The organism is Bradyrhizobium sp. 215_C5_N1_1 (assembly GCF_052075935.1).
Lineage (GTDB): Bacteria > Pseudomonadota > Alphaproteobacteria > Rhizobiales > Xanthobacteraceae > Bradyrhizobium > Bradyrhizobium barranii.
Genome location: NZ_CP197228.1, coordinates 7,279,190 through 7,503,793, shown reverse-complemented (window position 1 = coordinate 7,503,793; position 224,604 = coordinate 7,279,190). Strand labels below are relative to the sequence as shown.

General features: G+C 64.8%; 210 protein-coding genes and 1 tRNA gene (1 of these 211 running past the window's edge). 115 read left to right on the top strand and 96 right to left on the bottom strand.

Features of this window, described 5'->3' with window-relative positions; all coding sequences use genetic code 11:
• Positions 1 to 93 precede the first annotated feature (93 nt).
• Complete coding sequence (locus tag AB7G19_RS35855) at positions 94 to 567, bottom strand: hypothetical protein (protein WP_135215193.1); 474 nt, start codon at positions 565 to 567, stop codon at positions 94 to 96.
• 11 nt (positions 568 to 578) lie between these two features.
• Entirely contained in the window at positions 579 to 929 is a 351-nt protein-coding gene (locus tag AB7G19_RS35850; RefSeq protein ID WP_244623207.1) for a hypothetical protein, read from the bottom strand.
• 447 nt (positions 930 to 1,376) lie between these two features.
• On the opposite strand from AB7G19_RS35850, the gene AB7G19_RS35845 reads away from it, so the two are divergent.
• From AB7G19_RS35845 to AB7G19_RS35835, 3 genes are all read left to right on the top strand, one after another.
• Positions 1,377 to 3,059 (top strand): methyl-accepting chemotaxis protein, encoded by a 1,683-nt coding sequence (locus AB7G19_RS35845; protein ID WP_085400483.1) that lies wholly within the window; start codon positions 1,377 to 1,379, stop codon positions 3,057 to 3,059.
• A gap of 194 nt (positions 3,060 to 3,253) precedes the next feature.
• A complete protein-coding gene (locus AB7G19_RS35840) occupies positions 3,254 to 6,556 on the top strand; it encodes an acetyl-CoA carboxylase family protein (protein ID WP_085400485.1) in 3,303 nt (1,100 codons plus the stop codon).
• A 95-nt stretch (positions 6,557 to 6,651) separates the two neighbouring features.
• A complete protein-coding gene (locus AB7G19_RS35835; RefSeq protein WP_085400487.1) occupies positions 6,652 to 8,508 on the top strand; it encodes a sigma-54-dependent Fis family transcriptional regulator in 1,857 nt (618 codons plus the stop codon).
• A gap of 195 nt (positions 8,509 to 8,703) precedes the next feature.
• On the opposite strand, the gene AB7G19_RS35830 is transcribed toward AB7G19_RS35835, so the two are convergent.
• Together AB7G19_RS35830 and AB7G19_RS35825 are read right to left on the bottom strand one after the other, a co-directional pair.
• Positions 8,704 to 9,258, bottom strand: coding sequence for a flavin reductase family protein (locus AB7G19_RS35830; RefSeq protein WP_094183977.1), 555 nt, complete (start codon positions 9,256 to 9,258; stop codon positions 8,704 to 8,706).
• A 56-nt stretch (positions 9,259 to 9,314) separates the two neighbouring features.
• Entirely contained in the window at positions 9,315 to 10,412 is a 1,098-nt protein-coding gene (locus AB7G19_RS35825; protein WP_063985464.1) for an LLM class flavin-dependent oxidoreductase, read from the bottom strand.
• A gap of 240 nt (positions 10,413 to 10,652) precedes the next feature.
• Here AB7G19_RS35825 and AB7G19_RS35820 point away from each other — a divergent pair, with 240 nt between their 5' ends.
• From AB7G19_RS35820 to poxB, 3 genes are all read left to right on the top strand, one after another.
• Positions 10,653 to 11,567 (top strand): 2-dehydro-3-deoxygalactonokinase, encoded by a 915-nt coding sequence (locus AB7G19_RS35820; protein WP_085399798.1) that lies wholly within the window; start codon positions 10,653 to 10,655, stop codon positions 11,565 to 11,567.
• Positions 11,568 to 11,580: 13 nt separating this feature from the next.
• Positions 11,581 to 12,213, top strand: a complete 633-nt coding sequence (locus AB7G19_RS35815) for a 2-dehydro-3-deoxy-6-phosphogalactonate aldolase (protein WP_085399799.1) — start codon at positions 11,581 to 11,583, stop codon at positions 12,211 to 12,213.
• An 80-nt stretch (positions 12,214 to 12,293) separates the two neighbouring features.
• On the top strand, positions 12,294 to 14,030 hold the full coding sequence (poxB, locus tag AB7G19_RS35810) for a ubiquinone-dependent pyruvate dehydrogenase (protein ID WP_085399837.1): 1,737 nt from the start codon (positions 12,294 to 12,296) through the stop codon (positions 14,028 to 14,030).
• Here the strand turns inward: poxB and AB7G19_RS35805 are convergent.
• Together AB7G19_RS35805 and AB7G19_RS35800 are read right to left on the bottom strand one after the other, a co-directional pair.
• Complete coding sequence (locus AB7G19_RS35805; protein WP_038942774.1) at positions 14,027 to 14,392, bottom strand: hypothetical protein; 366 nt, start codon at positions 14,390 to 14,392, stop codon at positions 14,027 to 14,029. The genes poxB and AB7G19_RS35805 overlap by 4 nt on opposite strands.
• A 68-nt stretch (positions 14,393 to 14,460) precedes the next feature.
• Entirely contained in the window at positions 14,461 to 15,369 is a 909-nt protein-coding gene (locus tag AB7G19_RS35800; RefSeq protein ID WP_135215195.1) for a PaaI family thioesterase, read from the bottom strand.
• 160 nt (positions 15,370 to 15,529) lie between these two features.
• On the opposite strand from AB7G19_RS35800, the gene AB7G19_RS35795 reads away from it, so the two are divergent.
• Complete coding sequence (locus tag AB7G19_RS35795) at positions 15,530 to 15,847, top strand: hypothetical protein (RefSeq protein WP_028151536.1); 318 nt, start codon at positions 15,530 to 15,532, stop codon at positions 15,845 to 15,847.
• Positions 15,848 to 15,885: 38 nt separating this feature from the next.
• Here AB7G19_RS35795 and AB7G19_RS35790 read toward each other — a convergent pair whose 3' ends face one another.
• Both AB7G19_RS35790 and AB7G19_RS35785 read right to left on the bottom strand, forming a co-directional pair.
• Positions 15,886 to 17,355, bottom strand: a complete 1,470-nt coding sequence (locus AB7G19_RS35790; RefSeq protein WP_167768098.1) for an amidase — start codon at positions 17,353 to 17,355, stop codon at positions 15,886 to 15,888.
• A gap of 112 nt (positions 17,356 to 17,467) precedes the next feature.
• A complete protein-coding gene (locus AB7G19_RS35785; protein ID WP_085399802.1) occupies positions 17,468 to 18,598 on the bottom strand; it encodes a ring-opening amidohydrolase in 1,131 nt (376 codons plus the stop codon).
• Between the two features lie 248 nt (positions 18,599 to 18,846).
• Between AB7G19_RS35785 and AB7G19_RS35780 the strand changes: the two genes are divergently transcribed.
• The 4 genes from AB7G19_RS35780 to AB7G19_RS35765 all read left to right on the top strand — a co-directional run bounded on the left by AB7G19_RS35780 (position 18,847) and on the right by AB7G19_RS35765 (position 23,937).
• Entirely contained in the window at positions 18,847 to 21,183 is a 2,337-nt protein-coding gene (locus tag AB7G19_RS35780; protein ID WP_085399803.1) for a Tex family protein, read from the top strand.
• A gap of 340 nt (positions 21,184 to 21,523) precedes the next feature.
• Positions 21,524 to 22,081: a hypothetical protein gene (locus tag AB7G19_RS35775; RefSeq protein WP_085399804.1), complete on the top strand. Its 558-nt coding sequence runs from the start codon at positions 21,524 to 21,526 to the stop codon at positions 22,079 to 22,081.
• 100 nt (positions 22,082 to 22,181) lie between these two features.
• The gene (locus AB7G19_RS35770) at positions 22,182 to 22,874 is read left to right on the top strand and encodes a response regulator transcription factor (RefSeq protein WP_063985457.1); all 693 of its coding nucleotides are present in this window, start codon (positions 22,182 to 22,184) and stop codon (positions 22,872 to 22,874) included.
• Positions 22,861 to 23,937 (top strand): sensor histidine kinase, encoded by a 1,077-nt coding sequence (locus AB7G19_RS35765; protein WP_085399805.1) that lies wholly within the window; start codon positions 22,861 to 22,863, stop codon positions 23,935 to 23,937. The genes AB7G19_RS35770 and AB7G19_RS35765 overlap by 14 nt, the downstream gene beginning before the upstream one ends.
• Before the next feature lie 12 nt (positions 23,938 to 23,949).
• On the opposite strand, the gene AB7G19_RS35760 is transcribed toward AB7G19_RS35765, so the two are convergent.
• Positions 23,950 to 24,321 (bottom strand): response regulator transcription factor, encoded by a 372-nt coding sequence (locus AB7G19_RS35760; RefSeq protein ID WP_028151530.1) that lies wholly within the window; start codon positions 24,319 to 24,321, stop codon positions 23,950 to 23,952.
• On the bottom strand, positions 24,318 to 25,184 hold the full coding sequence (locus AB7G19_RS35755; RefSeq protein WP_354080841.1) for a S1C family serine protease: 867 nt from the start codon (positions 25,182 to 25,184) through the stop codon (positions 24,318 to 24,320). The genes AB7G19_RS35760 and AB7G19_RS35755 overlap by 4 nt, the downstream gene beginning before the upstream one ends.
• A 200-nt stretch (positions 25,185 to 25,384) precedes the next feature.
• On the opposite strand from AB7G19_RS35755, the gene AB7G19_RS35750 reads away from it, so the two are divergent.
• From AB7G19_RS35750 to AB7G19_RS35740, 3 genes are all read left to right on the top strand, one after another.
• Positions 25,385 to 26,350: a VOC family protein gene (locus tag AB7G19_RS35750; protein ID WP_085399807.1), complete on the top strand. Its 966-nt coding sequence runs from the start codon at positions 25,385 to 25,387 to the stop codon at positions 26,348 to 26,350.
• A gap of 64 nt (positions 26,351 to 26,414) precedes the next feature.
• A complete protein-coding gene (locus AB7G19_RS35745) occupies positions 26,415 to 27,290 on the top strand; it encodes a dihydrodipicolinate synthase family protein (protein WP_085399808.1) in 876 nt (291 codons plus the stop codon).
• A gap of 187 nt (positions 27,291 to 27,477) precedes the next feature.
• A complete protein-coding gene (locus AB7G19_RS35740; RefSeq protein ID WP_085399809.1) occupies positions 27,478 to 29,802 on the top strand; it encodes a xanthine dehydrogenase family protein molybdopterin-binding subunit in 2,325 nt (774 codons plus the stop codon).
• 238 nt (positions 29,803 to 30,040) lie between these two features.
• On the opposite strand, the gene AB7G19_RS35735 is transcribed toward AB7G19_RS35740, so the two are convergent.
• Genes AB7G19_RS35735 through AB7G19_RS35725 form a run of 3 tightly spaced genes read right to left on the bottom strand, consistent with a single transcriptional unit; the run spans position 30,041 to position 33,251 of the window.
• Complete coding sequence (locus AB7G19_RS35735) at positions 30,041 to 31,237, bottom strand: acyl-CoA dehydrogenase family protein (protein WP_085399810.1); 1,197 nt, start codon at positions 31,235 to 31,237, stop codon at positions 30,041 to 30,043.
• A 15-nt stretch (positions 31,238 to 31,252) separates the two neighbouring features.
• Positions 31,253 to 32,392, bottom strand: coding sequence for an acyl-CoA dehydrogenase family protein (locus tag AB7G19_RS35730; protein ID WP_085399811.1), 1,140 nt, complete (start codon positions 32,390 to 32,392; stop codon positions 31,253 to 31,255).
• 4 nt (positions 32,393 to 32,396) lie between these two features.
• A complete protein-coding gene (locus AB7G19_RS35725; RefSeq protein ID WP_085399812.1) occupies positions 32,397 to 33,251 on the bottom strand; it encodes an enoyl-CoA hydratase in 855 nt (284 codons plus the stop codon).
• 171 nt (positions 33,252 to 33,422) lie between these two features.
• On the opposite strand from AB7G19_RS35725, the gene AB7G19_RS35720 reads away from it, so the two are divergent.
• From AB7G19_RS35720 to AB7G19_RS35695, 6 genes are all read left to right on the top strand, one after another.
• Positions 33,423 to 34,031: a LemA family protein gene (locus tag AB7G19_RS35720; RefSeq protein ID WP_063985447.1), complete on the top strand. Its 609-nt coding sequence runs from the start codon at positions 33,423 to 33,425 to the stop codon at positions 34,029 to 34,031.
• A 138-nt stretch (positions 34,032 to 34,169) separates the two neighbouring features.
• Positions 34,170 to 35,066 carry a TPM domain-containing protein gene (locus AB7G19_RS35715; RefSeq protein WP_085399813.1) on the top strand — a complete coding sequence of 299 codons (897 nt, stop codon included), beginning with the start codon at positions 34,170 to 34,172 and terminating at the stop codon, positions 35,064 to 35,066.
• A 5-nt stretch (positions 35,067 to 35,071) separates the two neighbouring features.
• Positions 35,072 to 35,569: a TPM domain-containing protein gene (locus AB7G19_RS35710; RefSeq protein WP_085399814.1), complete on the top strand. Its 498-nt coding sequence runs from the start codon at positions 35,072 to 35,074 to the stop codon at positions 35,567 to 35,569.
• Between the two features lie 351 nt (positions 35,570 to 35,920).
• Positions 35,921 to 36,880 (top strand): hypothetical protein, encoded by a 960-nt coding sequence (locus AB7G19_RS35705; RefSeq protein WP_085399816.1) that lies wholly within the window; start codon positions 35,921 to 35,923, stop codon positions 36,878 to 36,880.
• 93 nt (positions 36,881 to 36,973) lie between these two features.
• A complete protein-coding gene (locus tag AB7G19_RS35700) occupies positions 36,974 to 38,524 on the top strand; it encodes a hypothetical protein (RefSeq protein ID WP_135215200.1) in 1,551 nt (516 codons plus the stop codon).
• Between the two features lie 80 nt (positions 38,525 to 38,604).
• Positions 38,605 to 38,772: a hypothetical protein gene (locus AB7G19_RS35695; RefSeq protein WP_014492272.1), complete on the top strand. Its 168-nt coding sequence runs from the start codon at positions 38,605 to 38,607 to the stop codon at positions 38,770 to 38,772.
• An 11-nt stretch (positions 38,773 to 38,783) separates the two neighbouring features.
• Here AB7G19_RS35695 and AB7G19_RS35690 read toward each other — a convergent pair whose 3' ends face one another.
• The 3 genes from AB7G19_RS35690 to putA form a co-directional block, all read right to left on the bottom strand.
• Positions 38,784 to 39,431: a glutathione S-transferase family protein gene (locus AB7G19_RS35690; protein WP_085399818.1), complete on the bottom strand. Its 648-nt coding sequence runs from the start codon at positions 39,429 to 39,431 to the stop codon at positions 38,784 to 38,786.
• 341 nt (positions 39,432 to 39,772) lie between these two features.
• Complete coding sequence (locus AB7G19_RS35685; RefSeq protein WP_085399819.1) at positions 39,773 to 40,978, bottom strand: CaiB/BaiF CoA transferase family protein; 1,206 nt, start codon at positions 40,976 to 40,978, stop codon at positions 39,773 to 39,775.
• A gap of 116 nt (positions 40,979 to 41,094) precedes the next feature.
• Positions 41,095 to 44,094 (bottom strand): bifunctional proline dehydrogenase/L-glutamate gamma-semialdehyde dehydrogenase PutA, encoded by a 3,000-nt coding sequence (gene putA / locus AB7G19_RS35680; RefSeq protein WP_085399820.1) that lies wholly within the window; start codon positions 44,092 to 44,094, stop codon positions 41,095 to 41,097.
• A 114-nt stretch (positions 44,095 to 44,208) separates the two neighbouring features.
• Between putA and AB7G19_RS35675 the strand changes: the two genes are divergently transcribed.
• Positions 44,209 to 44,670, top strand: coding sequence for an Lrp/AsnC ligand binding domain-containing protein (locus tag AB7G19_RS35675; RefSeq protein ID WP_038954741.1), 462 nt, complete (start codon positions 44,209 to 44,211; stop codon positions 44,668 to 44,670).
• Positions 44,671 to 44,840: 170 nt separating this feature from the next.
• Here AB7G19_RS35675 and AB7G19_RS35670 read toward each other — a convergent pair whose 3' ends face one another.
• The 4 genes from AB7G19_RS35670 to AB7G19_RS35655 form a co-directional block, all read right to left on the bottom strand.
• A complete protein-coding gene (locus AB7G19_RS35670) occupies positions 44,841 to 45,041 on the bottom strand; it encodes a cold-shock protein (RefSeq protein ID WP_008134691.1) in 201 nt (66 codons plus the stop codon).
• Positions 45,042 to 45,249: 208 nt separating this feature from the next.
• Positions 45,250 to 45,558: a SorB family sulfite dehydrogenase c-type cytochrome subunit gene (gene sorB / locus AB7G19_RS35665; protein ID WP_071917135.1), complete on the bottom strand. Its 309-nt coding sequence runs from the start codon at positions 45,556 to 45,558 to the stop codon at positions 45,250 to 45,252.
• A gap of 12 nt (positions 45,559 to 45,570) precedes the next feature.
• On the bottom strand, positions 45,571 to 46,770 hold the full coding sequence (sorA, locus tag AB7G19_RS35660; protein WP_085399821.1) for a SorA family sulfite dehydrogenase catalytic subunit: 1,200 nt from the start codon (positions 46,768 to 46,770) through the stop codon (positions 45,571 to 45,573).
• A gap of 334 nt (positions 46,771 to 47,104) precedes the next feature.
• Positions 47,105 to 48,835: an adenylate/guanylate cyclase domain-containing protein gene (locus tag AB7G19_RS35655; protein WP_135215202.1), complete on the bottom strand. Its 1,731-nt coding sequence runs from the start codon at positions 48,833 to 48,835 to the stop codon at positions 47,105 to 47,107.
• A 408-nt stretch (positions 48,836 to 49,243) separates the two neighbouring features.
• Here AB7G19_RS35655 and AB7G19_RS35650 point away from each other — a divergent pair, with 408 nt between their 5' ends.
• Both AB7G19_RS35650 and AB7G19_RS35645 read left to right on the top strand, forming a co-directional pair.
• Entirely contained in the window at positions 49,244 to 50,773 is a 1,530-nt protein-coding gene (locus AB7G19_RS35650; RefSeq protein WP_085399823.1) for a glycosyltransferase family 39 protein, read from the top strand.
• Positions 50,774 to 51,030: 257 nt separating this feature from the next.
• Entirely contained in the window at positions 51,031 to 51,273 is a 243-nt protein-coding gene (locus tag AB7G19_RS35645) for a hypothetical protein (protein WP_085399824.1), read from the top strand.
• A 12-nt stretch (positions 51,274 to 51,285) separates the two neighbouring features.
• Here the strand turns inward: AB7G19_RS35645 and AB7G19_RS35640 are convergent, their stop codons facing one another.
• The 4 genes from AB7G19_RS35640 to AB7G19_RS35625 all read right to left on the bottom strand — a co-directional run bounded on the left by AB7G19_RS35640 (position 51,286) and on the right by AB7G19_RS35625 (position 55,014).
• The gene (locus AB7G19_RS35640) at positions 51,286 to 51,486 is read right to left on the bottom strand and encodes a hypothetical protein (RefSeq protein ID WP_167768100.1); all 201 of its coding nucleotides are present in this window, start codon (positions 51,484 to 51,486) and stop codon (positions 51,286 to 51,288) included.
• A 316-nt stretch (positions 51,487 to 51,802) separates the two neighbouring features.
• Entirely contained in the window at positions 51,803 to 51,937 is a 135-nt protein-coding gene (locus AB7G19_RS35635; RefSeq protein ID WP_275552114.1) for a hypothetical protein, read from the bottom strand.
• Positions 51,938 to 52,522: 585 nt separating this feature from the next.
• Positions 52,523 to 53,548 carry a YcjF family protein gene (locus AB7G19_RS35630; RefSeq protein ID WP_085399827.1) on the bottom strand — a complete coding sequence of 342 codons (1,026 nt, stop codon included), beginning with the start codon at positions 53,546 to 53,548 and terminating at the stop codon, positions 52,523 to 52,525.
• Positions 53,545 to 55,014 (bottom strand): YcjX family protein, encoded by a 1,470-nt coding sequence (locus AB7G19_RS35625; RefSeq protein ID WP_085399828.1) that lies wholly within the window; start codon positions 55,012 to 55,014, stop codon positions 53,545 to 53,547. The genes AB7G19_RS35630 and AB7G19_RS35625 overlap by 4 nt, the downstream gene beginning before the upstream one ends.
• A 179-nt stretch (positions 55,015 to 55,193) precedes the next feature.
• Between AB7G19_RS35625 and trhA the strand changes: the two genes are divergently transcribed.
• The gene (gene trhA, locus AB7G19_RS35620) at positions 55,194 to 55,889 is read left to right on the top strand and encodes a PAQR family membrane homeostasis protein TrhA (RefSeq protein WP_028151267.1); all 696 of its coding nucleotides are present in this window, start codon (positions 55,194 to 55,196) and stop codon (positions 55,887 to 55,889) included.
• 93 nt (positions 55,890 to 55,982) lie between these two features.
• Complete coding sequence (locus AB7G19_RS35615) at positions 55,983 to 56,777, top strand: SDR family oxidoreductase (RefSeq protein WP_085399829.1); 795 nt, start codon at positions 55,983 to 55,985, stop codon at positions 56,775 to 56,777.
• A 139-nt stretch (positions 56,778 to 56,916) separates the two neighbouring features.
• Here AB7G19_RS35615 and AB7G19_RS35610 read toward each other — a convergent pair whose 3' ends face one another.
• On the bottom strand, positions 56,917 to 57,378 hold the full coding sequence (locus AB7G19_RS35610; protein ID WP_085399839.1) for a MarR family winged helix-turn-helix transcriptional regulator: 462 nt from the start codon (positions 57,376 to 57,378) through the stop codon (positions 56,917 to 56,919).
• A 75-nt stretch (positions 57,379 to 57,453) separates the two neighbouring features.
• Here AB7G19_RS35610 and AB7G19_RS35605 point away from each other — a divergent pair, with 75 nt between their 5' ends.
• Entirely contained in the window at positions 57,454 to 58,230 is a 777-nt protein-coding gene (locus AB7G19_RS35605; RefSeq protein ID WP_063985429.1) for an SDR family NAD(P)-dependent oxidoreductase, read from the top strand.
• A gap of 109 nt (positions 58,231 to 58,339) precedes the next feature.
• Here the strand turns inward: AB7G19_RS35605 and mdlC are convergent, their stop codons facing one another.
• From mdlC to AB7G19_RS35585, 4 genes are all read right to left on the bottom strand, one after another.
• Positions 58,340 to 59,962: a benzoylformate decarboxylase gene (mdlC, locus tag AB7G19_RS35600; protein ID WP_085399830.1), complete on the bottom strand. Its 1,623-nt coding sequence runs from the start codon at positions 59,960 to 59,962 to the stop codon at positions 58,340 to 58,342.
• 140 nt (positions 59,963 to 60,102) lie between these two features.
• Complete coding sequence (locus AB7G19_RS35595; RefSeq protein ID WP_085399831.1) at positions 60,103 to 60,954, bottom strand: FAS1-like dehydratase domain-containing protein; 852 nt, start codon at positions 60,952 to 60,954, stop codon at positions 60,103 to 60,105.
• Positions 60,955 to 60,969: 15 nt separating this feature from the next.
• The gene (locus tag AB7G19_RS35590; RefSeq protein WP_085399832.1) at positions 60,970 to 62,073 is read right to left on the bottom strand and encodes a CaiB/BaiF CoA transferase family protein; all 1,104 of its coding nucleotides are present in this window, start codon (positions 62,071 to 62,073) and stop codon (positions 60,970 to 60,972) included.
• 9 nt (positions 62,074 to 62,082) lie between these two features.
• Entirely contained in the window at positions 62,083 to 63,252 is a 1,170-nt protein-coding gene (locus tag AB7G19_RS35585) for an acyl-CoA dehydrogenase family protein (RefSeq protein WP_063985425.1), read from the bottom strand.
• A gap of 157 nt (positions 63,253 to 63,409) precedes the next feature.
• Here AB7G19_RS35585 and AB7G19_RS35580 point away from each other — a divergent pair, with 157 nt between their 5' ends.
• The gene (locus AB7G19_RS35580) at positions 63,410 to 64,297 is read left to right on the top strand and encodes a LysR substrate-binding domain-containing protein (RefSeq protein WP_441268756.1); all 888 of its coding nucleotides are present in this window, start codon (positions 63,410 to 63,412) and stop codon (positions 64,295 to 64,297) included.
• Between the two features lie 295 nt (positions 64,298 to 64,592).
• Here AB7G19_RS35580 and AB7G19_RS35575 read toward each other — a convergent pair whose 3' ends face one another.
• Both AB7G19_RS35575 and AB7G19_RS35570 read right to left on the bottom strand, forming a co-directional pair.
• Entirely contained in the window at positions 64,593 to 65,867 is a 1,275-nt protein-coding gene (locus tag AB7G19_RS35575; RefSeq protein WP_063985423.1) for a cytochrome P450, read from the bottom strand.
• A 54-nt stretch (positions 65,868 to 65,921) separates the two neighbouring features.
• On the bottom strand, positions 65,922 to 67,187 hold the full coding sequence (locus AB7G19_RS35570) for a cytochrome P450 (protein WP_085399840.1): 1,266 nt from the start codon (positions 67,185 to 67,187) through the stop codon (positions 65,922 to 65,924).
• Positions 67,188 to 67,587: 400 nt separating this feature from the next.
• On the opposite strand from AB7G19_RS35570, the gene AB7G19_RS35565 reads away from it, so the two are divergent.
• Both AB7G19_RS35565 and AB7G19_RS35560 read left to right on the top strand, forming a co-directional pair.
• Entirely contained in the window at positions 67,588 to 68,733 is a 1,146-nt protein-coding gene (locus AB7G19_RS35565) for a YjgN family protein (protein ID WP_193560897.1), read from the top strand.
• Positions 68,734 to 68,736: 3 nt separating this feature from the next.
• Complete coding sequence (locus tag AB7G19_RS35560; protein ID WP_063985420.1) at positions 68,737 to 69,849, top strand: M48 family metallopeptidase; 1,113 nt, start codon at positions 68,737 to 68,739, stop codon at positions 69,847 to 69,849.
• 66 nt (positions 69,850 to 69,915) lie between these two features.
• On the opposite strand, the gene upp is transcribed toward AB7G19_RS35560, so the two are convergent.
• From upp to AB7G19_RS35545, 3 genes are all read right to left on the bottom strand, one after another.
• On the bottom strand, positions 69,916 to 70,545 hold the full coding sequence (gene upp / locus AB7G19_RS35555) for a uracil phosphoribosyltransferase (RefSeq protein WP_014492299.1): 630 nt from the start codon (positions 70,543 to 70,545) through the stop codon (positions 69,916 to 69,918).
• Positions 70,546 to 70,797: 252 nt separating this feature from the next.
• Entirely contained in the window at positions 70,798 to 72,036 is a 1,239-nt protein-coding gene (locus AB7G19_RS35550; protein ID WP_085399835.1) for a URC4/urg3 family protein, read from the bottom strand.
• A gap of 7 nt (positions 72,037 to 72,043) precedes the next feature.
• Positions 72,044 to 73,300, bottom strand: coding sequence for a GTP cyclohydrolase II (locus tag AB7G19_RS35545; RefSeq protein WP_028159520.1), 1,257 nt, complete (start codon positions 73,298 to 73,300; stop codon positions 72,044 to 72,046).
• Positions 73,301 to 73,688: 388 nt separating this feature from the next.
• Here AB7G19_RS35545 and AB7G19_RS35540 point away from each other — a divergent pair, with 388 nt between their 5' ends.
• The gene (locus tag AB7G19_RS35540; RefSeq protein ID WP_085399836.1) at positions 73,689 to 74,816 is read left to right on the top strand and encodes a threonine synthase; all 1,128 of its coding nucleotides are present in this window, start codon (positions 73,689 to 73,691) and stop codon (positions 74,814 to 74,816) included.
• Between the two features lie 187 nt (positions 74,817 to 75,003).
• Here the strand turns inward: AB7G19_RS35540 and AB7G19_RS35535 are convergent, their stop codons facing one another.
• Together AB7G19_RS35535 and AB7G19_RS35530 are read right to left on the bottom strand one after the other, a co-directional pair.
• Positions 75,004 to 75,819 carry a DUF2927 domain-containing protein gene (locus AB7G19_RS35535; RefSeq protein WP_085398749.1) on the bottom strand — a complete coding sequence of 272 codons (816 nt, stop codon included), beginning with the start codon at positions 75,817 to 75,819 and terminating at the stop codon, positions 75,004 to 75,006.
• Between the two features lie 84 nt (positions 75,820 to 75,903).
• Positions 75,904 to 76,482, bottom strand: coding sequence for a L,D-transpeptidase (locus AB7G19_RS35530; RefSeq protein ID WP_063985416.1), 579 nt, complete (start codon positions 76,480 to 76,482; stop codon positions 75,904 to 75,906).
• 269 nt (positions 76,483 to 76,751) lie between these two features.
• On the opposite strand from AB7G19_RS35530, the gene AB7G19_RS35525 reads away from it, so the two are divergent.
• Both AB7G19_RS35525 and AB7G19_RS35520 read left to right on the top strand, forming a co-directional pair.
• Positions 76,752 to 78,299, top strand: coding sequence for an acetolactate synthase large subunit (locus tag AB7G19_RS35525; RefSeq protein ID WP_085398748.1), 1,548 nt, complete (start codon positions 76,752 to 76,754; stop codon positions 78,297 to 78,299).
• A gap of 38 nt (positions 78,300 to 78,337) precedes the next feature.
• Positions 78,338 to 78,856 carry a hypothetical protein gene (locus AB7G19_RS35520; protein ID WP_085398747.1) on the top strand — a complete coding sequence of 173 codons (519 nt, stop codon included), beginning with the start codon at positions 78,338 to 78,340 and terminating at the stop codon, positions 78,854 to 78,856.
• An 88-nt stretch (positions 78,857 to 78,944) separates the two neighbouring features.
• On the opposite strand, the gene AB7G19_RS35515 is transcribed toward AB7G19_RS35520, so the two are convergent.
• Positions 78,945 to 80,483 (bottom strand): peroxidase family protein, encoded by a 1,539-nt coding sequence (locus AB7G19_RS35515; protein WP_085398746.1) that lies wholly within the window; start codon positions 80,481 to 80,483, stop codon positions 78,945 to 78,947.
• Positions 80,484 to 80,819: 336 nt separating this feature from the next.
• Complete coding sequence (locus AB7G19_RS35510) at positions 80,820 to 81,053, bottom strand: DUF3551 domain-containing protein (RefSeq protein WP_085398745.1); 234 nt, start codon at positions 81,051 to 81,053, stop codon at positions 80,820 to 80,822.
• A gap of 254 nt (positions 81,054 to 81,307) precedes the next feature.
• Between AB7G19_RS35510 and AB7G19_RS35505 the strand changes: the two genes are divergently transcribed.
• From AB7G19_RS35505 to AB7G19_RS35480, 6 genes are all read left to right on the top strand, one after another.
• Positions 81,308 to 81,646, top strand: a complete 339-nt coding sequence (locus AB7G19_RS35505) for a hypothetical protein (RefSeq protein ID WP_085398744.1) — start codon at positions 81,308 to 81,310, stop codon at positions 81,644 to 81,646.
• Positions 81,647 to 81,816: 170 nt separating this feature from the next.
• Positions 81,817 to 82,302, top strand: coding sequence for a hypothetical protein (locus AB7G19_RS35500; RefSeq protein WP_071909689.1), 486 nt, complete (start codon positions 81,817 to 81,819; stop codon positions 82,300 to 82,302).
• Positions 82,303 to 82,394: 92 nt separating this feature from the next.
• Positions 82,395 to 82,877, top strand: coding sequence for a transcription elongation factor GreA (greA, locus tag AB7G19_RS35495; RefSeq protein WP_441268755.1), 483 nt, complete (start codon positions 82,395 to 82,397; stop codon positions 82,875 to 82,877).
• Positions 82,878 to 83,079: 202 nt separating this feature from the next.
• A complete protein-coding gene (locus tag AB7G19_RS35490; RefSeq protein ID WP_085398742.1) occupies positions 83,080 to 84,666 on the top strand; it encodes a tetratricopeptide repeat protein in 1,587 nt (528 codons plus the stop codon).
• A 20-nt stretch (positions 84,667 to 84,686) separates the two neighbouring features.
• Positions 84,687 to 85,250 (top strand): hypothetical protein, encoded by a 564-nt coding sequence (locus AB7G19_RS35485; RefSeq protein ID WP_085398741.1) that lies wholly within the window; start codon positions 84,687 to 84,689, stop codon positions 85,248 to 85,250.
• A 181-nt stretch (positions 85,251 to 85,431) separates the two neighbouring features.
• Positions 85,432 to 86,109: a hypothetical protein gene (locus tag AB7G19_RS35480; RefSeq protein ID WP_085398754.1), complete on the top strand. Its 678-nt coding sequence runs from the start codon at positions 85,432 to 85,434 to the stop codon at positions 86,107 to 86,109.
• Between the two features lie 91 nt (positions 86,110 to 86,200).
• Here the strand turns inward: AB7G19_RS35480 and AB7G19_RS35475 are convergent, their stop codons facing one another.
• The 3 genes from AB7G19_RS35475 to AB7G19_RS35465 form a co-directional block, all read right to left on the bottom strand.
• Positions 86,201 to 86,566, bottom strand: coding sequence for a hypothetical protein (locus AB7G19_RS35475; protein ID WP_028151240.1), 366 nt, complete (start codon positions 86,564 to 86,566; stop codon positions 86,201 to 86,203).
• Positions 86,563 to 86,997: a hypothetical protein gene (locus AB7G19_RS35470; RefSeq protein WP_085398740.1), complete on the bottom strand. Its 435-nt coding sequence runs from the start codon at positions 86,995 to 86,997 to the stop codon at positions 86,563 to 86,565. Before AB7G19_RS35470 ends, AB7G19_RS35475 begins: the two co-directional genes overlap by 4 nt.
• A 62-nt stretch (positions 86,998 to 87,059) precedes the next feature.
• Complete coding sequence (locus AB7G19_RS35465) at positions 87,060 to 88,337, bottom strand: metallophosphoesterase family protein (protein ID WP_244623211.1); 1,278 nt, start codon at positions 88,335 to 88,337, stop codon at positions 87,060 to 87,062.
• Positions 88,338 to 88,647: 310 nt separating this feature from the next.
• Between AB7G19_RS35465 and AB7G19_RS35460 the strand changes: the two genes are divergently transcribed.
• Both AB7G19_RS35460 and AB7G19_RS35455 read left to right on the top strand, forming a co-directional pair.
• Positions 88,648 to 89,985, top strand: a complete 1,338-nt coding sequence (locus tag AB7G19_RS35460) for a TAXI family TRAP transporter solute-binding subunit (RefSeq protein WP_085398739.1) — start codon at positions 88,648 to 88,650, stop codon at positions 89,983 to 89,985.
• 33 nt (positions 89,986 to 90,018) lie between these two features.
• Complete coding sequence (locus AB7G19_RS35455) at positions 90,019 to 90,768, top strand: bestrophin-like domain (RefSeq protein ID WP_085398738.1); 750 nt, start codon at positions 90,019 to 90,021, stop codon at positions 90,766 to 90,768.
• Between the two features lie 301 nt (positions 90,769 to 91,069).
• Here the strand turns inward: AB7G19_RS35455 and AB7G19_RS35450 are convergent, their stop codons facing one another.
• Positions 91,070 to 91,975: a LysR family transcriptional regulator gene (locus AB7G19_RS35450; RefSeq protein WP_085398752.1), complete on the bottom strand. Its 906-nt coding sequence runs from the start codon at positions 91,973 to 91,975 to the stop codon at positions 91,070 to 91,072.
• 113 nt (positions 91,976 to 92,088) lie between these two features.
• On the opposite strand from AB7G19_RS35450, the gene AB7G19_RS35445 reads away from it, so the two are divergent.
• The 3 genes from AB7G19_RS35445 to fabG all read left to right on the top strand — a co-directional run bounded on the left by AB7G19_RS35445 (position 92,089) and on the right by fabG (position 95,770).
• Positions 92,089 to 92,985 carry a sterol desaturase family protein gene (locus AB7G19_RS35445; protein ID WP_038388984.1) on the top strand — a complete coding sequence of 299 codons (897 nt, stop codon included), beginning with the start codon at positions 92,089 to 92,091 and terminating at the stop codon, positions 92,983 to 92,985.
• Between the two features lie 475 nt (positions 92,986 to 93,460).
• Positions 93,461 to 94,906 carry a coniferyl aldehyde dehydrogenase gene (locus AB7G19_RS35440; RefSeq protein WP_085398736.1) on the top strand — a complete coding sequence of 482 codons (1,446 nt, stop codon included), beginning with the start codon at positions 93,461 to 93,463 and terminating at the stop codon, positions 94,904 to 94,906.
• Positions 94,907 to 95,089: 183 nt separating this feature from the next.
• Complete coding sequence (gene fabG / locus AB7G19_RS35435; protein ID WP_085398751.1) at positions 95,090 to 95,770, top strand: 3-oxoacyl-ACP reductase FabG; 681 nt, start codon at positions 95,090 to 95,092, stop codon at positions 95,768 to 95,770.
• 557 nt (positions 95,771 to 96,327) lie between these two features.
• Here the strand turns inward: fabG and AB7G19_RS35430 are convergent.
• From AB7G19_RS35430 to AB7G19_RS35420, 3 genes are all read right to left on the bottom strand, one after another.
• Positions 96,328 to 96,402: transfer RNA gene (locus AB7G19_RS35430), tRNA-Val, on the bottom strand.
• Positions 96,403 to 96,559: 157 nt separating this feature from the next.
• Complete coding sequence (locus AB7G19_RS35425) at positions 96,560 to 97,858, bottom strand: hypothetical protein (protein WP_085398735.1); 1,299 nt, start codon at positions 97,856 to 97,858, stop codon at positions 96,560 to 96,562.
• Between the two features lie 220 nt (positions 97,859 to 98,078).
• Positions 98,079 to 98,684, bottom strand: coding sequence for a DUF1134 domain-containing protein (locus AB7G19_RS35420; RefSeq protein ID WP_028151234.1), 606 nt, complete (start codon positions 98,682 to 98,684; stop codon positions 98,079 to 98,081).
• A 139-nt stretch (positions 98,685 to 98,823) separates the two neighbouring features.
• On the opposite strand from AB7G19_RS35420, the gene AB7G19_RS35415 reads away from it, so the two are divergent.
• Positions 98,824 to 99,309 (top strand): YHS domain-containing (seleno)protein, encoded by a 486-nt coding sequence (locus AB7G19_RS35415; protein ID WP_085398734.1) that lies wholly within the window; start codon positions 98,824 to 98,826, stop codon positions 99,307 to 99,309.
• Here the strand turns inward: AB7G19_RS35415 and AB7G19_RS35410 are convergent.
• On the bottom strand, positions 99,303 to 100,133 hold the full coding sequence (locus AB7G19_RS35410; protein ID WP_441268754.1) for a 3'(2'),5'-bisphosphate nucleotidase CysQ family protein: 831 nt from the start codon (positions 100,131 to 100,133) through the stop codon (positions 99,303 to 99,305). The two genes, AB7G19_RS35415 and AB7G19_RS35410, sit on opposite strands and share 7 nt — an antisense overlap.
• A gap of 170 nt (positions 100,134 to 100,303) precedes the next feature.
• Here AB7G19_RS35410 and chpT point away from each other — a divergent pair, with 170 nt between their 5' ends.
• The 7 genes from chpT to AB7G19_RS35375 all read left to right on the top strand — a co-directional run bounded on the left by chpT (position 100,304) and on the right by AB7G19_RS35375 (position 107,749).
• Positions 100,304 to 100,957, top strand: a complete 654-nt coding sequence (gene chpT / locus AB7G19_RS35405) for a histidine phosphotransferase ChpT (RefSeq protein WP_063985400.1) — start codon at positions 100,304 to 100,306, stop codon at positions 100,955 to 100,957.
• Positions 100,958 to 101,152: 195 nt separating this feature from the next.
• Positions 101,153 to 103,936, top strand: coding sequence for a hybrid sensor histidine kinase/response regulator (locus AB7G19_RS35400; protein WP_166082008.1), 2,784 nt, complete (start codon positions 101,153 to 101,155; stop codon positions 103,934 to 103,936).
• A gap of 27 nt (positions 103,937 to 103,963) precedes the next feature.
• Positions 103,964 to 104,437 carry a chemotaxis protein CheW gene (locus AB7G19_RS35395; RefSeq protein WP_166082010.1) on the top strand — a complete coding sequence of 158 codons (474 nt, stop codon included), beginning with the start codon at positions 103,964 to 103,966 and terminating at the stop codon, positions 104,435 to 104,437.
• Between the two features lie 71 nt (positions 104,438 to 104,508).
• Positions 104,509 to 104,874, top strand: a complete 366-nt coding sequence (locus tag AB7G19_RS35390) for a response regulator (protein ID WP_007600538.1) — start codon at positions 104,509 to 104,511, stop codon at positions 104,872 to 104,874.
• Positions 104,875 to 104,948: 74 nt separating this feature from the next.
• A complete protein-coding gene (locus AB7G19_RS35385; RefSeq protein ID WP_085403219.1) occupies positions 104,949 to 106,142 on the top strand; it encodes a protein-glutamate methylesterase/protein-glutamine glutaminase in 1,194 nt (397 codons plus the stop codon).
• On the top strand, positions 106,139 to 107,011 hold the full coding sequence (locus AB7G19_RS35380; RefSeq protein WP_085403220.1) for a CheR family methyltransferase: 873 nt from the start codon (positions 106,139 to 106,141) through the stop codon (positions 107,009 to 107,011). Before AB7G19_RS35385 ends, AB7G19_RS35380 begins: the two co-directional genes overlap by 4 nt.
• 273 nt (positions 107,012 to 107,284) lie before the next feature.
• On the top strand, positions 107,285 to 107,749 hold the full coding sequence (locus AB7G19_RS35375; RefSeq protein ID WP_244623260.1) for a hypothetical protein: 465 nt from the start codon (positions 107,285 to 107,287) through the stop codon (positions 107,747 to 107,749).
• 56 nt (positions 107,750 to 107,805) lie between these two features.
• Here the strand turns inward: AB7G19_RS35375 and AB7G19_RS35370 are convergent, their stop codons facing one another.
• The 4 genes from AB7G19_RS35370 to ctrA all read right to left on the bottom strand — a co-directional run bounded on the left by AB7G19_RS35370 (position 107,806) and on the right by ctrA (position 110,722).
• On the bottom strand, positions 107,806 to 108,966 hold the full coding sequence (locus AB7G19_RS35370; RefSeq protein WP_085403221.1) for a glutathionylspermidine synthase family protein: 1,161 nt from the start codon (positions 108,964 to 108,966) through the stop codon (positions 107,806 to 107,808).
• An 85-nt stretch (positions 108,967 to 109,051) separates the two neighbouring features.
• Positions 109,052 to 109,444, bottom strand: coding sequence for a hypothetical protein (locus tag AB7G19_RS35365; RefSeq protein ID WP_085403222.1), 393 nt, complete (start codon positions 109,442 to 109,444; stop codon positions 109,052 to 109,054).
• Between the two features lies 1 nt (position 109,445).
• Positions 109,446 to 109,850: a DUF350 domain-containing protein gene (locus tag AB7G19_RS35360; protein ID WP_014497691.1), complete on the bottom strand. Its 405-nt coding sequence runs from the start codon at positions 109,848 to 109,850 to the stop codon at positions 109,446 to 109,448.
• 170 nt (positions 109,851 to 110,020) lie between these two features.
• Complete coding sequence (ctrA, locus tag AB7G19_RS35355; RefSeq protein ID WP_008138878.1) at positions 110,021 to 110,722, bottom strand: response regulator transcription factor CtrA; 702 nt, start codon at positions 110,720 to 110,722, stop codon at positions 110,021 to 110,023.
• A gap of 431 nt (positions 110,723 to 111,153) precedes the next feature.
• Between ctrA and fliI the strand changes: the two genes are divergently transcribed.
• The 6 genes from fliI to AB7G19_RS35325 all read left to right on the top strand — a co-directional run bounded on the left by fliI (position 111,154) and on the right by AB7G19_RS35325 (position 117,336).
• Entirely contained in the window at positions 111,154 to 112,479 is a 1,326-nt protein-coding gene (gene fliI / locus AB7G19_RS35350) for a flagellar protein export ATPase FliI (protein ID WP_085403223.1), read from the top strand.
• A gap of 121 nt (positions 112,480 to 112,600) precedes the next feature.
• A complete protein-coding gene (gene fliJ, locus AB7G19_RS35345) occupies positions 112,601 to 113,020 on the top strand; it encodes a flagellar export protein FliJ (protein WP_008138882.1) in 420 nt (139 codons plus the stop codon).
• 180 nt (positions 113,021 to 113,200) lie between these two features.
• A complete protein-coding gene (locus AB7G19_RS35340) occupies positions 113,201 to 113,746 on the top strand; it encodes a sigma-70 family RNA polymerase sigma factor (RefSeq protein ID WP_041955015.1) in 546 nt (181 codons plus the stop codon).
• A gap of 37 nt (positions 113,747 to 113,783) precedes the next feature.
• The gene (locus AB7G19_RS35335; RefSeq protein ID WP_085403224.1) at positions 113,784 to 114,845 is read left to right on the top strand and encodes an anti-sigma factor; all 1,062 of its coding nucleotides are present in this window, start codon (positions 113,784 to 113,786) and stop codon (positions 114,843 to 114,845) included.
• 195 nt (positions 114,846 to 115,040) lie between these two features.
• Positions 115,041 to 116,000, top strand: coding sequence for a helix-turn-helix transcriptional regulator (locus tag AB7G19_RS35330; protein ID WP_135215541.1), 960 nt, complete (start codon positions 115,041 to 115,043; stop codon positions 115,998 to 116,000).
• Positions 116,001 to 116,115: 115 nt separating this feature from the next.
• Complete coding sequence (locus tag AB7G19_RS35325) at positions 116,116 to 117,336, top strand: NAD(P)/FAD-dependent oxidoreductase (protein ID WP_135215542.1); 1,221 nt, start codon at positions 116,116 to 116,118, stop codon at positions 117,334 to 117,336.
• Positions 117,337 to 117,606: 270 nt separating this feature from the next.
• On the opposite strand, the gene AB7G19_RS35320 is transcribed toward AB7G19_RS35325, so the two are convergent.
• The 8 genes from AB7G19_RS35320 to AB7G19_RS35285 all read right to left on the bottom strand — a co-directional run bounded on the left by AB7G19_RS35320 (position 117,607) and on the right by AB7G19_RS35285 (position 125,047).
• Positions 117,607 to 117,810, bottom strand: a complete 204-nt coding sequence (locus AB7G19_RS35320) for a hypothetical protein (protein ID WP_014497685.1) — start codon at positions 117,808 to 117,810, stop codon at positions 117,607 to 117,609.
• A gap of 295 nt (positions 117,811 to 118,105) precedes the next feature.
• The gene (gene flhA / locus AB7G19_RS35315) at positions 118,106 to 120,247 is read right to left on the bottom strand and encodes a flagellar biosynthesis protein FlhA (RefSeq protein ID WP_071916417.1); all 2,142 of its coding nucleotides are present in this window, start codon (positions 120,245 to 120,247) and stop codon (positions 118,106 to 118,108) included.
• A 414-nt stretch (positions 120,248 to 120,661) separates the two neighbouring features.
• Positions 120,662 to 120,964, bottom strand: a complete 303-nt coding sequence (locus AB7G19_RS35310) for a copper-binding protein (RefSeq protein WP_085403227.1) — start codon at positions 120,962 to 120,964, stop codon at positions 120,662 to 120,664.
• Between the two features lie 14 nt (positions 120,965 to 120,978).
• On the bottom strand, positions 120,979 to 121,434 hold the full coding sequence (locus AB7G19_RS35305; protein ID WP_028149531.1) for a cupredoxin domain-containing protein: 456 nt from the start codon (positions 121,432 to 121,434) through the stop codon (positions 120,979 to 120,981).
• Positions 121,435 to 121,466: 32 nt separating this feature from the next.
• Positions 121,467 to 122,798, bottom strand: a complete 1,332-nt coding sequence (locus tag AB7G19_RS35300; protein WP_085403316.1) for a copper oxidase — start codon at positions 122,796 to 122,798, stop codon at positions 121,467 to 121,469.
• A gap of 13 nt (positions 122,799 to 122,811) precedes the next feature.
• Entirely contained in the window at positions 122,812 to 124,236 is a 1,425-nt protein-coding gene (locus AB7G19_RS35295; protein ID WP_085403228.1) for a TolC family protein, read from the bottom strand.
• A 9-nt stretch (positions 124,237 to 124,245) separates the two neighbouring features.
• On the bottom strand, positions 124,246 to 124,530 hold the full coding sequence (locus AB7G19_RS35290) for a hypothetical protein (RefSeq protein WP_085403229.1): 285 nt from the start codon (positions 124,528 to 124,530) through the stop codon (positions 124,246 to 124,248).
• 79 nt (positions 124,531 to 124,609) lie between these two features.
• Positions 124,610 to 125,047 carry a hypothetical protein gene (locus tag AB7G19_RS35285; RefSeq protein ID WP_085403230.1) on the bottom strand — a complete coding sequence of 146 codons (438 nt, stop codon included), beginning with the start codon at positions 125,045 to 125,047 and terminating at the stop codon, positions 124,610 to 124,612.
• Positions 125,048 to 125,197: 150 nt separating this feature from the next.
• Between AB7G19_RS35285 and AB7G19_RS35280 the strand changes: the two genes are divergently transcribed.
• Positions 125,198 to 126,463 carry an MFS transporter gene (locus AB7G19_RS35280; protein WP_071916413.1) on the top strand — a complete coding sequence of 422 codons (1,266 nt, stop codon included), beginning with the start codon at positions 125,198 to 125,200 and terminating at the stop codon, positions 126,461 to 126,463.
• On the opposite strand, the gene AB7G19_RS35275 is transcribed toward AB7G19_RS35280, so the two are convergent.
• Positions 126,460 to 126,867: a DUF4864 domain-containing protein gene (locus AB7G19_RS35275; RefSeq protein ID WP_085403231.1), complete on the bottom strand. Its 408-nt coding sequence runs from the start codon at positions 126,865 to 126,867 to the stop codon at positions 126,460 to 126,462. The two genes, AB7G19_RS35280 and AB7G19_RS35275, sit on opposite strands and share 4 nt — an antisense overlap.
• Before the next feature lie 65 nt (positions 126,868 to 126,932).
• Positions 126,933 to 127,583 (bottom strand): TetR/AcrR family transcriptional regulator, encoded by a 651-nt coding sequence (locus tag AB7G19_RS35270; RefSeq protein WP_193560905.1) that lies wholly within the window; start codon positions 127,581 to 127,583, stop codon positions 126,933 to 126,935.
• A gap of 252 nt (positions 127,584 to 127,835) precedes the next feature.
• Here AB7G19_RS35270 and AB7G19_RS35265 point away from each other — a divergent pair, with 252 nt between their 5' ends.
• The 3 genes from AB7G19_RS35265 to AB7G19_RS35255 are packed head-to-tail and all read left to right on the top strand — an operon-like array spanning position 127,836 to position 131,639.
• The gene (locus AB7G19_RS35265) at positions 127,836 to 128,333 is read left to right on the top strand and encodes a (2Fe-2S)-binding protein (RefSeq protein WP_085403233.1); all 498 of its coding nucleotides are present in this window, start codon (positions 127,836 to 127,838) and stop codon (positions 128,331 to 128,333) included.
• Positions 128,330 to 129,385 carry an FAD binding domain-containing protein gene (locus AB7G19_RS35260; protein ID WP_085403234.1) on the top strand — a complete coding sequence of 352 codons (1,056 nt, stop codon included), beginning with the start codon at positions 128,330 to 128,332 and terminating at the stop codon, positions 129,383 to 129,385. Before AB7G19_RS35265 ends, AB7G19_RS35260 begins: the two co-directional genes overlap by 4 nt.
• Complete coding sequence (locus tag AB7G19_RS35255) at positions 129,378 to 131,639, top strand: xanthine dehydrogenase family protein molybdopterin-binding subunit (protein WP_135215545.1); 2,262 nt, start codon at positions 129,378 to 129,380, stop codon at positions 131,637 to 131,639. The genes AB7G19_RS35260 and AB7G19_RS35255 overlap by 8 nt, the downstream gene beginning before the upstream one ends.
• 43 nt (positions 131,640 to 131,682) lie before the next feature.
• Here AB7G19_RS35255 and AB7G19_RS35250 read toward each other — a convergent pair whose 3' ends face one another.
• Both AB7G19_RS35250 and AB7G19_RS35245 read right to left on the bottom strand, forming a co-directional pair.
• Positions 131,683 to 131,835, bottom strand: a complete 153-nt coding sequence (locus tag AB7G19_RS35250) for a hypothetical protein (protein WP_166082130.1) — start codon at positions 131,833 to 131,835, stop codon at positions 131,683 to 131,685.
• A gap of 147 nt (positions 131,836 to 131,982) precedes the next feature.
• Positions 131,983 to 132,531 carry a cupin domain-containing protein gene (locus AB7G19_RS35245; protein WP_014497670.1) on the bottom strand — a complete coding sequence of 183 codons (549 nt, stop codon included), beginning with the start codon at positions 132,529 to 132,531 and terminating at the stop codon, positions 131,983 to 131,985.
• Between the two features lie 149 nt (positions 132,532 to 132,680).
• On the opposite strand from AB7G19_RS35245, the gene AB7G19_RS35240 reads away from it, so the two are divergent.
• Positions 132,681 to 134,009 (top strand): aspartate aminotransferase family protein, encoded by a 1,329-nt coding sequence (locus tag AB7G19_RS35240; RefSeq protein ID WP_085403317.1) that lies wholly within the window; start codon positions 132,681 to 132,683, stop codon positions 134,007 to 134,009.
• 70 nt (positions 134,010 to 134,079) lie between these two features.
• Positions 134,080 to 135,345, top strand: coding sequence for a D-amino acid dehydrogenase (locus AB7G19_RS35235; protein WP_039146040.1), 1,266 nt, complete (start codon positions 134,080 to 134,082; stop codon positions 135,343 to 135,345).
• Positions 135,346 to 135,611: 266 nt separating this feature from the next.
• Here the strand turns inward: AB7G19_RS35235 and AB7G19_RS35230 are convergent, their stop codons facing one another.
• Positions 135,612 to 136,253: a helix-turn-helix domain-containing protein gene (locus AB7G19_RS35230; protein WP_085403236.1), complete on the bottom strand. Its 642-nt coding sequence runs from the start codon at positions 136,251 to 136,253 to the stop codon at positions 135,612 to 135,614.
• Positions 136,254 to 136,432: 179 nt separating this feature from the next.
• Here AB7G19_RS35230 and AB7G19_RS35225 point away from each other — a divergent pair, with 179 nt between their 5' ends.
• Genes AB7G19_RS35225 through AB7G19_RS35210 form a run of 4 tightly spaced genes read left to right on the top strand, consistent with a single transcriptional unit; the run spans position 136,433 to position 139,898 of the window.
• Complete coding sequence (locus AB7G19_RS35225) at positions 136,433 to 137,191, top strand: ABC transporter substrate-binding protein (protein WP_085403237.1); 759 nt, start codon at positions 136,433 to 136,435, stop codon at positions 137,189 to 137,191.
• A gap of 26 nt (positions 137,192 to 137,217) precedes the next feature.
• Positions 137,218 to 137,871: an amino acid ABC transporter permease gene (locus tag AB7G19_RS35220; protein ID WP_014497665.1), complete on the top strand. Its 654-nt coding sequence runs from the start codon at positions 137,218 to 137,220 to the stop codon at positions 137,869 to 137,871.
• Positions 137,868 to 138,599 carry an amino acid ABC transporter ATP-binding protein gene (locus tag AB7G19_RS35215; protein WP_085403238.1) on the top strand — a complete coding sequence of 244 codons (732 nt, stop codon included), beginning with the start codon at positions 137,868 to 137,870 and terminating at the stop codon, positions 138,597 to 138,599. Before AB7G19_RS35220 ends, AB7G19_RS35215 begins: the two co-directional genes overlap by 4 nt.
• A gap of 12 nt (positions 138,600 to 138,611) precedes the next feature.
• Complete coding sequence (locus AB7G19_RS35210; RefSeq protein WP_085403239.1) at positions 138,612 to 139,898, top strand: NAD(P)/FAD-dependent oxidoreductase; 1,287 nt, start codon at positions 138,612 to 138,614, stop codon at positions 139,896 to 139,898.
• Between the two features lie 56 nt (positions 139,899 to 139,954).
• On the opposite strand, the gene AB7G19_RS35205 is transcribed toward AB7G19_RS35210, so the two are convergent.
• Together AB7G19_RS35205 and AB7G19_RS35200 are read right to left on the bottom strand one after the other, a co-directional pair.
• The gene (locus AB7G19_RS35205) at positions 139,955 to 140,185 is read right to left on the bottom strand and encodes a hypothetical protein (protein ID WP_041955033.1); all 231 of its coding nucleotides are present in this window, start codon (positions 140,183 to 140,185) and stop codon (positions 139,955 to 139,957) included.
• 91 nt (positions 140,186 to 140,276) lie between these two features.
• Positions 140,277 to 141,866, bottom strand: a complete 1,590-nt coding sequence (locus tag AB7G19_RS35200) for a gamma-glutamyltransferase family protein (protein WP_085403318.1) — start codon at positions 141,864 to 141,866, stop codon at positions 140,277 to 140,279.
• A 119-nt stretch (positions 141,867 to 141,985) separates the two neighbouring features.
• Here AB7G19_RS35200 and AB7G19_RS35195 point away from each other — a divergent pair, with 119 nt between their 5' ends.
• Positions 141,986 to 142,759, top strand: coding sequence for an enoyl-CoA hydratase-related protein (locus AB7G19_RS35195; RefSeq protein ID WP_028149550.1), 774 nt, complete (start codon positions 141,986 to 141,988; stop codon positions 142,757 to 142,759).
• A 136-nt stretch (positions 142,760 to 142,895) separates the two neighbouring features.
• Here the strand turns inward: AB7G19_RS35195 and AB7G19_RS35190 are convergent, their stop codons facing one another.
• A complete protein-coding gene (locus tag AB7G19_RS35190) occupies positions 142,896 to 143,072 on the bottom strand; it encodes a hypothetical protein (RefSeq protein WP_201266224.1) in 177 nt (58 codons plus the stop codon).
• 9 nt (positions 143,073 to 143,081) lie between these two features.
• Positions 143,082 to 143,315 carry a DUF6894 family protein gene (locus tag AB7G19_RS35185; protein ID WP_014497658.1) on the bottom strand — a complete coding sequence of 78 codons (234 nt, stop codon included), beginning with the start codon at positions 143,313 to 143,315 and terminating at the stop codon, positions 143,082 to 143,084.
• A 207-nt stretch (positions 143,316 to 143,522) separates the two neighbouring features.
• Here AB7G19_RS35185 and AB7G19_RS35180 point away from each other — a divergent pair, with 207 nt between their 5' ends.
• The 3 genes from AB7G19_RS35180 (at position 143,523) to AB7G19_RS35170 (ending at position 147,641) form a co-directional block, all read left to right on the top strand.
• Entirely contained in the window at positions 143,523 to 145,589 is a 2,067-nt protein-coding gene (locus AB7G19_RS35180; protein ID WP_085403240.1) for a PQQ-dependent sugar dehydrogenase, read from the top strand.
• Positions 145,546 to 146,487: an SMP-30/gluconolactonase/LRE family protein gene (locus AB7G19_RS35175; protein WP_085403241.1), complete on the top strand. Its 942-nt coding sequence runs from the start codon at positions 145,546 to 145,548 to the stop codon at positions 146,485 to 146,487. The genes AB7G19_RS35180 and AB7G19_RS35175 overlap by 44 nt, the downstream gene beginning before the upstream one ends.
• Before the next feature lie 128 nt (positions 146,488 to 146,615).
• Positions 146,616 to 147,641, top strand: coding sequence for a histone deacetylase family protein (locus AB7G19_RS35170; protein ID WP_085403242.1), 1,026 nt, complete (start codon positions 146,616 to 146,618; stop codon positions 147,639 to 147,641).
• A 156-nt stretch (positions 147,642 to 147,797) separates the two neighbouring features.
• On the opposite strand, the gene AB7G19_RS35165 is transcribed toward AB7G19_RS35170, so the two are convergent.
• Positions 147,798 to 148,637, bottom strand: coding sequence for a Crp/Fnr family transcriptional regulator (locus AB7G19_RS35165; RefSeq protein WP_135215550.1), 840 nt, complete (start codon positions 148,635 to 148,637; stop codon positions 147,798 to 147,800).
• 87 nt (positions 148,638 to 148,724) lie between these two features.
• On the bottom strand, positions 148,725 to 148,979 hold the full coding sequence (locus AB7G19_RS35160) for a hypothetical protein (RefSeq protein WP_094184283.1): 255 nt from the start codon (positions 148,977 to 148,979) through the stop codon (positions 148,725 to 148,727).
• A 19-nt stretch (positions 148,980 to 148,998) separates the two neighbouring features.
• Between AB7G19_RS35160 and AB7G19_RS35155 the strand changes: the two genes are divergently transcribed.
• The 3 genes from AB7G19_RS35155 to AB7G19_RS35145 are packed head-to-tail and all read left to right on the top strand — an operon-like array spanning position 148,999 to position 152,004.
• Positions 148,999 to 150,363, top strand: coding sequence for an ABC transporter substrate-binding protein (locus AB7G19_RS35155; RefSeq protein ID WP_094184296.1), 1,365 nt, complete (start codon positions 148,999 to 149,001; stop codon positions 150,361 to 150,363).
• A gap of 4 nt (positions 150,364 to 150,367) precedes the next feature.
• Positions 150,368 to 151,168 carry an ABC transporter permease gene (locus AB7G19_RS35150; protein ID WP_085403243.1) on the top strand — a complete coding sequence of 267 codons (801 nt, stop codon included), beginning with the start codon at positions 150,368 to 150,370 and terminating at the stop codon, positions 151,166 to 151,168.
• The gene (locus AB7G19_RS35145) at positions 151,165 to 152,004 is read left to right on the top strand and encodes an ABC transporter ATP-binding protein (RefSeq protein WP_085403244.1); all 840 of its coding nucleotides are present in this window, start codon (positions 151,165 to 151,167) and stop codon (positions 152,002 to 152,004) included. The genes AB7G19_RS35150 and AB7G19_RS35145 overlap by 4 nt, the downstream gene beginning before the upstream one ends.
• Here AB7G19_RS35145 and AB7G19_RS35140 read toward each other — a convergent pair.
• The 4 genes from AB7G19_RS35140 to AB7G19_RS35125 all read right to left on the bottom strand — a co-directional run bounded on the left by AB7G19_RS35140 (position 152,001) and on the right by AB7G19_RS35125 (position 160,699).
• The gene (locus AB7G19_RS35140; RefSeq protein WP_085403245.1) at positions 152,001 to 152,981 is read right to left on the bottom strand and encodes an LLM class flavin-dependent oxidoreductase; all 981 of its coding nucleotides are present in this window, start codon (positions 152,979 to 152,981) and stop codon (positions 152,001 to 152,003) included. The two genes, AB7G19_RS35145 and AB7G19_RS35140, sit on opposite strands and share 4 nt — an antisense overlap.
• The gene (locus AB7G19_RS35135) at positions 152,978 to 153,709 is read right to left on the bottom strand and encodes a 4'-phosphopantetheinyl transferase family protein (RefSeq protein ID WP_085403246.1); all 732 of its coding nucleotides are present in this window, start codon (positions 153,707 to 153,709) and stop codon (positions 152,978 to 152,980) included. Before AB7G19_RS35135 ends, AB7G19_RS35140 begins: the two co-directional genes overlap by 4 nt.
• Before the next feature lie 233 nt (positions 153,710 to 153,942).
• Complete coding sequence (locus AB7G19_RS35130) at positions 153,943 to 154,113, bottom strand: hypothetical protein (protein ID WP_014497648.1); 171 nt, start codon at positions 154,111 to 154,113, stop codon at positions 153,943 to 153,945.
• A 142-nt stretch (positions 154,114 to 154,255) separates the two neighbouring features.
• Entirely contained in the window at positions 154,256 to 160,699 is a 6,444-nt protein-coding gene (locus AB7G19_RS35125; RefSeq protein ID WP_441268753.1) for an amino acid adenylation domain-containing protein, read from the bottom strand.
• A gap of 135 nt (positions 160,700 to 160,834) precedes the next feature.
• Here AB7G19_RS35125 and AB7G19_RS35120 point away from each other — a divergent pair, with 135 nt between their 5' ends.
• The 3 genes from AB7G19_RS35120 to AB7G19_RS35110 all read left to right on the top strand — a co-directional run bounded on the left by AB7G19_RS35120 (position 160,835) and on the right by AB7G19_RS35110 (position 166,145).
• Positions 160,835 to 164,305 (top strand): ATP-binding protein, encoded by a 3,471-nt coding sequence (locus AB7G19_RS35120; protein ID WP_085403248.1) that lies wholly within the window; start codon positions 160,835 to 160,837, stop codon positions 164,303 to 164,305.
• Positions 164,302 to 165,096, top strand: a complete 795-nt coding sequence (locus AB7G19_RS35115) for a protein-L-isoaspartate O-methyltransferase family protein (protein WP_085403249.1) — start codon at positions 164,302 to 164,304, stop codon at positions 165,094 to 165,096. Before AB7G19_RS35120 ends, AB7G19_RS35115 begins: the two co-directional genes overlap by 4 nt.
• 95 nt (positions 165,097 to 165,191) lie before the next feature.
• A complete protein-coding gene (locus tag AB7G19_RS35110; RefSeq protein ID WP_085403321.1) occupies positions 165,192 to 166,145 on the top strand; it encodes a DUF6492 family protein in 954 nt (317 codons plus the stop codon).
• 9 nt (positions 166,146 to 166,154) lie between these two features.
• Here AB7G19_RS35110 and AB7G19_RS35105 read toward each other — a convergent pair whose 3' ends face one another.
• Positions 166,155 to 167,222: an endo-1,4-beta-xylanase gene (locus AB7G19_RS35105; protein WP_085403322.1), complete on the bottom strand. Its 1,068-nt coding sequence runs from the start codon at positions 167,220 to 167,222 to the stop codon at positions 166,155 to 166,157.
• Positions 167,223 to 167,575: 353 nt separating this feature from the next.
• Here AB7G19_RS35105 and AB7G19_RS35100 point away from each other — a divergent pair, with 353 nt between their 5' ends.
• Positions 167,576 to 169,012 carry a lipopolysaccharide biosynthesis protein gene (locus tag AB7G19_RS35100; protein ID WP_441268752.1) on the top strand — a complete coding sequence of 479 codons (1,437 nt, stop codon included), beginning with the start codon at positions 167,576 to 167,578 and terminating at the stop codon, positions 169,010 to 169,012.
• A gap of 9 nt (positions 169,013 to 169,021) precedes the next feature.
• On the opposite strand, the gene AB7G19_RS35095 is transcribed toward AB7G19_RS35100, so the two are convergent.
• Positions 169,022 to 169,756, bottom strand: a complete 735-nt coding sequence (locus tag AB7G19_RS35095; RefSeq protein WP_085403251.1) for an SDR family NAD(P)-dependent oxidoreductase — start codon at positions 169,754 to 169,756, stop codon at positions 169,022 to 169,024.
• 10 nt (positions 169,757 to 169,766) lie between these two features.
• Positions 169,767 to 170,807, bottom strand: coding sequence for a LacI family DNA-binding transcriptional regulator (locus AB7G19_RS35090; RefSeq protein ID WP_063985365.1), 1,041 nt, complete (start codon positions 170,805 to 170,807; stop codon positions 169,767 to 169,769).
• A gap of 192 nt (positions 170,808 to 170,999) precedes the next feature.
• Between AB7G19_RS35090 and AB7G19_RS35085 the strand changes: the two genes are divergently transcribed.
• From AB7G19_RS35085 to AB7G19_RS35005, 17 genes are all read left to right on the top strand, one after another.
• Entirely contained in the window at positions 171,000 to 172,301 is a 1,302-nt protein-coding gene (locus AB7G19_RS35085) for an ABC transporter substrate-binding protein (protein ID WP_085403323.1), read from the top strand.
• 61 nt (positions 172,302 to 172,362) lie between these two features.
• Positions 172,363 to 173,250, top strand: a complete 888-nt coding sequence (locus AB7G19_RS35080; RefSeq protein ID WP_063986668.1) for a carbohydrate ABC transporter permease — start codon at positions 172,363 to 172,365, stop codon at positions 173,248 to 173,250.
• Between the two features lie 4 nt (positions 173,251 to 173,254).
• A complete protein-coding gene (locus AB7G19_RS35075; RefSeq protein ID WP_085403252.1) occupies positions 173,255 to 174,082 on the top strand; it encodes a carbohydrate ABC transporter permease in 828 nt (275 codons plus the stop codon).
• 8 nt (positions 174,083 to 174,090) lie between these two features.
• A complete protein-coding gene (locus AB7G19_RS35070; RefSeq protein WP_085403253.1) occupies positions 174,091 to 175,095 on the top strand; it encodes a zinc-dependent alcohol dehydrogenase family protein in 1,005 nt (334 codons plus the stop codon).
• A 6-nt stretch (positions 175,096 to 175,101) separates the two neighbouring features.
• Positions 175,102 to 176,175, top strand: coding sequence for an ABC transporter ATP-binding protein (locus AB7G19_RS35065; RefSeq protein WP_085403254.1), 1,074 nt, complete (start codon positions 175,102 to 175,104; stop codon positions 176,173 to 176,175).
• Positions 176,172 to 177,131 (top strand): sugar kinase, encoded by a 960-nt coding sequence (locus AB7G19_RS35060; protein ID WP_085403255.1) that lies wholly within the window; start codon positions 176,172 to 176,174, stop codon positions 177,129 to 177,131. Before AB7G19_RS35065 ends, AB7G19_RS35060 begins: the two co-directional genes overlap by 4 nt.
• Positions 177,128 to 178,165, top strand: coding sequence for a tagatose 1,6-diphosphate aldolase (locus AB7G19_RS35055; RefSeq protein WP_085403256.1), 1,038 nt, complete (start codon positions 177,128 to 177,130; stop codon positions 178,163 to 178,165). Before AB7G19_RS35060 ends, AB7G19_RS35055 begins: the two co-directional genes overlap by 4 nt.
• 48 nt (positions 178,166 to 178,213) lie before the next feature.
• On the top strand, positions 178,214 to 179,338 hold the full coding sequence (locus tag AB7G19_RS35050) for a mandelate racemase/muconate lactonizing enzyme family protein (RefSeq protein WP_085403257.1): 1,125 nt from the start codon (positions 178,214 to 178,216) through the stop codon (positions 179,336 to 179,338).
• A 245-nt stretch (positions 179,339 to 179,583) separates the two neighbouring features.
• Positions 179,584 to 180,816, top strand: coding sequence for a branched-chain amino acid ABC transporter substrate-binding protein (locus AB7G19_RS35045; protein ID WP_085403258.1), 1,233 nt, complete (start codon positions 179,584 to 179,586; stop codon positions 180,814 to 180,816).
• A gap of 119 nt (positions 180,817 to 180,935) precedes the next feature.
• On the top strand, positions 180,936 to 181,883 hold the full coding sequence (locus AB7G19_RS35040; RefSeq protein WP_038936438.1) for a branched-chain amino acid ABC transporter permease: 948 nt from the start codon (positions 180,936 to 180,938) through the stop codon (positions 181,881 to 181,883).
• Positions 181,880 to 183,160, top strand: a complete 1,281-nt coding sequence (locus tag AB7G19_RS35035) for a branched-chain amino acid ABC transporter permease (RefSeq protein ID WP_135215553.1) — start codon at positions 181,880 to 181,882, stop codon at positions 183,158 to 183,160. Before AB7G19_RS35040 ends, AB7G19_RS35035 begins: the two co-directional genes overlap by 4 nt.
• Complete coding sequence (locus AB7G19_RS35030; protein ID WP_085403260.1) at positions 183,157 to 183,948, top strand: ABC transporter ATP-binding protein; 792 nt, start codon at positions 183,157 to 183,159, stop codon at positions 183,946 to 183,948. Before AB7G19_RS35035 ends, AB7G19_RS35030 begins: the two co-directional genes overlap by 4 nt.
• Positions 183,948 to 184,643 (top strand): ABC transporter ATP-binding protein, encoded by a 696-nt coding sequence (locus tag AB7G19_RS35025; RefSeq protein WP_063985355.1) that lies wholly within the window; start codon positions 183,948 to 183,950, stop codon positions 184,641 to 184,643. The genes AB7G19_RS35030 and AB7G19_RS35025 overlap by 1 nt, the downstream gene beginning before the upstream one ends.
• 235 nt (positions 184,644 to 184,878) lie before the next feature.
• On the top strand, positions 184,879 to 186,093 hold the full coding sequence (locus AB7G19_RS35020) for an ABC transporter substrate-binding protein (RefSeq protein WP_167768139.1): 1,215 nt from the start codon (positions 184,879 to 184,881) through the stop codon (positions 186,091 to 186,093).
• Between the two features lie 88 nt (positions 186,094 to 186,181).
• Positions 186,182 to 187,375 (top strand): CaiB/BaiF CoA transferase family protein, encoded by a 1,194-nt coding sequence (locus AB7G19_RS35015; protein WP_085403261.1) that lies wholly within the window; start codon positions 186,182 to 186,184, stop codon positions 187,373 to 187,375.
• Between the two features lie 102 nt (positions 187,376 to 187,477).
• Positions 187,478 to 187,696 (top strand): hypothetical protein, encoded by a 219-nt coding sequence (locus AB7G19_RS35010; protein ID WP_085403262.1) that lies wholly within the window; start codon positions 187,478 to 187,480, stop codon positions 187,694 to 187,696.
• Positions 187,697 to 187,916: 220 nt separating this feature from the next.
• On the top strand, positions 187,917 to 189,479 hold the full coding sequence (locus tag AB7G19_RS35005; RefSeq protein ID WP_085403263.1) for a L,D-transpeptidase: 1,563 nt from the start codon (positions 187,917 to 187,919) through the stop codon (positions 189,477 to 189,479).
• Positions 189,480 to 189,572: 93 nt separating this feature from the next.
• Here the strand turns inward: AB7G19_RS35005 and AB7G19_RS35000 are convergent, their stop codons facing one another.
• Complete coding sequence (locus AB7G19_RS35000; protein WP_063985350.1) at positions 189,573 to 189,977, bottom strand: hypothetical protein; 405 nt, start codon at positions 189,975 to 189,977, stop codon at positions 189,573 to 189,575.
• A 151-nt stretch (positions 189,978 to 190,128) separates the two neighbouring features.
• On the bottom strand, positions 190,129 to 190,422 hold the full coding sequence (locus AB7G19_RS34995; protein ID WP_085403325.1) for a hypothetical protein: 294 nt from the start codon (positions 190,420 to 190,422) through the stop codon (positions 190,129 to 190,131).
• A 265-nt stretch (positions 190,423 to 190,687) separates the two neighbouring features.
• Here AB7G19_RS34995 and AB7G19_RS34990 point away from each other — a divergent pair, with 265 nt between their 5' ends.
• Positions 190,688 to 191,653 (top strand): GlxA family transcriptional regulator, encoded by a 966-nt coding sequence (locus AB7G19_RS34990; protein WP_135215555.1) that lies wholly within the window; start codon positions 190,688 to 190,690, stop codon positions 191,651 to 191,653.
• A gap of 10 nt (positions 191,654 to 191,663) precedes the next feature.
• Here AB7G19_RS34990 and AB7G19_RS34985 read toward each other — a convergent pair whose 3' ends face one another.
• From AB7G19_RS34985 to AB7G19_RS34965, 5 genes are all read right to left on the bottom strand, one after another.
• Positions 191,664 to 192,476: a class I SAM-dependent methyltransferase gene (locus tag AB7G19_RS34985; RefSeq protein ID WP_085403265.1), complete on the bottom strand. Its 813-nt coding sequence runs from the start codon at positions 192,474 to 192,476 to the stop codon at positions 191,664 to 191,666.
• Between the two features lie 100 nt (positions 192,477 to 192,576).
• Entirely contained in the window at positions 192,577 to 193,116 is a 540-nt protein-coding gene (locus tag AB7G19_RS34980; protein WP_135215556.1) for a VOC family protein, read from the bottom strand.
• 31 nt (positions 193,117 to 193,147) lie between these two features.
• Entirely contained in the window at positions 193,148 to 194,116 is a 969-nt protein-coding gene (locus AB7G19_RS34975) for a Bug family tripartite tricarboxylate transporter substrate binding protein (RefSeq protein WP_085403267.1), read from the bottom strand.
• 11 nt (positions 194,117 to 194,127) lie between these two features.
• Positions 194,128 to 195,021, bottom strand: coding sequence for an MBL fold metallo-hydrolase (locus AB7G19_RS34970; RefSeq protein WP_085403268.1), 894 nt, complete (start codon positions 195,019 to 195,021; stop codon positions 194,128 to 194,130).
• A gap of 4 nt (positions 195,022 to 195,025) precedes the next feature.
• A complete protein-coding gene (locus AB7G19_RS34965; protein WP_441268751.1) occupies positions 195,026 to 196,237 on the bottom strand; it encodes an ABC transporter substrate-binding protein in 1,212 nt (403 codons plus the stop codon).
• A 168-nt stretch (positions 196,238 to 196,405) separates the two neighbouring features.
• Between AB7G19_RS34965 and AB7G19_RS34960 the strand changes: the two genes are divergently transcribed.
• Genes AB7G19_RS34960 through AB7G19_RS34950 form a run of 3 tightly spaced genes read left to right on the top strand, consistent with a single transcriptional unit; the run spans position 196,406 to position 198,489 of the window.
• Complete coding sequence (locus AB7G19_RS34960; RefSeq protein ID WP_085403270.1) at positions 196,406 to 197,104, top strand: TetR/AcrR family transcriptional regulator; 699 nt, start codon at positions 196,406 to 196,408, stop codon at positions 197,102 to 197,104.
• A complete protein-coding gene (locus tag AB7G19_RS34955; RefSeq protein WP_085403271.1) occupies positions 197,082 to 197,633 on the top strand; it encodes a carboxymuconolactone decarboxylase family protein in 552 nt (183 codons plus the stop codon). The genes AB7G19_RS34960 and AB7G19_RS34955 overlap by 23 nt, the downstream gene beginning before the upstream one ends.
• Before the next feature lie 10 nt (positions 197,634 to 197,643).
• A complete protein-coding gene (locus tag AB7G19_RS34950; protein ID WP_085403272.1) occupies positions 197,644 to 198,489 on the top strand; it encodes an SDR family NAD(P)-dependent oxidoreductase in 846 nt (281 codons plus the stop codon).
• A gap of 57 nt (positions 198,490 to 198,546) precedes the next feature.
• Here AB7G19_RS34950 and AB7G19_RS34945 read toward each other — a convergent pair whose 3' ends face one another.
• Complete coding sequence (locus tag AB7G19_RS34945) at positions 198,547 to 198,846, bottom strand: hypothetical protein (RefSeq protein ID WP_085403273.1); 300 nt, start codon at positions 198,844 to 198,846, stop codon at positions 198,547 to 198,549.
• 800 nt (positions 198,847 to 199,646) lie between these two features.
• Here AB7G19_RS34945 and AB7G19_RS34940 point away from each other — a divergent pair.
• The 7 genes from AB7G19_RS34940 to AB7G19_RS34910 all read left to right on the top strand — a co-directional run bounded on the left by AB7G19_RS34940 (position 199,647) and on the right by AB7G19_RS34910 (position 204,454).
• The gene (locus AB7G19_RS34940) at positions 199,647 to 200,168 is read left to right on the top strand and encodes a hypothetical protein (RefSeq protein ID WP_135215557.1); all 522 of its coding nucleotides are present in this window, start codon (positions 199,647 to 199,649) and stop codon (positions 200,166 to 200,168) included.
• 101 nt (positions 200,169 to 200,269) lie between these two features.
• Positions 200,270 to 200,854 carry a HutD/Ves family protein gene (locus tag AB7G19_RS34935; protein ID WP_085403276.1) on the top strand — a complete coding sequence of 195 codons (585 nt, stop codon included), beginning with the start codon at positions 200,270 to 200,272 and terminating at the stop codon, positions 200,852 to 200,854.
• A 126-nt stretch (positions 200,855 to 200,980) separates the two neighbouring features.
• Positions 200,981 to 202,174 (top strand): adenylate/guanylate cyclase domain-containing protein, encoded by a 1,194-nt coding sequence (locus AB7G19_RS34930; protein WP_085403326.1) that lies wholly within the window; start codon positions 200,981 to 200,983, stop codon positions 202,172 to 202,174.
• A 704-nt stretch (positions 202,175 to 202,878) separates the two neighbouring features.
• The gene (locus AB7G19_RS34925; protein ID WP_063985337.1) at positions 202,879 to 203,091 is read left to right on the top strand and encodes a hypothetical protein; all 213 of its coding nucleotides are present in this window, start codon (positions 202,879 to 202,881) and stop codon (positions 203,089 to 203,091) included.
• Between the two features lie 79 nt (positions 203,092 to 203,170).
• Complete coding sequence (locus AB7G19_RS34920) at positions 203,171 to 203,356, top strand: hypothetical protein (RefSeq protein WP_085403277.1); 186 nt, start codon at positions 203,171 to 203,173, stop codon at positions 203,354 to 203,356.
• A 1-nt stretch (position 203,357) separates the two neighbouring features.
• Positions 203,358 to 203,570, top strand: a complete 213-nt coding sequence (locus tag AB7G19_RS34915) for a hypothetical protein (protein WP_014497603.1) — start codon at positions 203,358 to 203,360, stop codon at positions 203,568 to 203,570.
• 86 nt (positions 203,571 to 203,656) lie between these two features.
• Positions 203,657 to 204,454, top strand: coding sequence for an adenylate/guanylate cyclase domain-containing protein (locus AB7G19_RS34910; protein WP_085403327.1), 798 nt, complete (start codon positions 203,657 to 203,659; stop codon positions 204,452 to 204,454).
• Positions 204,455 to 204,507: 53 nt separating this feature from the next.
• Here the strand turns inward: AB7G19_RS34910 and AB7G19_RS34905 are convergent, their stop codons facing one another.
• From AB7G19_RS34905 to AB7G19_RS34880, 6 genes are all read right to left on the bottom strand, one after another.
• Positions 204,508 to 205,266 (bottom strand): amino acid ABC transporter ATP-binding protein, encoded by a 759-nt coding sequence (locus tag AB7G19_RS34905; RefSeq protein ID WP_085403328.1) that lies wholly within the window; start codon positions 205,264 to 205,266, stop codon positions 204,508 to 204,510.
• Positions 205,267 to 205,307: 41 nt separating this feature from the next.
• Positions 205,308 to 206,150 (bottom strand): transporter substrate-binding domain-containing protein, encoded by an 843-nt coding sequence (locus AB7G19_RS34900; RefSeq protein ID WP_167768141.1) that lies wholly within the window; start codon positions 206,148 to 206,150, stop codon positions 205,308 to 205,310.
• 22 nt (positions 206,151 to 206,172) lie between these two features.
• Positions 206,173 to 206,814, bottom strand: coding sequence for an amino acid ABC transporter permease (locus tag AB7G19_RS34895; RefSeq protein WP_063985335.1), 642 nt, complete (start codon positions 206,812 to 206,814; stop codon positions 206,173 to 206,175).
• A gap of 9 nt (positions 206,815 to 206,823) precedes the next feature.
• On the bottom strand, positions 206,824 to 207,492 hold the full coding sequence (locus AB7G19_RS34890; RefSeq protein ID WP_441268750.1) for an amino acid ABC transporter permease: 669 nt from the start codon (positions 207,490 to 207,492) through the stop codon (positions 206,824 to 206,826).
• A 100-nt stretch (positions 207,493 to 207,592) separates the two neighbouring features.
• Positions 207,593 to 208,672, bottom strand: coding sequence for a Gfo/Idh/MocA family protein (locus AB7G19_RS34885; RefSeq protein ID WP_094184291.1), 1,080 nt, complete (start codon positions 208,670 to 208,672; stop codon positions 207,593 to 207,595).
• Between the two features lie 19 nt (positions 208,673 to 208,691).
• Positions 208,692 to 209,525: a sugar phosphate isomerase/epimerase family protein gene (locus AB7G19_RS34880; protein WP_085403280.1), complete on the bottom strand. Its 834-nt coding sequence runs from the start codon at positions 209,523 to 209,525 to the stop codon at positions 208,692 to 208,694.
• A gap of 204 nt (positions 209,526 to 209,729) precedes the next feature.
• Here AB7G19_RS34880 and AB7G19_RS34875 point away from each other — a divergent pair, with 204 nt between their 5' ends.
• Positions 209,730 to 210,413 carry a TetR/AcrR family transcriptional regulator gene (locus AB7G19_RS34875; RefSeq protein WP_085403281.1) on the top strand — a complete coding sequence of 228 codons (684 nt, stop codon included), beginning with the start codon at positions 209,730 to 209,732 and terminating at the stop codon, positions 210,411 to 210,413.
• Positions 210,414 to 210,456: 43 nt separating this feature from the next.
• Here the strand turns inward: AB7G19_RS34875 and AB7G19_RS34870 are convergent, their stop codons facing one another.
• From AB7G19_RS34870 to AB7G19_RS34860, 3 genes are all read right to left on the bottom strand, one after another.
• The gene (locus tag AB7G19_RS34870) at positions 210,457 to 210,954 is read right to left on the bottom strand and encodes a DoxX family protein (RefSeq protein ID WP_167768142.1); all 498 of its coding nucleotides are present in this window, start codon (positions 210,952 to 210,954) and stop codon (positions 210,457 to 210,459) included.
• Between the two features lie 26 nt (positions 210,955 to 210,980).
• Positions 210,981 to 211,718: an SDR family oxidoreductase gene (locus tag AB7G19_RS34865; RefSeq protein WP_028158991.1), complete on the bottom strand. Its 738-nt coding sequence runs from the start codon at positions 211,716 to 211,718 to the stop codon at positions 210,981 to 210,983.
• A gap of 197 nt (positions 211,719 to 211,915) precedes the next feature.
• Positions 211,916 to 213,322, bottom strand: coding sequence for a DHA2 family efflux MFS transporter permease subunit (locus AB7G19_RS34860; RefSeq protein WP_085403282.1), 1,407 nt, complete (start codon positions 213,320 to 213,322; stop codon positions 211,916 to 211,918).
• Between the two features lie 263 nt (positions 213,323 to 213,585).
• On the opposite strand from AB7G19_RS34860, the gene AB7G19_RS34855 reads away from it, so the two are divergent.
• The 6 genes from AB7G19_RS34855 to AB7G19_RS34830 all read left to right on the top strand — a co-directional run bounded on the left by AB7G19_RS34855 (position 213,586) and on the right by AB7G19_RS34830 (position 217,144).
• The gene (locus AB7G19_RS34855; RefSeq protein WP_071917696.1) at positions 213,586 to 213,894 is read left to right on the top strand and encodes a hypothetical protein; all 309 of its coding nucleotides are present in this window, start codon (positions 213,586 to 213,588) and stop codon (positions 213,892 to 213,894) included.
• 20 nt (positions 213,895 to 213,914) lie between these two features.
• Positions 213,915 to 214,805 carry a sigma-70 family RNA polymerase sigma factor gene (locus AB7G19_RS34850; RefSeq protein WP_085403283.1) on the top strand — a complete coding sequence of 297 codons (891 nt, stop codon included), beginning with the start codon at positions 213,915 to 213,917 and terminating at the stop codon, positions 214,803 to 214,805.
• Between the two features lie 162 nt (positions 214,806 to 214,967).
• A complete protein-coding gene (locus AB7G19_RS34845) occupies positions 214,968 to 215,477 on the top strand; it encodes a DUF2867 domain-containing protein (RefSeq protein ID WP_063985328.1) in 510 nt (169 codons plus the stop codon).
• 154 nt (positions 215,478 to 215,631) lie between these two features.
• A complete protein-coding gene (locus AB7G19_RS34840) occupies positions 215,632 to 215,898 on the top strand; it encodes a DUF3551 domain-containing protein (RefSeq protein WP_085403284.1) in 267 nt (88 codons plus the stop codon).
• Between the two features lie 236 nt (positions 215,899 to 216,134).
• On the top strand, positions 216,135 to 216,407 hold the full coding sequence (locus tag AB7G19_RS34835; protein ID WP_085403331.1) for a hypothetical protein: 273 nt from the start codon (positions 216,135 to 216,137) through the stop codon (positions 216,405 to 216,407).
• A 170-nt stretch (positions 216,408 to 216,577) separates the two neighbouring features.
• Positions 216,578 to 217,144, top strand: a complete 567-nt coding sequence (locus AB7G19_RS34830) for a DUF1697 domain-containing protein (protein ID WP_085403285.1) — start codon at positions 216,578 to 216,580, stop codon at positions 217,142 to 217,144.
• Between the two features lie 66 nt (positions 217,145 to 217,210).
• Here AB7G19_RS34830 and AB7G19_RS34825 read toward each other — a convergent pair whose 3' ends face one another.
• The 3 genes from AB7G19_RS34825 to AB7G19_RS34815 all read right to left on the bottom strand — a co-directional run bounded on the left by AB7G19_RS34825 (position 217,211) and on the right by AB7G19_RS34815 (position 221,759).
• Positions 217,211 to 217,339 (bottom strand): hypothetical protein, encoded by a 129-nt coding sequence (locus AB7G19_RS34825; protein ID WP_256376431.1) that lies wholly within the window; start codon positions 217,337 to 217,339, stop codon positions 217,211 to 217,213.
• Positions 217,340 to 217,434: 95 nt separating this feature from the next.
• A complete protein-coding gene (locus AB7G19_RS34820; protein WP_085403286.1) occupies positions 217,435 to 217,896 on the bottom strand; it encodes a universal stress protein in 462 nt (153 codons plus the stop codon).
• Between the two features lie 758 nt (positions 217,897 to 218,654).
• Entirely contained in the window at positions 218,655 to 221,759 is a 3,105-nt protein-coding gene (locus AB7G19_RS34815; RefSeq protein ID WP_144030810.1) for an ATP-binding protein, read from the bottom strand.
• Positions 221,760 to 222,459: 700 nt separating this feature from the next.
• On the opposite strand from AB7G19_RS34815, the gene AB7G19_RS34810 reads away from it, so the two are divergent.
• Both AB7G19_RS34810 and AB7G19_RS34805 read left to right on the top strand, forming a co-directional pair.
• On the top strand, positions 222,460 to 223,188 hold the full coding sequence (locus AB7G19_RS34810; protein WP_085403289.1) for a sulfite exporter TauE/SafE family protein: 729 nt from the start codon (positions 222,460 to 222,462) through the stop codon (positions 223,186 to 223,188).
• Between the two features lie 388 nt (positions 223,189 to 223,576).
• Positions 223,577 to 224,604 carry the 5' portion of a DUF2336 domain-containing protein gene (locus tag AB7G19_RS34805; RefSeq protein WP_085403290.1) on the top strand. Its footprint extends 88 nt past the window's final position, so the window shows 1,028 of its 1,116 coding nt (coding positions 1–1,028); the start codon lies at positions 223,577 to 223,579; its stop codon lies beyond the right edge, outside the window.

The following is a 224,604-nucleotide window of genomic DNA, read 5'->3' as shown; positions in this document are numbered from 1 at the left end:
TGGAGGTTTTATGGAGGGCATCGAACACTGCGTCTCCATGGCGATGTTGATAGCGCAAGGTCGCTTGAGATGCGACTAGAACCCATCAAAGCGTCAGCACAAGGCAAGCGCGTTGACGGCCCGCGTCGTCGCGATCTCGTTCTCGTTCCCGACGTACTGGCAAACGATGGATTCGAGTTCGCCCGGCTGGTTGCGGCGTGCGACCGCCAGCAGTCGCATCAATTCCGCCTCGTCCTGCGACAGGCGCCGGCACGAGGGCGGCATGAAGCACAGTTCGCACGGCCGGCCGCTGCGCAGGATCCTGACGAGCGCAGCAGCGCGCGCCACCAGCAGCGGACTGTCGGCGATGCCCGGCGCCTCGTCGGCGAAGCGATAGGCCGCTTCCCAGCAATCGGAGGCGCCGGTCGTATAGGCCGCTCCGATGAATCGGAACAGCGACAGCGCAACGCGGGAAAATTCATCGTAGCTCTCGACGCAGGGACGCGCCGCAAGCGCGGCCTGGAGCGGACAGAGCCGCGGCTGGCCGGCTGTTTCGACTGGCGCAGAACCGCACGTATCGTGGAGCATGAACGATCCCGTCAGTGCAGCGTGGGACTTCCGACCAGCCAGCTCTTCATTGCCATCGTCCGGTCATGGTCGAAAGACTGAACGTGTCGGTCGGGCAGGATGAGGCCGGCCATGCGGAAGATCGTTGCAAGCCCCCGCACGGGCGCGAGAGCCCAATCGGCACCGACCGGCGGCAACCAGCTCTCGAACTGCTCGCGCGCGACGTCGATGCGTTCCTGTTGTGCCGCGGCGATCGCCCGCAAGATTCCGTGCTCGCTGTCCGACATCTTCGGACAGGTCGGACAATGAACTTCGATGGCCGTATGCGCCGTGCACGCGAAGATCTCGATGATGGATTCTAGCGACGGCACGGCGTCGCCCACGCGAAAGTGGTCGTACACTTGCTGGATATCGGCCGCAGTCGGAACGGCGCTTCCGCTGCGTGCCTTGGCCCGAAATCCCCAGATGAAAAGCCGCTCCGCCGCGCACAGCGCAGGAAGGTCGAGGGACTTGCCATATGTCGATTGATGCATTGAGCCTCTGGCCTTCTGTGCAGCTCACGCCACAGCTGGCGCTGATGATCTGCGCCGATCGTTCCGCCAGAGCCGACCGCAAGTCAACGCTCGCAGCGGCGATATCGAGGTCTTCTAGATCTAAAGAGCCGGGATCCCGGATGCAGCCAAGCCTCGCCAGCCTGCCAAGTCGCACGCCGCGCGCCGGCTGCCTCCAACGCAATTTCGTGGGGATTTGGGGAACCCGAATGCTTAAAGCTTCGCTAAGGGGTGCGGGATAAACTGGCATATCAGCCCTTCCAATTCTTGCGAGCTCCGATGTTTTTCTCCCGCATCAGTTTCAAGCTAGTCCTGATTGTCGGCATCAGCCTCCTCGGCATGATCGCTCTGGCGCCGATCGCGCTCTCGACCCTGCGTGCGCAGATGATTGCCGACCGCCAGGCCAAGACGCAGCACATGGTCGATGTCGGCTACGGCATCCTGGCGCACTATCAGAAGCTCGAGAGCGAGGGGAAGTTGCCGCGCGAGCAGGCGCAGGCCGCCGCGATCACAACGATCAAGAGCCTGCGTTATGACAAGGTCGAGTATTTCTGGATCAACGACATGGCCCCCAAGATGGTCATGCACCCGATCAAGCCCGAGCTCGACGGCAAGGATCTCTCCGGCATGAAGGACCCCGCCGGCAACGCGCTGTTCATGGGCTTCGTTGACGTCGTCAACAAGCAGGGCGCCGGCTTCTACAGCTATCTCTGGCCGAAGCCGGGCTTCGAGCAGCCGGTCGGAAAAATCTCCTATGTGAAGGGCTTTGCGCCCTGGGGATGGATCATCGGCACCGGCATTTATCTCGACGACGTCGACGCCGTTTTCCGCCAGAACGCGACGACATTCGCCTACATTTGTCTGGCCGTCCTGGTCCTGGTGCTGGCCTGCTCCTTCGTGATCGGCCGCAGCGTGACCCGGCCGCTCGCGAAAATCACCGCGCTGACCGAGCGACTCGCCGCCGGCGACAGCGCGTTCGAGGTGCCCTACACCGGCCGCAGCGACGAGGTCGGCGGGCTCGCCAAGGCGCTTGCCGTGTTCAAGGACAATGCGTCGGCGGTGAGCCGCATGCATACCGAGCAGCAGGAGACGAAGCAGAGGGCCGACGACGAGAAACGCAAGACGATGGGCGATCTCGCCGGCAAGTTCGAGGCGAGCGTTCAGGCCGTCGTCCGCGACGTCTTCACCGAGGCGCGCGCGATGCAGCAGGCCGCGCAAGGCATGTCGGAGACCGCGAACAAGGCGACCGACCGCGCAAGCTTCGTCGCGACCGCCTGCCAGCAGGCGTCGAGCAATGTGCAGACGGTGGCGTCCGCCGCCGGGCAGCTGTCGTCCTCGATCACCGAGATCAGCCAGCGTGTCGCGCAGGCTGCAAGCGTGGCCGACAAGGCGGCCGCGGACGGTCAGCGCACCAACGACACCGTGCAGGGGCTGGCCGCCGCCGCGCACAAGATCGGCGAGGTCATCGACCTCATCAACCAGATCGCCTCGCAGACCAACCTGCTCGCGCTCAACGCCACCATCGAAGCGGCGCGCGCCGGCGAGGCCGGCAGGGGATTTGCCGTGGTCGCGAGCGAGGTGAAATCGCTGGCGAGCCAGACCGCGAAGGCGACCGACGAGATCGGCGCGCAGATCACCGCGATCCAGGCCGAGACCAACCAGGTCGTCGGCAACATCGAGAGCATCCGCAAGACCATCATGGAGGTCAACGAGATCTCCTCGTCGATCGCCGCCGCGGTCGAGGAGCAGGGCGCCGCGACGCAGGCGATCGCCCACAGTGTGCAGGAGGCGGCGTCCGGCACCGACCAGGTCTCGCAGAACATCTCCGGTGTCACCGACGCCACGGCGGAAACGGGCCAGGCCGCGGGCCTCGTGCTGCAATCGAGCGGCCGGCTGTCGCAGAAGCTGCAATCACTGGAGAACGAGGTCAGCACCTTCGTTGCGGGCGTGCGGGCCGCCTGACATCGCGCTCATACTATCTGCCGTGGCGCGGATTATGCGCCTCGTCGCCGCGCGCGCCGGCAACTGATATTCCGGCCCGCGGGACCGGCTATTGCGACGGGCGTTCTCGCCCTTGACGAGCGCGGTTAAAGTGAAGAAGCAGGATCATCGAACCTGCCGACCCGCGCCTCGGCCCGCGGGCATGGAGACGCCGCATGTCGTTCAAGAAACTCCTGATCGCCAACCGTGGCGAGATCGCCATCCGCATCGCGCGCGCGGCGGCCGATGCCGGCATCGCGACGGTCGCGATCCATCCGGCCGATGACGCGCTGTCGCTGCACGCGCGTGTTGCCGACGGGGCGGTCGAAATCCCCGGCCGCGGCGCACGGGCCTATCTCGATATCGAAGCGGCGGTGAAGGCGGCGAAGAGCGCCGGCTGCGACGCGGTGCATCCCGGTTATGGCTTCCTCAGCGAGAATGCCGCGTTCGCCAAGGCCTGCGCGGATGCGGGCATCGCCTTCGTCGGGCCGAAGCCGGCCGCGCTTGAACTGTTCGGCGACAAGGTCGCGGCGCGGCAACTGGCGAAGCGTTGCGGCGTGCCGATCATCGCCGGCACCAGCGGGCCCTCGTCGCTGGAGGAGATCACGGCATTCTTCGAATCCCTCGGCAAGGGCGCGGCGATCGTGATCAAGGCGATGGCCGGTGGCGGCGGCCGCGGCATGCGCGTCGTGGAGAATGCCGCCGATCTCGCGGAAGCCTATGCGCGCTGCCAATCCGAGGCCAAGGCGGCGTTCGGGTTCGACGGCGTCTATGCCGAGCGCCTGATCCGCCAGGCCCGCCACATCGAGGTGCAGATCATCGGCGATCGCCACGGCGCGATCTCCCATCTCTGGGAGCGCGAATGCACCATCCAGCGCAGGCACCAGAAGCTGATCGAGGTGGCGCCGAGCCCGTCGCTCAGTGACGCCTTGCGCGGCCGCATCATCGAAGCTGCGAAGCAGCTCGCGACCGCTGCGTCTTACGACAATCTCGGCACCTTCGAGTTCCTGGTCGACGGCACGGCCGAGGACAGCTTTGCCTTCATCGAGGCCAATCCGCGGCTTCAGGTCGAGCATACCGTGACGGAGGAAGTGCTCGGCCTCGACCTCGTCCGCGCCCAGCTCGCGGTCGCCGCCGGCGCAACATTGGCATCCCTTGATCTGGCACAGGGCGCCATCCCAAAGCCGCGTGGCTATGCCATGCAGCTCCGCGTCAACATGGAGACGCTGGACGAGCTGGGGGCGACGCATCCGACCGGCGGCGTGCTCGCCGTGTTCGAGCCGCCGTCGGGGCCCGGCGTCCGCGTCGATAGTTTTGGTTATGCCGGCTATAAAACCAGCGCGGCGTTCGACTCCCTGCTGGCCAAGGTCATCGTGCACACGCCGGGCGAAGCCTGGCACGACGTCGTGGCAAAAGCCTCGCGCGCCTTGCGCGAGTTCAGGATCGACGGCGTCGTGACCAACATCGCCTTCCTCCAAGCCGTGCTCGCACATCCCGATTTCAGGACTAACCGCATCGCGACCGATTTCATCGATCGCAACATCGCAAAGCTGGTCGAGGCGGCCGATGGCGCGGCAAAGCCGCTCTATTTTGCCGCGACCGAGCGAAGCGGCCATGGCGCGGAGACGCACGTCGCGCAGATCGTGCCCGAAGGCGCGGTGATGGTCGCTGCGCCCTTGCAGGGAACCATCGTCATCATCCAGGTGAAGGAAGGCGAGATCGTGCGCCCGGGCCAGCAGCTCGCCGTGATCGAATCCATGAAGATGGAGCATCTGGTCATGGCCGAGCAGGGCGGCCGCGTCATGAAGCTCGTCGCCGGCGATGGCGTGACCCTGATGCATGGCGAACCAATCATGTATCTGGAGCCGCTCGACGTCGCGGCCGATGCGTCGGCAGCGGAGGCCGATGTCGATCTCGACCACATCCGCCCTGATCTCGCCGAGATGATCGCGCGCCAGGCCAATACGCTCGATGCGAACCGGCCGGCCTCGGTCGAGCGCCGCCGCAACACCAACCAGCGCACAGCGCGCGAGAACGTCGCGCAGCTCGTCGACGACGGCTCGTTCATGGAATATGGCAGCCTTGCGATCGCAGCGCAGCGACGCCGCCGCAAGCTCGACGATCTCATCAAGAGCACACCGGCCGACGGCCTCGTGATGGGTGTTGCGACGGTGAATGCCGAGAAGTTCGGCGCCGAGGGCGGCCGCTGCATCGTCGTGGCCTACGACTACACCGTGCTCGCGGGCACGCAGGGCCACATGAACCACAAGAAGATCGACCGCATGCTGACGCTGGCGGAAGACTGGCGTGTGCCCTTGGTGTTTTACGCCGAAGGCGGCGGCGGCCGGCCCGGCGACACCGACCGACTCGGCATGACCGGCCTCGACGGCCCGTCCTTCGTGCAGTTCGCACGGCTCTCCGGCCTCGTGCCGGTTATCGGCGTGGTCTCCGGCTACTGCTTTGCCGGCAACGCCGCGATGCTCGGCTGCTGCGATGTCATCATCGCTACCAGGAACGCCTCGATCGGCATGGGCGGTCCGGCGATGATCGAAGGCGGCGGTCTCGGCGTCTATCATCCGGCCGAGGTCGGCCCTGTTACGTTCCAGTCGCCGAATGGCGTCATCGACATCCTGGTCGAGGACGAGGAGGAGGCGACGCGGGTGGCTCAAAAATACCTGTCCTACTTCCAGGGTGCGGTGACGGAGTGGCAAGCGGCCGACCAGCGCCTGCTTCGCCGCGCCATCCCGGAGAACCGCCTGCGGGTCTACGATATCCGCAGCGTCATCGATCTCGTCGCGGACAAGGATTCCGTGCTGGAGTTGCGCCGCGACTACGGCGTTGGCATGATCACCGCGCTGATCCGCATCGAGGGCAAGCCGTTCGGACTGATCGCCAACAATCCGCGCCATCTCGGCGGCGCGATCGATGCCGACGCCGGCGACAAGGCCGCGCGCTTCCTCCAGCTCTGCGACGCCTTCGATCTGCCGATCGTCTCGCTCTGCGATACGCCCGGCTTCATGGTCGGTCCGGAGGCCGAGAAGACCGCGATCGTGCGCCACGTCTCGCGCATGTTCGTCACCGGCGCGAGCCTTACCGTACCGCTGTTCGGCATCGTGCTGCGCAAGGGCTATGGTCTCGGCGCGCAGTCGATGATCGGCGGCGGCTTCCACGCCTCCTTCTTCACCGCGGCCTGGCCGACCGGCGAATTCGGCGGCATGGGCCTGGAGGGGTATGTCCGCCTCGGCTTCCGCAAGGAGATGGAGGCGATCGCCGACCCCGAGGAGCGCGAGACCTATTATCGGAACAAGGTCGCCGAGCTCTATGCCAACGGCAAGGCGGTCTCGATCGCCTCGGTGTTCGAGATCGACAACGTCATCGACCCCGCCGAGACGCGGCGCTGGATCATGGCGGGCGTGCGCTCGGTGCCGAGGCCGCCCGCGAGGACGAAGAAGAAGCGACCCTGCATCGATACGTGGTGAGCGCAGTGCAGCAATAGCTGCGTCCCGGTTCCCGATTGACATCCCCGCCTGTGCTGCCAGACTTTGCACAATAATGCAGGGTGGAGACGTCCGCGATGGCCAGCCTTTCGGCCTCGAACCATGTCGCCCGTGTCTTGTCCGTCGCCAATCACGTGGCCGACGTCGATGCCTCTTCGCGCATCGCCAATTCCTGGCGGCGCTGCCTGGTGAGCCACAAGCTCGACCCCGCCCGCCAGGGCCCGCCGCAGACGCTCACCGAAGCCGAGATTCGCCACGTCGCCGGGCCCATGGAGGAGACGATCAGGCTCGTGACCCCCGAGCTCGACGATCTCGCCCGCGTGCTGCGCGACGCCGGCTACTGCGTCAATCTCGCTGACGTGAACGCGACCATGCTGTTCAGCCGCCTGCCGGCCGAAGCCGACGCAAAGATGTTTCTGGACTGGAAGATCTACACCGGCTCGAATTTCGCCGAGACCTTCGAGGGCACCAACGGGCTCGGCACTGCGCTTGCCGAAGAGAAGCCCATCCTGGTGCATCGCGACGAGCATTTTCGCGCGCAGTGGCACATGTTCTCCTGCGCCGTGGCGCCACTGTTCGATCAGGCCGGCCGGCTCGCCGGTGCCGTGAACATCACCTCGTGCCGCGAGGATCTCGAACGCGCCGGGCATCAGCTCGCGCTCGCGGTGACGATGGAGGCGACGCGGCGGATGGAGGGCGCGATCTTCCGCGGCCATTTCCACAACGCCTGGATCGCCACCGTGCCGGGCGACGGCGGCAGCGGCCTGCTTGCCTATGACGACGATCGCCGCATCGTCGGCGCCTGCCGTTCGGCGCGCGCGCTGCTGGGCCTCACAGACGGCTTGATCGCATCGGGCATCGATCTGTCGCGCTATATCAAGTTCGATCATCACGCGGCGCGTGGTGCGGACGAGGTCGTCGAACTGCGCCGCGCCGACGGCAGCGCGCTCGGGCAGGGACATGTCGCGCCGCCGCTGCGGGCGAGGCCGTCCACTCAGCGTCGTGACGTTCCCGTCGATCGTTTCAATTCGCTGCATCGGCTCGCAGGTCGCGATCCCGGCCTGATCAAAAGCGTCAAACGGCTGAGAAGCATCGGCGACCACAATCTGCCGGTGCTGCTGCATGGCGAGACCGGCGTCGGCAAGGATGTGTTCGCGCGCGCCATTCACGCGGCGAGCAACCGCGCCCGCAACCATTATGTCGCGCTGAACTGTGCGGCGATGCCGGAGAGCCTGATCGACGCCGAGCTGTTCGGCTATGAGGCCGGCGCCTTCACCGGCGCGCGCCGCGACGGCTCGAAGGGTCTGATCGTGCAGGCCGACGGCGGCACGCTGTTTCTCGACGAGATCGGCGACATGCCGATCGCGCTGCAGACGCGCCTCTTGCGCGTGCTCGAAAACCGCGAGGTCTGGCCGCTCGGCGCGCTCAAGCCGGTGCCGGTCGACATCCGCCTGATCAGCGCGACCCATCGCGACCTCGGCCGCATGGCGGAGGAGGGCGCCTTCCGCGCCGATCTCTACTTCCGGCTGCGCGGCATGGACGTGCGACTGCCGGCGTTGCGCGAGCGCGCCGACAGAGACGATATCATCCGCCAGATCGCGCGCGAGGAGGCGCCGGATTGCCGCCTGTCGGACGAGGCCTGGGCGTTGCTCTCGGCCTATCCCTATCCCGGCAACATGCGCCAGCTGCGCCACGTGCTGCGGCTTGCCGGCTGCACCGCGGAGGACGGCGTCATCATGGATGCCGATCTCGATCTGCCTCCGTTCGGTGGGTGGACGGCAGAGCCCGATCTCGCAACGGCCGAGCGCGCGACGATCGTCGAGGCGCTACGCAAGCATGGCGGCCGCGTGACGGAAGCTGCCCGCGCGCTGAAGCTGAGCCGCGCCACCCTGTACCGCAAGATCAAGCAGTTGAAGATCGAGACGGCGCAGTAGCGTTCAGTCGCATGCGGCGTTCTTTCTTCCTCTCTCCCCTTGTGGGAGAGGGTGGATCGCCGCGTAGCGGCGAGACGGGTGAGGGGTCTGCCTCCGCGATTACTCCCTTTCGAGTTTGCGGAGACATACCCCTCATCCGGCGCTTCGCGCCACCTTCTCCCACAAGGGGAGAAGGGAAAACAGCAAGCGAGAAGCTTACGAAAAATCGCTCCAGCTCAGATGCCGCGAATCGAGGTCGCCGACTGAAACGGTGCCGCGGATTTCGTGAGGGACGTGGAAGCTGCTGCGCAGATACACCAGCGGCGCGGCCTCGTCGGAATGCGTGACGCCACGCACCTCGCCGACGAAGATCGAATGCGTCTTGGTCTCGAATTCCTGCGCCAGCACGCAGTCGAATGCGGCGACCGCATCCGTCAGCACCGGTGCGCCGGTCACCCCGCGCGTCCATTGCCCGAACGCAAATCGGTCGTCGCCGTTGACGCCCTTCTGGCCGCTGAAGGTGAGCGCGAGCACGGCGTGGTCCTCGTGCAAGAAGTTGATCGCGAAGGCGCCTTCCTCGCGGATTCGCGCATGTGCGCTGGCGTTACGGTTGACGCAGACGATCAGGGACGGCGGATTGTCCGATAGCGAGCAGGCTGATGTCACAGTCAGCCCGGTGCGCTTGCCGTGCTCGGCGCCAACCGTGACCAGCGCAACCGCGCCGGCGCATTGGCGCATTGCCAGTTTGAAATCCTTTGCGTCGACGCTCACGCCGAAATCTCCGAAACGGGGCGGGTGCGACACGATTGCGCCGCACCCGCCGCGCGTCAAGCGGCCTTCTTCGCGGAGCCGAGATGCTTCAGGCGCGGCATCACCTCTTTGCTGAGCAGCGAGAGCGAATGGCGCCAGGCCTCCGGCTTGTGCTTGTAGTCGAAGCCGAACACCAATAGCACGCCGAAGCCGCCGACCTCGTCGTAGATCTTCTCGATCTTCTCGGCGACGGTTGCGGGTGAGCCGACGATCCAGTTCCGCTTGGCGCAATATTCGACGGTGACGTCGCTGTCGGGCACGTCGGGCGCGTGCTTCAGATAGTCCTTGAAGCCGAAATGGCCGAGCAGGGGCAGGAAGTACTCGCCCATCATCCGGCCCATCATGTCACCGGTCGAGAGCTTCCACGCCTCTTCGTCGGTGTCGGCGACGAACACCTCGCGTACGAGGCGCCAGTCCGCCCGGTTCGGCTTGCGTCCGGTCTTGGCGGCGCCGATCTCGACCGAGTCCCAATGGCTGCCGACATAGGCAGGGTTGAGGTTGAGGCTCATTGGAATGAAGCCGCGCTCGCCGGCGAGCTTCAGCGTGTCCGAGTTCTTAGAGAGCCCGGCAACGCCGATCGGCGGATGCGGGGCCTGGAGCGGCTTGATGTGGGGCTTGAGGAAGTCGAACATCGTGTCCGGCTTGGTCACCGTCCAGAACTTGCCCTTGTAGGTGAAGGGCGCGGGATCGGACCACAGCTTCAGGATGATCTCCAGCGCCTCGCGGGTCATGTCGCGGTTCTGTCCGCTCATGCCGTCGACGTTGAACATCGCCCAGTCGCTCGGCAGGCCGCTAGCGGCGACGCCGAAATTGAGTCGACCCTCGGAGAGATGGTCGAGCATTGCGACGCGGTTGGCGAGCTCGGCCGGATGGTGATAGGGCAGCAGGAAGCCGCCCGGCCCGATGCGGATATTCTTGGTCTGCATCAGCGCCTGCGCGATCAGGAGGTCCGGCGTGGGATTGGGTTCCCAGGGCGCGGTGTGGTGCTCGCCGACCCAGGCCTCCTGATAGCCGAGCTCATCGAGCCAGCGCATGACTTGCAGGTCCCAGTCGTTTCCTTCCTTCAAGCCGCACTCCGGCGGGTGCGAAGGCATCGTGAAATAGCCGATCTCCATGGGTTTCCTCATCTGATGTTGACGCGTCTTGTTGCGCGTTCCCGGACTTGAACAGGACAGCTTTAGCAAGCGGTGTGCCACCGCATCGCAAGCGGTGTGCCAGCGCGGCGAGCGCCTCAGACCCGCGAAAAATCGCTGGTTTGAGGCGGCAATAGCCGATATCCCGGGGCGGATTTGCGCGCCGTCGTCTCATTGTCGCGAGACGGCGTCTTGGCCGTGAGACTAAGGATACGTGTTGAGATGACCGAACCCGCCTATGTCGCGGTGGACTGGGGCACCAGTAGCTTCCGCCTCTGGCTGATCGACCGTGCCGGCAAGGTGCTGGCTGAACGTCGCAGCGATGAGGGCATGCTGGCCGCGGCCAAGGCCGGCTTTGCCGGCGTGCTGCAGTCGCATCTCACAGCTGTCGAGGCCCCGGCCCAGCTGCCGGTGCTTGTCTGCGGTATGGCCGGCGCCAAGACCGGCTGGGTCGAGGCCGGCTATGTTGACACACCTGCGCCGCTCTCTGCCGTGCTGAAGCAGGCCGCGCTTGTGCCCGGCGAGACGCGCGATATTCGCATCCTGCCCGGGATCGCGCAGCGCGATACCAGGGCGCCGGACGTGATGCGCGGCGAGGAGACGCAGCTGCTCGGTGCACTCGGTCTCGGGGCCCCTGGCGAAGCGCTGGTCTGCATGCCCGGCACGCATTCGAAATGGGTGCGCGTGAAGGACGGCACGGTCGTGCATTTCTCCACCTTCATGACCGGCGAGCTCTTCAGCGTGGTCTCGCGCGAGACGATCTTGTCACTCGCGGTCGCCGGTGCCGATGACGCCGAGGATGTCGCGAGCTTCAAGGCGGCCGTGAAAGCCGCGTATGAAGCGCCGGCCTTCGCGGCCAACCTTTTGTTCACAGCGCGGTCGCGGCAGCTCCTGTTCGGCGGCACGCCGGCCGCCGCGCGCGAGACGCTGTCGGGCACGTTGATCGGCGTCGAGCTGGCGGCAGGGCTCTCCGGCACGGTGCCGAAAGCGGGCATCACGCTGATTGCCTCCGGGCGGCTCGCGATGCTGTACCGGCTGGCCTTCGATGCGCTGTCGGTCACCGTGCAGCCGATCGATGCCGATGAAGCCGTTCGCCGCGGCCTGTCGATGGCCGCTGCCGCGATCTGGACGAAATGAGAGGAATCTTGAGATGAGCGTTCCCTTTCCGCCGATGAAGCGTCCGCTGGTCGCGATCCTGCGTGGTGTGAAGCCCGAGGAGACCGAGGCGATCGTCGGCGTGCTGATCGAGGCCGGCATGACCGCGATCGAGATCCCCCTGAATTCACCGGAGCCGTTCCGCTCGATCGCGATTGCCGCGAAGCTCGCGCCGGCCAGCGTCCTGATCGGCGCCGGCACGGTCTTGACCGCCGCAGATGTCGATCGTCTCAATGACGTCGGCGGCAAGTTGATGGTCTCGCCGAATGTGGATACGCAGGTGCTCACGCGTGCACATCAGTACGCCATGGTGACGTTGCCGGGCGTGTTCTCGCCGACCGAGGCGCTGCTCGCGGCGCGCTCCGGAGCATCGGGCCTGAAATTCTTTCCGGCCAGCGTGCTCGGTGCGTCCGGTATTGCCGCGATCCGCGCCGTGCTGCCGGCGGGCGTGATGATCGCCGCCGTCGGCGGCGTCTCCGACCAGAATTTTGCCGAGTACATGAAGGGCGGCGTGACCGCGTTCGGGCTCGGCTCCAGCCTCTACAAGCCCGGCATGACGGCCGCCGATGTCGCCGCTCGCGCAAAGGTGACAATCGCGGCCTATGATCGGGCGATTGTGAAAGACTGACCCAGCAATAAACAAGCCGTGATCCCGTCATAGCCGCGCTTTATCCTATCTTGCTGCACCAGCGAGATCAGGAGACCGACATGGCGATCAACAACGTAGCCGATCTGTTCGTGGCAACGCTCGAGCAGGCCGGCGTCAAGCGCATCTACGGCATCGTCGGCGACAGTCTGAACGGTCTCACCGAGGCGCTGCGCCGCCGCGGCACCATCGAATGGATTCATGTCCGCCACGAGGAGGTGGCGGCCTTCGCGGCTGCCGGCGAAGCCGAGATGACCGGAAGCCTTGCGGTGTGCGCAGGCTCCTGCGGCCCGGGCAATCTGCATCTGATCAACGGGCTGTTCGACGCGCATCGCAGCCGTGTTCCCGTGCTCGCGATCGCCGCGCAGATCCCCTCGGCGGAGATCGGCGGCGGCTATTTCCAGGAAACCCATCCGCAAAACCTGTTCAGGGAGTGCAGCCATTATTGCGAGCTGGTGTCGGATGCGAGCCAGCTGCCTTACGTGATCGAGAACGCCATTCGTGCGGCGGTCGGCCTGCGCGGCGTCGCGGTTATCGCGATGCCCGGCGACATCGCGTTCCGCAGCCCGCCCAAGCGCGCGCTGTCGACGACGCGCGGGCTCGCGCTGTCGGCGCCGAAGGTTGTGCCGCAGGCCGACGAGCTGAAGGCGCTCGCGGACCTCCTGAACGGCGCCGAGCGCATCACCCTGTTCTGTGGCCGCGGCTGCGCCGGCGCGCATGCGCCGCTGATGCAGCTGGCCGAAGCACTGAAGAGCCCGATCGTGCATGCGCTCGGCGGCAAGGAGCATGTCGAGTACGATAACCCCTACGACGTCGGCATGACCGGCTTCATCGGTTTCTCCTCAGGCTATGCCGCCATGCACGCCTGCGACGCGCTGGTGATGCTCGGCACCGATTTCCCTTACAAGCAGTTCTTCCCCACCGATGCGCAGGTCGCGCAGATCGACATCCGCCCGGAAAATCTGGGACGGCGCTGCAAGATCGATCTCGGCCTCGTCGGCGACGTCAAGCTGACCATCGAGGCGCTGCTGCCGCTGCTCAAGACCAAGACCCAGCGGAGGCATCTCGACGACGCCATCGCGCATTACAAGAAGGCGCGCGAAGGGCTCGACTCGCTTGCGAAGGGGACACCGGGCAGCAAACCGATCCATCCGCAATATCTGGCAAAAGTCATCAGCGACCATGCCTCCGACGACGCCGTCTTCACCGCCGATGTCGGCACGCCCACGGTGTGGGCCGCGCGCTATCTCGACATGAACGGCCGCCGCCGGCTGATCGGCTCGTTCGTGCACGGCTCGATGGCCAACGCGATGCCGCAGGCGATCGGCGCGCAGGCCTCGCAGCCCGGCCGCCAGATCATCTCGCTTTCCGGTGACGGCGGCTTCACCATGCTGATGGGTGACCTGATCACGCTGACCCAGATGAAGCTGCCGGTGAAAATCGTGGTCTTCAACAACGGCGTGCTCGGCTTCGTTGCGCTGGAGATGAAGGCGGCCGGGTTCGTCGACACCAATGTCGATCTTGAGAATCCTGATTTCGCGGCGATGGCGCGCGCGATGGGCATTTTCGCCAAACGCGTCGAGGACCCCGGCGAGCTTCCGGGCGCCGTGAAGGAGATGCTGGCGCATGACGGACCCGCGCTGCTCGACGTCGTCACGGCGAAGCAGGAGCTGTCGATGCCGCCGACCATCACGCCCGAGCAGATCAAGGGTTTCAGCCTCTGGGTGTTGCGCGCCGTGATGAACGGGCGCGGCGACGAGGTGCTGGATCTCGCTAAAACAAATCTGCTACCGCGCTAGCCCCGCTTCACCGAAGGCGCGGGCAGCCGCTCGTGGCGGTGCTGGAAGCGCTGCCAGTGCAGCACGATGCCGATCAGCAGGGCCGGCACGAAGCCGAGTGCGATCAGGAAATACGGCAGCTGCGTCGGCGAGATGAATGCAATGGCGATATCGGAGATCAGCCAGAGCGCTGCGAACATCACCGCGAAATCGGTGCGCGGGCAGCGCAAATAATAGAACACGGCGGTGATGACGATGGCGGGCCCGATCGCGATGCCGATCATCACCGCGGTCAGCTCCTTCGGCGTCAGCGCGTCGAGCACCATCGACGCCAGCAGCCAGAGCGCGGCGAACATGGCGATGATGTCGAGCGGATGCCGCAATCCAATACCTCTCGCAGGAACCGCGCTATCGTTGTGGCCGGAACTCCGGTCGTCAAGGGAAAATACGCCTATTCCTCGTCACTTCCGGGCGTTGGCCGCAGCATGAAATGGCCGAAAGCGGTGGCGATCGGCTTGTTCGCATCGTCCTGCCAGGCCCGCGCCTCGAAGGCGACGATACGCCGGCCCTGTTTCACGATCGAGACATTGGCGACGGTATCGAGGGCGCGTCCGGAACGCAGATAGTTGACGGTGAGTCCGATCGGCTTGGGCAGCGCGGCGATGCCGAGCTCGCGCCTCACGCCGAGGATCGCGGAGGTCTCGAGGAAAGCACCGGTCATGCCGCCATGGATCGCGGGCAGGATCGGATTGCCGATGATCTGCGGCGAGAACGGCATCGTCAGCGTGCCGTCGTTATTGACGCGAATGCCGAGGCAGCGCGCGAACGGGCTGTTGGCGAACGGGCCGTCCGGATCGTCGGGCGCCTCCAGCGTCGGGATGCTGCGCGAGTCCATCCTGCGGTCCGCGAGCATGTTGGTGCGATTGGCGCCGATCATGAAGCAGGCGGTCGCGGTTGCAACCGGATCGTCCTCGGAGTCCTGATAGGCGGTGGAGCGCACGAAGGCGATCGAGCGCGTGGTGCGGTAGCAGACCGAATGCGCCTTGATGTCGAGGCCCGGTGTCGCCGGCTTCTGATAATCGATGCGCAGATCCAGGGTTGCGATCGCGCGCGTGCCGTCGAGCGCAAGTTGCACCGCCATGCCGCAGCTCTCGTCCAGCATCGCGGTGACGACGCCGCCATGCAGCACGCCGGTCTCGGTGTCGCCGACGAAGACCGGACGATAGGGCAGGCTGGACCAGGCCTCGGCGGGGGCGAAGCGGTCGAGCTGGAGCCCGCTGATATGGCCGTAGTCGGAGCGGCGGCCCTTGATCGCCTCGGCGAGATCCTCGAACGGCAGCGTGGTGGGTGAAGTGGACATGACGACGTTCTAGACCAGGTCGGGCGCCGCGCAAAACCCCGAAAGGGGCTCATCAGGCAGGTTCGCAGGCTGGTCTGCCTGGGCCGGTTTGGCCTCGACATGGTGTGCCGAAGCAACGATGGTGGGCGCTTCGTCCGTCGACTAGCCCTAAGGAGTGCCCATGGCCGACCCCGAAACACCCGCCACCAATCAGGGGCCCGTGACCATTTCGAGCTCCAGCTCGGAACGGGCACCGATCATCTATTTCGACGGCGCATCCTGCTTCGGACACCACAACGGCGCGATCCAGATCGAGCTCGCCGCGAACCTGCTGATGCCGGTCGGTGCCGCCGTCAGGGTCGACGTGGTCCAGACCGCGCACTTGCGTTGCAGCGTGGCCGCAGCGCTGGCGCTGCGCGAGGCCCTCGACAAGGCGCTGGCGATGTACAGGCAGGGTCAGCAGCAGCCGGCGGAGGTGATCCCGACGGTGAAGAATTGAGATCGCGGGCGATCGCTTTTGAATGCGATCGCAATCTCTCAGCCCACATGCACCTTCGGCTTCTTGCCGCCGTTCCACTTGCCGTCGAGCGCGCGCTCGATCTGGGCGGCGAGCTGCAGGAGCAGGCCGTCATTGGCCTGCTTGGCGATGGCCTGGATGCCGAGCGGCAGGCCGTGGTCTTGCTCTGCCATCGGCATCGAGATCGCCGGCATGCCGCAGAGATTGGCGAGCGGCGTGAAGGCGAAGAAGCGCCAGAGATTGCCGAACCAGTCGAGGACGTCAGGATTTTCGGAGATGGTGAGATATTCCCTGGTGCCGACCTTCGGCGTCGGCAACGCGGTGATCGGCGTCAGGATCACGTCCCACTGCTCGAAGAACGCGCCGAAGCCGCGTGACGTGGTGTTGAACACGCCTTGCATCTTCGCCCGCTCGGCGAAGCTCGTGTGCCGACCGGCTTCCCAGATCCTGATGTTCATGGGCTCGATCAGATCTTCCGGTGGCTTTTCCATCCCGCGTGCGGCGAGCATGTTGGAGATCACCACGGCAAAATTGCTGATGTAGCAGGTGGTCTGCGCCGCGAACGCGGCGCGGAAGTCGAGTTCGGGCAGCGCGTATTCGACGTGATGGCCGAGGCCTTCAAGGAAGCGGCCGGTTTTCTCCAGCTCGGCGGCGATCTCCGGCGTCGCAGTGTAGTCGCCCCAGGTGTGCGACAGCGCGATGCGAAGCTTTGACGGGTCGCGCTTGATCATCTCGGAATAGGGCTGCGCCGTGGTCCAGAACGGCATGAACTCGCCGGGCGCAGGCCCGCGCGCGTGATCGACGAAGGCAGCGGTGTCGCGCACCGAGCGCGACTGGCAGCCCTGGATCGAGACGAGACCGGTGAGGTCGGACATGTGCGGGGCCAGCGAGAACACGCCGCGCGACACCTTCAGCCCGATATTGCCGTTGACGCCGGCGGGAATGCGGATCGAGCCGCCGCCGTCGGTCGCATGCGCGATCGGGACGACGCCGGCCGCGACCATCGCCGCGCTGCCCGCGGACGAGCCGCAGGTGGTGTAGTCGGTATTCCAGGGATTGCGCGTCACGTAGACGGCGGGATTGTCGGCCGAGCTGCACACGCCGAATTCCGGCGTCGTGGTGCGTCCGATCAGGTTGAGGCCTGCCTGACGGAATTTACCGGTGAGGAACGTATCGGCCGCGGCGCGATTGCCGCGCATCAGCAGCGAGCCCATCTCCTGCAGCCGGCCCTTCATGGTCGGTCCGAGGTCCTTCATCAGGAAGGGCAGGCCGGCGAACGGGCCGGCAAGATTGGCTCCGTCCTTGGCCGGATCGGCGATCACGTCCTCGAACAGCTCGACCACGCCCGACAGTGCCGGATTGACCTTGGCCACGCCCGCGGCGGCCTGGCGCGCCAGTTCCTTCGCCGTCAGCTCGCCCTTGCGGACGCGCGCTGCCAGTCCGACGCCATCGTGCTGCGCCCATTCGTTCCAGCTCATCGGCAAAGTCATGAAGTCAAAATCCCCGTGGGTAGCGGCGTCACCTTTTTCGCAAGGGCCCGCGTGAATCAACTGAGCCGGCGCGAAGGGCAGGGTTGCGCCGGGCGGAGAGGTCGCCGCGTCATTAAGACAGCCTTGCGATCACCGCAACCGGGCCGCCGCCCGCCGGCCCCTGATGCTCGGCACCACCGGAGACATAGACCGCGCCGGTGCCGGCGAGGCCGGCGATCAGGCCGCCGACGGCCGCGCGGGCGTGGCGCGTCGAGCTGATGTCGGTATCTTCGAGCATGGTGTGGCGGAAGCCGCGCACGCTGCCATCAGGCGAGGCCTCGGCCTTGGCGAAGATGTTGACGAGCTCGCGGCCCTCGGTGGCTAGCGGCGCGACGCCAAGCCCAACACCAAGGCCAACACCAAGCCCGACGCTGTTCAACGCCGACACCACCGCCGGGGCATCGATCGCATCGTTCATCACGGCGTGGCCGATCTCGAACTCGCCTGCTGAAGACGCCGAGTTGCCGAGCACGATGATGACGTTGTGCATCAGCTCGATCCCGGACGAGGTGGACGCAACCGACGAGAACAGATCGTAGCGCCGCAGCACGTCGTCGTCGCCAACATCGGAAGCGATCTCGTCGAGCGCGACCGCGACCCCAAGCGCGGAGGCGCCGCGCGAATAGGCCATTGAGCTGTAGGCGCTGGTCGTGGCCGTCTTGTTGCCGCGCGCGTTTGCTGTTTCGACGCGGTCGCTGGTGAGCAGCGGGCATTTGATCTGCACGAAATGGACGTCGGCGGGATCGGTGATGCCGGCATCCGCCATCGCGGCAGTCACCGCCTTGGCCGTTTCCATGATCTGTGCGGAGCGGCCGATCTCTTCGGGGAGGAAGTCCCGCGTGTGCGCCATGCCGATGCTCAAGCGCTTGCCGGACATGCCTGCCGGGCGCTCAGCCTGGCGCCGCGTGAACACCGTGATATGCGGGCTGAGCACGCCTTCGGTGCCGCCCGATATCACGAAGGCGATGCGCTGCTCGACCGCCTCTGGCGAAAGGCCGAGTTCTGGCGCCAGCGCGGTGCACAACGCAGCAACGGCATATTCCCGCGTAAAATCGTTGACGCCGCCATTGCCTTCGGTCTTGCCGAGGATGGCCAAAATCGTTGTCGGGTCGATCGCGCCGGAGCCGATCATGGCCATGAGGCCGGAGACGTCGCCGGGGCCCTTGGTGGCGACCCTGAAGACGCCGACCGATGCTGTCCGCATTGCAGTCCTCGTGTGGAGTTCGGTGGTCCGGCGGATGAACCAGCCGTGGAACGGAGGCGCATGTCAAGGCACAAGCGGGGGTGCAGGCACCCACGAATGTGGCGAGATCGCATCCGGTTCAACAAAAAAATCCTCTGTCGACGGTTGCGCGCCGCACCTTGATGAATCAACCTCGGTTGGTCCATAAGCGGCGTCCCGCTGCCGGTGGTTCGCCCCCGCGTCGCGTGCTTGGATAGAGGGATTCTCGCGTGGCAAATATCAACCAGAAAATTGCGCAGGAGCTTGGGGTACGGGCGGAGCAGGTCGAGGCGACGGTGACGTTGCTCGACGGCGGCGCCACGGTTCCCTTCATCGCCCGCTACCGCAAGGAAGCGACCGGTGCGCTCGACGACGCGCAATTGCGCACCCTGGAGGAGCGCCTGGGCTATCTGCGCGAGCTCGAAGACCGCCGCAAAGCCATCCTCGAATCGGTCCGCGAGCAGGGCAAGCTCGATGCGGCGCTGGAAGCCTCCATTCTCGCCGCCGACAGCAAGGCGCGCCTGGAAGACATCTATCTGCCGTTCAAGCCGAAGCGCCGCACCAAGGCCGAGATCGCCAAGGAAGCCGGTCTCGAGCCGCTGGCCAATCAGCTGATGGCAGAGCCGGGCAACGATCCGAAGGTCGTGGCCGAAACTTTCATCAACGCCGAGAAGGGCGTTGCCGATGCCGCTGCCGCGCTCGATGGCGCCCGCGCCATCCTGGTCGAGCGCTTCGACGAAGACGCCGACCTGATCGGTGCTTTGCGCGAAGAGATGTGGACCAACGCGCGCATGGCCTCCAAGGTGCGCGAGGGCAAGAAGACCGAGGGCGAAAAGTTCGCCGACTATTTCGAGTTCTCCGAGCCGCTGACGAAGCTCCCGTCGCACCGCATCCTCGCGATGTTCCGCGGCGAGAAGGAGGAAATCCTCGACCTTCAGATGCAGGCCGAAGCCGAAGCGTCGCCGCCGGGCGTGCCGAGCGCTTATGAATTGAAGATCATGAAGCGGTTCGGCATCGCCGACCTCAAGCGCGCCGGCGACCGCTGGCTGATCGACACCGTGCGCTGGGCCTGGCGCACCAAGATCCAGGTGCATCTCAACATCGACCTGCGCATGCGGCTGTGGAATGCCGCCGAGACCGAGGCCGTGCGCGTGTTCGCTTCCAATTTGCGCGACCTGCTGCTCGCGGCACCCGCCGGCACCCGTGTCACCATGGGCCTCGATCCGGGCTACCGCACCGGCGTCAAGGTCGCCGTCACCGACGCGACCGGCAAGGTGGTCGATACTGCCGTGATCTATCCGCACGAGCCGCAGCGGCAGTGGAACGAGGCGCTTGCGATCCTCGGCAAGCTTGCGCTGAAGCATCGTGTCGAGCTGATCGCGATCGGCAACGGCACCGCCTCGCGCGAAACCGACAAGCTCGCAGGCGATCTCGTCAAGGGCCTGGCCGAGCTGAAGATGACCAAGATCGTGGTGTCGGAAGCCGGCGCGTCGGTCTATTCGGCCTCGGCCTTCGCCTCGGAGGAGTTGCCGGGTCTCGACGTCACCCTGCGAGGCGCAGTCTCGATCGCCCGCCGTCTCCAGGACCCGCTCGCCGAGCTCGTCAAGATCGAGCCCAAGGCGATCGGCGTCGGCCAGTACCAGCACGACCTCGGCCAGGCCAAGCTCGCCAAGTCGCTCGATGCCGTGGTCGAGGACTGCGTGAACGCGGTCGGCGTCGACGTCAACACCGCCTCGGCGCCACTTCTGGCCCGCGTGTCGGGTGTCGGCTCCGGCCTGGCCTCGAGCATCGTGGCCCACCGCGACGCCAACGGCCCGTTCAAGTCGCGCAAGGCGCTGAAGGACGTGCCGCGGCTCGGCCCGAAGGCGTTCGAGCAATGCGCCGGCTTCCTGCGCATCCTCGGCGGCGAGGACCCGCTCGATGCGTCCGGCGTGCATCCGGAAGCCTATCCCGTGGTGCGCCGGATTCTCAGCGCCACCAAGAGTGACATCAAGGCGCTGATCGGCAGCAGCGAGATCGTGCGTACGCTGAAGCCGAAAGATTTCGTCGACGAGACCTTTGGTCTGCCGACCGTCACCGACATCCTGCGCGAGCTCGAGAAGCCCGGCCGCGATCCGCGTCCGGCGTTCAAGGCCGCGGTGTTCAAGGAGGGTGTCGAGGAGATCAAGCATCTCCAGAAGGGCATGATCCTCGAGGGGACCGTGACCAACGTTGCCGCCTTCGGCGCCTTCGTCGATATCGGCGTGCACCAGGACGGCCTGGTTCACATCTCGGCGATGTCCAGGAACTACATCAAGGATCCGCGCGAGGTGGTGAAGCCCGGAGACATCGTCAAGGTGAAGGTGCTGGACTTCGAAGTCGCCCGCAAGCGCATCTCGCTGACATTGCGCCTCGACGACGAGGTCGGCGCCAAGAAGGACGCGCCCGGCATGCAGCGGGACAACAGCTCGCGAAACCCCGCGCGCATGACGTCGTCGGCCCCGCGCAACCAGGAATCCTCCGGCGGCGGCGCCCTCGCGGAGGCCATGCGCCGGGCGGCCGAGAGGAACGGCGGCAAGCGGGCGTGATACTTTAACCTCTCCCCGCTCTTGCGGGGAGAGGTCGGATCGCGCTAGCGATCCAGGTGAGGCAAGGCATGCGGCTGACCGGATCAAAGGCCCCTCCGGCTCGTAACTTGACGGTGCACGGGACAAGCGTTGCGATCACTTTTTAGATCACCTTGGCGGGACGCAGCCTCTCACCCCACCCTCTCCCCGTCAGAACGGGGTGAGGGAGCGAAAGAGCGTTCGTCCCTAACACCTGCGTCAGAATCTGGCGCGTTTGTAAGTTGAAGGTGCCTGTCCCTTCCTCTCATCTGATCCTCCTCGCGCGGCAGAAAGATCGCCGCGCAGCACGGAGGATGCTTCGATGGACAACAGGCTTCTCAAAGGCGTCACTGCGGTGACGCTCGCCGCAATGATGGCGCTCGCTTCACCTGCGCTTGCCCGTGGCGGCGGTGGCGGAGGCCATGGCGGTGGCGGCTTCGGCGGTGGCGGCCATGGCGGCTTTGGCGGTGGCGGGCATTTCGGTGGCGGCGGAATGCATGCGGGTGGCTTCGGCGGCATGCGCGCGGGTGGTTTCGGCGGCATGGGTGGCGCGCGCTTTGCTGGCGGCCCGGGCTTCGGTGGAGCCCGCTTCGTCGGCTCGCCAATGGCTGCCCGCGCCGCCATCGGGCCGCGCTTTGCCGGTGCACCATTAGCGACCCGCGCCGCTTTCGGCCCGCGGTTTGCTGGCCCGGGCTGGCACGGCAGGCCGTTCATTGGCCGCCATGCCTTCTTCCACCGTCACCGCTTCAACCGGTTCGCTTTCGTCGGCGCGCCGTTCTTCTATGCCAACTATGCCAACTATTACGACGATGGTTGCTGGCGCAGGAGCTTGACGCCCTATGGATGGCAATGGGTCAATGTGTGCGGAGACTATTGGTAGTCGCATCGCGGTACCGCACCATTGTCGCGATCGCCACCGGGCGGTTCCGCTCAGCCCCGGAACGGGATAGTCTGGTGGCGATCGTCGCGCGGAGTTTTGCATGACCGGAGGTCACCGCCGCATTCTGGTCGTCGAGGACGATCCGGAAACCGCAGGCCAGCTCGTCGAGGAACTCACCACCTCGGGCTACGACGTCGATCTTGCCGCGACGGGTCGTGAAGCCCTGAGCCACGGCGTCGCCCGCGACTATGCCGTGATCACCATCGACCGCATGCTGCCCGACATCGACGGCATCGCCGTGATGCGCCAGTTGCGCGACGACGGCATCGCCGCACCCTTCCTGATCATCTCCGCGCTCGGCGAGGTTGACGACCGCGTGCGCGGTTTGCGCGCCGGGGGCGATGACTATCTCGTCAAGCCGTTCTCCTTCGTCGAGCTGCTGGCGCGCCTCGAGGCGCTCGGCCGCCGCAGCGAGACCGTCGCCAAGGAAACCATCCTGCGGGTCGGCGATCTCGCCATCGACCTGATCGCGCGCAACGCCAGCCGGCGCGGCCGGAAAATTCCGCTGCTGCCGCGCGAGTTTCAGCTGCTCGAATATCTCGTCCGCAACGAAGGCCGCGTCGTCTCCCGGGCGATGCTGCTCCAGCATGTCTGGGATCTGCATTTCGATCCCTCCACCAACATCATCGACGTCTATGTCGGGCGGGTCCGCCGCAAGGTCGACGATGCCCAGGCCTATCCGCTGATCCATACGATCCGCGGCATCGGATATTGCATCCGTGCTCCTGGCTAAGACGCTCCGCTCCTCCACCTTCCGTCTGGCACTGATCGCGATCGCGGCGTTCGGCCTGATCGTCGCGGCGATCATGGCCTATGTCTATTTCGGCACGATCGCCTATGTGCAGGGCCGGGTCGGCGACGCCGGCGATCACAGCGGCTTCACCGCGATGATCGAGCTCGCGATGGTCGCCGTCGCCGTGCTGCTGGCCGTGCTGGCCGGGGTCGCGGCCGTGCTGGTGACGCGGCGCACGGTCGGACGGATCGAGGAGATCAATGCGACCAGCCGCGCCATCATGCTGTCGGGGCTCGACCGGCGCATTCCCTTGCGCGGCAGTCACGACGAGTGGGACCGCGTCGCCGAAAACCTCAACCAGATGCTCGACCGCATCGAGACGCTGATGGGTGAGGTCAAGCAGGTCAGCGACAACGTCGCCCACGATCTGCGCACGCCGCTGACGCGCATGCGCGGCCGGCTGGAAAAGGCCTATCACACCCCGCGCAATGGTGAGGCCGATGCGGTGCTGATCGGCGACACCATCGCCGATCTCGATTCGGTGCTCGGCATGTTCGCTTCCATCACGCGGATCTCGGAGATCGAGACCCGCGCCCGCCGGAGTGCGTTTCGTGCGCTCGACCTCGCTGAAATCGCCGGCGAGGTCGTCGAACTCTATGACGCCGCGGCCGAGCAGGTGGCGACCCGCCTCAGCCTTGACGGCGACCGCCAGGTGGCGATTACGGGGGACCGCGACCTGCTGTTCGACGCCATCGCCAATCTGGTCGACAACGCGATAAAGCACGGCCGCGCGGGCGGGCAGGTCACCGTGACCTGTCGCAGCGCCGGTGGCGGGGCGGTGATCGCGATCGCCGACGATGGCCCGGGCATTCCCACCGGAGAGCGCGATCACGTGTTCAAGCGCTTCTACCGGCTCGAACAGAGCCGTTACACGCCGGGCAACGGTCTGGGCTTGAGCCTGGTCGCGGCCGTTGCCGGTCTCCATGGCGCCGAGATTGCACTGCACGACAATGCGCCGGGCCTCACGGTCCGGCTCAGCTTCCCGGCGACATCAGCGCGATAGGAGCTGACGGCGTCATAGCTCGATCACGCCGCGGCGTGCCGCATGCGCGACCGCGTCGGTGCGGCCGGTGGCATCCAGCTTGTCGAGCAGCGAACCGACGTGGAATTTGACCGTGTGCACGGAGATGCCGAGCTGGCGCGCGATCAGCTTGTTGGACGCGCCTTCCGCCATCAGCGCCAGGACATCGAGCTCGCGCTGCGTCAGCGCGATGTCTTCCGGCATGCTGCGCGGATCGCGCGCCATGACCGTCGCCGTGGCGGCCTCGCCGGGCGCGGCGAGCCGAAGCCCGGCGATGTTGCCGAGCAAGACCGCCAGGCGATCGGCGAGGGCGGGATCGTCGATCTCCAGGGCGAGCACGATCTCGGGCGCGTTGTCCTCGCTCACGCCTCGGGCCTCTCGCCGATCGTGACCTTGAAGCTGACTGGCTCGCCGCCGCGGCGCACCGCGACATCGACGACCGTGCCGACGCTCGCAGGTCCCAGCGTCCGCGACAGCGCACGCACGCCGGAGAGCTTCTGGTCGTTAACCGCCACGATGACGTCGCCCTGGCGGATGCCGGCCGCAGCCGAAGGGCCGGCCTTGTCGACATTCATCACCATCGCGCCGATGCCATCGTCGAGCCGCACCGGCTGGAGCCCGAGGCCGAGATATCCGCGGGCGATGCGGCCGCGCGCCTCGAGCTGTGCCGCGACCCGCTCGATTGTCGCCGTCGGGATCACCAGGACCCGCCGCGGCCCGAGCACGGCCATGCCGAAGGCGTCGCCTGATGCATCGAGCGCGAGCCCGCCTTGTTGCGCGAAGCGCAGGCGTACGTCGAGCTCGATCCGCGCATCGATGTCGCCGCCGCGCAAGGAGCGCCAGCTCTTGCCGGACAGTGATACCATGCCGAGCGCCGCGCTCGGCGCATCGCGATCGGTGGCGACGACGACCGACAGCGTGCCGAGGGGCGGAACGGTCGCGGCCAGCTTGACCGGCGCAAGACTGGCATCGGTGCGCAACAGCGCGATGTCGGTCGTATGGTCGCGGCCGACGATTGTGGCGGCCGCGGTGCTGCCGTCGGGGAGGCTGATCTGGATATCGCCCTCGTCGGCCAGCGCTTCGTCGGCGGTGACGATCAAGCCGGGTTTCCAGACGAAGCCGGTGGCGCGGGAGCGATGCGAATGCACGGCGACGACGGATGGCGCGGTGCGCGTCACGACATCCGCGAGCGCGGACGAAAGGGACGACAGAGGAGTGGGGTCGGTCATGGAAGGCTCCTGTAAATTGTCCTCAATCTGGGATGTCGCGGGCGATAGCGAAACTGGCCGGGTGGCCAGGACAGATGGGGCGGACCGGCTTCCGCAGGACTACGGCCGACGAACATGTGATTGGGAGGCCTTCACGGGAACGTGTAGCAATCCAGAAATTGCACCGCACGTCCCTAAGCGTTTCCAGCGAGCCCCGACCGATGACCGTCGACCTCACCCGCCGTACCCTGCTTCAACTCGCCGGTGCGACCTCGCTCGCGATGGCGGCGGCCGCCGCCGCTCGGGCCGAGGGCCTGCCGCAAGGCGGCGGTCCGACCTATGCCAGCCGCACGCCGATGCGGGTGGGCATGGTGACGCTCCGGGTCAAGAACCTCGACAAGGTCGCGGACTACTATCGCGACGTGATCGGGCTCACCGTGATGGAGCGCTCCGCGACCGGCGCGACGCTCGGCACGGCCGGTATCACGCTGCTCGTGCTGGAAGCCCGTCCCGAGGCCGCGATCGAGCCGCGCAACGCCGCGGGCCTCTACCACACCGCCTTCCTGATGCCGTCGCGAAAAGATCTCGCGCGCTGGCTGGTGCACGCCGCCTCGCACCGCGTGCCGCTGTCGGGCTTCGCCGATCATCTCGTCAGCGAATCCGTCTATCTCGACGACCCCGAAGGCAACGGCATCGAGGTCTATGCCGACCGCGATCCCTCGCAATGGCAGTGGAGCGAGGGCAGCGTGAAGATGGCGAGCGACGAGCTCAACATCCCTGACCTCTTGTCGCTGACCAACACGCGCGTGGCAGACTACGCCAAGGCGCCGGATGGTCTGCGCGTCGGCCACATGCATCTGCGTGTCGGCGATCTCGCCGAGGCCGAACGGTTCTATCACGGCACGGTCGGCCTCGATCCGACCCGCCGCCGTGGCGGCGCCGCGTTCCTGTCGTCGGGCCGCTATCACCATCACCTCGGCATGAACGTCTGGCAGAGCCAGGGGGCCGGCCAACGCGACGATCAGACCACGGGGCTCGCCTGGTTCTCGCTGGTGATGGCGAAGCAGGACATTCTCGCTGCGCAGGAGGAGCGCCTGCGCAAGGGCGGCGCGCATGTCACGGCGCTCGCCAATGGTCTGGAGGCCGTCGATCCCTGGGGCACGCGGGTGCGCCTGATCAGGGTTTGATCGATAGCGCGGGCATTGCTATGACCGGTCAGGCGCTAGCCAATTTTCCGGGGTTCAGCCTGACATGCCTGATTTTCACGGCGTCTTTCCCTACCTCATTTCGCCCGTCGATGCCGATGGCACGGTGCGCACCGAAGTCCTCGGCAAGCTCTGCGACGATTTGATCGGCGCAGGCGTGCACGGGCTGACGCCGCTGGGTTCGACCGGCGAGTTCGCCTATCTCAATGCCGCGCAACGCACCGCGATCGTGCAGACCACCATCGAGGCCGCGAAGGGCCGCGTGCCGGTCGTGGCCGGCGTCGCATCCACCTCGACGGCGGATGCAGTGGCGCAGGCGAGGGCGTATCAGAAGTGTGGTGCCAACGGCATCCTGGCGATCCTGGAAGCGTACTTTCCGCTCGCCGATGCCCAGGTCGAATCGTACTTCCGCGCCATCGCGGATGCCGTGGACATCCCGGTCGTCATCTACACCAATCCGCAATTCCAGCGTTCCGATCTCACGCTCGACATCATCGCGCGCCTCGCTGAACATCCGCGCATCGGCTACATCAAGGACGCCTCGACCAATACCGGCCGGCTGCTCTCGATCATGAACCGCTGCGGCTATGCCTTGCGCGTGTTCTCGGCCTCCGCCCACATCCCGGCGGCGGTGATGCTGATCGGCGGGCTCGGCTGGATGGCGGGACCTGCCTGCATCATCCCGCGCCAGAGCGTCGCACTCTACGACCTCTGCAAGGCCGGCCGCTGGGACGAGGCCATGGCGCTCCAGCGCAGACTGTGGCGGATCAACGAGGCTTTCGCCCGCTTCAACCTCGCCGCCTGCATCAAGGCGGGGCTGGCGGTTCAGGGCTACGACGTCGGCGATCCCGTCCCGCCGCAGGCCGCGCTGTCGGCCGACGCCCGCAAGGTGGTGGAGGCGGCGTTGAGGGAGCTTGATTAGCCGTCATGGCCGGGCTTGTCCCGGCCATCCACGTCTTGCCCTGTGGCACATAGAACGTGGATGCCCGGGACAAGCCCGGGCATGACGAATCTGTGGGTTCACCGCCCAAAACCGCGGCTGGTATGCCTCCGATCGATCCGCTAAAAGGCGGCCCGCAGTTTCGAAAAGACCCTGAGGACCCCACGGAATGAACATTCTTCCCGGCAATTTGCGTTTCGGAGCGGGCCAGCCCGTCAAGCGTTTGGAAGACCAGCGGCTGCTCACCGGGAAGGGTCAGTTCATCGACGACAAGCCGGAGGAGGGCGCGCTGTGGTTGCATGTGCTGCGCTCGCCGCATGCGCACGCGAAGATCGTCGCGATCGACACCAGCGCCGCGGCATCGATGCCGGGCGTCACCGCGGTCTACACCGGCGCTGATCTCGTCAAGGACGATATCGGCACCATTCCGACCCTGAGCATCTTCAAGCGCCCCGACGGCAAGCCGATGACGGTGCCGCCGCGCCGCCTGCTCGCCCATGAGATCGTCCGCTATGCCGGCGAAGCCGTGGCCGCAGTGGTGGCCGCCTCGCGTGCCGAGGCGCAGAGCGCGGCCGAAGCGATCGTGATCGAATACGACGTGCAGCCCGCGGTGGTCGATCCGGTCGAAGCGGTCAAGCCCGGCGCGCCCGTGGTGTGGCCCGAGGCGCCCGACAACATCGTCGGTGCGATGAGCTATGGCGATGCCGCCAAGGCGGACGAGGCATTCGCCAAGGCCGCGCATACGGTCGAGCTCGACATCGTCAGCCAGCGTCTGGTGCCCTCCGCGATGGAGCCGCGCTCGACCATTGCCGAGATCGACAAGAAGACCGGCCGCCTCCTCCTGCATGTGCAGTCGCAGACGCCGGCCTCGACCCGCGACGTGCTGGCGGAAGCCGTGCTCAAGCGACCCAAGGACAGCGTCCGCGTGCTGGTCGGCGACATCGGCGGCGGCTTTGGTCAGAAGACCAACCTCTATCCGGAAGACGGCATCGTCGCCTATGCCGCGACCAAGCTGAACCGGAAGATCCGCTGGCGCGGCGACCGCACCGACGAATTCGTCGGCGGTACCCATGGCCGCGATCTCACCTCGACGGCATCCTTCGCGCTCGACGAGAAGGGCAAGGTGCTGGCCTATCGCGTCAAGTCGATCGGCTGCACCGGCGCGTACTCGTCGGGTGCGGCGAACATCATCCCGCTGGTGCTCGGGCCGTTCGTGCAGACCGGCGTCTACGATCTGCCGCTGGTGCATTTCGAGGTGCAGTCGGTGATGACTCACACCGCGCCGGTCGGCGCCTATCGCGGCGCGGGCCGGCCCGAAGCGGTGTTCATCGTCGAGCGCCTGTTCGACGCCGCCGCGCGAAAAATCGGCATGGATCCGCGTGCGATCCGGAAAGCGAACTACATCAAGCCGGCGCAGCTGCCCTACACCAACGCCGCGGGTCAGGTTTACGATTCCGGCGCCTTCGCCCACCTGCTCGATCGCGCCGTGAAGTTGGCCGATTGGGACGGCTTTGCCGCGCGCAAGAAGGCGGCGAAGAAGAAGGGCCTGCTCTACGGCCGCGGGCTCACCTCCTACATCGAATGGACCGGCGGCCGCGCGCATACCGAGAAGGTCAGCCTGCACGCGACCTCGCAGGGCCGCGTCGTGCTGCATTCCGGCACCATGGCGATGGGGCAGGGGCTGCAGACCACGTACACCCAGATGATCTCCGACACGCTCGGCATTGCCATGGACAAGATCGACGTCGTCCAGGGCGACACGGATCTTGCGATGGGCTTCGGCAGCGTCGGCTCGCGCTCGCTGTTCGTCGGCGGCACGGCCGTGGCAGTTTCCTCCAACGACCTGATTCAGAAGGCGCGTGAGAAGGCGGCCAACGTGCTGGAGACCTCGGTCGAGGACATCGAATATCAGGGCGGCATGCTCACCGTGGTCGGCACCGACCGCCGCATCAGCCTGTTCGATCTCGCCGAGAAGGAGGGCGGCGCCAAGCTCAGCGTCGATTCCGAAGGAGAGGTCGATGGCCCGAGCTGGCCGAACGGCACGCATATCTGCGAGGTCGAGATCGATCCGGAGACCGGCGTGTCCAAGGTCGTGCGCTACACCACCGTCGACGACGTCGGCGTTGCCGTGAACCCGATGCTGGTCACCGGCCAGATCCATGGCGGCGTCGCGCAGGGCATTGGACAAGCGCTGTACGAGGGCGTGTCCTACGATGAGGACGGCCAGCTCCTCACCGCGAGCTACCAGGACTATTGCATCCCCCGTGCTGACGACGTTCCGCCGATCGAGGTCACGCTCGACGACTCCGCGCCCTGCCGGACCAATCCGCTCGGCGCCAAGGGCTGCGGCGAATCCGGCGCCATCGGCGGCCCGCCCTGCGTCACCAACGGCGTGATGGACGCGCTCGCCGAGCTCGGCATCACCCAGCTGAACACGCCCCTGACGCCCCAGAAGATCTGGAAGGCGATCAAGGACGCGAAGGTGGCGGGTTAAGCGGGGCGCGTTGTTACGCCGGCTGTCGCCATACACCCAGCTGTCGTCCCGGGGCGCGCAACGCGCGAACCCGGGACCCATAACCACAGGAAGTGGTTTGGCGAAGACTCGTGGTGACCAGCTCGCGCCATAACCTCACCCTGTGGTTATGGGTCCCGGATCTGCGCTTCGCTTCGCTGCGCTTGTCCGGGACGACAGCGGAGAATGCCCCGCCAGCTCTGGCTAAATCCCCACGCCCTTAAATCCCCAGCATCATCTTCGCAATGATGTCGCGCTGGATCTCCGAGGTGCCGCCGAAGATCGTGTAGGCGCGGCCGTTGAGATATTCCGGGACCACCGTCAGCATCTCCTCAGGCGTCGCCGGCGCATGGTTGAGCTTGTAGAGCGGGCGCATCGGCTCGACCGCGAGCGCGTCGTGACCGATCACGTCGACCCCCAGCCGCGTCACGGCCTGCCTGATCTCGCTGTTGCGCAGCTTCAGGATCGACGACACCGCGCCGGGATTTTGCCCGGTCTGAAGTGCGGAGAGCACGCGCAGCTCGGTCATCTCCAGCGCGTCGATATCGATTTCGACCTCCGAGATGCGCGTCGCGATATCCGGGCTGTCGATCGCGCGACCCGTCAGGTCCGACTCGGCCAGCTCCGCGATCGCCTTCAGACCCTCGCGCAATTTTGCCGAGGCGATGCCGGAGCCGCGCTCGAACTCGAGCAGATATTTGCCGTAGGTCCAGCCTTTGCCTTCGTCGCCGACGCGGTTGGCCACGGGCACGCGCACATCGTCAAAGAACACCTGGTTGACCTCGTGGTCGCCGCCGATGGTGAGGATGGGGCGCGTGGTGATGCCCGGCGTTGTCATGTCGATCAGGATGAAGCTGATGCCGTCTTGCTGCCGCGGTCCGTCGCTGGTGCGCACCAGCGCGAACATGCGGTTGGCGTGGTGGGCGTGCGTGGTCCAGATTTTTGTGCCGTTGATGATGTAGTCGTCGCCGTCGCGGACCGCGCGCGTCTTCAGCGACGAGAGATCGGAGCCGGAGCCCGGCTCGGAATAGCCCTGGCACCAATAGTCTTCGCCGGAGAGGATGCGTGGCAAATAAAAATTCTTCTGCTCGGGCGAGCCGAAGCCGATGATGACGGGCCCGACCATCTTCACGCCCATCACGTTGACATTGGGCACGCCGGCGCGTGCGGATTCAGTCTCGAAAATCCAACGCTGCGCCGGCGTCCAGTCCGGACCGCCATATTCGACCGGCCAGCCCGGTGCGCCCCAGCCCTGCCGGTGCAGCGCGCGCTGCCACGCCATGCCGATATCAGGGTCGGAGAACACCGACGGCGTCAGCGCGGTTGCGCGCTTCATCTCTTCGGTGAGGTTTTTTGCAATGAAGCCGCGCACCTCGTCCTGGAAGGCGCGCTCCTCGGTGTTGAACGAGAGGTCCATGATGCGCTCCTTGTGTCAGGCCGTGCGGCCGAGCTGGGCGTGGCGGCTGTAATGGTGCGCGCTGCCGCCGAACAGCGTGTCGAAGGCGACCAGCCGCTTGAAATAGGCGCCGACCTCGAGCTCCTCGGTGACGCCCATGCCGCCATGAAGCTGGATCGACTGCTCGCCGACGAAGCGCGCGCATTTGCCGATCTTCGCTTTCGCACCGGAGGCAGCGCGGGCGCGCTCGACCGGCGAGCTATCGACCTTCAACGCGGCGCGCAGCGCCATCGAGCGCGCCTCATCGACCTGCATCGCCATGTCGGCGAGGCGGTGGCGGATCACCTGGTTGGCGGAGAGCGGCCGGCCGAACTGCTTTCTGATCTTGGTGTATTCCAGCGTTGTGTCGAGCAGCGTCTGCATGATGCCGACGGCTTCGGCACCGAGCGCAGCCATGGCGCGGTCAACGGCCCATTCGATCGCGGGCAGGGCGTCGTGTCCGTCGCCGAGCAGGGCATCCTCCGGCAGCTCGACGCCGGACAGCTCGATATTGCAGGCCCGTCCGCCGCCGAGACGTTCATAGTCGGTGATGACGACGCTGGGCGTCTTCGCCGGCACCAGGAACAGGCCGATCCGTCCCGAAGGTCCCTTGTGATCGTGGATATGCGCGGAGACGATGATCTCGTCGGCGGCGAGGCCGTCGAGCACCGCGATCTTGCTGCCGGCAACGCGCCAGCCTTGCGCCGTCTTGTGGGCGACGGTCGCGACTATTGCGAGATCGAACCGCGCCGCGCGCTCGGAATGGGCGAAGGCGAGTTTCAGTGATCCGTCCGCGACCTTCGGCAGCCGCGCCTGCTTCTGCGCGGTGCTGCCGCATTTGTCGATCAGCGAGGCTCCAAGCACCACCGTTGCAACATACGGCTCCGACACCAGCCCGCGACCAAAGGCTTCCATCAGAATGCCGATCTCGACCGCGCCGCCGCCGAGCCCCTCAAACTCTTCGGGAATCGGCAGCGCCAGCCAGCCAAGCTCGGCGAACTGCTTCCAGACCGCTGGGCTGAAGCCGAGCGGGTCGTTCGCCATCTTGCGGCGGTGATCGGCATCGTAGCTCTCGGCCACGAAGCGCTCCGCGCTTTCGCGCAGCAGCCGTTGCTCGTCACTCAGGTTGAGGTCCATGTCGTTACTCCGCGGCCGCCGGCGGCTTGCGCACGGAGGGATGCAGTCCTGATGGATCGACCACCATGCCGAACTGCTGAAGGTTATGGGCGTGACAGAGCTGATGCAGCGCAAAGGCCTGGTCGATCGCGGCGGGCTGGCCCATCACATCGACCGAGCGATTCACGGCTTCCTTGGTCAGCTTCAGCGCGAAGGACGGCTTTGAGGCGATCCGGCGCGCCAGCTCCAGCACCGACGCTGAAAGCTCCGCGCGCGGCACGACCCGGTTGACCATGCCGAGCTGATGCGCCTCCTGCGCACTCCATGCGTCGGCGGTGAACAGGAATTCCTTGGCCTTGCGCGGGCCGAGCTCCCAGGGATGCACGAACCATTCGACCCCGCAGACGCCCATGGTCACCACGGGATCGCAGAACTGAGCATCGTCGCTGGCGACGATGAGGTCGCAGGCCCAGGCCAGCATCAACCCGCCGGCGATGCACTTGCCGTGCACCTCGGCAATGGTCGGCTTGGCCAGGTTGCGCCAGCGCCGCGTGATCTGGAGATATATTTCCTGCTCGCGCGCGAAGCGGCCATGCGCGTTCGCCTCCGCAAAGCCACCCCAATTTCCGATCGGCGGAAAATCGACGCCTGCGGCGTTCTTGCCGCCGGGGCGCAGATCGTGGCCCGATGAGAAATGCGGCCCGTTGCCGGCGAGGATGATGACCTTGAGCGCGTCGTCCTGCACCGCCTCGTCGAAGGCGGCGTTGAGGTCGTAGGTCATCTGCAGGTTCTGCGCGTTGCGCGCCTCGGGCCGGTTCATCACGATCCGGGCAATCGCCGGCTCGGGCCTCTCCACGAGGATGGTCTCGAACGAGCTCATCGCGTTCCCCTTGGCGTTTCCGTTCTTGTTTTGCTCAAGTTGACTATGTCGGCCAGGGATAGGCAAGGGGCTTGCGTCAGGCGGTTGCTTTTCGCGCCGCCGGCACAAGATGTCTGGCACCGCGCGCGTTCAATCTGATAGTTTACGCCAGATTTCACCGGGAGGAATTTGATGCGCAAGATCCTGACCGTGCTGGCGGCTCTGGCCTCGCTGAGCCTGACCAATTGCGGCTACAACGCGATCCAGAGCGAGGACGAGCAGATCAAGGGCAACTGGTCCGAGGTCGTGAACCAGTATCAGCGCCGCGCCGATCTCGTGCCCAATCTCGTCAACTCGGTAAAGGGCTTTGCGCAGCAGGAGAAGGACGTGCTGCTCGGCGTCACTAATGCGCGCGCCAAGGTCGGCAGCATCCAGGCGACGCCTGAGGTGCTGAACGACCCCGCCGCCTTCCAGAAGTTCCAGGCCGCCCAGGGCGAGCTCTCCAGCGCGCTGTCACGTCTCTTGGTCGTCACCGAGAACTATCCGCAGCTCAAGTCCGATGCGCTGTTCAAGGATTTGATGTCGCAGCTCGAAGGCACCGAGAACCGCATCACGGTCGCGCGCAACCGCTACATCAAGGCGGTGCAGGACTATAACGTCACCATTCGCTCCTTCCCGAGCAACCTCACCGCAATGATGTTCGGCTACAAGGAGAAGCCGAATTTCGCGGTCGAGAACGAAAAGGAGATCTCGACCGCGCCGAAGGTCGATTTCAATCCGGCGCCTGCGCCGTCGAAGTAGCTGCGCGCCGTTTTGCGAATGCGCCCAGCCCCACCCACCGCCGTCATTCCCCGCGAAGGCGGGGAATCCAGTACGCCGCGGCTCCTCCGTAGTCCTCTGGCGTCTCTGGAATACTGGATCGCCCGGTCAAGCCGGGCGATGACAGCGAGGTTGTGGCAAGCGATAGCCGTATTCGTACTCCTCCTCGCATTCAATTTCCCCGCCCTTGCCGACGTCGCCATCCCGCAACTCACCGGTCGCGTGGTCGATCAGACCGGCACGCTGTCGAGCGGCGACATCGCCGCGTTGTCGCAAAAGCTGCGTGATTTCGAGACGCGCAAGGGCAGCCAAATCGCCGTCCTGATCGTGCCGACGACCCAGCCGGAGACGATCGAGCAGTTCTCGATCCGCGTCGCCGACGCCTGGAAGGTCGGCCGCAAGAAGGTGGACGACGGCGCGATCCTCATCGTCGCCAAGAACGACCGGCACTTGCGCATCGAGGTCGGCTACGGTCTCGAGGGCGCGCTCACCGACGTCACCTCGCGGCGGATCATCGACGAGATCATCACGCCGAAATTCAGGACGGGCGATTTCGCCGGCGGCATTACTGATGGCGTCGATCGCATGATCCGCGTGATCGACGGCGAGCCGCTGCCGGTGCCTTCGCCGACTGTGAATTTCGGCAATCTGGACGATATTGCGCCGCTGTTCATCGTGACGCTGTTCGCCTCGATCGGGGTTGGCGGCTTCTTCCGGGCCATGCTGGGCCGGCTGCTTGGCTCATTGGCGACCGGCGGCATCATCGCGGCGCTGACCTGGCTCATTCTCGGATCCTTCGCAATCGCGCTCGCGCTCGGAGCGCTGGGCTTCGTCATCGGCTTCATCGCCGATCTGTTTGCGGCGATGGCGCCAGCCACGAGATCGTCGCGCGGCGGCTCGTGGTCGAGCGGCTCCTCGGGAGGTGGCTGGAGCAGCGGCTCGTCGTCCAGCGACAGCGGCGGTTTCAGCGGCGGCGGTGGCAGTTTTGGCGGCGGCGGCGCCTCGGGGAGCTGGTAGCGGTCATGGGCATCAAGCGCATTGCCAGACATCTCGTGCAGCATCATTGGCGGGCGAAGCAAATCTTTCCGCCAAAGGTGCTCGCCCGCATCGAGCAGGCGATCAAGCAGGGTGAGAGCACGCATTCCGGCCAGGTCCGCTTCGTCGTCGAAGGCGCGCTCGACGGGCGACCGCTGATCCGCAACCAGCCGGCCCGCGAGCGCGCGCTCGACGTGTTTTCGCATCTGCGTATCTGGGACACCGCGCACAACAACGGCGTCCTGATCTATCTCCTGCTCGCCGATCGCGACGTCGAGATCGTGGCCGACCGCGGTATTCACGCGAAGGTCGGTGACGAGGGCTGGGAGAGCATCTGCCGCGCGATGGAGGCCGAGTTCGCCTCCGGCCAGTTCGAGCGCGGTGTGATCGGCGGCATCGCTGCGGTGTCGCGCGAGCTGGCGCGACATTTCCCACCGCAAGGCCCGCATGCGAACGAGCTGCCGGATGCGCCGGTGGTGATGTGACGGATAGTGATGTGGGCGGAGCGGTGACGTGAACGGAGTGGGCGCCGCCCACTCCGTCATTGCGAGGAGCTCTTGCGACGAAGCAATCCAGACTGCGGCCTTGGAAAGATTCTGGATTGCTTCGCTGCGCTCGCAATGACGGTGTGGAGGCAGCCATTCCGCGGCCGTTCATCTTCCCCCGCTTACAATTTGTTTCACGCCCGCCACACCGGTTCCACGTTCCCGGCCCAATTCGGCCCCGGATGACTTCCTAAAATTTCGGTAAGCGGGTCCCGAAGTAAGGATTTCGCAAGCAATGAAAGTTACCAAAAGGTCAATCCAGAGTGGAGTATTCGAACTGTGAGCGAACCAATGGCTGAGCAGGCTGCCCAGGATACGAGCGTCGTGGAAGCTTCGACCGCGCCGCAGGCCGTCGAGGCTGCCGGCATCGAGGCCCCCTCGATCGCCCCCGACCATGAGTCGCCGCCCAAGCCCGATCCAGTCAAGGCAGAGGCCCCGAAGGTCGAGCCGCCCCGGATCGAAGTGCCGAAGTTCGAGACCAAGCCGGAGCCGAAGCCCGGCAAGCTCATCGTCATGGCACCGTCGGAGCGCTCGTGGGAGCGCGAGGAGTTTGCCCCGCATGTGAAGGCGGACGAGTCGCGCGAGACCGGCGACAAGCGCCGCCTGTCGGCGATGGCCGCGGTGGTGGCGATTGCGGCCAGCGTCGGCGCCATCAGCGGCGCGCTCGCGACCGCCGGCATGATGCATTTCGCAGCCCCGGCCCCCGCGCCGGCGCAGGTCGCCGACACCAGCGCGCTGGAATCCTCGGTTGCCAGGATCGATGCCGATGTCGTCGCACTGAAGGCGAATGTCGAGCACACCTCCAAGACTGGCCTCAGCCAGTTCAATCGCGCCAATGACCGCCTCGACAAGCTCGAGAAGGCCCAGGCCGAGCCGATGGCCAAAATCGCAAAGCTGTCCGAGACCGTCGACAAGCTCCGCGCCACGCCGCCCGCGGCCCCCGCGCAGGCCGCGGCAGCCGCCGCGAAGGAGACCACCGGCTCGATCGCGCCGACCCAGGTTGCGACCGCCGCCGCCGCACCGGTTCCGGCCCCAGCCGCGCCCAAGACCGAGGTCGGCCGGTTGCCGACGATCGACGGCTGGGTGCTGCGCGACGTCGCCAATGGCGGCGCACTGATCGAGGGCCGCGGAGGCCTCTACGAGGTCTATGCCGGTGACCCGATCCCCGGAATTGGCCGCGTCGATGCGATCCGCCGTCAGGACGGCCGCTGGGTCGTCGTCACCAGCAAGGGCCTGATCGTCGCACGCTGAGCGTTCGATATCCGCTCTTCAAAGAGGCGCTTCACCACCATGTGAGGCGCCTTTTGACTTGAATAGGCCGGCTTACGCGGTGTTACTGAAGGCATGAGCCGCGCGTTGCGAATTCTCTTTGCTGCCGCCGTCTTGCTTGGCGGAACTGTTTCGCTTTTCGCAGCGGAGAACGCGCCGTTGACGCGCGGCACGGCGATCATCGATCCCGATCTGCTCCGCAAGCTCGACCAGAACGATTCGCTTACGATCTTGCGCCTGCTATGGCCGGAGCGGAACGCAAACGTTCCGCTGACGACCGATTTGCTGTTCTCGTCGCTATCGCAGCTCAAGGGAATTCCACCCGCGATCGACGCGGAGTTCGACCACTACATCATCCGGCAGAAGGCGGCGTACCCGACCGAAACCATCGGCGTCGGCGAAGGCTTTGACGTGCAGCTGTTCGATCGGGCCAATCTCAAATCCCGCGACACCCGCTTCGTGCTGGCGGGCATCGTCAATCGCATGGACCGCGCCTATGTCTCGGAGGAGGCGTGCGGCGAGATCAGGCTGATTTATCGGCTGGTGCGTTTCGAGAGTAAGCCGGAAGGTGGCAAGACCGCGACGCGCCTGCCGATGACGTTCAATCTGGTGATGAAGGCACGCGATGCGCGCCAGACCGATGCGAACGGAAAGCCTGTTACCTGTGCCGAGGTCGCGCGGCGCTGGCTCGACAATGGCGACTGGCAGGGGCTGATCGGCGGCGGCATCTCTCCTTCCGACGCCATGCTCGATCGCATCGAGACCAATATCCAGATCTCGATCGCGCCGAAATCGGCATTGCACGATTTCCGTTCCGACTATCTGCTCAAGGTGTTCAAATATAACCCCGCGACGAAGACGTTCGAGGAATCGACGCTGGAGAACCAGATCGACCGCGACCGCATCCTCGCCGACAACGATCTTCGACGTGATTTCAAAGCCTGGCTGCTCGCGCCGGAAAATCTCCGCGAGTTCGATCGCGGCACAGTGCTGATCCCCGAGACATTCCTGGCCAAGGCCGCGGTGGTGCCGACGCCGGCGGGCCTTGACGCTTCGCCGTTGCAGCCGGAGTTCGGCATGGTGCAAGGGGAGGACAGGGACAGCAACAAGGGCGAGCCGGTCTTCACCGACAACGACGTGGTCGGCGCGCTGAAGCAGGCGGCGGCGCGTGGCATCGACATGCAGAACATCCGCTCGGTCGCGGGCTTCCAGCGCCGCCTCAACGACGTCACCTGCGCCGGCTGCCACCAGACCCGCGGCATCGGCGGCTTCCATTTTCCGGGCGTCGATTGGCTGGCGGACAAACCGTCGAACTCCACCATCGTGCCGGCCTCGCCGCATTTCTTCGGCGACCAGGTTCGCCGCCGCGACATCCTGACCGCATTCGCCGCGGGAAAACGCCCTGATTTCTCACGCGGATTTGCCAGCCGGCCGCAGACCCGCGGCAGCGGCGAGCTGGCCGGCACCGAATATCAGGATGGTTGGGGTGCCCATTGTGCCCTGCAAAATGCGGGATCGGGAACGCCGGATAAGAGTTTTACGTCATGGAGCTGTGCTAAAGGTCTCACCTGTCAGGCTGCCGCGGCATCGAGCCGCATCGGCATGTGCTTCATCAAGACGCGTTAGCGCGTGATCCGAAAAAGTGTGTAGCGGTTTTTCGAAAAGGTCACGCGCCAGATAAAACCAGCAACCGGTTTGGATGACCCATGACTGAGACCAGCGACGCCGACAAGGAGCGCAATCGCGAGATCGCGCGCAATGAGGAAGCCAAGCAGGTCACCGGCAGCATCCGCGTCAGCACCTGGGCGGTCGCGGTGGTCGTCATCGTCGGCGGGATTCTGTTCACGCTGGGCTGGCTGGCACTGCGGGGTTAGTGCCAGCGCCCTCACTTCGCGTAATTCGTCATCCGCTTGCCGGGCAAGAGTTCATAGGCCGGCTTCCAGCCGGGCAGGGTGGCCATGCGGCCGAGCCAGGCGTGGACGGCAGGATGGCTCGCCGCGAAATCAAAACCGTGCTCGTCGCTCGGATAGTGCAGGTAGGCCATCATCGAGATATCGGCGACCGTCGGCCTCGCCCCGATCGCAAAGGCATTGTGCTGGAGATGTCCGTCGAGAATGCCGAGGAAGTCCTCGAGCCGCCGGCGAAAATGCTTCAGCACCTGCGGATCGTTTTTCTCAGTGAACGCCCGCATGAAGCGATAGGTCGCCATGTAGCCGGTGAGCTTGTGGTTGTCCCAGAACAGCCAGCGCAGCAGCTCGAACTTCTCGTCCTCGGTCTCGGCACCGAAACGGCCGTACTGCCCGGCAAGCTTCAGCAGCAAGGGCGCGGTCTGTGTCATCTTCACGCCGTCGACCTCGAGCACGGGAATCTCGCCCATCGCGTTCACGGCCTTGCGCCATTCCGCCGTGCGCGTGACGCCACCACCGAAATCGGTCCACACCGGCTCGAACCTCTCGCCGCAAAGCGTCAGCATCAGCGCCAGCTTGTAGCTGTTGCCGGACTCCGGGAAGTAGTGCAGGCGATATTTGGGCATGAGGGCCTCACGAGACGCGATGTTGTCGTGAGTTTATAGCGAGATCGTCCCACGCCGTCATTGCGAGCGCAGCGAAGCAATCCAGCAATGCATCCGCGGTGGGATTCTGGATTGCTTCGCTGCGCTCGCAATGACGTCGTCTGTGACGACGAGCTACCTCCCCAACGTCGTCCCGGACAAGCGCGGCGAAGCGGAGCGCAGATCCGGGACCCATAACCACAGGAAGGTGTTTGGCGAAGACTCGGAGTTGGCAGCTCGTGTCACAACCACTCCCTGTGGTTATGGGTCCCGGGCTCGCGCCTTGCGCGCCCCGGGACGACAGGGGAGTTTGTGGCGCCGCCCTACCCCACCGCGCCTGACGACCGCAGCTGCTTGATTGCCTTCTCGTCGTATCCCGCCCCGCGCAAAATCTCGTCACTGTGCTCGCCGACGGCCGGCGGCTTGCGCGGCTGGACCTTCTTGGCGCCGTCGATCCAGATCGGGCTGGAGATGGTGAGCATGGTGTCGTTCTCGAACGGCACCAGCACCTCGTTGTCGAGCATCTGCTTGTCGTTGGGGATGTCGTCGAGAATGCCGACGATGCCGAACACCAGTCCGTTGCCGTCGAGGATCCTGCGCCACTCGGCGAGATCCCTGGTGGCAAACGTCTCGTCAAAAATCTTGATCAGCTCGACCGAGCGGGCGTGGCGGTCAGCCTTGGTGGCAAAGCGCGGATCGGTGATCAGGTCTTCGCGTCCCAGGCATTTGGCGAGCGTCGGAAACTGCTTCTCCTCGCTCAGCAGCGACAGGATCAGCCAGCGGCCGTCCTTGCACTGGTAGTGGTTGGCGACCGCATTCAGCGCGCGCTCGCGCGGCCGCCGCTCGGCGAACCTGGCGCCGCAGAGCTTGGCCTGCGCCAGCGTGCCCGCGGCCCACACCCCGTTCGCCATCAGATTGGAGGCGACATGCGAGCCCTTGCCGGTCTTCTCGCGCTGATACAGCGCGGTGACGATGGCGCCATAGAACGCCATGGCGCAGGGATGGTCGCCCATGCCGGCGACCGAGCGGGCCGGCGTCGTGTGGGTGTCGGCGCGGACGAGGTCCATCAGGCCGGAGCGCGCCCAATAGGCGTTGCTGTCGAAGCCGGGCTTGTTGGCCTCTTCGCCCTTCTCGCCATAGCCGGTGAACGAGGCGTAGATCAGCCGGTCGTTGAGATGGGCGAGGTGGTCATAGGTGATGCCGAGCTTGGCGCGCACCGGCGGCGGCATGTTGGTGATGAAGACGTCGGCCTCTTCGACCAGCTTGTAGAGCACGGCCTGCGCCTCCGGCTTAGAGAGGTCGAGCGCGATGCTCTTCTTGTTGCGGGCCTCCAGCAGCCAGGCGAAATTGTGCTCGCTGCTCGGATAGCCCGGAATGTTGGGCAGATTGCGGTAGGGGTCGCCGGCGCCGGGCGGCTCGATCTTGATGACGTCGGCGCCGAAATCCGACAGCACGGTCGCGGCCGCGGGCGCTGCGATGAAGCTCGCGCAGTCCAGAACCTTGAGCCCTGCAAAAATGCCCTTTTCCATCGCGGCGTAGCTCCCTCGCTCTTGTTGTTTCCCGCGCGCTGGAATTGGCGCAGATCAAGTCATGGCAGCATTAGACCGATGTTTCAGCGGGATGCAACGGCGCCAGGCGCAGGGCCTCACTCCTCCCCCGCAAGCAGCGCGGCATTGCCGCCGGCTGCCGCGGTGTTGATCGTCACGGTCTGCTCGGTCGCAAAGCGTGCGAGATAATGCGGGCCGCCCGCTTTCGGGCCGGTTCCGGACAGCCCGTTGCCGCCGAATGGCTGCACGCCGACCACGGCGCCGATCATGTTGCGGTTGACATAGATGTTGCCGACCTGCACGCGATCGATGATCGCCTCGATGGTGTCGTCGATCCGGGAGTGAATGCCGAGCGTGAGTCCATAGCCGCTGCGCTCGATCGCCTGCAGGACGCGGTCGAGGTTTTCCGCGCGATAGCGCACGACGTGCAGGATCGGTCCGAACACCTCCTCGGTGAGCTGGCCGGCGTCCTTGAGCTCGAAAATGTGCGGGGCGACGAAGCAGCCCTCGGGCGCAGTGCCGGCAAAGTGCAGCCGCGCCTCGCTCTTCATCCGCGCGATATGCGCATCGAGGCGCTGCTTGGCCTCGGCGTCGATCACCGGACCGACATGGGTCGCGACATCTGCGGGATCACCAATCCTGAGTTCGCGAGCAGCGCCCGCGATCATCTCGATCATGCGGTCGGCAACATCCTCCTGCACGAACAGCAGCCGCAGCGCCGAGCAGCGCTGGCCGGCGGAGCGGAAGGCCGAGGTCACGACGTCGTCGGCGACCTGCTCGGGCAGCGCGGTCGCATCCGCGATCATGGCGTTGATGCCGCCGGTCTCCGCGATCAGAGGCACGATGGGCCCGTCCTTGGCGGCGAGCGTCCGGTTGATCAGGCGCGCGACCTCGGTCGAGCCGGTGAAGACGACGCCGGCGATGTCGGCATGCGCGGTCAGCACGGCGCCGATGCGGCCGTCGCCGGTGACGAGATGCAGCGCGCTCTTGGGAATGCCGGCCTCGTGGAGCAGGGCTACGGCCTCGCGGGCGATGCGCGGCGTCTGCTCGGCCGGTTTTGCGACGACGCTGTTGCCGGCCATCAGCGCCGCCGTGACCTGGCCTAGGAAGATCGCCAGCGGAAAATTCCACGGCGAGATCGCGACGAAGGCGCCGCGCCCGCGCATGGCGAGCGCATTGCTCTCGCCGGTCGGGCCCGGCATGGCGGCATCAACGCCGAACAGCTTTCGACCCTGCGCGGCATAATAGCGGCAGAAGTCGGCGGCCTCGCGCAGCTCCGATAGCGCATCGTCCAGCGTCTTGCCGCCCTCGGCTTGCAGCAGCGCGATGAAATGGGCGCTCCGGCTCTCCAGAAGATGCGCGGCCTGCTCCAGTGCGGCCGCGCGCGTAGCCGCCGGCGTCCGGCTCCAGGCGGCAAAGCCGGCGCGCGCAGCAGTCACCGCCGCATTGGCTCGGTCCGGCGTTGCGTCGGCTATGGGCTTGAGGTCGGCTGCCTCGGCCTTCACGTCTGCCAGCAACCGGTCGAGGGCCGCGCGCGCGCCGAATTCGACGCCGCGCGAATTGCGCCGCTCCGGCGCGAACAGATCGCCCGGCAGCGGAATTCTGGGATGGGCCGCCGCTTGCGGCCGGACGATGGCATCGGCCGGACGCTGCAACAGCGCCACAACCGGCACGCGATAGTCGGCCGCCTGCGCCACGAACGACGAGTTGGCGCCGTTCTCCAGCAGCCGCCGCACCAGATAGGCGAGCAGGTCGCGGTGGCTGCCGACCGGGGCATAGGTACGATAAGCGATGTCGGGGTGATCCTTGGCGAGCTGTTCATAAAGCGCCTCGCCCATGCCGTGCAGGCGCTGGAATTCGAAGCCGCCACCATCTTGCGCAAGCTCCAGCACGGTCGCGACCGTCAGCGCGTTGTGGGTGGCGAATTGCGGGAAGATGCGCGGCCGCAGACTCAAAAGCTTCGAAGCGCAGGCGACGTAGTTCAGATCCGTCATCGCCTTGCGCGTGAACACGGGATAGCCGTCCAGCCCGCGCTCCTGCGCGCGCTTGATCTCGGTGTCCCAATAGGCGCCCTTGACCAGCCGCACCATCAGCTGGCGGTCATGCGCGCGCGCCAGCGCGTCGACATAGTCGATCACGGCGCTCGCGCGCTTCTGATAGGCCTGGATCGCCAGCCCAAAGCCGTCCCAGCCGCTGAGCGAGGGGTCGGCGAGCGTCGCCGCGATCACGTCGAGCGACAGCTCCAGCCGGTCGGCTTCCTCGGCATCGACGGTGAAGTTCAGATCATGGGCCTTGGCGCGCTGCGCCAGATCGAGCAGCTGCGGCACCAGCTCGGCCATCACGCGCGCGCGGCTGATCGCCTCGAAGCGCGGATGCAGCGCCGACAGCTTGACCGAGATGCCGGGACGGTCGGGCAGGGGATGGTTGCCGGCCGCCTTGCCAATGGTCAGAATCGCGCTCGCATAGGCGTCGAAATAGCGCCTGGCGTCCGCCGCGGTGCGCGCGCCTTCGCCGAGCATGTCGAAGGAGTAGCGCGTCTTTTGACCGGAGCGCGGACGGCCTCGCTCCAGCGCCTGCTCGATGGTCTCGCCCAGCACGAAATGGTTGCCCATCAGCCGCATCGCCTGGCGCGTGGCGGTGCGCACCGCCGGCGCGCCCAGCCGCTTCACCAGCCGGCCGATGGTGCCGTCGGGCGTCTCGCCGGGCTGGATCACCCGCGCCGAGAGGCCGAGCGCCCAGGCCGAGGCGTTGACCAGGAAGGCGGTGGACTTGGTCTCGTGGTGGATGAAGTCGCCCTCGCCGAGCTTGTCCTCGATGAACTGGTCGGCGGTGCGCGCGTCGGGCACGCGGAGCAGCGCCTCGGCTAGCACCATCAGGGCGAGCCCCTCCTTGGTCGAGAGCGCGAACTCCCGCAGCATGTCCTCGACACCGCCAAGCCGGTCGTCGCGCTTGCGGATCGCCTCGATCAGCCGCGTCGCGGTGCGGTCGATCCGCGCCTCCTGCGGCGGGCCGAGATGCGAAGCCGGCAAGAGCCGCGCGGCAATCTCGGCATCATCGGGCGCGTAGGGGGCGGTGAAGGGCGGCGGGATGTTCGGCATGGCGTGTCCTGTGGCTGAAATCCAGGATAAGGCCCGCTAGACCGTAGTTCGATAGACAAATTAGTCATTTTGCCTTAGGAAATGAAGATCATTGCTATATTGGCCACATAAAATATGGAACTCGATCGAATTGACCGGAAGATCCTCTCAATTCTGCAGCAGGACGGGCGCATCGCCAATGTCGAGCTCGCCGAGCGCATCGGGCTGTCGCCGACCTCGGTCGGCGAGCGGCTGAAGCGGTTGCAGCGGGAGGGCTTTGTCGAGGGCTACGGCGCGCGGCTCAATCCGCACCGGCTCGGCCTGGGTCTTCTGGTGTTCGTCGAGGTGCTGCTCGACAAGACCACGCCGGACAATTTCGAGCGGTTCGCGCGCGCGGTGAAACTCGCACCCGAGGTGCTGGAGTGTCACATGGTTGCAGGAGGCTTCGACTATCTTGTGAAGGCGCGGCTTGCGGACATGACCGCCTATCGACGCTTCCTCGGCGAGACGTTGCTGTCGATGCCGGGCGTGCGCGAGACGCGAACCTATGCGGTGATGGAAGAGATCAAGCGCGACGCACCATTGCCGGTGGACTAACGAAGGGCCGTCGCGATTGTCATTGCTGTGGCGTTGAACGAGCGGTCTTCGCGGGAAAATAGCTCTCCGTGTGCAATCGCAACGCCCGTCGTCGAATGCACTGGCCGTCTTCTAAAATTTTTTTGGCCCGGCTCCCGGACAGATCCGGGAGGCAGCAAAGGCTGCCGGGCTTATACTTTGAGGTTCTCTGCGGAGGTCTTGCCCCGGTTTGCGATCTCTTCGTATTCCACCGTCTGTCCTTCGTTCAGGGACGACAGACCGGCTTTCTGCACTGCCGAGATATGCACGAACACATCCTTGCCGCCCGACGCAGGCTGGATAAATCCATAACCCTTCGTCGGGTTGAACCACTTGACCGTACCTTTAGCCATCACGTCTTCTCCGCGGGTCTTCCTCCGAGATCTCGAACCGCCAGTCCCCGCCAACCGGCCGGTTCGGTCCTAACAGGATACGCGGAATGTGGCCGGCTTGGTAGCTCAAACCATATCGGCATTTCGCCGAATTCCGCTCAACTTCGCAGCGTTTTTGCCGATTTTGCCCGTTTCGCGGTCAATTGATCGGCACGCCGCGCGCCATCCGTCAATAAGTCGCGGCCAGATAATCGACGATCTTGCCGACATCGGCATCGTCGATCGGGGCGCCATAGACCTTGATCATCTTGGTCACCTCGGCCTGCCAAAAACCTTTCTTGTCCTTCATCGGCGGCTGCGTGTTGACGTAATCGGCCGAGTGGCAGGCGCTGCAATTGCCCTGCACGACCTCGAGATTGGGGCCCGGCTTGAAGGCGGCGACCTCGTCGGGCGTCTTGTAGTTGAGCGGCGCTGCAAGGGCCGAACCGACCATTGCGGCGACGGCGAGTGAGATGGCGAGGAGAACGGTGCGCTGCATGATCATTCTCCCTCAGGCCACGGTGACGCGGACGGTTTCGACGACGTTGCGTAGATAACCCGCCGGGTTCCAGCGTGGCGCATCCGGCTGGGTCTCGCCGCCATTGCCGGTGGCGCGCACCTTGAGCTCGTGGGCGCCCGCCGCGAGCTTCACCGGCAGCTTCCATTCACGGAATGAGTATTTGCCGAGATCCTTGCCGAGCTTGGCGCTGACCCAGGTCTTTCCGCCGTCGGTGGAAACCTGGACGTCCTTGATGCCCTTGCCGCCGTCGAAGGCGATGCCGCGCAGCGTCGTGCCGCCGGCCTTCAGCTTGGCGCCATCGGGAACGCTGGTGATGAAGGATCGGATGGTGAAGCGGTTGATCGGGATCGTCGCCTTCGGCGCGGTGCCCGGTTCGACCGCATTGTTCGGCGTGTCCGGAATGCGATAGGCCGACTTCATCCAGAAGCCGTCATAGACATTGTCGATGACGGTGATCTCGTTGAGGTGCTTGACCCAGTAGGTGCCGTAATAGCCGGGCACGATCAGGCGCAGCGGAAAGCCGTTGAGGAACGGCAGGTCCTCGCCGTTCATGCCATAGGCCAGCATCACCTCGCCGTCGGTGGCGTGCTCGAGATCGAGCGCCTTGACGAAATCGGGCGTCTTGTCGCTGACGGGGCCGTCCATGCCGTTGAAGGTGACCTGCTTGGCGCCGCTCTGCACGCCCGCCATCTCCAGCACGGCCTTCAGCGGCACGCCGCGCCAGCGCGCATTGCCCATGGCGCCATTGGCGAGCTGGCCACCGGCGACACGCGGCTCGGAGAAGCCGCGGCTGTTGCCGGAGCACTGATTGACGGCGACGATCTCGGTCGCCTTCATTTTCCTGATGTCCTTGAGCGACAGCTTGAGCGGCTTGTCGACCTTGCCCTTGACCTCGAGCGTGAACTTGTCGGGATCGAGATTGTAAGGCAGGTCCGAGAGGTGATAGCGCACGAAGAACGCGTTATTCGGCGTGATCGGACCGTCGTTGAAGATCGCGAACGGCGTCTCGAGCTGCGGCGGCCGGCTGGTCAGGCCGATCATCGGCCGCTTCTGCGGATATTTCACCAGCGGCCGCTCGCCATTGGCGAAGGGAAGCGTGACGGTGTCGAGTGCCAGCGCCCTGGTGGAATTCAGTGTGGCCGCCATAGCGGCAAGGCCCGCTCCTTTGAGCAGGTCGCGTCGATCGAACATTCTCGTCTCCTCCCGGAGCTTTTCGTTGGACCGCAGTCATCACCGCGATCCCGCGCTCATCTGTCGCAACGATCGAGATGAAGTCAATTCGTGCTTTCGCAGCAGGCCCATGTCGCTGCGTTGCAGCAAGCCGGTGTTACGTTCGTAACGAGATTGCCGAGCTGTAGCCGCAGTGACAGTGCACTCCCTCGCCCCGCCTGCGGGGAGAGGGTTGGGGTGAGGGGGAGTCTCCGCGAGCGAGGTGAGAGTTGGATTCGCGGAGGCTCCCCCTCACCCGGAATCCGCGCTGCGCGCGCATTCCGACCTCTCCCCGCTTGCGGGGAGAGGTGAAGAATCAGGCCGCGACGCGCTCGCTTCGGTCAACCAGCGCCGACAGCTGCCTCGTGTCCGCAACGACGCGCACGGCCAGGGGCTCGTCGCGGCCGCGGATCGCGACCTCCTGCTGCGGCAGCGCATCGTCGGCAAGGCCCGCGGTGCGGCGGACCTCCTCCGAGACGATCGCTTCGCAGGCCAGCGTCTTGGTCATGTCCTGGAGGCGGGCCGCGACATTGACGGCATCGCCGAGCGCGGTGAAGACGATGTGATCGCGATAGCCGATATCGCCGATGATCACCTCGCCGCCGTGAATGCCAATGCCGAAGCGGATCGGCTGGCGGAGATCGTGGCTCAGGAGCTCGTTGAGCTCGTCGATATGCGTGGCGATGCCGGCGGCAGCCTTCAGCGCTTGTCGGCAGGCGGTCTCCGGATCGGCTGACAGCCCGAACAGCGCCAGCATGCCGTCGCCGACGAACTGGTTCGGCTGGCCGCCATTCTCGATCACGGCCCGCGAGACGGCGCCGAGGAAGCGGTTGACGATGAAAACGGTGTCGAATGGCAGCCGCTTCTCGGCAAGCTGCGTCGAACCGCGCATGTCCACGAACAGGCTGACGAGGTAGCGCTCCTGGCCGATTCTGGCTGATGTCGAGGCCTGTCCGTCCGCCGAATGCGTGTGGGGCGTGAAGAGCTGGAAGAAGGAGAGGTCGGAGTCCGGCCGCAGCTGGCAGGCAAGCCGGATCGAGGGATCGGCGGTGCCGACGCGCGCGAGCACGAAGGCCTCGCGCTGCGACGGCACGGGCAGGGCGGCATGATCGCCGATGATGCGGATGCGGCAGGTCGAGCAGCGGGCGCGGCCGCCGCAGACGCTGGCATGCGGCACATTGTGGCGCAGGCTCGCCTCCAGCACGGAGAGACCCTTCGGCACGCGCACCGTCTTGCCGTTGCCGTAGGACAGCGCGATCATGCCGCGGCGCCGCTCGCGCAAGGCGCGCACGCCGCGTGCCGCCAGCGCCAGTCCGAGCAGGCCGACATAGCCGATGGTGAGGCCGCCGGTGATGCGGTCGAGCGTCGCGGCTTCCGCGGTCGAGCCGAGCTGGCGGCGGGTGAGATTGTGCGTGCGCCATTCGCCGTCGTCGACCTCGATCTGGACACTGCGTCCGCCCTGGTAGACGCCGAGCAGCGACAGCGTCGGGATCAGCACGGCGGCGGCGAGCAGATAAGGCGCGGCGCGCGCGAAGAACGGTTTCAGGCGCAGCCAGAAATAGATGCCGATGCAGCCATGGACCCAGGCGATGATCAGCAGGATCGTCATGGTCCAGATGCGGTTCGAGGTGACGAAGAACAGATAGAGTTCCTGCGGATAGAGTTTCTGGTGCCCGTACAGCGTGTAGCCGAGCCGGACGCCGATCACATGGGCCATGACGAGGGCGGGGATGCTCAAGCCAAGCACGAGCTGGAGCGGCTCGATCGTCCGCCAGCGGAACTGGCGGCGTTGATAGAGCGCGTAGATGCCGAGCCCCATATGCGTGAGCGCGGCCGTATAGAACACGATCGCGATGGGGAGGAACCGCCAGAACGCCGTGTGATAGTAGACCCCGATCTCCATGGCATCGACCGAGATGTTGCCGAGCGCATGGTTGAGGAAATGGCTCACCACGTAGGAGAACAGGATGACGCCGCAGACCAGCCGAACCTGCCGCATGCTGGTCGCGCGGGACAGTTCGGACAATCGTGAGGATGCAGTGGCCATGATTCAGTTTGTATCAGTTCATGAAGGAGAACAGCCAGCGTAGCGTTTAATTCCAGGGGCGGACAGCTGGCCTGATCACATGCGCGGCAAGGTTACCGAACCGTAGGGTGGGCAAAGGCGCGCGCCACACCCACCGCTGTCGTCCCGGACAAGCGGCGCGCCGATCCGGGATCCATAGCCACAGGATCGGATTTGACGAAGACTCGTGGTTACCAGTTCGCGCCACGACTCCTCCCTGTGGCTATGGGTCCCGGGCTCGCGACTTCGTCGCGCCCCGGGACGACACCGGTGTTTGCGGCACCACCCCCTGCATTGACTCCCCCTCCCAGGTTGGCGAAAAGCGCGGCCGTGACGACAGCCCCTGATATGACCGTGTCCCCAGCCGGCGCCGCGCGCCGACCCCTCGTTATGGCCGTGCTCGTCATTGCCGCGATGACGCTGCTGCGGATCGTCTACGCCTCCGCGATCGAGCTGCGCACCGACGAGGCCTATTACTGGACCTGGTCGAAGGAGGCAGCGCTCAGCTTCCTCGATCATCCCCCCATGATCGCCTGGTTCATCCGTTTTGGCACCGCGATCTTCGGCGACACCGTGCTCGGCGTCCGCTTCGGCGGCATCGTCGCGATGCTGGTGACGCAGCTGCTGCTCGCCGACATGGTCCGCCGCCTCACTCATGATGCGCGCGCCATCATGTTCGCGGTGCTGATGCCGGAGGCTGCGCTCTATTACGGCCTGCTGATGGCCAAGGTCGCGCCGGACGTTGCCATGATCCCGTTCGCGGTGGCGATGATGTGGGCCCTGGTGCGGCTCGCGCAGGGCGGCGACGGACGCTGGTGGCTGGCGGCGGGCCTGTTCGCCGGGCTGTCGATGCTGTCGAAATTCACCGCGATCATGTTCGCGCCGGCGGTCGCCGCGTTTCTGCTGGTGCCGGATTGGCGCTGGCGCTGGCTGCGCAGTCCTTACCCCTATCTCGCGGTGCTGATCGCGATCGCCGTGTTCTCCCCGGTGCTGATCTGGAACGCGCAGCACGACTGGGCCTCGTTCCGTTTCCAGGGCGTGCGGGCCACTGCCAATTACGGCATCTCGCTGCGCACCATCGGCGACTACATCGGCCTGCAATTCGGGCTGGTCGGCTTCGTCATGCTGCCGGTCGTGCTGTCAGGCCTCGTGATGACGGCGTGGCGCGGCTATCGCACGCGCGAGCCGGTCGCGATCCTGCTGTCGACCGCGGTGCTGGTGCCGTTCCTCTATTTCTTCTTCAAGTCAACGACGCTCAGGGTCGGCGACACCTGGCCGATGTTCATGTGGCCGGTCGGCTTTGCCGCCGCTGCGGTCAACCTCGTCATGCTGTCGCACGAGCACTGGTCGGCGCGGATGATCCGCTCGAGTATCTTCTGGCTCAACACGGCGGTCGTCACCGGGATCGCCTTCGTCGTCATCGTATTCCTGTACTACGTCGCCGCGCCCTGGAACCTACTCGGCAAGATCGATCCGATCGGCGCCGAAGCCGGCTACGAGCAGATCGCGGCGCGTGCGCAGGCTGCGCTCGACGAGACCGGCGCGACCTGGATCGCGACCACGGACTATCGCACCTACGCGATGATGCGCTGGCTGTTCAGGGGCCGCGTGCCCGTCGTCGAGATCAACGAACGCGGCCGCTTCCAGGATTTTCGCGATCCCGGCATGGATCGGATCAGCGGGCATGCGGGCATCTATGTCGGGCGAGAGCCGGACAATCGCGCACCGGTGTGGGGATCGATCCCTGCGAAGCGCGAGCAGCTCGGCCAGGTCGAACGTCGGTGGCGCGGCGTTCTGACGGATACCTACGTGATTGAGAAGCTCACCGGCTGGACGCCGGAACTCTCGCCGCCAACGGATTCGCCGCTGTTTCAATGGCGGGTGCTGGCGGGGGAATTCGAGAAACGTACGCTCGCCTAACGAGGCACCCTTCTTCCCTTCTCCCCTTGTGGGGGCCCAAATGCAAACGAGGCCACGCGTTGAAGCGGCCTGGCGTGGCATGAGAACAACATACAAACAGAAATCTGAGCTGATCGCTTAGCTGCAACCAGCATTTTTCCCGACATTCACAGGCCGCCATCCCAGATTACCACCCGCTCAGGCATTTAAGCCACTAAGCTGGAGCTATCGTGACGAAGCATATTTTCTCTTATTGATATTATCTACGGGGATAGGACATGTTTGATGTCTATCGCAATGGCAAGCGGGACTTCCTCGTCGTCAGCAACGGCTCTCCGATGCCCGCGCTCTACTCTTCCAACAAATGGCGCAAGAGCAGAGCGAGAGTTCTCAAGGTCAGCGACGAGATCAGGGCAGCCGTCCAGGAGCGAGGTTATTATCTTGGCAGCGTGCGGGTGACCAAGAAGGACCTGATCCACACCGAGTGCACCGTTGTCGATACGACACCGGGCAATCTCTGAACATCCGGCCGACTAGGCCGGCAACCGCGCCAGCCCGGCCTCAATCACGACGATGTCTTCCTCGATCTGCCGGATCGTACTCCTGCAGTCGATCCCGGTACATGCATCGAGATCTGCGATAAGTTTGCGACGCTGTGTTCGAAGCTCATCAAGAGCTGCTTGGTCCCTGAGGGAAACGTAGCCCTCCACGATCAGCTCAATTGCACCTGCCACCATCAAACTCCCCACGCCTTGTTAGCCCCGGCAAGGCACTCCCGACCAGCCGAGGATCGAGCGTGCCAATTGGTTACGCGGCTCAATCCCGCGCACTGAGTTCTTCCAGAACAACGCGCCTCCGCAACTCGTGCGCAGCAGCGGTCAAACGAGACCCTGCGATCAGCCCGAGCCGCCTCAATCTTGGCAGAGCGACGGGGTCGCACAGCTCGATGGAGAGCCCGGCGCCCAATATCGCAATGGCGCGTTGCTCCTCCGCGTCGAGATCAGTCCATGGGATGCCCTTCATCACCGGCCTCAAATCGTCCAGTGCACCTCAAAATCCAAACGCGCGCCTGATATGCCGCAGCATATCCATGGCCGCGTCGGTGTACCGGCCGTTGGTCAGGTATCGATCCAGTTGCAGTGTGCTGATCAGCGCCACAAGCGCTGCCATTAAGCCCTTAAACATTGGGCCTCTCCTGAAAGAGACCGCCAACCGGGCGTGTCGAAATATTGAGCCGTTCTCAGAATGCGCGCCGCATATGGCGGCCTAATATGCAAATGGTGACATTGACTGGTAACCAGTTTCTTAACGGGCTGATGCGCCGTGGATGGGGCGGCCAGAGGCTGACTTGAAAGCGGCGACTTGAATTGCCGCTTCCTTGTGCTCAGTTGCCATTAACTGCGGCACATAATCCTCCAATACTCGAAAGGGCTAACTCGATAGTTCGCTTGCGAGGTGCGGCTTGACTGAGCAACGTCATTTTACCGGACAATTGCCCTTTAACCCCGTCCGGGTCTGCCTCAGATCAGCCGGCGAGGGATGATATTCCGCTCGTTGGCTCGATTGGGTGGCATCAGCTGCTCGGAGCCTTTCGTGTGGTCCTTTGCTGTTGCGGCACTGTTCCTGGCGCTGTTGGTGTTTGGTGCGGTCGGGTTTATCATTGTCAGCTTCGACTTTCCCGATGAACCGCGAGCTTAAGCTTCGCTCTTTCAGACGGCGCGCCATGGGTCGGTCCGGCGAATGGCGCGAACGATGGCGCGGATAGCGCCGCTACTCCTCGTCCTTCTTCCGCAGCAGATCCGTCGCGAGGTCCGACAGTTTTGGCGGCGGCAGCGCCGCGAACGGCAGCGGCCGCGTCACGTCGATCGCGGCCAGACCCAGCCGCGCGGTCAGCAATCCGTTCAGCACACCTTCGCCAAGCCGCTGAGACAGCTTTGCCGCAATCCCATGGCCCAGCATCTGCTGCACCAGGCTGTCGCTCGCGGCCATGCCGCCGGTGATGGCGAGATGGGCGATCACGTGGCGGAGCAGGCGGATCATGCCGAGCGCGCCGGGGCGGCCGCCATAGAGAAAAGCGAGCTGACGGATCAGGCGCAACGCGGCCACGAACACGAACAATACGTCGATCGCCGCGCGCGGCGAAACTGCGGTCACGATCGAGACCTTTTGTGCGGCCGACGACACCAGCCGCCGCGCTTCCGCGTCCAGCGGCGACATCAGTTCGCGCTCGGCAAGCCGGATCATGTCGGCGCCGTCGATGATATCGCCGGTGTGGCTTTCCAGCGTGGCGCGCGCGCGGGCGAGCTGCGGGTTCTGGTGCGCGATCTTCAGCAGGTCCTGCACGATCACGCGGCTCTCCTTGCGATCGTCGCTGGCAAGGACCGCGGCGGCGCGCGCATGCAGCTTCTCGATGGTTGCAAGGCGCGCCAGCCCGAAGGCCTCGCGCCCGATCACCACCGCGAGCGCCAGTGCGGTGACGAAGGCGAATGCGAGGCCGACGAAGCCGAGCGTTTCGCTGCGCGCAAACAGATCCTCGATCAGACGGACCACGCCGAGCCCGGTGCCGAGCAGCGTCAGCCCGCCGAGCCCGGACCAGAACAGCGTGCCCCAGGGAAAGCCGCGCCGCGCCGGAAGCGCGGCCTCGATCGGCACCGGCAATGCCTGCGGATCGTGCTCCGGCGTGATCTGGATCGTGGCGCGTCCGAGCCGGCTGGTCTCGTCGGCTTCGGTGACGACGACGCCGGGATCGTCGAGCCGGAACGTCGCCGGCCGCCGCGGCTTGGATCGATCGTTCATGACAGCTTGTCTCCGATCAGGAACTGCAGGGCACGGTCGAGGCGGATGTGTGGCAGCGCCGGCTCGTCATTGCCCTCGCGTTCGAGCTTTGGCGGACGGAAGCGCAGGAAGCGAAAATCGCTCTTCTCGGCGGCCTCGGTCGCGAGGCCCCGGAACGCGCCGGTGCCGTTGAACAGCGGCTCGGGGTCCTGCGGCAGGTCACCCGGAAAGGTCGCAACCTCCGTGTTGCCGTCAAAGAACTCGCCGCCGGCGCTTTCGCCGGCCGCTGGCGTTCCCAGGATCGACGGCAATTTGTCGCGGCCATGCGCGACCTGGGCCTCGCGCGTGGCGCGAACTGCGGCGAGCGCCACCACGTCGATCTCCGCGCCGGTATCTTCCGCGCGCACCACCGCGCGGGTGACGGCGCGGCGCAGCACCGCCTCGAGCCGGTCGTGACTGGAATGATGCAGATGGTCCGCCTTGGTCGCCGCGAACAGGATGCGGTCGATACGCGGCCGGAACAGGCTGGAGAGGAACGTGCTGCGGCCGATGCGGAAGCAGTCGAGAATTCCGGCAAGCGCGGCTTCGAGATCGTGCAGCGCTTCGGGGCCGGAGTTGAACGCCGCGAGCGCATCGGCCAGTACGATCTGGCGATCGAGCCGGGCAAAATGATCATGGAAGAACGGCCGCACCACGACGTCCTTGTAGGCCTCGAAGCGGCGGACCATCATCGCCCACAGCGAGCCGTCCGGTGCCTGGCCGCCCACAGGCACGTCGAGCGGCGCAAAAGTCAGCGCCGGCGTGTCGGCGAGATTGCCGGGCATCAGGAAGCGGCCGGGCGGCAGCAGGCTCATCGCGAAGCGCTCGTCGCGGCAGGCGCGCAAATAGCCGGTGAAGAGCTTTGCCGCCGTCAGCGTCGCCTGCTCGTCCTCGCGCGCCTCGGGCTTGAGCGTCGCGAGATGCGCGTGCCAATCCCCCGCAAGATGCGCGCGCGGCGCCTCGCGCGACAGCGCGAGGCTTTCGGCTGACCATTGCTCATAGCTCTTCTGGAGCAGCGGCAGGTCGAGCAACCACTCGCCGGGATAATCGACGATGTCGAGCGTCAATGTGCGATCGGCGCCGTTCTGGCGCTGATAGTCGATGACGAGCCTGAGTTCGCTGATGTCGACGGTCGAGTTCGGCCAGCGCCGCTCCTCGAGCAGCGCGCGCAAATGGTTCTCATAGGCGAAGCGCGGCACGGCGTCGTCCGGCTGCGGCGCCAGATGCGCCCGCGCGATCCGGCCCGAGGCATAGGCCTCGAACACCGGAAAGCGGCCACCACGGGTGAGGCCGTGGATCAGCGCGGTAATGAATACGGTCTTACCGGCCCGTGACAGGCCGGTGACCCCGAGACGCACCGTCGGGTTGAAGAAGTGCTCACCATAGTCGATCAGCGCCCTGGCCGACAGCCGCGCTTCTTCGACCATATCCTGGAAACTGAATGCCATATGAACGTGATTGATCTCGGGGCGGGCGGAACAGTGAAGCCGTTCACAAAAGTGGCAATTGCGTAGGGAAAATCAAGCTTCATACTTCCACCGCCTTTGTCGGCAAATCAGCCGTTTGAACGATGCGCCGATCGCGAAAGACCCTACAAGAGGGCATTGTCTTAGCCTTGCGGATTGCCATGACCGTCTTCCAGCTGAAACAGCTTGCATCCACCTCCGTCCACGCCGCGGCCGACGCGATCGGCTGGAACTACGACCGTGCCGAATTGATCGCGGACGGCGTGATCCACGCGATCGGCGTGTTCTGCGGCATCGTCGCCGCCACGGTCCTGGTGGTGCTGACGGCGGTTTATGCCGACGCCACCAACATCGTCGGGGTCTCGATCTATGTCGCCGGCCTGCTCTCGATGCTGGTGCTGTCGGCGACCTATAATCTCTGGCCGGTCTCGCCGGCCAAATGGCTGCTGCGGCGATTCGACCATTGCGCGATCTATCTGCTGATCGCGGCGACCTATACGCCGTTCATCCTCGAGGTGAGGGACAGTGTGTTCGCGCTGGTGCTGCTCGGTGGCGTCTGGTGCGTCGCGATCCTGGGTATCGTGCTGAAACTTCTCTACCCCGGCCGGTTCGACCGCGTCGCAGTCGGAATCTATCTCGCGATGGGCTGGAGCGGCGTGATGGTCTACGACGCCGTGGTCAAGGCGCTGCCTGCGCTGGTGCTGGGCTTCATCCTTGCGGGCGGCCTGCTCTACAGCTTTGGCGTGATCTTCCATGCCTGGCGGCGGCTGCGCTTCCAGAATGCGATCTGGCACGGCTTTGTCTTGGCCGGCGCGGCGTGCCATTATACCGCGGTGCTCGACCTCGTGTTGAGCTGAGCAAGATCCGCGAAGCGGAATAAGCGAAGCGGTATAAGATAGCGAAGCGCTATCCGAAAAGAGAAGCGCTACAAGACAAAGAGGAGACGTCGCATGCAGGTGACCGGCAAGGTCGTGGTCGTCACGGGCGGCGCAAACGGCATCGGCAAGGCGCTGTGCGAGGCCTTCCACAAGGCGGGTGCCGCCAAGGTCGTCGTCGCGGACATGGACGCCGCCAATGCAAGAGCCGTCGCCGCCACGGTGGATGGCGCGGCCTTCAGATGCGACGTCGCGCAGGAAAAAGAGATCGCCCACGTCATCGAGGAGACCGAACGGCAGTTCGGCCCGATCGAATTGTTCTGCTCCAATGCCGGCATCGGCGGCGGCTTCGATCCGATGTCGGTCAATGCCGGCGGCGCCTCCGACGAGCCGTGGCAGCGGAGCTGGGCGATCCATGTCATGGCCCATGTCTATGCGGCGCGGTATCTCATTCCCCGCATGAAGGCGCGCGGCGGCGGATATTTTCTCAATACGATTTCGGCGGCAGGTCTGCTGTCGCAGGTCGGAAGCCCCGCTTACTCCACCACCAAGCACGCCGCGGTCGGCTTTGCCGAAAACCTCGCGATCTCGCACAAGGCCCACAACATCAAGGTGTCGATCCTCTGCCCGCAGGGCGTCGACACCAACATGCTGCGCTCGATCCCGAAGGGCCCGCAATCCGGCGACGGCGATCTCACGCCGGAGCAGGTCGCGAAAGACGTGCTCGCCGGCCTCGAGCAGGAGACGTTCCTGATCCTGCCGCACCCCCAGGTGCTCGGTTACATGCGCAAGAAGACCGAGAATTACGACCGCTGGATCGGCGGCATGGCCAAGATCCAGGCCAAGATGCGGGAGGAGTTCGGGAAGTAGGGTAGGCTGGTGCCACCCGCACCGCTGTCATTCCCCGCGGAAACGGGGCATCCAGTACGCCGCGGCCTGTCGAGGAATCACAGCCGTCTCTGGAATACTGGATCGCCCGCCTTCGCGGGCGATGACACTGAGAATACGGCTACGCCGCCGACTCCCCCTCATCCTCCATGCGGCTCTGCCGCAGCGCCCGGGCATAGAGCATCATGCCCTCGCGCACCGTGCGCTGCTCGGCCTCTGTCAGCGCGGCCAGCGCGCCGCGCACCTGCTGGCGTCCGAACGCGTGCAGCGCCTCCAGCGTGCGCCGGCCCTTCGCCGTCAGCGACAAGAGCTTGCTGCGCGCGTCGGCTTCATCAGGCGTCTCCCGCAGCTCGCCGCAATCGACCAGCTTGCGCACCAGGCGGCTGACGCTGGATTTCTCCAGCCGCAGGAAATCGCCGAGGTCGCCTGAGTTCATCGGGCCGCGGATGCCGATCTCCAAAATGGTGTGCACCGCCGAGGGCGGATAGTCCGAGGCCGCCACCGTCGCATCCATGAAGCCGAGCTCCCGCACCATCAATCGCGAGGCGGCGCGGATGTCGTCGATCAGCGCAAGCTCGGCCATCTTGACTCCCGGCATATAGTTGTATCATACAACTATATGCGCGCAACGTCGCGCGCAAGCGTTTTGGAGTGAGCCATGAGCGGAACTGTGCCGGCCGGGATGCGGATGAGAGGCAAGGTCTGCCTCGTCACGGGCGGCGGCAGCGGCATCGGCCGCGCCACGGCGCTGCGGATGGCCTCGGAAGGTGCGGAGGCGATTGTTGTCGCGGGACGGCGGGAGGCCGAAATCAAGGACACCGCCGCAGCGTGCCGGGAGCTCGGCGCTGACGCGATCGCGATCCAAACCGACATCACGCAAGAGGATGACGTCGAACGGCTGGTTCGCACGGCGGTCGAGCGCTGCGGCCGGCTCGATGTCGCCTTCAACAATGCCGGATTCCAGGAGCGCCGCGCGCCGCTGGAAGAGCAGGGCACGGAGATCTACGACACGGTGTTCGACACCAATGTCCGTGCGCTGTTCCTGTGCCTGCGCCATCAACTGCCGGCGATGCTGGCGCAGGGCCGCGGCAGCATCGTCGTCAACGCCTCCGTCAGCGGCGTGCGCAATCCCAATCCCGGCTTCTCGCTCTACTCGGCCTCGAAGGCGGCGGCGATCTCGCTGACACGCTCGGCCGCGATGGAGAACGCCCCGCGCGGCATCCGCATCAACGCCATCGCGCCCGGCCGCGTCGTCACCGACATGATGCTGCGCGCCGGCGTCGGCGATGTCGCAACCGTCAGTGCGGGCCTGCCGCTGCGGCGGATGGGGAGCCCGGAGGAAGTGGCGGAGGCCGTGGTGTGGCTGTCGTCCGACGCGTCGTCGTATGTCGTTGGCCACGTGCTCGCGGCGGACGGGGGATTTTTGGCGTCGTGATGTCGTAGTCGTAGTTCGTAGCCCGGATGGAGCGCAGCGTAATCCGGGTCGACTCGCTTGTGCCACGATTCCCGGATTTCGCTTCGCTCCATCCGGGCTACGCGCCCCCCTAATGCTTCTGCCCGTACAGCACCGGCACCGCCGAATCCACGACGACCTCGACGAGGCTCGTCCCCTCGAACGCCATTCCGCGCTTGAGCGCCTCGCCCAGCTCCGCGGCCTTGCTCACCCGCACCGCATGGCAGCCCATGCCCTCGGCGAGCCTGACGAAATCGATCCCCGGCAGCTCCAGCCCCGGCACGTTCCTCACCTGCATCACCTGGCTGAACGAGCGCATCGCGCCGTAGCCGGAATTGTTGATGACGACGATGGTCAGCGGCAGTTTTCGTTGCGCGGCGGTCCACAGCGCCTGGATCGAATACATCGCCGAGCCGTCGCCGATCAGGCACACCGTCCGCTGCTTCGGCTTGCCGAGCGCCATGCCGACCCCCGCGGGCAGGGAGTAACCGAGGCCACCGCTCGCCATGGTGTAGAAACTGTCCTGGCCGCGCATCGGCATGAACTTCTGCATCGCCGGTCGGTGCGAGGGCACTTCCTCGACCAGCGACGCGTCATCCGGCATCGCCTGCGACAGCGAATGCAGCAAAAATTCGACCGGCAGCGGGTCGGCGGCCTGCGGCGCCGACGGCAGCGTGCGGCCTTTCGGCGTCGCGCGTTTGCTCTCCGGCAGCAAGTCGAGCAGCAGGCTCAGCGCCGGCTTCATGGTCGCGATGATGCTGGTGCCGACCGGCGTCACCGCCGCCGCGTCCGGATCGTCGGTGATCTGAAAAATCGTCGCGCCGCCATCGAAGATCGCGGCATGGCCTTCGACATGGAAGGTGAACACCGGCGCGCCGATGACGACGACGAGATCGTGCTCGCGCAGCGCATCGGACAGCTGCGCCGGCGAGGCGTGCAGGAACCCCGCGAATTGCGGATGACGCTCGGGGAACGAGCAGCGCGCGGAGAACGGGCTGACCCAGACGCTGGCCTTGGCTTTCTCGGCCACGCGCACCATCAAATCGACCGCGCCGGCGCGGTCGATGCCGGGGCCGACCACGAGGGCAGGGTGTTTTGCTGAGCCGAGCGCGGCGACGAGCGCCTTCATCGCGTCCGGCTCGGGCCCGATCTCGCGGCTGACCTTGCGCGCCTCGACCGGTGCGGTCGCATGCGCCCAGTCGTCGATCGGGATCGACACGAAGGTCGGCCCGCAGGGCGGCTGCATCGCGGTGTAATAGGCCCGCGCGATCGCGGCCGGAACGTCCTCGGGCCGGGCCGGCTCGACGCTGTATTTGACGTAAGGCCGCGGGAATTCCGAGGCGCGCTCGGCATAGAGGAACGCCTGCAAGGGCAGGATCGAGCGCGCCTGCTGGCCCGCGGTGATCACGAGCGGCGTCTGGTTGCGGTGCGCGGTGTAGATATTGCCGAGCGCGTTGCCGACGCCGGCCGCCGAATGCAGATTGACGAAGCCGGCATTGCGCGTCGCCTGCGCGTAACCATCGGCCATGCCGACGGCGGAGGCTTCCTGCAGCGCCAGCACGTAGTCGATGTCATCAGGCCAGTCGCTCAGGAACGGCAGTTCGGTCGAACCGGGGTTGCCGAACACCCTGTCGATGCCCAGCGAGCGCAGCAGATCGAGCGTCGCCTGCTTCACGGTGACGGACTTGCTGCCGCTCTTGCCGTTCTTGGACATGGTTTCCGTCCCCTGTAAATTCCTCATCCTGAGGAGCGCGGAACGCGCGTCTCGAAGGATGAAGGCCCGGCTGGTGGCCTCGCCCTTCGAGACGCGCGCGAAGGGGCGCGCTCCTCAGGGTGAGGGTCTAATAGCGGTGCCTACCACACCGCCGCGCCCTTCATCGTCGGCTGTCCCTCCGCATTCGCGGTCCACAGCTCCATTCCCGCCTCGGTCTCGTTGGCGTTGATGGAGAACTCGGTGCCCTCGAACAGCGGCTGCACGCCGCGATAGGTGAATTTCTTCGGTGCCTTGCCGTCGTGCAGCTTCGCCGCCATCTCCACGATCAGCGACGCCTGCAGCGGCCCATGGAAGATCAGGCCCGGATAGCCCTCGACCTTGGTGACGTAGTCACGGTCGTAATGGATGCGGTGACCGTTGAAGGTCAGCGCGGAATAACGAAACAGCAGCACGGGATCGGACACATGCGTCTCGCGGTGCTGCGCCTTCGGCGGCGGGGGCGGGGCCTTGGCGCCGGCGGGCGCGCTGCTCGTCATCTCGCGATAGACGATGTCCTGCCGCTCGCGGATGGCAATGCCCCGCGGCGAGGAGATGCTGTGCTCGACCGAGACGAAGCACAGCGTGCCGGTCGTGCCCGATTTCACCTGCACGTCGGCGATGCGCGAGGTCCGCGTCGATTCATCGCCGACGCGCAGCGGCTGCAGGAATTCGATCTCGCCGCCGGCCCACATCCGGCGCGGCAACGGCACCGGCGGCAGGAAGCCGCCGCGGGTCGGATGGCCGTCGGGGCCGAGCATCGACATCGGAAACACCGGCTGCGCCAGGCACCAATGCACCGTGAACGGCGCGGCATCGCCCGCTTTGGGCTCGCCGACCTCCTGGAACAGGGTCGCGCGCAGGCCCTTCACGAGCTGCGCGGTGACGATGTCGGTGGCCTCGGTGCTGCGGCCGATCCATTGCCGCAAGTGGTCGATGTCGAGCTTCTCGGTCATGACGCCTCGCTCTTGTTATGACTTCCTGGCCGGCCGCTCGCCGATGGCGGGCACAGCGCCGTAAGCGCGGGTCTCGCCGACGATGATCGGCGCCGGCGCGGGATAGCTGACACGTCCCTGCGGCGTGTCGACCTCGATGCGGCGCAGATGCGGATGATTGGTGAGGTCGGCCATGGTGTTGACCTCGGCAAAGGCGATGTCGGCGTCCGACAGCCGCTTCAACAGCTCGTCGCGCGTCATCTTGCCGAAGATATCTGCGACCGTCGTGTCGGTGAAATCGCGGTTGCGCACGCGCTCGACCATGTTGGCGACGCGCGGATCGGCCGGCAAATCGGGCTGGTCTAGCACCTTGACGCAGAGCGTCTTCCACTCGCGCTCGCTCTGGATCGAGATCAGGATGTCCTTGCCGTCCTTCGAGGTGAACACGCCGTAGGGCGCGATCGAGGGATGGCGCAGGCCCATCCGCTTCGGCGGATTGCCGGCTTCGGAATTGAGCAGCGGCACGGTGCACCAGTCGGCCATCACGTCGAACATGGAGATGCGGATGTCACAGCCCTTGCCGGTGCGCCCGCGCGCGATCAGCGCTTCCAGGATCGCCGCATGCGCGGTGGCGCCGGTCGCGACGTCGACGATCGACATGCCGACTCGCGAGGCTCCATCAGGGTTGCCGGTGATCGAGGCAAGGCCGCTCTCGGCCTGGATCAGCAGGTCATAGGCCTTGCGGTGGGCGTAGGGGCCTTCGTCGCCATAGCCGGTGATCGTGCACGAGATCAGCTTCGGATAGTCCTTCAGCAGCCGTTCGCGCGAAAAGCCGAGCTTGTCCATCGAGCCCGGCTTGAGATTCTGGATCAGCACGTCCGCGCTCGCGATCAGTTTCTCGAGCTCGGCGCAGCCTTCTTTCATTGCGAGATCGACCACCGCCGATTGCTTGCCGCGGTTGAGCCACACGAAATAGCTGCTCTGGCCCTTGGCCGCCGCGTCATAGCCGCGAGCGAAATCGCCTTCGGGCCGCTCGATCTTGATCACCTCCGCGCCGGCGTCTGCCAGCCGCGACGAGCAGAACGGCGCCGCGACCGCCTGCTCGACCGCAATCACCCTGATCCCGTCCAATGCTCCCATGACGCGACCTCAGTACGAGCGGGGCATGCCGAGCACGTGCTCGGCGACGTAGGACAGCACGAGGTTGGTCGAGATCGGCGCCACCTGGTAGAGCCGCGTCTCGCGGAATTTGCGCTCGACGTCGTACTCCTCGGCGAAGCCGAAGCCGCCATGGGTCTGGATGCAGGCGTTTGCCGCTTCCCACGACGCATCGGCCGCCAGCATCTTGGCCATGTTGGCCTCCGCGCCGCAGTCGAGCCCGGCCTCGTATTTGCGCGTCGCTTCCTTCACCATCAGCTCGGCCGCGCGCATCGAGGCGTAGGCCTTGGCGATCGGAAACTGAATGCCCTGGTTCTGGCCGATCGGCCGGCCGAACACCGCGCGCTCCTTGGCGTAGTTCGTGGCCTTGGCGATGAACCATTTGGCGTCGCCGACGCATTCGGCGGCGATCAGGATGCGCTCGGCATTCATGCCGGAGAGGATGTAGCGGAACCCCTTGCCTTCCTCGCCGATCAGATTCTCCGCCGGCACCTTCATGTCGGTAAAGAACACTTCGGTGGTGGCGTGGTTCATCATGGTGCGGATCGGGCGGATCTCGAGGCCGTTGTTCTTGGCCTCGCGCATGTCGACGATGAACACCGAAAGACCATCGGTGCGCTTCTTGCTCTGCTCCTTCGGCGTAGTGCGCGCCAGCAGCACCATCAGGTCGGAATGCTCGGCCCGGCTGGTCCAGATCTTCTGGCCGTTGACGATGTAGCTGTCGTTGCCTTCCTTGCGCGCAAAGGTCTTCAGCGAGGAGGTGTCGGTGCCGCTGGTCGGCTCGGTGACGCCGAACGCCTGAAGCCGCAATTCGCCGCTTGCGATCTTCGGCAGATATTTTGCCTTCTGCTCGTCGTTGCCGTGCCGCAGCACCGTACCCATCGTGTACATCTGGGCGTGGCAGCCGCCGCCGTTGCAGCCAGCGCGCTGGATCTCCTCGAGGATCGCAGCCGCGGCGGAAAGCTTCAGGCCCGCGCCGCCATATTCCTCGGGGATCAGCACCGAGAGATAGCCGGCCTGCGTCAGCGCATCGACGAAGGCCTTGGGATAGGCCATCTCGCGATCGAGCTTGCGCCAGTACTCGCCGGGAAACTGCGCGCACAGCTTCGCGACGGCTTCGCGGATGTCGGCGTGATCTTCGGTGTGGTGTTCTTCACTCATGGCGTTTCCCGTATCTAGCGGCAGTCAAGATAACGCCGGCCGATCCTCTGGCGTTGTGAAAACATCGCCAGCCCCCTATGCTCATTTGCTATAGCGTATGAAGTAGCCTTCGAGGATTGGCAAGCATGGATTTCCGGCAGCTCAGGACCTTCAGTGCGTGGCGGAGCTCGGCAGTCTCTCCAAGGCCTCCGACACGTTGCGCGTGGCGCAGCCGGCGCTCTCTAGGCAGATCAAGCTGCTGGAACACGAGCTGCGCACCGAATTGTTCACGCGCAATGGCCGCGGCATGGTGCTGACGGAAGCCGGCCGTCTCCTGCTGGCACGCACCTCCGGCATCGTGCGGCAGATCGACCAGATCCGCGACGACATCCAGTCGACCAAGGGGCCGCCGTCCGGCCAGGTCGTGCTCGGCCTGGTTCCGACCGTGAGTTGCGTGCTGTCGGCGCGCTTTGCGCGCCGCTGCGTCGAAAAATTTCCCGGCATTTCGCTGCGCATCGTCGAGAGCTACAGCGGCCATCTCGTCGAATGGCTGCATCGCGGCGAGATGGATCTGGCCATTCTCTACGGCCGCTCCGCCGATCTGCATCTCAACGTGGAGAGCCTTGGCCGCGACAACATCGTCGCGGTTGGCCCGCGCGGCTGCGGCCTCGCGCGCAAGAAGAGCGTCGATGTCGGCTGGCTGCTGCGCCAGCGGCTGGTGCTGCCCAGTCATTCCCACGGTCTCCGCGCGCTGATCGAGCACGCCGCCGCCCAGCGCAAGATCAAGCTCAACGTCCAGCTCGAGGCGGATTCCTTCCGCGTGCTGACGAGCCTCGTCGAGGAAGGCCTCGGCTTCGCGCTGCTGCCGCCCTCGTCGGTCCACGGTGAGGTCGCCGACGGACGGCTGGAGACCGCGCCCGTATCCAAGCCGATGACGCGCGAACTCATTTTCGCCTCTCCGATCGACCGCCCGGGCTCAACGGCGTCGCTCGCCATCACGACGCTATTGCGCGAGGAAGTCGCGGCCTGCCGCAAGGAAGGCCTGTGGGACATCAAGTTGAGTTGAGGGCCAGTGCTGAATTCTCAGGAGAATTTAGGACACAAGCCCGCAGCTGGCCCTTCGCATATTGAGCGAGCTGTCATGCCGGAATTTTATAGCCGGCCGCGCGCTCCTCGAGCGTTAGGAGCACACTCTTCGTCCTACACTCGGTGTCATTGCCCGCGAAGGCGAGCAATCCAGTATTCCAGAGACGGCGCGGCTAGAATCGAGGAGCCGCGGCGTACTGGATGCCCCGCCTGCGCGGGGCATGACAGCAGAGATTGGCGAGGCCGCTTGCCTTAAGGTAGTCCCTAGAGCACGCCTACCCCGGAATCCTCACCGGCAACGACTCATATCCCTTGATGAAGCTCGAATAGATCCGCTTGGGCTCGCCGACCACCTCGATGCGGTCGAAGCGCTTCAGCATCTCCTCCCACACGATCCGCAGCTGCAGCTCGGCGAGGCGCATGCCGACGCAGCGGTGGATGCCGAAGCCGAAGGAGAGGTGGGTGCGCGGCCGCGGGCGGTCGATGATGAAGTCGTTTGGCTTCTCGAACATCTCCTCGTCGCGGTTGCCCGAGACGTACCACATCACGACGCGGTCGCCTTTCTTGATATGCTTGCCGCCGATTTCGGTGTCGGCAAGCGCGGTACGCCGCATATGCGCCAGCGGCGTCTGCCAGCGGATCACCTCGGGCACCATGGAGTCGATCAGCTCCGGATTGGCGCGCAGCTTGTCGAACTGGTCCGGGTTCTCGCTCAGCGCCAGCACCGAGCCGCTCATGGTGTTGCGCGTGGTGTCGTTGCCGCCGACGATGAGCAGGATGATGTTGCCCATGAGATTGTCGGGGTCCATGAAGCGCGTCGCATCATTATGTGCCATCAGCGACAGCAAATCGTTGCGCGGCGCGGAGTTGACGCGTTCGTTCCAGAGCTTGGACATGTAGGCGTAGCATTCGTCCATCTCGCGGCGGCGCTCTTCGGCCGAGGCGACGATGCCGCTCTTGGGCAGGGCGGTCGCGACATCGGACCAGCGCGTCAGCTTGCGGCGTTCTTCCCAGGGGAAGTCGAACAGGGTCGCCAGCATCTGCGTCGTCAGCTCGATCGAGACGCGTTCGACGAAATTGAAGGTCTCGTTGCGGGGTAGATTGTCGAGCACGGTCTGCGAGCGCTGGCGGATCAGTTTTGCCAGCTCGTCCAGATGCGTCGGCGTGAACATCGGCGACACCGTCTTGCGCTGCGCCGAGTGCTGCGGCTGGTCCATCGCGATGAAGCTCGGCCAGTCATAGCCCTGCGGCACGTCGCGGATCCCGATGCCGCCGAGCGTCGAGTCCGAGGAGAAGATGCCGTGACTGGTGTCGACATGCATGATGTCGTTGTACTTCACCACCGACCAGTACGGCTCGATCGGCGCATTGGTGCAGTAGTGCACCGGCTCTTCCTTGCGCAGCCGCTCGAACCACGGCCACAAGGTGTCGTCCTGGAACAGCCTGGGTGCGCCGGGGTGGAATTGCGCCAGCGGCGTCGCATAGGCCTCCTCGCGGGCCCTGCGCATGCGTTCGGCGTTGTCGGTTTTGACCGGAGTCTGGATGTTCATGGTAGTAGCTCCAGTGTTTCTCTTTCTCCCCGCAAGCGGGGAGAGGGAGTGATCTCACGCCGTGATCTTCACCGGCAAGGTTTCAAGTCCCTTTACGAAACTCGAATAGACCCGTTTGGGTTCGCCGACCACGTCGATATGGTCGAAGCGCTTGAGGATCTCTTCCCAGATAATCTTGAGCTGAAGTTCGGCAAGCCGCAAGCCGACGCAACGGTGAATGCCGAAGCCGAAAGAGAGGTGCGTACGCGGGCGGGCGCGGTCGATGATGAAATCGTAGGGCTTTTCGATCGCTTCCTCGTCGCGGTTGCCCGAGACGTACCACATCACGACCTTGTCACCTTGCTTGATCTGCTTGCCGCGGAACTCGAAGTCGGCAAGCGCGGTGCGCCGCATATGCGCCAGCGGCGTCTGCCAGCGGATCACCTCCGGCACGAAACTGTCGAGCAGGCCGGGGTTCTCGCGCAGCTTGCGATACTGCTCCGGATGCTGGCTCAGCGCGTAGATCGATCCCGACATCGTGTTGCGGGTGGTGTCGTTGCCGCCGACGATCAAAAGGATGAGATTGCCGAGGAAGTTTTTTGCATCCATGTCGCGCGTCGCGGCACCATGCGCCATCATCGAGAGCAGGTCACTCTTCGGCGGCTGCTCGATGCGCTCCTTCCACAGCCGCGCGAAATAGCCCGCACATTCGGTCAGCTCGGCCTGCCGTTCGTCTTCGGTGGCGACGAGGCCGTCGGGGCCGGGAATGGTGGTCGCGATATCGGACCAGCGCGTCAGCTTGCGGCGGTCCTCCCAGGGAAAGTCGAACAGCACCGCGAGCATCTGCGTGGTGAGCTCGATCGAGACACGATCGACCCAGTCGAACACCTGGCCCACGGGCAGATTGTCGAGGCACTCGGCGGAGCGCTCGCGGATGCTGAGCGCGAGATTGTCCAGATGCGTCGGTGTGAACATCGGCGCCACGGTCTTGCGCTGCGCCGCGTGGCGCGGCGGATCCATCGAGATGAAACTCTCGCGGCGCAGGTCCGGGTCGATGTCGCGGATGGTGATGCCGCCGAGCGCGGAGGCCGAGGAGAACACCGAATGGTTGGTCTCGATCTCCATGATGTCGTTGTAGCGCGTCACCGACCAGTACGGCCCGAACATCGAGTCCTTGCAATAGTGCACGGGATCTTCGCGGCGCAGCCGATCGAAATACGGCCAGAACGTATCGGTCCTGAACAACTCGGGATCGCCCGGATCGAACTGCTCCAGCGGCAGTGACGTGGCGCGCGCGCGTAGCTCGTCGAGCTTCGCCGCGCTCTCGATGGTCCCATGCATGACCGCTCTCCCTGACATGAACCGCGCGTTCTCGTTGAATTCTGCGCTGCGGTATTTGATTTGCAATTACAGCCGGTTGTCTGCGTCGGAGCAAGGGAGACTTTTGCCACATCCAACCTTTGCGAGAGGTGGCTAGATGCGTAGCCCGGATGGAGCGGAGCGAAATCCGGGATTCGGGCCGCCATTGGCGCTGTCCCGGATGACGCGGAGCCTGTCATCGGGCTACGGATCAGCAACCGTCACGCAGATGTGTCAACGTGATCTCCCGCACCCCCGCGCCTGCGGAATCATGCGAGAAATCGAGGTAAATCGAACCCAGCCATCTTGGGGATCGACCAAATCTCTGATCTATAGTTTGACCGTATCAGGTCCGCACCCCGAGGTTGCCGCCGTGAACGACATGCAATGGGCCCCCATCGGCTCCGAACCCTTACCCCCGCCGCTGCCGCCCACGCGGGTCGACTTCACCGGCAACCGCTCCGAGTTCCGCAAATTGGTCACCAAGGGTGCCATGCTTGAGCTCGTCACCTTCGGCTTCTACCGGTTCTGGCTGGTCACCGACATCCGCCGTCATTTGTGGACGAACACCGCGGTCGACGGCGATGCGGCCGAATACACCGGCCGGGCCAAGGAGCTGCTGGTCGGCTTCCTGTTCGCGCTCGCGATCCTGGTGCCGATCTACCTCGCTTATTTTCTCATCGGCATCGAGTTCGAGCGCTGGCAGGGCTTTGCCTCGACGCCGCTGTTCATCAGCTTCTACGCCTTCGGACAGTTCGCGATTTTTCGCGCGCGGCGCTATCGCCTGACGCGCACGGTCTGGCGCGGCGTCCGGTTCTGGATGGACGGCTCGGGCTGGGCCTATTCGTTCCGGGCCATGGCGTGGGGCCTGCTGGTGTTCCTCACCCTCGGCCTGGCGCTGCCCTGGCGCGAGGCGTCGCTCGAACGCTACAAGATGCGGCACACCCATTACGGCGATCTCTCCGGCGACTTCGAAGGCGACGGCTGGACCTTCTTCAAGCGCGGCTGGTGGCTGTGGCTCTTGAGCCCGATCGCACTCGTGATCTTCCCGCTCGCCCCGTTCTTCTATGCCGAGTTCAAGGCGCGTGAATGGCGCTGGTGGCTCGACGGCATCCGCATCGGCGGTGTCAGCCTGTCCTCGGAGTTGCCGCACAACGCGTTCTACGGCCTGTACTGGAAAGTGATCGGCTGGTGGATGCTGCTTTCGACCGTTTTCGCCGCCTATATGGGCGGTGGCGCCTTACTCGTCGTCCAGCTAAGTGGCGTTCCGGCTGATCAGGTCTTCGGCCCCGGAAATGCCGGCAAGAGCATCCCGATGCTGGTCATGATGGTGATCGGCTATTTCGCCGTGGCGCTAGCGATCAACATCGTCATGCGGGTCTATCTGCAGCGCGATCTCTGGGCCAAGGTGCTGGAAACCGTCGAGGTGCACAACATCGGGGCCGCGGCGGATGTACGCGGCAGCGGTGAGCTTGCCAGCGCGCTCGGCGAAGGCTTTGCCGATGGGCTCGATGTCGCGGGATTCTGATCTGTGAGTGAGTTGTCCACCGAGGTTCCGGCGCAGTCCGCCAAGCCGACGATATTCTTCGACGGCGTGTCGAGCCGCAGGCGGGAGGTGTCGCTGGCGCTCGGTGACGCGCTCGACATCGTCGAGGAGGGCGGAGCGCCGGTTCGCTGGACCTATGCCGACATTCGCCGCGCCGACAGTCCGGCCGGGATATTGCGCCTGGCCTCGACATCCGCGCCGCCGCTGGCGCGGCTTGAAATTCGCGACGCCGCGCTCGCCGCCGACGTGACCGCCCGCTGCATGCGTCTCGACGAGCACCAGACGTCGCGCCGCGGTGTCGCAAAGATCGTCGGCTGGTCGGTGGCCGCCGCCGTCTCCATCGTTTGCGTCGTGCTGTTCGGTGTGCCGCTCGCTGCCGACCGGCTAGCGCCGCTGGTGCCCAAGCCGATCGAACGGCGCATTGGCGACGCCTCCGAAGTCCAGGTGAAAACCATCTTCGGCCGCAAGGCGTGCGAAGACCCCGCGGGCAAAGCCGCGTTCACAAAACTGGTCAATCGTCTGCGCGATGCCGCCGGCCTCGACGACGATTCCATGACGGCCGGTGTACTGCCGACCTCGGTGCCGAATGCATTCGCGCTGCCCGGCGGCAAGGTGTACGTGCTGAGGGGCCTGGTCGACAAGGCCGAAAACCCCGACGAACTCGCCGGCATCCTTGCCCATGAGCTCGGCCATCTCAAGCATTACGACAACATGCGCGGGCTGATCTACAACGGCGGCACATCGTTCCTGATCGGCCTGTTGTTCGGCGACGTCACCGGCTCGAGCGCCGTGATCTTCGCCTCGCGCAGCGTGGTCGAAGCCTCCTATTCGCGCGAGGCCGAGACCGCCGCGGATACGTTTGCGATCGAGATCATGCACAAGCTCGGCCGCTCGCCGAAACCCGCGGCCGAACTGATGTTCCGCATCACCGGCAAGGAAGGCGGCTCCGGCCTCACCACGATCCTGGCGAGCCACCCGCTCACCGAAGACCGCCTCGCACGCATGACGAAGGAAGATCGTCCCGCCAGCGGCCCGCCGCTGCTGACGGACAAGGAATGGCAGTCGCTCAAGCTGATTTGCGGCAGCGGGAAGATCTAGAGCGTTTTCGAGCGAAGTGGCGACCGGTTCGCGTGAAGAAAACGCGTCAAAAAAAGAGCTCCGCGCCTACCGCGTCCCGTAAGCGCGGTCGCCGGCATCGCCGAGGCCCGGCAGGATAAAGCCGTTCTCGTCGAGACCTTCGTCCACTGCAGCCGTCCAGATCGGAACGTCGGGATGCAGTCCGCGCAGCCGTTCGAGCCCTTCAGGGGCCGCGATCAGGCAGGCGAGACGGATGTCCCTGGCGCCGCGCTCCTTCAGCCGGTCGATTGCGGCGACGGCCGTGTTGGCGGTCGCGACCACCGGGGTCACCACGATCGCGAGGCGCTCGCTGAGGTCGGACGGCGATTTGAAGAAATACTCGACCGCGGCAAAACTGTGCGGCTCGCGGTAGAGGCCGATATGGGCGACGCGCGCGGTCGGCACCAGATCCATCATGCCGTCGACGAAGGTCGTGCCGGCGCGCAGCATCGGCACGAATACCAGCTTCTTGCCGGCGATCTTGGCCGAATGCATCGTCGCCAGCGGCGTCTCGATGACGGTATCGGCGAGCGGCAGATCCCGCGTGATCTCGTAGCACAGCAGCATGCCGATCTCCTTGATCAGCTCGCGGAAGGACTTGGTCGAGATGGACTTGTCCCGCACCAGCGTCAGCTTGTGCTGCACCAGCGGATGATCGACGATCGTGACGCCTTCCATGAAACGCTCCTAACGAAATGCACTTGGGTGAAACGCGACGGGCCGTTGCTTCTTCCCTTCTCCCCCTGTGGGAGAAGGTGGCATAGGCGGCCCTTGGGCCGCCGTTCTTAAGAACGCCGATGCCCCGCATCGGCTACGGCGCCGGATGAGGGGTCTCTCTCCACGAACTCCAATGAGAGATGCCCTCGCGGAGACAACCCCTCACCCGGCTTCGCTTTCGCGAAGCCACCCTCTCCCACAGGGGGAGAGGGTTTAGAAAACCGTGCCGTCGCTGATCACCTTGAGCGGCGGCGCGCCGTCCGGCCGGCGCGCGAAGGCGATGGCGCGGCCGGCGGCCCAGCTGCCACCTTCGAGAATGCTCGCGAGGGGCAAGGTCTCGGGCGTGCGGCCGAGCCTGGCGCGGATGCTGCCCGCAAGCCGGTCGAGCAGCGCGACGGTGAGCGCGCGCCATTCTACGACGAGCAGGGAATCCACCGCATGCGCGCGCTCGGCATCGGCGGCGTCGCGCAGGCGCAGCACCTCGTGATCGACGAACAGGCCGCCATTGCGGTATTCGGCGAGGCCGGTGAGGCCGTCGATGTCGGTGACGTCAAAGCCGGCGCGCTGCAGCGGTTCGATCAGCGAATAGCTCAGCCATTGCGACAGCTTGTGCAGGGGTACGAGGCCTGCCGTTCCGTCGTCCGCCCCGATCGCCGGATGACGCCAGCAATCGCCGAGCGGAATCCCGGCGAGCTCGAGCCGTGACGGCCAGATCGGTCCAAGCTGGTTCAGCACTGCGGACAGGATGGCGGGCGCGGCGACCGCGCCCCCCACGGCCTGTGCCGCGATGTGATCGAACAGGCCGCCTGGCCGCGGCGTATCGTGCAGGCCGAAGATGTCCGCGCGCTCGGCAACCAGCTTGCCCAGACGTCGCAGCAGATCAGTGCGTCCGTCGAGACCGAGCAGCGGATTGGCATCGCTCGCCTGAAAGGCGGAGGTGAGGGAGGCGAGCGGTAGTTTCGCCAGCACGTCTGCATCGGCCCTGAACGGCGCACGCGCATCGCCGGAGAACAGGCCGCCTGCAAACATGTCGAGGCTTGCGATGGCAAGCCCCTCCGATCGGCCGATACTTTCGCCGGTCACAGCGTCGCGATAGCGCCACGTGGCTCCCGCACCTGCGTCGAGCAGCACGCTGACAATGGCGAGGTCGAACTCGGCGCGCGCACGTGCCGCGCGATCCGGCCACGATGCGACGTTGGCAAGCCTCGCCCAGCGATCGACGCCGCCGAGCACGAAATGCCGCCAGCGGGCATGGAAGGGAATCTCCAGCGTCGGATAGGCCTTGCGCGTGACCGCGATCACGGCCTCCGCGACGCCGTCCATGCGGTCGAGGTCGATCGTGAAGTGCCGGAGCCCGCCGGCGAGGCCGATCTCGAGCATTTTTGCGGCACGCGCGCGAACCGCTCCTGCGCTGAGCAGGGAGCGGGCCTGTTGTTCCAAAGCCTCCGCCATCGCGCGATCAGTACTTTTCCAGCGAGCGCCCGACCACGCCGTTCACGTCCTTCTCCGGCGCGATGTCGGTCGAGTAATAGCCGGCAGCCTTTTTCGCGGCGATCTCGACATAGGCGTCGGCCGGGATCAGCTCCGGCGGGATCGGCACGCGCTCGACGATGTCGATGCCCTGCGAGGTCAGCGCGTCATGCTTCATGTCGCTCATCGACAGGAAACGGTCGATGCGCTTCAGGCCGAGCCAGTGGATCGTATCCGGCATCAATTGCTGGAAGCGCGCGTCCTGGACGCCGGCGACGCATTCGGTGCGCTCGAAATAGGCGGCCGCCGCGTCGCCGTCCTCCTGGCGCTTGCGCGCATTGTAGACCAGGAATTTGGTGACCTCGCCGAGCGCGCGGCCTTCCTTGCGGTTGTAGATGACGAGCCCGAGCCCGCCCTCCTGCGCGCCGCGCGCGGATTCCTCGATGCCGTGGATGAGATAGGGGCGGCAGGTGCAGATGTCGGAGCCGAACACGTCGGAGCCGTTGCACTCGTCATGCACGCGGCAGGTGATCTTGGTGCGGTGGTCCGGAAGTTTTGTCACATCGCCGAACATGTAGACGGTGGTGCCGCCGATCGGCGGCAGGAATACCTTCATGTCCGGCCGGGTGACCAACTCGGGGAACATGCCGGCGGTCTGCTCGAACAGCGTGCGCCGCAGCTCGGTCTCGCCGGTGCCGAAGCGCGTCGCAAGGCCCGGCAGGTACCAGACCGGATCGATCGCGATTTTCACCACCGACACGCTGCCATTGGCGTGCACGACCTCGCCGTCGGCGCGCAGCCGTTTTGCGGCGAGCGCCTCGCGGATCTCCGGCAGGTCGAGCCGCGCGCGCGTCACCGCGATGCTCGGCCTGATGTCGACGCCCTCGGCGATGTCCTTGCCGAAATTCTCCGCGACGAGATGCCCCCAGGGATCGAGCGCGACGATCTTGTCGGGATCGCGCCATTGCTCGAACGGCCCGATGGTCGCGGCCGGAAAGGTGTTGGTGAGGTCGGGCCGGCGGATCGGATCGAGCGCGCCGGCGGACACCGCGAGCGCCCGGTACATGGCGTAGGAGCCGCCATGGCTGCCGATCACGTTGCGATCCCCAGCGCGCGATACCGTGCCGATGATCGGCCCCCGGGTGCGTGCGTCGGCTGCGCCCCAGTGAATCGGAAACGCGGCCTTTTTGCCCGGCTCCGGATGGGAGGTCAGGCGGATGTGATCGGTACGGTTCGCGCGGCTCATGTCCAGGCTCCCAAAAAGCCGACGGCCCGCCGCTCGGACGGGCCTGGCTCACTTGCGTTGCCGGTGCCGAACACCGGCGACGCGAGCTCAATCCAACATATTGTAGCGGCTGGCGACGACAGACAAGTTAATGGTTCCCCGCCGGGCAGGCGACCCTGGCCAAATTCCCGTCACCGACGGGCAGGTCCGGCTCGCCTGGATGCCGCTCCTTCGCCCCGGCCGAACCTTGCTATTCGATCCGCGCGATAGGTCTAAGGATTTGAACTAGTTATATTTTTTATGTTTTCAAGAGGGCGGCGCGGCGGTTGCGCCACCGCGGTGCCGTGGACTGGACCAGACCCACATAATCGGACAAATCGTATAGATCGCCTCTCGCCTGGAGACTGCCATGCCCACCGCCAGCTACATCGACCCCCGTAACGGACGGCTCTATCCGCTGGACCAGCCGCGCTGGTGCTCGGACGAGCGGACGCCGCTGCTGGTGACGCCGGGACCAGGCATATCGCGCGCGGACATCGACGGCGCCACGCGCTCGCTCTGGCGCTACCGGGCGGCGCTGCCGGTCGAGATCAAGAAGCCGATCACGCTCGGCGAAGGCTGCACGCCGCTGGTCCAGCAGGACTGGGGCGATTTGCGTCCGTTCTTCAAGCTCGAATGGTTCAACCCGACCGGCAGCTTCAAGGATAGGGGCTCTTCGGTGATGCTGTCATTCCTGCGGCAAATCGGCGTCGACGCGATCCTGGAGGACTCCTCGGGCAATGGCGGCTCGTCGATGGCGGGATTAGGTGCCGCCGGCGGCACGCGCGTGAAGATCCTGGCGCCAGCCTCGACGTCGCCGGCCAAGATCGCGCAGGTGCGCGCCTATGGCGCCGCGGTTCAACTCGTCGAGGGGCCGCGCGAGGAGTCGGAGGCCGAGGCCATCCGCCAGTCGAGCCAGACCTTTTATGCCAGCCACAATTGGCAGCCGTTCTTCCTCGAAGGCACCAAGTCGCTCGCCTATGAAATCTGGGAAGACCTCGGTTTTCGCGCGCCCGACAATATCATCGTTCCCGTTGGCGCCGGCAGCAGCCTGCTCGGTTGCGCCTTCGGTTTCCGCGAGCTGTTGAAAGCCGGGCAGATCGCGAAGCTGCCGCGCCTGTTCGCGGCGCAGCCGCTAAACTGCTCGCCGATCGATGCAAGCTTCAAGGCGGGTGTCGACACGCCGGTCGCCCGCGAGGTGAACAAGACCGTCGCCGAAGGCACCGCCATCAAGAATCCGCTGCGCCTGCGCGAGATCATCGGGAGCTTGCGCGAGAGCGGCGGCGGCACCGTTGCGCTGACCGAGGACGAGATCGTCGCCGCGTTGCGGCGTCTTGCGCGGCAGGGATTGTTTGCCGAACCGACCAGCGCCAGCGCGGCTGCTGCATTGGAAAAACTCTCCGCGGCGGGATCTATCAAGGCGAACGAGACCACGGTTGTGGTCCTCACCGGCACGGGCCTGAAGGCTGCGGCCACGGTTGCTGATCTCGTGCAGTAGAGGCGGAGGAGGCGTTCCGCTTACCCTCCCCTGGAGGGGGAGGGTCGATCGCGCGTAGCGCGAGCGGGGTGGGGTGATCTCTCCACACGGGCAGCGCTTCGGTGGAGAGACTTTCACCCCACCCCGTCTCACGTCGCTGACGCGCCGCGAGCCGACCCTCCCCCTCCAGGGGAGGGTAAGACGCGCCTCACTCCTTCAAATCATTGACGCGCTTCACCCAGGCGCGCACATCGGCGAGCACCTGGGGCAGCACCGCCCTGACCTCCTGCACGGTCATGCCGGGTTTGATGCGGGGATCGTAGAGCAGGTTGAGGATGTACTGGTCGTAGACGTCGAAATAGCCCATCGACACATTGTCGTTGAACATGGTCCACGGCACGCTCGCGGTGTCGTTGATAGGGCCGAGCGATTGCAGCAGTTCCTCATAGGCGCAATCGAGGAAGGTGAAATCGCCGTTGTCGACGGTGAGGATGACGTCGGAATGCTCGATCTCGAAATTGTCGTTCTTGCGGAAGCCGGACAGGCATTGCGGATCGAGCGAGGTGCGGATCTCGCGCGCCTTCTCCGCGCCGTAGAAGCTGGAAATCGTCCGAAACAGGTCGCGGTCGCGAACCAGCTTCACCCGCACGTTCGCGGCTTCGCTGGTGTCGATCATGGCGATGTCGAGATGCTGCACGCGCCTGCCGATGTCGGCCACGACCTTGGCGAGCTGCGTCTTGCGGTCGGCGCGCTCGCTCTCGGCGTAGACGCGCACCGGCCCGTCGAATTTCCGGATGCGGTCGACGCGGCCGGCGAGGTGGTATTCGGCGCCGAACGCCGTCTTCAGAAAGCCTTCGACGATCTCGCCGTCGGTGAAGCTCTTCTTCTCGGCGCGCTGGCGCGAGGCGATCGCGGGCAATTCGCCCGCGACGGCGATGGTAGCGGTGTCAGGGGCGAACGCGAAAGTGGCGAGCGCCAGCAGGGCGATGCGAAAGCCTGACGAAGGCGGGGCCAATGCGCTCATTACGACCCGACGCTGCCGTATTCGGCAGCGACGCACAAGACCGCATATTCACGCGCCCTGCGGGTTCCCGCAGTTCGCCGACGGCTAGTTGTTGAGCACGACCACCTTGGTGCCGACCGAGACGCGGCTGTAGAGATCGCTGACGTCCTCGTTGGTCATGCGGAAGCAGCCCGAGGACACGGCCTGGCCGATCGTCTCCGGCTCGTTGGAGCCGTGGATGCGGTAGAGCGTCGAGCCCAGATACATCGCGCGCGCGCCGAGCGGATTCTCGATGCCGCCCTTCATGTGGCGCGGCAGGTCGGGCCGGCGGGCCAGCATCTGCGACGGCGGCGTCCAGTCCGGCCATTCCTTCTTGGCGGTGATCCTGTGCACTCCGCCCCAGCGGAAGCCGTCGCGGCCGACGCCGATGCCGTAGCGCAGCGCCTGGCCGTTCTGGAGCACCAGATACAGGCGGCGCTCGCTCGTGTTCACCACGATCGTGCCGGGGGCGTAATTGCCGTTGTACATGATGGTGGTGCGGGGGATCGGGCTAGAGCCGCCGCGGAAGAAGCTCGGGCCGAAGCCCATGATCTCGCGCGAGTCGAACCCCTCGGCGAATGCGCCGCCGGCGGTGGCCGACAGCAATGCGATGGCGGCAATCGGCGCGGCAAAAAATCGGATCATTGTTTCCCCCAGTAAAAAAATCGGATTCAACTGAAGTCACAGGCCATATTTGCGGGCATTTCGCAAGCCACGGGCCCGTGAGGGAGATCATCCTTAACGTCTGGCGTTGCCAAACCGGCAACCACGCTAATTTGCCTGAAAGCATTAGCCAAACAAGCGGATCGTCGCGCGGGGCAGGCCGGCGATGCCGGCTATTGCTTTGACGGAGGCGGCGAACAATGATTGATCGAGCGGACATTTGAATATTGCCGGTTGCAGGGAGCTTTGGGATGAACGGTGCGGAAAGCCTGGTGCGGACGATGGTCAAGGGTGGGGTGGATGTCTGCTTCACCAACCCAGGCACCTCCGAGATGCATTTTGTCGCGGCGCTCGACCGCGTGCCGGGCATGCGCTGCGTGCTCGGCCTGTTCGAAGGCGTGGTGACCGGCGCCGCTGACGGCTATTTCCGCATGAAGGGCACGCCGGCTTCGACGCTGCTCCATCTCGGCCCTGGCCTGGCCAATGGCCTGGCCAATCTGCACAACGCCAAGAAGGCGAATTCCGGCATCGTCAACATCGTCGGCCAGCATGCGGTCTACCACATCGACTACAACGCGCCGCTGACCTCCGACATCGAGGGCCTGGCCCGGCCGATGTCGTCCTGGGTCCGCACCTCGCCGGACTCCAAATCGGTTGCAGCTGACGGCGCCGCGGCGATCGCCGCCGCCAAGAGCGCACCGCCACAGATCGCGACCCTGATCCTGCCCGCCGACACCGCCTGGAACGAGGCCGATGGCATCGCCGAGGTACCGGCCGAGCAGCAGCGCGCCAGCTATTCGCCGCAGGCGGTCGAGCGGGCCGCGAAGATCCTGCACGGCGATGGCGAGGGTACGCTGCTGCTGATGACCGGCAGCGCGCTGAGCGAACAGGGCCTGGCGCTGGCCGAGCGTATCGCCGGCAAGACCGGCTGCACGGTGATGGGCCCGACCTTCCGTCCCAAGATGGCGCGCGGCCGCGGCCGCTATTCGATCGACCGCATTCATTACGTGATCGAGAACGCGCTGCCGATGCTGGCGAAGTTCCGGCACATCGTGCTGATCGAGTCCGATGATCCGGTGGCGTTCTTCGCCTATCCGAACAAGCCGAGCATGCTCAAGCCCGAGGGCTGCGAGGTGCATCGCATGACCTCCTGGGGCGAGAATTCGGTCGCGGCGCTCGAAGCACTGGCCGGCGCGGTGAAGGCGAGCGCGAAGGACGTCAAGCCGCAGGCCCTGGCTGAGCTGGTGAAGCCGACCGGCGCGCTGACCTTCGCCTCGATCGCGCAGGCGATCGCATGCGCCATCCCCGAGAACGCGATCATGGTCGACGAATCCCTGACCACCGGCCGCGGCTTCTTCCCGCCGACGGCGGCGGCCGCTCCGCACGACTGGCTCCAGAACATGGGCGGCTCGATCGGCTTCTCCACGCCGCTTTCGATCGGCGCCGCGATCGCATGTCCGGACCGCAAGGTGATCACCATGGTCGGCGACGGCAGCGCGATGTACACGATCCAGTCGCTGTGGACGCAGGCCCGCGAGAACCTCAACATCGTCACCATCGTGTTCGCCAACCGCATCTACCAGATCCTGCGCGGCGAGTTCGACAATGTCGGCGCCGGCGAGCCCGGCCAGCGTGCCAACGACATGCTGCGCCTCGACCGTCCGACGCTGGACTTCGTCGCGCTGGCGAAGGGCATGGGCGTCCCCGGCCGCGCCGTCACCAATGCCGAAGAGTTCAACAAGGCTCTGGCCGAAGCCGTCGCCGAGCCCGGGCCGCGGCTGATCGAAGTCCAGATGTAGGGCACAGCACCAGGGAGCGCCGAGGGCCGGGGGGCAAGATGCAGACCGAGCTGAACAAGGTGATCGCGGCGCTCCGGGACTTCTACGCTCACGAAGGATTCTTGTTCGAGAAGGACGTCGGCGAGCGGGCGGTGACGCACCGCTTTGCCGTCTATCTGGAGCGGCAATTCTCGGGCTGGTCAGTCGATTGCAACTACGACCGCCTCGGCGAGCGCACGCTGCATCTGCCGCACGGCACGATCGTCTCCACCGACGATCATCTGGGAAAATCGATCTACCCCGATGTCGTCGTGCATCAGCGCGAGATCCCGAACAATCTGCTCGCCGTCGAGATCCGCAAGGCGAGCAATCACACCTCGCTCGAGCACGACCAGCACAAGCTGATGGCGCTGACCGACGCGCATGTGTGGTTCGCGTACTGGATCGGCGTGCTGCTGGTGCTGGACAGGCAGCATGTGACGATTTCGGAAGTCTATGTCAGCGGCCTGGTCGATCAGCCGCTGTCGCTATGGTTTGCGGCGCGGCTGGAGGAGAGCGGTCTCGGGGCCGCGCATTAGACCGTCTCCACAGCGTCATGGCCGGGCCTGTCCCGGCCATCCACGCCTTGTCACGCAGCACAAAGAACGGGTCTCATCTCATCAGGCCTCAGTGCAGCGGATCGCCCTGGCCGAGCGCATAGGCGACGAGGTCCTTCAGCGCGAAGCTGGAGCCGGTCACCGGCGTCCATTGCGGGTCGAGCGACAGCACGGAGGAATGGTCGCCGAACATCATGCCGAGGAAGACCTCGGCGACGATGCGACCGCCGACGGGGCCGAGCTGCGGCGTGTTGATTCCGGTCGCCGGCGCGCCGGTGGCCGGGATCGTCACCGCGGTCTGGAATTGCCGCGCCTCGGCAAGGATGTAGGTCCAGAGCGGGCAATTGCCGGCAAACACGCCGTTCGCGATGGTTGCGATCCCAGTTTGCGGATCGCCCGCGCCGGGTTCGTCGACGGCCTTGCCGACGATGATCTGATCATCCGTCAGCGGCGTCAGGTTCATCGCCTTGGCGACGGCCTGGCCTGAGGGCAGGCCGAGCCGCCAGCTGCGCTCGAGATTGCGCAGCGCCAGCGACGACGGATTGGATGCGACCTCCGGCGGCAGCTTGCGCAGCGGATCGACCAGCGAGGCGTCGATGCGATAGGCGAACTGCAGCCGCTTCTTGTTGTCGGGGTTGGTGTCGTCGTCCTCGACGCCGTAGGGACGCGTGTCCAGATCGATGAAGCGGCCCCAATCCATGGCGCGTCCCGGGCCCATGGCGCGGAAGCCGGTCAGCGCGTTTTTGTCGGGATTGTTGGGGTCGGGGAAGATCTGCAGCAGCATGTTGTCCGCATCGTTCAGCCGATAGCCGGGGCGGATCATGGAATGGCCGAGACGGTAGGCCGCAACCGAGAACTCGACCGGCATGAACGGGTAAGTCTTCCAGTGGTAGTGGGCGAGCTTGCTGCGGTCGTACTGGCCTGCGGTCCTCAGCTCGTCCAGCACGCTGGCGTGAACGATGCGCGGCAGGAAGTCGTTCAGCACGACGTATTGATAATGGAATCGGACGCGCTGCTGCACGTCCTCGAACGACAGGCTGTCGTTGTCGTCGACCATGCGGTTGTGAAAGCGCAGCATCAAGGCCTGGAACTGCGAGACGATGCTGTTCTCGTCGTTGCGGGGGTCGCCGATCAGGGCGCGGCCCTTGAAGCGCGGCAGGTCGCTGGCATCGGGTACGCCCGCGCCGGTCAGCTTCTCGCCGAGCCGGAACTTGATGCCGTCATACATGTAGGGCTGATCGTTCGGACCACGGCCGTAGAGATTGTCCAGATCGAGCGACGGCGTGCGGAAGTCGACGAGCCCGTCGGGATCCTGCTGCTTGGTCAGCGAGCTGACCGGATCGAAGGTGATGTCGTGGTCGATGAACTGGCCGAAATAGGTGTAGAGCGCGGGAATGCCGCTCTCCTCCGCGTCCGGCCCGTCCTTCGGACCATCGAAGTCGGCGACCATCTTGTCGGCCAGCGCCGAAAGGTTCGCGACATTGTCGGCGTCGTTCGGACCGAATTTCGCCGGCGTGAGCTTGCGGAACATGCGTCCGAAGCGGCCCTGGGAAAGCGGCGAACGCGTTGCGTTCAGACCGCGCGGAACAATGCTGTGGCGGCTGCTCATTGAAAACACCTCCCTGAAAAGTCACGACGTGCAACGAATAAAGCTAAAGTTGTTCGCAACAGAATATGCATGTCACGCTAGATCAGGCGATTGGGTGCCACAAGCGATCTGCTTCACACACTGCGCGACATCGATGTTGTTCCGGGAGGGAGCGTTACGAGCAAGCTGCGGCCGCGCTTTGCAAATTTTTCCCTGTGCGAGGACGGATAACATTCTCGTCATCGGCGCGCACGAGCGGCTTCGCGCAAGTGAGTTCGCCGGACTGTCGGCGAAGCGGATCGTCTTCACGCAATAAGTGTGGCGGCGTGCGCGTCATGCGCGCACGCCGCGACGTCGTCAGTAGGCACGCTGCTGCGAGAACGCGTAGCGCGGATTGATGCCACAAGAGGCCGACGTGCCGGAGGCGGTGGCGAGGCACTGCTGATAGCTCGCGAACTGGCAGTTGCCGGGATAGCCCCACATGCGTCCCTGCAGGCAATATCGATCGTTTGCAGGATGTGCCTGGGCGGCCGGGGATGCTACGGCGACCAGGGCGGCGAACGATGCGAGAGTGAGGATGATGCGACGCATTTCAATCTCCTTCGAGAGCGGGTGGACGGGTACGTCAGCGAGCTGGGCTCGTCTGAGGCATGTCATGCCTATCTTGGTGTCGGCGGAATGCCGTGCGTTCGCGACATGGCACATCATGACGCAGCCGGCGGCCAGCAATGTGATCTACGCCACAGTTCGCGGTGGGGGTCCGGGCCTATCGTGAGCAGACTTGCGCGCGTCGATCCCGGAGAACCAGGCTTGTCTCATTCGGATCAGGTATTTTGGAGGTTCTAATGCAAAGGTCATATTTGCTGGCTGCGACAGCAGCGCTGGCGCTTTTCATGCAAATACCGCTCGCGCTGGCCCAGAATGCGCCGGCCGCCGGTGGAACCGCAGCGCCTGCCGCGACAACCACTGCGCCGGCAGCGACGACGACAACGCCGGCCGCGACCAGCGACACCTCCAGCCAGCCGGCCGACTCCAAGAAGAGCGCATCGAAGAAGCCGGCGAAGAAGAAGATGACGCGGCAGCAGGAAATCGATCATTCGGTCGACAGCGGCACCGTGCCCGCGCGCTACCGCAACTCTGTGCCCAGGCAGTACCAGCGGTACATTCCGTTCGATAAGCGGTGATGGGTCTCACGGCGGGCGACGTGATCGGACGTCGGGCCGCCGGTGCCATCGTGTGACGGCCTTGGTGTGACGCCTTGTCGTAGCGCCTTAACCAAGCGGAATCCGGCCATACATCCCCAGTGGCGGTCCGCGAGAGCGGTGCTAGAGTAGGCCGAAGCCCGGGGGGAGAAATGAGCGACGACGTGAAGGATGCTGGCCTTGTGGCCATGATCAGCAGCATCCTGGGAGGCAACAAGCGCGCAGACAGCAGTGCTCCGCCGCCGCTCACCGAGGTTCCGCCGACAGCGCCGACGAACGGGTTCGACCTGATCGAGCCGTCCACCCCCGATCCTGCACCGGCCGAACCCGACGCTGCGCCCGATGCCGTGCCGGCTGCCGCGAAGCCGGTCGAGCGGCCGGCGAAAATCACGACGACGCCTGATGGCAAGAAGTTGCTTCCTGCCGAGGCGATTGCCGATCTGGTGCTTGGCGAGCTGCGCAAGCTGGAGAATTTTCCGGCGACCGGCGCCTCCGTCACGGTCTACGGTTACAAGCACTGGAATGCGATGATCACCTTCGCGCCGTTCTCGACCACGTTCCAGAACGCGACGCGGTTCCGCCAGGCCGTACCGGACCTGGTCTTCAAGCTGCGCCGTTTCGTCGAACTTGAGATATAGTCCGGGACAATCACCGGCTGCTGTTCGGCGCGATTCCCCGTTGTGGGGCGAGGCGCGAGCGGGTGTCCGAAACAGTTCGACAGGATTCTGAATTGAGCGTCGCCTTTACCAAGGAAGAAAGCGCCGAAACTGCGTCCGAGACGCTGCTGCCGGATCGCCCGATCTCGCCGCATCCAAACCTCGTGACGGAAGCCGGCTTGCAGGCGCTGCAGGCGCAGCTTCGCGAGGCGCGCGAGGCCTATGAAGCCGCGCAAGCCATCGAGGATGTCAACGAAAAGCGCCGACAGTCGGCGGTGCCCTTGCGCGACGCTCGTTATCTGACCGAACGGCTGCGCACGGCGCAGGTCATTCCCGATCCGGCGTCGACCGATGTCGTCGCCTTCGGCAGCACCGTGACCTTCAGCCGCACCGACGGCCGCGTGCAGACCTATCGCATCGTCGGCGAGGACGAAGCGGATCCAGAGGCCGGAACGATCTCGTTCGTGGCGCCGGTCGCGAAGTCGCTGATCGGGAAGGCGGTCGGCGATGTCGTGGGTTCAGGCGCGCAAGAGATCGAGATTCTGTCGATCGCGTAGCGACGCGATCCGAGGCCAGAATGATGCGCGCGTAAGGATCGAACTCCGACGGCTCTGGCTTCGGATTGGTTTCGCCAACTTCGAGGCGCCGCTGGGTCAGTTGCGCTGCCGCGATTCACTTCGCTGTTCAAAAGCCGCGAACGTCATATAGTGAGGGGGTATCAAGACCAATTCATTGCGTATCAGGCAAAGGGAGGGATCCATGCGGAAGTCCCTGTTCCTCGTCATCGTAGCCGGTTTCGGCCTATCAGGACCACAGGCTCTGGTCGCGCAAGACGATGTAGATCAGCAGCTCGGCAGCGTTCATTTCCAGACCTCTTGCAACGATGTGGCCCAGCGTCGTTTCGATCGCGGGATGCGCTATCAGCATTCCTACTGGTACGCCAACGCCAAGGAGATCTTCGAAGAAGCCATCAAGGCTGACCCGACATGCAGCATGGCCTATTGGGGCATTGCGCTCACCTACATGGACAATCCGCACAATGCGATTCCAAAGCCGAACCTCGCGCCAGGCCTCGCCGCGATCATGAAGGCCAAGGAGATCGGCGCCGCGACCGAGCGCGAACGCGACTACATCGATGCGCTGATGGTGATGTATGCCGACTACGACAAGATTCCTCACGTCCAGCGAATGCGCATGCTGCGTGACGCGCAGGCGCGCGTCGCGGCAAAATATCCAGACGACGACGAAGCCCAGATCGCCTACGCCATTACGCTCAATACCTCGGCGGATCTGAACGACAAGACCTATGCGCAGCAAATTAAAGGCGCGGCGATTCTCGAGCCGATCTCCAGGCGGCTGCCGATGCATCCGGGCGTGACGCATTATCTGATCCATCTCTACGACTACCCGGCGCTGGCGCAGAAAGGGCTCGATGCCGCCAATCGTTACGCCAAGATCGCACCGGCCGCGCCGCACGCCCAGCACATGCCCTCCCACATCTACACGCGCGTCGGCTATTGGAAGGAATCGATCGACTCCAACACCGCTTCCGTGAAAGCCGCGATGGCCGAAAAGTCGGTCGGCAACTACCTGCATGCGCAGGACTACATGGTCTATGCTTACCTGCAGCTCGGCCAGGACAAGCAGGCGCGTGCCGTCATCGACGACATGATCAAGGAGACCGACTTCAAGGCGACGGTCGCGGCGGCAGACTACGCGCTGGCGGCTTCGCCGGCGCGTTATGCGATCGACCGTGGCGATTGGGAGGGGGCCTCGCAGCTGCCGGTCAGGCCGAGCAACCTCAACTTTGCGATGGCGGTAACGCATTTCGCCCGGGCCCTCGGCGCGGCGCGCTCCGGCAAACCGGAGGCCGCCAAGGCCGACATCCAGAAGCTGGCAGAATTGCGCGACAAGCTGCAGGACGCCAAGGACAGTTATTGGTCCGGAATCGTCGACATCCAGCGTCAGGTCGCCGTCGCCTGGGTGCTTTACGCCGAGGGCAAGTATGACGAGGCGCTCAATGCGATGAGTGCCGCGGCGGATGCCGAGGACAAGACGGAAAAGCACGTGATCACGCCCGGACCGCTGGCGCCGGCACGCGAACTTTACGGCTTCATGCTGCTCGATCGCGGCATGGCCAAGGAGGCGCTTGCTGCATTCGAGGCAACCAAGGCGAAGGAGCCGAACCGCTTGCACGCGTTCGCGGGAGCGGCCAAGGCGGCCGAAGCCCTTGGTGACAGGGAAGCGGCACGACAGAACTGTCAGCAGCTCGTAACGCTGACGGCCAGTGCCGATTCGGAACGCCCCGAGGTCGCGGCGGCGAAGCAATATCTCGCCAGCAACTGACCCGGAACGAGAACGGTGAAATGATGAGAAGGGCAGCCGCCATCGCCGTCGCAGCAATCTCGCTGGGAAGCGCGCTGGCGGCATCGCTCTTGTGGCTCCATGTGCCACGGCATGCCGCCGCGAATTCCGCCACGCCGGTGTGGCAGGAGGTGACGTGGCCCTTCTCGATCGACCAATGGGGCAAGGGAAAGGCGTTCCGCTGCAGGGCTTCCGACTGCGGTGTCGAGGTGACGCTGTACCTGCGTGCCAAGATAGGTTTTTGCAATTGCACGACGGGCGTCGCCGATGACGAGGATCTCGATCGCATGGGCGATACCGTTCTCCTGGGCGAAGTCTCTCCACGCGGTTCCGGCCATCCCATCAGGATTGCGTCGATGAACGGTCGCAGCCGCGCCTACACGCTCAACTCACGTGGCGCTCCCGGCAAAACGCTGGTGTCGGTCGTCTACAACGAGCGTTGCGACATGATCGCAGCGACCGCTGTCATTGGCCACGATCGGCCGGAGACCATCGAGCCCCGCGTGATCGAGTTTCTGGGCGGCAGCACCGCGATGCACTGGGCTGAGGTCACACTAGGTCTGTGATCGACTGCGTCTTCCCGATCAGCGAGCATTTTCAATGCGGCGAATGGCCCGCGCAGCTGGGGCGAGGATTGCTATCGACAGGGGCAATCTCATTCGCCTAAACATGAGCCATGCGTTTCCGTCGTCTTGTCCCGATATCGAAGGTCTCCGCCCTGTCCGCGAAACAAAGCGCGGCGGCTGGATGAGACGGTTTTTGTCGGGGGCGTTGCCGTTCTACGCGCTGGCCGGATTGGCCATGTGCATGTACCTCGTCCTGTACAAGACGAACCTGTTCGACTTGAACGCCATCGTCCAGGATGCGACCGGTTCGGCATGGTTTCCGGTCTTCATGTTCGCTTGCGTGCTCCTGGAGTCGGTCTTTCCGTATTTCGGCTATTTTCCCGGAACCGCCCTCATCCTGATGTCCGTGGCGCTCAATCCGAAGCCTGCGGATGTCTCCGTTTTCATCGTGGCGTGGGCGGCCATCATCGTGGGCGCCGTTCTGAGTTACGGACAGGCTCGCTTTTTCAGACCGATGTTGCAACGGGTTGCCTCAAAAGCGGCACTGGGCCGATGTGAGTCCCTTCTCGACTCCTATGGTCCGTACGCGCGCGTTGCCTTGTTCGTTCATCCCAACGCTTGCGCGATGTATTTCACGGCACTCGGACTTCTCGGCCGGAACCTGACGCGAGAGCTCGCTTATCTCAGTGTGGGTGCAGCAGCCTCCGTGGGCATTCTGTTCGTCGTCGTGACCAGGCTGGTGTCGTCCGCAGGCGCCACCGATGATGGGGAATTGCAGGTGCTGCTGGCGGCAGGCCTGGTCGCCATCGGAACCCTCGTCGGTCTCTACGCGGCCTTGCGGCCGGATCGGGCTGCTTGAAGCTTGATCCGGAAGAGCGCGAAGCGGTTTTCCGACCAGAGAGCCCGCTTTGAGCTTGGTCGGTCATGATCCATGTGCGGAAGCACCCAAGTCAGAGCCTAAACCAAGGCAGGGTGAGATAGACGCAAGCGATCATCGAGAGGATGGGAATTACCCACACCCATCCCGACCAGAAGTTTCGCACTGAACGTCCGGGTAACGACGCAGCAACGAGGGCGACGATCAGTGCCCCGAGCGCGGCCGTCGCGGCCCACCCGTACCAGTACATCGCTGGAGCTAGAAATCCCATCGCAGGGTCAGCAACGTCTCGCGAATGATGCGTGCCCGCCAGCACGATGCCGAGCGACGGGAAAACGGTGAAAAGAGCAAGGTCCTTTGCGAGTGCAACCACGTAGAGGAAGCCAAATGTCGTCCCGAACGCGAATGCAAAGCGGCGGAACGCAGCCGATAACGTCATGCGCCGAAACCCCTGATGTTGTTTACGACGTGGCCAGTTAGGAAGCCCCACCAGATGACAAAGGCGAGGATCGAGGTGAGCATCGTGCGCGTCTGAGCAGGCTCGTCGGCACGCGGCCGTCGCCAGCAAACCCAGTAGGCTGGTAGCAACGCAAAACCGATAGCGGCGAAGTGCTCCTTGAGGTCGAAGAAGCCCAGGGCTGGCCAATGACCGGCGCGCTCTAACTCTGGCCTGATGTCGACGCGAAAATACAGATAGATGATCCCACCGAGCAGGATGGAGATGGCATACAAGACGACGACGGCGTCGGCGAACCGGGCCGATGGCACGGAGCGAAAGCGGCCGAAAAACGAACTGGGGCGCGTTCCCACAGTCGCCCACGTCGCCAAGGTCTGGTGCGTAATCGCGCCAAGCAGTGCAACGGCGACCAAGCCGTGAATAATCAGGAGTACTGTCGCCAGAACCTCACTCCCGGCCTATTGCCCGCTTGCTGTCACGTGAAGAGTTCCTCAGTCCCGAATGGCTCCGCCGACCACGGCCGGAAGCGATTGAGGGTGAACTTAGTCTTCTGGCCGGGTTCAACGTCCACCAGCACGTAGTTGTACTCCTCTTGCGGAGGCTGGCCCTTCCAGTAAAGGTCCCGCGGATAGTCGGCGGGCACCTTGATGCTGGTTCGCCCCGGCAGGATTGGGTCTTGTTCTGCGCCCCCACCGCCCAACATCAGATACTTTACCCCATCTACATCGTAGATTTCCGTGGTGTGGACGTGCCCGTTCAACACGATCACCTCCATGTCCTTGGCATACGACGCAATCACCTTGTGCGGGTTATCGGGAGCCGGGATCGGGCCTAAGCCTGACCGCGCAAACACGGGATAGTGGAAGACGATAAACGCCTTCCGAATGCCGTTGGCCTTCGCCTCGTCCATCCACTTTTGAAGCTGGGTCATCTGCTCGGCATATTTTGGCCGATCAGCGTCCCACAGCGACGGCGAACGGTAATCGTACTTGCCACTCCAGAGATAGATGAAGCGGGTGCCCTTGAAGTCGAATTTGTAGATGAGGTTTTCCGGCGTGACGCCGAATTTTTTCAGATACGGCACAGCCGAAAGTACGCCCTCAATCTTTGGGTCGGCCCACACCTCATGATTACCCACACTCATGAAAAAGCGCCCATCCAGACCGGCCGCGCGCATCTCGTCATCCGGCGCGGGTAGCTTCTTCAACATTGTTTCGTTCACGCGCTTCCAGTATGGGCTGTCACTCACGGTCAAGCCCTGATTGCCCCACCACACAGCGTCACCGCTATTGACCACGAATTTGGCGCGACCGGATTGAACGTCCTTGACAATTTCGCGCGTCACCCATTCGCCGCCCTGAAGCCGGAACATGGTTCGATGCACTCCGGGAAGCAGTTTCACGTCTTCAACGGATGCCTCAGTGACCCAACCCTTATCTACCGTCAGGGTCATCACTTCCGTCTTGGATGCGAACGGCATGACGACCTTGACCAGGTCCTTTGTGACCGGATCGAAGATCATCTTCACATCCTTCGCTACGACGGCCTCGGCGACCTTTTCCGGCATGACCAATCCGAACATCTCGACGAAGAACTTGCTGAGGTCCGGTTGTCCCTCTTTCAACGGGAGGTACATCATCGGTCGGGTATCGCCGACCGCAGCGAATGAAAAACCGGCTGCGGGAAGCGGTGCTTGCGCGGGCGTTGTTTGTGTCTGGGCACCGGCAACGAGTGGCACGGAGAATGCGGGCACTGCTGCGAGTGCGCCTAGAACCAGGCGACGACTGGGCTCGTTAGGCCAAGAGGATTGCATGATGATCACCCCTGATCGAGGAGAGGGAATGAGCCGCCGCATAGGGCGCGCAAACAGCCCGATTTGCCGGCCGTTTCCCGTAGACCTTCAGCGGTGGGTGAGCTTGATATAGATCAACGTCCTCATCTGCCGTAGCAGCGAGCACGTAGAGCGGCGGCTGGCAGCTATTCTGGCCGCGGACGTTTGCGGGCATCGCAGGTGTGCAGAAATACAGCGGCAGGGACGTGGCGAACCCACACAGGTGGCGAGCATGATGTCGATGAAATTGCCGCTGTGGCTTCGCTTTTTCCTGCTCGTCGGCGTCGTCGCCTTTGCGGCAGGCGCGGGTCTCCTTGCCTATCGGTACTACAGCCGCCCGGTAACGCTGACTGTGGCGGTCGGTTCGGTCGACGGCGAGGCGGCCAAGGCAATGTCAGCGATGGCAGGCGAGTTCGTTTCAGCGAACGCGCCGGTCCGGCTCAAGGTCATCGACAGCGGCACCGCGCTTGAGGCCGCTGCCGCTTTCTCCGCGGGCAAGGTCGATCTCGCTGTGGTTCGCGGCGATGTTGGCGACTTGTCGCAGGCGCAAGCCGTCGTCGTCGTCAGCCATATGGTCGTACTGATCATCGCGCCGCCGGGATCGTCCATCGACAGCATTGCCAACCTGAAGGGACGCACGGTCGGCGTGGTCGGCGGAGCAGTGAACGCCAAAATTGTCGATGTGTTGACCAAGGGATACGATCTGGCGGGCGCAAAAGTTGTCTTCAAGAACCTTGCTTTGACGGATGTCCGGCAAGCCATTCAGTCAAAGCAAGTCAGCGCCCTGCTTGTCGTGATCCCGCTCGCCGAAAAATACCTCTCGCTCGTTCGCGGATTTTTTCAGCTTGACCGTAAAAAGACCCCGGTACTGATCCCAATCGAGTCCGCGGGGGCAATTGCAGAGAATGAGCGCGCTTTTGAAAGCTTCGACGTCCCGAAGGGCACACTGCGGGGATCGCCGCCGGTCCCGGAAGATGACCTGACGACTCTGAGGACCTCGCTATATCTGGTTGCGCAAAAGAAGCTTGGCACTGATCTGGTAACCGACCTCACGGAGGCGATCATGAGCGCGCGCAGGAATCTTCTGCGTGAGCAGCCGATTTTCGCGCAGATCACCGCGCCCAGCACCGACCAGGATGCCTACCTTCCGCTGCACCCTGGCGCCGCAGCCGTCTACAACAGCACCACGCAAAGCTTCATGGATGAGTACGGCAACTGGATCTATTTGACGCCGATGGTACTGGGTGGCGCTGCCACCATGCTTGCGGCGGCGTGGAAATTCCTGGGCCTCGGCAGCCGCGCAGCCGAAGGCCCGCTCGATTCTCTCTACGCCCTGGCGCGCCGGATTCGGAAAGTCGATACAGAGGCTGAACTTTCGGATATCGAAGACGAAATCGACCGCATTCTAAAGGCGGAGCTCGCCAAATCCGCTGCTGGAGACGAGAGCGCGGTGGATGATGCCACATTGAACGTGGCAGCCCACCGGCTGGAGAGCTTGATTCACGACCGACGCACATTGATCGCCAAGGGACCCGCAGTTGCCTCCGCGGCGAAGGCGACACAGCGCTAAGTCACGACACGCCTCGCAACACAGTGGTGAATCATGAATGCAATCGCGCTATCGTGCATCACGTTTCTATGCATCTCAGGCGGTGCCCTGCTCGGTATGTTCCTTCCTGGGCATCACTTGAGCACGGATGACAAGGATGTGGTCAGGCTGGGCACGGGCCTCATCGGGACGATAGCCGCGCTTGTCCTCGGTCTGCTGATCGCCTCGGCGAAGGGCTCCTACGACACGCAGAGCACTCAAGTCACGCAGATGACGAGTAATGTTGTCCTGCTCGACAATCTGCTGGCGCAGTACGGACCGGAGGCGAATGACGAACGCAATCTGTTGCGGCGCGCCATCGTTGTTTTAGCCGATCGAATGTGGCGCGAGAAAAGTTCCGAGGTTGCCAAGGCGAACCCCTTCGAGGCCAGCGCCGTAAGCGAAGCATTCTTTGCGAAGCTTCAGGAGCTTTCGCCGCAGAACGATTCCCAGCGCTCCCTGCAAGCCAGGGCCATACAGATCGCCACCGACATTGCGCAAACCCGCCTGTTGCTGTTCGCACAGACGAACAACTCGATCCCTATGCCGTTCCTGGTGGTGCTGATTTTCTGGCTCACCATCATCTTTGGAAGCTTCGGCCTGTTTGCCAAGCCCAGCGCAACCGTTTTCGGCTCGCTGTTCGTTTTTGCACTGTCGGCCGCCGGGGCGATCTACCTGGTCCTGGAGCTGGGTCAGCCATTTGCGGGTTTGATGCAGATTTCCAGCGCGCCACTGCGCAGCGCCCTCACGCCGCTCGGTCCCTAACGTTCGCATGATCGAGGTTGCCGGCCAGAGCGAGCCCCGACTGCTATCGTGGTCGTCGCGACCTGCTGCAGCGGTTTTTCGAGTTGATCAAGATGCCCATTGTGCTGCGATGTCCGAATCTGGCCCATGTCGGTCGGCTGCCTGATTCTGCTTGCGAGGGCAAAGCGGACATTTGGGAAATTAGCGAGGTCGGCTAAGGGCCACAAGCAGACTCCGGCGTCTGGTCGATCACTTCGAAACAGTCGTCATATGGACAGGCCGGTAATCCGCACCGGACGATGCGTCGAGTGCGACAAGGCGCCTAGACGTTGATCTCGGCCGCTGCCCGCACAATCGCTGCTACGGTTGCCTTGGCTGCCGGCGACGAGGTTCTCCCTCGCAAACACACGATGCCCGTGCTTGACGGCGGCGACTGCCAGCCATGTACGACAAGCCGGACAAGCGCGCCGGATTCCAGCTCCCCCCGTACCGCCGCGTTCGTCGCACCCAGAACAGTATCCGTGGTGAGCGCGACCGTCTTGAGCAGGCCGTAGTTGTCGCACTCGAGCGCAATGGCGGCCTCCTGGCCCGCAGGCAGGCCCAGCAGGGCGGCGAGCTCCACCTTTGAGGGGCTCAGCAACTTCGGTGCGGCGAGACCGTACGCCCAGACGTCCTGCAGCATGTGCTCGCGCCCGGCCAGCGGATGTCCTGCCCGCACATACAGGCCGGCCTGCTGCCCCCCGATCAACTGGATGTCCAGCGCGGCATCCCCAGGCATGTCACGGACATCGGCGGCAAAGAACTCGATGCTTTCGGTACGCAAGCTCTCCAGCAACTGCGCCCAGTTGCCGACCTCCATGCGCAGCGCCACCTGCGGGTGCTGGCGGCGCAACGCCACAAGCGCGCGTGGCATCAGGGTGGCCGTTAGCAGCGGCCCGACGCCGAAGGCCGTGTCGCCGAGCTGGCTGTCGCGGTAAAGATCCACGTCGCGCTGCAGGCAACGCGCCTCGAACAGCAGCTTGCGCGCCCGCTCAATGACGAATTCCCCGGCACGGGTGGGGCGGACATCACCAACGTCGCGGTCGAACAGGCGGATACCCAGGTCGTTCTCGATGGCCTGGATGCTGCGGCTGAAGGCCGGCTGGCTCAGGTGGGCGGCTGCGGCGGCGCGGGCGAAGTGCAGAGTGTCGGCAAGGGCGACAACGTGATTCAGGCGGCGCAGATTCACGGCATTGCTCTCCATGCATCAAGACGATGAATATTATGCATTGGACGCAATATGGCGACACCCCTTAGACCGTTCCACAATTCAAAACATGAGAGCGGCAGGAGACGTCCCATATGAGCTCGCAATTGCAGTACCTCTTAATTGGCGCCTGCATCCTAGGCTTTGCCGCCATGGAGTTCGTCACCCGGCGGTATCAAGCCACCGTGCGCGGCAACGCGACAGCCAACGACGCCTGGCTTGAAGTGCTGATGTTCGTCAGCCTGATCGCCATCACCCAGCCTATCGCACTGCTGGGCAGCAACGCGTTGTGCAGCTGGCTCATGCCGACGCAGCACGACGCCTGGGCCAACCTGCCATGGTGGGCGATGGCCGGACTGCTGCTCATCGGCGATGACCTCACGCAGTACCTCTGGCACCGCGCCTCGCACACGCCGTTGCTGTGGCCGCTGCACCGCGCGCATCACAGCGCGGCCTACATGAGCGTGCGCATTACCTACCGCAACAACTTCTTTTACTACCTGATGATGCCGGGCCTGTGGATCGGCGGCGTGGCGGTGTACCTGGGTTTCGGCCCAGTCTATGCGGCGTACCTGGTGATCAAGTTGGCGGTCATCCTGGGCGCGCACTGCGCTTGGGCGTGGGATGCGCCGCTGTACCGCATCCGCGCGCTGCATCCGCTGATGTGGGTGCTGGAGCGCACCATCTCCACGCCGGCCACGCACCAGGCGCACCATGCGCTCACCAACGAAGATGGCATTGGCCACTACAAGGGCAACTTCGGCAACCTGCTGTTCTTCTGGGACGTGCTGTTCGGCACGGCGCATATCACACGCAAATATCCCGCCAAGGTCGGCCTGCAGGACGACATCCTGTTTGGCCCGGAGCGCTGGACGACGCAGATGTTCTACCCGCTCGTCCACTCAAAGCGCGAACATTCGGCGCTCCGCCCCGGCGGCCGTGGCTTCACCGAAGCAGACCTGCAGACCGAAGCTAAGCAGAAGGCCACCTGAACGCGGGTAGCGTCGAGGCGCCGCAGCAAGCGTTCGCGATGCCTCGGAAGGAGCTGGAATGGGTAACCATCTGGTCCGCGAGCGGCCTCTTGGCCACACCGAGATGAGCCGAGCGGAAACCATCGTGCTTGCGGCTGGAGCACCGCGCTTGTGGCGGTCTTCATCCGACTCATTGGTATTGGTTAGGAGAAGGCGATGATCGTCTGTTCTTGCAATGTGTTCAGCGACCACCAGGTGCGCTCAGTGGTCATAAAAGAAGCGCGACGGCCCCGCATGAGCGAGGTGTATGCCTGCCTCGGATGCTGCGCCCAGTGCGGCTGCTGCGCTCGCGCCATCAAGCGGATCATGGATGAGAGGCCGGGCTCCGTCCATGCGAGCGCAAGCATGCACTGACTTGGAGTTGACACGGTCACGGTCAGCGCGTGCCCTGGTTATCCACCTGGAGGACACGCGAAACCCAGAGAAAGCGAACATCATGAACGTGCCTGTCAATTTCCGTTCCGTCGACATTCCCGCCGAACTGCAGTCCTGCTTCGCCGCGCAGCGGGCGGCCTATTTGGCGGCGCCCGAGCCATCCTACGATCAGCGCATTGCTGACCTGAAGGCCCTCGGGCAACTCCTGAAGGACAACAAGGACGAGCTGGTCGCAGCGATCAACGCCGACTACGGCAACCGGTCTGAATTCGAGACCCTGTTCGCCGAATATTTCGTTGTCCTGGAAACAATCGCCGACGCCAGAAAGAACCTGAAAAAGTGGATGAAACCGCAGCGCAGGCACGTCGACTTCATGACCTACCCGCTCGCGCGCAACCGCGTCATCCCACAGCCGCTCGGCGTCGTCGGGGTCATCGTTCCCTGGAATTTCCCGCTTAACCTCAGCTTCTGCCCGCTCGCCGCAATTCTGGCCGCCGGCAATCGTGCGATGGTCAAGATGTCGGAAAATTCAAGAGCGCTCGCCGAGGTCCTGATCCGTGTCTCGCCAAAGTATTTCCCGCTCGAGAAGCTTGCCTTTTTCGAGGATGGCGGCGGACGAGGACCCGCATTCTCGTCATTGCCCTTCGACCATCTGCTGTTCACGGGATCCGGCGCGACTGGTCGCGCAGTCATGGCAAACGCGGCCCGCAACCTCACCCCTGTCACGCTTGAATTGGGCGGCAAGGCACCTGCAATTGTTGGGCCTGACTTCCCGGTCAAGACAGCGGCAGAGCGCATTCTCTGGGTGAAGATGTTCAATGCCGGTCAGATCTGTACGAATGTCGACTACATGTTTCTGCCCAAAGGGAGTGAGGACGAGTTCGTCCATCATTGCCGCAAGCTGTTTGCCGAGCGCTTCCCGGACATCAACGGTCAAGACTACACGTCGATCATCGATGAACCGTCGTTCACGCGGCTGCAGGCGACCCTGGAGGATGCCCGTACAAAGGGTGCAGTCCTGGTCAATCTTGCGGAACGGCAGATTCCGGACACGAAGCAGCGCAAATTTCCACCGCATCTCGTGCTAAATCCGACGGACGACATGATTGTCATGCAGCGCGAGATCTTTGGCCCGATCCTGCCGATCAAGACCTATACAGATCGGCAGGAGGTCGCCGACTATATCAATAGTCACGACCGACCGTTGGCAATCTATCCATTCACCTCCGATGCCGAGCTGCGCGACTTCTACATCTCGCGGGTGATGTCGGGTGGCGTATCGGTCAATGAAGCTCTCCTGCACGTCGGCCAGCACGACCTGCCATTCGGTGGGATCGGTGCGAGCGGTATGGGCCATTACCACGCGCGCGAGGGGTTCAACACCTTTTCAAAATTGCGCCCGGTCTTCTATCAAGGTCCTCTCTCGCCGATCCAAATGCTATTTCAGCCGCCCTACGCCGGCCGCCCAATGAGCATCCTGCGGACGATGATCAAGTGGAAGACGTGATGCGTGACTGTGGCAGATCGGCGCCAATGATATGCGCCGCAAGCCTGGGCGGATGCCGGGCGTCGTCGGCATTTTATCCCGGTATCGTCGCGGTCGATCTCAGCCAGGGCGGCGCACATTTTGAAGCTCTGCTGACCATAGTGATTGCGGCGTCGATTCATTCTCATTCGCACGGAGACCGCCATGAAGGGTAACGTCTTTATCATCACCGGCGCGCTGGGCGCGCTTGGCAAGGTGGTCACCGAGGAAGCCCTTTCGCGCGGCGCGCGAGTCGCCGGTATCGATCATGCTGAGTCGCAGTTCGCCGCAACAGCCCAGCGGATCGAATTCGGCCGCATCGACCTGACCGATGCGGCACAGGCGAAAGAGGCGATCGATGCCGCCGCCGCGCATTTTGGCGCGATCGACGCGCTAATCAATATTGCTGGCGGATTTGCCTTCGAGACCATTGCCGACGGCGATCCCAAGGTTTGGCAGCGCATGCATGCTCTCAATGTCGAGACCGCGCTGAATGCTTCGCGCGCAGCGATCCCGCATCTTCTCAACTCGCGGGCGGCCCGCATCGTCAATATCGGTGCGACGGGCGCACTGCAGGCCGGCCCCGGCATGGGTCCTTATGCGGCGTCGAAGGCCGGCGTGCATAAGCTGACGGAGTCACTAGCTGCCGAGTTGAAAGGCAAGATCACCGTCAATGCGGTGCTGCCCTCGATCATCGATACCGCGGCAAACCGCGCCAGCATGCCGAAGGCCGATTCTTCCAAATGGGTCGCGCCAAAGGAACTCGCCGATGTCATCCTCTTCCTGGCGAGTGACGCCGCCAGCGCCGTTACCGGCGCGCTGCTGCCGGTCAACGGACGGGTCTGAAGCGCGGTTGCGCTGCTACCAGCTTCCGAAGCACAGTTCAGCTACCGGATGCCCCTGCGCCGATATCGATGTACGTCCCAGTCGCCTGTCCCGCAAAGACCACCGAAAGATGATAGTCCTCGAGGTTCTGTGAATAGGATAGCTCCAACCCAGCTTATTGCGATGACCGAGGTCGGCATGTCCGCTTTGGGTCAAAAGCCGACCTCGGGTGAATGACCGCTTTTGGCAAAGCGGACGTTCGCACGCCTCGCAAGGGAGCTTTCAGCGACTCTTGAAATCTAGGATCAATGGTGGGCGCACATGGGATCGAACCATGGACCTCTCGCGTGTCAAGGCGGGCTAGTCGCTCGGTGGTGCGGGCCTCTCCTTGGATGATGCCATCATGCCGGTGTTTTGCCCGACGCGTCAATCGAAATTCGGAAAATGCGCAACCCATTGATCCGACTGATGCCGGCTACTGTGCATGGGGTTGTTTTCGACATTTTTGATCAGACGGCCCCGACAGCCGTCAGGCCTGGGTGATCGTTCGCAACCGGCAGAGGGTTCAGGAAGATGGATGGTGGGCGCACAAGGGATCGAACCTTGGACCTCTCCCGTGTGAAGGGAACGCTCTCCCGCTGAGCTATGCGCCCGGGACCATCATGCCGACGGCCGGACTTTCGGCCGGCCGGCACATCGGAGCCCGCGATTTAGAAGTGCGGGCCAAAGGTGTCAAGTTTCCAGGCGCCTCGAAGCCGGAAAACCTTCCGTCAATCACGCAATCGCAGGCGAAACCGTGGTTTGGGCCGCTTATGCGCCCTGCTGGCGGGCGCGGGAGGCGTGGGCCTGCAGCGCGCGGATGCGCTCGGCGAGCGTTCCGCCGCCCTCGGGCAGGGTGATTGCGGCCGCGCCATTGCCAGCGGCGTCATTGGCCGGGCGCGGCGCCGGTTTCGGGGGCTGGCCGGCCTCGGCCGCCAGCAGCGCCTCGATCGGCGAGTTCGGGCCTTCGAGCTGCATCGCGAGTTTTGCAACTTCAGCTGCGATGTCGTTGATGCGCTCGCGCAGCAGCGCATTCTCCATGCGCTCGGTCGCCCAGGAACTCTCCGCCTGCTGCTGGATCGCATTGATGTCGCGCTGGAGCTTGGCGCGCTCGTCGCGCGCGGTGCGCAGCTGCTCCTCCAGCGCGGTCTTTTCCGCGCGGAGCGATTCGAACGCCGCCGACGACTTGCCGCCGCTCAAGCCGGCGATCTCGACGCGCAGCTCCTTGATGATGCGATCATTGCCCTCGTTGGCCTGGCGGAGCTGGTTGTTCTCGTAGTCGCGCTCGGCGAGCAGCTTGCCCTGCGTGGCGAGGCGGCCTTCGAGATCGGCGACGCGGCCCGACAGCATCTCGGCCTCTTTCACCTGCACGATCAGCTGGCGATCGAGCTCGGTGACGCGCTGGCTCAGATTCTCGACACGGCCGCGCGCATCGCCGAGCTCGCGGGAGGCGGTCTCGGATTCGGTCCGCTCCTGCGTCAGCCGCGCCTGCGTGGCGGCAAATTCCTTCTCGGCGTCGCCGACGCGATTCTTCAAGTTCTCTATCTGCGCGCGCACCGCGACCAGCTCGACCTGCCGGCTCTCCGCCATCATCGAGCGGTCGGACAGCTCGGAATTAATTTTTGCGAGCTCGCCCTGCTTGTCGGTCAGCGCATTCTCGGCGGCGCGCAGGGCCTCGGTCTTGGCGCTGAATTCCTCTTCGGTGGCGCGGAGCTGTTCCTTCACCGCCTTCTCGCGCGCCTCCAGCGCGAAGATCGTGGCGTTCTTCTCGCCGAGCTCGATCTTCATGCGGTTGATAGCGTCGCTCTTCTTGCCGAGCTCGGCGAGCTGGCTCGTGGTCTTGTTCTTGAGCTGGTCGACGCTCATCTCGAGCCGCCGCGCCGACATGGCGAATTCGGCCCGGAGCTGGTCCTTGTCGGCCTGGATCTCGGCCATCGACAGAGGCGTCGCGGCCTCGAGCCGGCGCGTGGTCAGGCGGACCGCGCGGTTATGCACCAGCGGCACGATGGCAAGCCCGCACAGCATCGAGAGCAGGAAGCCGATCGCCAGGTACATGATCGGTTCGACCATGGGGCCAGAACTCCGAAAGCAAGGAAAAATTTACCAAAGACAATGCATGGCGGGCCGGCAAAAAGCCAGCCCCGCCCTGTTGTTAACGTGAATCCGGAATCGGACCGGAGGAGGGAGCCCTAGAGCATGATCCGGACCCGAAGGGCCGCGTCAGCGCAAAGTGCGCAACGGTTTTCCGGAAAGATCATGCTCGAACAACAATCTAAAGCGCGATCGCGCTTTAGAACGGGTTCCAGGTCGCGCGCGGGGTGAATTTCAAATAGCCGATATTGGCGCCCAGCCGCAGCCCAAGGCCCGAGCGGATCGGCACCAGCACGATGTTGTTGGCGGTGAGCGCCGTCATGCCGAAGCCGCCGATGATATAGGCCGAGCCGTCGATGCCGGCGAAGCGCTGGTAGATCGCGTTGGTGGCGGGCAGGTTATAGACCAGCGTCATGGTGCGCGCGCCGTCGCCGCCCCAGTCGAAGCCGAGCGAGGGGCCCTGCCAATAGACGCGCAGGTCGCCGGCGTTCTTGGTGTAGAGCGTGCCTTCGCCGTAGCGCAGGCCGGCAACGAAGGCGCCGGACCCTTCCTCACCCAGGATATAGCCGTTGGGCAGGCCCCACTGGCTGACGGCCTTCTCGATGATCGAGGCGAGCCCGCGCGAGACGTTGCCGAAGAAGCGGTGGCCGGCGGTCACGAGCTCGTCCGGCCCATAGGTGCTGGGTGACGGGCTCCGCTGCGGCGGCGGCAAATTGGGCGGCGGCGGCTGCTGGGCGGAGGCCGGGACGATCCAGCCGACCAGCGCGGCAAGCGCGACCGCAGCAAGGCGTGATGCGAAAGTCATAAAAGAACCCCTGGTATCGAATCCCGCCGCTTCCTTAACCTGACGCCAACAGGCACGGCTCTAGGTTGCGCCGGATGTCCCCTCGACTCGGATGTTATCCGCAGCAACTATGACGGCACAACGGCAGGAAGATAGCCCTTTGCGCCCCGGAATCGCCTTGATCCGCTTTCTGGTCTGCCTGCTGGCCGGCATTTGGATCGCTTGCGCAGGTTTGCCGGCCGAGGCCGCCACCACCGAGCGGATCGTCGTCAACCGCTTCAGCGGCGTGGCGATCGAGGGGTTCGACCCAGTATCCTATTTCGTCGATGGCGCGGCCGTGCAGGGGACGGCCGAGTTCGAGGCGAACCTCTGGGGCGCGGTCTGGCGTTTCCGCAACGAGGGCAACCGGGCGTCCTTCCTGGCCCATCCCGAGATCTATGGACCGCAGTTCGGCGGCTACGATCCGGCCGACATCGCCCGCGGCGTCGCCGTCGCCGCCAATCCCCGCTTCTACGTGATTTCGGCGCAGCGGCTCTATCTGTTCAGCCGGGAGGCCAACCGCGATGCCTTCGCCGCCGACCCGGAGCGCTTCCTCTATGAGGTGCGCAAGCGCTGGCCGGCGCTCCAGGAACAGCTCAGTCAGTAGCGGTCCGCCGCCTGCGGATCGCCCCAGGCGATGAATTCCGGGATAATGAAGCCGGTGTCGCCGCGCTGGCCGAATCGGAGCTCGCCACCCTTGCCGTCGGTGACCTTGCCGCCGGCCGCCGTTACGACCGCGCAGCCCGCCCCGACATCCCATTCGCAAGTGGGTCCGAAGCGGGGATAGATGTCGGCGCTGCCCTCCGCGATCCGGCCGAATTTCACCGCCGAGCCGACCGTCTTCCTGACCGCATTGGGCCGGCCGTCGATGAACGCCTCGCTTCTGAGGTCGCCATGGGAACGGCTCACCGCCGCGATCCAGGGCTCGCCCTGCGTCGGCAGCGTGCGGGTGCGGACCAGTTCGGCAGCACCGATGCTCGTGCCGTCAAAACTGACGCGCTCGGCGCCGCGGCCGACGATGCCGCGCCAGAGCAGACCGAGCGCGGGCGCGGCTACGATGCCCAGCAACGGCACGCCTTCGGTCACAAGGGCGAGGTTGACGGTGAACTCGTCGCGGCCGGCGACGAACTCCTTGGTGCCGTCGAGCGGGTCGATCAGGAAGAAGCTGTCGCGGAATGGCGGCGAGGCGAGCTGGGTCCGCTCTTCCGACAGCGTCGGCACGTCGCCCGCAAGCTGCGCCAGGCCGTCGGCGATGATGCGGTCGGCGGCGAGATCGGCCTCGGTGACCGGCGAGCCGTCCTGCTTGCCGTCGACCCGCATCGCTGCGCGGTTGACCGCGAGAATCGCTTCGCCCGCCTTCACCACCAGCGCAGTGAGCGGCTCCATCAGGTGGGAGGCGGCCGGGCCGTCGATGATCCGCTTCACCTGCATGCCTCATTCATCGGCAATTCCATCCTACTCGACTGATTCGCTGCGGCTTTAGGGCCGCTTCGAGCCGATCGCAAGCTAGCTGCCACGGGCTTGCGAATGTTAGAACCTGCGGCATTCGTCAAGCATGCGTGATTCGCCGCGTCCGCGCCGTGCAATTCCAGGAACCCTTTATGTCTGACGCTTCGTCACCCGGTACCGCTACCGCTCCAGATGCGCTCGAACTCGCCGCGCTCCTGTGCTCGCGGGTCTGCCACGATCTCATCAGCCCTGTCGGCGCCATCGTCAATGGGCTCGAAGTGCTCGACGACGATCCCAAGCCCGAGGATCGCGAGTTCGCGCTCGATTTGATCCGCAAGAGCGCGAAAACCGCCTCCGCCCGCCTCCAGTTCTGTCGCCTGGCCTTCGGCGCGGCCGGCTCGTCCGGCGCGCAGATCGACCTCGGCGACGCCCAGACCATGGCGCGCGGCCATATCGAGGACGGCAAGTGCTCGATCACGTGGAATCTGCCGCGGCTCTTGCTGCCGAAGAATCGCGTCAAGCTGCTGCTCAATATGCTGGTTGTTTCCCAGCACACGATCCCGCGCGGCGGCATGCTGACGATCGATCCGATCGGTGACGGCGAGACCATGAGCTTCCGGGTCACCGCGACCGGTCATAATGCGCGCCTGCCGCAGAACATCTCCGAACTCCTGAGCGGGGAGCGCGGCCCGGCCGCGGATGCGCACGCGATCCAGCCTTATTATACGCGGCTGTTGGCAGAGGCTTGCGGGCTCACCGTGCGGCTCGCGCACGAGGGCGAAGCCATCACCATCACCGCGTCGTAGGCGCGCCGCGGCCCTCAAACGTTAATCGAATCTTTACGAGGCGCTTCGGCTTGTCCGGAGCGCCTTATCTCTTTGTTGGTTCCGTTCTTTTGCACATACTCAACCATTATTAAACGCTTTGCGGTGAAGCTGGCCCCATTCCGAAATGGCGCATCACAAGTCGTGCGCGCCCTCCCTGTATGAAGGCCTGTTTTCATGGATGATCTGTTGCGGGAGTTTTTGACGGAGACCAGCGAGAGCCTGGACACCGTCGACAATCAGTTGGTGAAGTTCGAGCAGGAGCCGAACAACGCCAAGATCCTGGATAACATCTTCCGCCTGGTCCACACCATCAAGGGCACGTGCGGTTTCCTCGGACTGCCGCGGCTTGAAGCGCTGGCACATGCCGGCGAGACGCTGATGGGCAAATTCCGCGACGGCATGCCGGTGACGGGACAGGCCGTCACGGTGATCCTGTCCTCGATCGACCGCATCAAGGAGATCCTTGCCGGCCTCGAGGCGACCGAAGCCGAGCCCGAGGGCACCGACCGCGATCTCATCGACAAGCTGGAAGCGATGGTCGAGCAGGGCATGGCGGCAATGGCCGCTGGGGCCGCTGCTCCTGTCGCCGAATCTCCGCCACTGGCGCCTGAAGCCCCTGTTGCTGCTGCGCCTGCGCCCGCAAAGGAGATGACGCAGGGCTCGCTGATCGATCAGACCCTGGAGCGCCCGTTGCGTCCGGGCGAAGTCTCGCTCGACGAGCTCGAGCGCGCCTTCCGCGAGACCGCGATCGAAGCGCCGGCCCCCGTCGTCAAGGCCGAGCCCGCGCCGGCTGCTGAAGCTCCGGCGCCCGCCGCCAAGGAAGCTGCGAAGCCGGCCAAGGAAAAGGTCGCGCCGAAGAAGTCGATGGCCGACGAGGGCGCCGCCGAGGGCGACCGCATCGCCAACCAGTCGATCCGCGTCAACGTGGATACGCTGGAGCATCTGATGACCATGGTCTCCGAGCTGGTCCTGACCCGCAACCAGCTGCTGGAGATCTCCCGCCGCAACGAGGACACCGAGTTCAAGGTGCCGTTGCAGCGCCTGTCCAACGTCACCGCCGAGCTGCAGGAAGGCGTCATGAAGACGCGCATGCAGCCGATCGGCAATGCCTGGCAGAAGCTGCCCCGCATCGTCCGGGACCTGTCGAGCGAACTCGGCAAGCAGATCGAGCTGGAGATGCACGGCGCCGACACCGAGCTCGACCGCCAGGTGCTCGATTTGATCAAGGACCCGCTCACCCACATGGTGCGCAACTCCGCCGACCACGGCCTGGAGACCCCCGCCGAGCGGCTCGCGTCCGGTAAGGGCGAGCAGGGCACCATCCGCCTGTCCGCCTATCACGAGGGCGGCCACATCATCATCTGCATCGCCGACAACGGAAGAGGCCTCAACACCGAGAGGATCAAGGCCAAGGCGATCTCCTCCGGTCTCGTCACCGAGGCCGAGCTCGAGAAGATGAGCGAAGCCCAGATCCACAAGTTCATCTTCGCGCCCGGCTTCTCCACCGCGGCCGCCATCACCTCGGTCTCCGGCCGCGGCGTCGGCATGGACGTGGTGCGCACCAATATCGACCAGATCGGCGGCACCATCGACATCAAGTCGGTGGCCGGCGAGGGTTCCTCCGTCACCATCAAGATCCCGCTGACCTTGGCCATCGTCTCGGCGCTGATCGTCGAAGCCGCCGGCGACCGCTTCGCGATCCCGCAGCTCTCGGTGGTCGAGCTCGTCCGTGCGCGGGCCAACAGCGAGCACCGCATCGAGCGCATCAAGGACACCGCTGTCCTCAGGTTGCGCAACAAGCTCTTGCCGCTGATCCACCTCAAGAAGCTCTTGAAGATCGACGACGGCGCCGCCAGCGATCCCGAGAACGGCTTTATCGTGGTCACGCAAGTCGGCAGCCAGACCTTTGGCATCGTCGTCGACGGCGTGTTCCACACCGAAGAGATCGTCGTGAAGCCGATGTCGACGAAGTTGCGTCACATCGACATGTTCTCCGGCAACACCATTCTGGGCGATGGCGCTGTCATCATGATCATCGATCCCAACGGCATTGCCAAGGCGCTGGGTGCTGCCGGCTCCTCGGCCCATGACATGGGCGACGAGAACGGCGCGCATCACATCGGATCGGGCGAGCAGACCACCTCGCTGCTCGTCTTCCGCGCTGGCTCCAGCCAGCCCAAGGCGGTCCCGCTCGGGCTCGTCACCCGCCTGGAGGAGCTGCCGGCCGACAAGATCGAGTTCAGCAACGGCCGCTACATGGTGCAGTACCGCGAGCAGCTGATGCCGCTCGTCGCCATGGAGAGCGTCACCATCGCCAGCCAGGGCGCCCAGCCGATCCTGGTGTTTGCGGACGACGGCCGCTCCATGGGCCTCGTCGTCGACGAGATCATCGACATCGTCGAGGAACGGCTCAACATCGAGGTCGGCGGCTCCGCCTCCGGCATCCTCGGCTCGGCCGTGATCAAGGGCCAGGCCACCGAAGTGATCGACGTCGGCCACTTCCTGCCGATGGCGTTCGCCGACTGGTTCACCCGCAAGGAGATGAAGCCGTCGCAGCACTCGCAGTCGGTGTTGCTGGTCGACGACTCGGCGTTCTTCCGCAACATGCTGGCACCCGTGCTGAAGGCGGCCGGCTACCGCGTCCGCACCGCGCCGACCGCGCAGGAGGGCCTGGCTGCGCTGCGTGCGCAGAGCTTCGACGTGGTCCTGACCGACATCGAGATGCCCGACATGAACGGGTTCGAGTTCGCCGAAGTGATCCGCTCCGACACCAATCTGGGCGCGATGCCGATCATCGGCCTGTCCGCGCTGGTGTCGCCGGCGGCGATCGAGCGCGGCCGTCAGGCCGGCTTCCACGACTATGTCGCCAAGTTCGACCGTCCCGGTCTGATCGCGGCGCTGAAGGAACAGACCGCGGGCGCCGCCGGCGCCTCCGAGCTGAGCCGGGCAGCGGCGTAACGGCACTGGGGATCAGGAGATACCGCTATGAGCAACAAGAAGACGCAGATCGGCGAAGGCGCCATGGTCGAATACGTCACCGCGATGATCGGCGGCCAGCTGTTCGGCCTGCCGATCTCCCGGGTCCAGGACGTGTTCATGCCCGAGCGCGTCACCCGCGTTCCCTTGTCCTCGCGCGAGATCGCGGGGGTGCTGAACCTGCGCGGCCGCATCGTCACCGTGGTCGACATGCGCGCCCGGCTCGGCCTGCCCAAGCCCGAGGACGGCAAGGCCCCGATGGCGGTCGGCGTCGACCTGCGCGGTGAATCCTACGGCCTCCTGATCGACCAGATCGGCGAGGTGCTGCGGCTTGCCGAGGCCGGCATGGAAGAGAACCCCGTCAACCTCGATCCCCGCATGGCCAAGCTCGCCGGCGGCGTCCACCGCCTCGACGGCCAGCTCATGGTCGTCCTCGACGTCGATCGCGTCCTCGAGCTCGCGCCCGAGATGATGGCGGCCTGATACGGCGGCATCGCCGCCGACGGACTCGCAATGGAAGTACCCCCACAAGGGGGTAGGAAGCAGAGGTTCACATGCGCACTTGTCTCGTCGTTGATGATTCCAGCGTCATCCGCAAGGTTGCGCGCCGGATCCTGGAGGGCCTCGACTTCCAGATTCTCGAAGCCGAGGACGGTGAGAAGGCACTGGAGGCCTGCAAGCGCGGCTTGCCCGATGCCGTGCTGCTCGACTGGAACATGCCGGTCATGGACGGCTACGAATTCCTTGGCCATCTCCGGCGGATGCCCGGCGGTGACCAGCCCAAGGTGGTGTTCTGCACCACCGAGAACGACGTCGCGCACATCGCCCGTGCGCTGCACGCCGGCGCCAACGAATACATCATGAAGCCCTTCGACAAGGACATCGTGACGGCGAAATTTCAGGAAGTCGGACTTATCTGAGCGAACATCCGGAGGCTGAACGGATCCTTCGGCGATTGTTTCAACTGAACCGTTTCAGTCTGAGTTGGTGAGTAATGAGTGTTGCGTTCGCAGGTAATTCGACCACGGGTCCGTCGCGCGACGCCGGGCCGCTGCGGGTGATGGTCGTCGACGACTCGGTCGTCATACGCGGTCTGATCTCGCGCTGGATCGGTGCCGAGCATGACATGGAGGTCGCGGCCTCGCTGCGCACCGGGCTCGAGGCGGTCAACCAGCTCGAACGCATCAATCCCGACGTTGCGGTGCTCGACATCGAAATGCCCGAGCTCGACGGCATCTCGGCGCTGCCGCAACTGCTGGCGAAGAAGCGCGATCTCGTCATCATCATGGCCTCGACGCTGACCCGCCGTAACGCGGAGATCAGCTTCAAGGCGCTGTCGCTCGGTGCGGCGGACTACATTCCGAAGCCGGAGTCGACGCGCGAAGCGTCGGCCGCGGACATCTTTCATCACGATTTGATCCAGAAGATCCGTCACCTCGGCGCGCGGCTGCGCCGCAGGCCCGCAGTCGCGAGCCCGCCGCTGGCGCCCGCGACCCCGGCGCCGGCTGCACGTGCACCGGCTGTCGTGCGGCCCGCCGCGCCCGTACCGGCTCTGCATGCGCCGTCGTCGGGGGCGCTGTCCACGCGCCCGTTCTCGGCCCACGCACCGAAGGTGCTGCTGATCGGCTCCTCGACCGGCGGTCCGCAGGCGCTGATGGCGCTCGTCACCGAGCTCGGCCCGGTGATCGACCGCTTCCCCGTGCTGATCACCCAGCACATGCCGCCGACCTTCACCACCATTCTCGCCGAGCACCTGGCGCGCGCGAGCCGCAAGCCGGCGGCCGAGGCGGTCGACGGCGAGCCGGTGAAGCCGGGACGGATCTACCTCGCGCCCGGCGGCAAGCACATGCGTGTCGTGCGCAGTGGCGCGGACGCGGCGATCGCGCTCGACGACGGTCCTGCCGTCAATTTCTGCAAGCCCGCGGTCGATCCGTTGTTCACCTCCGCCATCGACATCTGGCACGGTAACATCCTCTCGGTGATCCTGACCGGCATGGGCTCGGACGGCATGCGCGGCGGCAAGGACATCGTCGCCGCCGGCGGCAACGTGATCGCGCAGGACGAAGCCTCCAGTGTGGTCTGGGGCATGCCGGGCGCGGCGGCCAATGCCGGCATCTGCGCGGCGATCCTGCCGCTCAACCAGATCGGCGCCAAGGTCAACCGCCTGTTCGCGGGAGACCGCTCGTGACGCCGGTCGACTACGAATATCTGCGCAAGTTCCTGAAAGAGCGCTCCGGCCTCGATCTCTCCGCCGACAAGCAGTATCTCGTCGAGAGCCGGCTGCTGCCGCTTGCCCGCAAGGCGAGCTTGCCCGGCATTCCCGATCTCGTGTTGAAGATCAGGAACGGCGACGGCCGGCTTGCGACCGACGTGGTCGAAGCGATGACCACCAACGAGACCTTCTTCTACCGCGACAAGATCCCGTTCGATCATCTGCGCGAAACCATCCTGCCGGGCCTGCTCCAGGCGCGCGCGGCGCGCAGGTCGCTCCGCATCTGGTCGGCGGCCTCGTCGACCGGGCAGGAGCCCTATTCGATCGCGATGTGCGTGAAGGAGATGGGCGCGGCCTTCGCCGGCTGGCGCATCGAGATCGTCGCCACCGATCTGTCGCAGGAGGTGCTGGAGAAATCCAGGGCTGGCATCTACAGCCAGTTCGAGGTGCAGCGCGGCCTGCCGATCCAGCACCTGATGAAATACTTCACGCAAGTCGGCGAGCTCTGGCAGCTCAATGCCGACATTCGCGCGATGGTGCAGTTCCGCCAGCTCAATCTGTTGCAGGACTTCTCCCATCTCGGCACGTTCGACGTGATCTTCTGCCGCAACGTGCTGATCTATTTCGACCAGGACACCAAGGCCGTGATCTTCGAGCGCATGGCGAAGGGACTGGAAGCCGACGGCACGCTGCTGCTTGGCGCCGCCGAATCCGTCGTCGGCATCACCGACGCGTTCCGCCCGATCACCGAGCGCCGCGGTCTCTATCAGCTCAACCCCGCGCGCTCCGGCCGTCCGATGGGCGGATTGATGCCGCAGCCGCTGAAGGTCGCCGCGGCGAGGTGATTCGCCGAACGACAGGCAATCTCACTGAACGCCGTCGTCGCGAATGATCGGCAACAACTGGCGGATATCGTTCCGTCAGAGTGCGTGACGCTTCACACGCGTTTGAGCATTGCGGATTACTCGACTACCGCGCAATAGAGCTCGTGCCGCGATGCAATGCAATCGCGGCCCTGATCAGCATCTGACGGTTGTGCTATGCTGGCGATGGTCCCGCCGAACCGAGGCGGGATTCCATTCCATCATGAATTGTACTGAGGAGGACATACCATGCGAATGTCTTGTGCCTCGTATTTCTTGTTGGCGGCGCTTTCGTTGCCCGCCACTGCTCTCGCTGGCGAGCAGGTCCTCGAATTCAAGCTTGTCACCAAGCCGATGGACTTAAAGGTCACCGAGGTCGCGAACGTCGAAGGTCAGACGGTCATGTCTGGCAAAATGTTTGGCGTTGCCTTCTTCAAGGACGGCCGCGTTGCGGTGAAGGACTTCGTCCACTCCGCCGACCTGATCAAGGGCTCAGGACCCATCTACGGCTACAGCACCTACACCTTCGACGACGGATCCTCGATCACGGCGCGCTACGCCGGCGCGATCAAGGATGGTCGGGCGAAAGGCGAATACACAATCCTGTCGGGCACCGGGGCGTATGCAAACGCGACGGGCACGGGCGGCTTCGAAAGTGCGCAAGCCGGCTTCAAGGGCGCGGGCCTCTACGACGGGAGATTCATCGTCAAGACACCCTGAGTAAGCACGCAAGTCTCTGCGCTCGCGTCCCGTTCCGATGAGGTCGCGAGCGCATTTCACAAAATCGCGTGCGGCAGAAGCCGCGAGCGGTTTCCCGTGATCGGGCTCTCGTCCTCGCGGATCGACAGGCCGCACGGCTCGTGGTTCACCAGCCAGCTTCCCACCACAACGTAGAAGCCTGAGAAATTCGGCAGCGGTGACAATGCCTGCCGCACGAAGCCTTCTGCGCCGTAAGGTCCTGCCTGCTCGTCGAGCGGCATGCCTCCGGACACCAGCGTGACATTGGCGCCTTCGCGCGACAACAGCGGCTTGCGGACGTAGGAACTGCCGAGCTCGGCTGCCCGCGCGTCGTCCTCGAAGAAGGCCGGCAGCAGATTGGGATGGTTCGGAAACATCTCCCAGAGCAGCGGCAAAATGCCCTTGTTGGAGAGCACCGCCTTCCACGGCGGCTCGATCCAGCGTGTCGGCGCGCTCATCAGCTTGGCGCCGAAGGCGTCGTGGAACATCCATTCCCAGGGATAGAGCTTGAAGGCGAACGCGATGTCGCCGTCGTCGAGATCGACGAAGCCGCCAGGCTCGTCGCGCCAGCCGATCTCCTCGATGTCGAGCATCCTGGTCGAGAGCCCCGCCTGGCGCGCGGTGTCCTCGAGATAAGCGAGCGTGCCGGCGTCTTCCTCGTTGCCGGTGGTGCCGGTGAGATGGACATGGCGGCCTGCGGCAATCTCCTTCCACGCCGCGATCAGCCGCTCGTGGATGGAGTTGAACTGGTCGGCGCGCGCCGGAATGATGCGGCGTTCGATCGCCTGTTCGAGCCAGGTCCATTGAAACACCGCAGCCTCGAAGATCGAGGTCGGCGTATCCGCGTTGTATTCGAGCAGCTTTGCAGGCGACTGTCCGTCGAACTTCAGATCGAGCCGGCCATAGAGGCTGCGATCGTCGCGCTTCCAGCTCTCGGCGATCAAGCTCCAGAACGCCTCCGGAATCTTCAAGCGTCGCAGATAGCGCTCGTCACCGATCACGCGGCCGGCAAGCTCCAGGCACATCGCGTCGATCTCGGCTGTCGGCGTCTCGATGCCGCACTCGATCTCGTCGAGCGTGAAGGCGTAATAGGCACTCTCGTCCCAATAGCGTTCGCCGTCGATGGTGTGGAAGGCGAAGCCGCATTGTTCGGCGGTCTGCCGCCAGTCGTCGCGCTCGGGGCAGACGATGCGTCGCATGTTATTTCCTGCGCATGATCTCCGCGCAAACGCGTTCCGCGTTTGTCGCGAGGGAAAATCGGTGGCCGCTTTTCCGGATCATGCGCTAGCCGCCGCCCGAGAAGCCATGGCCGAACGAGCCGAAGCCGCCACGGCTCACGCTGCTGGAGCCTGAGTCCGAAGAGGTTCCCGATGAGGAATGGCTCGAGGAATCGCTGCTGAAGAAGCTCGATCGCGACGACCAGCGCGAGCTGCTGCCGTCGCTTCCGCCCGATGAACTGCTGCTACTGCTGCACGTCGTGGTCGTCTGGCCCGGCACGGCTCCGGGCGAGGGTTCGCAGTGCTGCCGCGGCATCAGCGTGTAGGCGGTGGTGCCGACCGCGATCGTGCCCATCACCAGCAGCGCGACATGGCCGGAGCGCTTCACAGGCGGACCCGATGGCGGCGCCACGGGCGCCGGCCGGCGCTTGCCGAACTCCTTTTTGGAGGGTTTGGCCATGTCAGTAGATCATGCAGGCGGCGTTCAACAGGCCCGCCGCGAGCGAAGACAGCCCGAGCCAGATCGCCGGCGCAAGCTCGCCTGCGGCAATCCGCGCCGACAGGTTCGGCACCGGGACCTTCACCAGAAAGAGCACGATGATCTGCACGATCAACGCGATGACCGCCCAGATCAGGCAGTCCAGCACATTGGCCGAATGCGCGATCGCGCTGACCAATGGCGCCACGAAGCCGAGCAGGCTGAGGCCGAGCGCGATCGCGGCGGCCGGCTCGTTGTCGCGGATGAGCTGGAACTCGTTGTGCGGGGTGATGCGGGTGTAGACGAACAGATACGCCACGATCGCGATCAGGCCGGTGCAGAAATAAACCAGGAAGGCGGGCAGGCCGGCCAGTGATTGCAGGATCATCGTTCCCCCATCGTGCAGCGACCATTCGTCGGCGGGGGGAGGATAGCGGTTCAATGGCGCAAGGACGATGAGGCCGCGTTGGCGTCCCCAAAAAACAAAACCCCGCCATTTGCGGCGGGGTCCAGGCTGGGAGGAGCGAGCCCCGGGGGCTCGCGACGTAAACTTAGTGATCAGGCGGGAATGCGCTCTTCGTGCTCGTGCGGCTCGCGCAGCACGTAGCCGCGGCCCCACACGGTCTCGATGAAGTTGCGGCCCTCGGAAGCGTTGGCGAGCTTCTTGCGGAGCTTGCAGATGAAGACGTCGATGATCTTCAGCTCGGGCTCGTCCATGCCGCCATAGAGGTGGTTGAGGAACATTTCCTTGGTGAGCGTCGTACCCTTGCGGAGCGAGAGGAGCTCCAGCATCTGGTATTCCTTGCCGGTCAGATGCACGCGCTGGCCGCCGACTTCCACCGTCTTGGTGTCGAGGTTGACGACGAGGTCGCCGGTCTGGATGACCGACTGGGCGTGACCCTTGGAGCGGCGCACGATCGCGTGGATCCGGGCTACCAGCTCGTCCTTGTGGAAGGGCTTGGTCATGTAGTCGTCGGCGCCGACGCCGAGACCCTTGACCTTGTCCTCGATGCCGGCGAGGCCGGAGAGGATCAGAATCGGTGTCTTGATCTTGGAGACCCGAAGCTGCTTGAGCACGTCGTAACCGGACATGTCGGGCAGATTGAGGTCGAGAAGAATAATGTCGTAATCGTATAACTTACCGAGATCGACGCCTTCTTCCCCCAAATCGGTCGTGTAGACGTTGAAGCTCTCAGACTTCAGCATCAGCTCGATCGACTGCGCGACGGCGCTGTCATCTTCAATCAGCAAAACGCGCATGCCAGTTCCCCATAGTCGCCGCTCCTGGGCGTCAGGTCGGCCGCATTCGCGGCACTCAACAAAACGCCTTTGAACAACTGATTCGGATCCTGACAACAGATGGTTAACAAACTCTGATTCTGGAACGCAAGTCCCCCCGGTGCAATTTTTGTCGAATCGCCCTAAGGTCTTGCGCGCGAAGCAGCTTTCGTCACCCCGTACCGTTCAAGTTCCACTTTAAGAGACGGGCCTAACCGACTCCCGCGACTCAGCCTTCTTCTGAAGGGGAGTCACGCTCAGTCACAAAGACAGTGACGCAATGATTAACGATGCGGGTAAACACGAAGTTAAGCGCCGTTCAGAAATATGGCGAAACTTAAGTCTTTCGCCATGAAGCCCGGGATCGGAGGCGATCACCTTATGAAGGTCCTCTTATTAAAGGCGCGCCCCTGATGAAGGCTCTTGCCGAACAGATCGGCGACATCGACGGCGTCAACATCTATGGCCGCGTGGTCGGCGTTCGCGGCCTGATGGTCGAAGTGGCCGGACCCATTCACGCGATGTCGGTCGGTGCGCGGCTCGTGATCGAGACCGGCGCGAACCGTTCCATTCCCTGCGAGGTGATCGGCTTCTCCGGCAACAACGCTGTCGTGATGCCGTTCGCCGGCCTGGACGGGGTGCGCCGCGGCTGCAAGGCCGTCATCGCCAATGCCGCCAATCAAGTGCGTCCGTCGTCGGCCTGGCTCGGCCGCGTCGTCAACGCGCTGGGCGAGCCGATCGATGGCAAGGGGCCATTGCCGCAGGGCCCGGCGCCGATGCCATACCGCAATTCGCCGCCGCCGGCGCATTCGCGCAAGCGCGTCGGCGCCCCGCTCGATCTCGGCGTGCGCGCGATGAACACGTTCCTCACCTGCTGCCGCGGCCAGCGCATGGGCATTTTCGCAGGGTCCGGCGTCGGCAAATCGGTGCTGCTGTCGATGCTCGCGCGCAACGTCGATGCCGCGGTCAGCGTCATCGGGCTGATCGGCGAACGCGGCCGCGAGGTCCAGGAATTCCTGCAGGACGACCTCGGCGAGGAGGGCCTGGCGCGCTCTGTCGTGGTGGTCGCAACCTCGGACGAGCCGGCGCTGATGCGGCGCCAGGCCGCCTATCTGACGCTCGCGGTCGCCGAATACTTTCGCGATGAAGAGAAGGACGTGCTCTGCCTGATGGACTCGGTCACGCGCTTCGCCATGGCCCAGCGCGAGATCGGCCTGTCCGCCGGCGAGCCGCCGACCGCCAAGGGCTATACGCCGACCGTGTTCACCGAGTTGCCGAAGCTTCTGGAGCGCGCGGGGCCGGGCCTCGGTGAGGGCGCGATCACCGCGATCTTCACGGTGCTGGTCGACGGCGACGACCATAACGAGCCGATCGCGGATGCCGTCCGCGGCATCCTCGACGGCCATATCGTGATGCAGCGCTCGATCGCCGAGCGCGGCCGTTACCCCGCCATCAACATCCTCAAATCCGTCTCCCGCACCATGCCGAAATCGGCCGATCCGCAGTTCTGGCCGACCATCCAGCGGGCCCGCCAGGTGATGGCGACCTATGCCGACATGGAGGAATTGATCCGGCTCGGGGCCTACCGGGCCGGCTCCAGCCCCGAGGTGGACGAGGCGATCCGGCTGCACGAGCCGCTGGAGGCGTTCCTGCGCCAGCGCAAGGACGAAAATGCATCACTGGCGGACGGCTACCGCCAGTTGGCGCAAATCCTCGGTGATTTGGAAACGGAACGCTAACTTTGTCAGGTCATCATCCGCTCTCACAGAGTAGCAGAGCCGGTCTTGGCCCTATCAGGGCCTGTGGGGAGACCGGTGACGTCCCACGTGCAGCCAGGGGACTTCTGGGGAGTATGAGTCGATGAAGTCACGTGATACCCTCATCCGCCTGAAGAAATTTCAGGTCGACGAGAAGCGCCGCCGGGTCACCCAGATCGAGACCATGATCGCCGACTTCCAGCGGATGTCGACCGATCTTGAACGCGAGATCACGACCGAGCAGGAGCGTGCCGGGATCAACGATCCCTCGCACTTCGCTTATCCGACCTATGCCAAGGCCGCGATTCAGCGCCGCGAGAACCTGACCCGCTCGGCCGACGAACTGAAGGGCCAGCTCGACGAAGCCAAGGCCGCGCTGGCCGAAGCCTTCGAGGAACTGAAGAAGGTCGAGCTCCTCGACGAGCGTGACCAGGCCCGCGAGCGCGCCGAAGAAAACGCCCGCGAGCAGGCCGACCTCGACAGCATCGGCCTGATGCGCGCCCGCATCGGCGCCGTCGCCTGACGGCGCAGCCAGCGGTCCAACAGCCGAGAATTCGTCGAACCCGGACCCGCAAGGTCCGGGTTTCGCGTTTGCTATCCACAGTGTGGCGCGCCGCCCCTTGGTGATGGGCTTTGCCGCGCGCTATGGTAGCGGAGTGCCAGGGCCTGCGCCGAACGCGACAGGCCGTGCGTGGGGGGCTGAATGCTGACGCCAGCAGAGCTGGTCGGGCTGATTGGGGAGGTCGCCAGGGGCGATCAGGCCGCGTTCGAGCGCCTCTACGTCGCCACGCGCGCGAAACTCTATGGCGTCGTGCTCCGTATCTTGCGTCGACAGGATCTCGCAGAGGAGGTCATTCAGGAGACCTACGTCAAGATCTGGAACGGCGCGGGCCAGTTCAATCCGGCCTTGTCGTCGCCGATCACATGGATGGCATCGATCGCGCGCAACCGCGCCATCGACATCGTGCGCAAGAAGACGGAAGTCTCCATCGAGGAAGAGCCGCAGGCGATGGAAGTCGCTGCCGACAGCCCCGATCCGCTGGCGCGGAGGGAGATGACCGAGGAGTTGAAGCGGCTCCTGGAATGCATCGGCCGGCTCGAGCCGGATCGTCAGAGGCTCGTGCTTCTCGCCTATTACAACGGCTGGAGCCGCGAGCAATTGGCGGAAAAATTCGCCGCGCCCGTCAACACGGTGAAGACGTGGCTCCGGCGCAGCATGTTGGATATCCGCGAGTGCCTCGGACTATGAGGACTTGCATTGTGAGGGTGGTTCTGGACTGGAAGTGATGGCCTACACGGAGGACCATATCGCGCTCGCCGCGGAATATGCGCTCGGTACGCTCGACGCCAGTGAGCGCGCGCAGGTCGAGACCATGATGGCCGTGGACAAGGCGTTCGCCGATGTCGTGCAGGCCTGGGCTTACCGGCTCGGCGTCCTCAACCAGATGGTCGGCTCGGTCGAGCCGCGTCCGATCGTGTGGGAGAACATCCGGTCCGAGCTTGCGCGGACGGACTTTGCGCAGGAGACGCCTGCGCCGGAAGCTTCGCCGCCGCCGCCACCTGTGCCCGAGTCCTCCTCGATCGAAGCTGCACCGCCTGAGCTGGCGCCGGACGCCGTGCCGCAACCGGAGCTGCAGCCTTCCGAAGCAGAGCAGCCCGGGACGGCGCGGCCGGCACCCGATGCGCTTCCCGACATCGCGCCGATATTCATGCCGCAGGTCCATGCACCCGATCCTGACGTCGCGCGCGCGCCGCCGGCGCCGGTTGCCGACAACAGCAATGTCATCCGGCTCGAGGGCCGCGTGAAACGCTGGCGCACGATCGCCTCCGCGGTGGGCGCGCTTGCGGCTGCACTGCTGGTGACGCTGTCGCTTCAGATCTTCCAGCCCGATGCGCTGCCGGGCGGCTTGCGCCCGGCGCCGCGCATCCAGACGGTGGAAGTGAAGACGCCGGCGGCGCCGCTCACGGCTGCTGCGCAGTATGTCGCGCTGTTGCAGGGCCAGGGCGGCGGTCCCGCCTTCATCCTCACCGTCGACGGCGCGACGCGGAATTTCACCGTGCGCAAGGTGGGCGCGACTCCGGAGGCCGGCAAGAGCTTCGAGCTCTGGCTGATCTCCGACAAGCTGCCGCGTCCGCGCTCGCTTGGCGTGATTGGCGCGGGCGATTTCACCGCGCGCCCGGTGCTCGGCTCCTTCGATCCCGAGGTCGTCAACGGTGCGACCTACGCCGTCACCGTCGAGCAGGCCGGCGGCTCGCCCAACGGCCAGCCGACCTCGGCTCCGGTGTTTTCCGGCAAGCTGATCGAGACCGTGCCGCCGTCTCAGCCGCAGGCGCCCGCGAAGAAGTAGGTGTCGTGGCGCCGTAGCCCGGATGGAGCGCACACGGCGCTCGACCGTCGCCAAGGTCCGTCCAGCCGTCGCACCCCGACAAGTCCCGCCGAATCCACTCCCGCGTTGAACCTCCCCGCAATCCACGGCGTCAAATGCCCGGAATTTGCAGTCGGCGCCGCACATCATGGCGCCGGAAAAGGGGCTAGAAGTCAGATGGACGCAGCTAAGACGCCGGGCATCTTCGTCCACCAATATGCGGGCCTTCCGCATGGTCCGGCCTTCGAACATTGGCGCGAGCGCGCCTTCGGTCCCTGCGGCCTCGACGTCGGGCCGAGCCATGGCGACAACATCGATTGCCGGCTCCAGGTCAGCGTGGTCGACAATATCGCGTTGGCCATTCCCGAAGGTGCCTCCGCGCAATACTCGCGCACGCAGAGCCATCTGGCCGACGGCAGCGACGATCTGGTCCTGATCGCCGCGCATGCGGGTCTAGTCCGCGTCGGGCAGAACGGCCACACCGTTGAACTTGCGCCTGCGCAGATGGTGCTTGTCGACATGGGCGTCACCGGCACCGTCGGCCACACCCAGGAAGATCGCTTCACCAGCATCCGCATGCCGCGCCGCGCGCTGCTCGACATCAATCCGCGTGCCGAGGACAAGCTGTCGCAAGTGCTCTCGGACGGCGCGGTGGCCGAGACGATCTTCCGCTACCACGCACTCGCCGCCAACCACGCGCCGCATCTCGACGCCGTCGGCCAGCGCCTGACCGCGCAGCACGTGATCGATCTCGTCGGCCTGCTGCTCGGCACCGATGCGGAGCATGCAAGCCTCGCGCGCGGTCGCGGACATGCGGCGGCCCGTCTCGATCTCATGCGTGCCGACGTGATGGCCGCGCTCGGCCGCAACGATCTCTGTCTGTCCGAGATCGCGACGCGCTCAGGGCTCAGCCCGCGCCAGGCGCAACGCTTGTTCGAGCAGGCCGGCACGACCTTCACCGAATTCGTGCTGGAGCAGCGCCTGGTGCTGGCGCGCAAGCTGCTCGGCGATCCCCGCGCGAGGGCGCGCAAGATCAGCGACATCGCGCATTCCTCGGGCTTCTCCGACCTGTCCTATTTCAACCGCGCCTTCCGCAAGCGTTTTGGCGCGACGCCGTCGGAGCTGCGCGAGGCCTGAGCCGCGATTTTATGCAGCGGAGCGGCGCCGCCGCAGTTGGTCGATCCGGTCGAATGAGCTATATCTGCCTGCGCGGGCAGGCCGCCGGAATTCTTGGACAAAGCAGTAAACGGACATGGCGCGTATCGTCGTGCTCGGCGCGGGGTTTGCGGGTCTATGGGCGGCCATCGGCGCCGCGCGCAGGCGCGACGAGATCGGCGCGGCCGGCCGTGACATCGAGATCCGTGTCGTCGATCGCAATCCCTATCACAACATCCGCGTGCGCAATTACGAGGCCGACCTCAGCGAGGTCGCACTGCCGTTGCCGCAACTGCTCGATCCGATCGGCGTCACTCATGGCATTGGCGAGGTCGAAGCCATCGACCCGGCACGGCGCGAGATTTCGCTCGTCACGAGCGGGGGCGAGGAGACGCTGAGCTACGACCGCCTGGTGCTGGCGCTCGGCAGCGAAGTGATGCGTCCCGCCATCCCCGGCCTTGCCGAGCATGCTTTCGATGTCGATACCTATGCCGCCGCGCTCATCCTCGAAAATCATCTCGTCTCGCTCGGACACAGCGCGCCCTCGCCGGGGCGCTCGACTGTCGTGGTGGTCGGCGCCGGATTCACCGGCATCGAGGTGGCGGCCGAGATGCCGGACAGGCTGGCGCGCGTCGGCATCACCGGCAGCCGCCGCATCGTCCTGGTCGATCCCAACCCTGCGGTCGGCGCCACCATCGGCGCGCATGCGCGTCCCGTCATCGAGACGGCATTGGCCTCGCTCGACGTCGAGACGCGGCTTGGCGTGCGCGTCGTGTCCGTCGAGGCCGCCGGCATGCACCTGAGCTCGGGCGAGTTCATCCCGGCGCAAACCGTGATCTGGTGCGCCGGGATGCGCGCGAGCCGGCTGGCCGAGAGCTTCGCGGGCGCGCGCGATCGCCTCGGCCGCCTGCTGGTCGATCCTTTCATGCGGGTGGCCGATGTGCCGGGCGTGTTCGCCGCCGGCGACGTCGCCTCGAGCGTGGTCGATGGACTGCACCCGACGGTGATGTCCTGCCAGTTCGCCCGTCCCATGGGCCGCTTCGCCGGTCACAACGTCGTAGCCGATCTGGCGGGCCTGCCGATGCTGCCGCTGCGCATCGATTGGTACGTGACCGTGCTCGACCTCGGCGGCTGGGGCGCGCTCTATACCGAAGGGTGGGATCGCGAGGTTCGCACCACTGGCGCGGCCGCAAAGGCGACCAAGCAGACCATCAACTGCAAGCGCATCTACCCGCCGCTCACCGGTAGCAAGGCCGAGCTCTTCGCTGCGGCAGCACCGACGGTCCAGGCGCCGCCGCCGACTTATGGGGCGCGGTAGAATTTGATCGGGGCTGGTTGGAGGATCGCGGCTGTGCCAATTGCTCCGTCATTGCGAGCGTAGCGAAGCAATCCAGAATCTTACCGCGGCGACAGTCTGGATTGCTTCGCTACGCTCGCAATGACGAGGTACCCCAGACATGAGAAAGCGCCCGTGGGGGGCGGGCGCTTTCCGTAGTCGACTTGGGGTTGGGGTCGTCTACATATCCACGTGGCGACTTTGGGGGGCTGGTAAAGAGCCGCGTGAATTCACAAAACTCGTCAAATCTCCTTATCGAACGAGGGATGCGTTCGAGCTGGTGATAACAACCGGCTTGCCGGCCTTGATGACGCGGGCGGTCTGGGTCAGACCTTCGTCCGAACCCGTGCGCGCCGCCGTGATGCCGAAGCCTGCCACCGCGATGCCGGCGACGAGGGCTACGACCACGATTTTCAAGTGGGTCGAGCGATCGGCGCTGTAAATCGAGTGGTTCATGGAAGGCTCCTGCCGCCATCTACCCGAAGTAGTCGCTACCCTGTTGGGGGAGGTTCATGCTTCCGGTCCCCAACAACCTAGTATTGGGGGGATTCGTTCCCAAGGGGCGATCACAAGAGCGTGACAGGACGTGAAAGATCGCGATCGAAAGCGACCCCTCAATCGTTCGATTATATAATTATTTCAAAGGTGTAATGTGCTTGCGAGGCGCCTTGTTTGCATTTGGTCGACAAGGCGCCAGGAACTCAAAAACCATTTGCCTGTGGCCGAAAAACATACGGCTTCTTAAGGCAAATCAGATGCTTCCGACCGTTTTCAATCTCGCCCTGGGGTGGATTTCAGCCTGCGACAGCACCGTCGTCTGGGCCCGGAACCGCTCGACGAGGGAGCGTACGAAGGGACGAATTGCCGCAGACGTGACCAGCACCGGCGCCTCGCCTTCGCGCGCGGCGCGCTCGAAGGCCTCGCGCACGCCGGTCATGAATTCCGACAGCTTCGAGGGCTGCATCGCGAGGCTGCGTTCCTCGCCCTGGCCGATGATGGATTCGGCGAAGGCCTGTTCCCACCGCGCTGACAGCGCGATCAGCGGCAGATAACCGCTGTAGGAGGTGTTTTGCGCGCAGATCTGCCGCGCGAGGCGGGCGCGGACATGCTCGACCATGGTCGCGGGATTGCGCGAGAAGGCGAGCGAGTCGGCGATGCCTTCCAGGATGGTCGAGAGGTCGCGGATCGAGATGCGCTCGGCGAGCAGCAGCTGCAGCACGCGCTGGATGCCGGAGACCGTGACCTGGCCCGGCACGATGTCCTTGACCAGCTCGCCCTGCTCCTTCGGCAGCTCCTTGAGCAGCTTCTGCACCTCGCCGTAGGAGAGCAGGTCCGACATGTTGGCCTTGAGCAGCTCGGTGAGGTGGGTCGAGAGCACGGTCGCGGCGTCGACGACGGTGTAGCCCTTGAGCGAGGCTTCTTCTTTGAGGCTGGCATCGACCCAGGTTGCGGGCAGGCCGAAGGTCGGCTCGGTGGTATGGATGCCGGGCACCTGCACCTGGCTGCCGCCGGGGTCCATGACCATGAACTGGTTCGGCCAGATCTTGCCGGTGCCGGCGTCCACTTCCTTGATCTTGATGATGTAGGTGTTGGCTTCGAGCTGGACGTTATCGAGGATGCGCACGGCGGGCATCACAAAGCCCATCTCGATCGCGAGCGAGCGGCGCAGCGCCTTGATCTGCTCGGTGAGGCGGTCGGTGCCATCAGGGCCGTTGACCAGCGGCAGTAGCGCATAGCCGAGCTCGATCTTGAGATCGTCGATCTTGAGCGCGGCGGAGATCGGCTCTTCGGCCGCAGCGGCGCCAGGTGAACCCGGCGTTCCCGGAGCGGGTGCGGTCTTTGCAACTTCGTCAGCCCTGGCAGTCGCCCGGTTGCGGTTGCGGGCGTGCCAGGCGAGCGCACCGGCGCCGCCGCCGAGCGCCAGGAAGGGGATGGTCGGAATGCCCGGCAGCGCCGCCAGCACCAGCATGACCGCCGCGGACATCGCCAGCGCCTGCGGATAGCCGGAGAACTGTTTCATCAGCGCCTTGTCGGCGGCGCCGGACACGCCGGCCTTGGAGACGAGCAGGCCGGCCGCGGTCGAAACGATCAGCGCCGGCACCTGGGTGACGAGGCCGTCACCGACGGTCAGCAGCGTGTAGCTGCGCCCGGCATCGGCGAAGGAGAGGCCTTGCTGCGCGACACCGATGATCATGCCGCCGACGATGTTGATGAAGACGATCAAAAGGCCCGCGATGGCATCGCCGCGAACGAATTTGGAGGCACCGTCCATGGCGCCGAAGAAGCCGCTCTCGTCCTCCAGATCCTTGCGCCGCTGCTTGGCGACCTTCTCGTCGATCAGGCCGGCGGAGAGATCGGCGTCGATCGCCATCTGCTTGCCGGGCATGGCGTCGAGGTGGAAGCGGGCGGCGACTTCGGCGATACGGCCCGAACCCTTGGTGATGACGACGAAGTTGACGATGATCAGGATGGCGAAGACGATGATACCGATGACGAAATTGCCGCCCATCACGAAGCTGCCGAAGGCTTCGATGACGTGACCGGCGGCATCCGTGCCCTCGTGCCCGTGCGACAGGATCAGGCGGGTCGAGGCCATGTTCAGCGACAGGCGCAGCATCGTCGAGATCAGGAGGACGGTCGGGAAGGCGGAGAATTCCAGCGGCGCCTGGATGAACAGCGACGTCATCAGGATCAGGATCGAGAGCGTGATCGAGATCGCCAGGAACAGGTCGAGCACGATCGCGGGCAGCGGCAGGATCAGCACCACCAGGATGGTGAGGACGCCGAGCGCCAGCGCGATATCGCCGCGCTTGAGGATGTTGCCGATCTCGGTAAGGGTCGGGAAGCCGGCGTTCGTGCTGCCTACGCCCTGTCCCGCGGTGACGTCGACCATGGTAGCTGCTCCCCCGCGCGACTGCCGTCCGCGCGCCCCAAATGTCTGCGCGGCGGCCGAAGGGCCGCCGTTTCGAAAGTGAGGCACCGCACTGGCGTCCACGGGGAACCTCCCGTTCTACGCGGCTGACGACACTCGACTTCACTCGGCAATTCTTGCCGGGTGTATGGTTAGCAAAGGGTTAACGGAGGGTGCGGCAGGAGGTCAGACCGGGGTGTTTCGGGCACCTGGCAGGGACGAAGTCGTCATGCCCGGGCTTGTCCCGCCTGCGCGGCCCAAGCCGCTTCGGCGCGGCGAAGGCCCGGGGATCCCCACGTTCTTCATGTCGCGCCCAAGCCGTGGATGGCCGGGACGAGCCCGGCCATGACGTTGTGGAAGCGTTTGGCGCCGAAATCAGCTGCGGAGGACGTAGCCCTACTGCGCCTTCTGCATCGTCGTTACCGTATACCCCGAGGCCGCCTCCTCGGCCTCGAAGGTCACCTTGTCGCCGACCTTCACCTGCTTGAGCAAAGCGGGGTCCTTGACGCGATAGACCATGGTCATGGGCTCATCCATGCCGAGGCTTTTCGCCGGTCCGTGCTTGAGCGTGATCTTGCCGGCGCCTTCGTCGATCTTCTTGACCTCGCCGCTGATCGCGGCGCCCTGGGCCGCGAAGGCTTCGGCGGCAAGGCCGACGGTCAGCGCCAGCGCTGCGGCGATACGGATGGTGCGGTTCATGGGAGTCTTCCTTGTTACTTCACGGTGACGTGGCCGACCATGCCGTAGTCGCGGTGGTCGGGAATCAGGCAGGAGAATTCGAACGTGCCGGCCTTGCTGAACTTCCAGAGGATCTCGGCCGTCTTGTTCGGTGCGAGCCGGACACCGTTGGGATCGTCGTGCTCCATGTGCGGATGCTTCTTCATCTCCACGGCATGCGCGAGATTCTCCTTCGTCGTGGCGAGCAGGAATTCATGGTCCTCCTTGCCGACATTGCGCAGCACGAAACGAATCTGCTCGCCGCGTTTGACCTCGATCCTGGCGGGCGCGTAGTCCATCTCGTTCAGCAGGATCTCGATCGTGCGCGCGGGCTTCCTGGGATCGCCGGGCTCGCCGGCCGAAAAGGTCCCGTGCCCGTGCTGGTCGTGGGCAAACGCCGGTGCGGTCGAAAGCGCAGCCAGCGCAAGTCCGAGTTTGATCGTCTTCTTCATCTTGTTCTCCAGTTGGTGGTTCATCGAAACGCTCACATCTTCATGTTCTTCATCGGCGCGCCTTGCTGCCGCGCCGGCTCGGCGGACGGCGGCGTGACCTCGTAGGCGACGGTGCCTTGCGGGAATTGGTAGGGGCCGGGATCGCGGTAATCGTCGCGCGCGAGGTCGTCGCGGATCTTCATCACCGTGAACATGCCGCCCATCTCGATCGGCCCGAACTGACCGGTGCCGGTCATCATCGGCAGCGTGTTGTCGGGCGCGGGCATCTCCATGTTGCCCATGGCCATGCCGGTCGAACCCATCGCCATGGCATCGGGCGCGAGCTTGCCGACGGCCCTGGCGAGGTCCTTGCGCGACACGCCAATCAGATTGCGCACCTCGTGCCCCATCGCGTTCATGGTGTGGTGCGACTTGTGGCAGTGGAACGCCCAGTCGCCGGGATTGTCGGCGAGCACGTCGAACACCCGCACCGCGCCCACGGGTACATCGGTGGTCGTCTCCAGATATTGCGCGCTCTCCGGAATCCAGCCGCCATCGGTGCAGGTCACCGCAAAGCTGTGGCCGTGCAGATGGATCGGATGGTTGGTCATGCTGAGATTGCCGATGCGCACGCGCACCTTGTCGCCGAGCCTGACCGGCAAGGGATCGATGCCGGGAAACACCCGCGAATTCCAGGTCCACATGTTGAAGTCGGTCATCTCGTTGACCTGCGGCAGGTATGTGCCGGGATCGACGCGATAGGTGCTCATCACGAAGACGAAGTCGCGGTCGACGGGCCGGAAGCTTTGATCGCGCGGATGCACGACGACCATGCCCATCATGCCCATCGCCATCTGCACCATCTCGTCGGAATGCGGGTGGTACATGAAGGTCCCGCTCTTCTTCATCTCGAACTCGTAGACGAAGGTTTTTCCCGGCTGGATGTGCGGCTGCGTCAGTCCGCCGACACCGTCCATGCCGCTGGGAATGATCATGCCGTGCCAGTGCACGGTGGTGTATTCGGGCAGCCTGTTGGTGACGAAGACACGAATCTTGTCGCCTTCGACCGCCTCGATGGTCGGGCCCGGTGACTGGCCGTTATAGCCCCACAGATTCACTTTCATGCCTTCGGCGAACTCGCGCACCACGGGTTCGGCGACGAGATGGAATTCCTTCCAGTCGCCGTTCATGCGGAACGGCAGTGACCAGCCGTTCAGCGTGACCACGGGGCGGTAGTCCGGGCCGCTGATCGGATGCAGCGGCGGCTGCATCACCACCTTGTCCATGTGAGGCGCTTCCGGAATGGACGCGGCCTGCACACGGCCGCTGACGGCTGACGCGCTGGCAAGCGCGGCGGTGCCCAAAAATCCTCGGCGGGAATACATGTTGGCCTCCATCTCAGTGACCGCCATCGGCAGGCGCTGCCGCGGCGATGGTGGTTGAAGTGTCGCCGCCCGACGCAGGTGCGCCGCCGCCGTTGACGGCAGTCTGGAGGTCGGACTGGGCGAGGAAGAGTTTTTGCTTGGCATCGATCGCGCCGCGCAGCGACGCCAGGCGCTGCCGCGCTTCGGTGAGCAGCGCGAAAATATCGACCTGCATGCTGGAGAAGCGCAGCTGCATCTCCTCGGTGATGATCTTGCGCAGGGGCAGGATCTCGCGCTGATAATGGCTGGCGATGTCGTAGCTGGAGCGATAGGCGCGATAAGCATCGCGCGCCTCGGAGCGAACGTTGACGGCGCGCTCGGTCAGGCGGTTGAAGGCGAGATTGTAGGTCTCCGCCGCTTGCCGCACCCGCACCTCGCCGCCGTCGAAGATCGGGATCTGGAACTGCACGTCAAAACCACGTTCGCGGAACGGCGGGCCCTCGGGATCCTGGGTGCGGCGGGAGATACCGGCGAGGTCGAGCAGCGTGACGAAGCGCGTCGCCTCGGTGAGGTTGAGTGACTTTGCCAGCGCCGTCAGCTCCAGCCGCGCGATCTGAAGATCGATGCGATGGGCCACCGCATCGGCCTCGATCGAGGGCAGTGCCTGCGGCCGGCGCGGCAGCGGCGGCAGTTGATCGGGCAGACGGAAGTCGAGGCCGCCGTCCCACAGCCCCATCAGGCGCGCGAGCCTTTCGCGCGCGCTCGTTGCCGCCTGCCGCGCGGTGGCGAGGTCGGCCGTGGTCTCGGCATAAAACACCTGCTCGCGGGCCTGGTCGAGCTTGTTGATCGAACCGGTGTCGCCGAGTTTGACCGCGAGCTGCGCCGTCGATTCCGCCGTCGCCTTCGCGTCGGTGAGCAGCGCCACCATTTCGTTGCCGGCGACTGCGCGGACATAGGCGCGCCGGACATCCGCGGCCAGCCGCAGCGTCGCCAACGCCGCGCGCAATTGCGCCTGACGGAAACGGTCGCGGGCGATGTCGGAGCGGAACGGCAGGGTGGCCAGCGCGAGGATGTCGCCAACTACCTGACGCTCTATCTCGCTCGCGCCATTGCCTGCGATGCGCGAGATCGAGAACACAGGATTGGGCGGCAGGCTCTGCTCGACCAACTCGGTCTCGGCCAGCGCCAGCTCGTTATAGGTCGCTTGCAATCCCTTGTTGTTGAGCAGCGCGATCTGCACGGCCGTCTCAGTGGTCAGCGTGCGTGCCAGCAAGCGGCGGACGGTCGCGTTGACGGCCTCCGCGCCTTCGGCCGTTCGCACGAAGGCGACGTCCTTGTTGATGGTCTGGCTGGTGAGCTCCGAGACCGTCGTCATGCCTCCGTCCGGCGAGAATGCCATGCAGCCGGAGAGTCCCAGCGCAGTGAGCACGAGCAGGCCCCGCGCAAAATGATGCGTCACGGCGCGCCCCTACCGGTCTTGCTTCGGCTGCGGTGCGACAGCGTCGTTGCGGTCGCGCCATGGCCCCGGCGTCGCGGGCCGCAGGCTGGTATAGGGCGCAATCGTCGATCGATAGCCGACGCGCGCGACCTTCGCCGCCGGATCGGCAGGATCGGCGCCGGCCACGGGCACAGTTGCCGGCATGCAGCCGGACAATATCAATGCGATTGCGGCCAGCAGCGGCCAATTGAATCGAAAGTGTCGTCCACGCGCCGCGGACGCGGCGGCGAACTTCGCCCCGGAAAGCGTAAGCATGAGTCATCCCTGATCTGTCGTAGAGACCACAGGTTCGCGCGCGCGGATGCGCGTGCGGTCCTGACGTCGTCGCGTCAGATCAGGCGATGGGAGGGCGGTAGCGCTGAGGCGGCGCCGCGCTGTGCAGGCTGACCACGATCTCGGGCGCGCAGGCGGAAATCGGCTGCAGCGGCTTGGCGATGCCGGGCAGGTCGGCCGGCAGGGCGCTCACGCACATCATCGCGCAGCACGGGCCAGCCTTGCCGTCATGGTGATGTTGGGCTGGCGCATCCTGTGCGGCAGCCTGGTGATGCGCGTGCAGGCCTGCGTGGTCATGCGACACACCGTCATGCACGTGGCCGGCCTGCATCTCGTGATGCACCGGCACGAGATCGGCGAGGAGCGCGTCGTCGAGGCACGGCGCCGGGCCGCTGCCCCAGGCGAGGGCTGCTGCCGGCGCGAGCACGCAGAACAGATAGGCGAGGGCGATGATCCGCCCCACCCTGATCCGCATCGATCGCGTCAATCGCAACAGCATTCCGCCGATAGGCTCCTCGCGCGGCAATGTTGCACACGCAGATTGCAAACTAATGGCAAAGCGCGGCTTCGCCAAGCATCTTCTTACCGCAGTGCACCGCGCATGCCCAATATCGCGGCACGATGCTTGACCCCAAGGCGGTCAGCGAACATGGTCCGGCCTGTGCACGCGCCAAATCTTCCAGGACAGAGACCGGCCTCATTCACCCCTGATTCGCGTCAGGCTTGGGTGCGGCTGTTGCTTGCGCTGCTGATCGGTTCGATCGGCGGCGTCGGCATGTGGGCGGTCGTCGTGGTGATTCCCGTCGTGCAGACCGAGTTCGCCGCCACGCGAGCAGCGGTGTCGCTGGCCTTCACGCTGATGATGTTCGGCTTCGGCCTCGGCGGCGTGATCGCCGGCAAGATCACCGACAAGTTCGGCATCGTGCCGGCGATGGCGATCAGCATCGCTTTCATTGGCGTTGCCAACGTGCTGGCGGGGCTCTCGACCCAGCTCTGGCAGTTCGTCGCGGCCTATTTCCTGATCGGGCTCGGCACCTCGGCGACCTTCGCGCCTCTGATGGCGGAGGCCTCGCACTGGTTCGAGCGCTATCGCGGACTTGCCGTGACCATCGTCGCGAGCGGCAATTACGTCGCGGGCACGATGTGGCCGCCGCTCATCAGCGAGGGCATGCAGACGATCGGCTGGCGCACCACGCATATCGGCATCGCCCTCGTTTGCGTGGTTTTGATGACGATCCTGGTGCTGGTCCTGCGCGCACAGATGGGCGACGACAAGGTCCGCAATCACGCCAATGCGCGGCCGCCGCAGGTCGATCTCAAGCTTTCGACCAACACGCTGACCGTGCTGCTCTCGATCGCCAGCATCTCCTGCTGCGTCGCCATGGCGATGCCGCAGGTGCACATCGTCGCCTATTGCGGCGATCTCGGTTACGGCGTGGCGCGTGGCGCCGAGATGCTGTCGCTGATGATGGCCTGCGGCATCGTCAGCCGCATCGGCTCGGGTTACCTTGCCGACAAGATCGGCGGCATCCGCACGCTGCTGGTCGGATCGCTGGCGCAGGGCTTTGCGCTGGTGTTCTATCTGTTTTTCGACAGCCTGACTTCGCTCTATCTGATCTCCGCGATGTTCGGCCTGTTTCAGGGCGGCATCGTGCCGAGCTACGCCATCATCGTGCGCGAGGCGATGCCGGCGAGCGAGGCGGCAACCCGCGTCGGCATCGTGATCTTCGCCTCGGTGTTCGGCATGTCCTTCGGCGGCTGGGTGTCGGGCGTCATCTTCGACGCGACGGGCTCCTACGCTGCGGCGTTCGCGAACGGCGTGGCGTGGAATGCCCTCAATGTCGGCATCGTGCTGACGCTGCTGATCCGGTCGCGAATGAACGCGGTCAAGACGGGACCGGGTTTTGCGACCTAGACTTCTCGTCCCACCTTCAGCAGCGAGCAACCGGTGATCTTGTAGCTGCCGTCCGCCTGCTGCTCGAGTGTGTAGAGCGCTTCCCAGGCTTCGCCGTTGGCGTCGATGATGTGGACGTGCTGGGAGATCCAGTTGCCTTCGCTCCTGCTCTCGCCAAACTCAAAGCTCTTGTGCCGGTAGACCGGCGCGTAGCCGTTTTGCACCATGGACATGAAGATGTCAGGGGCGGGGAAGATTTCCCTGATCGCCGGCGCGGCGTGGGAATAGGCCGCGGCCGCATCGTCGCGCGCGAAAGCCTGCTCCTGGGCGCGGATCACGCCCTGTGCCGCAGTAACGTCGGCGGCGCATGCTGGAGCGGCACCAAGGATAATCATAAGGGCGACGAGCAAGGTGGCGATGCGCATGACAGGCTCCGCGTTGAAATCCCGGCGATGCCAATCCTAGCACGCCCTCAGCGAAATACGGCGTGCTATCGCTTCCGTTTCACCGCGGGCTTTGCGGGCTTGGCGGCACGCGCCTTGGCCTTGGTGCCGGACTTGCCGGCCGGCTGCACCCGCAGCCCGTCCACGAACACGTCGAGCATGCGCAGCACCGAGGATTGCCAGCCCGGCTGGTCGTGCATGTAACACATGCCAACGAGTGCCCTGAGCAGATCCTCCGGGCTGACATCGCCGCGCATCTGGCCGGCCGCGACCGCGCGGTCGAGCAGCGAGCCGATCGCCTTGGTGAGCCGGTCCATCGAGAACGCCGCGAGTTCCGACGAGCTCTGGAACGTCAGCGCCAGCGCGGCCGACATGCCCTTTTTTGTGGCAACGAATTCGACATTGGAGCGCAGCCAGCGCCGCAGCGCGTCGACCGGGTCCTTGGCGTTCTTCAATTGCTCAGCGAGCTCGCTGAGCTGCTCGACCTCGCGCCGGTACACCGCCTCGAACAAATCCTCGCGAGTTGGAAAATGCCGATAGAGCGTGCCGATACCGACCCCGGCGCGTTTTGCGACGGCTTCCAGGCTTGCCTCGGGACCGCCCGCGTTGAACACGATTTTCGCCGCCTCGAGCACGCGCTCGCGATTGCGCACGGCATCGGCGCGGGGCTTCCGAATCTGGTCGGTCTGGTCGTCCATGACGGTAATGTAGATCACGAATTGGTTAGATTGAACCCTCGCAATGAACCCTTGCAAGGCTGCATCGCGTTGTCTGCGCATGGGCTTTTGACGAATTCCAAATATTTTTCGGCGACCCTTGTTAAGCGGAGGGTGCCTCCGTATCTTCCTTGAGATGTTGGCTGGGTTCCGCCTGGCCAACGCATATCGACAGCGGCCACGGAGGTGGCGCGCTGGCCGATGACTCATGTCCATATCTGATCGGAGCCTTGTATGAACCACTCCATCAGCCTCACCGTGAACGGTGCGCGGCGCGACTTCGTCCTCGACGATACGCGCGTCACGCTGCTCGATCTCCTGCGTGAGCGCCTCCATCTGACCGGAACCAAGAAGGGATGCGATCGCGGCCAGTGCGGCGCCTGCACCATTCTCGTCGACGGCAAGCGCATCAACTCCTGTCTTGCTCTGGCCATCAGCCATGACGGCGCCGACATCCTCACCATCGAAGGCGTCGCGCGCGGCGACCAGCTTCATCCCGTGCAGGCGGCCTTCATCGCACATGACGGCTTTCAGTGCGGCTTCTGCACGCCCGGCCAGATCATGAGCGCGATCGGCATGATGCAAGAGGCGCAGGCCGGCAACGATCCCGAGCGCATCCGCGAATGCATGAGCGGCAATCTCTGCCGCTGCGGCGCTTATGCCGGCATCGTCGATGCCGTGCTGGAAGCCCAGGCCGGCACGGACGAATCCAATCAGAGGCGCTCCGCATGAAACCGTTCGATTATATCAGGCCGGCCACAGTGGCCGAGGCCGTTGCGGCGGCCGCTAAGCCGGGCACTGCCTATCTCGCCGCCGGCACCAATCTGCTCGATCTGATGAAGGGCGGCGTCAGCCGACCGGATCGGCTGGTCGATGTCACGCATCTCGACGGACTCGATCAGATCGAGACTCTCGCCGACGGATCGTTGCGCATCGGCGCGCTGGTGAGCAACGCCGATCTCGCGCATGACGCAAACTTCGCGAAGTCCTACCCGGCCGTTGCTGAGGCGCTGCTCTCCGGTGCGTCCGCGCAACTGCGCAATGCCGCGACCGTCGGCGGCAATCTGCTGCAGCGGACGCGCTGCGCCTATTTCTACGACACCGCCAGCCGCTGCAACAAGCGCGAGGCGGGCTCTGGCTGCGACGCGCGCGAGGGCGAGAACCGCACGCATGCCGTGCTCGGCTGGAGCGAGAGCTGTATCGCCACGCATCCGTCGGACTTCTGTGTACCTCTGGTCGCGCTCGATGCCGTCGTCGAGATCGAGGGCAGGAACGGCCGCCGCGAGATCGCGCTCGACGCGCTACATCGCCTGCCGGGCAATACGCCCGAGCGTGAAACGGCGCTCGAACCCGGCGACCTCATCGTCGCGGTGCGCCTGCCGCCTGCCGCACGCAGCTTTGCCGCACATGCGCGCTATCTGAAAGTTCGCGAGCGCACGTCTTACGCGTTCGCCGTGGTCTCGACCGCGGCTGCGTTGCGGATCGAGAACGGCAAGATCGCGGAGGCGCGGCTGGCGCTCGGCGGCGTCGCCGCAAAGCCCTGGCGTGCCCGCGCCGCGGAAGATGTGCTCAAGGGCGTCGCGCCGACGAGCGACGCTTTTCAGGAAGCCGCCTGGCGCGCGCTTACCGACGCAAAGCCGTCCGGCGACAACGCCTTCAAGATCGAGCTCGCACGCCGCATCGTCGTGCGCGCGCTGACCCTTGCCGCCGCCGGTACGCCCGCGCGCATCCCCGCGCTGCCGGCCTCTCCCTTTGCCTCGACGTCCGGAGCCATCCATGCCTGAGCTTAATCTGTCCAGCTCTCCCGCCCATCTGCGCCACGGCTCGAACATCGGTCAGCCGCTGACCCGCCGCGACGGCGTCCTCAAGGTCAAGGGGCAGGCGACCTACGCCGCCGACAATCATCCGCCCGGCATGCTGCTTGCCGTGATGGCGGTCGCCAGCATCGCGCATGGCCGCGTCACCTCGCTCGATGTCGCCGCCGCAAAACGCCATCCCGGCGTCGTCGACGTCATGACACCAGACCACAAGCCACAGCTTGCGATCGACCCTGAAATCAAAACCAATCCGTTCGTGTTCCGGATGGAGGTCTTGCAGAGCAATGAGGTCCGCTACGCCAACCAGCCCATCGCCGTCGTGATCGCCGAGACGCTGGAGGCCGCGACTGAAGGCGCGGTGCTGCTGGCGCCGCGCTACGAGACGCTGCCTGCGCTGGTCGGTCTCGATGCCGGCGAGAGTTACGTGCCGCCGGTCGTCGGCGTCGGCAACCCCACCGAAAATCACCTCGGCGATGTCGAGGCCGGCCTTGCCGCGGCCGAGAAGCAGATCGACGCGCTTTACGAAACGCCGCCGCAATATCACAACGCGATGGAGCCGCATGCGATAGTGGCCGCATGGAATGGCGACAATTTGCAGATCGACATGCCGACCCAGGGTCTGATGCTGTCGCTTGCGCGCGTGGCAGAGTTGTTCGGCATCGCGCATGACAAGATCCACATCCGCAGCCCGTTCCTCGGCGGTGGCTTTGGCTCGAAGGGGCTGATGGCCGGTCCGCCGGTCCTCGGCATCATGGCCGCAAAGCTGGTCGGCAAGCCGGTCAAGCTGGTACTGCGCCGTGAGCAGATGTACGGCCCGGTCGGTCACCGTGCACCGACGCGTCAGCGGCTGCGCATTGGCACGGACGGCGAAGGGCGCCTGACTGCGCTCGATCATCACGCCCGGACCGTGTCGAGCACGTTCGACGATTTCTACGAGCCCGCGGCGGACGCCTCGCATACACTCTATGCCAGCCCATCAATCCGCACCTCGCATGACGCCGTGCGCGTCAACACCGGTACACCGCTGTTCATGCGTGCGCCCGGCGAGGCCACCGGCTCGATCGCGCTCGAAAGCGCGATCGACGAAATGGCCTGGGCGTGCGGCATCGATCCGCTGGCTTTCCGCCTGAAGAACTACGCCGAGGTCGAGCCGATCACTGGCAAGCCGTTTTCGTCCAAGGCGCTGCGTGCTTGCTACGAGCAGGGCGCGGCGCGCTTCGGCTGGTCGAAGCGTTCGCTCCAGCCCCGGCAGATGCGTGATGATGCCGGCCTTCTCGTCGGCTGGGGCATGGGCACGGCGACTTTCCCAGCGCTGATGTTCCAGGCCGAAGCGCGCGCGGTCATCCGCCGCGACGGCTCCGGCGCGATGGAAATCGGCGCGCATGACATGGGGCAGGGCGCCTGGACGGCACTCGCCCAGATCGCGGCCGACGAACTCGGGCTCGACATCGACCGTGTCGAGTTCAAGGCTGGTTCATCCGACTTGCCCGACGCCGGCATTGCCGGTGGTTCGGCGCACACCGCGACCGCGGGTGCTGCGATCCATAGCGCCGGTGCGGCCGTGGTCGCAAAGCTCGCCGATCTCGCCACCAGTGACGAGCGCTCGCCGCTGTTCGGTGCCGGCAATGCCGGCGTGATCGCGCGCGACGGCAGGCTGATCCGGCGCGACGACGAGAGCCGCGGCGAGAGCTACGTCGAGATCCTCGCCCGTGCGGGCGTTGCCGAGATCGAGGCCCGCGGCACCGGTGCGCCAAATCCTGCGGCGATGGAGGAGTATGCGATGCACGCCCATGGCGCGGTGTTCGCGGAGGTGAAGGTCGATCCCGAACTCGGCCAGGTCCGTGTCACCCGCATGGTCGGCGCTTTCGCGGCTGGGCGCATCGTCAATCCGCACCTGGTGAAGAGCCAGCTGTTCGGCGGCATGATCTGGGGCATGTCCTTCGCGCTGCATGAGGAAGCCATCACCGACCGCCGCAGCGGCCGGATCATGAATGCCAATCTCGGCGAGTACCACATCCCCGTGAATGCGGACGTGCCGCCGCTCGACGTGATCACGGTCGAGGAGCACGATCCGCATGTGAATGCGCTCGGCATCAAGGGCGTCGGGGAGATCGGCATTACCGGCAGCGCCGGCGCGGTCGCCAACGCGGTGTGGCATGCGACCGGCGTGCGGGTGCGTCGTTTCCCGATCAAGATCGAGGAGTTGCTGACCCAGCGTTGAGGCAAAAAGGCGGGACGAGATCTTCTCGTTCCGCCGCGTCCTGCTAATGCAGTTTCTTGCGGAGCGCCTTCAGCGCTTCTCGCTGCGTCTCGATGTAGTCGGCAATAGCCTTACGCAGCTCCTGCGAATGGAGCTTGTCGGTGTCGCGCTGCACTTCATCGAGCGCAGCCTCTGCATTGGCGAGCGTGATCTTCATCTTCGAGCCCAGTTATGAAGCGGCGCCGGAATGTTTCCTCGGCTTGGGTTCGCAACATATAGAGGATCGACGCGCGGAATTTGAGATGCCTCAAGCTCCGTAAGACACCGGGGCACTCCGTAAGATTCCGGATAATGTCGATGCGCCTCAAAACGTCGGCGGCGTGCAGGCCGAGATCACTTCGCACGGCTTGCCGCCGACGCAGCGGAAGCGATGCGGGCGACGGCTCTCGAAGTAGTAGGCATCGCCGGGATTGAGGATGCGGCGCTCGTCCTCGACGGTGACTTCGAGCTTGCCCGAGATCACGATGCCGCCTTCCTCGCCGTCATGGACGAGGTGAACGCGCCCGGTGTCGCTGCCGGGCTCGTAGCGCTCCTTCAGGATCTGCAGGCTGCGGCCGAACAGATTGTCGCCGATCTGGCGATACGAGATCGGCTTCTTGCCGACCTCGGTCAGCTCCTCCGCACGGTAGAAGATCTTGCGCCGCGACTCCGGCTCCAGCGCGAAGAACTCGGCGAGCCCCATCGGGATGCCGTCGAGGATGCGCTTGAGCGCGCCGACCGACGGGTTCATCTGGTTGGATTCGATCAGCGAGATCGTCGAATTGGTGACCCCGGCGCGCTTGGCGAGCTCGCGCTGCGACAGCTTGTGGTGCGCCCGGATGAATCGCAGCCGTCCACCGATGTCGACGCTCATGCCCCTGGTCCCTGTTGCAGGTGTTGCGGATCGCGCAAATATGGACCGGCAGCCCCAGTGAAATCAATGGCTTGCAGGTGACCAGAAAAGGACTTGTTGCGCTTCCGAAGCCGTGCCTCTGCTATCCGGTCAGCAAAGGAGCGTGGCCCGTGACCCTTCATCAGATTCCGAACACTATCAAGACCGACTCGTTCTGGATGCCGTTCACGGCCAACCGTCAGTTCAAGAAGGCGCCGCGCCTGTTCTCCTCGGCCGAGGGCATGCACTACACCACCGTCGACGGCCGCAAGGTGATCGACGGCTCCGCCGGCCTCTGGTGCGTCAATGCCGGCCACGGCCGCAAGCAGATCGCCGCCGCGGTCGAGCGCCAGCTGATGACGCTGGACTTCGCGCCGTCGTTCCAGATGGGCCATCCGCTGGCATTCGACTTCGCCGAGCGTCTCGCCGAGATCGCGCCGAAGGGCCTCGACCGCATCTTCTTCACCAACTCCGGCTCCGAGTCGGTCGACACTGCGCTGAAGATCGCGCTCGCCTATCACCGCGCCAACGGCCAGGCGAGCCGCACCCGTCTGATCGGCCGCGAGCGCGGCTATCACGGCGTCGGCTTCGGCGGCATGTCGGTCGGCGGCATGGTCGCCAATCGCCGCGCGTTTGCGACCCACCTGCCGGGCGTCGACCACATCCGCCACACCCACGATCTCACCCGCAACGCCTTCGCCAAGGACCAGCCTGAGCATGGCGCCGAGCTCGCCGACGATCTCGAGCGTCTGGTCGGCCTGCATGGCGCCGAGACGATCGCCGCCGTCATCGTAGAGCCGGTGCCGGGCTCGACCGCGGTGCTGCCGCCGCCGAAGGGCTATCTTAAGCGTCTGCGCGAGATCTGCGACAAGCACGGCATCCTGCTCATCTTCGACGAGGTCATCACCGGCTTCGGCCGCCTCGGCACGCCGTTCGCCGCCGACTTCTTCGGCGTCACGCCGGACCTGATGACGACGGCCAAGGGCATCACCAACGGCACCATTCCCTGCGGCGCGGTGTTCGCGAGCCGCAAGGTTCACGACGGCCTGATGGTCGGCCCGGAGAACCAGATGGAGCTGTTCCACGGCTACACCTATTCCGCGCATCCGACCGCCTGTGCCGCCGGCATCGCGACGCTCGACATCTACAAGGACGAGGGTCTGCTCACGCGCGGTGCGTCGATCGCCGGGTACTGGGGCGATGCGCTGCATTCGCTGAAGGGCCTGCCGAACGTCGTCGACATCCGCAATTGCGGCCTGATGGGCGCTGTCGAGCTGTCGTCGCGTGACGGTGCGGTCGGCGCGCGTGGTTACGACGTCATGGTCGATTGCTTCAATCGCGGTCTGTACTTCCGCATGAGCGGCGATAGCTTCGCGCTGTCGCCGCCCCTCATCGTCGAGAAGAGCCATATCGACGATATGGTCTCGATCCTCGGCGACGCCATCAAGCGGGTGGCCTGATAATTGCTCTCGCCGTTGCGGAGTTTGTTCTTGCAGCGGCGAGCGTGATGCCGCGGGAGTTTGACGAAGCGTGAAAGTTCTGATCCTCGGCAGCGGTGTCATCGGTGTCACCTCTGCCTACTACCTTGCGCGTGCCGGACATGAGGTGACGGTCGTCGACCGTCAGCCCGAGCCGGCGCTGGAGACCTCTTTCGCCAACGCGGGCGAGGTGTCGCCCGGCTATTCGTCGCCCTGGGCCGGCCCCGGGGTGCCGGTGAAGGCGATCAAATGGCTGCTGATGAAGCATGGCCCGCTGGTGATCCGGCCGAAGCTCGACCCTGTGATGTGGGTCTGGCTGTCCAAGATGCTGCGCAACTGCACCAGCGCGCGTTACGCGGTCAACAAGAGCCGGATGATCCCGATCGCGGAATACAGCCGCGATTGCCTGCGCGACCTGCGCCGCGACATCGGCATCCAGTATGACGAGCGTTCACAGGGCACGCTGCAGCTGTTCCGTCACCAGGCGCAGCTCGATGGCACCGGTGAGGACATCGCCGTGCTCAAGCAGTATGGCGTTCCTTTCGAGGTGTTGAGCCGGGAGGGCTGCATCGCGGTCGAGCCGGCGCTCGCCGCCGTGAAGGAGAAGTTCGCCGGCGGGCTTCGCTTGCCGCAGGACGAGACCGGCGACTGCCACATGTTCACGCAGGCGCTGGCCAAGCATGCCGAAGCGCTCGGCGTTCGCTTCATGTTCAACACCGGCATCGACCGCATCGTCACGGATGGCGCGCGCGTCAGTGGTGTCGTGACCAGTGCGGGCACGTTGCAGGCCGATGCCTACGTTCTCGCGCTCGGAAGCTGGTCGTCGCGGCTCGTTGCACCGCTTGGCATCTCATTGCCGGTCTATCCGGTGAAGGGCTATTCGATCACGGTGCCGATCAAGGACGCCTCCGGCGCGCCGGAATCGACTGTGATGGACGAGAGCTACAAGGTCGCGATCACCCGCCTCGGCAATCGCATCCGCGTCGGCGGCACCGCCGAGATCTCCGGCTATTCGAGCCAGCTCTACGACGCCCGCCGCGCCACGCTCGATCACTCGCTGACCGATCTGTTCCCGCGCGGCGGCGATCTCTCCAAGGCGACGTTCTGGAGCGGCCTGCGTCCGATGACGCCGGACGGCCCGCCGGTGATCGGCCCGACGCAATACGGCAACCTCCACCTCAACACCGGCCATGGCACGCTCGGCTGGACCATGTCCTGCGGCTCCGGCCGCGTGCTCGCGGACATGCTGTCGGGCAAGAAGCCGGAGGTCGATGTGAGCGCGCTGACGGTGGACCGGTACAAGTATCGGTTCGGCTAAGACTCCATCTGCTCGTCATTGCGAGCGCAGCGAAGCAATCCAGTATCTTTCCGCGGTGGCAGCCTGGATTGCTTCGCTGCGCTCGCAATGACGGTGGAGAGGCATCGCTCACTCACTCCCTCTCCGTCACCCTGAGGTGGCCGCTTCTTCAGCGAGCCTCGAAGGGCGACGGCCCGGCTCTATCGGAGCCGTGCATCCTTCGAGGCTCGCTGCGCGAGCGCCTCAGGATGACAGGACTGGAATTGCGCTCGCGGCGCGAAAAGAAGCTACCCCGCCCCTGTCACGCAATTCACCCACAGCACCACAGCCTTCGCATCCTGTGCCGGATTGGAAAACCGGTGCGGCCTTCGGCTCGCGAACCGAAAACTGTCGCCCGTCTTCAGCGACCACGTCTCGCTGTCCACCGTCAGCATCATCTCGCCTTCGAGCACGAGGCCGGCTTCCTCGCCGTCATGGGTATAGAGTTCGTCGCCCGCGGAGCCGCCGGGATCGATATGCACCAGGAACAGGTTGAGCCGGTTGTCGCTGCCCGCAGCGCTCAGCAATTGCTTCGAAATTCCGCTGCGCCAGAGTTTCAGTTCCGGCCGCTGAAGCCCGCGCGTCACCACCTGGCCGGAGGCGCCGTCGGGACTTGGGCTCGCACCGAACAAAGCGGCCATGCCGACGCCGAGCACGTCGGAGAGCGTTGCCAGCACGCGCAGCGATGGCGACGACAGGCCGCGCTCGATCTGGCTGAGGAAGCCGATCGACAGGTCGGTGCGCGCCGCGACGGTCTCGAGCGAGAATTGTCTGACACGCCTGAGATCGCGGATACGGCGGCCGACCGCGACATCCATCGCGGGCTCGGCCGGCTTGGTGGTAGCCTTGGCTTTCACCTTCGCCGGCTTTGCGGCGGCCGGTTTGCGCATTCTTTTGCCACCGCTCACGTCAAACCGCTTCCTTCATGTGCATGAAAATCGCTTGCATCGCCCGCGAAAGTGTGACCAAATTTTCATATTGGTGAAAATAGGCCGAAACGGCTTGGCCCGCAACGTCTGATCACGACATGCGCGAGCGCCGACATCGGCCAAGCCCAAAGGGGGATGCGATGAAGCGTTTTGGTCTGGCCGCGGTCGCGGCGCTCGCGATTGCAGCGGTGATGCCGGCTTCGGCGCAGCAGGCGTTGAAGGTCGGCTCGACGCCGACAGGCATTCCCTTCACCTTCCTCGACACCAAGACCAACACCATCCAGGGCATCATGGTCGACATCGTCACCGAGATCGGCAAGGACGCCGGCCTCAGCGTGCAGATCGAGCCGATGGCGTTCTCGGCGCTGATCCCGTCGCTCACATCGGGCAAGATCGACATGATTGCGGCGGCGATGTTCATCACCGCGCCGCGCAAGGAGGTCGTCGACTTCTCCGATCCGATCTACACCTACGGCGAAGGCCTGGTGGTCCCGAAGAGCGACACCAAGGCCTATGCCACGCAGGATGATCTGAAGGGCGAGACGGTCGGCGCCCAGGTCGGCACCGCCTTCGTCGATGCGCTGAAGAAGTCCGGCCTGTTCGCCGACGTCAAGGCCTACGACAACATCCCGGACATCCTGCGCGACGTCAACACCGGTCGCCTCAAGGCCGGCTACGCCGACTATCCGATCCTCGCCTACAATCTGAAGCAGGGCGGTTTCCCCGAGGTGCGTCTCGTCGACGGCTACAAGCCCGTCACGGTCGGTTCGGTCGGCATCGGCGTCCGCAAGGGCGAGGCCGCGCTGCTCGGCAAGATCAACGCCTCGCTGGCGAAGCTGAAGGCCAACGGCACCATCGACAAGATCCTCGAGAAGTGGGGTCAGAAGGCGCAGGGTTGATCGACAGAGGCTGGTAAGGCTAACCGATGAAAGGCTTCTGGCACGACGCCGTCGAATTCTTCCCGATCCTGATGAGCGGCGTCGCGCTGACGATCGTCGTCACCATCGGCTCGCTGCTGCTCTCGACGGTGCTGGGTCTGATCTGGGCGATGATGCGGGTCTCCGGCATCAAGGTGCTGTCGATGCTCAGCGCCAGCCTGATCAACGTGATCCGCGGCATCCCGATCATCGTGCTGTTGTTCTATCTCTACTTCGTGATGCCGGATCTCGGCGTCACGCTGTCGGCCTTGCAGGCCGCGATCCTCGGGCTCGGCATCGCCTATTCGGCCTACCAGGCCGAGAATTTCCGCGCGGGCATCGAGGCGATCGACAAGGGCCAGATCGAGGCGGCGCAGTCGATCGGCATGGGCTGGTGGCTGACCATGCGCCGCGTGGTGTTGCCCCAGGCGGTGCGCATCGTGCTGCCGCCCTACGGCAACGTCATGATCATGATGCTGAAGGATTCGTCGCAGGCCTCGACCATCACGGTCGCCGAGCTCGCCCTTCAAGGCAAGCTGATCGCGTCCTCGACCTTCAAGAACACCAACGTGTTCACGCTGGTGGCGCTGATGTATCTCACCATGAGCATCCCGCTGATCCTGCTGGTCCGTCACTTCGAGAAGCGGGCGGGCAAGAAATGATCGAGCTCACCGACGTCCACAAGAGCTTTGGCCAGAACGAGGTGCTCAAGGGCATCACGGCCTCCGTCCAGAAGGGCGAGGTGGTCTGCATCATTGGCCCTTCGGGCTCCGGCAAGTCGACGATCCTGCGCTGTATCAACGGGCTGGAAAGCTACGACCGCGGCGAGATCAACGTCGAGGGACTGAAGGTCGATCGCGATGCGTCCTCCATCGTGAAGGTCCGCACCCAGGTCTCGATGGTGTTCCAGCGCTTCAACCTGTTCCCGCATCGGACCGTGCTGGAGAACGTCGTCGAAGGCCCGCTCTTTGTAAAGAAGGAGCCGCGTGCGCAGGTGCTCGAGCGCGGCCGCGCGCTGCTCGGTCAGGTGGGCCTCGCCGAAAAGGCCGATGCGCATCCGCCGCAGCTCTCCGGCGGCCAGCAGCAGCGCGTCGCCATCGCGCGCGCACTCGCGATGCAGCCAAAGGCGATCCTGTTCGACGAGCCGACCTCGGCGCTCGATCCCGAACTGGTCGGTGACGTGCTCGGCGTGATGCGCAAGCTCGCCGATGACGGCATGACCATGGTCGTCGTCACCCACGAGATGGGCTTTGCCCGCGACGTCGCCGACCGCGTGCTGTTCATCGACGGCGGCGTCATCGTCGAGCAGGGCGCGGCGACGGCCGTCCTCAATCAACCCCAGCACCCGCGCACGCAGGACTTTTTGCGCCGCGTGCTACATCCGCTCTGATCGGTCCTTGTCATGACGACGCGCCTGCCTCTGCCGCCCTCGCTCTATGCCGACACCGCCGTCGCGCCGGTTGCCACGCCGCCGCTCGATGTCGACAAGACCGTCTCCGTTGCTATCGTCGGTGGCGGCTACACCGGGCTGTCCACGGCTTTGCATCTGGCGGAGCAAGGTGTCGAGGCTCTGGTGCTCGAGGCGCAGGAGCCGGGCTGGGGCGCGTCGGGTAACAATGGCGGCCACACCAATCCAGGCCTGAAGCACGACCCCGATCAGATCGAGGCCGATTTCGGCGCCGAGCTCGGCCGCCGCATGATCGACTTCTCCTACGGCACGACCAATTTCACGCACGACCTGATCCGCCGCTACCAGATCCCTTGCGAAGCGCGGCAGAATGGCACGCTGCGCGCGGCCTACAACGAGGCCAGCGCCGCCGCGATCGAGAAGACGGCGGAGCAATGCATCCGCCGCGGCATGCCGGTGCAATATCTGAACCGCGAGCAGTTGCGCGAGATGACCGGCACGGACCGCTACATCGGCGCGATGCTGGACACGCGCGGCGGTGATCTCCATCCGCTCAGCTACGCCCGCGGTCTTGCGCGCGCTGCGATCTCCGCGGGCGCGAAGGTCCATGGCGAGACGCCGGCGCTGTCGCTCCGTCGCGACGGCGCGCGCTGGCGCATCGAGACGCCGCACGCGGTGGTGCATGCCGACAAGGTCCTGCTCGCCACCAACGGCTTCACCGACGATCTCTGGCCGGCGCTCCGCCGTACCATCGTGCCGGTATTCTCCTCGATTGCCGCCACCGCGCCGCTCTCCGACGCGGTCGCCCGCTCGATCATGCCGACACGGCCGGTGCTCTACGAGAGCGGCCACATCACGGTCTATTACCGCATCGATCAGCACAACCGCCTGCTGATGGGCGGCCGCGGCCCGATGCGCTGGATCAAGTCGCCCAACGACGTCGCCTATCTCATGCGTTATGCCGAGCGGCTATGGCCGCAGCTCAAGGGCGCCGCCTGGACGCACGGCTGGAACAGCCGGCTCGCCATCACCAAGGATCATTATCCCCATGTGCACGAGCCGACGGAGAGCGTCCTGATCTCGCTCGGTTGCAACGGCCGCGGCGTCGCGCTCTCGACCGCGATGGGCGCGCAGCTCGCGCGCCGGCTGATCGGCGGTGCCAAGGCCGAGATCGACATGCCGGTCACAGGCATCAAGCCGATCCCGATGCACGCGTTCTGGCCCTTGGGGGTTACGACTGCTGTGATCGCGGGCCGGGTGCGGGATCGGCTGGGCGTTTGAAGAAGAAGGCGCCGCCCCGTCAGGAGCGACGCCTTGCATGACTTGCAGATAGGGCGTCAGCAGCGGCCCTGTTTCCACAGGCCGGGCGGGCAGCCCCTGCCGCGCCAGCCGACCTTGCGCCCGTGATGCCATCCGGGAGGAGTGGCATGGCGATGTCCATGGTATCCGCCATGATGGCCGTGACCATGGCCATGACCATGTCCGTGGCCGCCCCTGGCGAATGCGGCGTTTGGCATGGTGAAGCCGGCCGCGATGATCAGTGTTGCGGCGAGCGCAAGTTTCTTCATCCGAAATCTCTCCTGTTAGGCACGCATCTGTCCGTTCGACGAACGAACATCGATCGCGGTGTCGCGTGCAAATGCGGAGGAGTCGTGACGCTCAGGATTCGGCGACAGCGTCGGCCCAGGGCTGGAAGATCTCGACCGCGCCCGAATTCGTATCGCCCTCGCGCATCACCACGCTGGGGCAGGCGAACTTCTGCGGCACGGCCTGCACTTGCGTCTCTTCATAATCGAAGCGTGCGGCAAGTGTCTTGCGTACGTCCGCCGGCAGTCTGATGTCGCCGATCACGACCGCGCCTTCGCTGGCGTCGATCCGCGGCTGGTGGATGGCTGTATCGAGGTCCATGCCGAAATCCATCGCAAAGGACACGAGCTGCATCACCGACGGCAGGATGCGGCGGCCGCCGGAGGCGCCGACCGCGAGACGCTTGCCGTCCTTCGTTTCGGCGATGACGGGCGTGTAGTTGCAGAGGCAGCGCTTGCCTGGTGCGAGCGAGTTGGTGGTGCCCGGCGTCGGGTCGAACCACATGATGCCGTTGTTCATGGCGATGCCGGTGTGCGGCGTCACGTATTTCGAGCCGAAGGATGAGAGCAGGGTCTGTGTGACCGCTGCGATATTGCCGTGGCGGTCGACCACGGAGAAATGCGTTGTGCAGGCGGGCGCCAGATATTCGGCGCCGAGCGAGCGCTTGCCGTCGGCATCGCCCATGTCCTTGAGCCGCTCGCGGAAGGCCGCTTGCAAGGCGAGCGCATATTCGCTGTAGGTGGTCGCGTCGGGTGCGCTTCCCGGCTTCAGACTCTGCTGCAACAGCCGCAGCGCATGCGCCATTGTCGGTCCGGCCGTGAGCTCCGGCGTCGCATACACCTTGCCGTCGCGATAGGGGATCGCCAGCGGCTCGCGCAGATGGGCGCGAAACGCGGCGAGATCCTCCACCGACAGCGAGCCGCCGTCGGCCTTGATGTCGGATGCGATGCTTTTGGCGAGGTCGCCCTGGTAGAAATCGCGCGGACCGGCAGCGGCGAGGTGTGACAACGTCGCCTTCAACGTGGCCAGTGGCAGCCGCGTCTCGGACTTGATGCCCCACGGCGCGCTCGGCGGCAGGCCATCCTTCAGGAACGCGGCCGCGCTCGCGGGATAGCGCCTGAGATCGGCTGCCGATGCCGCGATCGTCAGCGTGGTCCACCAATCGACCAGCAGGCCTTCGCCGGCGAGCGCGGCAGCCGGTGCGACCAGGTCTTTCCACGGCATCTTGGCGTAGCGGCGATGCGCCTCCTCCATGCCGGCGACGACGCCGGGCACGGCGACCGAGCCGGGGCCGTGGATGTTGCGATCGTCCTTGACCCGCGGCCACGGAAACAGATCGGAGGCCGCGCCTTCGCCGCTGAGCGGGTAGTCGGTGGTGCGCAGGCTCTGTGGCGCGCACATGCCGTAGTCGATCACCTCGGTGCGATTTTCCTTGGCACGGTACAACACCATCGCGCCGCCGCCGCCGATGCCGCTGTTCCAGGGCTCCAGCACGTTCAGCGCAAAGGTGGTCGCGACGATCGCGTCCACGCAGTCGCCCCCTGCCGCCAGCACTTGCGCGCCCACTTCGGCCGCCCGCCGCGATTGCGAAGCGACAATGCCGCCCTTGGATGTGACGGCGGGTTTGCGGACGGCTTGGGCGAGGCTGAACTGATGAGGCATGATGTCGTCTTGATCTCTGGATTCGGTTGTTCTGGCTTCACGCGGAAGCTGCAGCATTGGCGGGGCGCGCGAAGGATGGCACATTGCCGCCAACGAGAAAATCCAAAGGGAGAAGCGGCATGGCAGGTGTGAAACAGGCGCGGGATGGCGCGGTTGGGATCTTGACGCTCGACGAGCCGGCGAGTCTGAACGCGATGACGCCGGACCTGCTCGGCGCGCTCGCTGCCGCCGTCGCCGAGATGACTGGGGATGAGGGCATTCGCGCACTGATCCTCACCGGCGCGGGGCGCGGATTTTGCTCAGGACAGAATTTGAAGGCATCGGAAGCGCTGGGCGAGGACATCGCCGCCGGCGTGATGCGGTTCTACTGGCCGGCGTTCAAGGCGTTGCGCGAATGCCGCGTGCCTGTCGTGGTCGCCGTCAACGGCGTCGCGGCCGGCGGCGGCTTCAGCCTTGCGATGGCCGGCGACATGATTGTTGCGGCGCGGTCGGCGAGCTTCATCCAGGTGTTCAGCCGGATCGCCCTGGTGCCTGACCTCGGTTCGACCTGGCTGCTGCCGCGGCTGGTCGGCCGGCAGCGCGCGCTCGAGCTGATGTTGCTGAACGAGCCCCTGACGGCCGAACGCGCGCAGGAGATCGGCTTGGTGCGGCAGGTCGTCGACGATGCGAAGCTGATGGACGAGGCGCTGGCCCTGGCGCGCCGTCTGGCGGACGGCCCGACGCGCGCTTTGGTCGCAACGCGTGCGCTTGTCGAGGAGAGCGAGCATGCGGCTTACGAGGCGCAGTTCCGCCGCGAGATCGAGGTTCAGGCCACGATCCGCAAGAGCGCCGACGCCATCGAAGGCCGCACCGCCTTCGTCGAGAAGCGCAAGGCGAAGTTTACGGGGAAGTGAAGTGACCTGTGCTCGCTGGTCGTCATGGCCGGGCCTGTCCCGGCCATCCACGTTCTTTCGTGGTGGCCAAGACGTGGATGCCCGGGACGAGCCCGGGCATGACGAGAGATCGTTAGCAGGAAAAGAGCCGCGGCGCTCAGAGCCTGCGATCCAGCCGGCTGGCCCGATATTTGGCGTGCCATTTCGGGCCAGGCCCGCGCATGTAGTGCAGCTCGGGGCGGTAGGGGTTGCCTGCGATCCGCACCAGCTTCTGCCACTTGGTGGCGACGAGGTTGAGGGGCTGGCAGAGCAGGGTTAATGAAGCGAACAGCACGACATCACCTCAATGCGGCTTGCCGAGCATGGCGGTGAAGGGAAGGTCGAAGATCTCCTCGCCGTCGGAGCCGCTGACATGGATCACCCAGTCGCGCCAGTCTTCGGCACCCGGGGTGTAGATCATCGAGTGCATGATCTGGGCCGCACGGTCACGCGCCTCGGTCAGGCTGGCCACCGCGGTGCCGCTGCGATCGATCAGCGTGCCTTCGGTGTTGGAGCAGTGAAAATAGACCTGGACCATATGCGTCTCCTGTCGGGAGCGACTGGGATGGCAAATCGATACCACCCGAGGCCTTTGCGAAACATTCGGGGCGAGCCCGGTAAGGGAATCTACGGAGATTGGTCGCTGCGAAGGCCCGAGCGGGTTTGATCACAGGGGGGTGATGATCAACTGGACGGCGTTCCCATGGCATGGAACAACTTTGGACCGAAAGTCCGGGGGACCGCCGTGAACCAGCTCACATTCTGGCATGAACGCCGAAGCCTGCTTGCGGCGATCGTCGCCGGAGCGCTGTTCGGTCTTGCCCCGGGAGCCTCCTCCGAGCCGGTGAGGAAAAGCGGCTACGCGATCGGCACGGAAACCTGTGGCAGCGGCGATCTCGCCTTTCCCAGAATCCAGATCGACATGAAGGCGGGATTCTGCGCCGGCCTCGTCGCCAGCGAAGAGGATCGCCTGAAATTTCCGCGCTCGATCATGCAGGTGCCGGGCCGTGACCTGTTCGTGGTCGCCGACATGGGCGGCTGGGGCCACACCGATGGACGGCTGCTGCTGCTCGATCCCCGCGCGCCCCAGGGGCAGCGGTTCAAGGAGTTGCTGACCGCCATCGAATATCCGTTCGGCCTCGTCATTGGCCCGGACAAGAAGTTGTACGCCTCGACCGCGGAGACGATCTTCCGGTTCGATCCGCTCGCCGACAATCCCCGCAGCACGGTCGAGACCATCATCCGGCACATGCCCGGCCGCCGGATCACATTGCCCGACGGCACCAGGCTCGACGAGAGCGCGCATCCGCTCAAGCAGTTCGTCTTTGACAGGAACGGGCGGCTGTTCGTCAATGTCGGCTCGCACAGCGACGACTGCATCACGCCGGCGCCGATCACAAGGCCATGCGCGGCGGCCGAGGGCGCGTCCGCGATGGCCTCGATCTGGCTGTTCACACCGCCCGCGGGCGGCACCTTCCCGGCGCTGAAGCCGGCCGATCCCGACCCGCCGCACACCGTCTACGCGCGCGGCCTGCGCAATTCGATGGCGCTGGCGCTGCATCCGAATTTTCCCGATGCCGGCTACGCCTTCCTGCAAGGCGAGAACGGGCGCGACCTGCCCGACATCTTCAAGCCGAACGAGGAGATCAACGCGATCGAGCAGGGCAGGCACTATGGCTGGCCCTATTGCTACGACCTGTCGACGCCGAGCCCCGAATTCAAGCTCGTGCTGCAATCCGGGGTCTACAAATCGCTCTGCACGGCCAATGCGCTCTACAAGGCGCCGTTCTCGCTGATGCCGCCGCACGGCGCGCCGCTCGCGATGCTCTATTATCACGGCGCGAAATTCCCGGAACTGGAAGGCAAGCTGCTGGTCGGCCTGCACGGCTATCGCCCGACCGGCAGCCGCGTCCTCGTCTATGACGTCGACGACCATGGCTTCCCGAAGCCCGCCCCGGCGCCGGTGCGTTACCACGTCAGTTGCGCGGCAGATCCGACCCACAGCTTTCAGACCGACGCCGGCGACGTCGCCGCCGCGCCGTTCGACGAGCTGATCGCAGGCTGGCACCGCGTCAACGGCGCGCGGCCGCAAGGAGCGCCCGTCGGCATGACGGTCGCGGAGGACGGCGCAATCTGGCTGGTCGAGGACAAGAACCAGACGGTAATCCGCATCGATCGCGCTGCTGGCGATCCGCCGCCGTTGCCTTGCGACATGCGCAGCCAGGCGCTGATCGATCAGCTTGCCGCCTTCGTCGCAAAAGACGCGCAGAACAGCATCCGGCTCACCACGCTGCGTAAGGGGCTCGTCGAAAAGCACTGCGTCGGCTGCCATTCGGATTTCGGCCTGAAGGCAGGGCAATCGGATGCGGAAAAGGACGCGACGGTGCTACGCTTCATGCTGTCGCAGGACGGCTGGATCTATCCGGGCGATCCAGGCTCCGGCAAGCTGCGCACGCGGCTGCGCGGTATCGGCGCCGAAAAGCTGATGCCGCCGGGCGGCGAAAGCCTGCCCAGGACCGAACCTGGCTACACGCGCGTGCTCGATACCGCGGACCTGCTGGTTGCGAAAATGGTTCCGGGCACGCGGATGCAGATCAAGTCCGGCCCGCCGCAGCGCAAGTTCTTTGGCAAGACCAATAAGGAATGCGGCGAAATACCGGCCGCCAAGGTCGTTGTCGTGACACAAAGGAGCGCTGTAGACAAACCCGGCTTCAGCCGATTCTTCCGGCCTGCCGATCCCTATCTGAATGGCGAGTGCAGCGACGACGATGGCTATTACATTCGGCAGGAATTTCTGGTGCCTGTGCAGTAGCCTCCTTCTCGTCATCGCGGCATCGCCGGCCCATGCTGAAACAAAGCTGTTCGAAAGCGTGCAGGTGACGCCGTCGGGCGAATACACCTTCGGCATCGAAGGGCCGGCGGCCGATCTCGACGGCAATCTCTTCGTGGTCAACTTTGGCAAGCCCGGCACCATCGGCAAGCTGCCGGTGGGCGGCGCGGCTTCGGAGCAGTTTACGGCACTGCCCGCGGGCAGCGTCGGCAACGCCATCCGCTTTGCGCGTGACGGCACCATGTTCATTGCCGACTACAAGAAGCACAACATCTTCGCTGTCCCGAAGGGCGCGAGCGAGCCCGTCGTCTGGTTTCATTCCGACGAGATGAACCAGCCCAACGACATCACGGTCGCGCGCGACGGCACGATCTATGCGAGCGATCCGAACTGGAAGGGCAGGGAAGGCCACATCTGGCGCATCGCCAAATCTGCGGACGGCACGGTGCAGGGGCAGGTGATGCCCGCGCCGCGCGCGATGGGCACCACCAACGGCATCGACCTCAGCCCTGACGGCAAGACGCTCTATGTCGGGGAATCCAGCAGCGGCGAAATCTGGTCCTACACCGTCCGCGGTAACGAGCTCACCGGCGCAAAACTCGTCAAAGCCTTCCAGCCCGACACCGTCGACGGCCTGCGCACCGACGTCGCCGGCCGTCTCTATGTCGCGCGCATCCTCAAGGGCACCATCGCGCTGATGAAGCCCAATGGTGCTGTCGAGCGGGAGATTGCGCTGAAGGGCAAGGAGCCGACCAATCTCGCCTTCGGCGGCAGCGACGGCAAGACCGTCTTCGTCACCCAGCGTCAGGGCGGCTTCGTCGAGTCCTTCCGCACCGACCAGCAGGGCCGCGAGCACTGCCTCCAGCGCGGGCGCTGCTAGAGCATCACGGGCGGTCTGCCTCCGGCGCAGAGCAGCACCAAAGCGGCGGCATTCTTCTTGCTTGCATCTGGCCGCCGCAGGCATTTAGACATCTGTGGGCACCGTCAACGCGACCACGGAGTGTTTGAGTGAAAGCCGTCCATACCGAACTGCATCGCAGCCACGATCCGCAATTCTTCCTGGTTCGCGGTGTCGTCAAGCGCACCACAGAGCAGCCCGAGCGCGCCGATCGCCTGCTCAAGGGGTTGAAGGACGGCAAGCATCAACTGGTCGAACCGACGACATTCGGACAGGGGCCGCGTGCGCGGATTCACAGCCCGGAATATCTGTCGTTCCTCAGCGAAGCCTGGGACGCCTGGACCGCGCTCGGCGATTCCGGCCCGGAGATGATCGGCAACATCCATCCCGTGCGCCATGCCGCGACCTATCCGACCCACATCGTCGGCAAGCTTGGCTGGCACACCGCCGATACCGCGGCGCCGATCGGTCCCGGCACCTGGGCCGCGGCCTGCGCTGCCACCGATGTTGCGGTCACGGCAGCGCAGATGGTGATGGACGGCGAGGATGCGACCTATGCACTCTGCCGTCCGCCCGGCCATCACGCCTACCGCGACATGGCCGGCGGCTTCTGTTTCCTCAATAACAGCGCGATCGCCGCGGCGCATCTGCGTCTGAAGCACGAGCGCGTCGTGATCCTGGACGTCGACGTCCACCACGGCAACGGTACGCAAGGAATCTTCTACGCACGCCCTGACGTCTACACGGTGTCGATCCACGCCGACCCCATCGCGTACTATCCTTATGTGTGGGGCTACGCGCATGAGCGCGGCGAAGGACCCGGCCTCGGCGCCAATCTCAACGTCCCCCTGGCCATCGGCACCGGCGACGACGGCTACATCCAGGCGATGGATGTCGCGCGCAGGGCGATCGAATCCTTTGCCCCCGGCGCCCTCGTCATCGCACTCGGCTTAGATGCCTCCGAGCATGATCCACTGAAGGGCCTCGCCGTCACCACGCCGGGCTTCCGCCGCATCGGCCAGGCGATCGCGAAGATGGGCCTGCCGACCGTGTTCGTGCAGGAGGGCGGCTATCTCTCGGATATTCTGGGCGCGAACCTGACCTCGGTGCTGGCGGGATTCGAAGAGGCGCGGTGAGCTTCACCTCTCCCCGCGTAGGTCGTCATGCCCGGGCTTGTCCCGGGCATCCACGTTCTTTGCGCCGAGGGGTGAGACGTGGATGGCCGGGACAAGCCCGGCCATGACGCTGAGGGTGCTTCAACGCCCAAAGCGCTGGCGCTGGAGAGGCGAACCTCAGTCCTTGAAAAGGATCTGCTCCAGCAGGTCGATCCGCCTGATCTGGATGGTGCTGCCGTCGATGGCGATGATGCGGCGGTTCTGGAAACGCTTCAGCATCATCGTCACCCATTGCCGGGTCGAGCCCACCATGGCCGCGATCTGGTCATGGGTGATCTTGCGGTTGATGATGATGGTGTCGCCGTCGGCCGTGCCGTGCAACTCCGACAGCGTGAGCAGGAACTGCGCCAGCCGCTCGATCACCGAGCGCGTGCCGAGGATCTGCGCCATCGAGGAGTAGCATTTGCCCTTGGCGATGAGGCCGTCGATCAGCGCCAGCGCGAAGCTCGGCATGCCGGTCAACAGCTTCTCGAGCGCCGGCCCGGAGAGTGTCGTGATCTCGCAGGCCTCGATGGCGATGCCCGACCACATGTGAATGCCACCGCCGGATATCTCGGGGCCTCCGATGAAATGTCCCGGCGTCCAATAGGCGAGCGTGATCTCGCGTCCCGACGGCGCGGTGTAATAGACCCGCACCTGTCCGCGGCGGATGATGAAGATGCCGTCGTGGCCATCGCCCTGGCTGAATACCATTTCGCCCTGCGGCACCGAGATGATGCGGCCGGCCGCGTGCACGCGCGCCTGCTCCGACGCGGACAAACGGTCGAGGAAATGCGCGCCGGCATTCAGCCCGTCGATCGTCTCGCTCATGAACAGCGCCGAGCTTGCGGGCCTTGCACGTGTGCTGCGGACCCGCCGCGTCTTCTTGTGGTCGATCCAGTCGAACGGAACGCCTGCATGAGGCCGGTCGGCGAAAGCGGCAGGCTCGATCGCGGCAGCTTCCTTGAGTATGGTCATCGCAATCCGTCAGCTCTCCAGGGGCCTGCGAATAGGTAAGTGCGGCGATGGTGCGATGTCCATCTCTTTGCGATCGTTCCAAATCACTTAGCAAAGCTTGATACGCGCGGCGATCGGCAGTGGAATGATTCCTCTGTCCATGGCTCCGTCCTGAGAAAATCCTTTGCGTCGTTGCGCGACGGAATCATGGCGCGAACGTCCTGCGACAGCGATGCAAGTAATTGCTTCAAGCGTTGCGCCGCGCCTTCGATAGTGCCGGCCAGCGTTGTCGCCGGCACGCGCCCGGCCTCCCGAGGACAGTTCGATGATCGAATTCAGCTCTTTGAGATTCAGTGTGGCCATTGTGGCCATCACCGTTGCGATGTTCGCGCCGGCCCAGGCGGAGACGATCCGTGTGGCGGTCGGGACGCAGGACACGACGATCAATTGCGCGACCGGCGGACTGCTCATCCGCGAGCTCAAGCTGCTTGAGAAATTTTTGCCCCATGATGGCAAGTACAAGGATGTCACCTACGACATCCAGTGGAAGAATTTTACGAGCGGCGCGCCGCTCACCAACGAGATGGTCGCAGGCAAGCTCGATTTCGGCGCGATGGCTGACTTTCCGGGCTCGCTGAACGGCGTGGCGTTCCAGAAGGCCGGACGCCGCAGCCTCTTCATCAGCGTGCTGTCCGGCAGCACCAAGGGCAGCGGCAACGGCATCGTGGTGCCGTCGAGCTCGCCGGTGCAATCGCTCGATGAGCTCAAAGGCAAGACCATCTCGGTTCCCTTCGCCTCGACCTCGCACGGCATGCTGCTCCGCGCGATCGAGGCCAAGGGCTGGAATCCCGAGACCGACGTCAACATCATCACGCAGGCGCCGGAGGTTGCGGGGCCGGCCTTGCAGGCAGGCAAGGTCGAGGCGCATGCCGACTTCGTTCCGTTCGCCGAACTGTTTCCGTGGCGCGGCTTCGCGCGCAAGATCTTTGACGGCGCGCAGGCCAATGCCCCGACATTCCACGGTGGGTTGGTCGACGCGGAATACGCCGAGAAATATCCCGAGATCGTCGTCGCCTATCTGCGCGCAGCGCTGGAAGCGGATCGCCTGATCGCTGAAGAGCCGGAGAAGTACAGCGAGCTGATCGCGAAGGTGACCGGCATCGAGGCGGAGGTCGATTACCTCTTTCACGGACCGCTCGGTCTCCAGACCCGCGATGTGACCTGGAAGCCGGAGTACCGCCAGGCGGTCGCAACCTCGATCAAGACGCTGAAGCTGCTCAAGCGCGCGGACAGCGATCTCGATATCAACCAGTTCGTCACCGACAAGTTCATCCGTATCGCGGCGGCGCAGGCGGGGCGCGATTACGACTCCGAACTGAAGAACTATGCGCAGCTTCCGCTTCGCGCCAAGGACGCTGCGACGGGCGCCGAGATCAACGACTACAGCCGCGTCGCGCAGATCTGGGTCAAGGACGAGGCTCATGTACGCCACTATGCCTCGCCCGAGAACGCGCTGAAGGCGCTCGCCGGCCTCGAGAAGGACGGCAAGACCATCCGCGTCGTCTACGCTCAGGATCGCGAGAGCGGCATCAAGCTGTTCGCAAACCAGGCCTGGTTCGTGCGGTCATCCAAGGGCGAGCTGAGCGCGTTCCTGCTCAAGCAGGCGGCCGAGGGCTGGTCGAAGAAGAACGGTGGCGCGGTGCTCGACTTCGCGGCCGCGCGCGAGTCCCTCGTCGCGAGCCGGTGAGGCGATGGCCACCGCTATCAAGGCGCGGCCTGCGGGCATCCGCTGGATGGTCCGCGGCCTTTCGATCCTGGCCTGCATTGCCCTTTGGCAGGTCGCTTCGACCACGCATCTCAATCTGGGGATCGTGACCTTCCGCAACGTGCCGCCGCCGGTCGAGGTCGTTCAATCCGCGCTCGCCCTGTTTCGTTCGCCGAAATTGACGGCACATATCACCAGTAGCCTCTGGCGGGTGTTCGCGGGCTACGGGGCGGCGGTCGTGATCGGCGTGATCCTTGGTTTTGCCATCGGCCGGTCACGCGCCGCGAGCGATCTTTTGCTGCCGCCGCTGGAATTGCTGCGGCCGATACCGGCGGTGGCATGGATACCGCTGTCGATCCTGATCTTTCCGTCGTCCGAACTCTCGATGATCTACATCACCTTCATCGGTGCCTTGTTTCCGATCGTGCTGAACACCGTCCACGGTGTCGCGAATGTCGACCGCCGGCTGGTTGCCTCCGCCCGCAGCCTCGGCGCGGGGGAGTTGGCGATCCTGAGGGAGGTCGTGCTGCCGGACGCCGCGCCCAGCATCGTCACCGGGCTTGCAATCGGCATGGGCACCTCGTGGTTCTGCCTCGTCACCGCGGAGATGATCTCAGGCCAGTTCGGCATCGGCTATTACACCTGGGAAGCCTACACGCTCCAGAACTACGCCGACATCATCGTCGGCATGCTGATCATCGGTCTGCTCGGCATGGGATCCAGCTGGCTGCTGACGACGGCCGGGCGGCTTCTGATGCCCTGGCGGAGCCCGAAGGTGGCGCGATGAACATTCGGGTCGCGGATATCGGCACGAAGAGCGTCGGTCGGATCGACTTCGCCGATGTCTCGATCTCGCTCGGAGCGGGCGGTGATGCATTCGAAGCGGTCAGCGGTCTCGATGTCGCGATTGCGCCGGGCGAGCTCGTCTGCGTCCTCGGTCCCTCCGGCTGCGGCAAATCCACGCTGCTCGGCGCGCTGGCCGGGCATTTGCCGATCACGGCTGGACGTCTCACGGTCGACGGCCAGCAGGTCCAGAGTCCGAGCCCGGACCGGGGCATGGTGTTTCAGCAGCACACGCTGTTTCCCTGGAAGCGGGTGCGTGACAATGTCGCCTTCGGCCCGAAGATGCGGGGTCTCGCGAGGAGGGAGCGCGACCGCGCCGCCGACGCGATCCTGAAGCTGGTCGGCCTTTCCGGCTTCGAGGCGTTCTATCCGACGCAATTGTCGGGCGGTATGCAGCAGCGCGTGGAAATTGCGAGGGTCCTGATCAACCAGCCGCGGGTGCTGCTGATGGACGAGCCCTTCAGCGCGCTCGACGCGCAGACGCGCGGCATGATGCAGGAGGTCCTGCTCGACATCTGGAGCAAGATCCCGACCACAACCGTCTTCGTCACCCACGACATCGACGAGGCATTGTTCCTCGCCGATCGTATCGTCGTGATGAGCGCAAGACCCGGCCGGGTGATCGAGGATGTCGTGCTGCCTTTCGCGCGGCCACGCAGCCACGATCTCGTGACCGAACCCGAGTTCGTACGCCTGAAGCGTCATGTCATGCAGCTTTTGCGACGGCCGGAGGGCAGCGAGCCGTTGGCACGGCTCAGTCCGCTCGGCGTGACGTCCTAGAACATCCCGCTCGCCGCGAGCGCCTTGCGGACGTGCTGCATCTCGGCCTCGTCGGCGACCATGTCGAGCATGATCGTGGTCAGGCCCTTCGCCGCAAAATCCTTCAGCTTTGCGCCGATCTCGATGTAGTTGCCGACGAGATAGGGGCAGTCGGCCTGGAAGGTGAGGTACGGCAGCAGCCAGTAGCCATTGTCAGCGAGCTCGCCGCTCTGGCCTTCATACAGCCGCCGCTTCCACACGGAATCGCTGTTCTCCACGGTGAGCGCGAGCAGCTCGCGGTCATCGGCATTGTCACGGAAACGCGCCGTTGCCGCCTGCCGTGCCTCGTCGCGTCCCTCGCGGGCGAAGATGCCAAAGTTCATTCCGGGCGCATCGAGGCCGCGATCGAGATCGGGCGGCAGCATCTGCATCTTGATGCAGCCGGTCTCCTTCGCCACGCGCTGCGCGGCCTCCGACTGGCCCGCGACCAGGAATTCCGGCATCAGCTCCGCCGGCAGGCGCGGGCGAAGTTGCAGATTGCTCGCGCGGTAGAACCGGCCCTCGAAATTCACCGGGCGAGGGCTTTCCAGCAATTGGCGCATCAGCGCGACGAATTCGCCGAGCCGGACGTAGCGGTCGGCATGCGACTGCTCGTCGCCCAGCCCCTGCAAATCGCTGACCGCGGTCCCCGTGATCATGTTGAGATAGACCTTGCGGCCGTGGAGCTGCGCAAAGGACGAGACGAATTTTGCCGCGGTGAACGGGTGCATGTAGACCGGATTGACCGCGATCAGCGGCGAGCTTCGCGCGGTCTCACCCATGATGTGTTGGGCCATCGCCCAGGGCTCGACGAACACGTCGTTGCCTTCGAACAGCAGGATGCCTTCGAAGCCGTTACGGTCGGCGAACTGTGCCACCCGCATCAGCTCGCCGACATATTTCTTGGGATCGCGGTTGCGCGAGATCGCGGGAAAGACGCGCAGCCGCGGGGGCGTCATTCAGCCGCTTCCTGGAACGGCCAGGAATTGCGGGTGATGGGAAGGCCGCCGTCCGCGCGGGAGCCGTCGGCGATCGCGAGGCGATGCGAGGGCGACGGCGAGCACAGCGAGAAGCGCCATGCATGCGGATCGTCGGCGATATCGGGCTTGAAGCTGATCTCGATGGCCTCCCGGGACACCTGCATCGCGAAAGCGTCGAGCGGCAGATTGAGCCCAAACCCCCTTGCCTTCAGATAGGCCTCCTTGAGCGTCCAATAGTCGAAAAAGCGCTCGATCGCGGCGGGCTCCGGCAGTCCGCGCAACGTTTCGACCTCCTCCGGCGCAAAGAAGCGAAGCGCAGTGGACAGGGGCGCGACACGCCGTGACACGGTTTCGACGTCGACGCCGACGGTCTCATGCCCGGACACGACGCAGGCAACGCAGCCATCGGCATGGGACAGGCTGAAATGCAGCGCGGTCGAGGTCGCGGGCGCCGCGACAAACGGCCGCCCGTAGCGACCGGCCCCGAAGGACCAATCGGTGGGTGCGACGTCCGGCGCGGCCTGCGACAGCGCCAGGCGCAGCATCGCGTGCGCGAAGATATACTGCCGCCGATGCCGCTCGAACATGAAGCGATCGGCGCGGATCCGTTCGTCGACCGAGAGCAGGCGCCGGCACGCATCGACTGCGCCCGGAGCGTCAATGGTCTCGATCAGTCCGACAAACAGTTCAATTCTGTCGTCTGCCATCAATAAGGCCCATGGCGTCAGGCGGAGGCCAAGTCTCCGGCCCTGACGGAAGAATCAACTGAGCAAGAATCAACTGAGCGGACCGCTTCTAACGGTCCACCCGGGCAATTTCTTGTCGATTTGCAGGCCGGTTTACAGGCGCAAGCTTGTGCGAGACCCCAACTCGACAAGCGAGCGGCCCATATCCGGAAAATGAAGCCTGAGGATTCGTGCGGCGTCCCGGCCGACGATCCTTACTTCTTCTTCTTCTTGGCTTTCTTCGCTCCGCCCAGCATCGAAAGGCTGGCGTCGACATCCTTGAGCGCGGACTGGAGCTTCTTCTTCTCGGCGCCCAGCAGCTTTTGCAGGGCCTTGCGGTCCTTGTCGCTCAACGAGGTACCCTTGGTAAATTTGATGAAACCCATAACATACTCCCCCGGTTGAAAATAATCGTCCAAATCAAATCGAGGGAATAATCTTGCGCGCTGGCGCCAAATAATCAAGATGCAACTTGGTCATTCACAGCTTTGGCGAGTGAACCTGTGTTCTCCCGTCCCGTACAGCCGGTCATGCCGCCCTGCGAGCGAGTAATCGGCCGAGCGGCGTGTTGGGGTGGGCGACGGCCGCATCCAGCAGCGCGACGAGATTCGCCATCCACTCACGGACCCTGCGGCCATCAAGCAGCTCGCCCTTGTAATTGCATGAGCCGGTGATTCCGGTGGGGCGCTCCTTGAGCATCAGCGACAGCCAGGTCTGGTCGATCGGCAGCACCGGCTGGCCTTCGCGCGCGACGTTGCCGATCGATTCGATCGTGACGTCAGCCAGATCGAGCGGCTGGCGCAGCGGATTTTGCAGGGTGAAATAGACCTGCAGCAGCGAGGCCGGTTCGATCCCCTCCTGCTCCAGATGGTCGGCAAGGATGTTGAACGGCAGCTCCTGGCGCGCATGCGCGTCGAGCACGCTCTGGCGTACCCGGGCCAGGGCTTGCGCGAACGACAGCTCCGGCGTGATTCGGGTACGGACGATCACCGTGTTCTCGAACGGACCGACGACCCGGTCGGTATCCGGCTGGGCGCGATTGGCCATGGCGGTGGCGACCGAAATGTCGCTGCGGCCGCTCTGCGCCAGCAACAGGGCTTTCAGGCCGGTGAGAAGGCACATGAACAGCGTGCTGTTATGCCGGCCGGCGAACGCCGTGAGCCGGCCGATCAGCTCGCGCTCGAGGCTGACGGGGTGATGCCCGGTGGACGCGCCGGGGCTTGCTTCGCCGTCGAAGACGGGGGCCGCGCCGCGCAGATTCTCCGTCCAGTCGGCGGCCTGGCGGCGGGCGGCGTCGGTGCCGCACCACCAGCGCTGCCAGCGGGCGACGTCCGAAAAGGCGAGCGGCAATTTCGGCAGCGGCACGGACGGACGTCCGGCCAGCGCCGCATAGCGGTTGGACAGCTCCTCGAACAGCACGCCGATCGACCAGCCGTCGGCAATGGCATGATGCAGCGTCAGCAGCAGCACATGATCGTCGGCATGGAGCCGCAACAGCCGCGCCCGCAACAGCGGCGGCCGCGCAGTGTCGAACGGGGCGTAGGTCTCCTGCTCGATCAGGAGATCGATCTTCCTGAGTTCGAGGGCTTTGCGCCGCTTGTTGTCGTGGGGACGTCCGTCGCCGATGACCTCGATCGTGAGGGCCGGTCCGAGTTCACCGGGTGTCGCGATGCGGCTGACGGGCTCTTCGCCGCTCCGGCCGAACCCGGTCCGCAGTGATTCGTGGCGGCGCACGATGTCGCCGAACGCCTGCGCGAGGGTGGTCGGATCGAGCGGGCCCTGGAGGCGGAAGGCAAAGGGCAGGTTGAACAGCGGCAGGCCCGGCAGGTTCTGCTCGATCCGCATCATCTGGTCCTGTGCGATCGAGAGCGTTGGGAGCCCGCTTTCAGCAGGCCGCAACATGCCTGTTGCCGGCTTGCGCGGCTTTGCTGCCACGGCCTCGTCAACCCGCCGGGCGAGTTCTTCGATCGTCGGAGCCTCGAAGATGGTCTTGATCGGTAAGGACACGCCGAGCGCACGGGCGACGCGCGCCATCGCCTGGCCCGCCAGCAGCGAATGGCCGCCGAGATCGAAGAAATTATCGGTCACGCCGAGGCTCTCGACCTTCAGCAGGTCGACCCAGATGTCCGAGAGCACTTTTTCGGTGAAGTGCCGCGCCGACACGGCGGCGTCCGGTGGGGAGATGTCCTGCTGCGCGGGCGCCAGCAGCGCCGACCGGTCGATCTTGCCATGGGCATTGAGCGGTATCTGGTCCAGGAACAGGAATGCGGACGGGATGGCATGGCCCGGCAACCGGCTCTTCAGGAAGTCGCGCAGCGCGCTGGCGCTGCTCTGGCTGCCGGCCCTTGCGACGATATGGGCGATCAGCCTGACATCGCCGCTCGCCTCGCGGCGCGGCTCGACGATTCCGGCGCGCACCGCAGGATGGTCGGCAAGCGCGTTCTCGATCTCCTTGAGCTCGATACGGTAGCCCCGGACCTTGACCTGATGGTCGGCGCGGCCGAGGCATTCGATGGTGCCGTCGGCGCGGCGGCGTGCGAGGTCGCCGGTGCGGTACAGCCGCGCGCCTTCCTGGCGCGAGAACGGATCGGGCAGGAAGCGCTGCCGGCTCTGCGCGGGATCGTTGATGTAGCCGCGGCCGACGCCGGCGCCGCCGATGCAAAGCTCTCCGATCACGCCGACCGGCAGCGGCTGGAGGTTTTGATCGAGCACATGGAGCTGGGTGTTGGGCAGCGGCGCGCCGACCGGGACGTTGCTCGTCGCCGCCGCCGGCGCTTTGGTCAGGCGATGCAGCGAGACGTCGTCGGAACATTCTGATGCGCCATAGGCGTTGATCAGCGACACCTTCGGGCAGCGGGCGAACCAGCTGCGGCAGAGATCGACCGGCAGCGGCTCGCCGGTCGAGATCAGGAGCCTCAATCCCGCAAAGGCGCGCTGGACTTGCGCGTCGTCCATGCGGTCGAGGATCACCCGCAGTAGCGACGGGACGATCTCGAGCACGCTGATCCCTTCACGCTCGATCTCCCGCGCGAGCAGGATCGGGTCCTGCACGATTGCGTTGTCGCAGACATGGACGCGCGCGCCGACCATGGGACCGGCAAGGAACTGCCAGACCGAGATGACAAAGCTCTGCGGCGCAGTCTGGGCGATCACGTCCCTGGCCGTAAGGCCGAGCTCGGAAATGAGCGACGGCAGATGGTTCGACAGCCCGCGCTGCTCGATCATGACGCCCTTCGGCGCGCCGGAGGAGCCGGATGTGTAGATGAGATAGGCGAGGCTCGCGGCCGCGCGCCGCGCCGCGCGGGCCGGCCTGGTCGATCCGGGTGCGATCGCGTCCTCGAGCTCGGCGACATGGATGCGCTCGACCAGCGGCTCGAGCAGCGCCTCGACCATGGCCGACTGGGCGCGCCCGGTCAGCAGCATGCGGGCGCAGCTCGATCCGAGGATGGTCGCAAGCCGCGCCGGCGGCTGGTCGGGATCGAGATTGAGGAAGGCTGCGCCCACGCGCTGCGCGGCGATCATCGCGGCGAGCAGGTCGGGCCCGCGATCTGCAAGCAAGGCGACAACGCTCTCGGCGCCAACACCTTCGCGCGCGAGCCAGCGTGCGGCCGCCTGGCTGCGGCGGGCGAGCTCCCGATAAGTCAGGGAGGTGCGGCCGTCGGAGACGGCGATCGCGTTTGGTGTCTTCTTCGCCTGGCGCTCGAGGCGTTCGCAAAGATTGCCGCGCGTGGTGAAATTGGCCACCACGCCCTGGCCTTTCGCCAGCAACTGCCGGCGTTCGGCCTCCGTCAGGAGCGGCAGGCGCGAGATGCGCTGCTCCGGATTGGTGATCACGGCCTTGAGCAGGGTCTTGAATTGAGCGGCCATGCCTTCGATGGTCGCAGCGTCGAACAGATCGGTGGCGTATTCGAAGAAGCCCGTGAAGCGGCCGTCGGCCTCGACCAGTTCGAGCGTGATGTCGAAGCGCGCGACTTTCGGGTCGACCTCCAGCCGCCGCGTCGACAGGCCGGGGAAACGCGCCGCCTCGATCGAGGCGTTCTGGAGAATGAACATGATCCGGAACAGCGGGTTGCCGTCGCTCCGGCGCGCGATCTGCAGCGCGCGCAGCACTTCCTCGATCGGGAGGTCCTGGTTGCGGTAGGCATCCAGCGTGACCTGCCGCACCCGCCGCAACATTTCGCCAAAACCCGGATCGCCGCCGAAATCGTTGCGCAGGATCAGGGTGTTGGCGAACAGCCCGATCAGTCGCTCGCTCTCGATCTGGTTGCGGTTGGCGATCAGCGATCCCGTCGCGACATCCTCGTGTCCGGTGTGGCGGAACAACAGGCACTGGAAAGCCGCGAGCAGCGTCATGAAAGGCGTGACGCCCTGGTCCTGGCTCAGCGCGCGCAGATCGGCCGACAGTGCCTTGGAGAATTCGAGATAGTGACGGGCGCCGTGACCGCTCCAGACCTCCGGGCGTGGCCGGTCGGTCCGCAGCGGCAGTGTGGTGACACCGTCGAGCTGGGTCCGCCAGTAATCGAGCTGCTCCTTCGCCGCCGGCGTCCGAGCCCAGCTCTGCTGCCATAGCGCAAAGTCGCGATACTGGAAGGCGGGCGAGGGCAACGTCACCGCGCTTGCCTTGCGCGCAGCGGCATAGTGGGCGGCAAGCTCCTCCCAGAACAGCCGTTGCGACCAGCCGTCGGTGACGAGGTGATGGACGTTGACCACCAGCGCGTGGCTGGATTTGTCGAACGACAGCAGGGTGACCTTCAGCGGCGGCTCGCGCGCGAGATCGAACGGATATTGCGCGAGCACGAGCGCCTCGCGCCGGATGATTGCGCCCTGCTTGTCCGCGGCGCAGGGCTTGAGCTTGATCCGCTCGAATCGCGGAGGTGATTGCAGCACCCGCTGCGCCGGCTCGCCCTCGCGTTCGGTGAAGACCGAGCGCAGCGCCTCGTGGCGCGCGCAGATCGAGGCGAGGCTCGCAGAAAGCGCGGCGACGTCGACCAGGCCCTTGAGAACGGCGACTTCGACGACGTTGTAATTGTAGCGGGTCGGATCGAGCCGCGAGAGCACATACATCCGCTGCTGCTGGAACGACAGCGGCGCGTCTGCCGCAGCCGCCTGGCGCCATGCGGGCACCATCGTCTCGCGATGGGTTGTGGCGGTCTCGATCCGGGCCGCAAGCGCTGAGACCGTGGCGCAATCAAAGATATCCTCGAAGGAGAAGTCGACATTGAAGCGTTCGCGCAAGCGCGAGCGCATCTGCGTCGCCGCGAGCGAGTCTGCGCCGAGCGCGAAGACATCCTGGTCGATGCCGACCTGCGGCAGCTCCAACAGACCGGCCCAGATCCCCGCGAGCTGGGTCTCCAGCGCGTTGCGCGGCAATTGCGCTTCGACGCCATGCTCCGCGGTTGCGATCAGATCGGCCAGCGCGTTGCGCTTGACCTTGCCGCTCGCGCCTTTCGGCAGTGCGGCCACGCCGCGGATCAGGCTCGGCACCTTGTAGGCCGCAAGACGTTTGCGCGCGAACTGCCGAAGCTGGTCCGGAGTTGCTTCGGAATTCGGGCGCAGCACCACGACGGCGGCGACGTTTTCGCCGAGCTTCTGGTGCGGGACGGCGAACACGCCGGCCTCCAGCACCGCCGGATGGCTCAGCAGGACCTCTTCGACCTCCAGGGGCGAGATCTTCTGCCCGCCGCGGTTGATGACGTCCTTGATGCGGCCGACGATGAAGAGATAGCCGTCGGCGTCGAGATAGCCGAGGTCGCCGGTCCGGAACCAGCCGTTGCGGAAGGCGGTCCGTGTCGCGGCCTCGTCATTATAATAGCCGCGGCTCATGTTCGGCCCGCGCAGCATGATCTCGCCATGCTCGCCGCTCGCAAGCGTGCGGCCCGCCCCGTCCATGATCGCGATCTCGGGGCCCGCAGCGCGGCCGACCGATCCGACCTTGCGCAGCTCGAACGGATTGGCGGAGATCTGCGAGGCCGCTTCCGTCATGCCGTAGGTCTCGAGCACGGGAACGCCGAACATCGCCTCCAGCCCGTTCAGGATCGCGGGCGCGAGCGAGGATGAGGCCGAGCGGATCACGCGCAGCGACGACGAGCGGGCGCGGTCCGGGTCGGCCTCGGCCGCCGTCAGCAGCGCGCGATGGATGGTCGGCACCGCCGTGTACCAGGTCGGTCGCAGCTCCCGCATCCAGCCGAAGAAGGACAATGCGTCGAAACCGTTGGTGCAGATCACGCTGGAGCCCGCGGCAAGTGCCGTCAGCAGGCCGGAGATCAGACCATGGGCGTGAAACAGCGGCAGGGCATTGAGCAGGCGATCGTGGGCTGCGAGCGACAGCACGCGGCCGGCATTGTATGCGGACAGGCACACATTGCGCTGCGTCAGCGGCACCATTTTCGGCCGCGCCGCCGTGCCCGACGTCAACAGGATGAAGGCGTCATCGTCGCCGCGCGAGGCGCCGCTCGTGCTGGCGGGCCCGACTGCCGGGCCGATGAACGCGCAGCCGCCGAGATTGTCGTTCGGCCCCGGCACGAAATCGATCACCGCGATATCGAGCGCCTTGGCAACGTCACGACTTGGTGAATTCATGTCGGCCCGGGTGACGAGCGCGGTCAGCTTCAATTCGCTGAAATAGCGTTGCAGCTCGTCGGCCGTCAGATCGGGATTGACCGGGACGCAGGCGCCGGCCGAGGCGACCGCGATCAGCGCCAGCGCGCTGTCGGCGCCGCGCGGCAGCGCAACGGCGATCCGGTCGGCAGGCGCAATGCCGAGCCCCCGCAGGGTGCGGACCAGTTGCTGGACCAACTCACCCAGCTTGCCGTAGGTGAGGGCCGGCCGGCCCGGCGCGAGGAGAGCCGGTGCCGACGGCGTCTTGCGCGCATAAAAGTCGAGAAGGCCGCCGATATCGGCAAACGTCCTGGTTTCGGCGCCTGCGCTGTCCGAATCCTCTCCCGCCACGGATGCAATGTGGGACAATGCCATTCCCTTTTGATCTGATTGAGCTATTCTTCCCAAGACTTAGGGAGCGCGTCCAGTCTGAGGTGAAGTTCGGGCCCCAAAATCTGTGGTTGAGGGGCCTAAAGCCCTTCGACGGAGTGAAGGTCGGGCAGAATCACCATGCTGGAGAATGAGCCTGTTACGGGGACTGAAGGCGGGTTGAAGCGCTGGCTCGAAGGCGTCGGTCTTGGACATTACACCGATCTCTTCGCGCAGCACCGCCTCGATCTCGATGTGATGGGGGACCTGACGGAATCCGACCTGGTCGAGCTCGGATTGCCGCTCGGCGATCGCAAGCGGCTTCGGCGCGCGATGTCGGCGCTATTCCAGGCTGAGACCGCAGAGAAGCCCGATGCGGCGGCGCGCCCGCAAGTCCGGGCGGAAGTCGGTGCCGAACGGCGTCAGCTCACCACCATGTTCTGCGACATGGTGGATTCCACCTCGCTGTCGGTGCAGTTCGATCCGGAAGACGTGCGCGACATGATCGCGAGCTTTCGCGAGACCTGCGTCCGGGTGGTGAAGCATTACGAAGGGTTTGCCGCGCGCTTCGTCGGCGACGGTATCCTTGTCTATTTCGGCTATCCGACCGCGCATGAGGACGATGCCGAGCGATCGGTGCGCGCCGGGCTCGAGATCGTGCGGGTGCTGTCGACTGCGCGCGCGATCGAGCCGCGCGGTGCGCTGAGCCACGCCCCCGCCGTCCGCATCGGGATCGCAACCGGCCTCGTCGTGGTCGGCGACCTCGTTGGCCAGGGCACCGAGGAGCGCGATTCCGCGGTCGGAGAAACCGTCAACCTCGCCGCTCGCCTGCAAGGTCTGGCGCCACCCAACGGCGTCGTGATCTCGTCCTCGACACAGTCGCTGCTGAAGGGCAAGTTCGACTACCGCAATCTCGGCGTCCATGCGCTGAAAGGCATCTCGGAGAAGACGCAGGCCTGGCACGTGGTGCGCGCCTCGCGAGCGGAGACCCGCTTCGCCGCTGCCATGGGCGGGCGGTTGACACCGCTCGTCAACCGCGAGGAGGAGATCGCGCTGCTGATGGGACGCTGGCAGCAGGTCAAGGACGGCGACGGCCAGGTCGTGGTGAAGTTCGGCGAGCCCGGCATCGGCAAGTCGCGCATCATCCAGGAGATCTTCGACCGGATCGCGGGCGACCGCCATGGACACGTCTCGTTCCAGTGCTCGCCCTATTACACCTCCACGGCGTTCTATCCATTCTCCGAGCAGCTCAAATTCTCGCTCGGCCTCGACCGCGAGGATCCATCCGCGACCTCGCTGGCGGGTCTGGAGACCGCGATCGCGGCCGCCCATGGCGACATCGAGCAGGTCACGCCGCTGTTTGCCGCGCTGCTGTCGATCCCGACCGGAGACCGCTATCCGCCGCTCGACCTGTCGCCGCAGCAGCAGAAGGATGCGACCGTCGCGGCGCTGGTCAATCATTTCCTCGGCCTTGCGCGCGACATGCCGCTGGTGATCGCGCTTGAGGATCTGCACTGGATCGACCCGACCTCCCGCGAGGTGATCGACCTCCTCGTCGCCCGGGTGCAGAACCAGCCGGTCCTTGTCATCATCACCGCGCGCTCCGAATTCCAGCCGAGCTGGAACGCGCATTCGCACATCACCACGCTGGTGCTGAACCGCCTGAGCCGGCAGCTGCGCACGACGCTGGTCGAGCGCGTCGCGGGCCGCGAGCTTCCCAAGGAGGTGGTCGAGGAGATCATCGTCAAGACCGACGGCGTGCCTCTGTTCCTGGAAGAGCTGACCAAGACCGTTCTCGAATCCAACCTCCTGACCGAGCGGCACGGGCGCTACGTGCTGTCGGGTCCATGGCGGCAGCTCGCGATCCCGGCGACCCTCACCGACTCGCTGATGGCGCGGCTGGACCGGATGGGGCCGTTCAAGCGAATCGCGCAGATCGGCGCCACCATCGGTCGCGAGTTCTCCTACGCGACGCTGCACGCGGTCGCCAACACGCCGGCGGAGCAGATCGAGGCCGCGCTCAATCATCTGGAGGAGGCCGGGTTGATCATGCGCCGCGGCCATCCGCCCGGCGCGCTCTACTCCTTCAAGCACGTGATGATCCAGAACGCCGCGCACGACAGCCTGCTGCACAGCGAGCGGCGCAAGCTGCATTCGCGGATCGCGCAGGTGCTCGCCGAGATGTATCCGGAGAAGACCGAGCGCGAACCGGAGCTGCTGGCCCATCACCTCACCGAATCCGGCCAGAGCGAGGGCGCCGCCAGCTTCTGGCTCAAGGCCGGCAAGCAGGCGGCCAAGAGCGGCGCCAATCTGGAGGCGATCGGGCATTTGCGCCGGGGCTTGAGCGTCGTGCAGGCCAATGCGCGCATGCAGGGCGCCGACGAGATGGAGCTGGAGCTGCGCATCGCGCTCGGCAACGCATTGATTGCCGCCAAGGGCTACGCTGTGCAGGAGGTCGAGGAGAACTACATCCGCGCGCTCGAGCTCGGTCAGCAGCTCGACGACGACGAGAAGGCCTTCGCCGCCACGCGCGGGCTCTGGGTCTGCCATTTCATCCGTGCCGATCTCAGCCGCGCGCACGATCTCAGCGTCGAGCTGTTGAAGTTCGCCAAGCGCGAGCGGCTGAACGAGCGCACCCAGCCGGCACAGCAGACCGGCTATCTGATCGAGGCGCACCGCTCGATCGCGATGACGATGCTCTATCGCGGCCGTTTTGCCGCTTCCCAGCACCATCTGCACCGCTGCATCAACCTCTACAGTCCTGATCTGCACTCCGATCTGATGGAGCGGCACGGCACCGATCCCGGCGTCGTTTCGCTGTCCTATCTCGGCTATCTCCTCTGGTTCCTCGGCCGGCCCGACGCGGCGCGCCAGCACAGCGAGCAGGCGATCGCGAATGCCGAGAAGATCCGCCATCCCTTCACGCTCGCCTTCGCGCTCGTGTTCGGCGCCTATCTGTGCCAGCATTTGCGCGACGTCGAGGGCACGCGCGACCACGCCAACCGCGCCATGATCATCGCCACCGAGCACAATTTCCTGCATTGGAAGCAGCAGGCGGCGATCCTGCGCGGCTGGGCGCTGGCCCAGCTCGGCGACGCCGACGAAGGTCTCAGCCAGATGCGCCTCGGCCTCGACGAATACGAGGCGATGGATTCCTGGCTCGCCGGCTGCTGGTTCCGCTGCCTCCTTGCGGAAGCCTATGCCAAGGTCGGGATGCGCGATGCCGCCTTGCGCGCGCTGGACGGCGCGCTCGCGACCGCGAGACGGACCGGCGATCACTCCTATCTCGCCGAGGTCTATCGCCTGCAGGGCGAGATCACGATGTCGGACGGTGATCCGGCATCGGTGCAGGAGGCGGAGGACCTGTTCGCCCTGTCGCTGGAGACCGCGCGCAAGCAGGGCGCGCTGTCATGGGAGCTTCGGACCGCCGTCAGCCTTGCGCGCCTGTCGCACCAAGCCGGCAAGCGCGAGCACGCAAGCCTCCTGCTTTTGCCGATCGTCGGCAAGTTCAGCGAGGGCTTTTATACCCCGGACCTGAAGCAGGCGATGCAGCTCCTCAGCGAGCTCGGCGGAGACGTGCCCGTCCTTGAACAGGCCGATGCGATGAAATGAGCGATCTTGCCGCCGCGCGTGCGCGCTACGTCGAGTTGATCGCGAAGCGAGAGCGGATCGCCTCGCCACGCCTGCTCGAAGCGCTCGCCGCCATCCCGCGCGAGGATTTTCTGGCGAAGGGACCCTGGCGCATCAAGAGCGAGGCGGCGCGCAGCTACCGGCTGACGCCGGATCCCGATCCCGTTCATCTCTACGACAATGTGCTGGTCGCGATCGATGCGCGCCGCAGGCTCGACACCGGGCTGCCGAGCCTGTGGGCGCACTTCATCGATCTGCTCGACGTCGGGGAGAAGGACCGCGTGGTCCAGATCGGCTGCGGTCTCGGCTATTTTTCGGCGGTGTTGTCGAAGATCGTGGGGCCCAGGGGCAGGGTGCATGCAATCGAATGCGACGGGCGGCTTGCGGCGCGTGCCGCGAACTACCTTCGCCCCTATCGCAATGTCGAGGTCGTGCATGGCGATGGATGTGAGGAGATCGGCGAGCCGGCCGACGTGATCATCGTGCATGCCGGCTTCCCGCACCCGCATCCGCTCTGGCTTCAGTCGCTCCGCCCGCGCGGCCGCCTCCTGGCGCCGCTGACGCAGCGCGACCGCGAGGGCGCCGCCCTCAAGATCACGCGCAAGGGCAGGGGGTTCGAGGCCGAGGCGGTGCAGCAGATCAGGATCTTCCCCGGCCAGGGTCGCGGCGTGACCGCGCTCGACGACCGCGTCGCCGACTGGTGGCAGCGCGCCGCCGCGCTGGCGCCACTGCGTTTTCGCGGCATCGAGCAGGGGCTGCCGTCGGATGGCTAATGCTTCGTTTCGTTTTACCTTGATTCCGTTTGTGAGTTTCCAGCATCTCGCGGTGCGGCTATGAGTGCGGCTTGATGGCCATTCGAGCGCGCTCCATGCATTCCGTTGCCCTGCTGACCGCCAGCTACGCCAAGGATATCGAACGCTTTTCGCTGCTCAGCGAGAGCATCGACACCTGGCTCTCGGGATACACGCGGCATTATGTTCTCGTTAACGATGAGGACGTGCCGCTGTTCGCGCCGTTTGCATCCGACAAGCGCGTCATCGTTCCGGCCTCGAATTATCTGCCGAAATGGCTCTGGGCGCTGCCGCCCTCGCTTCAGTTCCTCAGCAAGCGCCGGGTCTGGCTGTCGCTGCTGTCGTCGCCGGTGCATGGCTGGCACATCCAGCAGATCCTGAAAATCGCCGGCGTGCTCAACGCATCCGAGCAGCGCGTCTGCATCCTGGATTCGGACAATCTGTTCTTCCGCGAATTCGACGCCGGCCAATATGCCGGCGGAGAGAAGACGCCGCTGTTCGTCACCCCGAAGGACATCGGCGCTGACCACCCGTTGCATGGGCTGTGGCTGCGCACAGTCGATCAGTTGCTCGGCATCAAGGACCGGTCCTTCCCCGCCGATGACTATGTCGGCAACGCGCTGGTCTGGGACAAGGACACCGCGCGCGCGATGACCGACGCCATCAAGTCGGCAACGGGATTGAACTGGGTTCTGGCGTTGTGCCGGAAGAAGAAGTTCTCGGAGTATCTGATGTACGGCCATTTCGTCGCGAACTCTCCGGCGCATCTGGCCACCCATCGGGTCACCGAGGACAGCATCGCCGTCTCGCATTGGGATGAGACGCCCCTCGACCGTCCGGCCATCGAAGCGATGATGCGCGCGGCCTCGCCCGAACAGGTCGCGCTCTGCATCCAGTCCTATTCGTCGACCTCGATCGACGACATCCGCGACGTGTTCCGCCTTAGCTCGCGGGATCGACGCAGCCCGAGCCTGTCTCCTGAAGATATGGGTGATGCGGCCGAATTCGAAGTGCCGGCGAAGACGCGCTAAGGCCGCGTCTCAGGCGTCCCTCGTGAACTTGCTGATGACGTCCATGAACGGCTTCGGCTTGAACTCGCCGTCAAGCGGCAAGGGGCGGTTCGGCTGCTTGTCCGCGCGGGCGAAGGTGCCGTTGATCCAGCTATAGCGATCCGAGAGGCCCCAGGTCAGGATCGAGCGCACCGGCCCGCTGGTCGAGATCGCGGTCAGGAGATCGTCGACGCGCTTGGCGACGATGGCGTCGCGCTCTGCCGGATTGCCCGTCAGTTTCTGGTCGTCGACATCGAGCTCGGTGACGAGCACCTCGAGGCCCCAGGAACGCAGCTCGGTGACGAACTCGGCGAGCCCATGCGTGTCGATCTCGAGCTCGGCGTGCAGATGCGATTGCAGGCCCACAGCGTGCAGCGGCACGCCCTGGTCGAGCAGGTCCATGATCAGGTTGCGGTACGCCGCGCGCTTGGCAATGAACGAGTCCTTCGCCGACTCGATGTCATATTCATTGATCGCGAGCTTGACGAAGGGATCGGCCGCGGCCGCCGTGCGGAAGGCCAGCGGAATCCAGCGGTTGCCCAGATGCTGCGTCCAGAACGTGTCGCGCCGGTCGGTGATCTTCTTCGGATTGTCCGGGATCGGCTCGTTGACGACGTCCCACGACGTCAGCTTGTCCTTGTAATAGGACACGACGGTGCCGATGTGGTCGACATAGGCGCGCTCGACGCCCTTGGAATCCTTGATCTGCTTGGTCCAGTCCGGAATGTCGTGATACCAGGCGAGCGCGTGACCGCGCATTGTCAGATCGTTCTCCCTGGCGAAATCCAGGATCGCGTCGGCGCGCTCGAAGTTGAACGTGTGCGCGTTCGGCCGCAGCATCGGCCATTTCAGCTCGAGCACCGGCACCACCTGGGTGCAATAGGTACTGATGGCTTCGCCGAGCCTGGGATCTGCTTGCAGGTCCCAGAGCGTCGCAGCAGCGCCAAAGCCCGGACGGCGCTGCGCGAGTTTTGATGCCGGCGCGGCGGACGCCGCTGCCCCCACCGCGAGTGCTGCGGCGCCGCCAAGGAGAAATTCGCGTCTGTCGAGCCTGGTCACGGTGGGACGTTCCTTTTGGAACCAACGCGCCATCGTACCAAGCGGCGCCTTGCGACGCCGGGGTTTCCTGTCGTTGGGTTAACCTTTGCGGATGTCCGGTGCGCAACGCGCGTGGCGCTGCATCGCTGTTCCAGTCTGGATCAGGGTTTCGTGTCGTGATCGCTCGAACCGCCCCAGGGAAAGGGCAAATTTAACGCTAACGCGCGAAAGCGGCCTCTCAGCCTCATTCGCCGCCCGATCTGCAGACTTATGTGACACTCTTGAGAGATGCTGCGGCGCAGTTCGTTCGCCCCGCCAAGGTCATTGATTAACGGCCGTCACCATCGCAACACCGTTGCCGGTCCTGTGCTCGCATGCTGAACCGCCATTTCTCGATTTATCTCGTCGCCTACATCCTGCCCGCAGCGGTGGGTTTCTTCGCGGTCACGGCCTACACGCGGCTGCTGACGCCGGCCGAGTACGGCGCCTATGTCGTCGGCATCAGCCTCGCCGGCATATTGGGCGCGATCTTCTTCGCCTGGATCAAGCTGTCGGTGTCCCGCTATCAGGCGATGTCGGCGGAGGTGGATTTTCGCGGCACGGCGATGGTCGCCTTCGGGCTGACGGCCGCGGTCCTCTGCGCCACCACGCCGCTGGTCATTCTGTTCCGCAGCGACCTCAGCGTCGAGCTGCTGCTCGCCAGCATGTTCGTCGCGATCATGGCCAATGCTGTCGATGTCGGCCAGGAATTCGAACGCGCCAAACTGCGCCCCTACAGGTTCGCGGCGATCTCGATCGTCCGCAGCGTGTCGAGCGTCGGCTTTGGCCTGCTCGGCATCTGGCTCGGCTGGGGTGGATTGGGACTGCTCGCCGCGTTCGGCCTGGGCTCGCTCACCGGCATCATTCTCAATCTCGTCGGCGACCGCACCAAGATCGCGCGCTTCGAGCGCAGCCAGTTCATGCAGCTGGCGCGCTACGGCCTGCCGCTGACGCTGGCCGGATTGTCCGTTGCGGTCTATTCGGCCTGTGACCGGCTCATCGTCGCTTATCTGCTCGGCAAGGACGCCGCCGGCATTTTCGGCGTCGCCGCCGATCTGCCGCGCCAGTTCATGGTCATGATCGCCTCCAGCGTCGCCGCTGCGACCGTGCCGCTGGTGTTCCGGTCGCTGTCGGAGAAAAACAGCGAGACGACGCGGGAGCGGCTGAGCGAGAGCCTTGAGTTGCTGCTCGTCGTCGTCGCACCCGTCGCCGTCTGGCTCGCGCTCGCGGCCGACCAGGTCGCGGGCACGCTCGTCGGCGTCGATTTTCGCGCCGGCGTATCGGCGCTGTTGCCGACGCTGGTGCTCGCGCGCTTCTTCGGCATCGCCAATCAATTCTATGTGCAGATCAGCTTCCAGCTCGCCGAGCGGCCGTTCATGCTGGCGGCGCAGTCGTTCCTCACGCTCGTTTTGAGCGTGGCACTGATGTTCGCGCTGGTCGCGGGCTACGGCCTTTACGGCGCGGCGCTCGCCACGCTCGCCACCGAAGCGCTCGGCTTCGTCGTCGCCGTCGCCCTGATGCGCCGCGCCCATCCCGTGCCGTTCGACGTCAACCGCCTCGCCGGCGTTGCGGCTTCGGCTGCGGCGATGGCGGGCGCTATCCTCGTTGCGCGGACGCAGGTCGGCGGTACCGGTATCGTGGCGTTGATGGTCGTCAGCTCCGCGGGTGGGGTTGCTTACGCCGCTGCGGCCTGGCTGCTCAACGTCGCGAATGTGCGGACGTTGTCGCTGCGCTTCCTGCGGACGTTCAACCGCAAGGCGCTGGGCGTATAGACCCGCGCGCTACCCCGCCAGAAAGCCGCCATCCACGGCAACGACGGTGCCGGTCGCATATTGCGAAGCCGGCATGCAGAGGAAGGCAACGGCGCCGGCAATGTCCTCCGGCTGTCCCCAGCGCTTGAAGGCGGTGCGATCGGCGATGCGCTGATAATGCGCAAGGTCGCTGCGGCCGGCGGCGTTGATCGCGGTTTCGATATAGCCGGGCGCGACCGCGTTGACGCGGATGCCTTCTTCGGCCCACTTCAAAGCCAGCGCCTTGGTCAGCATCACGACACCACCCTTGCTGGCGCAATAGGCGGGAATCCGCGGCAGCGCCAGCGTCGCGTTCATCGAAGCGATGTTGACGATCGATCCCGTCTGCTCCGCGAGCAGGGAGTGAAAGGCCATGCAGGTGCGGAACGTGCCGGTGAGATTGACGTCGAGCACCTTCATGAAGGTCTCGATCTCAAATTCCTTGTCGCGCGCGAGAATGCCGGCGCAATTGATCAGCGCGTCGACGCGCTTGTGCTTCCGGGCGAAGGACGTGACGGCTTCGTCATCGGTGACATCGAGCGTTGCGAGCGTGAGGCCCGCGCGCGGTTTGAGGAGGGTGCGGGCAAGATCGGCCTCGTTCGCGCCCGTTGCAGACACCGTCGCACCCAGATCGCAGAATTGATTGCTGATGGCGGCACCAATGTCGCCGGCGCCGCCGATCACGACGGCATGGAAGCCGGGGGCGAGGGAAAAGTTCGGATTCATCGGGAGTGTCTCACTTCAGGGATTTCGGAGGCGCAGCCGTCGACTCGCGGACGACTAGCGAGAAGTCGATCTCGCGATGCATGATGGTCTGCTCGCCGGCGAGGCTGCGCACCAGATATTCACCGGCGCGCTGCCAGGTTTCTCCGGTCGGTACGTGGATCGTGGTCAGGCTCGGCCGCAAATGCCGGCTCCAGTCGAGGTCGTCGAAGCCGACCACCGAGAGGTCACGCGGCACCGAAAAACCGCTGCGCTCGGCTTCGAGCAGCACGCCATAGGCGATGACGTCGTTGCCGCACACCACGGCTGTCGGGCGGTCCTCGAGGCCTAGGAGATAGCGCGCCGCCTCGCGCGCGTCGTCCAGCGTATAGGGCACCTCGACATGCCATTGCGAAGGCAATTCGAGCCCGTTCTCCGTCAGCGCGCGGCGAAAGCCGGCGACGCGGGCGCTGGCGCGGTCGTTGTTGCGCTGGAGCGCCGAGACGATCCCGATGCGGCGGTGGCCGAGCTCGATGACATGCGCGGCGGCGCGATGGGCGGCGGCTTCGTTGTCGGTGCCGACGCAAGGATAGGGCCGGTCGGGCTGGTAGATGCCGACATTGATGAACGGTACGGCATTGTCCGCCAGCAGCTTGCGTAATCCGTCGTGATGGCAATCGCCGCGCAGCACCAGGCCGTCGACACCGCGGCTGATCAGATTGCGCGCCTGCTGCAATTCGACGTCGAGATCGTAGCCGCTCGTTGTGAGAAACAGCATGTATCCGACCGACGACAGATATTGCTGCAGCGAGGCGATGCCGCGTGCGAACATCGTGTTGTCGATCGTCGGTACGATTGCGCCAAGCGTGCGCGAGCGTCGTGACGACAGGATGCGCGCCGGCGCGTGCGGGATGTAGCCGAGCGCGTCGATGGCCTGCTCGATGCGCGCCCGTAAGGAAGGGCTCACCGCGTCGGGGTTGTTGAGGGCGCGCGAGACCGATGCCGTCGAGACGCCGGCGCGGGCCGCCACGGCGCGGATGCCCTGTTTCACAGACTTGGCGTTGGTCAGTCTCATGAATGTAACGTTACATCGGGCATAGCGAACCGCATGGTAGCGGCAATGTCGCAAATCTGCCGCAGATTGTGCGGCTTGTCCATCGCTTGACACGGCGAATGCGAGGTCTATTTTGTAACCGTTTTCAAGCGCTGCTCAAACGTGTTCAAAATGGTCCGCCAGCTTAAGGCGGCCAGCCGGGAGGAGAGTTCGATGAAGGCCAGGATGCTCGCGACCCACGTCGCGTTGCCCGTTCTCGCGATTGCTGCGGCGACCGCGCAGGCGCACGCCGCCGATTTCGACTGGATGAAGTTCAAGGGCAAGACCGTCACCTTTCTCGCCAACAACAATCCGGTGTCGCAGGCGCTGCTGACTTACAAGGCCGATTTCGAGAAGCTGACCGGCATGACCCTCAAGGTCGACGGCTATCAGGAACAGCAGATGCGCCAGCGTCTGGTGACCGTCATGAATGCGAACAGCGACGAGGTGGACGTGTTCATGACGCTGCCCTCGCGCGAGGGCGAGCAGTTCGCCGCCGCCGGCTGGTACGGCGATCTCACCGCGATGGCCAAGAACGAGGTGGCCAGGGAATACGACTCCAACGGGTTGAGCCAGGCCCTGCTGAAGGCCGCGACCTTCGGCGGCAAGCTGACCAGCATGCCCATGAACATCGAAGGCCCGATCTTCTATTACCGCACCGACATCTTCAAAAAGTGCGGTCTCGAGGCGCCGAAGACGATCAAGGACGTCGAGGCCGCTGCCGAGAAGATCAAGAGCTGCGACAGCACCGTGACGCCGTTCGTCTCGCGCGGCCTCAAGCCCGCGATTGCCTATACCTTCAGCAACATGCTGCACAATATCGGCGGCAGCTATGTCGCAAACGGCAAGTCGAACCTCTGCTCGGCCAAGGGCAAGGAAGCGCTCGACACCTATAGCCGGCTGCTGCGCGATTTCGGACCGCCTGGCGTCGTCAACTACAGCTTCCAGCAGATTTCGGCGCTCTACCGCAGCGGCCGCGCCGCGATGGCGTTTGAGTCGTCGAATGAGTTGCGCACGGTGATGGAAGGCGGCGCGCGCCTGAAGGACACCGGCCTGCTGCCGTTCCCGGCGGGCGATGCCGGCCAGGTGCCGACCACGATCGGCTGGGGCATGGCAGTGTCCTCGCACAGCAAGCAGCCGGATGCGGCTTGGTACTTCGTGCAATGGGCGACCAGCCCAGAGGTGCAGAAGAAGATGGCGCTTCAGGGCATTGCCCCGCCGCGTCCGTCGGTCGCCAAGGATCCCGAATATCGCAAGTGGATCGACGAGGAGCCGGTCCGCAAGGAATGGCAGGCCGCGCTCGACGTGCTCGCAACGAAGGGCTCCTCCGAGGTCGGCTATCCCATCGTCGCCAATCCGCAATCGCGCGAGTTCATCGGGCAGGCGGTACAGGATCTGATCCTGAAGCAGAAGACCGTCGATCAGGCCTGCGCGGATGCCGACAAGGCGCTGGATGCGCTGATCGCGCTGAACTAACGGCCTCATTCCGGCAGGCTTGCTGCCTGCCGGCACCCAACTCGATCGAGGACACGAACGCATGTCTGATACGGCTGCGACACTCACGCAGGACCGGCAGAAGCTGGAGATGGCGGCGCTCTCGGCGCCGGCCGTGGTCTTCACGGTCGCGATGATCGCGTTTCCGGTCGTCTATACGATCTGGCTCGGCTTCCAGACCTTCTCCTCGACCGGCAAGCAGTCTTTCGCGGGCCTCGCCAATTATTCGAAGCTGATCTCCGATTACGAATTCTGGCACGGGCTGTGGATCACCATTGCGCTGTTCGTGCTGTCCTTGGTGCTGCAGCTCGTCTTCGGCGTCTGGCTGGCGCTGGTGCTGTTCCACGCCAAGCGGCTGCCAGGCATCGTGCGCTCGCTGTTCATCTCGCCCTTCATGATGCCGCCGGTGGTGGCGGGTATGATGTGGCTGGTGATCCTCGATCCGTCGCTCGGTGCTGCCAACTATATCCTTCAGTCGTTCGGCCTGCCGCCGTCGGACTGGCTGGCCTCGCCGACCTGGGTCATTCCGACCGTGGCTCTGATCGACAGCTGGCAGTGGACGCCTTATGTCGCCCTGATCGTGCTGGGCGGCCTGCAATCCCTGCCGCCGAGCGTCTACGAGGCGGCGCAGATCGACGGCGCGTCTCCATTCAGGACTTTCCAGCGCATCACGCTGCCGCTGCTGCTACCGACCATCGTCACCGCGGCGATCCTGCGGAGCGTCGATCTGCTGCGCTTCTTCGACATCATTTACATCACGACCCAGGGCGGCCCGGGCAACGCCTCGAACACGCTCAACATCTACGGCTTCAGGGTCGGCTTCGAATTCTTCAACATCGGCTATGCCAGCGCCCTGATGCTGACGCTGACGGCGATCGTGTTCGGCGCCGTGCTCGCCTTCAACCGCTTGCGCGGCGCAGTGGCCTGGTGATGTCATGAACGATGCCGCCAACACCGACCGCTGGATCCGCTGGCTCAACACGGTGCAGCTCCTGCTCGCCGGCGTGCTCATCATGGCGCCGACGGTCTGGATGGTGCTGTCCTCGTTCAAGCCGTCGTTCGAGGTCACCGCCTATCCGCCGACGCTGAGCTTCTCGCCGACGCTGGAAAACTATGTCGAGCTGACCAGGACCACACCGTTCCTCAGCTACGCGCTCAACAGTCTCATCGTCACCGTTGGCTCGACCGCACTCGGTCTGCTGTTTGGAATTCCTGCTGCCTTCGCCGTCTCCTGGACGCGGATTTCGTGGCCGGCCATCCTGACCCTCGCCGCGCGCATGGCGCCCGGCACGTTGTTCCTGCTGCCGTGGTACGTGATGTTCCGGCAGGTCGGCATGATCGGCTCCTACACCGCGCTGATCCTCAGCCATGCCGTCATCACGCTGCCGATCGTGATCTGGGTTTTGCTGCCGTCCTTCGACGGCATTCCGCGCAGCGTGTTCGAGGCGGCGCAGGTGGATGGGTGCAGCGTCACGCGCATCCTCTGGCGCATCGCGCTGCCGCTGGTGGCATCAGGCGTCGCCGTCTCGGCGATCCTCGCCTTCGTGTTTTCGTGGAACTACTTCCTGTTTGCGCTGGTGCTCTCCAACGGCGACACCAAGACGCTGATCGCGGCGGCCTTCAACTTCATCGGTGAGGGCTCAACGCAATGGGGCGCTCTCATGGCTGCGGCGACGCTGATCGCGTTGCCGCCGCTGGTGCTGGCGGCCCTGGTTCAGCGCTGGCTGGTGTCCGGACTGACGCTCGGTGCGGTGAAAGGCTAGGTATCGAAATGAACGTGTCGCCCCGTCCGAACTCGATCATGCAGGCCGCGGTCTTCCACGGCAATGACCGCATCACCATCGAGCGCGTCGCGATGCCCGATGTCGGCCCAAGTGAAGTGCTCGTCCGCGTCTCGCGCACCGCGCTGTGCGGCTCCGACTTCAAGCTCTGGCACAAGGGCGCCGAGTTCACCGCCGGCCATGAGATCTTTGGTGTCGTCGAACAGCCCGGTCATCGCCTGCATGGCCGCCGCTGCGCCGTCTATATCCCCTTGCACTGCGGCCACTGCCCCGCTTGCAAGCGCGGCGATACCCAGATGTGCCTGGAAGTCTCCAGCCTGATCGGTTGGAACAGGCCCGGCGGCTATGCCGAATATGTGCCGGTGCCGGAAAACTGCCTGCTGCCGGTGCCTGATGATATCGAGGACAGCCTTGCGCCGCTGCTGCTCGACACCATCGGCACCTCAGGCCACGCCGTCCGCTTTGTCAGCCGCGTGGTGCCGCCGAGCGAGGCCGGTCCAGTTCTCGTCATGGGCGCGGGGCCTGTCGGCCTTGGCGTCGTGCTGGCGCTCCGCGCGCTCGGCTACGACGACATCCACGTTGCCGATCCCAACGCGGCACGGCTGAAGATCGCACAGTCTTTTGGCGCAAAGGCGCACCCGGTCGGAGATACCTCGAAGCGCTTCGCCCTCATCATGGAATGCTCCGGCGCCCATGCGGCGCGCAACCTCGGCATCGAGCTGGTCCTGCCGCGCGGTGCGCTGGTGCTGGTCGGCGAGAACGCCGCGCCCTGGACCATCGAGGAAGGCAAGGTCTTCCGCCGCAAGGACTTTTACATGATCCGGACCTTCTATTTCCCGGTCTCGGATTTCGAGCCGAATGTCGAGCTGCTGCGCAAATACAAGGACGAGTACCGCGTCCTGGTCGATGGCGAGTTCGGCCTGTCGGCTCTGCCAGAGAATTTCGCCCGCTTCGCCAAGGGCGAGCTGATCAAGCCCGTGCTGGCACTGGACTGAGCGATCATGGCTTCGATCTCGATCCGCAACCTCACCAAGCGCTACGGCAATTTCACCGTGATCCCCGATCTCAATCTGGAGATCGCGGACCACGAATTCGTCGTGTTCGTCGGCCCGTCCGGCTGCGGCAAGTCGACCTTGCTGCGGATCATCGCGGGCCTCGAGCCGATTTCGTCGGGCGATCTCTACATCGGCGACAGGCGCGTCAACGGCGTCCAGGCTGCGCAACGCGATATCGCGATGGTGTTCCAGGATTACGCGCTCTACCCGCACATGCGGGTCTACGACAACATGTCGTTTGCGCTGGAGCTGAGAGGCACACCGAAGGCCGAGATCGACGCCCGCGTGAGGCGTGCGGCCGCACTGCTGCACATCGAGCCCTATCTCGACCGCAAGCCGAAGGAGTTGTCCGGCGGCCAGCGCCAACGCGTCGCCATGGGCCGCGCCATCGTGCGCAATCCCAAGGCCTTTTTGTTCGACGAGCCGCTCTCCAATCTCGATGCGAAGCTGCGCGGGCAGGTGCGGGCGGAGATCAAGGCGCTGTCGCAGGAGCTGAAGACCACCATGGTCTTCGTGACACATGACCAGATCGAGGCCATGACCATGGCCGACCGGATCGTCGTGCTCCAGAGCGGCACGATCCAGCAATACGATACACCGGAGACGGTTTACGAGCGGCCCGCCAACCAGTTCGTCGCCGGCTTCATCGGCTCGCCCGCGATGAATTTCTTCCCGGTCGAATGGCGTCAGGAGCGCGCGATCCTGTCGCAAGGCGGAACGGTGGTGCCGCTGGACGGCGAGACCGCTGGCTGCCTGAGCAAGGCCGGCAACGCCGTGCTGGGCATTCGCCCCGAACATTTTGCTGTGGCTGCGGATGCCGCTGATGGCATCGCGATCAACGTCAGGCTGGTCGAGCCGCTCGGCTCGGACACGCTGATCCATTTCGATCTCGCCGGCGGCTCCGCCATCGCGCGGGTCGATCCGGCGCTGCGGCCGAAGGTTGGTGATCGCATCAATCTGCGCCCACAGTCGGGCAAGACGCATTTGTTCGCTGCATCCAACGGACAGGTCTTGCGGTGAGTGCGTCGGCAAACATCGGCGATCTCTCGGCGCTGGCGGACCTCGCGTCCGGCACGAAGCCCGTGCACGTGATCTGCCTCGGCCTGTCCGCGCTCGACCAGGTCTGGCGCGTCGATCGGCCGTTCGCGGGTGGAAGCGAGAAGATCAAGGCGGTCGAGTACGGCACGCTCGGCGGCGGCATGGCCGCCAACGCTTCTGTTGCGGTGGCAAAGCTCGGCGCATCCGTCGCGTTCTGGGGGCGGGCAGGGAATGATGCCGCGGGCCATGAGATGAAATCGGCCTTCACCGCTGAAGGCGTCGATGTCGAGAATTTCCGGCTGTTCCCCGATGGCCGCTCGTCGGTCTCCGGGATCATCGTCGATAGCAGCGGCGAGCGGCAGATCGTGAATTTCCGTGGCCTTTACCCAGAGACCGCAGACTGGCTTCCGCTCGAAGCCGTAGCGCGCGCGTCCTCCGTGCTGGCTGATCCGCGCTGGGTCGAAGGCGCCGCGACGTTGTTTCGGGAAGCGCGATCGCGCGGCATTCCGACGGTGCTCGACGGCGACATGGCCGATGCTGAGGTATTCGAGCGGCTGCTGCCCTTAGCCGATCACGCCATCTTCTCCGAGCCCGCGCTCGCCGCCTTTGCCGGCTCGGCCGAAGATAGATCTCTCGCAGCCCTTGCGCGCTTCGGCTGCCGCGTCATCGCCGTTACGCGCGGCGAGGGCGGCGTGAGCTGGTACGAGAACGGCCAGCTGCACCGGCAGGCCGCCTACGCCGTCGACGTCGTCGACACCACGGGCGCGGGCGACGTCTTCCACGGCGCCTATGCGCTCGCGATCGGCGCCGGCCTCGATGTGCGCGCCGCCATGGCGTTTTCGGCGGCGACGGCCGCCATGAAATGCCGCCACGCCGGCGGCCGGAACGGAATCCCCGATATCAACGAGTGTCTTGTATTCATGAGGACGAAGCCATGAGAACGATTGGAAAGAACCGCGGCCTGGCACGGCTTGCTGACGCGGATGGCCATTTTCGCATGGTCGCGCTGGATCAGCGGCCGCCATTGTTCGATGCCATTGCGAAGGCAAAGGGGATCACGCGGGACCAGGTCGAATATTCCGACGTCACGGCGGCCAAGCGTCTCTTGGTCGAGAACCTCGCGCCGCATTGCAGCTCGATGCTGTTCGACCCGAACTTCGCAGTGCCTGCCGCGATCGACCTGCTGCCGCCGCGCTGCGGTCTGATCATGACGCTGGAAGAGCACCGCGTTGAGGAAACCGCGGGCGGCCGCAAGTCGCGCGCGATCACCAATTGGAGCGTGGAGAAGATCCGCGCCATGGGCGGCGACGCCGTCAAGGTGCTGGCCTGGTACCGGCCGGACGCCGATGCCGCGGTGAACGAGCACCAGAAGCGTTTCGTGCGCGAAATCGGCGAAGACTGCGCCCGTCACGATATCCCGTACGTGCTCGAGTTGCTGGTCTACCCGTTCCTCGGCAGCGCCAATCACACGGCCGATTACGTGGAATCGCCCGGCAAGCTCCCGGGCCTCGTCATCGACAGCGTGCGTGAATTCGCAAAGCCTGAATACGGCGTCGATCTTCTCAAGCTGGAGAGCCCGCTTGCAGCCAACAGCCTGCCGGCGCGTGACGGCAGCACGGAAGCAAAGGCGGCGCAGAAGGAGTTCGATGCGATCGGTGATATCTGCCGCGAACGCAGCATCCCCTGGGTGTTGCTGTCGGGCGGCGCTGCGCCTGAAAAGTTCGAGCGCGTGCTCGACTACTCCTATGCCGCAGGCGCAAGCGGTTTCCTGGCGGGCCGTACCATCTGGCTGGATGCCGTCCTGAAGAACTTTCCGGACCGCGCAGCGGTGTCGGCCAGCCTGCGCAAGGATGGCCTCGGGGTGCTGGAACGGCTCAATCAACTGACCACGGCCAAGGGCACGCCGTGGAAGGCGCGCTTCCCGGTGTTCGCTGATATCAAGCAGGAAGGTGACTTCGCGCGCGCCTACTGAGATGGTAACGGTCCCGCGTGGTCTCAACTCGATCGCAGGATCTGCAACATGACTGACAGCTTCACCATCCGCTCGATCGAGGCCTTCTGCTATCGCTATCCCTTGGCGACGCCGGTGGTGACGTCGTTCGGCAAGATGCTCAACCGTCCGGCCGTCTTCGTTCGCGCGCTCGACGAGGACGGTGTCGAGGGGTGGGGCGAAGCCTGGTCCAACTTTCCTGCACCGGGCGCCGAGCACCGCGCCCGGCTTGTCAATGAAGTGCTGGCTCCGGGGCTTGTCGGGCGCAGGTTCGACAGTCCCGCCCAGGCTTTCGAGGTCCTGACGAAGGGGACCGAAGTGCTGGCGCTTCAATGCGGCGAGCCCGGTCCGTTCGCGCAGGCTGTTTCGGGCATCGATCTCGCGCTGTGGGACCTCTCCGCGCGTCGGCGGCGCTTGCCGCTGTGGCGGCTTCTCGGTGGGCAGTCGCGCAGGATCAAGGTCTATGCCAGCGGCATCAATCCGGGCGGCGCCGCGCAGACGGCCGAAGCCGCGCTCGCGCGTGGCCATCGCGCGTTGAAGCTGAAGGTCGGCTTCGGTGCCGAGACCGACCTCGCCAATCTGGCCGCGCTGCGCGCGATCGTCGGTGCAGGCATGCTCGCTGCCGATGCCAATCAGGGCTGGTCGGTCGATCAGGCGCTGGAGATGGTGCCGCGGTTGGCCGCGTTCGATCTGCGATGGCTGGAGGAGCCCATCCGCGCCGACCGGCCGCGCGAGGAATGGCGCCGGCTGCGGGCAGCCGCGAAAATGCCGATTGCCGCGGGCGAGAACATTTCGAGCGTCGAGGGATTCAAGGACGTCCTGGCCGAAGACGTGCTCGGCGTCGTTCAGCCCGACATCGCGAAATGGGGCGGACTGAGCGCATGCGCTGGCGTCGCGCGCGACATTCTGAAGGCGGGCAAGACGTTCTGCCCGCATTATCTCGGCGGCGGCATCGGACTGCTCGCCTCGGCGCATCTGCTGGCGGGCATCGGCGGCGACGGTTGGCTCGAGGTCGATGCCAACGACAATCCGCTGCGCGACCGGTTCTGCGGTGCCGTTGCCAGTGTCACGGATGGTACGATCGTCCTCGGCGAGGAACCGGGGCTCGGATTCACGCCCGACCTGTCGGGAATCGCGAACTATCGCAGCCTGTAGACGGCTGCGACACCTGCGTCGTCAGGCGCCGCGCAGGCCAGTTTCCCCTTGCGTTCTATTCCTCGTCGCGGAAAGCTGCCGGCGAGACGGGTAGCCGCCTTCACATTTCATAACGATGGCCGGAGCCATGTCTCGCCGAGCTTGAAAATCAAAGTTCGTTCTGCTCATTAGGGATCTGCAATTGCGCTGCAACATGCGCAAAAAGCCCATCGACTAAAGTCGATAGCCAGCGAGGAAACGAAAAAATGCGCAAGCTCACTTTGGCCATTGCCGTGATCGCCCCGATGCTCGGTCATGCCGCGTCGGCTGAGGACACCCTCAAGATCGGCTACATCGATCCGCTCTCCGGCGGTGGTGCCAGCGTCGGCGAGGGTGGTCTGAAGACATTCCAGTATCTGGCCGACGAGCTCAACGCCAAGGGCGGCATTCTCGGCCACAAGATCGAGATCGTGCCGCTCGACAACAAGACCAATCCGCAGGAAAGCCTGGTGCAGGCCCAGAAGGCGATCGACGCCGGGGTCCACTACATCACGCAAGGCAACGGCTCGTCCGTCGGCGCGGCGCTGTCGGATTTCGTCACCAAGAACAACACGCGCAATCCCGGCAAGGAAGTGCTGTACTTCAACTACGCCGCCGTCGATCCCAGCCTGACCAACGAGAAGTGCAGCTACTGGCATTTCCGCTGGGATGCGAGCTCCGACATCAAGATGGAGGCGCTCACCAACTACATGAAGGACACCGCCTCGATCAAAAAGGTGTACCTGATCAACCAGGACTATTCGTTCGGTCAGTCCGTCCGCTCCGACGCGCGCAAGATGCTCGGCGCCAAGCGGCCCGACATCCAGATCGTCGGCGACGAGCTGCATCCGCTGCTGAAGGTCACCGATTTCTCGCCCTATATCGCCAAGATCAAGGCGTCCGGCGCCGACAGCGTCGTTACCGGCAACTGGGGCCAGGACTTCGCTCTGCTGCTCAAGGCTGCCGCTGACGCCGGCCTGAAGGTCAACTGGTACACTTATTATGCCGGCGGCGCCGGCGGCCCCACTGCCGTCAAGCAGACCGGTCTCGATCATCAGGTCTTCCAGATCACCGAAGGCTTTGCGAATTCCGGCAACAAGGTTGCGATGGATTACGAGAAGGCGTTCCGCGCCAAGGTCAATCTGTCGCTCTGGTACCCGCGTGCGGTCAACGAGATGCGCATGTTCAAGGCGGCTGCCGAGAAGGCCAACTCGATCGACCCCGTGAAGGTGGCGGCGGCGCTCGAGGACCTGAAGTTCGAGGTTCTGGACGGCGGCACCGGCATCATGCGCAAGGACGACCACCAGTTCCTTCAGCCGATCTACATTTCCTCCTTCGGCAAGCTGACCGAGAATGAGCCCTTCGACGAGGAAAACACCGGCTGGGGCTGGCACCTCGTCTCCAAGGTCGACACGGCGCAGGCCATGGTCCCCACGACCTGCAAGATGGCGCGGCCGTAATCACGACATCCGTCGTTTTCCCGCGGCCGACATCGGTCGCGGGAAGGCGGTGGCCGGACTATTCTTGATTGGGCGATGTTCACCGGGGCCATCAGGCCCCGGACAGAGACGAGTGCGCTGTGCTTGAACTCATTGTCATTTCGACCCTGAACGGCGTGCTGTTCGGCATGCTGCTCTTCCTGCTGTCGAGCGGGCTGACCGTCATCTTCAGCATGATGGGCGTGCTCAACTTCGCGCATGCCAGCTTCTACATGCTCGGCGCCTTCTTCGGCTTCCAGCTCACCAAGTGGATCGGCTTCTGGCCGGCGCTGGTGCTGGCGCCGCTACTGGTCGGCGCCATCGGCATGGCGGTGGAGCGCTACGGCCTGCGCAACACCCACAAGCACGGCCATGTCGCGGAATTGCTGCTGACCTTCGGTCTGGCTTTTGCGATCGAAGAAATCGTGTCGATGATCTGGGGCAAGAGCCCGGTCGACTATCGCGTGCCGGCGCTGCTCGACTTCCCGGCCTTCACGATCTTCTCGACCAACTATCCCGCCTACAAGATCTTCATGCTGGCCGTGTCGGTCGTGATCTTCGTGGCGCTGCTGGTCGTGCTCAAGCGCACCCGCGTCGGCCTGATCGTGCAGGCGGCGCTGACGCATCCGCACATGGTCGGGCATCTCGGCCACAATGTCGGGCGCGTGTTCATGGTGGTGTTCGGCGTCGGCAGCGCGCTCGCCGGCATTGCCGGCGTCATTGCCGGACCGGCCCTGGTGACGCAGTCGGACATGGCCGCAGCACTCGGGCCCATCCTGTTCGTCGTCATCGTGTTCGGTGGCCTCGGCTCCTTGCCCGGCGCTTTCATCGCCTCGCTCGTCATCGGACTGGTGCAGACCTTTGCGGTGGCGCTGAACGGCTCGCTGGCGAGTGCGTTCGGACCGCTCGATCCGTCGACGGGACCGTCGGTCCTCACCGACATCTGGAACGTCACGATCGCGCAGGTCGCGCCGATCGTTCCCTATATGCTGCTGGTGCTCATTCTGATCGTTCGCCCCATGGGCCTGATGGGGACGCGCGAGTCATGACCGCCAAACCGATTTCGACATCGAAGCCCGCCGGCGACGGCCTGCGCTTCTACGGCGTCTGGCTGATCGGCATCGCAGCGCTGATCGTCCTGCCGCTGATCTTCTCCTCCGGCGGCTCGCTGACGTCGTTCAGCCTGATCGGCATCGCGATCGTCTTCGCGCTGTCCTACAACATCCTGCTCGGCCAGACCGGACTGCTGTCGTTCGGTCACGCCGTGCATTACGGCCTCGGCGGCTTCGCGGCCTGCCACATGATGAATGCGGTGGTGTCGCACGGCTGGCCGATCCCGCTGCCGTTCATTCCGCTGTTCGGCGGGATCGGTGGTCTCGTCTTCGCTGTCATCATCGGCTGGGTCATGACCAAGCGCGCCGGCACCGTGTTCGCGATGATCTCGCTCGGCATCGGCGAATTGGTGGCGTCGTCCTCACTGATCCTGCGCTCGGTGTTCGGCGGCGAGGCCGGCATCACCACGGATCGCACGGCGTTGCCCAAGATGTTCGGCTGGTCGTTCGGGCCGCAGCTTCAGGTCTATTATCTGATCGCGTTCTGGCTGGTGCTGTCGGCCATCGTGATGTACGCGCTGACCCGGACGCCCCTGGGACGGATCAGCAATGCCGTCCGCGACAATCCCGAGCGTGTCCAGTTCATCGGCTACGATCCTCACGTCGTTCGCTATCTCGCTTATTGCTTTGCCGGGTTCTTCGCGGGCGTCGCCGGCGGCCTGACCGCGATCAATTTCGAGATCGCGAACTCCGCGCTGCTCGGTGCGATCCAGTCCGGTCTGGTGCTGTTCTCCACCTTCATCGGCGGCATCGCCTATTTCTTCGGGCCGATCCTCGGCGCGATCCTGGTGACCTATCTCCAGCTCGGGCTGACAGGCCTCACCAGCGTCTGGCAGCTCTATTTCGGCATCATCTTCATCGGCATCGTGATGTTCGCGCCGGGCGGTATCGCCGGCCTGTTGATGATGCACCGGCCGCTGGTTCGCGCCGGAACGCTGTGGACGGTGATCCCGTCCTATCTCGTCGCTATTGTGCCGACCCTGGCGCTCGCCTGCGGCGTCATCCTCACCATCGAGACGGTCGCGCGCTATTCCGGCGGCGACCCGATCAACCTGTTCGGCATTCCCTTCAATGCGAAGTCCCCGGTGACGTGGATTTCCGCAGCAGTTCTCGTCGTCGGCGGTGCGTTCGTCGCGCGGCTGAGCTGGCGGAGGATCGCGGACGCGTGGGACAGGGCTGCGACGGTCGCCCGTGACCGGGGGTATCTGGCATGAGCGGAGCGGTATCTGGCACGAGCGGAGCGGTATCTGGAAAGAACGCAGCCATCGAAGTCCGCGCCGTCGAAAAGCGCTTCGGCAATGTCGGCATCATCCGCGACCTCAACCTCAGCGTCGCGAAAGGCGAGCGTCACGCCGTCATCGGCCCGAACGGCGCCGGAAAATCCACGACGTTCAATCTGATCAGCGGCCACATCAAGCCGACCTCGGGCGAGGTGAAGCTGAACGGCGATGTGATCTCCGGCCTGCGGCCGTTCGAGATCAACCGGCGCGGCCTGTCGCGCTCGTTCCAGGTCACCAACGTGTTCGCCCGCATGTCGGTCTGGGAGAACGTCCGCTGTGCCGTGCTGTGGGCGACGGGGCATCGCTACGCCTTCTGGAAGAACGTCGACAGCCTGCCGGAAGTGCGCGAGCGCACGGCCCAGATCCTGGACGACATCCATCTCACCCATCGGCGCGATGTTCCGGCGGGACTTCTGACCTATGCCGAGCAGCGCGAGCTCGAGATCGGCATCACCATCGCGAGCGGGGCCACGGTCGTCATGCTCGACGAGCCGACCGCCGGCATGAGCCACGCCGAAACCGACCGCGCGGTGTCGCTGATCCGGCGACTGACCGAGGGCAAGACCCTGGTCATCGTCGAGCACGACATGAGCGTCGTATTCGGCCTTGCCGACCGCATCTCCGTGCTGGTCTACGGCCACATCATCGCCTCGGGCACGCCGGAAGAGATCCGGCGCGATCCGAAGGTCAAGGAAGCCTATCTCGGCGAGGAAGCGCATTGATGCTCGAGGTCAGGGATCTCCACGCCTATTACGGCAAGAGCCACATCCTCCAGGGCGTCGACCTTGACGTCGCCGCGGGCGAGGTCGTGAGCCTGCTCGGCCGCAACGGTGTCGGCCGCTCGACCACGGTCAAGGCGATCATGGGCGAGGTCGCGCCGCAAGGCACGATCCGCTTCAAGGGCAAGGACATCGCCGGCCTTCCCAGCTACAAGATCGCGCACCTCGGCCTCGGCTATGTGCCCGAGCATCGCGATATCTTCCCGAGCCTGACGGTTCGCCAAAACCTCCTGCTCGGCGTCAAGGACACGCGCCGCCCCGGCAAATGGCGGCTTGAGGACATGCTCGAGATGTTCCCCAATCTCGCCGCGCGTGCCGATACGGCCGCAGGCGTGCTGTCGGGCGGCGAAAAGCAGATGCTCACCACCTGCCGGACGCTGATGGGCGATCCGGACCTGATCATGATCGACGAGCCGACCGAGGGTCTCGCCCCGCTCATCGTGCAGCAGGTCGGCGATCTCATTGCGCGCATCGCGCAGGCCGGCGTCGCAATCCTGCTGGTCGAGCAGAAGCTCTCGATCGCGATGCGGATCTCGAAGCGCGTCTACATCATGGGTCACGGCCGCGTCGTGTTCGAGGGGACGCCGGACGAGCTCAAGGCCAATGCCGCCGTGCGCCAGGAATGGCTTGAAGTCTGACGCATGGCTCGAGGTCTGACGCTCACATTGCCGTGTAACGAGCGCGCAAAATAGAACGGCTGCAAGCCGCGCATACGCATCTGAATTCTTCGCTACATCTCACGCTTCATAATCCTTGTATCGTCGCGCTCGCCGGCATCGCAATCGATGCGGCCGATGATAACCAAGAAGAAAGTGGAGGGCGCCGGCGGCAGCCTGTGAGCTCGCGCGTCGATGCGTCTTGCCTGGGAAGGAGATGCCGAGCATGTCGGGAAGACAACTGGTCCGTGGAGTCGTTGCTCTGCTTGCGGCGCTGGGCGCCGCTTCGGCCGCGACGGCCGGAAACTACGACACCGGCGCGACCGACACGTCGATCAAGCTCGGGCAGACCATGCCCTACTCGGGACCGGCCTCCGCCTATTCCGCGATTGGCCGCGCCGAGATCGCCTATTTCAAGATGCTCAACGACAAGGGCGGCATCAACGGCCGCAAGGTCGAGCTGCTCAGCATGGACGACGGTTATTCGCCGTCGAAGACGGTCGAGCAGATTCGCCGCCTCGCCGAGAGCGACGAGGTGCTGGCGATGTTCTCGATGCTCGGCACCGGTCCCAACATCGCCGCGCAGAAATACCTCAACGCCAAGAAGATCCCGCAGCTGTTCCCGTCGAGCGGCGCCAGCCGCTGGAACGATCCGCAGCATTTTCCCTGGACCACCGGTTCGCAGCCGACCTACCGGACCGAAGGCCGCATCTATGCCAAGTGGATTCTTGCGAACAAGCCGAATGCCAAAATCGCCGTCATCACGCCGAACGAAGATCCCGGGCGCGACTATCTCGCCGGCTTCAAGGAAGGGTTAGGGGAGCACGTCAACCAGATCGTGTCCGAGGCCACCTACGAGACATCGGATCCGACCGTCGACTCCCAGATCGTCAAGTTCAAGGCCGCCGGCGCCGACGTTGTTTTCAACGAGTGCACGCCGAAATTCGCGGCGCAAGCGATCAAGAAGATCGCCGAGCTCGGCTGGAAGCCGCAGATCATCCTTCCCGCCGTTTCCAACTCCGTCGGCTCCGTGCTGGTGCCGGCCGGGCTCGACAATTCCGTCGGCATCGTCACCGGTGCTTTCCAGAAGGATCCCGGTGATCCGCGCTGGGAGAATGATTCCGGCATGAAAGCCTGGCGCGAGTGGATGAAGACGTACAATTCGAGCGCCGATCCGGCCGACGTCTTCAACGTCACCGGCTACACCATGGCGCAGATCATGGAGCTGGTGCTGCAGCGCGCCGGCAACGACCTCACCCGCGCCAATTTGATGAAGCAGACGCAGTCGTTCAAGGACGTCGAATTGCCGATGCTGCTGCCGGGCATCAAGCTCAACACCTCGGCCGAGCAGGTGACGCCGATCCGGCAGTTGCAGATGGCGCGCTTCAACGGCAAGTCCTGGGAGCTGTTCGGCGACGTGATCGGCGAATAGGATCGACGCAGTGTGACGGGCGGGCTGGCACAGCCTTGCCCGCCCGTCTTATCCCACAGTTGCTTCCTCCAACGACAGTGAAACGACGATGACACCGACCGGTCCCCTCAGCGGTATCCGCGTTCTCGATCTGACGAGCGTGCTGTTCGGCCCCTACGCCGCGCAGATGCTCGGCGACTGGGGCGCCGATGTCATCAAGGTCGAGCCGCCCGCGGGCGATACCTGGCGCTACACCGGCGTGTTCCGGAACCGCGGCATGAGCGGCCAGTTCATGGCCGTCAACCGCAACAAGCGCAGCCTCGCGCTCGACCTGAAGCATCCTGACGGCAAGGCCGCGCTGGCAAAACTGATCCCGACGGTCGATGCGCTCGTCACCAATGTGCGACCCGCGGCGATGGCGCGGCTCGGCTTCGGTTACGAGGCCTGCGCAAAGCTCAATCCGCGGCTGATCTATGCCGCGGCGACCGGCTTCGGCCAGGACGGGCCGTGGGCGGCGCGCCCCGCATTCGACGAGATCATCCAGGCGGCTTCAGGCCTTGCGTCATCGATCGGATCGGACGAGGAGCCGGAATTCGTTCCGAGCCTGATCGGCGACAAGATCTGCGCGATGGCGATGGTCGGCGCGGTGTCCGCGGCCTTGTTCCGGCGCGAGCGCAGCGGGCAGGGCCAGATGGTCGAAGTCCCCATGCTGGAAACCATCGCCGGCTTCAACAGCATCGAGATGCTGGGCGGACACGCGTTCGATCCGCCGATCGGCCCGACCGGCTACAAGCGGATGAAGAACCGGCGCCCGGTGCAGACCAAGGACGGCTGGCTGACGATGCTGCCTTACTCCGGAGACAATTGGTGCGCCTTCTTCGAGGCTGTCGGCCGTTCCGAGCTGATCGAGGAACTCGGGGTGCGCGATCCCGTGCTTCGTTCCCAGAACATCGACAAGGTCTATGACCGCATGAGCGAGATCGGGCCGACCCGCACCACCGCGGAGTGGGAGGAATTGCTGCTGCGGCTGGACGTGCCGCACACCGCCTTCGCCCGGCTCACCGAGATCGGCGAGCAGCCGCATCTCGCCGCCGTCGCATTGTTTGCGGATATCGATCATCCGACCGAAGGCCGAATCCGGCAGGCGCGGCCCGCGACGAAATTCTCGGAAAGCCCGGCCGGCATCCATCGCATGGCGCCGCGCCTCGGCGAGCATTCGCGCGAGGTGTTGCGCGAGGCCGGCCTGAGCGATGCGGAAATCCAGGCGGCGGTCGACAGCAAGGCGGTTGGTGTCGCGTCCTGAGCCGGCCGGCGTTCGGGAACCGACTCTCTGTGATGACGGTCACATCCTGCTGTCGCGGGCGGGTCTAGCGTAGGTCTGTTCATCTTCGCCCCGGATGCGGTCATGACCACCGCCGACTTTGCCTTCGTTCTGCGCAGGCTGGGCCTTGCTGCCGCCCTCATCTGCGTCCTCCTGAGCCTGACCGTGTTCGCGGTCCTGCTAATCGTGGAGCACGAACCGGTCGGGCAGGCTGCCGCGCACGCTCTGCCGCTCATGGTGTATGCGCTGTTCGGCCTGTTCGGCGCTGCAATGACCCGGCTGATCGGGCGCCGTACCCACTAACCGGACATTGTGCCGCAGCGATTCGTGACCAGCCCCGGGCCAGCTCCGGCCCCAGCCCATCTTCCGCCCGCGCGAGCCCTCGTATATGAGAGATTTGCCGCCTGATAGGTCCGAATATTGCCGGATACGGAACGCAAGGTGGCTGCGAATTCTTAATTCAAAGATCGCAATCTGACGTGATCGACGTAAGGCGCGGACTGGTACTGGACCGGGGAATGGCATGAAAGACCTGATGACGACGGCGCAATCCACCACGGCGATGCGGCGTTGGCGGCCCCCCGGACTTGTTGCGCTCGCAACGGCCGTTGCCCTGACGGCGCTGAGCGGAAGCGCCGAGGCGGCCAAGCAGGCCCGCCAGCCGGCCGAGGCGGTGGCGCCGCGCGAGGCCGGCGAGCCGATCATGGCGATCGTGTCGATCAAGAGCCAGCAGGTCACCTTCTACGATGCCGACGGCTGGATCCTGCGTGCGCCGGTCTCGACCGGCACGACGGGACGCGAGACGCCGGCCGGCGTCTTTGCCATCGTCGAGAAGGACAAGGACCACCGTTCGACCATGTATGACGATGCCTGGATGCCCAACATGCAGCGCATCACCTGGAACGGCATCGCGCTGCATGGCGGGCCGCTGCCCGGCTATGCCGCTTCGCACGGCTGCGTGCGGATGCCCTTCGGCTTTGCCGAGGGCCTGTTCGACAAAACCAACATCGGCATGCGCGTGATCATCTCGCCGAACGACGCGGCCCCGATCGATTTCACTCATCCCTCGCTGTTCGTGCCGAAGCGCGAGGCCATCGCGGCCGTGCCGAACCGGTCCGACAAGCTCTCCGCTGAAGCCGAGGAGGCGATCCAGGCTGCCGCCGAGGCCAAGAAGGCTGCGGCCGCGGCCGCGAAGGAGGCCGCGTCGCTTCCCGCATCGCTGCGCAAGCTGGAACAGCAGAAGGCCAAGGCCGACGCCGAGCTCGCTTTCGCCGACAAGAAGATCGCGGCCGCCAAGACCGATCAGGCGCGGGCGCAGGCCGAGGAACTGAAGCAGAAGGTTGCGACCAAGGCCGCCGACGCTGCGTCGGCGCTCGATGCCGCCAAGGCCACCGCGCAGCCGAAGCGCGACGCCGTTGCCGCCACCAAGGAGGCCGCAAAGGTCGCGGCAACCAGGAAGGCCGATGCCGTGACGGCTGCGACCGACGCCAAGCTCGCGCTTGAGCCGGTGTCCGTTTACATCAGCCGCGCGACGCAGAAGCTCTACGTGCGGCGGAACACGCACAAGCCGGCGCCGGATGGCGGCGGCGAAGTGTTCGACACCAGCATCGAGGTGCCCGTCACCATCCGCAATCCCGACCAGCCGCTCGGCACGCATATCTTCACCGCGATGGCGAAGGCCGATACCGGCCTGCGCTGGAGCGTGGTCACGATCGAGAACGGCGACGACGCCAAGGACGCGCTCGACCGCATCACCATTCCGCAGGACGTCTGGGATCGCATCGGGCCGACGGCATTGCCGCGTTCGTCGATCGTGATTTCGGACGAGCCGCTGAGTGCCGAGACCAACTACCGCACCGAGTTCGTCGCGGTGCTGAGCAATCATCCGCAGGGCGGCTTCATCACCCGCAAGCCGACCGCGCCGCCGCCGATGGAAATGGCAAGCGATGACAGCTGGGGCAATGGCGGCAACGGCTTCGGCTTCTTCTTCCAGCCGCAGCCGAACCCGCAGCCCGTCAATCCGCGCCGCCGCGGCCAGTATCAGTATTATCAGCCGGCGCAGCCGATGCAGCGGGGCTTCTGGTAGGACGGCGCGCCGCGCTGGGCCGCGTCATCGCCTGAGCTGAAGATATTTGTCGTCGGCGACCGCAGCGGCGCCGACGACGGGCATACCGGCTGTCTACTGTGGACCCGTCGACATGCCCTGCAACTGCCGAAGCGGATTGAGCGGGCCAAGCGGGATCAGCTCGAAGCTCATGAGATGAGCCTGCCCCAGGGGCAGCTTTTCGAGCATGTCATGAGCGGCCGCGATATCCGTGACGTTCAGGATGAACGCGACGCCGACACGATTTTGCAGCGAGTACCACTGGTCGATTTTGCCATCGAGATAGAGCTTCACCGTCTCGCGCACTTCCATCGGCAGGATGGCGCGCGCAGCGGCGACATCGGCGCCGGGGTTTACCGTGCCGATCGCGAGAATTCGGGTGGTCGGTGTCGGTGGCGTGGGTGATTGCGCTCGTCCGGGGACGGCGGAGGTCAGGCACAGGGCGAATGCCAGGAGACCGGCAGCGAGTGTAAGCTTCATTTGAAATCCTCCATGTTCCGAGGTTTACGCTCTTCATTTAGTCATGCTTCGCCGGCAGCGATTGCCGCACGTTGCATCGCCGCCGTGGAACGGCGGCGATGCGGGCCGGTTCGGAAGGTTGGTGGAAGCGTCGCGTCGGTCTGACGCGCGGTCACCTGCCCTGGATGAGCATGCCCAGCGGCGCGAGCGGACCGACTTGCATCAGCTCGTAAGTGGCGAAGCCGTGGGTGACGAGCGGCAGTGCTTCCACGGTCGCCTTGGCCTGTTCGAGGGATTCGACGTTCATCAGGAAGATCACGCCGGGCTTGTCCTGGCGAAACCAGAACTGCTCGATCTTCCCGTCGAGATAGAGCTTGAGCGTGGCCGGCACTTCCCTCGGCATGATCTGCTGCCGCTGCTCGGGTGTCGGTGCCTTGCCGATGTTACCGATGGCGATGACTTTCATGTGGGCTCCTTTGGATTGCTGCTTGTCAGTGGACGGCATCGGATCAAGGGCCTCCTGCAATGTTGGCAAAAACGCCATTTTTAGAGGCGTTTACGCCATCGATTCCTCGAGCGAACATCTGGAATAGCTTTGTTTGTTCAGATGATTGCTCTTATCTATCGATCGCGATGAAGGCCTTCGTTCCGGTTGCCGTTGCATCGCAAGCTAGGCTTGCTTCCGTTCGAACGGTAGTGTCGTAAACGACAACTTTGAGAGCGTTTCCGCCATGCGCATTCAATTGCTCGCCCTGGAGGGATTTTGGGACACCGGGCTGACCGTGACGCTCGATGCATTCACCATCGCCAACAATTTCGCAGCCGCTCAAACGGGCGGAGCGCCCCACTTCGATGTCTCAATTGTCGGCGTGCGGAAGAAGGTCCGATCCGGGCAGGGCTTTGCGATCCCCGTCAAATCGGTAACATCCGATCTGAAGCCGGACTGGGTCATCGTGCCGGCGTTGAATACGAGCCGGCCGGAACAGCTGATTCCGGCGCTCGACCGGCGCGATGTCAGAGAGGCAGTGAAACAGCTCCAGTCCTGGTACGCCGAGGGCGCGCGCATCGCCGCGTCCTGCATCGGTACCTTCGTGCTGGCGGAGGCGGGGCTGCTCGATGGACGGGACGCGACCACCACGTGGTGGCTGTCACCCTTGTTTCGCCAACGCTACCCCAATGTTCGTCTCGATGAGGCACGCATGCTGGTGACATCGGACCGCGTCGTCACGGCGGGCGCTGCGATGGGGCATCTCGATCTTGCGCTGTGGTTCATACGCCAGGCGAGCCCCGAGCTCGCGGCCGTCGTGTCGCGCTATCTGCTCGCCGACCTGCGCTCCCTGCAGGCGCCCTTCATCATTCCCAATCACCTCGCGCAGGCCGATCCGCTCATCCAGCGTTTCGAGCGCTGGGCGCGCGAACATCTCAAGCAAGGGTTTTCGCTGCAGGAGGCCGCCAGTGCGCTCGCGACGAGCGCACGCACCTTGCAGCGCCGGTGCGAGTCGGTGCTCGGTAAGTCTCCGCTCTCCTACTTTCAGGATCTGCGAGTCGAGCGCGCGCAGTCACTGCTGCATGGCAGCGGTCTCGACGTCGATGCGATCGCCGCCGAGGTCGGCTATGAGGACGGCGCGACGCTCCGGACGCTCTTGCGGGAACGGCTCGGACGCGGCGTGCGCGAGCTTCGCGCAAACCTGCGCTGAGGGTCCGCACCTACGGCCGAGCCTCGATCACGATCGCCTGAATCTTGCCTTCGACCGCTCCGGACCCATGGCGCGATCGGAGTGCCTCGGCGACGAGGTCGGTCGCAGCCTGAAGCTTGCTGGCATCCCTGGCCTCGATCTCGCTCCGCAGCGGCGTACCCTGGCAGAGCGCGATCGCGACATACTCGGCCGACGGCGCGCGGCTCACCGCAGCAAGCGTTTGGATCGAGATGTGGCGGAAGCCCGCTTGTTCCAGATCGGCTCTGATAATGGCCTTGTCGTGATAGCCATGCGGCGTCCGCACCATGAAACGGGGCGGATCATCGGGAAACATTTTTCCGAGCGCGGCGGTGGCGTCGTCAGCGAACACGTTCTCCTCGATGCGGTCCCAGACGTTGAATACGAACGTGCCTTCCGGTCGCAACACCCGCTTTGCCTCGGCATAGCCTTTGACGCGGTCGGGAAAGAACATGACACCGAACTGGCAGCAGACCGCGTCGAACGCGGCTTCGTCAAAGGGCAGGGCGGTGGCATCCGCCTGACGCCATGTCATGCGCGGGTCCTCACCCTGGCGCTGCGCCGCGATCGCGAGCATCGGCTCGTTGAGATCGGTTGCGACGTAACGGATGCCGGGAGGCAGCGCCGCGGTCACGGCCCGCGTAACGGCGCCGGTACCTGCCGCGGTTTCCAGTATCGTCGACGGGGAAAGAGCCGCGATACGCTTCGCGATGTCGGCGGCGTAGTGGGCAAAGATCAGCGGGACGAGATACTCGTCGTAGATTTTCGGAATCGAGCCGGCGAAAACCTTGTCAGTGTTGGACATGCTTGCCTCGCTGAAGGTTCGGACACGAGGTTCATGCTACCATGGATCGCGGTCGTACCGCATCTGCGGCCTCTTCCGGTCGCAATCCTGCGGTCGGATTTTAAGGTTTCGCTCCGCCGACTTCGCGGATCGGCCGCGTCCCGTCCCAGGTCATCGCCGCCTGCCGGACCTTCTCGAAGAACGGCCCCTTGGTGCCGCTGATGTCGGAGATTTCGATGATGGTTCCTGGATGGGCCTGCGTGTCGAAATAGGCAAAGCGTCCCTTGTCTCCGCCGATCTGGCCTTCATGGCCTATCCTGTAGCCGAGCCCGAGTGCCTTGTCGTAGAGCGCCTGATAGTCGTGGCTCCAGTAGGACATGTGCTGGAGGCCCTCGTGGCCGGCGTCGAGGAATTCCTTGTACAGCGAGGGCGCATCGTTGCGCTGCTGGATCAGCTCGATCTGGAGATCGCCGGAATTGGCCAGCGCAATGCTCATCTCGACCGCGGAGTCCTGGCCGCGATGGCGGAACCAGTCGGTCTTGACGCGGTCCATGTAGTACCAGGGGCCGACGCCCATCACCTCGATCCAATGCTTCATCGCGGCCCGGATGTCCCGCACGACGTATCCGTTCTGGCGCACCGCGCCGAAAATGCGGCTCATGCCCGCGCTCCCTTCTGATCGCTCGCGATCGTCACTTGACTTCGATGCCTGCGTCCCTGGCAACCTGCTTCCAGGCCGCGATGTCGCGGGCGTTGATGTCGCGCTGCTCGTCGCCAGGCACGTATTGCGGCGTGATGCCGAGCCCCAAAAGCTTCTCCTTCACCTCGGCATCGCCCAGCGCGTCCTTCAACGCCGCCGACAATTTCTGTGCGATCGGCGGCGCGAGGCCGGCGGGACCATACATCGCCCAGGACAGGCTGCGGTCGAACGGCACGCCCTGTTCCTTGTAGGTTGCGACGTCAGGCAGGCTCGGCGAGCGCTCGCCGCAGGCGGCCAGCGCCTTGATAGAGCCGTCCTTCACCAGCGGCGTCGCGGTCGCCATGTCGAGCGTCGCGAGCGAGATGTGGCCGCCAAGCAGGTCGCCCGCGAGTTTGGCGATGCCGTTGAACGGCACGTGATCCATCTTGATGCCGGTCTGCTGCATCAGGATTTCCGCACAGAATTGTCCGGTCGAGCCGACGCCCCAGCTGCCGTACTGGATCGGCTCGCCCTTCTTGGAAAGCGCGATCAGGCCCTTGATGTCATTGGCAGCAAAGTCTTTGGTCGCCACCAGCATGATCGAGGACGTCCCGATGCGTCCGATCGTCGTAAAATCCTTGATCGAATCGTAGGGCAGTTTTGGATAGATCGCCGGCGCCAGCACATGCGTGGTCATGCCGCCGACGGTGATGGTGTAGCCGTCGTTCGGCGACGCCGCGACCATCTGCGTGCCGAGTGTGCCGGCAGCACCCGTGTGGTTCTCGATATAGACGCCCTGTCCTAGCGTCTTGCCCATCTTGTCGGCGAGCAAGCGGCCGATCACGTCGCCGCCGCCGCCGGCCGCATAGGGCAGAAGCATTTTGATCTTGTGGGTGGGGTAGGCGGCAGGATCCTCGGCGCGTGCCGGCAGCGCCGCCGACAGCAATGCGAGCAACGACAGCGTGACGGTGCGCAGCATCATGATGGCTTCCCCTAATCCTCGAAATGAAATCTGTAGGCCTCGCCGTGCCGGATCACGCGCCCGGCGGTCGGCGCCGGAAAATGGCCGGTGAGCAGATAGCTCGGCGTGTCCGCGAGCTCCTCCAGCAGCGCCATCCGCGTCGCGACCGCCGCGGCCGGATCGATGTCGGCGGCATTCGACAGCCACGGCGCGGCGCACTGGATGGGATGGTGGATGACGTCGCCCGACATCACCGCATGATCGTGGCCGCCATTGAGGTGGATCTGCATGTTGCCGGCGGTGTGGCCCGGCGCTGGCGCAAAGCGTAAGCCTGCGTCGCGATCGCTGAACACGCGATGATCGGTCTCGACCAGCTCGGCGAGGCCGGCGGCGACGACCGGCAGCACGGAGTCCTCGAAAGAGCCGTGGTTGACCGGGCGTTTCGGCGCGGCATTGTGCGCGGCCTCGAAGTGGCGGTACTCCTCGCGTCCCATCAGATAACGTGCGTTGGGGAAGGTCGGCACCCAGCGGCCGTCGAGGAGCCGCGTGTTCCAGCCGACGTGATCGACATGCAGGTGCGTGCACATCACGAAGTCGACCTCTTCAGGGGCAACGCCCAGCGCCTGCATGTTGTCGAGGTAAGGCCGGTTGAGGTTGTCCCACGCCGGCACGCGCGGCCGCGGCTTGTGATTGCCGCAGCAGGTGTCGACGATGGCGGTCCAGCGCGGCGTGCGCACGAGATAGGAGTGGTGGCTGAGGATGAAGCGTCCGGTCTCCGGTTCGATATAGCGGTGATCGAGCCAGCTCCGGTTCTCCGCGATCACCTCGTCGGTGACGTTGGCGAACAGCCAGGTCTTCTCGAAGGCAAGCGAAGGGATCTCGCTGACGAGATCGATCCGCATGCTGCCGATCCTGACCTGCCGCATGGGCTCAGTTCTTCAGGAGATCGCCGAACGGCACCCAGCGCGTGCCGTCGAAGCGGATGAGCTGGAGGCTCGTCATCGGCGTGTAGTGCTCGGGCGAATTGTTCACCGCGGTGCCGTTGATCAGCATCGGCAGCTTTACGTCCTTGAGCGTCGTGGCCTGCTTCAGCACATTGGCGCGGGTGAGGTCGTTTCCGGACGCCTTCAGCACCGTCACCAGCGTCTGCGCGATAGTGTAGCCGTAGACGTTGAGCCAGTCGTTCTTGTTGGCATCCGGCAAATACTTGTCCATGAACGCCAGCCATTCCTTGTAGCCGGCATCGTCCTTCGATGCGGGATCGGTGGCGTCCTTCAGGTACTGGCTGGAGATCACGCCGGTGGAATTGTCCTTGCCGGCCGGCTCCAGCACGCCGCTGATCGAGGCCGAGACATTGGAGATGATGGTGACAGGCTTCCACCCGATCTCGCCGATCTTGCGGATCGCCTGCGCCGCGAATTTTGGCGTTGCCGCCACCAGCACGATTTCTGCGCCTGCGGTCTTGAGCTGCAGGATTTGCGTATCGACCGTCGGCGCCGAGGTCTCGTAAGCCGCGCGCGCGACAATGGCCTCGCCGCTGCCGAGCCCTTCCTCCAACGCCTTCAGATAATCCTTGCCGAGATCGTCGTTCTGGTAGAGCACGCCGATCTTCGCGTTGGCATGGCTCGCCTTGATGTACTTCGCGTAGGCGATCGCCTCGTCGCGATAGGTCGGCTGCCAGCCAACGGTCCACGGAAAGTTCTTGGGATCGTCCCATTTCGCGGCGCCAGAGCCCAGGAAGAGCTGCGGCACCTTGCGGTCGTTGAGATATTTGTGCACGGCGCTGTTGGTCGGCGTGCCGACGCCGCCGAAGATCAGCAGCACCTCCTCGCTCTCGACCAGCCGCCGGGTCTGCTCCACCGTCTTCGGCGGGCTGTGGGCATCATCGGCGATGATCATCTGGATGCGCCGGCCGTTGACGCCGCCGTCGTCGTTCACCTTGCGGAAATAGGCCTCCGCCGATTTCGCGATCTGCGCGAAGGCGGACACTGGCCCGCTCAGCGGCGCGGTGGTGCCGATCTTGATGGTCTTGTCGTCGGCGCCGGGATCGTATTTCGCGCTTTGGGCCTGAACGGCACTGGCTGCGAGCAGCGGCAACAGGATGCAGGCCGCACGAAGGCGAAGGCGGGCAAAGCGCGCCATGAGGTCGTCTCCCCAAAATTGCTCTCCGCCTCTCATTGGAGCGGAGTTGAAACGCGAGAACAGCGCCCGAAGCGGACTTGCGGGGCCGCGACCGCTGCCGCCAGACTGGCGAAACGAACGATCGTTCGTACGGTTGACTAGCGAACGATCGTTCGTTAGTCAAGCCAAATGGCTGTCCACACCTCCAGCGCGGCGGAAGCGGCTGCGCCCACGACCCGCGAGCGCATCCTCTCCGAAGCGCTCAATCTGTTCGCGCAGAGCGGCTATGGCGGCGCCTCGATGCGCGAGCTTGCGCGCCGCGTCGGCATTCGCGAAAGCAGCCTCTACAATCATTTCTCCGGCAAGGCCGCGATCCTCGAAGCGATCGTGGCCGAGCACGGCCCCGCCAGTTCGGCGAGCCGGTTGGAAGAGCCGCGCTACAAGCAGCTGGCGCGCCAGCCGGCCGCGTTCTGCCGTCAGTTCGCGCTTGATCTCGTCGAGCAATGGTCCGACCCGCGCGAGCACCAATTCCAGAAAGTAATCACCGCCGAGCGTAACCGCGTGCCCGGCATCCGCGCCAAATTCGCCGACCATTTTTACGCGCGCGAGCAGAGCATGATGACGGATTACTTTCGCGGTTTTGCGCTCGCCGGCTTGGTCTCGACACCCGATCCGCGCGAGACCGCGCGGCTGTTCGCGGCCGGCCTGATCTACATCCGCCTCGAGCATTACGTGATGGGCGCAGCACCTTCGCCGCGGCCGAAGGTGATCGAGGCGATCGACCGCTATCTCGCCTTTTTCCTGTCGCTGATCGCGGCGGGCAATGGCGAAGACAACAAGAAACGAAAACCCAAGGGAGAAACGCGTGGCAAGGCTGCCCCTGATTGATCCGGAGACGACGAGCGGCGATATCCGCGCCTCGTTCGACCGCATGCCGGTCAAGCTCAACATCTTCCGCATGATGGCCCATGCCGAGGCCAACATGATCCCGGCGATGCGGCTCGGCAATTCGATCCTGCACAAGCAGAAGCTCTCAGCCGTCAACCGCGAGCTTTTGATCTTGCAGGCCGCCCAGCTCGAGGGCGGCGCCTATGAATGGCGCCAGCACGTGCCGATCGCGATCGGGGTCGGCTGCACGCAAGGACAGATCGATGCGGTGGAGCGGGCTGACTACGATGCCGCCGGCTTAAGCGATGCTGAGCGCGCGTTGCTGAAGTTCGGCCGCGAGGTGGTCGAGAATGTTCGGGTGCCCGAGGCGACCTTCGCTGCCGCGCGAAGACACTTCAGCGATCAGGAGATCGTCGAAGCCATCGTCGCGCTCGGCTTCTATATGATGATGGCGCGCCTGACCGAGGCAACCGAAACCGATCTCGATCCCGCGGCCGGCATGAAGGTCTATGACGGCGGCAAGAAGTAGGGCGGCTGAGATGGCGGAAATCGATAGCAAGCCGGAACGTTACGTCCGTCCACCAAGCGCGGAGTCATTGGGCGAAGCGCCGGGCAGGGGACGCCTGAAGGGACGCCGTATCCTGATCGTCGGCGGCGGCCAGCGCGTGTTCGACGCCGCCACCGATCCAATCGGCAATGGCCGCGCCATGAGCATTTTGTGCGCACGTGAGGGCGCGAAGGTGGCGGTGGCAGATCTCAACCGGACGTCCGCACAGCAGACCGTCAAGCACATCACCGACGAAGGCGGCGAGGGTTTTGCCATCACTGCCGACGTCACGTCGGAGCCTGACGTCCAGCGCATGATCGAGGAGGCGCATCGCGCCATGGGCGGCCTCGACGGCATGGTGCTGAACATCGGCACCTTCGGCAAGACCGGCCTCGATGCCGTCAGCCCCGAGGAGTGGAACAGGATCTACGACGTCAACGTTCGCGGTCCCATGCTCTGTTGCCGCGCAGCGATGCCGAAATTCGACAATGGCGGTGCCATCGTCTTCATCTCCTCGATCGCCGCGCTGAAAGCGGGATCGCAGATGGCGGCGTATGATTCTTCAAAAGCCGCGCTCGGCGGCCTGATGCGCAACATCGCCCATCTCGGCTCGCGCCGCGGCATCCGCGCCAATCTCGTCTATCCCGGCCTCGTCGACACCCCCAACGGCCGCGAAGCCGGCGCCGGCCGCCCCAGCCGCGGCAAGGGCCACGTCCCCTTCGGCCGGCAGGCCACCGCCTGGGAGATCGCCTATGCCGTGCTGTTCTTTCTGTCGGATGAAAGCGTCTACGTCACCGCACAGTCGCTCGCGGTGGATAGCGGCCTGAGCGGAATGTAAGACGCCAGTACAATCCGGCGGCGCGGAATTCGATGCCCCGGCGAGCAGAGTCTCTCTTCATTGCGGCGAGGACGCAATCTTCGGCGTTTGCGATTCGCTCATCTGCTCAAGTGCCTCCAGGACGGCCTCGCAGGCCTTCTCGGCTTCGGCGAAGGTACTGAAGGGGGAGCCGCCAAGCTTGATCGCGGACTTGTTTTCTTCGACCGGTCGCCATGAGGCAACCAGGCCCGGCTTTCCGTGAAGGCCAGGACCGGTGCGGTTTTCGTTACTGATCACGAACGAAAATCCGCCGCTGCACGCCATCCAGATTTCAAGTTCATGCACCGGAGTCTCGACGCGCGTAAAGTGCAGGGTCATGTCTCTCTCCAGAGTTTGCTCCGCAGAATGGGCCACGGGCGCAAGCCGTCAGTTGTGCGAATCCCGGATAGCCGCAAGGTCCGAGGTCTCTGATCCCTCGTCTCTCCATGCCGTCAAATCGCCCGGGAGCAGAATGGGATCGCTCTCAACCCGCCTGTTGCGGCTGACCCCTAAGCCAATGAGCCCGCCCAATACCAACGCGGAGCCTGCAATGATCAACCAGTACGGCAAGTCCAACACGGGCATTGCAATTCTCCCACTGAGAGGAGCGCGTTACGCAATTGCCTGGCCGAGGCGCGAGCGGGTTACCTTTGGATAAGTGTCTGTATTATGCGGCGCTTCAAGCTTCGTGCAAGGTACCCAAAAGGGGTAGATTTCTGACCTAAGTTGCCGCCGGCGGGGGCAAGGGGAAGCGATCCGTCCCCCCAAATCTCGTCAAATCCGTCACCGAGAAGATAGGCAAGTTCGACAGCAAGGCTTTTGGTGCGGCCATGAAGGCTGACGGCCAACAATGCCCCTGACAAAGAGTGAGGTGCGCGGCCGGATGGAGCGAAGCGTCATCCGGGAGCACAGCCTCATCGCGCGAGCTGCCCCCGGCACTGCGTTGCGCTTCATCCGGGCTACGAACTGAGGCGCAAGCTCCGCACAATCGCGCGACGGGATGAAACTGCCGGGCAATTTTTGCAGCGTTGTGCGAAGTCCGCGCGCTACGACAAGGAAAGCCGACAGGAATCAACTGCGCTTTCGCTGGCACAAAAATTGCTGAATGTTTCCGCGCAATGATCACAGGAATTCGCGCCGTGACCAACGTCAGCTACACCGTTCCGCCGAACTGGACCGCAGGCTCCGACAAGACAGGCGCGAGCAAGAACAAGAATCCGAACGATCCGAACATGCTGACGACGGGCGCCTATGGCAGCGCGTTCGAACTGTTGCTCGACAATCGAACCAACAGCGACGGCACCACCACGGAGACGCTGACCTACAAGAGCTACAGCGGCAAGACCAACGGCACGTTCTCGGCGACGGCCGAGACGGGGACGGGAGCCGATCTCGGCAGTGCCTCCCAGGCCTTGCTCGCCACGCTTCAAGCCAATGGCGAGATGGACGACAAGACCGCCGCGCAGCTCGACGACGCCATGGGCAAGCTCGATACCCAATCCGAGAGCGGTGCCAAGGATGCCGAAGTGTCCGGCGGCGGCCTGCTGGTGCAGTCCGGCGGCCCGGTCTATTTCAACGGCATCTCGGCCTATCAGAACCAGATCGTGGATTCGCTCGTCAACGAGCTGAGCACCAGGCTGAACCTCGACGCCAAGGCGTGACGGCAGTTCATCGCTGGTGAAACCGGTTGGCAAAGCCGGCCCAACCCGCGCATGATGCGCGGGCGATCTCGGCCACATGCTTTCCCGGATAAATTCAAGACATGAAAACCACGCTGCTGAAGTCCGAAGACTACACCCGCTCGCCCTGGAAGAACGGCGGCGGCATCTTCACCGATATCGCGGATGCCCATCGCGCCGACGCGCCGGCGAAGGATTGGGACAGCCTGCTCTGGCGTTTTGCCTCGACGCCGATCGTGGCGCCCGGGCCCTTCTCCTACATGCCCGGCATCGACCGCCTGCAAATGGTCGTCGGCGGGCGTGGGCTGGTGCTGAAGTCGCCCACGCAGGATTTTGACGAGCGTGAACCTTTTACAACGGTGCGCTTCACCGGAGAGATGGAGATCGTGACCGCGCTCGAGGCGGGTCCCGTCGAGGTCGTCAACCTGATGGCCCGGCGCGGCGCGGCCGAGATCGAGTTGCTGGCACTCAGGGAACCCGGCGATCGGCCTTTGTCCGCCGGCACGCACCTGGTTTACGCGGTTTCCGGCGAATGCAGCATTCGTCTCAATAGCGAGGATATTGTCATTCCCGACGGCAGCACGCTGAAGGTCGAGCTGACCGAGGCGTCCAGATTGGGACTCGTCTCAGGGCTGGCGGTACTGGGCTCGATTCAGCTCGTCGGCTAGATGGCAACCGCCCGGCGGATGCGCATAATCCATGCACCTGGCTAGGTTGACGCAGCGGCGCCGGAACACGATATCTGCCCCGACAATGCCGACCGCCGCGCAAGGCACGATATGAACAGGCAGGGTATGACCGCGCCAGACCAAAATCGCCCCACCACGCTATCCGACGGCGTCGTCGACTGGCTGACCAACGGCACGAGCGACGAGCGCTTCATCGACAACATCTTTGCCGAGATGTGCATCCGCCTCCAGCAGGCGGGCATTCCGCTCAAGCGGTCGACGATGCACGTCCGGATCCAGCATCCGCAATGGCTCGGCGCCGCCTTCATGTGGTTGGATGGCATGCGCGAGGCGAAGATCTCGCGGGTCGACTTCGATGTGCTCGAGCGATCCGAGTTCATCGGCAGCCCTGTCAGCGAAATGCTGGACGGTGCGAGCGAACTCCGCGAGAACCTCGAAGGCGATCCGTCGCTCGGCCGCAGGCACGCGGTCTATGACGAGATGCGCGCGAAAGGTCTGACCGACTACGTCGCCTGGCCGCTCCACCACACACTCGGTAAGCGCCATCTCGTCACCTTCGCGACCGATCGCCCCGGCGGCTTCGACGACGCGCATCTGGTTGCGCTCAAGAACGTGCTGCCGGTGCTGGCGCTGGTCAGCGAGATCCGCGTCAAGAACCGCCTGGCGCGAACGCTGCTCGAGACCTATGTCGGCTCCCATGCCGGCGAGCTCATCCTGGCCGGGGCCACGCGGCGCGGCACCGGCACGACGGTGCGTGCCGCGATCATGATCTGCGACCTCCGTGACTTCACGAAGATCTCGGACAACTGGCCGCGCGACGACGTCATCGATCTCCTCAACGACTACTTCGACGCGATGTCGGAGCCGATCGCGCGGCACGGCGGCGAAATCCTGAAATTCATCGGCGACGGCCTGCTCGCCATTTTCCCGCTCAGCGGGCCCGGCGCCTGCGCAAACCTGCTGCGCGCCGTGACTGAAGCCCGGCAGGCTATGGCCGCGCTGAACGAACGGAACAACGGGACCGGCCGCGCGCCGCTGAACTACGGCATCGGCGTCCACGTCGGCGACGTCATGTACGGCAATATCGGATCGTCCAGCCGGCTCGACTTCACTGTCATCGGTCCCGCCGTCAACATGGCCTCCCGTCTCGAAGCCCTGACCAAGCAGCTCGGACGACCGGTGCTGCTCTCGCGCGCCTTCGCCGAGCTGGTCGAGCGGGAGTTCGAGCTCGAGCATGTCGGCAAATACGAGGTGCGCGGCTTCAGCGATCCGATCGAGCTGTTTGCGTTTCACGGCTGAGGCGGCATGCTCGCCGCAGCCGTCCGGTTGAAATCTCGCTGACGCAAGATTGCCGATGACCCGCGCGCCACCGATTGCGCGGCGTGGCGGAGAAATCCTGATCCTCATCGGCCACGGCCAGCTTGCCATCGTCCCGCACACCCCGGCATCTCCGAACGACGGTCGCCATCGCCGCCCGTCATGGCCTCGATGTGCCGTGATTGACGGTGCATGCGTGCGTCGCCGTGACGTCGATCCAGTTCCGGAATCGGGCGATCGCGCAAACGCGCAATCGTCGGGGTGCGTCCCCTGCGCGCGATGGAAGTCGTGCTTATGGGCAATATCGGACGCGTTGTTGAAAGATATGTTCGCGCAGGACGCCTAGGTTGGGTTCACTGGCGGCGTTGCGAACGGTGCCGCAAGATTTGGTCGAGGACAGTCGATGCGGCTGCCTCGATGCAACAGAAAAGGTGATCGACACATCGGACGCGACCACAAGAGGAGACGACAATGCCAAACTGTTCCCAAGTTTCTGGAAGTCGAACCGCTCGCTGTGCCGCGTGCGACGGTAAGTTTGGCCTAGTCCGCTACTACTCTTGGCGAAAGCCCCTTTGCTCGAAAAAGTGCGTCGAACGTTTGGCGACGCGCCGGCAGGGTGAGCGCGACTGGTTCGGTCGATTTCCGTCGGTTGTCGACATGTTTTCAGAAAACCGCGCGAGGCGCCTATGACCATGCAGATGTCACGACGAGGAAAGGAATATCTCGAGACGGCGCAGAGCCTGCTGCGCGCGGCCCGGACCATGACGGACATCGTGGTCGCGACCCGTCTCGAGATGCTGGCCAATGACTATCAGCGGCGCGCCGAAAAGGCATCAAGCGTCGATGCGGCGAGGTCATCGGCGCGTTCGGCCGGCACGCGATACGAATCGTACCCGTGATTGCGGGTTGCGCGGTGAGCCGGTCGCCCAATCAGGGCCGTCTGGTCAGTTTCCTCTCTTGCCACCCCGTGGAGCCGATATGGGCGAAGTTGTTCGACTGGTCACAAGAGCCGAGCGCGAGCGTGCGCGGCTGATCCGCGAAGCGCGCGCTAACTATGACGCCGTGTTTCCGCGGGCCGATCCCGACGGCGAGCGGCCCGTCGAGCCGCGGTCGACCACTCGGGCGGCGACGCAGAGCCCGAGTACGTCGAAGGAGCTCTCGTGACATGATCAAGATCATTGCCGTGCTCTGCAGCCTCTCGTCGCCGACAGATTGCCACGAGCAGATCGTCACGACCTCGGATTTCGCTGACGTGACGATGCAGTCCTGTCTGATGGGAGCGCCGCAGCTCGCCGAATGGATGGCGCAGCATCCGGCCGAACGTCTCGCGGCGTGGCGCTGCTCGATCGGCAAGCAGGAGGCTCGCCGGGGAGCGTAGGTGCGAGGAGCCCTGTTGCCAATGCAGGCATGTGCGAATACGTTGGCCCGAGGTCCGCCCACGTTCCTTCGACTGGCCGCGCGTTCATGCCAAAATTCCTTCGCATCGGAGTCCATCAGTCGAACGTATCGGGATACACGTCGAAGGCGTGGTGTGTCAGGCGCGTCGGCTCGGCGGTTTTCCTGAAGTGGGGCGGCGTGGAGGTCCAAGGCACCGGTGCCGGGCGCAAGGTCTACTGGACGCGCTCGCCGCAGGAGAAGACAGTTCGGTGCGGCACGGCGCAGCGTGCCCAGGATTACGCAAAGGCCGCGATCGCGCGGCGCCGCAGCCATCGCTATGAGCCGCTGGCCGGAGCTATCGCGCTCCGGCGCCCCCCCGCCGAGCGCGGCACCGATCTCAAGCGGGCGCTCGCCACCATCCTGATCGTCGATATCGTCGGCTCCACCGCCAAGGCCGCGAAGCTCGGCGATGCGCGCTGGACCAAGGTGATGGGCCATTATTACGCAGCCGTCCGCAAGGAGCTGAAGAGCTCGCGCGGAAAGGAAGTCGTGACGACGGGCGACGGCGTGCTAGCGACGTTCAAGGCGCCGGCTGCCGGGATCAGTTGCGCGACCGCGATCCAGAAGGCGGTGCGCACGCTGGGGCTAGAGATCAGGGTCGGCCTGCATGCGGGCGAGTATACGATCAGCGGCGGCGAAATGGTCGGTCTCGCCTTCCACATCGGCACCCGCGTCGCCGCGAAAGCGCGGGCCGGCGAAGTCTTGGTCTCGAGCGCGGTCAAGGATTTGCTGAAGGCACCATCGACGATCAGCTTCAGGGATCACGGCATGCACCAGCTCAAGGGCGTGCCGGAGCGGTGGAGGCTGTATCGGGTGGAGGCGTGAGGCGTCCGGCAAGGGTGGACACCGGACCGCCTTCGCGCCGCGCCGGCACGGCTTCAATGATGCGGCAGAATCTCGCCGAGGAATTTTTTGGTGCGCTCGTGCTGCGGGGCCCTGAAGAAGACTTCCGGCTCCGCCTCCTCGACGATCCGTCCCTCCGCCATGAAGATCACGCGGTCGGCGACCTGCCGGGCGAAGCCCATTTCATGGGTGACGCAGATCATGGTCATGCCGTCGGTCGCAAGCCCGATCATGGTGTCGAGCACCTCCTTGACCATTTCCGGGTCGAGCGCCGAGGTCGGCTCGTCGAACAGCATCACCTTGGGCTCCATGCACAGCGCCCGCGCGATCGCCGCGCGCTGCTGCTGACCGCCGGACAATTGCGCCGGGTATTTGTCCGCCTGGTTGAGGATTTTGACACGGTCGAGCAGCCGCCGCGCGGTCTCCTCGGCCGCCGGGCGCGGAATGCCGCGAGAGCGGATCGGCGCCAGCGTGCAGTTCTCCAGCACCGTCATGTGCGGGAACAGGTTGAATTGCTGGAACACCATGCCGACCTCGCGGCGCACCGCATCGACGGCCTTGCCTTGGCTGCCGAGATGGACGCCGTCGACGACGATCTCGCCCTTCTGGTAGCTCTCGAGCGCATTGATGCAGCGGATCAGGGTGGATTTGCCCGATCCGGACGGCCCGCACAGAACGATCTTTTCGCTCGCACGGACCGCCAGGTTGATGTCGGTGAGCACCTGGTAGGTGCCGTACCATTTGTTGACACCGCGCATCGCGATCATCGTGTCCGCCGTGGCTGCGACCGGCATGGCTGCGACCGACATGGCTGTGACCGACATGGCACTCTCCCTCAGCTGACGGTGAAGGGGATGCCGGGAATGCTGTCGGGGAAAGCCGGCAGCGGGTTGTTGATCCACTTCGGATAGATCCTGGCCCATTCGCCGCTGGCGATGATCTTGTCGATGAAGCCGTTGACGAAGGCGTTGATCTCCTTCTCGCCGAGCCGCGTGCAGGCGCCGTTATAGAGTTTGGTGAATTCGAGCTTGTTCTCGTAAGTGCCGGGTTTGGATTCGTTGAGGCGCGGAACGTAGAAGATGTTGCCGCCCACCGCCTGCACCTGCCCGGACAGCAGCGCCTGCATGGTCGGCGCATCGCCGTCGAAGCGGCGGATGGTGGTGCCGGGAGGCGCCGCCTTGGTCACGTCGGTGTCCTGCACACTGCCGCGCGCGACACCGATGACATATTTGCCCATGTCGGCCGGCGATTTGATCTCGATCTCCTTCGGCGCGATGAAGGTGATGATGTTGGCACCATAGGGCCTTGAGAACTGCACCGCCTTGGCGCGCTCCGGCAGCATCGCCATGGTCGCAAACAGGATGTCGACGCGTCCCGACGTCAGCGCCGGGATGCGATTGGCGACGGCCAGCGGTGTAAATTCCGCGGCGACGCCGAGCTCTTTTGCGAACAGCTCGGAGAGGTCGGCATCGAGGCCCTCCTGCTTGCCCGAGGAATTGACGAACCCCCAGGGCGGATTGTCGCCCTGGATCCCGATCAGCACCTTGCCGCGCGCCTTGATCTCCGCGGGCGTCACCGCGTAAGCGGCGCGCGACAGCACGAACGGCGAGGCGATCGCGGCGGCGCCGAGCGCCAGCATGTGGCGGCGATTGAACTGGATTGTCTTTTTGGTCATCATTCCCTCCTCTGTGTTGAATTCATCATCGTGCCGCGGTGACGAGCCGCCGCTCCAGCCAGGCGCCATAGAGCGAAAGCGGCCAGCACAGCGCGAAATAGAGCGCGCAGACCAGGCCGAGCACGAGCAGCGGCTTGAAGTTCTGGTTGGAGACGATGGTCCCGGCGCGCATCAGCTCGGTGAAGCCGATGATGGCGGCAAGCGAGGTGCCCTTGATCAACTGCACCAGGAACCCGATCGTCGCGGGCAGCGAAATGCGGATCGCCTGCGGCAGCACGACGTCCTTCATCCGGTCGAGATAGCCGAGGCTGAGCGCCTTGGCGGCCTCGACCTGGCCGCGCGGCACGGCCTCGATCGAGCCGCGCCAGATTTCGCCGAGGAAGGCGCCGGCATGCAGGGTGAAGCCGATCGAGACGGAAACCCAGGGATCGAGCTTCAGCCCGGCGAGCGCGAGGCCGTAATAGACAACGAACAGCTGCATCAGCAGCGGCGTGCCCTGGAACAGCGCGATGTAGGCGGCCGCGCCACGTTCGAGCCAGCGCCGGCCCGAGGTGCGCGCCAGTGCGACGCCGAGGCCGGCGACCGAGCCGAGCGCGAAGCCGATCGCGGACAGCGCCAGCGTCCATTTCAGGCCGCCGAGCAGGAACAGGAACTGGTTCTTGTCCATGCGCCGTCCTCACTTCACGGGATAGAGCAGGAAGCGCGCGTTGATCCGCGCGAACATCTGCATCAGCATCCACGACATCGCGAGATAGAGCAGCGTGACGACGCCATAGACCTCGAAGCTGCGGAACGTATTGGTCTCGATCGCCTGTCCGACCGAGGTCAGCTCATAGGCCGAGATCGCCGATGCGATGCTCGTCGTCAGCGTAAGCATGATGAACTGGCTGGTCAGCGACGGGAAAATCGCGCGCAGCGCCGGCTTCAGCACGATCAGGCGGAAGATCAGGGTCCGGCTCAGGCCGAGCGCCAGTCCCGCCTCGACCTGCCCCTTGTTGATCGACTGCACGCCGCCGCGGATAATCTCGATCGCATAGGCGCCGCCGTTGACGCCGAGCGCGATGATCGCGGTCAGCGTGGGATCGAGGCGGATGCCGACCATCGGCAGCGCGAAGAAGACGAAGTAGATCTGGCCGAGGAATGGCGTGTTGCGGATCGCCTTGACGAACGCGATGACTAGCCAGCGCAGCGACGCAAGCCGGGAATCGCGCAGCAGCACGCCGCCGATCCCGATGATCAGCGCCAGCACCATGCCCGACAGCGCCAGGCCGAGCGTGCCGGCACAGCCCCAGAGCAGCTCCGGCAGGCCCTCGATCACGGGTCCGAAATCGAACTTGTAGTTCACCTCGCTCCTCCCTCCGGGCCGCCCTCTTGGCGTGGCCGGGCCGCCCTCTTGGCGTGGCTTGGCCCGTTCGCGTCTGTCCGACGGCGGTGAAAGCCGTGCTCTAGGTCGTTGCCTGCTCGCCTTGTCCTAGCCCCGCGTAGCGCTCGCGCAGGTCGATGCGCCGTCGCGCCGTCGCGGCCTCTGCGATCGCGAGCGTCACCAGCAGGCTTCGCGCGCCGTCCTCGACCGGTTGCAGCGACGGCGTCACGCCCCGGACCACGTCGCGGAAATGATCGAGCTGGGCGACATAAGGATCGGTCGACGCCGCATGATTGGCCTGCGCCTGGATCGGCCTGTTCCAGTCCTGCGCGCCGCCTTCCTGCGTCCATTGATCGAGACTTGGGAATTCGATCGCGCCGCGGCGGCCCATCAGGCGGTAGCTGCTCTGTCCGCTGAACGGAAACTCCGGCGCCTCGCCGAGTCCCTGCTCCATCGTCCAGGGCGTCACCGCGCAGTCGCTGAGGAAGAACGTGCCGAGCGCGCCGTTCTCGAATTCGAGCAGCGCGGCGGCGGTATCCTCGACCGCGAAGCCGCGCTGCCGGTTCGCGGCGATGGCCTCCACGGCGACGATCTCGCCGACCGCGAAGCGCAGGAAGTCGATCTCGTGGATCAGATTGATCAGGATCGGCCCGCCACCGGCTTGCGAGCGCCAGGGCGCAGCCTTGAAATAGTCGGCCGGCTTGTGCGTGGCCCAGATCGCCGAGACGCCGACGACATCGCCGATACGGCCCTCGCCAAGCAGCGCCTTGAGCGCCTTCACCTGCCTATGATGGCGGCGGTGATGCCCGACCAGCGACCGAATGCCGGCCTTGCGGACTTCCGCGATCAGGCCGGCGGCGGTCTCCAGCGTATCGGTGACCGGCTTTTCGATCAGGATATGGATGCCGGCCCGCGCGCATGCGATGCCGTTCTCGGCGTGGAGCTGATTGGGCGACGCGATGATCACGGCCTCGGGCCGCGCCTCGTCGAGCAGCTTCCGGTAATCCGCGAAGACGCGTGCGCCGGGCTGCTCGGCCGCGACCTGCTCGGCGTTGACGTCGGCGATGCCGGCGAGCTCGTAGTCGCCATGCTCGGCCAGCTTGCGCAGATGTTTGCGCCCGATCAATCCTGCGCCGATCACGCCAATCCTGATTTTTGTCATCTCGTGCATTCCGTTGGGTTTAGGCCCAGCCGTGGCAGTCGCGGCGTCTGGCGCCGCGGGCCTGGCCTTCGAGCAAGTTCCTGGTCGCGTTGAACGCCGTGGCGATCCGCTCTCTCGCGTCGAGCGCCGGCAACGGCATCTCGACGCTGAGGGCGGCATCAGTGGGCAGCGCCTCCAGCAGTGCGCCGAGCGGCAGAGCGCCGTCGCCGGGCGGCAGCCGTCCCGCGCGCGCCTCGGCAATGATGGCCGCGTCCGTTGCCGGCGTTTCGGCGACGGCATCACAGAGTTGCGCGGCGCGGAGCCAATGGTCGGGAAGCGGGATCAGGTCGGCGGCGCGGCCGCCGGAGCGCGCCAGGTGCAACGCGTCGACCAGGATGGCGCCGTTGGTCTGGCCTGCGTCGCGGATGACCGCCGCGGCCTGCGCCAAATTGCCGATCGCGCGCCAGCGCATGAATTCGAGGTCGACGCGCAGTCCGAACGACGCGGCGAGTTGGCAGAGCTCGGCGAAACGCGCGGTGAGCCGGGACCGATCCGGATCGTCGCCCGAAGCGATGATCGCTGTGGCGCCGAGATCGGCGCCGGCTTCGATACAGCCTGCGAGCGAGGAGATGTCGATGGCGGGCTTGAGCTGGACCAGCTCGATGTCGCTGACCCGCACGCCCTCGCCGTCAAGCACGCGCTTCAGCGCTCGGTGGGCCTCGGTGCCGACCTGCGTCGGATAGGCCGGCCCGTCGCTGGTTGCCGGGATGAAGCGTAGCGCGACGGCTGCAAACCCGGCTCGCGCCGCCTCGGCAACCAGCGCCGTGGGCGCAAGCTCCAACGCGGTGAGATGGGCAAGGCCGAGCGCGGTCATGGCCTGCTCGCCCGCACAGGCAATCGCGGCAGTCGGGAGCTGGCGCGGCGGTCGCCGGTCAGGCGCATGTGTCTCCTCCCTCTTAATTAATCCATAGGTTAATTGATAATTACCCAATGGGATAATTGATGTCAAGGGCCCGCGATTGCGCTATGGAGGGAGGGCGATGCCGCGACCGGCCGCCGTGAAGGACCGAAGGGCCAGATGCCAGGTGTGAAGAAGCAGCCCGTCCGGGCGGCGAAGCCGGTGCCGATCAAGCGGCGCGACCGCGAGCGGACGCGGCAGGAGATCCTCGACATCGCCTTCGAGGAGTTCGCCGAGAACGGCTTGTCCGGCGGCAACACCGACGCCATCGCCGCCCGCGCCAACATCACCAAGCGGCTGATCTTCTACTATTTCAACTCGAAGGAAGAGCTGTTCACCGCGGTGCTGGAGATGGCCTATGCGGAGATGCGCGCCGCCGAGGAGGATCTGCATCTCGAGGCGCTGGAGCCGGAGGCCGCGATCCGCCGGCTTGCCGAATTCACCTTCGATTTCCACCAGGCCCATCCGCAATTCGTCCGCCTCGTCAGCATCGAGAACATCCATCGCGGACGGCACATGGCCATCAGCCGCAGGCTCAAGGAGATGACGCAGCCGAGCATCAGCCAGATTGCCAAGGTGCTGGAGCGCGGCGCGGCCTGCGGCGCGATCCGGCCCGGCATCGATCCGGTCGAACTGCATATGACGCTGAATGCGCTGAGCTTCTTCGCGGTCGCCAACCGTCACACGTTCGAGGCGCAATTCGCCTTCGACATGTCCTCGCCAAAGGCGAGGGCGCAGCGCCGCGCCGAGATCGCCGATCTGCTGTGGCGTTGTGTGCGGGGGGATCGAACGGCGGCGGTGTGAAGACCTCGCGCGGCCGGAGCGGGCAGGGCCCTCCGGCGCGCCTTCAAAGCTCCCGTCCGATCAAGCGGTCCGCCGAGAATCGCCCGCCGCCTCGAAACGACATGTGCAGGGCAACGAGGCCCATCAGGAACGGGTACTCCATGCCGCGATCGATCCAGGCCCATTTGGGGTAATGGATAAGGCAGATCATCGCCATCTGCACGGCGACCATCGGCGCGACGAGGCGGGTGAACAGCCCCGCGGCGAGCATGATGGCCCCGATGGTTTCCAGCAGCATCACGAAATAGCCGAACGCCACCGGGGCCGGAAAATGCAATGAATTGGTGATGAAATTGATGGAGCTCGCGAACGGATTGGCCATGGCGCCGTGGGACTCGCCGAGCAATTTCGGCAAGCCGTGCGTGAACAGGATCAATCCGAAGGCAACGCGCAGAAACGCATAGGAAACGGGATTGGCGATCTCGTAGAAATTTCGCAAGCCAGGCAACAGCAGGGACGCGGGGCTGTGCCGTGGGGCCCCGCCCGTGATCGCATCGCTCATGGTCATGATCTCCAGACGATGCGGCTTCAGATGATGCCGCCATTGGCGCGCAGGATCTGGCCGTTGATCCAGCCGCCGTCGGGCCCGACCAGGAACGAGATCGCGCGCGCGATGTCGTCGGGTTCGCCGAGACGATGCAGAGGCGTCCGATCGATGATCGGCGAGATGTCGTGCTGATTGGCGTTGTGGAATAGCTCGGTGTTGACAGGGCCCGGCGCGATCGCGTTGACCGTGATCCGCCTCACGCCCAGCTCCTTCGAGAGGATGTGGGTGATCGCCTCGATGCCGGCCTTGGTCGCGGCGTAAGCCGCATAGGTCGGCTGATAAAGCCCGACCACGCTCGTTGAGAAATTCACGATCCGGCCGCCCTCGCGCAGCCGCTTCGCCGCTTCACGCAGCGCATAGAAGGTGCCCGTGAGGTTGATCGCGATGGTCTGGTCCCACACCTCGTCGGTGGTCTGGGCCAATGGGGCGACCTTCATGATCCCGGCATTGTTGACGAGCACGTCGACGCCGCCGAACGCCGTCTCGGCCGCGTCGAACAGCGCGCGCACGTCAGCCAGCTTGCTGATGTCGGCTTTGACCGCAATCGCCGCTCCACCGGCGGCCTTGATCTTCGCCACCAGCGCCTCGGCTGGCGCAGCGCCGCTCGCATAGTTGACGACGACGGCGAGGCCGTCCCGCGCCAGCCGCTCGGCGACCGCCGCGCCAATGCCCTTCGAGCTGCCGGTGACGATGGCTGTGCGTGGGTGCTGGGTGGTCATGGTGGGGTCTCCCTGTTTGATGGGGAGATAATAGGCAGGGAGGTTGGCTGGATAATCCCGCTGGAATTGGCTTCACTGTTCGGGTGGGGCGAACAGTGAATGGTGCGGTATCCGCCGCTGACGGCTTGGCGGCCCTTACCTTGGCATGAGGGAGGTCACCACCTCAACGTCACCGCAGCCCCGTGCCTGTGTCAGCGTCACGCATCCTGTGGCGCGGCTGCACTGGCGGTCCGTCGCCGTGCCGGCAGGAAAAGCCCCGCAATCGCGCCGGCCAACGACAGCATTGCGGCGAGGCGCATCGCCGCAGCAAATCCGCTCTCGAAATGTGCGGCCGAGTAGGCCCCGCCGTTGGCCGAGAAGCTCGCCACCAGCGCAGCGATGCCGAACATGCCCCCGAGGAAGCGGCCCATGTTGAAGACGCCGGACGCCTTGCCCATTTCAGCCACCGCGACCGAGCTCAGGATCGCGTTCTGCGCTGCCGGCATCGCCATCGAGACGCCGACGCCGGCCAGCACCAGCGGCGCGACCAAGGCGGAGTAGGCGACCGTGGGGCTCACGATCTCCGCGATCCAGCCAAGGCCGATCGCCTGCATCAGCAATCCCGTCACCACCAGCGGCCGCTCGCCGAACCTGTTGACGACCGCGCCGGCGATCGGGGCGGTGACGAACAGCGTCGCGGTCCAGGGCAGCAGGCGAAGTCCGGCGCCGAAGGCGTCGAAGCCCAGCGTGGTCTGCAGGAACTGCGGCAGCAGGAACAAGACGCCATACATCGCGGCGTAGAACAGGACGCTTGCGGACATGCCGGAGGCGAGGGCGCGCGATGCAAACAGTCGCATCGGCACCATCGGCGCGGCCGCGCGCAATTCCCAGAGCACGAAGCCGGCTGTGAATACCAGGCCTGACATCAGCGTGCCCATGACCTCGGCGCTCGCCCACCCCACGGCGTTGCCGCGCAACAGGCTCCAGACCAGCGCCAGCGCCGCGAGGGCGACGAGCGCCAGTCCGGCGATGTCCAATGCGGAAGCCGGTCCGAAGCTTTCGCGCAAGCGTGCCAGCACCAGGGCGATCGCGATCAGGCCGATCGGCAGGTTGATCCAGAACACCCAGCGCCAGCCGAAATGTTCGGTGATGAAGCCGCCGATGGCGGGGCCGATGATCAGCGCGCAGCCGGTGATGCTGGCGAAAATGCCAAGCGCGCGGGCGCGCTCCTCGCGGCCGAACGTGCCGCTCAGGATCGCCATCGCCAGCGGCATCACCAAAGCGGCGCCGGCGCCCTGCAGCGCGCGGGCGGCGATCAGCGCGGTGGCATTGCCGGCGAGCGCACAGGCCGCCGATGCAACGACGAACAGGGCGATCCCGGCCGCGAACATGCGGCGGCGACCGAAGCGGTCGCCGAGCGCGGCGCCGGTCAGGAGCAGCACGGCAAAGGTCAGGTTGAAGGCGTTGACGGTCCATTGCAGCGTCTCGACCGGGCTGCCGAATTCGGCGCGGATGGTCGCGAATGCCGTCGTGATGATCATGGCGTCCAGCGCCATCATGAAGGATGCCAGCGCGGTGACGCCAAGCACCCAGTTCTTCTCGGCGCGATTGGTCGGGGTCTGCATCGCCCTCTCTCCGTGTGTCGAGCCACCCTGTCGCGGCGCGTTCTGTGGGCTAGACGAGGTCGGAGGGGCAAAGGATGCGCCCGGAAATAATTTTTCCCCGGCTGCATCCTTCGCCGGCCGCCAAACGTCCTTGGGGATGACGCGGCCATTGACGCGAGCTTGATCCGGAAAGCGGGGCACCGGTTTTCCGGGAGGGTCATGCCGAAATGGAAAGATGGCGCGCGATGGGCGAGCCAGGTCGCGAGATGAGCAAGGAGAGCGCGATGAAAAGGACGTTGATCAGGTACAAGGCCAAGCCCGAGCTGGCCGACAGGAACGCCGAGCTGGTTTCGGCGGTATTTGCCGAATTGAAGGCGGCCGGGCCGGACGGCGTGCGCTATCTGACGCTGCGGCTGGAGGACGACACCTTCATCCATCTGGTCGAGGCCGCGGCCGAGGACGGCTCGAGCCCGATCCCGAAACTCAGGGCGTTTCAGGCGTTCCAGGACGGCATCCGCGACCGCTGCGCCGAGCCGCCGCTGGTTCGTGATGTGAGGATCGTCGGCAACTACCGTATGCTGAACGAGTCCTGACCAGGCGAGGCGGAGGAACAATGGCGCCAGAGCCACTGGCCACCATCGATATCGAGGCGCTGCTGGCGCAGATGCGGCCGAAGCTGCATCGCTACTGCGCGCGCATGGTCGGCTCGGTCATCGACGGTGAGGATGTGCTGCAGGATGCGCTGATCAAGGCGATGGGAGCGCTGCAATCGGTCACGCCCGTCGTCAATACGGAGGGCTGGCTGTTCCGCATCGCGCACAACACCGCGCTGGATTTCCTGCGCCGCCGCAACCGACAGGAGGCGCTTCATTCGGCTGAGGAGGTGGAGATGATTGCCGACCAGCTCGATGATGTGGAAAGCCGCCAGATCGCTGCGACCAGCCTGCGCACCTTCATGCGGCTGCCGGTGGCGCAGCGGTCCAGCGTGATCCTGATGGACGTGCTCGGCTGCTCGCTTGCCGAGGTCTGCGACATCATGGATTTCAGCCTGCCGGCGGTGAAGGCCGCGCTGCATCGCGGGCGCACGCAGCTGCGTGAGTTCGCCGAGGAGCCTGACGATGTGCCGCAGCCAGGCCTGTCGGAGGCCGATCGCACGCGGCTCAACGCCTATGTCGGCCATTTCAATGCGCGCGACTTCGACGCGATCCGCGCCATGATCGCCGATGACGTCAGGCTCGAGCTCATCAACCGCACCAGGCTGAACGGCAAGGCCGAGGTGTCGCGCTATTTCGGCAATTATTCGAAGATCAGCGACTGGCACCTGGTGACGGGGCAGGTCGACGGACGTCCCGCGATCCTGGTGTTCGATCCGAATGAGCCGAGCGGGCGGGCGAAATATTTCATGCTGTTGAACTGGTCCGCCGACAAGCTCGCCATCATCAGGGATTTTCGTCACGCAGCCTACGTTATCGATGGTGCGGAGTGCGTAGTGGATGGAGGGTGAGTGGGCGTGGCCGGCAGCGTGGTCCGCGCTTCAGTTTCAATGACCGCTGAGTGGGGAGGGGGCATCGACTTGCCCGGGGGCCTCGCCGCTTGTTGGAGAGCCCCGCCGGTGCTATTGGTCTCCACCGCCTCTTCGCTTCCATTCAGTCCGGGCAGAACATCTATGGCGCGCGTTGCTCGAGTGGATTTGCCGCAGCGTTCGGTGCTCAAGCCGCTCTACGCCAAGGCGGGCTTCGCTGACGCATTCGCGATCGATCTGCCGAGCCATGCGACGGGCGACGCCGAGCGCCTCGCCACCCATATGCTTATGGGTCAGGCGCGGTGGGTTGGCTGGCTGGTGGCTCTAAGGGACACTTTGGTTGCGGGGTTCGGTCTTAAGACATCGTCTGACTTGCGCGATGACGTTGCGACCGACAGGATCGATTTCTTTCGGGTCTACGATCGGCGTCGTCATGAGATTATCCTTGGCGAGGACGATCGCCATCTCGACTTCCGTTTGTCCGTTTTGGTTGAAGAGTCCGCCTTGTGCCGCCGACTTGTCGCCACAACGGTCGTGACCTTCAATCATTTGGGAGGGCGGGCCTATATCGCGGGAATCGCGCCCTTCCATCGCCTGATCGTAAAGTCGTCCTTGCGTCGAGCCGAGCGATCGGGCTGGCCAGCTGAACTGTAAGGTCGCGCGCCGCGGCGCAAGAGCGGAGCACGGGCGTGCCGCCCCTGTGGCACATAACAGCGATTTAATCTCTCCGGCTGCGAAGTATTCGAGATCTCAAACGTTAGCTTACGAGAGTCCTCGCATCCGGCGAGCGCTACACAGGAGTTCCCTCATGCATCGTCATCTTGCCATCGCCGTCCTTGCGGCCGTTTCCACCTTGACCGTCGCGGCATCCTCTACCGCCGCGTCCGCAACCGAGGTGCAAGACAATTATTGCCTGCAGGGCCGCCAATCGGGCTACCCCGGCAATTGCGAGTTTTCCACCTATGAGCAGTGCCGCGCCACCGCGAGCGGCACCAACGAGAGCTGCGGTATCAACCCGATGCGGGCCTACGCGCCGCAGCAGCAACGGCACGTGCTGCATCGCAGCCGGGATTGAGCGGCAAGCGATGAAGGGCGCCGGCGACGGCGCCCTTGTTCGATGTGGCTGCTCCACCGAAGCAGCCGCAATGCGTCGGGACGCATAGGCTGCCCGTCGATGGCGAGCAATCCAGCGCTGTCGTCGTCATCTCCCGAAACCGCGAAAGACCCGATGCGGCCCTCGATCGCAAACATCGGGAATCGCGGCGACCGGAGTACTCGATAATCTTCGCGATCGGAGAGGCGAGCGCGATCATGTCCAGGTTCCTGCAATGGTTCTTTCGGAATCGCGAAACCGGTGACATCACGATCGCCCAGGCCCCCAACCTCGTTCTCTGGGTCGTCATCGTGGCCGGTGCCCTGCGCTGGATCTGGCAGCCGCCGGGCAATGCCGCTATTGCCCTGGACATCGTGTTCAAAGGCGGCCTCATCGTTTGGGCCCTCGACGAGATTTTCCGCGGGGTGAACCCATGGCGGCGCTGTCTTGGCGGAGCCGTGCTGGCTTATGAGCTCACGACCTTTCTGTGATGGATCGCCCAGAATACCGCACGAAGCTTGATGTTGCCGGCCGGAATACCAGTGGCTTCATGGTGCGGGCTACTACGGTGACAGTGCTTGACTGCACCCCGTAAGATATTTGACGTTGTGAACGATAAAGCTGGTCAGGATAGCCGACCGAGAACGAGAGCCATCCAACGATGACGACCTACGTGGCCCTGCTTTACAGTGTGGTTCTCCCGCTCGGCCGGCGATTGGCGATGGCCGAGCTGCGTGCCATGGCGCAAGGCCTCGGCCTCCACGACCCCAGAACCATCGGCGCGACGGGAAATCTGACGTTTGACAGCGACAAGGCGTCGATTTCCGAGTTGGAAGAAAATCTCGAAGCGGCCTTCAACGTGCGGTTCGGCAAGCATGTCGCAATCATCGTTCGCAACGCTGACGCGTGGCGACGCCTGCTACGCGCAAACCCGTTTCGTGCCGAAGCGACCGCTGATCCGCAAAGGGTCGCCGTTCGCGTGATGCGCAGTCCAATCCCGAAAGGTGGCGAAAACGCCCTCGCACGCTATGTCAGCGATGAACGAATAGCCGTCGCCGGCGGCGATCTCTGGATCCATTTTACGGGCGATCCAGCGCGATCGCGTTTGCTTTCGGCGTTAGGCGCGGGGCGCCTGAAGGGCGTCGGCACGTTGCGCAACACGAATACGCTAAGGCGAATCGGTGACGCCGTGACTTCGGTCCGATCCAGCCGGGCTGATCAAAAATAAAATCGATTGCTTGGAAGTGCACTGTCATCTCAATCCCCCGGGAATAGAGCGGTCATCAACTCAACATCACCGCACCCCCGTGCCCTTGCAGCGCTGGCACTTCACCACCTTCTCGCCCTTCTTGAGCAAGCCTTTGCCCTCGCAATTTTTGCATTTCTGCTTCTTTTTGATGTTCGGGCCTTTTTCACTGACCATAAAATTCTCCTGCCGCGTGAGAGCGGTCGATTGGCGCCTTGTTTCGGTTGGGCTCGCCCGGCAGAACAGCCGAGTGGCGTCGGGTAAGCCCTGCACTATGCCGGTTTTGGCACGACCAGCACCGGCACGCTTCCGTACACCAGGACCTCGGATGTCTGGCTGCCCAGAAACAGCTTCCTGAGGCCGCGACGCCCATGAGAGGCCATGACGATCAAGTCGCAGCCTCTCGACTCTGCTGTTTCAATGATCGCAGTCGCCGGGTGCGCATTCGGAACGTGCAGGAGTTCCGCAGGCGTGCCGATCTGCTCCGACATGGCGCGCGCTTCATCGAGCACTTTGCCTGCACGGGCTTTGCAGGCTGCGTCATAGCTGTCAACCTCCTCCTGGGTCGGAATCCATCCCGAGGCGTGTCCGCTCCCATAGTCGACCGGCAGCGCTTCCGTCACAGTGATGATCGTCAGCCTGGCGTTCAACGCCTTCGCCAGGGCAATGCCATGCTCAACGCCTTTTCGCGCGACGTCCGATCCGTCCGTGCTCAAGAGAATGTTGGCGTACATTCGATTAATCCTTTGCTCTTCGAACAAAGTGATGCCTGGGTAATATGATCTCATACGCGCCGTGGGTCCATCCGCGTTTTCGGTCTCGCCGTCACAGCCTCAACAAGGTTCGCCTCGCACCGCGTGGACGCGCCCGGCTCTCGGCTAACTAAACTTTTATTCACGTTCGATGCAGGCAACCGAATCTGGCGTAGAGCTCTGTCTCGTGTCCGAGAAGATTGTACGCGCCTCGGAAACTACTTTGTGACTTGGGAATAAGCGCGCGACAACGCACGTCTAAGGGTGGTGGATCGGATCTCTTGCCTCGCGGGGGATCCCCCAAACGAAAGGAACCACCACGATGACACCATTCAAAAATCTCGTCGGATCAGTCCTGTCCAAGGCGTTGTTGACCGGACTGGTCGTCACCGCAATCTTCAGCACGCCGCTCCAGGCGCGTGAGCACCGCACTGGCGATCGGCACACCGAACAGGGCGTGGGGGCGAGCTCCCGCTTCGAGCGATCGATCGCTGCGCCGGCCTACCACGCATTTGCGCCAGTGCCCTCGGATCAACCGGGTGGAGTTTGCGACCACGGGGATAACCCCATGATATGCTGAGCAGCGGACCTCGCCGGCGTTCGCAAGGATTGGCGCGCGGCGCGAAGCTCAAAGTAGCTTGGCCATTTTCATCGCAACTTGCCGCACAGTTTATCGCCATTTCGGCCGACCGATCGGTAGATTGCAGACCTGGCCGCCATGCGTGTCGAGGCGGATCGGGTCAATGGCGTGCACTGTCGGGCCGCGAAGGCAGAGAGGTCATTGCTTCCAGTTGCGCTGTTCGCGTCGCCAACATGGCGAGCAGGCTCTTGTGCAGCCGATCCCCGGGTTCGAAATTTTGCGCGAGCCTTCGGACGGTCTCGACAAATCGCATGCGATACGTCGCCGCTCTGTCGACGTCGCCGTACTTCGCGAAGATCTCGGCGGCCGTGCGGTACACCCGCCAGGAAGCAATCGGGAAGTCGGCGCTGTCGACGATCTCCAGCGCGCGGGACAGCTGCAACTGAGCCTCCGCTGAATTGCCCATGGCAAGCGCAGTACGGGCGAGCAGTCCGTGGGCCTGGGCCAGGTGATTGAGATCCGGAGCCGTGGCCACATAGTCGTGGAGCTGGCGCGCACAGCTCTCAGCCTGCGTAAAGTCGTCAACCTGCAGGTAATATTCGCCGAGACAATGATACACCTGCGTCGCGGCGGTAAACTCGATATCGATGCCTTCTTCATGCCTGCGGCGCTCGATGTCATCAAATTGCCTGCGAGCTCCCGACGGGTCGTTCAGCCCGACATAGGCCTTGGCAAGGACGGCCCGCTTGTGGAAGTAGGTCGACTGATCTCCGACCAGCAGACTATCGTCGACGCTTTCGCAGAGCTCACGGGCTCCATCAAAGTCCATCGCTTCGACGTGCAACCACGCAAGCGTCAGCCGGCACAATGCGCTGCTGGGGCCGTTCGCGTTCCTGACGGCCAGTTCGAGGCCGGCCGTGATTTCAAGTCGCAACTCGCGCCACTCGCCCAGATGAATAAGCGCGATCGACTCAAGAACGTTGAACAGAACAAAAGTGTAGACGTCGCCGGCCAGACGGGCCAACCGCTTGCCTTCCGTGCCGGCGCGGCGGCACTCCTGGTACCGCGACCTCCAGCAATCGACGATACCGGATATTCCATTGCGCCTGATCAGGATGCCATAATGCGTGGCATTCGCGCTCAGCTCGATCGCCCTGTCGCAGAGCGTGGCGTCCTGTTTGCGCCAGCCGTTGAGGAACAGGTTGACGCTCGCGCTGCTGCCCTGGACCAGAGCCTTGAATGTGTCGTCCGCCAGCGCCTGGCTTCGCGACAGCACATCTTCAGCGGCCTCAAGGCAGGCGTGGCGATCCACGCGCAAGCAGAGGCTGCTCACAGCCGTAAGGCCGTTGAGCTGTTGCTTGATCTCGCCCGCTTGTTCGGCGCAGGCAATCATGTCTCGCAGATCACGGATGGAGCCGGCGAGGTCGCCGCACGAGCGAAGAGCCCAGCTTCGCTCCCGCAGAAGAGCGACGCGGGTCGAGAATTTGTCGGCAGCATCGAAGCGATCGAGTATGCCAAGCGCGCGGGTGAGATAGCTTGCGGCCTCCGCGTGGCCGAGGCGTTTCGTCGAGTTCTTTGCCGCTTCCCGGAGGTAACGCAACGCGCTCGGAAAGTCGCGACCCTGCTCAAAGTGAAGTGCGAGCGCAGGCGCTATTTCAGGGGTGCGGCCGGCATAGGCCTCCTCCAGCCTCTTGCCCAGGCGCTTGTGCGTTTGTGCGCGGCGCCCCGGCGGCAGATTCTGGTAGATGATGTTCTGATAGAGAATGTGACGGAAAGCGTAGCAGCCCGAATATGTGCCATCGGGCCACTCGGAAACCCCTGACCGAGCGAGGATTTGATCCTTCCGGATCGACGCTTCGATGTCCCTTTCGACGTCGATCGCATCGTCGGACAGACCGGCCGCAACGAGGGCCGCAGAAAATTCCTCGCCGGCAACGCTGGCGACGTCGAGCAGACGCCGCTCGTTGTCGGTGAGGCGATCGAGCTCGTGGCCGATCATGTTCACGAGGCTGTCCGGAATGCGGTCTTGCGCAAATGCCGCCTGTGAGGACAGGCGCCATCCGTCGTCAATTTCGATGATCGACTCCTGGTCGATCAAGTGCTTGAGCAGCGTGGCAACAAACAACGGATGTCCCAGCGTTCGCTCGAATACCGGCTTTGACAGGCTGGAGGCAAGCTGCTCGTCGCCGAAGCGCAATGCCAGGTAACGCTCGACCTCCGGACGCGACAACCGATCGAGGCGCAATTCGCTGCAGTATCCGTGAATCTCGAGGTCCCGGTGCAGGCGAGGGATGGGATGCCCGCCGACGGAACTGTCGGCCGGACGATAGGAGCAGAGGACCAGCACGCGCGCGTTGCCGTTCCCGCGTGCGAACCGAGACAGGACGTCGAGTGTCGCGAAGTCGCTCCAGTGCAGATCTTCGAGAACAAGAACCCAGGGGCGGTCGAGGCTCAGCGCTTCCAGAAGATCGCAGAATTCGCGCAGCATCCGTTCGCGCGTCGCGCCGAACACTTCGTCCTGGAAAGCCGCGCGTTCCGATGCGTCGATGACGCCTGGCAATTGCAGGATCCAGGTGGGTGCGTGGGCGCGAACTGCCGAAATCAGTTCCGGGCCGTTTGCGCGATAGCGGCTCACCAGCGCATCGATGAGTGGAAGAAAGACTTCGTCGGTTCCGAACCGTTCGGTGCAGCGCCCATAGAGCTGATCGAAGCCCTGTTCCGTCAGCTGCTCGAGCGCCTTGGCGATGAAGGCCGTCTTGCCGATCCCGGCTTCTCCGGTGACAAAAGCCATCTGCCGTTTGCCGGACAGGACGTGCCGCGTCATCTGGTCGATCGTCTCGAAGGAGGGGGTCCGGCCGACCACCGGGGTGGAGATTTCGGTTTTCAGAGGTACGACCGCGTTCTCGACCTCCCTGGCCGCTTCCCGCACCGTGCCGATAAAGCGGACGCCTTTGCGCGGCAAAGTCTTGATCAGCCGCTGCGCCTCGCCGGAATCGCCTATTCCGGTACGGGCTGCGTTGATGCGGGTGGTGAGCGCCGACTCCGAGACGATGCGCCCGCCCCAGATTGCACTGATCAGATCGTCCTTGGTCACCACCCGGGCGCGGTGGCGGATCAGATATTCGAGGACGTCAAAAACCTGGGGCTGCAACGGGATCGTACGTCCGTCACGGCGCAATTCCCGCCGGTCGGTGTCGAGGACAAACTCGTCAAATAGGTACAGCAAAACAATGCCTTCGGAGGTGTGCGCAAGGCGGATATTCAACCGGTACGCGGGCCCGAAAGCAAGCACACCCTTCAGAATCAAGGAAACGATAAGAACAAATTAAGCTCGCCTTAAAGCGTGGCCCCGCGTCCCGCTCGATACTTCCAGCCGTATCCGGTCACTCACACAAGGTGTTCGTGTCATGCGCTTGGAAGATAAGGCACGGCGTCTCACCCGCGTGTTCTATGGGTTGTTGCTTCACAAGATGTTTCAGTCGCTCGTGGCATCCTCCGTACCATTGTTTAACGGCAGAGCTTCACCCAGAGGCGATGCGTCAATTTCAGCGAGTTCGTTTGTCGCCTCCACGGGGTCTTCCCGAAAGGAAGGCTGGTTTGGGCGCCTCCTTCAAGCGCTCCACCATGCGCGACGGCTGCAGGCAGAGCGCACCCTTCGGCAGAACTACCACCTGATCGACAATGCGTGGCCCCAGTTTGCCTCTCGGTCAGATGTTGGAGGGCGAGACAATGCCGGTCAGTGAAAAGCCGTCCGAACGCAAGCTTCGGATTTCGGCGCCGGGCGAGAATACGCTGCTCGCAACGATCGCCATCGGCGTTGTCATTTTTCACATTCTTGCAGCCACGATGTTGACGTCGACCCGCCAGAGCGATGCTGGGGCACCGCCCGAGCCGCCCGGACTGTCGTCCGGGGACTGATCGCCAGCTCGCTATTCCAGGATTTGACAGACACGAAGGGTTAGCTCATGGGCGACATGGCGTCGTTTTGCCTGCTCAGCATCGCCGTGTTTTGCGGCGCTTTCGTCTCGGGCCTCGCGGGCTTTGCCTTTTCGGCGGTGGCCGGCGCGATTCTCCTTCACGTTCTCCCGCCACGGGAGGCGGTCCCGCTGATGATGGCCTGCAGCATCACCGTGCAAGCCGCGGGTCTTTGGGCCTTGAGAAAAAGCATCCGCTGGAAGCAGAGCTCGGGACTGGTCGTCGGCGGATTGCTTGGCGTTCCGATCGCCGTGTGGTTGCTGCAAGCTGCAGACGCCCGGATCTTCAGGGAGAGCTTTGGTCTCGCCGTCGCCTGCTACGCGGCCTACACGTTGTTCCGGCCGGCGCTTTCTCATCGCCTGCAGATGAATGCGGGACGTAATGCATTGATCGGCTTCGGCGGAGGCTTTGTCGGCGGGTTGACGGCAATGCCGGGTGCAATACCGACCATATGGTGCGACATCCACGGCGTGCCGAAAACCGAACAGCGCGGAATGGTTCAACCCTTCATCGCCGCCATGCAGATATTCGCACTTGTTCTCATGCTGATCCGAGGAGATCTGTCGACAAAGGTCCTGGTTGACTTCGCCGTCGGCATCCCGGCGCTCGTTGCAGGAACGGCGCTCGGGATTTTTGTCTTTCGCTGCGTCGATGACGCGCTGTTCCGGCGAATTATCCTCAGCATCTTGCTGGTTTCGGGACTGTTGCTGGTATTGTAGTTACGTCGGTCGCGCCTCCAGTTACAATTTCAGCCATTCGAGTACGGCGCGCAGTAGCACTGTCGCCGTAATCCCTTAAGCGTGAGCCGAACCATTCGGTGGGCGGTGCTGCTGCCCCAGCCGAGGTATCCTTCGCTTGCCGGAGACTGCTGCTGGTCAAAACGCGTGACCTCGCGGGTGCAGCTACGTTGGGCGGGTGTTGACGGCGTCCGCTTCCTCCAAGTCAGGCACTACCTAAAATTCGATCGATCTGATTAGGCGAATCTTATGCCCGATCCGAGGCGGCGGGAATGATTTTACGGCGTGTTCAGGTCTGGAGTGGTGTCATCGCCCATTCGTTTGAAATCCGCTTTTGTCGTTCGATTATTTTCAAACCGCGAGCGCATCAATGGCTGCTATCACGTCATTCTTGGCCGAGTTGGACGAAGCAGTTGCGAGAGGAAATCCCGAGAGTTGTCTGCGGGCGCTCTGGCATGCGGCGGACATCCTGATCGCCGGCACTTATTCCGAGGAGCAGATCTGGACGTTCGGTGAGGTCATCGGTCGTCTCGCGCAAGAGATTGAAACGAGCGCGCGGGCGAAGCTCGCGGGAAAGCTCGCATGCAGCTCAAACGCGCCCTATGCGTTGACCCGGCAGATGGCAAGCGACGACTGCATCGATGTCGCATGGCCGGTTCTCAGTCAGTCGGAGCGCCTCGACACCGAGACATTGATTGCGTGTGCCAAGAACAAGAGCCAGCAACATTTGCTTGCAATCTCCAAGCGGCAAACGGTCCCGGAAACGGTCACCGATGTCCTGGTGGTGCGCGGATCTCCCGAGGTCGTAACCTCGGTCGCTTCAAATGCCGGGGCGAACCTCTCCAAATCCGGATTTCTGCACCTGGTGCGGCGGTCGGAAGGGGATTCGATCCTCGCTGAATCGGTAGGACTTCGAAAGGATATTCCTCGACATCTCTTCCACCAGTTGATCGCCAAAGCCTCTGAAGAGGTGCGGCAAAAGCTGAAGAGGGAGCGTCCGGATATCGAAAATCAGGTCCATCGCGTCGTCGTCGATGTCACCGGCGCCATTCACGCCAGGTTTGGCCCGGCGTCGAAGGATTACTTCACGGCGAAACGCACGGTGGCAAAACTGCACGAGAGAGGCGAATTGACGGAAGACAAGGTCTTCGAGCTTGCTCACTCTCTCAAGTTCAACGAGACCACCGTTGCCCTGTCGTTGCTCTGTGGGCTTCCAATAGACGTCGCGGAACGGGCATTGATCGAGAAGGATCGCGAGCCGGTGTTGATCCTGGCCAAGTCTCTCGATTTCTCATGGCCCACCACAATGGCGCTGCTGTTCCTGGGCGCGGCCAACTACCGGATAACCGTTGGCGAGCTGGATCAATTGAAGATCGATTTCCACCGGTTGAATGTCAA

Excerpts from the sequence above, each read along its gene's own strand:
- AB7G19_RS35500 (WP_071909689.1), top strand. The coding sequence starts at position 81,817 with ATGAGCGACGACGTGAAGGATGCTGGCCTTGTGGCCATGATCAGCAGC.
- AB7G19_RS35835 (WP_085400487.1), top strand. The coding sequence starts at position 6,652 with ATGGCCAGCCTTTCGGCCTCGAACCATGTCGCCCGTGTCTTGTCCGTC.
- AB7G19_RS35485 (WP_085398741.1), top strand. The coding sequence starts at position 84,687 with ATGATGAGAAGGGCAGCCGCCATCGCCGTCGCAGCAATCTCGCTGGGA.
- AB7G19_RS35280 (WP_071916413.1), top strand. The coding sequence starts at position 125,198 with ATGGTCCGGCCTGTGCACGCGCCAAATCTTCCAGGACAGAGACCGGCC.
- AB7G19_RS34990 (WP_135215555.1), top strand. The coding sequence starts at position 190,688 with ATGCGCATTCAATTGCTCGCCCTGGAGGGATTTTGGGACACCGGGCTG.
- AB7G19_RS35655 (WP_135215202.1), bottom strand. The coding sequence starts at position 48,835 with ATGGCCACTGCATCCTCACGATTGTCCGAACTGTCCCGCGCGACCAGC.
- AB7G19_RS35020 (WP_167768139.1), top strand. The coding sequence starts at position 184,879 with ATGCCGAGCATGTCGGGAAGACAACTGGTCCGTGGAGTCGTTGCTCTG.
- AB7G19_RS35715 (WP_085399813.1), top strand. The coding sequence starts at position 34,170 with ATGACAGCGAGGTTGTGGCAAGCGATAGCCGTATTCGTACTCCTCCTC.
- AB7G19_RS35690 (WP_085399818.1), bottom strand. The coding sequence starts at position 39,431 with ATGCCCAAATATCGCCTGCACTACTTCCCGGAGTCCGGCAACAGCTAC.
- AB7G19_RS35310 (WP_085403227.1), bottom strand. The coding sequence starts at position 120,964 with ATGAACCGCACCATCCGTATCGCCGCAGCGCTGGCGCTGACCGTCGGC.
- AB7G19_RS35050 (WP_085403257.1), top strand. The coding sequence starts at position 178,214 with ATGACTGACAGCTTCACCATCCGCTCGATCGAGGCCTTCTGCTATCGC.
- AB7G19_RS35110 (WP_085403321.1), top strand. The coding sequence starts at position 165,192 with ATGCATTCCGTTGCCCTGCTGACCGCCAGCTACGCCAAGGATATCGAA.
- AB7G19_RS35420 (WP_028151234.1), bottom strand. The coding sequence starts at position 98,684 with ATGACTTTCGCATCACGCCTTGCTGCGGTCGCGCTTGCCGCGCTGGTC.
- AB7G19_RS35100 (WP_441268752.1), top strand. The coding sequence starts at position 167,576 with ATGCTGAACCGCCATTTCTCGATTTATCTCGTCGCCTACATCCTGCCC.
- AB7G19_RS35360 (WP_014497691.1), bottom strand. The coding sequence starts at position 109,850 with ATGATCCTGCAATCACTGGCCGGCCTGCCCGCCTTCCTGGTTTATTTC.
- AB7G19_RS35625 (WP_085399828.1), bottom strand. The coding sequence starts at position 55,014 with ATGGCATTCAGTTTCCAGGATATGGTCGAAGAAGCGCGGCTGTCGGCC.
- AB7G19_RS35575 (WP_063985423.1), bottom strand. The coding sequence starts at position 65,867 with ATGAACATCCAGACTCCGGTCAAAACCGACAACGCCGAACGCATGCGC.
- AB7G19_RS35150 (WP_085403243.1), top strand. The coding sequence starts at position 150,368 with ATGGCCACCGCTATCAAGGCGCGGCCTGCGGGCATCCGCTGGATGGTC.
- AB7G19_RS35855 (WP_135215193.1), bottom strand. The coding sequence starts at position 567 with ATGCTCCACGATACGTGCGGTTCTGCGCCAGTCGAAACAGCCGGCCAG.
- AB7G19_RS34910 (WP_085403327.1), top strand. The coding sequence starts at position 203,657 with ATGCCAAAATTCCTTCGCATCGGAGTCCATCAGTCGAACGTATCGGGA.
- upp (WP_014492299.1), bottom strand. The coding sequence starts at position 70,545 with ATGGAAGGCGTCACGATCGTCGATCATCCGCTGGTGCAGCACAAGCTG.
- AB7G19_RS34880 (WP_085403280.1), bottom strand. The coding sequence starts at position 209,525 with ATGACCGCGCTCGGCCTTGCCCATCTCACCGCGTTGGAGCTTGCGCCC.
- AB7G19_RS35615 (WP_085399829.1), top strand. The coding sequence starts at position 55,983 with ATGCAGGTGACCGGCAAGGTCGTGGTCGTCACGGGCGGCGCAAACGGC.
- AB7G19_RS35745 (WP_085399808.1), top strand. The coding sequence starts at position 26,415 with ATGCCTGATTTTCACGGCGTCTTTCCCTACCTCATTTCGCCCGTCGAT.
- AB7G19_RS35065 (WP_085403254.1), top strand. The coding sequence starts at position 175,102 with ATGGCTTCGATCTCGATCCGCAACCTCACCAAGCGCTACGGCAATTTC.
- AB7G19_RS35790 (WP_167768098.1), bottom strand. The coding sequence starts at position 17,355 with ATGACTTTGCCGATGAGCTGGAACGAATGGGCGCAGCACGATGGCGTC.
- AB7G19_RS35370 (WP_085403221.1), bottom strand. The coding sequence starts at position 108,966 with ATGCGACGCATCGTCTGCCCCGAGCGCGACGACTGGCGGCAGACCGCC.
- AB7G19_RS35395 (WP_166082010.1), top strand. The coding sequence starts at position 103,964 with ATGAGCAACAAGAAGACGCAGATCGGCGAAGGCGCCATGGTCGAATAC.
- fliI (WP_085403223.1), top strand. The coding sequence starts at position 111,154 with ATGAAGGCTCTTGCCGAACAGATCGGCGACATCGACGGCGTCAACATC.
- AB7G19_RS34855 (WP_071917696.1), top strand. The coding sequence starts at position 213,586 with ATGAAAAGGACGTTGATCAGGTACAAGGCCAAGCCCGAGCTGGCCGAC.
- AB7G19_RS34985 (WP_085403265.1), bottom strand. The coding sequence starts at position 192,476 with ATGTCCAACACTGACAAGGTTTTCGCCGGCTCGATTCCGAAAATCTAC.
- AB7G19_RS34895 (WP_063985335.1), bottom strand. The coding sequence starts at position 206,814 with ATGGACAAGAACCAGTTCCTGTTCCTGCTCGGCGGCCTGAAATGGACG.
- AB7G19_RS34850 (WP_085403283.1), top strand. The coding sequence starts at position 213,915 with ATGGCGCCAGAGCCACTGGCCACCATCGATATCGAGGCGCTGCTGGCG.
- AB7G19_RS34960 (WP_085403270.1), top strand. The coding sequence starts at position 196,406 with ATGGCTGTCCACACCTCCAGCGCGGCGGAAGCGGCTGCGCCCACGACC.
- AB7G19_RS34900 (WP_167768141.1), bottom strand. The coding sequence starts at position 206,150 with ATGATGACCAAAAAGACAATCCAGTTCAATCGCCGCCACATGCTGGCG.
- AB7G19_RS35800 (WP_135215195.1), bottom strand. The coding sequence starts at position 15,369 with ATGTCCACTTCACCCACCACGCTGCCGTTCGAGGATCTCGCCGAGGCG.
- AB7G19_RS34845 (WP_063985328.1), top strand. The coding sequence starts at position 214,968 with ATGGCGCGCGTTGCTCGAGTGGATTTGCCGCAGCGTTCGGTGCTCAAG.
- AB7G19_RS35275 (WP_085403231.1), bottom strand. The coding sequence starts at position 126,867 with ATGCGCATCGCCACCTTGCTCGTCGCCCTTATGATTATCCTTGGTGCC.
- AB7G19_RS35545 (WP_028159520.1), bottom strand. The coding sequence starts at position 73,300 with ATGAGCCGCGCGAACCGTACCGATCACATCCGCCTGACCTCCCATCCG.
- AB7G19_RS35080 (WP_063986668.1), top strand. The coding sequence starts at position 172,363 with ATGTCTGATACGGCTGCGACACTCACGCAGGACCGGCAGAAGCTGGAG.
- trhA (WP_028151267.1), top strand. The coding sequence starts at position 55,194 with ATGACCGTCTTCCAGCTGAAACAGCTTGCATCCACCTCCGTCCACGCC.
- AB7G19_RS35595 (WP_085399831.1), bottom strand. The coding sequence starts at position 60,954 with ATGACCGAGAAGCTCGACATCGACCACTTGCGGCAATGGATCGGCCGC.
- AB7G19_RS34810 (WP_085403289.1), top strand. The coding sequence starts at position 222,460 with ATGGGCGACATGGCGTCGTTTTGCCTGCTCAGCATCGCCGTGTTTTGC.
- AB7G19_RS34840 (WP_085403284.1), top strand. The coding sequence starts at position 215,632 with ATGCATCGTCATCTTGCCATCGCCGTCCTTGCGGCCGTTTCCACCTTG.
- AB7G19_RS34925 (WP_063985337.1), top strand. The coding sequence starts at position 202,879 with ATGACCATGCAGATGTCACGACGAGGAAAGGAATATCTCGAGACGGCG.
- flhA (WP_071916417.1), bottom strand. The coding sequence starts at position 120,247 with ATGGTCGACGTCACCGCGGGACAGGGCGTAGGCAGCACGAACGCCGGC.
- AB7G19_RS35685 (WP_085399819.1), bottom strand. The coding sequence starts at position 40,978 with ATGGAAAAGGGCATTTTTGCAGGGCTCAAGGTTCTGGACTGCGCGAGC.
- AB7G19_RS35285 (WP_085403230.1), bottom strand. The coding sequence starts at position 125,047 with ATGCTGTTGCGATTGACGCGATCGATGCGGATCAGGGTGGGGCGGATC.
- AB7G19_RS35720 (WP_063985447.1), top strand. The coding sequence starts at position 33,423 with ATGCGCAAGATCCTGACCGTGCTGGCGGCTCTGGCCTCGCTGAGCCTG.
- AB7G19_RS35520 (WP_085398747.1), top strand. The coding sequence starts at position 78,338 with ATGCAGACCGAGCTGAACAAGGTGATCGCGGCGCTCCGGGACTTCTAC.
- AB7G19_RS35010 (WP_085403262.1), top strand. The coding sequence starts at position 187,478 with ATGACCACCGCCGACTTTGCCTTCGTTCTGCGCAGGCTGGGCCTTGCT.
- AB7G19_RS34875 (WP_085403281.1), top strand. The coding sequence starts at position 209,730 with ATGCCAGGTGTGAAGAAGCAGCCCGTCCGGGCGGCGAAGCCGGTGCCG.
- AB7G19_RS35820 (WP_085399798.1), top strand. The coding sequence starts at position 10,653 with ATGACCGAACCCGCCTATGTCGCGGTGGACTGGGGCACCAGTAGCTTC.
- AB7G19_RS35795 (WP_028151536.1), top strand. The coding sequence starts at position 15,530 with ATGGCCGACCCCGAAACACCCGCCACCAATCAGGGGCCCGTGACCATT.
- AB7G19_RS35005 (WP_085403263.1), top strand. The coding sequence starts at position 187,917 with ATGAAAGACCTGATGACGACGGCGCAATCCACCACGGCGATGCGGCGT.
- AB7G19_RS35300 (WP_085403316.1), bottom strand. The coding sequence starts at position 122,798 with ATGTATTCCCGCCGAGGATTTTTGGGCACCGCCGCGCTTGCCAGCGCG.
- AB7G19_RS35635 (WP_275552114.1), bottom strand. The coding sequence starts at position 51,937 with ATGTTTAAGGGCTTAATGGCAGCGCTTGTGGCGCTGATCAGCACACTG.
- AB7G19_RS35255 (WP_135215545.1), top strand. The coding sequence starts at position 129,378 with ATGCCTGAGCTTAATCTGTCCAGCTCTCCCGCCCATCTGCGCCACGGC.
- AB7G19_RS35230 (WP_085403236.1), bottom strand. The coding sequence starts at position 136,253 with ATGCGCAAACCGGCCGCCGCAAAGCCGGCGAAGGTGAAAGCCAAGGCT.
- AB7G19_RS34930 (WP_085403326.1), top strand. The coding sequence starts at position 200,981 with ATGACCGCGCCAGACCAAAATCGCCCCACCACGCTATCCGACGGCGTC.
- AB7G19_RS35030 (WP_085403260.1), top strand. The coding sequence starts at position 183,157 with ATGAGCGGAGCGGTATCTGGCACGAGCGGAGCGGTATCTGGAAAGAAC.
- AB7G19_RS34825 (WP_256376431.1), bottom strand. The coding sequence starts at position 217,339 with ATGGTCAGTGAAAAAGGCCCGAACATCAAAAAGAAGCAGAAATGCAAA.
- AB7G19_RS35775 (WP_085399804.1), top strand. The coding sequence starts at position 21,524 with ATGGACAACAGGCTTCTCAAAGGCGTCACTGCGGTGACGCTCGCCGCA.
- AB7G19_RS35695 (WP_014492272.1), top strand. The coding sequence starts at position 38,605 with ATGACTGAGACCAGCGACGCCGACAAGGAGCGCAATCGCGAGATCGCG.
- AB7G19_RS35570 (WP_085399840.1), bottom strand. The coding sequence starts at position 67,187 with ATGCATGGGACCATCGAGAGCGCGGCGAAGCTCGACGAGCTACGCGCG.
- mdlC (WP_085399830.1), bottom strand. The coding sequence starts at position 59,962 with ATGTCCAAGAACGGCAAGAGCGGCAGCAAGTCCGTCACCGTGAAGCAG.
- AB7G19_RS35675 (WP_038954741.1), top strand. The coding sequence starts at position 44,209 with ATGGAACTCGATCGAATTGACCGGAAGATCCTCTCAATTCTGCAGCAG.
- fliJ (WP_008138882.1), top strand. The coding sequence starts at position 112,601 with ATGAAGTCACGTGATACCCTCATCCGCCTGAAGAAATTTCAGGTCGAC.
- AB7G19_RS34915 (WP_014497603.1), top strand. The coding sequence starts at position 203,358 with ATGATCAAGATCATTGCCGTGCTCTGCAGCCTCTCGTCGCCGACAGAT.
- AB7G19_RS35140 (WP_085403245.1), bottom strand. The coding sequence starts at position 152,981 with ATGACGCCCCCGCGGCTGCGCGTCTTTCCCGCGATCTCGCGCAACCGC.
- AB7G19_RS35125 (WP_441268753.1), bottom strand. The coding sequence starts at position 160,699 with ATGGCATTGTCCCACATTGCATCCGTGGCGGGAGAGGATTCGGACAGC.
- AB7G19_RS34920 (WP_085403277.1), top strand. The coding sequence starts at position 203,171 with ATGGGCGAAGTTGTTCGACTGGTCACAAGAGCCGAGCGCGAGCGTGCG.
- AB7G19_RS35700 (WP_135215200.1), top strand. The coding sequence starts at position 36,974 with ATGAGCCGCGCGTTGCGAATTCTCTTTGCTGCCGCCGTCTTGCTTGGC.
- AB7G19_RS35215 (WP_085403238.1), top strand. The coding sequence starts at position 137,868 with ATGATCGAGCTCACCGACGTCCACAAGAGCTTTGGCCAGAACGAGGTG.
- AB7G19_RS35250 (WP_166082130.1), bottom strand. The coding sequence starts at position 131,835 with ATGAAGATCACGCTCGCCAATGCAGAGGCTGCGCTCGATGAAGTGCAG.
- AB7G19_RS34950 (WP_085403272.1), top strand. The coding sequence starts at position 197,644 with ATGGCGGAAATCGATAGCAAGCCGGAACGTTACGTCCGTCCACCAAGC.
- AB7G19_RS35385 (WP_085403219.1), top strand. The coding sequence starts at position 104,949 with ATGAGTGTTGCGTTCGCAGGTAATTCGACCACGGGTCCGTCGCGCGAC.
- AB7G19_RS35845 (WP_085400483.1), top strand. The coding sequence starts at position 1,377 with ATGTTTTTCTCCCGCATCAGTTTCAAGCTAGTCCTGATTGTCGGCATC.
- AB7G19_RS35055 (WP_085403256.1), top strand. The coding sequence starts at position 177,128 with ATGAGAACGATTGGAAAGAACCGCGGCCTGGCACGGCTTGCTGACGCG.
- AB7G19_RS34820 (WP_085403286.1), bottom strand. The coding sequence starts at position 217,896 with ATGTACGCCAACATTCTCTTGAGCACGGACGGATCGGACGTCGCGCGA.
- AB7G19_RS35515 (WP_085398746.1), bottom strand. The coding sequence starts at position 80,483 with ATGAGCAGCCGCCACAGCATTGTTCCGCGCGGTCTGAACGCAACGCGT.
- AB7G19_RS35445 (WP_038388984.1), top strand. The coding sequence starts at position 92,089 with ATGAGCTCGCAATTGCAGTACCTCTTAATTGGCGCCTGCATCCTAGGC.
- AB7G19_RS35330 (WP_135215541.1), top strand. The coding sequence starts at position 115,041 with ATGGACGCAGCTAAGACGCCGGGCATCTTCGTCCACCAATATGCGGGC.
- AB7G19_RS35045 (WP_085403258.1), top strand. The coding sequence starts at position 179,584 with ATGCGCAAGCTCACTTTGGCCATTGCCGTGATCGCCCCGATGCTCGGT.
- ctrA (WP_008138878.1), bottom strand. The coding sequence starts at position 110,722 with ATGCGCGTTTTGCTGATTGAAGATGACAGCGCCGTCGCGCAGTCGATC.
- AB7G19_RS35155 (WP_094184296.1), top strand. The coding sequence starts at position 148,999 with ATGTTCGCGCCGGCCCAGGCGGAGACGATCCGTGTGGCGGTCGGGACG.
- AB7G19_RS35740 (WP_085399809.1), top strand. The coding sequence starts at position 27,478 with ATGAACATTCTTCCCGGCAATTTGCGTTTCGGAGCGGGCCAGCCCGTC.
- AB7G19_RS35070 (WP_085403253.1), top strand. The coding sequence starts at position 174,091 with ATGAACGTGTCGCCCCGTCCGAACTCGATCATGCAGGCCGCGGTCTTC.
- AB7G19_RS35340 (WP_041955015.1), top strand. The coding sequence starts at position 113,201 with ATGCTGACGCCAGCAGAGCTGGTCGGGCTGATTGGGGAGGTCGCCAGG.
- putA (WP_085399820.1), bottom strand. The coding sequence starts at position 44,094 with ATGCCGAACATCCCGCCGCCCTTCACCGCCCCCTACGCGCCCGATGAT.
- AB7G19_RS35525 (WP_085398748.1), top strand. The coding sequence starts at position 76,752 with ATGAACGGTGCGGAAAGCCTGGTGCGGACGATGGTCAAGGGTGGGGTG.
- AB7G19_RS35165 (WP_135215550.1), bottom strand. The coding sequence starts at position 148,637 with ATGACCATACTCAAGGAAGCTGCCGCGATCGAGCCTGCCGCTTTCGCC.
- AB7G19_RS35305 (WP_028149531.1), bottom strand. The coding sequence starts at position 121,434 with ATGAAGAAGACGATCAAACTCGGACTTGCGCTGGCTGCGCTTTCGACC.
- AB7G19_RS35320 (WP_014497685.1), bottom strand. The coding sequence starts at position 117,810 with ATGAACCACTCGATTTACAGCGCCGATCGCTCGACCCACTTGAAAATC.
- AB7G19_RS35440 (WP_085398736.1), top strand. The coding sequence starts at position 93,461 with ATGAACGTGCCTGTCAATTTCCGTTCCGTCGACATTCCCGCCGAACTG.
- AB7G19_RS35115 (WP_085403249.1), top strand. The coding sequence starts at position 164,302 with ATGAGCGATCTTGCCGCCGCGCGTGCGCGCTACGTCGAGTTGATCGCG.
- AB7G19_RS35375 (WP_244623260.1), top strand. The coding sequence starts at position 107,285 with ATGTCTTGTGCCTCGTATTTCTTGTTGGCGGCGCTTTCGTTGCCCGCC.
- AB7G19_RS34945 (WP_085403273.1), bottom strand. The coding sequence starts at position 198,846 with ATGACCCTGCACTTTACGCGCGTCGAGACTCCGGTGCATGAACTTGAA.
- AB7G19_RS35705 (WP_085399816.1), top strand. The coding sequence starts at position 35,921 with ATGGCTGAGCAGGCTGCCCAGGATACGAGCGTCGTGGAAGCTTCGACC.
- AB7G19_RS35750 (WP_085399807.1), top strand. The coding sequence starts at position 25,385 with ATGACCGTCGACCTCACCCGCCGTACCCTGCTTCAACTCGCCGGTGCG.
- AB7G19_RS35015 (WP_085403261.1), top strand. The coding sequence starts at position 186,182 with ATGACACCGACCGGTCCCCTCAGCGGTATCCGCGTTCTCGATCTGACG.
- AB7G19_RS35220 (WP_014497665.1), top strand. The coding sequence starts at position 137,218 with ATGAAAGGCTTCTGGCACGACGCCGTCGAATTCTTCCCGATCCTGATG.
- AB7G19_RS35025 (WP_063985355.1), top strand. The coding sequence starts at position 183,948 with ATGCTCGAGGTCAGGGATCTCCACGCCTATTACGGCAAGAGCCACATC.
- AB7G19_RS34935 (WP_085403276.1), top strand. The coding sequence starts at position 200,270 with ATGAAAACCACGCTGCTGAAGTCCGAAGACTACACCCGCTCGCCCTGG.
- AB7G19_RS35175 (WP_085403241.1), top strand. The coding sequence starts at position 145,546 with ATGGCTATTACATTCGGCAGGAATTTCTGGTGCCTGTGCAGTAGCCTC.
- AB7G19_RS35085 (WP_085403323.1), top strand. The coding sequence starts at position 171,000 with ATGAAGGCCAGGATGCTCGCGACCCACGTCGCGTTGCCCGTTCTCGCG.
- AB7G19_RS35000 (WP_063985350.1), bottom strand. The coding sequence starts at position 189,977 with ATGAAGCTTACACTCGCTGCCGGTCTCCTGGCATTCGCCCTGTGCCTG.
- AB7G19_RS35475 (WP_028151240.1), bottom strand. The coding sequence starts at position 86,566 with ATGACGTTATCGGCTGCGTTCCGCCGCTTTGCATTCGCGTTCGGGACG.
- AB7G19_RS34885 (WP_094184291.1), bottom strand. The coding sequence starts at position 208,672 with ATGACAAAAATCAGGATTGGCGTGATCGGCGCAGGATTGATCGGGCGC.
- AB7G19_RS35035 (WP_135215553.1), top strand. The coding sequence starts at position 181,880 with ATGACCGCCAAACCGATTTCGACATCGAAGCCCGCCGGCGACGGCCTG.
- sorB (WP_071917135.1), bottom strand. The coding sequence starts at position 45,558 with ATGCAGCGCACCGTTCTCCTCGCCATCTCACTCGCCGTCGCCGCAATG.
- AB7G19_RS35185 (WP_014497658.1), bottom strand. The coding sequence starts at position 143,315 with ATGGTCCAGGTCTATTTTCACTGCTCCAACACCGAAGGCACGCTGATC.
- fabG (WP_085398751.1), top strand. The coding sequence starts at position 95,090 with ATGAAGGGTAACGTCTTTATCATCACCGGCGCGCTGGGCGCGCTTGGC.
- AB7G19_RS35210 (WP_085403239.1), top strand. The coding sequence starts at position 138,612 with ATGACGACGCGCCTGCCTCTGCCGCCCTCGCTCTATGCCGACACCGCC.
- AB7G19_RS35785 (WP_085399802.1), bottom strand. The coding sequence starts at position 18,598 with ATGCGGACAGCATCGGTCGGCGTCTTCAGGGTCGCCACCAAGGGCCCC.
- AB7G19_RS35325 (WP_135215542.1), top strand. The coding sequence starts at position 116,116 with ATGGCGCGTATCGTCGTGCTCGGCGCGGGGTTTGCGGGTCTATGGGCG.
- AB7G19_RS35200 (WP_085403318.1), bottom strand. The coding sequence starts at position 141,866 with ATGCCTCATCAGTTCAGCCTCGCCCAAGCCGTCCGCAAACCCGCCGTC.
- AB7G19_RS35225 (WP_085403237.1), top strand. The coding sequence starts at position 136,433 with ATGAAGCGTTTTGGTCTGGCCGCGGTCGCGGCGCTCGCGATTGCAGCG.
- AB7G19_RS35460 (WP_085398739.1), top strand. The coding sequence starts at position 88,648 with ATGATGTCGATGAAATTGCCGCTGTGGCTTCGCTTTTTCCTGCTCGTC.
- AB7G19_RS34865 (WP_028158991.1), bottom strand. The coding sequence starts at position 211,718 with ATGACCACCCAGCACCCACGCACAGCCATCGTCACCGGCAGCTCGAAG.
- AB7G19_RS35530 (WP_063985416.1), bottom strand. The coding sequence starts at position 76,482 with ATGATCCGATTTTTTGCCGCGCCGATTGCCGCCATCGCATTGCTGTCG.
- AB7G19_RS35535 (WP_085398749.1), bottom strand. The coding sequence starts at position 75,819 with ATGAGCGCATTGGCCCCGCCTTCGTCAGGCTTTCGCATCGCCCTGCTG.
- AB7G19_RS35265 (WP_085403233.1), top strand. The coding sequence starts at position 127,836 with ATGAACCACTCCATCAGCCTCACCGTGAACGGTGCGCGGCGCGACTTC.
- poxB (WP_085399837.1), top strand. The coding sequence starts at position 12,294 with ATGGCGATCAACAACGTAGCCGATCTGTTCGTGGCAACGCTCGAGCAG.
- AB7G19_RS35245 (WP_014497670.1), bottom strand. The coding sequence starts at position 132,531 with ATGAGCGTCGACATCGGTGGACGGCTGCGATTCATCCGGGCGCACCAC.
- AB7G19_RS35090 (WP_063985365.1), bottom strand. The coding sequence starts at position 170,807 with ATGAGACTGACCAACGCCAAGTCTGTGAAACAGGGCATCCGCGCCGTG.
- AB7G19_RS35825 (WP_063985464.1), bottom strand. The coding sequence starts at position 10,412 with ATGGAGATCGGCTATTTCACGATGCCTTCGCACCCGCCGGAGTGCGGC.
- AB7G19_RS35755 (WP_354080841.1), bottom strand. The coding sequence starts at position 25,184 with ATGACCGACCCCACTCCTCTGTCGTCCCTTTCGTCCGCGCTCGCGGAT.
- AB7G19_RS35145 (WP_085403244.1), top strand. The coding sequence starts at position 151,165 with ATGAACATTCGGGTCGCGGATATCGGCACGAAGAGCGTCGGTCGGATC.
- AB7G19_RS35840 (WP_085400485.1), top strand. The coding sequence starts at position 3,254 with ATGTCGTTCAAGAAACTCCTGATCGCCAACCGTGGCGAGATCGCCATC.
- AB7G19_RS35135 (WP_085403246.1), bottom strand. The coding sequence starts at position 153,709 with ATGGCAGACGACAGAATTGAACTGTTTGTCGGACTGATCGAGACCATT.
- AB7G19_RS34965 (WP_441268751.1), bottom strand. The coding sequence starts at position 196,237 with ATGGCGCGCTTTGCCCGCCTTCGCCTTCGTGCGGCCTGCATCCTGTTG.
- AB7G19_RS35670 (WP_008134691.1), bottom strand. The coding sequence starts at position 45,041 with ATGGCTAAAGGTACGGTCAAGTGGTTCAACCCGACGAAGGGTTATGGA.
- AB7G19_RS34980 (WP_135215556.1), bottom strand. The coding sequence starts at position 193,116 with ATGAGCCGCATTTTCGGCGCGGTGCGCCAGAACGGATACGTCGTGCGG.
- chpT (WP_063985400.1), top strand. The coding sequence starts at position 100,304 with ATGTCTGACGCTTCGTCACCCGGTACCGCTACCGCTCCAGATGCGCTC.
- AB7G19_RS35650 (WP_085399823.1), top strand. The coding sequence starts at position 49,244 with ATGGCCGTGCTCGTCATTGCCGCGATGACGCTGCTGCGGATCGTCTAC.
- AB7G19_RS35565 (WP_193560897.1), top strand. The coding sequence starts at position 67,588 with ATGCAATGGGCCCCCATCGGCTCCGAACCCTTACCCCCGCCGCTGCCG.
- AB7G19_RS35120 (WP_085403248.1), top strand. The coding sequence starts at position 160,835 with ATGCTGGAGAATGAGCCTGTTACGGGGACTGAAGGCGGGTTGAAGCGC.
- AB7G19_RS35095 (WP_085403251.1), bottom strand. The coding sequence starts at position 169,756 with ATGAATCCGAACTTTTCCCTCGCCCCCGGCTTCCATGCCGTCGTGATC.
- AB7G19_RS34975 (WP_085403267.1), bottom strand. The coding sequence starts at position 194,116 with ATGATGCTGCGCACCGTCACGCTGTCGTTGCTCGCATTGCTGTCGGCG.
- AB7G19_RS34860 (WP_085403282.1), bottom strand. The coding sequence starts at position 213,322 with ATGCAGACCCCGACCAATCGCGCCGAGAAGAACTGGGTGCTTGGCGTC.
- AB7G19_RS35455 (WP_085398738.1), top strand. The coding sequence starts at position 90,019 with ATGAATGCAATCGCGCTATCGTGCATCACGTTTCTATGCATCTCAGGC.
- AB7G19_RS35290 (WP_085403229.1), bottom strand. The coding sequence starts at position 124,530 with ATGCTTACGCTTTCCGGGGCGAAGTTCGCCGCCGCGTCCGCGGCGCGT.
- AB7G19_RS34970 (WP_085403268.1), bottom strand. The coding sequence starts at position 195,021 with ATGCGGCAGGTCAGGATCGGCAGCATGCGGATCGATCTCGTCAGCGAG.
- AB7G19_RS35710 (WP_085399814.1), top strand. The coding sequence starts at position 35,072 with ATGGGCATCAAGCGCATTGCCAGACATCTCGTGCAGCATCATTGGCGG.
- AB7G19_RS35490 (WP_085398742.1), top strand. The coding sequence starts at position 83,080 with ATGCGGAAGTCCCTGTTCCTCGTCATCGTAGCCGGTTTCGGCCTATCA.
- AB7G19_RS35410 (WP_441268754.1), bottom strand. The coding sequence starts at position 100,133 with ATGCAGGTGAAGCGGATCATCGACGGCCCGGCCGCCTCCCACCTGATG.
- AB7G19_RS35645 (WP_085399824.1), top strand. The coding sequence starts at position 51,031 with ATGTTTGATGTCTATCGCAATGGCAAGCGGGACTTCCTCGTCGTCAGC.
- AB7G19_RS35610 (WP_085399839.1), bottom strand. The coding sequence starts at position 57,378 with ATGGCCGAGCTTGCGCTGATCGACGACATCCGCGCCGCCTCGCGATTG.
- AB7G19_RS35160 (WP_094184283.1), bottom strand. The coding sequence starts at position 148,979 with ATGGCCACACTGAATCTCAAAGAGCTGAATTCGATCATCGAACTGTCC.
- AB7G19_RS35605 (WP_063985429.1), top strand. The coding sequence starts at position 57,454 with ATGAGCGGAACTGTGCCGGCCGGGATGCGGATGAGAGGCAAGGTCTGC.
- AB7G19_RS34830 (WP_085403285.1), top strand. The coding sequence starts at position 216,578 with ATGACGACCTACGTGGCCCTGCTTTACAGTGTGGTTCTCCCGCTCGGC.
- AB7G19_RS35335 (WP_085403224.1), top strand. The coding sequence starts at position 113,784 with ATGGCCTACACGGAGGACCATATCGCGCTCGCCGCGGAATATGCGCTC.
- AB7G19_RS35510 (WP_085398745.1), bottom strand. The coding sequence starts at position 81,053 with ATGCGTCGCATCATCCTCACTCTCGCATCGTTCGCCGCCCTGGTCGCC.
- AB7G19_RS35735 (WP_085399810.1), bottom strand. The coding sequence starts at position 31,237 with ATGGACCTCTCGTTCAACACCGAGGAGCGCGCCTTCCAGGACGAGGTG.
- AB7G19_RS35195 (WP_028149550.1), top strand. The coding sequence starts at position 141,986 with ATGGCAGGTGTGAAACAGGCGCGGGATGGCGCGGTTGGGATCTTGACG.
- sorA (WP_085399821.1), bottom strand. The coding sequence starts at position 46,770 with ATGTTCGATCGACGCGACCTGCTCAAAGGAGCGGGCCTTGCCGCTATG.
- AB7G19_RS35770 (WP_063985457.1), top strand. The coding sequence starts at position 22,182 with ATGACCGGAGGTCACCGCCGCATTCTGGTCGTCGAGGACGATCCGGAA.
- AB7G19_RS35590 (WP_085399832.1), bottom strand. The coding sequence starts at position 62,073 with ATGGGAGCATTGGACGGGATCAGGGTGATTGCGGTCGAGCAGGCGGTC.
- AB7G19_RS35425 (WP_085398735.1), bottom strand. The coding sequence starts at position 97,858 with ATGGTCGAACCGATCATGTACCTGGCGATCGGCTTCCTGCTCTCGATG.
- AB7G19_RS35730 (WP_085399811.1), bottom strand. The coding sequence starts at position 32,392 with ATGGACCTCAACCTGAGTGACGAGCAACGGCTGCTGCGCGAAAGCGCG.
- AB7G19_RS35630 (WP_085399827.1), bottom strand. The coding sequence starts at position 53,548 with ATGAACGATCGATCCAAGCCGCGGCGGCCGGCGACGTTCCGGCTCGAC.
- AB7G19_RS34995 (WP_085403325.1), bottom strand. The coding sequence starts at position 190,422 with ATGAAAGTCATCGCCATCGGTAACATCGGCAAGGCACCGACACCCGAG.
- AB7G19_RS34835 (WP_085403331.1), top strand. The coding sequence starts at position 216,135 with ATGTCCAGGTTCCTGCAATGGTTCTTTCGGAATCGCGAAACCGGTGAC.
- AB7G19_RS35075 (WP_085403252.1), top strand. The coding sequence starts at position 173,255 with ATGAACGATGCCGCCAACACCGACCGCTGGATCCGCTGGCTCAACACG.
- AB7G19_RS35270 (WP_193560905.1), bottom strand. The coding sequence starts at position 127,583 with ATGGACGACCAGACCGACCAGATTCGGAAGCCCCGCGCCGATGCCGTG.
- AB7G19_RS35725 (WP_085399812.1), bottom strand. The coding sequence starts at position 33,251 with ATGAGCTCGTTCGAGACCATCCTCGTGGAGAGGCCCGAGCCGGCGATT.
- AB7G19_RS35540 (WP_085399836.1), top strand. The coding sequence starts at position 73,689 with ATGCCCACCGCCAGCTACATCGACCCCCGTAACGGACGGCTCTATCCG.
- AB7G19_RS35260 (WP_085403234.1), top strand. The coding sequence starts at position 128,330 with ATGAAACCGTTCGATTATATCAGGCCGGCCACAGTGGCCGAGGCCGTT.
- AB7G19_RS35130 (WP_014497648.1), bottom strand. The coding sequence starts at position 154,113 with ATGGGTTTCATCAAATTTACCAAGGGTACCTCGTTGAGCGACAAGGAC.
- AB7G19_RS35480 (WP_085398754.1), top strand. The coding sequence starts at position 85,432 with ATGAGACGGTTTTTGTCGGGGGCGTTGCCGTTCTACGCGCTGGCCGGA.
- AB7G19_RS35365 (WP_085403222.1), bottom strand. The coding sequence starts at position 109,444 with ATGGCCAAACCCTCCAAAAAGGAGTTCGGCAAGCGCCGGCCGGCGCCC.
- AB7G19_RS35585 (WP_063985425.1), bottom strand. The coding sequence starts at position 63,252 with ATGAGTGAAGAACACCACACCGAAGATCACGCCGACATCCGCGAAGCC.
- AB7G19_RS35815 (WP_085399799.1), top strand. The coding sequence starts at position 11,581 with ATGAGCGTTCCCTTTCCGCCGATGAAGCGTCCGCTGGTCGCGATCCTG.
- AB7G19_RS35505 (WP_085398744.1), top strand. The coding sequence starts at position 81,308 with ATGCAAAGGTCATATTTGCTGGCTGCGACAGCAGCGCTGGCGCTTTTC.
- AB7G19_RS35390 (WP_007600538.1), top strand. The coding sequence starts at position 104,509 with ATGCGCACTTGTCTCGTCGTTGATGATTCCAGCGTCATCCGCAAGGTT.
- AB7G19_RS35550 (WP_085399835.1), bottom strand. The coding sequence starts at position 72,036 with ATGGCGGAGGCTTTGGAACAACAGGCCCGCTCCCTGCTCAGCGCAGGA.
- AB7G19_RS34870 (WP_167768142.1), bottom strand. The coding sequence starts at position 210,954 with ATGAGCGATGCGATCACGGGCGGGGCCCCACGGCACAGCCCCGCGTCC.
- AB7G19_RS34905 (WP_085403328.1), bottom strand. The coding sequence starts at position 205,266 with ATGCCGGTCGCAGCCACGGCGGACACGATGATCGCGATGCGCGGTGTC.
- AB7G19_RS35400 (WP_166082008.1), top strand. The coding sequence starts at position 101,153 with ATGGATGATCTGTTGCGGGAGTTTTTGACGGAGACCAGCGAGAGCCTG.
- AB7G19_RS35205 (WP_041955033.1), bottom strand. The coding sequence starts at position 140,185 with ATGAAGAAACTTGCGCTCGCCGCAACACTGATCATCGCGGCCGGCTTC.